This is a genomic window from Burkholderia seminalis DSM 23518, from assembly GCF_902832885.1.
In the GTDB taxonomy this organism is placed as follows: Bacteria; Pseudomonadota; Gammaproteobacteria; order Burkholderiales; family Burkholderiaceae; genus Burkholderia; species Burkholderia seminalis.
Window position 1 is genome coordinate 1 of record NZ_CADFDK010000002.1, and the last position, 228,585, is coordinate 228,585.

Sequence of the window (228,585 nt, forward strand, 5' to 3'; positions counted from 1 at the left end):
TCAGACGTCGGCCTGCAGATCAAGGAAGGCGAGATCTACGGCCTGATCGGCCCGAACGGCGCCGGCAAGACGACGTTCTTCAACGTGATCACAGGCCTCTACACGCCGGATTCCGGCGACTTCAAGCTGGACGGCCAGAACTACACGCCGACGGCCGTGCACCAGGTGGCCAAGGCCGGCATCGCGCGCACGTTCCAGAACATCCGCCTGTTCGGCGGGATGACGGCGCTCGAGAACGTGATGGTGGGCCGCCACGTGCGCACCAAGCACGGGCTGCTCGGCGCGGTGTTCCAGACGCCGGCCGAGCGCCAGGAAGAGCGCGAGATCAAGGAACGCGCGATCGAGCTGCTCGAGTACGTCGGCGTGCTGCAGTACGCGGACTACACGTCGCGCAACCTGTCGTACGGCCACCAGCGCCGTCTCGAGATCGCGCGCGCGCTGGCCACCGATCCGAAGCTGCTCGCGCTCGACGAGCCGGCGGCCGGGATGAACGCGACCGAGAAGGTCGAACTCACGCGCCTGCTCGACAAGATCCGCTCGGACGGCCGCACGATCCTGCTGATCGAGCACGATGTGAAGCTCGTGATGGGATTGTGCAACCGGATGACGGTGCTCGATTACGGCAAGGTGATCGCCGAGGGTCTGCCGCAGGACGTGCAGAAGAACCCGAAGGTGATCGAGGCATATCTCGGCGCGGGGGTGCACTGATGGCAGCGGCAATGTTGAAAATCAAGGGCTTGCAGGTCAACTACGGCGGCATCCAGGCCGTCAAGGGCGTTGACATGGAAGTCCGTCAGGGCGAGCTCGTGACGCTGATCGGCGCGAACGGCGCGGGCAAGACCACGACGATGAAGGCGATCACGGGCCTGAAGCCGTACTCGGCGGGCGACATCGAGTACGACGGCAAGTCGATCAAGGGCATTCCGCCGCACGAGCTGCTCAAGCGCGGCCTCGCGATGGTGCCGGAAGGCCGCGGGATCTTCGCGCGGATGTCGATCATCGAGAACATGCAGATGGGCGCGTACCTGCGCAACGACACCGAGCAGATCAAGAAGGACGTCGACCGGATGTTCGGCTTCTTCCCGCGTCTGAAGGAGCGTGCGACGCAGCTCGCGGGCACGCTGTCGGGCGGCGAGCAGCAGATGCTGGCGATGTCGCGCGCGATCCTGTCGAAGCCGAAGCTGCTGCTGCTCGACGAGCCGTCGATGGGCCTGTCGCCGATCATGGTCGAGAAGATCTTCGAAGTGGTGCGCGAGATCTCGAAGGAGGGCATCACGGTGCTGCTGGTCGAGCAGAACGCGCGCCTCGCGCTGCAGGCGGCGGACCGTGGCTACGTGATGGATTCCGGCACGGTCACGATGGAAGGCGACGCGAAGCAGATGCTCGACGATCCGAAGGTGCGGGCTGCGTATCTGGGTGAGTAACCTCGTGAACAAGTGCGGCATGCCGACGATGCTGGTCGAAACGAGCAATGCAGGGAGTGATATCACATGACTTGACTCTCACGCCTTCGTGTCCTGAAAGTCCGGACATTCGCATCGACCGAACCGACTGATTGCGATCGGATGTGTCGAGGCCAGTACCGGGACCAATCATGCAGATGATCCAGCCGCATGAGTCGGCAGAATGCGTTTGTGCTGGAGCGCACTGAGCTTGAGGCCATCGTTGGAAGTTGGAGCGCGTTGCAAGCAAAGCATCCACGACCTTTGGCATCGGGAGCAAGAGGATCCGACCTGAGCGCCCTTCAACGGCTCAAAGAGAGAAGTCTCAGTCGCCTTACCAAGTAGACCGGCACCATGCCGATCAAGTTTTTCAGCGGCCGGTCCGACAAGTGATCTTGGGAAACCAACGGGTTCTTGCCGGTGTCGGAAGCGGAGCAAGATGGGTGGTGGAGCGGGGCAGTCCTGGAGCGAGAGTCATCCTGATTTGCGTCGGGATTCAGCGTCGACGTTTCGGGTCACCGGATGCAAATCGTTACGTGTCGTTCTGGGATCAGGGTTTATGTGCCGGACCGCGATCAGTATGTCGATGATGAGAAGCGTGTGTGATGTACCCCGATCGGAACGCGTCGCTTCTTCCGGCAATATTGCATGCACTTGGGCAAGCCGTGATCGGGGTAACGGGACAATGGATTACCAGTCGAGCGTAGCAAAGAGTTCCGGTACTTCGTGCAGCGTCTGTAACGTCGCGTCTGGAGTGTAGTCCGGCAGCAATTTTCGACCCGTGCCTCGATCAATCCACACGCAACGAAATCCGATGTCTCGCGCCGCTGCATGGTCCAGATGCGGGCTGGCGCAAATGTGAACAACGTCGTCCTTCGATACATCAAGCTGTTCGTGCGCGTAATCGAACAGCCGACGTGCTGGTTTGTAGGCCCCGGCCTGTTGTGCAGTAATGACCCTGTCGATATAGCCGCCAAGTTGTGCTACGTTGCCTGCAATAATGTCGTCGTCCGTATTCGAGACAATACACAGACGGTATCCCATTGCTTTCAACTTCCCTAGCGTGCCGACGACCTCGGGAAACGGTGGCATCGCCGCAATCCTCGAAGTCAGCACTGCGGCGTCGCTTTCGCTCCCGGCAAGCCCGAATTCCTCCAGCGCAAGTCGAAGGCCCTGGCCGGAAACCTGACGGAAGGTGCGGTGGGGCGATTGCTGCTCGAGCTCATGTTCATACCGGTCGTAAACCTCGATGAATCTGGATGCGTCGACCTCCGTTGCCTGCCGTTTTCCAAGAATCTCGCGTACCGCTGCCAGCAAACCTTCGTCCCATTGAATGAGCGTGCCGTAGCAGTCGAATGTCAGCCATTGTGGCCGACTCGTATCTTTCAGTGACATCATTGTTCCTGTTTGGCTAGAAGACATTCGCATCATAGGCAGAAGGTCTCATATTTAGAAATTAGATAATAAAATCATGGATATTTAAATTTCAAATGACCGACCATGTTTGATCTCGAGCTACTGAAGACGCTGATTTGCGTCGTTGATGAAGGCAGCTTCACTCGTGCAGGCGAACGTGTTCATCGCACGCAGTCGACTGTTAGCCAGCAGGTGCGAAAGCTGGAAGAGTCGGTAGGTCGCCCGCTGCTGCTCAGGGACCGTTCGGGGAATCATGTCGTTGCCACCGAACACGGTGTCTTGCTCGCGCAGTACGCGCGGAGGCTGCTGGCGTTGTCGCAGGAAGCCCGCGAGGTGCTCCAGCGCGACGTCAAGCTTTCGCCGGTTCGAATCGGGGTCCCGGAGGACTTCGATGCGCGGCGCATGTCGGCAATACTCTCGGGTTTTCTGAAGGTCCGACCGGATGTGAGGCTTGAAACGTCGGCGGGTATGAGCGCGGATTTGCAAGGCAAGCTTGCCGCGAGGGAAATAGACCTCGCACTCGTCAAGCGGGAACCCGGCAGAGGCGACTGTTTCGCGGCTTGGCCAGAGTCGCTTGCTTGGGTGCGGGGGCGGGATGCTGATTCCCCGAAGCCGGATTCGGATGAGCCGATCGCGCTTGCGCTTTTTCCCCACGGATGTATTTACCGTCAGCGGGCGATCCGCAGTCTCGACAAGGCGCAGCGTGCCTGGCGCATAGCGTTTGGCAGCCAAAGCCTTACTGCGATTCAGGCAGCGGTCGCCGCAGGTCTGGCTATCTCGGTGCTACCGAAGTCTGCGATCTTGCCGGAGCATCGAGTCTGCACCGATTTGCCTCCATTGCCACCGTCAGAGCTTGCGCTAGTCGGCACCGGCGATATTCTTGACAACGCACAGCGAGATATGGTCGATTTTTTGATCAAGCAAATCAAACGCGCGTAACCGCCCGAATACGAAATGCCTTAAGACATGCCGGCTTCAGGCCGATTTCAACGTGCTTCGAATCGTTGCATGAAGCCGCTACGCCACTTGCATTCATTAGTGTCGTTCAATCGTGGCAATCAGTGAGCCGTTCGAATTTCCCGAACCCGTGCTGAGCGCTGAGAGTCCATCAACCATCATTCTGCTTTCATTTGGATGAATCGGGGGTAGACGCGACAAGCATGTCGATCAGGGCCCGTGATGCCGCAGACAAGCGACGATGAGGCGCATAAATCACAGAAAACGGCCGTGTGCGGCCACGGAGGTGGGGCAGCAGTTCGACGAGAGTTCCGGCCTGAATCCGGTCCCGAACAATAAAATCATAGGTCTGGCAGATGCCGGCGCCGCTCTGCGCCATTGAAACGACACCCAGCACATCGTCGGAGACCGCGATGTTCGAAGGCGGCAGCCAGTCGATGTCCTGACCGCCGTCCTGGAACACCCACGGTGCGATACGGCCGCTGCTGGGCAGCATGAAAGGCAAGCAAAGGTGGTGCTCCAGATCGGCCACGTTTTCCGGAATGCCAGCATTGGCGATGTAATCGGGCGACGCTACCAGGCATAACACTGCATCTTCAAGCTTGCGCGCGACCAGTCCACTGTCGGGCAATGCGCCTAGCCGGATCGCCAGATCGAAACCTTCGGCCACCAGATCGACGTTCCGGTTCGCGATATTCAACTCCACGCGAACCTGCGGGTGTTGCTGCGTGAACTGCCGAAGCAGCGGTGGCAGACGATAGTGTCCGTACGTCGTCGGTACGCTGAGCCGGACATGACCTGTCAGCGCGCCGTCCTGCCCCTGAATGGCGCGCTCGGCATCGTCGATCAACAAGAACGCTGCGCGCGATTGTTCCAGATAGAGCCTGCCTTGCTCCGTCAGGCTCAACCGTCGGGTCGAACGACGCAGCAACTGCACACCCAGCCGAGTCTCCAGGCGCGTGATAGCTCGGCTCAGAACCGAAGGTGTGCTGCCCAAGGCCACCGCGCCGGCGGTCATCGAGCCTTTTTCAATTACCGTGACAAACGCTTCCACATCACCGAGATGGTCGAATCTTCGCCCCATCTTGTCCTCCAGAGAACAGAAGATTTACTTCTGACTCAGTTTATCTCCTCCATTGAGCCAAATAAAGTGGGCGCATTGTGATCCGTCGTCGGGTCACCCACTGAAATCGAGGAGCGAACCATGAATAGTGAACATCGCGACCGGCAGGACTTGTCCGTGCTGTTCGTACTCACGAGCCACGCGACGAAAGGCTCGACCGGCGAGCCGACCGGGTTTTATCTCGGCGAAGTGACGCATCCGCTTGCCGAACTCGACGCGGCCGGCATCCCGGTCGAATTCGCGTCGATTCTGGGCGGCGAGCCGCCCGTCGACGGGCTTGACCTGACGGACGAAGTCAACGCGCGCTATTGGAACGACAGTGCTTTCCGCGACGCGCTGCGCCACACGCAGCGACTGGGCGATGTCGACGCGTCGAAATATGCGGCTGTCTTCTTTGCAGGCGGCCACGGTGCGATGTGGGATTTTCCGGGCAATCCCGACGTGCAAAAGGTGACTCGCGCGGTCTATGAGGCAGGTGGTGTGGTCGGTGCGGTATGTCATGGCCCCGCCGCGCTGGTGGATGTGACCCTCGGCGACGGAACGTACCTGGTCGCCGGCAAGAACCTCAGCGCATTCACGGATGAAGAGGAGCGCGCGGTTCAACTCGATCGCGTCGTGCCTTTCCTGCTCGCGAGCACGTTGACACAGCGCGGCGCGCATCACCATCCCGTACCGAATTGGACGGCGAAGGTCGTCGTCGACGGACGTCTCGTGACCGGCCAGAACCCGCAGTCGGCTTCCGGCGTTGGCGCGGCGATCCGTTATCTGTTGCTGAATCATTCAGGGCAGGCCTGAAATTCCCCATGGAGAACGCTATGCATTCGATGCGCAAGCTCGCCGTTGCCGCCATACTCGGCATTGCAGCGTACAGCGCTCACGCGGCCAACGTGCTCGTGGTGTTGTCGGATTCCGATCACCTCGATCTGAAGGACGGCAAGGTCTTCGCGACGGGCTTCTACCTGAACGAACTGATGCAGCCCGTGAAGGCCTTGCTTGATGCCGGCCACCAGGTGACCTTCGCCACGCCCGAGGGCAACGCGCCCACGATGGATGCGACGTCTGCCGACAAGATGTACTTCAACGGCGACGAAAAGGCGATGCGCGGTTACCAGGCTTTGCTCGACAAGCTGCAAATCACGTCGCGCTCGCACTCTCCCGTGATCAGTCTGTCGCGGGTGGAGCAGATCGGTTACGGGCACTTCGATGCCGTCTATGTTCCCGGCGGCCACGCGCCGATGCAGGATCTTCTGACCAGCCCCGCGGTGGGCCGACTGCTGGCCGATTTTCACGCGCGCGGCAAGACCACGGCGCTCGTTTGTCATGGTCCGATTGCGTTGCTGTCGACCCTGCCCGATGCACAGGGCTTTGCACGAAAGCTCGCCTCGGGGAACGCGAGCGGCAGCTACCCGAAATGGATCTATTCCGGTTACCGCATGACGGTGATCAGCAACGCGGAAGAGGAGCAGGCAAAAGGACTGCTTGGCGGCGGAGTGATGAAGTTCTATCCGCAGACCGCGCTGCAGCAGGCCGGCGGCATCTATAGCAGCAACGAGGTGCCATTTACCGCGCACATGGTGACCGACCGCGAATTGATCACCGGTCAGAATCCGGCCTCCGCACTCGACGTCGCGGGCGAGATGCTGAAGCGGCTGAAGTAATGCCACGCAATGGACCGGCGTAGCCGGTCCTTCGACGAGCAAGGGAGAAGCAAACGGTGGATCTGCAACTTGAAGGTAAAACTGCCATCGTCACCGGCGCCACCGCTGGCATCGGTATGGCCATTGCACGAACGTTGGCCGGCGAAGGTGTGTCGGTCACGATCACCGGGCGTCAGCGTGACAAACTCGACACCGCCGTCGCCGAGATATCCGCTACCGCGCATCGCGGCAGCGTGCGCGGAATCGTCGCCGATGTGAGCGGCAAGCGAGGTGTCGCGGAACTGATCGAAGCGCAGCCGGATACGGATATTCTCGTGAATAACCTTGGCTACTACGAAGCCAGGGCCTTCGCCGAGATCACTGATGACGAATGGCTGCGAATGATCGATGTCAACGTCATGTCGGGCGTACGGCTGTCACGTCATTACTTTCCTCGCATGCTTGCGAAGAACTGGGGGCGTGTCATCTTCATGTCCAGCGAAGTCGGGGCGTTCACGCCGCCGGACATGGTGCACTACGGTGTCAGCAAATCGGCCCAGCTCGCGGTCTCGCGCGGAATGGCCGAACTGACAAAGGGTACGGGTGTGACCGTCAACAGCGTACTGCCGTCCGCTACGCGCTCCAAAGGCATCGTCGCGTATTTGCGGCAGACCGCGCCACGACCCGATATGACCGATGCGGAAATCGAATCCCACTTCTTCGACACGTATCGTCCGAGCTCACTGATCGCCCGCATGATCGAGGCCGACGAGATTGCCGCCATAGTGGCGTTGCTGGTCAGTCCTTTGGGTGCCGCATCCAACGGTGCTGCGGTGCGCGTCGAAGGCGGCACTTTTCGGTCGATTCTGTGAACAGGTGCCTCGATATGTCTGCCCACGTCATTGTCACACTCGTAGAGGCGAAGCACGGTTGCGAAGCGGTGCTGGTTCAAGCCCAACAGGAACTCGTCGAGATGGCGCGCCACCAGCCCGGCTGTCTCAGTTACGAACTGCATGAATCGCTGGATCAGCCGGGGATGGTCGTCTTTTTTGAGCAATGGGCGGACCGCGCGTCGTGGGAGTACCACATGCGCAGCCCGCTGATGGACGCATTCCGCGCGACCGCCGGTCAATGGATCGAAACCTTCAAATTGCTGCATCTGCATCAAGTCGCATAACCGCATCTAACGAATTCACCATCCTTCATCATGTTCGAGCGCTTGAGTCGAGTTACGCCATTTGCTTTCGCAATTGCCTTCATCAGTTGCGCGACCGCAGCGACTGCGGTGGCCGATACCCGGCTTGAACGCTGGCGAAGCTACGCCGGAGTAAGTTGGGAGATTCCGAAAGACGGTGGAGATCCCGCGCCGTTCGCTGGCTCGGTCAATGCGCCGATTGCCGGGCTTCATTTCGACGCACGCGGTACCGCATATGTGAGTACCCCGCGGTTTGTCGCCGCGTCGACACCGGCGACGCTGAGCAGGCTGGATACTCGGGCAACTACCGGCCCGGCGCGACTGACGCCATTTCCGTCAATGGAAGGCAATTCCACAGCAACTGCTCCGAGCGAGCATTTGCGCAACGTGCTGGGCTTCTACGTCGATCGGAAAAACGACTGGCTCTGGGCACTTGACATGGGGTTCGTTGCCGGCGAATCGGAGGCACCTGCTGGAGCCCAGAAAATCGTGGTGTTCGATCTGAAATCCGGACGAATCGTGAAGCGCATCGCCCTCGACGGTGTGGCCGATCGTGTCGGCAGCTTCCTCAACGACATCGTCGTCGACGAACACAGGCGCATCGCGTATGTTTCCGACAGTGGCTCGCGCAGTTCACCGCATAACAAGGTCGGACTGATCGTCGCCGATTTTGCGTCAGGCACGGCGCGACGTGTGCTGGACGGGCATCCGTATTTGCAGGTCGAAGCGGGGGTAAAGGTCGTCTCCCATGGCGTTGAAGTATGGCCGGAAAAGCCGCTGCTGATAGGTATCAATGGTATCGCGCTGTCGCCGGACGGTGCGACGCTGTATTGGACCGTGACGACAGGAACACGCGCACGTTCGGTTCCGACCGCCGTTCTTAGGCTGCACGGTGCAACAGATGAGCAGATCGCCACGGAGATTCGTGATCTTGGTGCTGTCGGTGGCAACACGGACGGAATCGTGACGGATTCGCACGGTGTGCTCTACATTACCGATGTCACGCACAATGGCATCGTGAAGTACGAACCGGGCACGAAATCGATGTCGTTGATCGCATCCGACGATGGCGTGCATTGGCCGGACACTCCGGCTCTGCTTCCGACCGGCGATCTCGTCTTCACGTCGAGCGCGCTGAGTGACCATGTCGCAGGTCTGGTCCCAAACGGTCACGAGCGCTACGAGTTATGGCGGATATCGATCGGCGGCAAGTAATTGGGAGTCGGGGCTGCATCTGTATTGGGCGACAGCCGTTTTATGGCCAACCGAGAATAGAACGGCGTGTGCGCTTGCGGCATTGGCTCCTGGTGTGACGGCGAAGGGTGCTGAAAGCCATGTGCCTGAGCAACCTGAAATTGCGCGGTTAAATTCGGCGATCCGATACGAGTCCGTTTATGCCTTGTGTCGAAACCGTGGCTGTTTCAGATCATTCTCCGGCGCTCTGATTCATCGCCGCGAGAGGATGTTGATCATCGGCGAATAGACTGATATCTTACGCCATCATTCCTTTAATTTTCCTGATCGTCTAGGATTTTTTCGATTTCACTGCAAAGAAAAATTACGAGAGGACGTTGTTCAAAGCTGACTGGATTCACTTTTGCAATTAAGGCAAGTTCGGTCCCCGGTAAATCGGGCAGCTTATCGGAGGACGACAGGATTCGATGGGAGGGCAAGACGGCAGATCTTGGCAATACGCCAACGGCCAAGCCGGCAGATACCGCGGCTTGAATTCCGGTCAAGCTGGGACTTTCGAAACCAACTCTCCATCGTATTCCTGCTTTTTTGAGAGCATATACCGCTCGTGCCCTGTAGATGCATCCTCGAGGAAAGACTGCCAATGGCAACACGTCGTACGGCGTGACAGTCTGCCGGTTTGTCACCCAGACGACGGACTCTGGCCAAGACGCCACACACGCCCCCGTTCCGGGTTCCCGTTTTACCAAGGCGAGTTGAAGCTGATCAGCAGCAAGCTTCGCATGCAGATCAATACTCATGCCGCTTGCTATTTCAAGTCGAATGGACGGGTTTATACAGGCGAATCCGGAAAGAACTTGCGTAATCCGGTCGACCCGAAAATCTTCGGGTATTCCAATTCGAATTTGAATCAAATCCCGGTTGGCTGCAAGAGCATTTTTTGCTTCCTGGGCAAGTTCAATAAGACGACGCGCGTAGGTCGCCAATATTTCACCCTGTTCCGTGACGACAACATTGTTACCACTTCTATCACGGACGAGCAACGTGTGTCCAAGTGATCTCTCGAGCCTCGATATTTGTTGACTTACTGTGGATTGCGTCTTGTGGATTCTCTCCGCGGTTCTCGTAAAGTTCCGCTCTTCGACGACGCACAGCAGGGTGTTCAATAGATCGAGGTCAATCATTATCGGGATGTGCTGAATCTCGGAATTAGAAACAGTAATTCATTTCCTTGACGATTGTCATTCGGTGGCGCGGAACAATATTTTTGCTCGACGGATCAAGATTTCCGTCTTGCTTGGAGCGCCATCCATGGAATTGTCGCGAATCGCATGTGGTGGCTGGGAGTAAGGCGGTTTTGCATTTGATGAATAAAATGGGGGTTTTGATCTTCACATATTCAAATAGTCGATCGTGATTGTATGTGGAATGGCTGAGCTGGTGTGCATGAGGGGCATATTATTATAATTAATAACACTTATCGAGATATTTAATTTCCTCGTAAAAATGAGGCGGGTTAGGCTGCGGGTTGTAAATTGGAGTCAAGAATGAGGTGTGGTCGTGTGGGGTGGCGTCACGGCCCGGTGGTGCTTCCGAGGTAATTATCCGAATCGGACCCGCTGCGCGGTATTCGATGCGGCTTTTTGCAAATATCGATTCACTGTAATGATGCGGTGTGCTGATGTATTGGTTGTTTTGTTGTGGGTGGTTATTTGAAACTTAGAAACTTTCAATGAATTTGGGGGTGTCGGATGAGGTGGCGCATTGCGTTGTTCATGGGAATTTCGTCGCTTGCGGTCAGTGCGTGTGGAGGGGATGACGGAGCTGTAGGTTCTCCTGCCAGTGTGCTGACGCAGCAGTCTGCATCCGGGCAGCAGTTCGAATCGAACTCCCTTTCGACCGCCGGGAAAAATTCCGTCGCGATCGATAAGGACTATTCCGTAAGAAAATCTGCATGGGTCAACTTGTCGAGTGGATCCATGGGGATTGCAATGCAAGAACTTGGCCGTTCTGCAACAATCCAGTCCAGCGATTCGGTGAATCCCGCAATTCAGAATCAATTTGACGGGGTGATTGTGAACGCAGATGAAGATTTCGGTCGCTATAAAGAGAAAGTATCCAGTGCGCTGAACGAAGGCTATCTGATAATCATCGATTCATCGGGGAGTGCCGATAGTCAACAGCGCGTTCTCGATCTCAGTATCGAACTGGCCCATGTCGGGCGCAAAGCAGCGGTTGCGTTGCTGTATAAGGGGGCGCCGGATGAGGGGGTAGGCGTACTCGCATTTGATGCCGCAGAGCGAGATGAGTTGGCCACGCTCTTGCCCAAACTCGGGCGACGTGGAAGCGATTCGTTGATTAAACAAAAAACGCAATGATTGCGGGGTGAATCGAATGAAAATTGAATCCTCTCGATATGCCGTTCTGGCAACATTGCTCGCGGCTTGCCTGGGCTTGCTTTCCCAAAATAGTCACGCTCTCGCTACCGGAACAACGAAGTGGGTGACGGACCCAACGATTTCCGCTGATCGAAATAATTCGTATATTTCGTACTATTCCAATCAAGGTGCCCAAGGAACGTATTGGGTGTGGAGGGTCCAAAAATATTATCCCGAATTTACGCTCAGTTGCAGTACGCCGTCGAATAGTGGATGCACAGCGAACAAGACAGAAGGCCGTAGCACGTCGATCACAAGGCAGTGGACGATCGGTATCGATTTATCCCCGACCTTCAAAAGCCAAGGCGGCGGCCTAAGTGCCTCCTATAGTCAGGCCGTGACGCAAGAGCAGAGTTTCACCATTGGGCAAACAATCTATGTGCCATCCGGATCTACGGCGTATGCGATGATAATCGCGCTCGATAAGTACATTCCGGCGGCGGATTATAGAGGTGTTTGGAGGGCGACGGGAAAAAGGCAGAATCCGACGTGTACCCAGTGGGGTTGTGGACCTTATCGTTACGAAATGCGATGGGATAACGACTATACATTCTCAACATGGAAGGGCCATATGGTGACGTATCACCGTGCTTTCATGTGTGCGACAAGAGATACCGTCGCGCCCCGAGTCGGGGACGGCCCGCCGAAGGGTTGCTCGTTGCCACCGATACCGTATTGACTTGGACGAAGGCCCTGGCAGGCTCCGCCCCTTTTTCGTCGAGGGGCGATCGGCCATGCGGGGCCAGATTGTTCGCGCAGAACGGCGAACCAGAAGTTGAAGTGACTAGCGGTGATCGACGAGTACGCGCGTGAATGCCCGCCGATGACAAGGGCGTCAAACACGGATCACTCTCACCGTTCCAAAACGTCCGCACGGGGCTCGTGTGCCTCGCCTTGCCGAAGGATGCCAATCGGACGGACGAGTTCCTGACACGCGACGATCCTGCGCTGCGCGCAGTGGTATATGCGTCGCGTTCGATGAGTACGGACCAGATCGCCGCAGCCACCGAGCGCGATGGCGCCATGGGGCTCGACGAGATGGTACGCATACCTAGTTGTGGCGGGGGCAAGAGCATCGAGCCGAGTTGCGTGCAGCCTCCTAGGCGGTGATCAACACCGATCAGCACACCGATCTGCTGCCCACAACCTCTTCACAAGGGGGCGGACGGATGGATCTCGAACATCTATCGTGGTTCAGCAACGTGGTACCCACTGACCTCGATGATCTGGACTTGCTGGCCACTCGGGCAGACGTGCATCGCGTGCTCGAAACATAGGCGGATTCGAACACCGGTCTTGGACTCCAAGAGGTCGGCGCAGCCATCCAGGCGTTGAACAAGCGCCTGGGCTGGGTAGGGTGATTCTCGTTGGGCGCGCTGCTTGCCACCGTCGGCTACCGGTTGTAATGGGGCACATCCTCAAAGCAAGCGACGGGGACTTGCGGCCTCGTTGTCGTTTGCAGTCTCCGGATGCCGCGCTCGATCTCCCGGACCTGCTCGCGTTGTGCCGTCGCTCCTGTTTGCGTTCCCACGCCACGGTGATCACGGGCCCCGTAAGGCATCGGTGATCACCCGGGACGGGAAGTGAAATAAATAGGGCCACGACAATGAGCCGTGAGACTTGCCCGGACTAACGAGCCGTGCGAACTGCATGGGACGAGGAAATATCGCGTCCATCGTATAGCCACGAACGATCGAGATGCACGCCGAGTTCCGTCGAATTCTCATCGGATTCAGCCAAGATCCTATTCAAGGACCGAGTGTGGCCACCGCCGATAGGAGTCACACCGGCGCGCTCGCCGCTTTCTGCACGAGATGTACCGAGGCAGCCGGACAACCGTCCAAAGACAGCTTTTCTGAGAATTTTCGTGCCCAAGGACACTTTTTCTGAGACGAGCAGCGTGCACTCGTCTCAGAAAAGATGTCCAAGTCCTTGATTTTTCAAGAGGGGCAAAGACATCTTTTCTGAGAGCCCACAGCGTGTTTGTAAAACCAGGAGATTCCGGTGCATCCCCCGATGTCGTTTTTATGGCCAGCATCTACTCCGACTACGCGGCTTCGTCAGGCCCCGGCCAGCGTGGACAGAGCCTTCTCCGATATTTCACCCAGAAAAATGATAGTTTCATATCCATAGATCATCTTTCATTGGGTGGAAGATTAAGTGGACAAACTGGAAGCAATGTCGATCGTGCTGCTCACGATCGAAAAAGGTAGCCTCACTGCGGCCGCGAAAGCCTTGAATATGCCGCTGCCGACCGTGAGCCGGAAGGTCACGGAACTCGAAGCGTATCTCGGCACGAAATTGCTGCATCGTTCAACGCGCAAGCTGACCTTGACCGATGCCGGCCAAGCATACGTCGCGTCTGCCAGACGCATCATGGAAGACATCGAGGAAACCGAACGCGCCGCGGCTGGCGAGTACGCCACTCCACGGGGAGAGCTGGTGCTCACCGCGCCGGTGCTGTTCGGCCATGTGTACATCTTGCCCATCGTCACGGACTTCCTGGCTGCCTATCCCGAGATCAACGTCCGGTTGGTTCTCTCGGATCGGAACCTTCATCTCTACGATGACCACGTTGACATGGCAGTGCGCATCGGCACCCTGCCGGACAGCAACATGATTGCAACGCGTGTCGGCGCCATGGATACACTCGTGTGCGCTTCGCCGGCCCTGCTGGCTGCGCACGGCAAACCAAAACACCCGAGCGACCTGGAAAAGCTTCCGTGCGTTGTCTTCGCCGGCCCTTCCACCGCAACATGGTGGTTTCGGGATCCGTCGACCCAACGTGATTTCAACGTCAACATCACTCCGCGCCTGTCCGTGACCACGGCTGAGGCAGCGGTACAGGCGGCGCTCCGTCACACCGGTTTGACGAGGGTGTACCGCTACCACTGCGATGCCGCGCTCCGCACCGGGGAGCTTGTCCACGTCCTTCCGAAGTTCGATGTCGAGTCGATTCCTGTCAGTCTCGTCCATGGAGAGCGCGGGCTGTTGCCGCTCAAGATGAGAGTCTTCCTCGACTTCGCAACCGACCGGTTGCGCTCGGCGATGTCGGAGCTGGGTAAGGCCTGACGAGCGTTCGCTCCAAGGAGTGCGCTCTTTCCAATTCCTCAATACTTTCACTGGATGGAATGTCGGTTCTCGAAAATAGCCAATTATTGTTTTGGATGGAAGTCACTACTATCTCTCCTACCGAAGCCACGGTGGCTCGGATTAACGGAGAAATCTCATGGCCCGCCTTGTAATCCCCTCGAAAGAAGCCGCTCCCGCCAAAGCGCAACCGATCCTCGCGAACTACGAGAAAGTTCTCGGTGTGATCCCGAACTTCTTCGCCCTGATCTCGCAATCTCCCGACGCACTGAAGGCGATCGCCGACATGCACGGCGCGCTCGGCAAGAGCCTCGGTCACAAGACCCGGGAGCGCATCCACGTGATGACCGCCGAAGTGAACGGCTGCAGCTACTGCCTGTCGGCCCACACCTACCTCGGCGCCAAGCTGCAGGGGCTGACGCCGGAAGACATGGAGCTCAATCGCGACGGCCATTCGACCGATCCGAAGGCCGACGCCGCGCTGCAGTTCGCCTACAAGATCGCCATGTCGCGCGGTCACATCGAAGACGCGGATGTCGAAGCCGTACGTGCCGCGGGTTACACCGACGAGCAGATCGTCGACATCGTCGCCGAGACCGCGTTCAGCTTCATCACCAACCTCTTCAACAACACGTTCAAGACCGACATTGACGCGACGTTCCCGCCGCTTCGGACGCGGGCCCGTCAGGCCGCCTGAAATCCGGGGGCCGGGCGCCCTATGAAGCGTCCGGCTGCCTGGCCTCGATGGCTGGCTGCTCCGTTCTGGCCACGCGCAATTCCCTATGCGCGCGTGGTTGGTCGGAACGCTTCTATTGATGCAATCCGCTGGATGGTCGCGCCTGGTAGCGAAGCAGCTTGGTCATCTCGGCGATGCCGACATCGCTGCAGTGAGGCATGCGGGCTACGACGACGCACCGAGCGTCGAAATCGTTGCACTCGCCGCCGTGAATGTCTTCACCCACGACCTCGACGAAGTGGCTAAAACCCACATCGACTTCCCCGTTGTGGCCGATCTGGCAGATCGACTGCATGCAGCAGAGACCCGATGAATCATGGACCATCCGCGCTTCGTTGATCCGCGTATAGCGAACGGACGAGCAAGAGTCATTTCAGATGCGACGTCTCAGTTCGCGTTTTCCAGGGTATTTGATGGCGCGATAAAGCGGGTATCAAAGCAGTGGCGACCCGGGATGAGCGGCAGGAAGGCATTCCGCTACATGGAACGTGTGCTGAAGCCGGAACTCGACAAGCACCTGATCACGTTTCCGCTGATACGCCTCGGCGAAATGACCATGTACTGCGGATTGTTCGAGCAACGTGGCGCCACTGGCGGGCTGGATTTCTTCTTCTTCGTCTGTTCGTCGGCTGTGCGGCCGGAAGACGGTCTCATGTACCGGATCGAGGTTAGCCAGCATGCAATGCAACGGATCATTCAGCGGACGGGCCGAACCGGCGAGGACGAGATCCGCACACGCCTCTATACCGCCATGGCAAATATCTATTGGTTGCAGCCGTGGATCTACCGGGACAAATGGTTGCAGTTGGGGCTCGCGTGCGAAGAAGGCGTATTTGTTGGCGAAGTGCGAGACGACTGCTACAGCATCAAGACGTTCATCCCGGCGATCGACAACGGCAGACCGTCGCGATGGCGCGATTTGCATGCCGACCTGTGGCCCCGGATCCAGCGACGCGTTCCCCGCGACAAGACGTACGAAGCGGATCAACGCTCGATTGGCGACTGGTACTTCTTCGCGGACGGGCTGACACGGCGTCATCCCTTTCTGCTGAGGCCTTATGTACCGGGACACGATTATCTCGACGCGGCATGGGCGAGTCGTCCGGTTTGATTCTGGAAATATCTGAAAGGTAAGCCGGAGCGTCACATGCCGCGCATGGAAAAAGGCCGTTCAATGCGTGCGATTCGCCCGCCGATGCCCTATGTCGCCCCGGAATCACCAGACGCCATCGGAAGCCGGCGACGAGACCTACTCCGGAGCGTGTTCCCTGCCTTCCTTCGAAAGTTCGAGCAACGCGGCCATGGCCCGCTTGTACGGCCCGAGATCGCCGTTTGCCGCCTGCAGGATGAGTGCCCCTTGCAGGCGAGCGACCCAGTCCTCCGCGAAATGCCGCGCCCGCGCCGGCGACATGCCACTTTCACGCGCCAGGGCTTCGATGGCGTCGATCCAGTGCGAAAACGCCAGCAACAAACCCTGTTTCGCAACCGAGCCGATGTTGGCCGTGGCGAGTTGACCGAGCACGCAGGGGGCGCGCCCACCGACGTACATCTGGTCCAGCGTGGCCACGATTTTGCGAATGCGGGCTTTCAGCGTGCCGGACGAGTGCGCCGCGTTCAGGATTTCGCTGTCGATTACCGCTGTCGCGCGCTCCAACACGGCCTCGGCCATCTGCTCCTTTCCCTCGGGGAAGTGGTGATAGAGGCTCGACTTGCCGAGACCGGTTGCGCGCGACAGATCGGCGATCGACGCCCCGTCGAAGCCGCGATCCCGGAACACCGTGAACAGCCGGTCAATGATTTCGTCTTTCGATGCCTGAGCGGTGGCCATAGATCTTTTCGCTTCCCAAAAAGTACTGATCGTTCGGTACAAGCGGAAGGGTAAGTTGCCTTGCTCGTTAAATCAACCTTGACGCCCATCATTTCCAGATGTACTGTACCGATCGTTCGGTACAGAAAACTCAGGCCGACGCCTCATTCCGTGATCCAGGAGATTTTCGATGTCCACACGCGTGACCTATCAAACCGCCTCCGTCGCCGATCGTCGTACCGGCTCGGCCCTCAATCTGTTCTACCGGGAAGCCGGCCAGAAGGACGCGCCCGCGGTGCTGCTGCTGCACGGTTTCCCGACTTCGAGCCATCAGTATCGCGGGCTGATCGAGCGTCTCGCCGACAAGTACCGGGTGATCGCGCCGGACCTGCCCGGTTTCGGTTTCTCCGACGCCCCGGAAGCGAAGGCGTTCGGCTACACCTTCGACCATCTCGCGGAAGTGATCGAGCGCTTTACCGACACGCTCGGCCTGACGCGCTACGCGCTGTACGTTTTCGATTACGGCGCGCCGGTGGGCTTCCGTCTGGCTGCGTCGCGCCCGGATCGCGTGTCCGCACTCGTCTCGCAGAATGGCAACGCGTACGAGGAAGGCCTGAGCGACGGCTGGAATCCGATGCGTGCATACTGGCAGAACCCGTCCGATGCGAACCGTGAGCAACTGCGCGGTTTCCTGACGGCCGGTACCACGCAGTTCCAGTACCGGCATGGCGAGGCGGATACGTCGCACATTGCGCCGGAGAGCTACACGCTCGACCAGCACTTCCTCGACCGCGCGGGTAACGACGAGATCCAGCTCGACCTGTTCGCCGACTACAAGGCGAACGTCGCGGCCTATCCGCGCTTCCACGAATACTTCCGCACGCATCGTCCGCCGACGCTGGCGGTGTGGGGCAAGAACGATCCGTTTTTCCTGCCGGCGGGAGCCGAGGCGTTCAAGCGCGATATCCCCGATGCCGAGGTGCATCTCGTCGATGGCGGTCATTTCCCGCTCGAGTCGCATCTGGACGAAGTGGCCGGCATCATTCGCGCATTCTTCGCGCGCACGCTGGACGTCGCACAAGGTCAGGCGCTGTTTGGCGCACTGGACGACGTGTCTGCGTCGGCGGAGGCCCAGCCGCTGTTCGACGCGATGCGCGGCGTATTCGGTTTCGTGCCGAATCTCGGCCACGCGCTTGCGGTCGAGCCACCGGTGCTGTCGGCTTACCTGCAGTGGCTCCATGCTCTCGGTGCGACGTCCCTCGATGCGGTGGCGCAGCAGGTCGCAATGGCGGCCGCGAGCCGCGTGAATGCCGCGGACTACGGCGTGGCCGTCCACGCGACGCTGGCCGGCAAGCTCGGTGCCGCCGCGGACGTGGTCGACGCGTTGCGTACCGGCAGCGCGCTTGCCGATCCGAAGCTCGAAGCGGTGCGCCAGTTCGCGACAGCCATCGCATCGAAGCGCACGCAGGTATCGGATAGCGACGTGAACGCGCTGAAGGCGGCGGGCTTCGACCGCCGCGCGGCGGTGGCGATTGCGATGGCCGTGGCCGGCAAGACGCTCGTCAATACGGTCGCGCACCTGTCGAAGATCGAGATCGATGCGGGTTTCCTGCCGGACGCCGCTGCCTGACCTGCTGCGGCGGGGCGGCCGTAAATGGCCGCCCGGCAAGCAGCCTCGAGGATCGAGAGCGTGTCGGGTAGTCAGCTCGACCGCGCGCGACGCGGCCGCGATGATCCCGGACACACGCCGGATCGTTTCGACGGGATCGCCTTGCTGGCGCATCTCGCTATCGACGGCGGGCCAGATGCGGCCCGCCGTCGGTTGACCGATCGCCGCCGCCGGCCCGACTTTTTCACGTCGGCCCGCCGGTCGCGCGTGCCTATTCGGTCTCCAGCGTCGACGCACCGGGGACGACGTGCGAGGGACCCGGTCGAAGCACGATCAACAGCGCACCTGCCGCCATCAGGCTCGATAGCATATAGAGTGCCGGCGTCGTCGAATGGATCGTATCGTGGACCCAACCGATGAAATACGGACTGACGAAGCCGGCGATCTGCCCGAGCGAATTGATCAGTGCGACTCCGGCCGCGGGTGGGCGATTGGGCAGCGACGACGTGAATGGCCAGAACATCGCGATGCCGGTCAGCGTGCCTGCGGTCGCCAGCGTCAGGCCGACGATCGACAGGATCATGTCGCCGCCCGCGCCGCCCGTGAGCAAGAGTCCCAGAAAGCCGATCAACAACGGCACCCCGAGATGCAGACGGCGCTCCTGGCGGAAGTCGGCGGAACGGCCGACGACGACCATCGAGATACTCGCCGCAAGATAGGGCACCGCGCTTGCGAGGCCGATCTGGCCCGGCTTCGTGACGCCGAGCGCGTGAATGATCGTCGGCAGCCAGAAGTTCATCGCGTAGGCGCCCATCTGGATGCAGAAGTACACGAAGCCGAGCGACAGGACTGTTCGGTCGAACAGCACATGGCTCGTCGAGCCTGTCGGGTGTGCGGGCAGGGCACGCGTACGCGCGTCTCTGTCGAGATCCTCGCGGACCATCTGCTTTTCGGCATCAGTCAGCCAGGACACCTGTTCGACGCGATCGCGCAGCACGAACAGCAGCAGGATGCCGAACAGGACGGTCGGCGCGCCCTGCAGCAGATAAAGCCACTGCCACGCGGACAGGCCGCCGCGACCGCCGGCGAAATAATCGAGCATCCAGCCGGACAACGGTCCGCCGACCGCGCCTGACACCGGAATCGAAACCAGAAACAGCGACAATACCCGGCCGCGATGCTTGGTCGAGAACCATTGCTCGAGATACAGCACGATGCTCGGAAAGAAGCCGGCTTCCGCCACGCCAGTCAGAAATCGCAGCGCATAGAACGATGCGGGTGTCTTCACCGACAGCAGGGCGGCTGACAGCGTGCCCCATGAAAGCATCAGGATGCACATCCAGCGGCGCGGCGACACGCGGCGCAATACCAGGCTGCTCGGCACGCCTGCACACACATATCCGACGAAGAATACGCCGGCACCGATCCCGAACGCCGTGTTGCTCATTCGGAGTTGATCGAGCATCTGCAGCTTGGCAAAGCCGACGTTGATGCGATCGAGATAGTTGCACATGTAGCAGATGAACAGGATCGGGATGATGCGTAGCGTCGCGGTTCGATACGCGCGCTCGAGCGCGGCCGGCCGATGCGTCGGCGATGATGAAAAGGCGGGGGACATGTCGAATTCTCCGTGCAGGAAGCGGGCCGGAAGTGACCGGTTGCCGCGTGCATTCAGTGGCGTAGCGACGGAATCGCGTCGAGGATCTGCGGCGGGTACGCCGGACGGTCCGGCATCGCGTCTTGCGGCGGGTGGCGAAGCAGCAGCGACACCGCGTTTGCAGCCGCGCGCGCCTCGAGGTCGACCTCGAGGCCGGCCGGCAGGTCCATGTGCACCGGCAGGCCGATCTCGTACAGCACGGCCGGGCCGTCCCCCACGCGGGCACGGGTGAGCAGACCGGGAAAGCCGGTCAGTGCGCTCGCGTGCGCGGCCAGCAGCGGCGCGAGGTCGCCGCCTGCGAGGACCGTATCGAACCCGTCCGGCTCGACGATGAACCGCTCGATCGCCTGCTCGACCAGCAGATGCTCGAGCTGAACGTCCGGGTACTGCAACGCGGTCTCGGACACGATGTCGCGCCACATCCCCATCACGTCCAGGCGATCCGACCGGTCGACCGAGGTCAGGCGTCGTGAGCGAGCGCCGGCCAGCCTGAAGGCCCGGTGCGCGAGGCGACGGATGTCGCTCTCCGTATAGCGCTGCGTATACCAGCCCACGAGCTCGCGTTCGCCCGCGACGACGCCGCTCGTATGCGTGTTCTTCGTGCCGCGCGACGCATCGCCCAGAATCAGGCAATCCGTTGCGCGTGCATGCCGCGTGGACACGGGAGAAAACCGCTTCAGCTCCGCCGGGATGGAGATCGCATGAAGTTCGGTATGCAGCCCGGCTACCTTGGCGAATGCGGCGACGGCCGTCGCATGTCTCGCGCCGGGTGTGGCAAGCACGATGTCCGATTCGAAACAGGCCGAATACGCGCCGTCATCGGGCGTGCCCGCGTCGACGCACGTGTAGTCGAGCGCGCCGTTGCGCGACTTGAGATCGTCGAGCAGCGCGATCACGTGACGGACGAGCGGGGCGGCGCGATTCGCGCCGGGAATGATCAGGATATGCATGATGAGAGACCTGTGCCGTTGGCGGCATGCGTGACGATTGCTGCGTCACGCATGACGAAAGACCGAGGGGACTGGCGTGGGACGAAGGAGCGGCAGGGACGCCGATCGCCGGATAGGCGAGGGCGTGCTGCGTCACGCGCGCGGTACGCGCGTGACGAACCACTCCGGCCTTGGCGATGCAAGGCAGGGTGCGACCGCGACGGCAGTCGATTGGAAAATCAGGCGAGGGCGGCCGATTCCCGGACGAGGCCGGGCTGTTCCGCGAAGTAGTGGTCGAAGCGGTGCATGCTCGCGTCGTCGCGGAAGCTGTAGGTCTTCAGAAGCCAGCGCTTGAGCGCGTCTTCGTGATCGTTGACCTCGATCAGTTCGCGGTTGTGGAGCGCATCCTGATTCGCGAACGAGAACAAGTCGCCGGTGCGGATCTGCACGCGTTCCTTGTTGGCTTTCACGATCGCGTTTTTCAGCGACAGCAGTGCGTCGATTGCGCCGAGCGGCGCGCCCGGGGCGTAGGTGGTACGCGTGTCGTAATAACGGAAGCTGTGCGCGTTCTCGAGGATCACGTGCCGGTCCGACACCGTCTGATTCAGGTTCGAATCACGGGAGTATTCGTCGTACGGCGTGATGAAGTGCGGTTCGCGCAACAAGGCCTGATGCGCCTCGCTGATGTGATCGAGCAGCGCGCGGCCGTCGAGGAAGCCCGTGTAGATGCGATTGGCGTCGTTGCAACGCATGCCGAGCAGGCTGAGGTAGTCGGCCCGCACCGGGTGAGCCGTGCGGTCGTTGTGGAAGAACAGTTCGCCGTCCGTTTTCTGCGTCTGGGTCTGGCTATATTTCTTGTGAGCGTAGACGTCGTGGAAGAAGTCGCCGTTGTTGCGGGTCTGGTACGCGAGCAGCGGGGTCCGCGTCAGTTGGGCGAACAACTCGAGCAGCGCCTCGCCCACGTAGGATTTCTTCTTCGCGTACTTGTCCTGGACCGGATCATTCTGATCGAAGACCGGAATCGTGTCGTCGAGCGGGACATTGCGCAGCAGATGCGCGTAGCGCTTCTGGCCGGTTCGTTCGTTGCGGATGGTTTCGCAGACGTTCAGAAAGAAGACCGGAATGCTGCCGTTCTCGACCAAGGCGCCGATACCGCGATGAAACCCCGAGTAATCCTGGTACGGGCTTTTATCGATTTTTCGTAGCGCGGTCGATAGGTCGCTTTTTTCTTGGTCGGAAAATTCAAACGTCGACTTCATAATATCCTCGATAAGGTAAGAAACTTCAACGCGAATTTCCAGCCCGGCCGGGCGGGAACACTACATCGCGCCCGGCATGAGGGTTCATGACGGGCACCGAATTCTTTGTTTCCGTATTCGAGAATTTCTGGTCGCAGGCGAGCCGGTTCCTTGCCAACGGAACGTTCTCCTGGCGGCAGGCGTGCAAAAGCAGTCTGTTTTTAAACAAACATTGAATATTTAAATTTGATAATTTAAGGACTGCTTTTTAATGGAATCGTAAAGTTTCGATCCGTTTGATGGTCTTCATCTGGTTTATCTCTCAGGTTCCATTGTGGGTGGTTGGTGCGCAACGACGTGGCGCGCTTTATTGGAGTTCAGACTATCACCGGATTGCTGGAGACGTTACTCGAACATTTGTGGGCGTTGAATTGTTTCCAATGGGAAACTCTTGAATCGAATCGGCGCGACGAAAAGTCGTACGCATGCCTGATCGACGAGCGACCCGGACGGGCGAATGCGAGGAAGGGGGGGATTGAGGCGGGGCTGCGAGACAGGGAAGCGCGAGGCAGCGCGGCGCCAATCGACGCGCGACGGGCGTCGATTGGCCGGCGCGTGACTAGTTGCCGAGCGCGCGCATTTCCGTCGCGAAGAAGCGGGTGAGATCCTGAACGAACATCCGGACACGAGGCGACAGGAAATTGTCTTCGCGATACAGCACGTAGGCCGTGCGCACTTCGGACGCCCAGTTCGGCAGCAGCTGAACCAGCTCGTTGCTGGCGATGGCGTCCCGCACGACGTAGCGCGGCAGGTAGGCGACGCCGACGCCGGCGACGGCCGCGTTCAGCAGCGCGACGCTGTTGTTCGAGCGCAGGATGCAGCGCACGCGCGTCTCGAGCTGGCGCTTGCCCTGCCGCAACTGCAGCGCGGTCGTGTGCGCGGGGCCGCGAAACAGCAGGAACGGGTGTCGAGCGAGATCTTCCGGGCGCGTGACCGGCGGGTGTGCGGCGATGTAATCCGGTGACGCATAGATGCCCCAATGGATGTCGGTCAACGCGTGCGTGTTGGTGCCCGGCTGCTCCGGGTTGTCGCGGCTGATCACGATCGCGACGTCGATGTTCTGCTCGCCGAGATCGACCATCCGGTCGGTCAGCTCGAGGTCGACCTGGACGTGGATGTTGTTCGAGATGAAACGGCACAGCGTCGGCACGATCGCGTGATTGCCGAAGGTCATCGGCGCGACGACACGGAGATTGCCGATCGGCTCTTCGTGATACTGGCGCACGAACGCGTCGGCGCCGCGCACTTCCGCGAGCAATCGCGAACAGTACGCGTAATAGGTGCGCCCGACCTCCGTGACTTCGATACGCCGGGTCGTACGTTTCAGCAGCGTGACCCCGAGCCCGGTTTCCAGCCGGCTGATCTCCTTGCTGACGGCCGACTTGGACAGGCCGAGCACTTTCGCCGCCTCCGTGTAGCTCAACGTGTCGACGATCTTCGCGAAGATCGCCATCGAATTCAGTTGATCGAGCTGATTCACTTCGTTTCTCCATGGAAACAAACGCTCGAAATATAAACGATTTGTTTTCGACTGTATGCGTGCCGTGTTACTTTTTTTGCATACGACGGCGATGCATTCATCGAGGCCGCGCCGATATCCCAATGCCAGAAAAAGGGTGAGCATGAACCACGGACAAACATTGAGCCAGAAGGTATTGGCGAAGGCGAGCGGTCGGACGCATATCACGCCCGGAGAGGTGATCTGGGCCAAGGTGGACATCCTGATGTCGCACGACCCGTGTTCGCCGGGCGTGATCAGCATCTTCAAGAAGGAGTTCGGCGCCGACGCGCGCGTATGGGATCCGGCGCGCTTCGTGATGATCCCGGATCACTTCATCTATACGGCCGACGTGCTTGCCAACCAGAACGTCCGCGTGATGCGGGAGTTCGCGCGCGAGCAGCAGATCAAGTATTTCTATGACGTCGGGACGCCGAAGTATCGCGGCGTCTGCCATATCGGCCTCGCGGAAGGGGGCCACAACCGGCCGGGCGAAGTGTTGCTCGGCACCGATTCGCACACGGTCACGTCGGGTGCGTTCGGCACCTTCGCGGTCGGCCTCGGGATCACGGACGCCGCATTCGCGCTCGGCACGGGCGAGATCCCGTTGAAGGTACCCGACACGATCCGCGTCAACTTTCACGGCGAACTGCCGCGCCATGTCCTCGCGAAAGACCTGATTCTCGCCGTGCTCGGCGAACTGACGATCGACGGGGCGACGTATCAGGCGATCGAGTTCGGCGGTGAAGTCACCGATGCGCTGTCGGTCGAAGAGCGGATGACACTCTGCAACATGGTCGTGGAATGCGGTGCGAAGAACGGGATCATGGTGCCGAATCAGGCAACGCTCGACTATCTCGCCGCGCGTAACGACATCCCGTTCGAGGTCATCACGCCCGACGCGAATGCACGGTATGCGCGCGTACTCGACATCGACGTATCGAAGCTGCAGCCCCTCGTCGCGAAACCGCATTCGCCGGACAACGTCGACAGCGTCGACAACGTCGGCGATATCCGGATCGAGCAGGCGTACATCGGTTCGTGCACGGGCGGCAAGCTCGAGGATTTCGTCGCCGCTGCGAAGGTGCTGAAAGGACGCAAGGTCGCCGTGCCGACTTTTGCCGTGCCGGCGACGAAGGAAGTCTTCCATGGCATCGTGACGACCCAGATCGGCGACACGTCGATCTACTCGATCCTGACCGATTCGGGCGTCACGCTTTCATCCGAGCCGAGTTGCGCGGCGTGCTGCGGCGGCCCGGCCGACACGTTCGGCCGCGTCAACGAACCGCTGTCGGTGGCGTCCACCACCAACCGGAACTTCGTCGGCCGCATGGGCAACAAGCGCGCCAACATCTACCTCGGTTCCCCCTATACGGTGGCCGCGGCCGCGGTGGCCGGCCGGCTCGTCAATCCCAACGCATTTTTGTGAGACCCGACAGATGACCGAAAAAACGATTCGGGGCATGGCCTACGTGCTCGGCGACAACATCGATACCGACCAGATCCTGACGGCCGAGTATCTGAAGATCAATCCGTCGAGCGCGGAAGGGTACGCTCAACTCGCGTCGCTCGCGATGTGCGGGCTGCCGGAAGGTTCGATCCCGTTCATCGATCCGGCGCTTGGCAAGTCGCCGTACAGCATCGTCGTCGCCGGGCAGAACTTCGGCTGCGGCTCGTCGCGCGAGCATGCGGTGGTCACGCTCGGCGCGGCCGGTGTCAGGGCCGTGATCGCGCAGTCGTACGCACGGATCTTCTTCCGCAATTGCGTATCGACGGGGCAATTGCTGCCGGTCGCGTCGAAAGAACGGTTGTGCGAGCGGATCAGGACCGGCGACATCATCGAGATTTCGGTCGACGATCAGGTCGTCCGGATCGACGACGGCCAGCCGGGTGCGCCGATCGAGCCGGTCGGCGAGCTCGCCAACATCGTCGATGCGGGCGGATTGTTCGCCTACGCGCGCCTGGTGGGCAAGATTCCGGCGCGCGTGCCGGAAACCGCCTGATCCATCCGTCCGGGCCGTCGGCCCGGCGGATCGCCGGCCGTCTGTCGATGCATCCGCACGACAGACGGCCGTTTTCGTTTGACGGGTCGGGTTTCGGTTGGTACGCGTTCGCTCGAACCGGCGTGACGCGTCGGGCGGGGGCGTCACCCGGCCGCGCCGCCGACGGGTTCAACGGACGGACGTCGCGGACGGCAACGACGTCGTGAGCAGCGCGTTGACGTTCGCGAGTTCGGCGTCGGTCAACTGTCCGGCGGCACGGGAGAGTTCGAGCCAGTGCAGCATGTAGTCGTAGCGGGCGCGGCTGAATGCGGTGCGCGACCGATACTGCTTGTCCTCGGCGATGAGCACGTCGGTGCTGGTGCGATCGCCGATCTCGTAGGCAGTCTTCGCGGATCGGGTCGAGGTCCGGGTCGAGACGACCGCCGAGCGCAGCGCCGCGATCATGTCTCTCCCGTTGAGCAACGACAGATACGTCTGCCGTGCATCGAGGACCGCGTTTTCGCGTGCATCGAGCAACGCGTTGCCGGCGCGGCTTTCGAGCGCGAGCGTTTCGCGTTTGCGACTCTGCACGTAGCCGCCGGTGAAGATCGGGATCGTGATCTGCACGCCGATCACCGATGAGTTGCCGGCGCCGCCCGCGACACCGATGCCGTTCTGGCTGGGCAGCGTCGCCGAGTACATGTATCGCGAGTTGCCCTGGCTGCTGTGGTTGAAGGTGGCGATCAGATCGACTGTCGGCAGGTCGGCGGACTGCGCGCGGCGGGTTTCGCGGCTGGCCATCTCGCTGTCGATCTCGCAAGTCGCGACGTCGAGGTTGCGTTGCCGCGCAAGCGTGGTCCACTGGTCGAGATCGGCCGCGGCGAGCGGCGATACCGACGCATCGTCGGGCAATGCGGCCAGCGAACCGACCGGATGGCCGACCAGCTTGTTCAGGCGTTCGGTGCGGATCTGATAGTCGTTCAGCGCGCCGGCTCGCTCGGCCCGCGCGAGGTCAAGCGCGGCACGCGCCTGATCGAGATCCACGACGGTCTGCGTGCCTGCGTCGAAGGCGGCCTGGGCGATCTTGAGCTGCTCATCGAGTGCCGCCTCGTGCGCGCGCGAAAACGCGAGCTGATCCTGCGCTTGCAGCACGTCGAAGTACGCGCGCGCGACGTCGATCATCAGGGCTTGCCTGGCCTTCTCGAACACGATCTCGCTGCGCGCGACCTTCAGCTTGCCGATCTCGTAACCCTGCCAGTCGCCCCAGTGGAACACCGGTACGACGAGTGACGCGCCATAGCCATTGGTCGTGTATTCCTGGCGAGGCAGGTCGGACACGCTCGCCCAGGTCGATCCGACGCCGAGCGCCGCCTGCAGGCGCGGCAACAGCGCCGCGCGTGCCTGCGGCAACGCCTCGACGCCCGCCGCTCGCTGAGCGCGCGCGGCGGCGTAACCAGGATCGCTCGCCTGCGCGTCCTGCCACGCGCTCATCAGGTCGGTCGCATACGCGGCTTGCGCGCACGCGCCCAGCACGAGCAGCGCGCAGGCTTTCAGGGATGTCGAGAGTCGTCCGGTCATGCGATGAGGCCTCCTGAGCGTCGACCGTTCGAGGGCCGTTTGCTCCGGACTCTAACGCAGAACGGACAGCCTGCAGCGCCTGCCGAGCGTTGACTCCCTGGCGAAATGATTGTCCTCTGGGAGAAACAATCGACGTACTGTCGATCCAATTGTTCGAAGGAAAACGGGTGCGTGCTATCTTGGCCCTGCATCGAAAGCCGGGCCCGTCGCGTCGCGTTGGCCTGATGCCGCCGGCGGAATCCGAATCCGTACGCAACCGTTAGAACAGGACAGAAAAATGACAACGTTCAGCCTTACTTCGCCGGAATTCGCCGAGCAGGGCAAGCTCGCCAAGGCACACGAGTACAACGATTTCGGCGGTGACGGCGACAACCGATCGCCGGCCTTGCGCTGGATTGGCGTGCCCGCCGGCACGCGGAGTCTCGCGATCACGCTGTACGATCCGGACGCGCCGACGGGCAGCGGGTTCTGGCATTGGGTTGCGTTCGACATTCCTCCGGACACCGAAGGATTGTCCGCCAACAGCGGCGCGAAGGATGGCCGCCTGCTGCCGGCCGGCGCGATCCAGAGCACGAACGACTACGGCGTTCAAGGCTTCGGCGGCGCATGCCCGCCGCCGGGCGCGGAACCGCATCGATACGTGTTCACCCTGCACGCGTTGTCCGTCGAAAAGCTGGGTATCGACGGGACCACGCCGAACGCGGTCGCCCGGTTCCTGATTCACGCGAACACGATCGACAGCGCGTCGACGACCGCCTACTACGGACGTTGAGCGCCCGGGCCTCGATCGCACGGAATCCAACCAGAGAAAAAGGGGAAGCACGATGCGTCGCGAATCGTGGGTAGCGCTCCACGTCGATTCGGCCCGGGCGGCGTGGAAGCGTGCGTTGCCCGTGGTCGCCATCATCGTCGCGATCCTGGCGGTAGGCTGGTGGTGGCTGAAGCGGCCAGCCAGCAAGCAGGCGTTCATCAATGCCACCGTCATCGTCGTGCGCGCACCGATTGCGGGGACGTTGTCGTTCGTCCCCGGTGTCGAGGTCGGCAATTTGGCGAAAGCGTCGCAGCCGGTCGCGACGATTGCCGGCGACCTGTCGAACCCGCGTGCATCGGAGTTGCGGGTACTCGAGCAACAACTGAAGGTGCAGAGCAGCGATCTCGCGCAACGCGAGCGCAGCCTCGCCTTGCGGATCGCGGATCGGCAACAGCAGCAGGATCAGTACCGCAGCGAAAGCCGCAGTCAGCAGACGCTGCAGGCACGCTACGCGGGCGCGCAGATCGCGCAGGCGCATGCGGAGCTTTCTCGCCTCGATGCAATGTCGGCGTTGTCGGAAGCCGACATGCGCCGCGCCACCGCGTTGTTCGAGAAAGGCTACCTGAGTCGCGCCGGATACGACCGCAGCATCGCGAATGCGCGGGTGAGCGTCGCGCAGGTGCAGGCGCAGCGCGCACAGGTCAGCCAGAGCGAGGCCACGTACGCCGCGGCACGCGTCGGCCTGCAACTCGACGGACCGCGCGCGCTGAGCGAGCCCGAACAGCGCAACCGGCAACTGGAACTGGAACTCGTCGATCTGCGTCAGCAGTTGCAGGAAACGAAGGCACTCGGCGCGTCGACGAACGAGGAGCTGGCCCGCGTCAGCGCCGAATACGCGCGTCAGCGCATGGCAACGCTCGTCGCGGACCGGCCGAGCGTCGTCTGGTCGCTCGATGCGCAGAGCGGCGAAGCGCTGACCGCGGGGGCGCCGATCATGCAACTGATCGACTGCAACGACGTGTGGGTCGATGCGTTTTTCGACGAATCGGACGTGCGCGACCTGAAGGTCGGCGCGCCGGTCAAGGTGTCGCTGTCGCACGATGCGCGACATTGGACGGGGGTGATCGAGACGGTCCGGTCAGGCTCCGGCCGCGTGACGGTTGGCCAGTACGTCGCGGCACCGCCGCCCGAAATCGCTCGCCGGCAACTGCCGGTCAAGGTGGTCACGGTGCGTGTGCGGGTCGACTGGAAGCGGGCGTTGCAGCCGAGCCAGTACTGCCTGGCCGGCCGCAGCGTCGAGGTGAGCATCTGACGCGCATGGCGCGGCGACGGCGAGTCGCCGCGCTGCCCACGACTTCAACCAGAGGAGACTGGATTCATGTTACCCAACGCGCATGCCGCGCAGGTCTTGAAAAACGGTGGCGTATTGATGGTGCCCACCGACACGAACTATGCGTTCGCGGCGGATCCGTGGAACGAGCGCGCCTGCGCGCGTCTGTACGAGATCAAGAAGCGCGACGTCAAGAAGCCGCTGACGCTTTTCGTGTCCGACCCGCAGGAGCTGTGGGCATATGCGAGTCTCGAAGCGGAGCAGGCCGATACGGTGCGCACGCTGATGGAACGGTTCTGGCCGGGGCCGCTGAATTTCGTGTTGCCGAAGTCGGCACGCGCGCCGGATCACCGCTACCTGAAGGAGGATTCCATCTCGGTCGTCTGCAACCGGAATCCGGTGCTGAATGAACTGATCGGAACGTTCGGACGGCCGCTCGCGATGACCTCCGCGAATCTCTCGGGCGTCGAGCACGATTGCCTGATCGACTACGATCTCGCCACGCGGACCTTTCCCGATGCGGTCGACTTCATTGTCCCGCCGGCGCCCGGCAAGCCGACGACGACGAAATCGAGCACGATCGTATCGCTGCTCGACGGTACGCTGAAAGTCCTGCGCCAGGGCGACATCGTGATCGCCTAGCGATTGCGCGCGACGATGAGCGATCCGGTCCCGACTCCGCCGCCCGGCCTCCGCGACATCCGGTTGTTCGTGCTGTACCGGGTCGTCTCGCGGTTGTACTTCCATTTGCCGGTGCTGTTCCTCCACCTTTACCTGGTGGAGCTCGGGTTGTATCGCGTGATTGCACTGCTGGCCATTTACGGGCTGGTGACGACCGTCACGTCGGGGCTCGGCGGAAAGCTGCTCGGCGTGATGTCGGAAAAAAAAGTCGTGGCGGCCGGCGAAACCATGAAGGCAGGCGGAATCGTGCTGTTGCTCGCCGGCACGCGGCTCGCGGATGTCGACATGAACCTGCTGGTGCTGGCGCAGATCGTCGGCGGCACCGGATTCAGCGTCGCGTTGTCGACGGATTCAAGCCTGCTGCGCACGCTGGCGGGCGCGGCCGGCGACGCGACGCTGTTCATGCGCACGCAGACGCGCTCGCAAAGCCAGATGTTCATCGCGACGCTGGTGGCCGGATCGACCGGCAGCATCCTGTTCGACTATCAGCCGTTCTGGCCGTTCTATGCGTCACTCGCGGCAAGCATCGCGTCGACGCTGCTGGTGCTGATGATTCGCGAGCCGCGGGCCGAGCCGCGGCCGGCAACGGAAGCGGCGACCGAGGCGGCCGTGCTCGACCCGAGACAGCGTTTCTGGATGGGCTTTTACTCGTTGTCGCGCGCGTTCACCCTCGCTCCGTTCGTCGGTTTCCTGCCGTTCTATTTCATCATGGTCGATGTCGATCCGCTTCTGTTCGGCGCCGTGCTCGGCCTGTTTACGCTGTCTGCGTTCGCGACTTCGCTGGCCGTGAACGGATTCATTGCACGCTTCGGCGTGAAAGCGCTGATGATCGCGACGCTCGCCTGCATGTTCAGCTCCATGCTCGTGCTCGGGTGCAGCGACGTGCTGGCCTACCACGGCATCGACTATTTCGTGTCGGGGCTGGTCGGCATCAGCCTGCTCGGTCTCGGCTCGGGCGGCGTGCGGCCGGCGACGATGGCGAATCTCGACCTGTCGGCGCTCGACCCGCTTGCGCGGGTCGCGATGTTTGCGCGCATGGAACGCAACTTCGGGGTGGCCAACGGGATATTGCTCGCGATCGGTGCCTATCTGCTCGCCGATGCCGGCTTTCAGGCACTGATGCTGTGGTTGAGCGGCCTGTACCTGCTTGCGCTGGGTGCGCTGTTTCATGCGAACCGGGCGGTCGACACCGGCGAGGCCACACCGTGAGTCATGCGCGCGTGCCCGTCAGGGGCGATATCGACCGGCGGGCGCACCGCATGCGAACGGCGCTCGCCGCGTGCATGCGGTGGCTTGGTGCGATGTCGATCGCGGCGACCGGCTGTCTGACGCTGACGGGCTGTGCCGACACGCCGGCCGATTCCACGGCGACGTATCGCAGCGATGCGCGCACGCTGGAGGTCGCGTCGATCGGCAGTTTCCATATCGGCGGACATGCGGCAGTGCTGTCCGGCCTGCCGTCGCGCAGCATCGTATTCTCGCCCGGGGCGCCGCCGACCGTCGTCGACCCGAACGGCACGTTCGAAGTCGGCCAGATGTATGTGCAGTACGTGAAGCTCGCCCATCCGCGCAAGGCGTTGCCCGTGTTGTTGTGGCACGGCGGCGGCCTGACCGGCGTGAACTGGGAGACGACGCCGGACGGGCGCGACGGCTGGCAGATGGCCTTCCTGCGCGCGGGCTACGACGTGTATGTCAGCGATGCCGTGGAGCGCGGGCGGGCGTCGTGGGCGCGTTACCCGGATCTCTATCCGGACGAGCCGTTCTTCCGGTCGAAGCGGGAAGCATGGCTGCTCTTCAGGATCGGGCCGTCCTATTCGGATACGCCGGCGTCGCGCGCGGCCTACCCGGAGTCGCAGTTTCCGGTCGACGCTTTCGATGCGTTCAGCAAGCAGTTCGTGCCGCGCTGGGCCACCAACGACGCATTGACCCAGGCCGCCTACGACGCGCTCGTGCAGCGCGTATGCCCGTGCGTCGTCATCGCGCACAGCCAGGCCGCGAATTTTGCGTTCGTGGCCGCATTGCACGCACCCGACAAGATCCGCGCCATCGTCGCGCTCGAGCCGACCGGTATGCCCGACACGAAACAGGCCGACCTGCACGCCATCGCCGCGATCCCACAATTGTTCGTATGGGGTGACAACCTGGACGGATCGGCGTTCTGGCGTGGTTTGACCCGCGTGTCGTTGCGCTACGAGCGGGCGCTGGCGGAGCAGGGCGGGCGATTGGAAACGCTGTCGCTGCCCGCGCACGGTATCCATGGCAACTCCCACATGCTGATGCTGGACCGCAATTCCGACCGGATCGCCGCGATGGTGCAGGCATGGCTTGCCGTACGCCTGCCCCACGCCGACCCGTGAGCGACCGCCGCCGACAGCGTGGACTGCCCGGCGCCACCGATGACCGAATGCAACCGAGGAGCACTTATGGAAGATACGTTTCGACTGACGGGGAAGGTGTTGTACCTGACTCGCGATCCGGACACGATCGATGCGCAGTTCGCGGGGCGCGCGCTGACGCGGCAGGAGGCCGGTGCGTTGCGCGATGACGTGTCGACCGACGAGATCACGCCGGTCACCGTCATGCTGACCTACGACGAGCGGCTCGGCGAGTTTCCGTACGTCGGCTTCAAGGCGGGCGGCCGCTTACCGATCGGGAATCACGCGGTGCGTGACGGCGGCTTCCAGGTGACCGTGGCCGGCAAGCGATACGGCAAGGGCTCGTCGCGCGAATCGGCACCGCTGGCCGAACTGTCGGCCGGCATCCGCCTGATCGTCGCGGAAAGCTTCGAGCGGATCTACCAGCAGAACTGCGACAACATCGGCATCCTCACCACGACCGATTTCTCCGTGCTGGACCGCCTGCTCGCGGGTGAAGCGATCCCGATCGACGTGTTCCTGCAGGGCCGGGATGCGCTCACGCAACGGATTATCCGCAGCGGCGGGCTGCTCGCCTACAGCAAGACCGTCCGATGGCCGAACGCGGACGAGCGCACCGTGCCGGCCGACGGGGGCGCGGGCGCGGCGCACGGGCCGCGTACGCTCGTCGAGAAGATTCTCGCACGCCACCTTCATCCGGAAATGCAGGGGGCATCGCGAGGAGACGGCGTTTTCGTCGCCGCGGACTGGCGCTTCAGCCACGACTACTTCACCGGCATGTGTGCGTATCTGATGCACCGAGCGTTCGGCAAACCGGCGGAGCTGCACGATCCGGACCGCATCATCGCGTTCCACGATCATCTCGCACTTGCGCGGCAGAGCATTCCGCACGTGAGAGACGGGCTGCTGCCCGGGATCGCGAATCTCGTCGCCGGGCACAGCGAATTCGCACGCGATTACCCGGTGCGCGCACACGGTGCGTTGCCGGACGCGCCCGGCTCGGAAGGCATTTGCCATTCGATGATGGCGGAGCAGTACGCGTTGCCGGGGCAGATCGTCGCGGGCACCGATTCGCATACGCCGCACGCCGGTGCGTTGGGTAGCCTGGCATTCGGCGCCGGCGCCACCGAGATCGCCAACAGTTGGGTCACGGGTTATGTTCGCTGCCGGATTCCGGAAACGTTGCGGATCGAGGTTGACGGCGCGCTGCGTCCCGGCGTGACGGCGAAAGACATCGTGCTCTATCTGCTGCAGATGGACGAGATCCGCTCCGGCGGCGCGATTGGCCTGGTATTTGAATACGGCGGTTCAGCCGTGCGCGCGTTGCCGGTCGACGAGCGCGCGACGCTGACGAACATGGTCGCCGAACTGGGCGGGTTCACGGGGATCGTCGAACCCGATGCACGGACCGTTGCGTTCCTGAAAGAACGTCGCGGCGTGGACTTCGTGCTCGAGCCGTGGATGAGAAGCGACCCCGATGCCGTCTACCGCGACGTGATCCACATCGATGCGCGCGAGATCGAGCCGATGCTGGCGCGACCGGGCGACCCGAGCAACGGTGTCGCGGTGAGCGGGCTGGCCGATAACGTCGCGATCGACGTGGCTTACGGCGGATCGTGCACGGCCGGCAAGCAGGCGGACTTCGACTTTTATCACGAAGTGCTGCGGTGGGGCGTCGATCGCGGCATGCGCGTGGCACCGACGACACGCTTGTTCCTGCAGTTCGGCACGATGCACGTGCGCGAATACTGCGCGGAACGCGGCTATCTTCCCACGTTCGAGCAGGCCGGCGTGACGCTCGTGATGCCGGGCTGCGGTGCGTGCGCGAACTGCGGGCCGGGTCAATCGGCCACCAAGGACGATGTGACGATCAGTGCGATCAACCGCAATTTTCCGGGGCGCTCCGGCCCCGGGGACGTATGGCTGGCCAGTCCGTACACGGTTGCCGCGAGCGCGCTGGCCGGCCGTATCGTGACGTTCGAAGCGCTGCGCGCGCTGCACGCCGCGTGAGCAAAGCGGCTTCTTCGCGGTTGAAGCGTGCGGTTTCGACGGGGGCGTTGAACGCCGGCATCGAGTCGACCGTGGATCGCGCGATGGTGTGGGTACGGCTGGGCGCGTGTATGTCGACATGCCAGGCGCCGCGCAGCGCCGCCATGAAATGGTGGAGATCCATGGGAGGCGTTGCGTTGCGAGTGAGGTCGGGATTAGACGCAACCGGCACTCGATCGGGGTTACCGCCCGCCATGTCGTCGTGAGGCGGCGAACATACGCGCGTGAGGATTTGCTGTCGCGATACCGAACCGGCGGGCGGCGCGCGTAACGCATCGCGATTCGAACGCATGATTGACAGGCCGCACGAGGTTGACTAGATTCACCCCATGAACGCACGTTTCGTCACGACCACCACGACCACCACCACGACCGCCAACGGCGGGCCGGGGGGGAGGTTGCACGTCGTAGATTCATGCGTCACATCATCCCCAGGAGCCCCGCCGGCAACGGACGGGGCTTTTTTCATGCTCCGTTCGACCGGCACCCCAGTCAACGGAGAACGTGATGGACGATTTCGATCATCGAGTGCTTGGCAGCAGACTCGATCTGTTTCACCAGCAGGATGAAAGTCCGGGCGCCATCTTCTGGCATCCGCGCGGCATGGTCCTTTACCGGACCGTCGAGGAATACATCCGCGCCAGGATGCGGCAAGCCGGCTTCGCCGAAGTCAGGACACCGCAGATCGTGTCGCGCGGCCTGTGGGAGCAGAGCGGCCACTGGGAGAAGTTCGGGAAGAACATGTTCTCGCTCGAGAGCGACAGCCACCCATACTGCCTCAAGCCGATGAGCTGCCCGTGCCATGTGCAGCTCTTCAGGAAGGGCGTTCGTTCGTATCGCGACCTGCCGGTCCGCTACGCGGAATTCGGCGCGGTGCACCGCGCGGAGCCGTCGGGCGCGCTGCACGGGCTGATGCGCGCCCGCGCCTTCACGCAGGACGATGCGCATGTGCTGTGCCTGCCCGATCAGGTCGAGGTCGAAGTCGCGCGATTCTGCGTGCTGCTGAAGACGATCTACGCGGACTTCGGGTTCGACGGGTTCGACGTCGCGCTGTCGACGAGGCCGGCGGTTCGCGCGGGCGACGATGCGGTCTGGGATCGGGCGGAAGCGATGCTGGCGTCCGCCGCCCGAGCGGCCGGCCTGGATTTCGCGATGCTGCCCGGGGAAGGCGCGTTCTACGGCCCCAAACTCGAGTTTCACCTGCTCGACCGTCAGGGGCGGAAGTGGCAGTGCGGGACGATCCAGCTCGACTTCGTGTTGCCGGAGCGGCTTGGCGCAACCTATGTCGCGGAAGACGGCGTGCGCGCGACGCCCGTCATGCTGCATCACGCGGTGCTGGGCAGCCTCGAGCGGTTCATCGGCATCCTGCTCGAGCATTACGAGGGATGGTTGCCGACGTGGCTGGCCCCCGACCAGATCGTCGTCGCGAACATCGGGCAGGACGAACGCGCATTTGCGGACAACACGGCGTTCGCGTTCGAGGACATCGGCTGCCGGGTGCTGCGGGATTTCCGTGCCGAGCGCTTGCCGCGCAAGATCTTCGACGCGCGGGAACTCGCTGCGCCGATCGTCGCGGTGGCCGGGCGGAAGGAAGCGCTGGCCGGCGAGGTGTCGCTGCGGATGAGGAACGGGGAGCAGCACGTGCTGTCGATCGACGCTGCGCTTGCGTACCTGAAGCGGCATGTGCGTGCACCCTCCGCGACGCGTGTGTTTCGCTCGCCGGTTTGACCCGTCGGCAGGCCCGTCCATGTGAAGAACGCGTTGGATGGGCGGGCCGATCGCCGTCGTGGTGAGCGGCTCGCGTATCGATGCGGGTGCCGGCGACGGCGCCGTGCTACCCGCGTGCGATGACCCGCGCCTTCACGCACTTGAGCCACAGCCGGGCGGCCCCGACACCGCCCGCGACCGGAATCCGCGGCAGCAGGAACGGATCGTCGGCCGCGCCGGCACATCCGCGCCGGGTCGTCGTCGCATTGTCGTATCCGGCGTCCGCGACCTGGTCGCGTACCCGCGCATCTAGGTCGCCGTACGGGTAGCAGAACGATTCGACGGGCTGGCCGCTCAATGCCTCGAGGCGCCGCTTCGACTCGCTTACCTGATGATCCGACTCGAACCCGGGCACCTGCGACAGCGCGACGTGATCGAGCGTATGCGAGCCGACTTCATGGCCATGGTCGCGCCACATGAGCATGTCCTCGCATGTCATCAGCGGTGAGCGCGCGGTGTCGTCAGCCGCATCCCAGTCGTTCTGGCCGCCGAAGCGGCCGGCGACGAAATAGCAGGTCGCGGTGAACCCGAGCGCGTCGAGCACCGGCATCGCATGGGTCAGTACGTTGCGAAAACCGTCGTCGAACGAAATGCCGAAGACCTTGCCGCTGCGCTCGCCGCGCAGATACGGCCGCAGTTCACGCACGCTCAGCCCGCGGTAGCCGAGCCGCTTGAACAGCGTCATCTGGCGGCGGAACGCGTCCGGTGCGACGCTCAGGCCGCGTAGCCGGTCGGCCGGCGGCGGCAACGGGCGTATCTGGTGATACATCAGGATCGGATGGCGCGTGGCGGAAAGAAACATCGGCAGCCCGGGAAAAACGCGGCGTTACGCGGCCTTGCGGAAGATCCGCAGGGTCTTGAAGTCGCCGATCTCGACGAAATCGGCGTTTGCCGCCCACTGCGCGATGATCGGCTCGGCCTTGCGGTATGCCGACGAGCCCTTGTAGAACAACAGGTGACCATTGGGCGCGGTATGGCGTGCGAACAGGTCGAGCACCTCTTCGTCCGTTTTCGCGCCATAACGGCTGTTCGACTCGTCGCGAAATTCGCACAGATGGAACAGCGTGACGACGTCGAATGCCGGCAGCAGGCCCGAATTGCTCGTATAGATGTCGCCGAAATACGCGAGGTAGGTCTTGCTGATCTCCGGTTGCCGCGTGACGAGCTCGACGTACGACTTGTATTCCTTCGGCGATGCCGTCACGCCGAAAACGGTGTTGTTCAGGTGCGGCCGCGCGCATTCCATGCCGACATGGTGATGGCCGCCGGTGCCGAAGTGATAGATGCGTACGCCCCTGAGACGCACGGATTCCAGCCATTCGACGAAGTGCACGTCGCACGGACATTCCTGCGTCCGCAAATCCCAGTACTTCTTCCAGATATTCATTGCCATCAAGCGGACCTCATGGATGTCGCCCAGCGGTAGGGGTTGTGTCGAATCGATTTCTGATAGACGGACAGCGTCGCGTCGACGAAGGTGTCGAACGAGAACTCGCGCTTGCCTTTCAGCCGCGCGCTGCGCCCCATCGAACGGACGCAGCCGGGTTCGCGCACGATCGCGCGCAAGATGGCCTCGATCGCCTCGGGCTCGCGCGGCGGGACGACCCAGCCGTCGATGCCCGGCTCGACGTTCTCGGGCAGCCCGCCCACGCGTGTGACGATCGCGGGGCAGCCGAGCGACATCGCTTCGCGGCACGCGTACGACAGGCTCTCGTGGTACGACAGCACGAACGACACGTCGACGATCGCGAACGGCGCCCGTACGTCGTCGAGGCGACCTGTGAACGCGGTGCGCGACGCCATGCCGTGCCGCGCGATCTGTTCGCGCTGCTCGCCGGACGGCTCCGCGCCGACCAGCAGCACGCGAAACCGCTCGCGCTCGCTTTCGGGCAGCCGGCCCAGCGCCGCGATCAGGTCCATCCAGCCTTTCTCCGGCGCGGTGCCGGCGCTGCTGCCCAGCACGATTGCGTCCGCGCCGGACGGCCCGAACAGCGCGATCTTGCGGCGGCGGATTTCGTCGCCGGCCAGCCGTTCGGCGGCCGGGCGGCGCACGCCGTGCTTCACGACCGTGACGTTTCCATACGGCGAACGCAGCGCGAGCATGCTCGCGACATAGTCGCTGACCGCGATGGTGTGGTCGGTGGCGAGCCGTGCGCGCAGCAGGTTGCCGAAACTGTCGGCCCGATAGGTGTTGTGCTTGGTGAGCACGACCGCGGGCCGGTAGCGGCACCCGAGCAGCGCGAGCATGACCTGCCGGTGGTCGGCGGACCCGTTCACGTGAATGACGTCGAAGCGCTCGGCGACGATGCGCCGGCGCAGCCGGACGATTTCCTGGCACAGCCGGTTCCAGCGCGGCTTGAATTCCATGTCGAAGATGGCCACGTCGGGGCTGTCCTTCAACAGACGCGACAGGCGGCTTCCCGCCGGCGACGCGACGGTCACGCGGTGATGCCGGCTCATCGCGGCGGCGAGATCGCGTACGTAGGTATCCTGGCCGCCGCCGTAGTCGCCGTGGAAGTTGGTGTACAGAATGTTCATCACGATGCCGCTTTTCCTCGATCGTCCATTAAAAGGACTACTGATGAAATGAATGGCTCAACCCGTCGGGAGCAATGACTCGAACACGGTGCCGCGTTTGCGGCTCGCGATCGCGGATCGACGCCCGGACATGGCGCCAACGCGAATCATTTCCAAATATTACATATCGTTTACGTATCGTAGTGTCGAGGTCTGCGCATCTTTGTGAGAATGTGTCGCGATCGCTTGACCGTCTCGGCCGCCCGCGCGGAGCGTGGCGCTGACGCGTGCGTGCGCGCAACCCGTTTGCCACGGCGGCGCCGACCGATTTCTCGCCGCTCGGCCGGGCTGTTCCACGCCGGCCGGCCCTCGCCAGGGGTGTGCTGGATCGCGACAAAACCTGTTTTGCCGGCGACATCCGGACACAGATCAACCGGCGCCGCTTTCAGATTTGAAAGCCGGTGCGCCATTTGCGTTAGAATGCCCCCCTTGTCCGCCCTGGCGACCGCCAGGGCGGACTGGTCGCCCGCGTGGCCACACAGGTTCCGATTCGCAGCCGGACGCGAATGATTTGCCAGCCGTTAGCAACATACGTTTTGTGATTTGGATTACTAATGAAGAAGAAGCACAACATTACCAAGTACATCGTCATTGCGATGATGCTTGGTATCGCCGTGGGTTATGCATGCCACAGCGCGTTTCCCGACCCGAAGATGGCGAAGGAAGTCGCCGGTTACGTGTCGTTGCTGTCTGATGTATTCCTGCGCTTGATCAAGATGATCATCGCACCGCTGGTCTTCGCGACGCTGACCGTCGGCATTGCGCAGATGGGCGACGGCAGCGCGGTGGGCCGTGTGGGCGTCAAGGCGTTCGGCTGGTTCTTCATCGCGTCGTTCACGTCGCTGCTGCTCGGCCTGCTGACCGCGACGATCCTGCAGCCGGGCAGCCACCTGAGCCTGCCGCTGCCGCCTTCCGATGCGGCCCTCAACCTGAAGACGGGCGCCTTCACGCTGAAGGACTTCGTGGTCCACCTGGTGCCGAAGTCGATCGCCGAGGCGATGGCGAACAACGAAATCCTGCAGATCGTCGTGTTCTCGATCTTCTTTGGCACCGCGCTGTCCGCGCTCGGCGACGCGGGCAAGCGCCTGACTGGCGTGATCGAGGATCTCGCGCAGGTGATGCTGAAGGTGACGGGCGCGGTGATGTGGTTTGCGCCGGTCGCGGTGTTCGCGGCGCTCGCGTCGACGATCACGACCGAAGGGCTCGGCATCCTGCTGACGTTCGCGAAGTTCATGGCGAGCTTCTATCTGGCGCTCGCGCTGCTGTGGGGCGTGCTGACGCTCGCCGGCGTGACGTTCCTCGGCAAGCGTGCGTTCACGCTGATCCGGCTGATTCGCGAGCCGTTCCTGCTGTCGTTCGCGACGGCGAGTTCCGAGGCCGCGTATCCGAAGCTGCTGGACGCGCTCGACCGCTTCGGCGTGAACCGCAAGATCTCGAGCTTCGTGCTGCCGATCGGGTATTCGTTCAACCTCGACGGCTCGATGATGTACTGCACGTTCGCGGTGCTGTTCATCGCCCAGGTGTACGGCATTCATCTGCCGCTGGGCACGCAGATCACGATGCTGCTGATGCTGATGGTGACGTCGAAGGGGATGGCCGGCGTGCCGCGCGCGTCGCTGGTCGTGATCGCGGCGACGCTCAACCAGTTCAACCTGCCCGAAGCCGGGTTGCTGCTGATCATGGGCGTCGACATGTTCCTCGACATGGGGCGCTCGGCCACCAACGCGGTCGGCAACTCGATCGCGGCCGCGGTGGTCGCGAAGTGGGAAGGGCAACTCGGCGAACCGCGCGACGACAATGATTCGGACGCCGGCACGGTAACCGAGGTAAAGGTGCGGGAGACATCGGCATGATGCATGGCAGCGCGGCGACGCGTTGCCTGATCCGCAGTCGATGACAATCGCCGGCCAGGATTCGCGACGGATTCTGGCCGGCGATTTGTTTTGTGCAGTGATTTTGCGCCGCGTTCGGCGGCCTTTTTCGATTCTCCGCTAAAAGCGTTTGCCGTTTCAATCGGTCGCCGCTGGACGAGCGGCGATATTCCCGCAGGCGAACGCCCGATTCTCCCCATTCCCGTGCTGGTGCGTAAGTGAACATTCACTGTCGCACACTCGTGCTTGCCGCAAGCACGAGCGGACCGCAATTTTTTTCGATTTATATAACGCTATTCTCGCCCTGCTCATTATCGAACGCATGCCGTACGTAATACCGATTGCGCCGGATGATTCACGGGAAGAATTTACGCATTGCGGATTTCAAGCCATCTGGCCGGCCGGTCCCTCAGGTGAATGTCTGCATCATTCAGGAGAGCAACCGTCATGGTCGCCAGCAAACGAATCCAGGCTGCGCTTGTTGCCGCGGCGATCGCCGCGATTGTGCCGGCCGCGCACGCGGGTAATACCACCGACTGGCTGGCGAACACCTACGGTACGCTCGCGGCGCACGTCGGCAACGTCGCGCGCGCGATGTGGGTCGCGCCCGAAGGCGTGATCTATACCGCGTCGATGTGGGACGAGGATGAAGGCGGTGTGGCGATCTACCAGAACGGCAAGAGCATCGGCTCGATCGGCACGCATTCGGAATTCCAGGGCAGCGCGATCACCGGCAACGCGACGTCGCTCTTCGTCGCGCTGCAGCCCGGCAAGACGTACGGCAGCGGCGCGGTGGGGCGCTACAACCGCGCGACGAAATATCGCGACCGCGTGATCCAGATCAGCGCGGCGACCAACCAGCCGCGCATCGACGTCGTCACCGGGCTCGCGACGGCCGGTTCGCTGCTCTATGCCAGCGACTTCTACGGCAATCGCGTGCGCGTATTCACCACCGACGGCGTGTGGCAGCGGGACATCGACGTGTCGGCGCCGGGCGCGCTCGCGGTGGACGGTGCGGGCAACGTGTGGGTCGCCCAGAAGAGCGCGGGCTCGATCGTCGGCTTCAGCCCGGCGGGCGCGTTGCTGAACACGATCCGGATGCCGACCGGGTCGCGGCCGTCGGCGCTGTATTTCGATGCGGCGGCCGGCCAGCTGCTGGCGGGCGACGAAGGCCCCGACCAGAACATCAAGCGCTATACGGTGGCGGGCCGACCGGCGCTGGTCGGCACGTTCGGCGTGCGCGGCGGCTATCTCGACACGACGACGGGCATCAAGGGGCAGGTCGGCGCGCAGCGCTTCACGCGCATCGTCGGGATCGGCAAGGACACCGGCGGCAACCTGTACGTGCTCAACAATCCGTGGGGCGGCAGCTGGGATCTCGGCCGCAACGGCGCGACCGACATTCATGCGTACAGCAGCACCGGGAGCCTGCGTTATACGCTGCAGTCGTTGAATTTCGAAGGCATCGCCGCGCCGGATCCCGTCACGGACGGCGCGCTGTTCTATGGCGGCACGCACGTGTACAGCGGCACCGCGGGCGGCAAGTTCGTCGCGAACACCGTCGATCCGTTCGCGTACCCGGCGGACCCGCGCATCAACATGAGCGACACGCAGCGCGACGAACACTTCGGTCTGCTCACGTCGGTGGGCACGAACCGGATTCTCGTCGCAGCCGGCCAGAATCCGCCGGTCTTCTACTTCTACCATTTCAACGCGGCGAACGGCTATGTCGCGATTCCGGACGGCTCGATTCCGGGCCCCGCATTCAACACGACGCAGCGCGTGACGAGCGGCTTCAGCATCGACAGCAAGGGCGGCGTGTGGGCGGGCCTCGACAAGACCGGCGCGATCACGCATTACCCGCTGACCGGCTTCGACGCGAACGGCAAGCCGTCGTGGGGGCCGGGTGTCGCGACGCGCATTCCGGCCAGCATCCTGCCGCTGACGCGCATCGTCTATCTCGCGGACAGCGACACGATGGTGCTCGCGCAGGGTGCGCCCGGCAGCAACGACTGGACGTCGATCGGCACGCGCGTCGAGGTGTACCACGGCTGGAGCGCGGGCAACACGACGAAGCCCGATCCGGTGATCATGCTTCCGCACAGCGGCGCCAAATCGATCGACGCGGTCGGCAATCATCTGTTCGTCGGCTACTGGTTCAGCAGCAGCGGACCGCTGTGGCCGAACGTCGACGCGTTCAACCTCGCCACCGGCAATCTCGACACCACGCTGGTCAATGCGAGCCCCGCGACGGTCGATACGAGCAGCGCGATCGACGCGATGTACAGCCTCCGCGCGTACCGTCGATCGAACGGCGAGTACGTGGTGATGAAGAACAACGTGAAGGGGAACAGCATCACCGTGTACCGCTGGACGCCTTGATGTGCCGGGCGTGCGGCCGCGTTGCGCGGCGCGGCATTCCCCAACCTCCCGACGCGGAAACGCGGTTCCGTGCACAATGACAGCGGCACACGCAGGCGCTGCGTGTGCGTGCACGATGAACCGGCGCGGCGCTCCATGCCGCGCTTCTTACGCTCGAAGCGACGATAACGATGAAGATGAAGACGACACCGAACCGCCTGGTGCTGATTGCCGCGCTGGCCGGCGCACTGTGCGGCCCTGTTCACGCGCAGACGGCCGCGACCGTCGCGACCGTCAACGGCACGCCGATCACGCAGGCCGACGTCGATACGCTGCTGCGTGCGTCCGGGCAACCCGACTCGCCGCAGGTCCGGCAGGCGATCAAGAACCAGCTGATCACGCGCGTGCTGGTGCAACAGGCCGCCGAAAAGGCGAACTACGGCGACAAGCCCGAGGTCAAGGCGGCGGTGCAGCAGGCGAAGGTGACGGCCGAGGTGCAGCTGTACCTGCGCGACAACGTGAAGCCCGAGCCGGTGACCGACGAGCAGGTGAAGGCGCGCTACGACGCACTCGTCGCGACGCTCGGCAAGAGCGAATACAAGCCGCGCGTGATCGTCGTCAAGGATCCGGTGACGGCCGCGACCGTGCTGAGCGAACTGAAAGCGGGCAAGTCGTTCGACGGGCTCGCGCGGCAGTACAGCATGGCGCCGAGCCGCGACAGCGGCGGCGAGCTGCCTTGGGTGAGCTTCAACACGCCGGCGGCGGAAGGCAAGACGGGCGGGTTGCCGCTGCCGGTCGCGCAGGCGCTCGAGAAACTGGCCGTCGGCGCGACGACCAAGGATTCGATTCCGGTCGACGGTGTGCGGGCGATCGTGAAGCTGGATGCGAAGCGGCCGACGCAGGTGCCGGGTTTCGAGGCCGCGAAGCCGGGACTTCAGCAGCAGCTGCAGGCGATCGCGGTCGAGAAGGCGAGCGCGCAGATGATCGGCGATCTGCTGAAGGACGCGAAGATCACGCAGTAATGCGGCGGCGATATCGCGCGCGTCATGCGCGCCAGATCAGATTCGCGCTCGTGGCGGTTTCCGACGCGAGCCGGAAGCCGAGCCGTTCGTAGAGCCTTCGCGCCGGGTTACCGTGCAGCACGCTCAGCGAGACCGGCACGTGCTCGCGTGCGGCGTCGGCCAGCAAGGCGCGCAGCACGGCCTCGCCGATGCCGCGGCCCTGGTGCGCGGGGAGGATCTGGATCTGGTGGACGTGCCACTCGACGGCGGTGCGCGTCACCTTCAGCAGGCCGATCGCGGCGGCACCTTCGCAGACGATCATCGCGTCTTCGAAGTGGGCGCGGATGCGCTGGTCGTGCGCTGCGTCGTCGGTCGGCGCGCCGACCCGCTGCAGGTGCTCGGTCATCGTCAGTCGACGGAGCGTCAGCAGGAAGGGGAGGTCGGCGGCGGAGGCAGGACGCAGATCGATCGCCGTTTTCATGATGGATGACGGATTGCGTTGGGCATTGGAGCGGCGACGCGGATCACAGGCCGGGCAACTGAATCTGCCGGCCGGCCGGACGATGTTCGAGGACATCCGTGACTTCGTATTCGGTTTTTGCCCCGTCCGAAGTTTGCCATTGCTGCATGCGGACATTGCAGACGAGCACGTCCCCCTTGCTGAAACTGATCTGGCTGTTGTTCACGCGCGACAGGAAGCCGGCATCCGTGATCGCCGCATGAATCGTCGACGTGCCGTCGTGCAGCCGCCATTTGTTGTCGTCCTTGAACGCGAGCGACACGATCGAGAACGCCATCTTGCGATGCTCGTCGAGCAGGAGCGCATCGGCTGGCTCGGGCGCGTGAAACCACGCAATTTCGTGGCGGGCGACCGTCTCGAACACTTGCGTATCGGTGCCGGCCGCGAACATCTCGATGCCTTCGTGCGCGAGCGGCGCAAGGACCTGCGCGGTTGCGTGGCGAACGCGGACGTCGCGCAACAGCGTGAGGACGGGCAGGTCGATCTCGAGTTCGTCGCCGTCGACCTGCAGCACCGCGCCGTGGTCCTGCACCCGCACGTGCCGGATCTCGCGTCCGCGCTGCCACTTGAGGACGGCGAAAAGCCCCTTGCTCGTCTTGGGCGCGGCGATGCCGAGCGCCGTCAGGATCGTGACCGCATTGGCGAGCGCCGTGCCTTCGTTGCCGCTCAGCATGTCGCGCATGCGGCCGAGCAACGAGGTCGCGAGCGTGAAGTCGATGCCGAAGCTGCCGGTCTTGAAGCTGCCGCGCACATTCACTTGCGGCCGAACCTGATCGCCGCACAGTGCACGCGTCGACGCGTCGAGCAAATCGCCGAATGCAAGCAGCGCGGGCGCGAGTTCGCGCACGTCCATCTCGGACGATTCGAGCGCGGGGCCGTCGTACGTGACGCGAAATCGGCTCATGGCATCAAAGGGGCCGAGATCGGCCGGGCCGGGACGGTTTCCATTGCATGTGGTCATGTCGAATGCGGGCTGGAAAGGGGGACGATACCCGAAACGAGTGCTTCCGGATGTCTTTCATGATGGGGGTGAACGACCTGCCATGCGCGAATTTGGCCATTCGGCCAGGGGGACACGCGGACGTGTCCCGACAGCATCCGGCCACCCGCGAACTTTTCCGATATCTTCCCGGTCACAACCGCCGGCTTGCGGGCACGCCGGCGCCGCCGGCCCCCGGTATTCCCCGGCCCGCGCCGTCCGCATATCATTCGCACATCGCGCACCTGCAGGCCGCAGGCGCGGCATACAGGGATTCTCGATGGACACCAAACGATCGCGGCCGGGGCTCGTCGCCGCGCTGCTCTGGGCGGCGCTGTATCTCGCGACCGGCTACATCTCGCACGAGTTCAACGGCCCCGTCCGGCTGACGGGCTATATCTGGCTGCCGGCCGGCGTGACGGTCGGCGCGTTCATGCTGCGCCCGGTGCGCGACTGGCTGACGCTGGCCGGCGCGTTCCTCGTCGGCCAGCTCGCGCTGACCGCGATCGAACACGGCAGCCTCGTCAACGCCGTGCTGTTCACGGTCGACGAGGTCGGCGCGGCCGCGCTGGCCGTCTGGCTCGTGCAGCGCGTGCGCTTCTCGCTCGAAGGGCTGTACTTCCTGCGCTCGGTGATCCTCGCCGGGCTGATCGCGGGCGTCGTCGGCGCGATCGGCGGCGCGGCGTGGTACACGACGGTCAAGGGCGCGTCGTTCTTCGACGTGTGGTCGGTGTGGGCCGCGTCCGATTTCGTCGGCGTGCTGCTGGTCACGCCGGTGCTCGCGTCGTGGTCGCGCTTTCGCGCGCACCGCTCCGGCGACCACGAGCGCTTCGACCTGATGCTCGGCATCGTCGCGTTCGCGCTGCTCGGGCTCGTCGCGCTCGCCATCTTCGACGGCGATACGTCGCGGAAATTCGGCACGGGCGCCGGCTTCGCGCTCACCTATGTCCCGCTGTTCCTGGCCGTGGCGGTCACGCTGCTGCTCGGCGGCCGCGCGGGCTCGTCGTCGGTGCTGGTGCTCGCGCTGATCGTGATCGAGCAGACCGCGCAGGGCGACGGCCCGTTCTCGTCGTTCCACGAACACTACGGCAGCGCGCTGCTCGAAGCGCAGCTTTATCTCGCGGTTGCATCGCTGCTGGTGCTGGCGGTCAGCACGCTGAAGACGACCCGCGAACGCGTGCACGAGCATGCGGCGGTGCTGCAGAACAACATGGAGCTCGCGCTCGCGAGCGCCGGCCAGATCGCGTACGTGCTCGATCCGGAGTCGGGCCGGATCGACTGGAGCGGCGACGTCGAGCGCGTGTTCGGCGTCGGCGTCGACGCGTCGCAGATCGCGAGCGTGCCGCTCGTGCTCGAACGCGTGCAGCCGGGCGACCGCGAAGCACTGAGCGACTACTGGAACGCGGAGATCGCGGGCGAGGACCGCGCGTCGCTGTCGCTGCGCATCGTGCTGCGCGACGGCGGCACGCGGACGGTCACCGACCACGGCGCGCCGCTGCTCGATTCGAACGTCGACGTGACGGTGGTCGCGGGCGTCTGGCAGATCGAGCGCGTGTGGCCGGCGGACGAATGAGCGGGCACGCGTCATGACAGGGCGTACGGGCGTCCTGCTGATCCATGGGCTCGGCGGCACGCAATACGATCTCGGTTCGCTGCACAAGGCGATGCGGCGCGCGGGCGCCGACCCGCACATGATCACGCTGCCGGGGCACGGCACGCGCCCCGAGGATCTGGTCGGCGTGCGCGCGGAGGCGTGGCTCGACGCGGTGACCGAACAGTATCGTGCGCTGGAACGCGAGTACGACACGCTGCATGTCGCGGGGATGTGCATGGGCGCGCTGGTCGCGCTGCTGCTGTGCCACCGCGTGCAGCATGCGCGCGGCCGGCTCGCATTGCTGGCCGCACCGGTATTCATCGACGGCTGGTCGACGCCGTGGTATCGGTCGCTGCGGCACGTGCTGTATCGCGTGCCGGGGGTGGCGGAACGGATGCGCGTCGAGGAAGGCGATCCGTTCGGCATCAAGAACGCGACGATCCGCGCGATCGTGAAGAAGAAGTTCGAGCGGCAGGACGGTTTCCACTATGCGTGGGTGCCGCTCGCGTGCGTGCGGCAGGTCGACCGGATGCGCGACTGGGTGCGCGAGGCCGCGCCAGGCACGCCGTGCCCGACACTCGTGCTGCATGCGCGCGAGGACGAACTGACGAGCCTGCGCTCGGCCGATTTCCTGCTGGAGAAGATGCCCGACGCGCGCGGGATCGTGCTGGAAAACAGCTATCACATGATCTGCGCGGACAACGATCGCGACGACGTCGCGCGGCACGTGCTCGAATTCTTAGGCTTCGATCCCGTGCATGCGGTGAGCCCGGCGATGGCGCGCAGGCTGGGGCGGCTGGAATCCTGATACCTGCTCACGCCGCTTCCGGCCGGCGGGCGAGCCGCTCGCGGACCGCCGGCGACGCCAGGCATGTCGCCACCGCCTCGTAACCGGGCGCGCCCGGGTAAGGCGCCACCCGTGAAGGCGGGCTGTGATTGGCCGGGCACAACAGGATGGTTTCGTCGGGGCCGACGGCCGCCAGGTCGAGGATCGCCGACGAGCGCGTGAGCAGGAACAGCGGCCGCCTGCCGGCGGCGGCGGCGCGTTCACGCAGATGGGCCATCAAGGCCAGTTGCGTGGAACGGTCGAGATCCTGTTCGATCATGTCGACGACCAGCGTGCGCGGGCCTTCCGCTTCGAGGTTGACGAGCAGCGCGGTCAGCGCTGCCGACGGCGTGGCGCCCCTGTCGGCAAGCGAGGTCAGCGCGCGGTCGACGCACGACTTCAGCGCTGGATCGGCGCGCACTGCCGCGCATGCCGCCGCACAGTCGTTTTCCAGCCGATCGAGCCCCACGAACACCGCACCGGGCAGCGCATCGGCCAGCCGAAGCGCGAGCCGCGTCTTGCCGCTTCCCAGCGAGCCGATGATGTAGTTCAGCGGCCGGATATCGCGACACTCGAACCACTCGCCGCCCCACGGCCACGGCAGGCTGAACGCGACGCCGGTACCCGAATCGTCGAGCAGCCGCGTCAGCTCGCCGCCGGCAGGCATCCGGCCGCGCGCGAGGCCGGCGCGGATCGCGCGCACGCGGTCCATCTTGCGCACCAGATCCTGAACGCCGCGATCGAGCGCGGCTTCGTGTGCCGCGAGTGCGGCATCGAGGCTGCGCGCATCGCCGTCGAGCACGTTCGCCACCTGCGCGAGGCTGAGGCCGAGCTTGCGCAGTGCCGCGATGTCGGCGGCGCGGGCGAGGTCGTCCGGGCCGTACGCGCGGTATCCGGCCGGCGTGCGCTCCGGCATGACGAGGCCATGCTGCTCATACAGCCGCAGCGCCTTGGTCGAAACACCAAGCTGCGCGGCGGCCGCGGATGCGTTCAAACGGGGCGTGGACCTACCCATCCGTCACCTCTTTGCGGTCGATTGGTTGCGTCCAGCATAAAGGCGACCCCAAGGGCCGGGTCAAGTGCGATGGCGCGGCCGCTCAGTCGGCGGCCGCGAATTCCTCCCGCAACGCCCGATACAACCGCCGATACCGCGCGAGCCGCCCCGCCAGCCGATCGACCGACGCCGAATCGGGCGCGACCGTCTCCGTCACCGGCGGCGCGACGCAGACTGCCTCGAGCGGGTCGCCCGTCGCCGCCAGTCGCGCCAGACGCGCGGCGCCGAGTGCCGCGCCGACGGCACCGTCCGCATGACGCTGCATCGCGAGCCCGGTCGCATTCGCGCACAGCCGCGCCCAGAACGCGCTCTTCGAGCCGCCGCCGATGAACGACACCGTGTCGAGCGTCGTGCCGGCCGCACGCAGTGCGTCGTAGCCGTCGGCCATCGCGAACGCGACACCTTCCATCACCGCATAGGCGAGGTCGTCCGCGTCGTGCTCGTTGGACAACCCGAAGAACACGCCGCGCGCATGCGCGTCGTTGTGCGGCGTGCGCTCGCCGCCGAGATACGGCAGGAACAGCGGCGCACGCGCCGGATCGGCGTGCTCGGCGCGCGCGGCCAGCGCGCCGGCGGTCGTGCCGTGCGCGCGCGCGAGCCAGTCGAGGCTCGCGGCGGCCGACAGGATCACGCTCATCTGGTGCCACCGTCCTTCGATGCAGTGGCAGAACGCGTGCACCGCCGCATCCGGGTTCGGCGCGAAGCGGTCGTTGCCGGCGAACAGCACGCCGGACGTGCCGAGCGACAGGAAGCCGCTGCCGGCGCCCGTGACGCCCATGCCGATCGCCGACGCCGCGTTGTCGCCGGCCCCGCCGGCGATCGTCACGGGCCCCGCGATGCCCCATTCGCGCCGCAGCGCATCGCGCAGTTGCGCGGCCGGCGCATTGCCTTCGACGAGGCGCGGCATCTGCGCGCGCGACAGCTCGGTCGCGGCGAGCATCCGGTCGGACCAGTCGCGGCGCGCGCAGTCGAGCCACAGCGTGCCCGACGCATCGGACAGGTCGGACACGAATTCGCCGGACAGGCGCCAGATCAGGTAATCCTTCGGCAGCAGCACCTTGTGCACCGCGCGGAACACGGCCGGCTCGTACTTCGCGAGCCACAGCAGCTTCGGCGCGGTGAAGCCCGGCATCGCCATGTTGCCGGTGATCGCGCGCGACTCCGGCACCAGCGCCTCGAGTTCGACGCATTCGGTGTCGGCGCGCGTGTCGTTCCACAGGATCGCGGGCCGCAGCACTTGGTCCGCGCGATCGATCAGCGTCGCGCCGTGCATCTGCCCGGACAGCGCGATGCCGCGCAGCGCGGCGAAGCCGGCCGGATGCGCGGCGCGCACCGACGCGATCGCATCGAGCATCGCGTGCCACCACGCCTGCGGGCTCTGTTCGGACCAGTGCGGATGCGGGCGGCTGATCGACAGCGTGGCCGAGCCGGTCGCGAGGGGCACCGAGCCGGAATCGGTGAGGAGAACCTTGACCTCGGACGTGCCGAGATCGATGCCGAGAAATGTCACGTATGAAGCGTCCTGTCTGGGGCGCGCGGCGGCGCGCGTCGCGGGAGCGGCGCGTCGTCGTCGCGGCCGTGCGGTTCGTTGAGGCGATGCAGCGCGCGGAACTTCGACGGCGGCACCTGTTTCATCGCGAGAAACTGACGGTTGAAGTTCGACAGGTTGTTGAAGCCGACCCGGTAGCAGATGTCGGTCACCGTCAGGTCGGAAAACATCAGCAGCTCGCACGCCTCGTTGATGCGCAGCCGGTTCAGGTAGCGCACGAACGACGAGCCGGTATGGCGGTGGAAGAACCGCGTGAAGGTGCTGACGCTCATGCCGGCGAACGCGGCGACGTCGGTCTCGCGCAGCACGCCGGGCAGGTTCTGCTGCAGGTACGACAGCACCTGGTTGATGGTCGACGACATGTAGTGCTGCGCGTCGCTGCGGTAGCCGGGGCCCGCGAGCACGCGCCGCTCGCGGCACGACGACAGCCGGTCGAACAGCGACATCAGGATCTCGACGCGCCGGCAGCCGTGCGCGTTCGCGAGCTCGAGCATCAGCGGCGCGACCTCGATGCCGATGCGGTCGGGAAACTGCACGCCGCGCGCCGCGTCGTCGATCAGGTCGATCACCGGCTGCAGCTCGCTGAACGCGCCGACCATCTTCTCGATCGCATCGCGCGAGAACTGCAGCACGACGTCGCGCGACGGCACACGCTCGCCGTCGGGGAGTTCGCTGACCCAGTTGTGCGGCAGGTTCGGCCCGGTGACGATCAGGTTGCCGGGGCCGAAATCGCCGATATGGTCGCCGACGAACACCTTGCCGTGCGACGCCTGGATCAGATGAATCTCGTATTCGGGATGAAAGTGCCACTTCGCGACCGAATGCGGATAGTCGTGGACCCACGCGCGGAACGATTCGTCGCGGTGGGTGGGAACGATCTCGAGATCCGGGTTCATCGTGTGCTCCGTCGGGCGTGCCGGCGTGCTACGAGCGGGACATCGACCAGCCCGTCGCGGCAGGCGGCGTGGCGCGCGTCGCGGCCGCCGGCGGGGCCGCGTGCGCGATCGGGTTCGCGTCGGGCAGCGTGACGTTGCGCTCGGTGCCGGCGTCGAACAGGTGCAGGGCTGCTTCGTCGAAGCGCAACGCTACCACGGCGCCCGGGGCCGGTGCCATCGGGGCCGGCACGAGGGCCGCGCACGGCTGGCCGTGCCAGTCGAGCGTGACGAGCGCCTCGGCGCCGAGCAGTTCGACGAGTTCCACGGTGCCGGTCAGCGCGAGCGTGCCGGGGGTCGAATCGCTTTCGGCGACGAGCCGCAGGTGATTCGGGCGGACCGCCGCCTTGACCTGCTGGCCGTCCTGCAGCCGCGCGAAGCGCGACGACGCGAGCGGCCAGCGCGTGCCGTTGCAGTCGAGCACCACGGTCGCGCCGTGGCGCCCGATCGTGCCGTCCGCGAAGTTCATCGCGGGCGTGCCGACGAACCCGGCGGCGAACACGGTATGCGGCTGACCGTACAGCTCGGCCGGCGTACCGATCTGCTCGATGCGACCGCCGCGCATCAGCACGACGCGGTCCGCGAGCGTCATTGCCTCGAGCTGGTCGTGCGTGACGTACAGCGTCGTCGTCTTCAGCCGCCGGTGCAGCCGCTTGATGTCGCCGCGCAACTGCGTGCGCAGCTTCGCGTCGAGGTTCGACAGCGGCTCGTCGAACAGGAACACGGCCGGCGTCTTGATCATCGCGCGCGCGATCGCCGCGCGCTGCTGCTGGCCGCCCGACATCGCGCGCGGGCGGCGCTCGAGCAGCGCGTCGAGGCTCAGGATGCGCGCGACGTCGCGCACGCGGCGGTCGATCTCGTCGGCCGGCACCTTCAGGCGCCGCAGGCCGAACGCGATGTTGTCGTACACCGTCATGTGCGGGTACAGCGCGCAGTTCTGGAACACCATCGCGACATTGCGCTCGCGCGACGGCAGGTCGTTCACGACCGCATCGCCGATCACGAGTTCGCCGCCGGTGACCGCCTCGAGGCCCGCGATCATCCGCAGCATCGTCGACTTGCCGCAGCCGGACGGGCCCAGCAATACGATGAATTCGCCGTCGGCGATCTCGAGGTCGAGCGGATGCAGCACGGCGGGGCCGCCGTCGTAGTGCTTCGACAAAGCCTTGCAGGTGATCTGGGCCATGGCTCAATCCATTTCGATCTGAATCTTGACGTCGCGCGGCTGGCCGCTCGCCGCTTCCTCGAACGCGCGCACGCCTTCGGAAAACGGGAACGTGCGCGAGATGAACGGCTTTACGTCGATCGCGCCGGACGCGATCAGCGCCAGTGCGCGCGGGAAGATGTTCGCGTAGCGGAAGACCGATTCGATGCGGCCTTCCTTCGCCTGCAGCGCGACCACGTCGAGCGGCACGGGGGCGACCGGCATGCCGATCAGCACCGCGCAGCCGCCCGGGCACATCAGGTCGACGAGGCCCGCATAGGCGTTCGCGCTGCCGCTTGCCTCGAACACGACGTCCGCGCCCCAGCCGCCGGAGGCTTCCGCTACGGCGTCGGCAAGCGGTCGCGTGCGCACGTCGACGGTCGTGACGGCCGGGTTGCCGGCGAACAGCGCGAGCTTCTCGGGTACGACGTCGGCGAGGATCACGCGCGCGGCGCCGCCCGCGAGCGCGGCGAGCGCCGTCATCGCGCCGATCGTGCCGGCGCCGATCACGACCGCGAGGTCGCCCGGCTTCATCGCCGCCTTCTTCGCGGCCTGCAGGCCGATCGACAGCGGCTCGACGATCGCGCCTTCGGCAAACGACACGTTGTCGGGCAGCCGGTACGTGAACGCGGCCGGGTGCACGACGAACGGCGTCAGGCAGCCGTGGACGGGCGGCGTCGCCCAGAAGCGCACGTCGGGATCGAGGTTGTAGAACCCGCGCAGCGTCGCGGGCGAATCGAGGCGCGGCACGCCGGGCTCCATGCACACGCGGTCGCCGACGCGCAGGTGCGTGACGGCGGCGCCGGTCTCGACGACGGTGCCGGACGCCTCGTGGCCGAGCACCATCGGCGCGTCGACGCGAAACGGGCCGATGCCGCCGTGAACGTAGTAATGCACGTCGCTGCCGCAGACGCCGACCGTATGCACCTTGATCCGGACATCGCCGGGGCCGACCTGTTGCGGCAGGTCGATGTCGCGCAGCGCGAGCTCGCGCGTGCGTTCGAGTACGAGCGCTTTCAACGTTTCCTCCTTATTTTCCCTTGACCATCGAATTGAGCAGGCGGCTCAGCATGCCGACGAACACGAGCGGCGGCAGCGCGAGCAGCACCGTCGACGCATTGATCACGCCCCACGGCACTTCCTGGCCGAGCGACGTGAACGCGGACGCGACCACCGGCAGCGTCGCGCTGCGCGACGACGTCAGCGCGAGCGCGATCATCAGTTCGTTCCAGACCAGCACGAAGCTGAACACGATGCCGCCGAGCAGCGTGCTCGCGCACACCGGCAGCGCGATATGCCAGAACACCGCGTACGGGCCGTAGCCGTCGAGCGCGGCGGCTTCCTCGATCTCGCGCGGCAGCCGGCGGAACACCGGAATCGACAGCCACGTGATGGTCGACAGCGTGACCAGCAGGTACGTGACGATCATCGACAGCTTCGTGTCGTACAGCCCGAGATCGACCCAGATCGCGATCAGCGGCAGCGCGACCGCGACCGGCGGCAAAAAGCGCAGCGACAGCAGGAAGAACTGGATGTCGCGCTTGCCGCGCACCGGGTAGCGCGCGATCGCATACGCGGCCGGCACGCCGAGCACCGCGCCGATCAGCACGGCCGCGCCGACGATCGCGATGCTGTTGCCGAGCCCGATCAACACTTCGGGGCTCGACAGCACCTGCTCGTAGTTCGCGAGCGTCGGCGTGAAGATGAAGCGCGGCGTCGGCGTGACGATGTCGAGCAGGTGCTTGAGCGAATTGAGCACGGCCCAGAACAGCGGAAACGCGGCGACGAGCAGGATCGCGCCGGCGATCGCGACGGTGGAAACGGCGGCGGGGCCGCGGCGAGCCATTCGGCGAGCCATCAGTCGTCCCATTTGTTGACCCTCTTCCAGATGAGCGTGAAGACGAGCGTGGTCGCGACCATCATCAGCACGGCCATGCCCGACGCATACGACACCTTGCCGGCGAGGCCGATGCCCTGCTGGTACGCGTAGAGATCGAGCGTCTCGGTCGCGATGCCGGGGCCGCCCTTGGTCATCACGTAGATCAGGTCGAACGAACGCAGCGACTCGACCATCTTGATGAACACGAGGCTCACGAGCGGCGCCTTCAGCATCGGCAGCGCGATGTACGCATGCACCTGCCACGTCGTCGCGTAGTCGAGCCGCGCGGCTTCGAGCGGCTCGGGCGGCAGCGTCTCCAGCAGCTTCAGGATCACGACCGCGAAGAACAGCCCCCATTGCCATACGTCGACGAGCGCGACCGCGTACAGCGCGAGATGCGGATCGGCGAGGAACGCGGTGTTCTCGATGCCGAGCGTACCGAGCAGCCAGCTCAGGATGCCGGTGAGCGGCGCGTACATGAACTTCCAGATGAACGCGGCCGACACGCGCGGCAGCAGCACCGGCATGATCAGCACCAGCGACGCAAGACGGCGCCAGCGGCCGTGCACGCGCTCGAACAGGAACACGGCGAGCGCGATTCCGACCAGCACCGCGCCGGCGACCGTGACGACTTCCCACAGCACCGACACCTCGATCGCGTTCAGGAAGCGGCGGTCCGACGCGAGCCGGACGAAATTGCGCAGGCCGACGTATTCGCTGTCCGGGTAGCGCAGCACGCGGTTGCGCAGCGCGAGGTTGATCGCGGCGACGGTCGGGACGAGGCTCAGGACCGCGAGCAGCGCGAGCGTCGGCGCGAGGAATACCCACGGCAGGCTCGTGCGGTCGCGGCGCGCGCGGCCGTGCCGGGCCGCAGGAGGGGAAGGGGCAGGGCGGACGTCGAGCGCGCGCCCGCCCGCGCCGTCATTTGCGAGCGCCATGTTCGAGCGCATCCTTCGCGTACTGGGCCGCGTCGTCGAGCGTGCCGCGGATATCCGTCTGCGTGCCGGTGAACACCTGTTCGAGCGCGATGCCGAGGTTGTCGCCGATGTCCGGCCACTGCGGCGTGCGCCAGATCGTCACCTGCGTGACGGGGTTGGTGTCGTTCAGTCCGGCCTGGATCTGCGGCGCGACGTGCTGCTTGAAGTACGGGCTGCCGATCGTGCTCGAGCGGTTGTAGTCGCTGAACACGCCGTTGCGCAGCCGCGCCTGTTCCTGGTCCTTGCTGGTCGCCCACGCGATGAAGCGGCCGGCGGCCATCCGCGTGCAGTCGTCCTTCGCGCCGACCGCCGAGATCGCGAAGCCGTGGCCGTACGCGGCCGACGGCAGCGGCGCGGGCGGGCGCGTGTAGCCGACCTTGCCGGCCACGCTCGACTTGCTCGCATCCTCCATCCAGTCGGCGAACGGCGTCGATTCGATCATGAACGCGACCTTGCCCGAGCGGAACGCTTCGAGCGCGTTGCTCCAGTCGTAGGTCGCGGCGCCCGGCGGCGCGTACTTGAACAGGTCGCTGTAGAGCTGCGTGGCCTTCACGGCGGCCGGCGAGTTGAACGCGGGCTGGCCGCCCTTGTCGGTCCATGCGCCGCCCATCCCGAGCATGAACGGCGACCAGCGCCACACGTTCATCCCCGAGCCGCGCTGGCCGCGCGCGACCCAGCCGTACAGCTTCGGCGGCGCGTTGAGCTTCTTGATCGCGGCGACGAGCTGGTCGAGCGTCTTCGGCACCGGGATGTGCGCGGCGTCGAGCAGGTCGCGGCGGTAGAACAGGAAGTCGCCGCCGCCGATCAGCGGCGCGAAGTACGCGACGCCGTTGTAGCTCGCGACCGCGCGGCGGCCGGGCAGGAAATCGTCGTAGTCGTATTCCTTCGGGTAGTACTTGAGGAGCGGCACGATCCAGTTGGCCGACGCGAATTCGGCGACGTTTGCCTCGTCGACGTAGTAGATCTGGTAGGAACCCGCGCCGGTCGACGCGTCGAGCCGCGATTTCGCGCGACGGTCGTTCTCGCCGAAATAGCTGATCTCGACCCTGGTGCCGCTCTTCTTCTCGTAGTCGGCCAGCGACTTCTCCATCACCGACAGGCCGAGGCTCTTCTGCGCGAGCACCCGAAGGGTCGGCACCTTGCAGGCTTGCGCGGCCGCGACGCCCGGCAGACAGGCGCCGAGCAGCAGGCCGGCTGCGACGATTCGCATCTTGTTCACCCGTGTCTCCTTGATTCTGCTTGTTCGAATGCCGTCGATGACGGCAGGAACAATGGTGTGACGCGGGCGATGCGATCACCACATCAAAAGAGTTTGGAAACCGATACTTTTTGCTCAGGGTCGGTCGTGCGATGCACAAAATGTGGTGGTCGGGCGGGAAGCGGGCCGGAGCCGGGCCGGTGCCGGTGTACGTGTCCGGCGCGGTGCGCAAGCTCGCGATCGCCCGGATCGAGGAACTGGAGGCGCTGCGTCACGCCACGGTCGGCACGCAGCTGAAATTCGATCGCGCCGGCGCCGTGCGCGCGGTGGTCGTGCAGGGCGCCGGCGGGAGAGGAACGGTGTCCGTGACGGAATACACGGTGCTCGGCTTCGGCCCGCCGCTCGAACAGGTTGGACGCGAGCGGTGCGCATGAGCGCGTAACGGCGCCGCGTTACGCCGGGAAGCGCTCGAGGTCGGATGCCGGCACGAGGTTGTCGGGCCACTGCAGCTCGAAGCGCGTGCCGCCCGCGCCGGTCGGCACGCAGATGGCCTCGCCGCGGTGCGCATGCGCGATCGCCGCGACGACGGCGAGCCCGAGGCCGGTGCCGCCGGGTTGCGTATCGTCGATCCGGCGGAATGCCTGGAACACATGGGGCGCGAAATCGGCCGGGATGCCGGGGCCGTCGTCCTCGACGCTCAGCCGGCACATGCCGTGCTCGACGCGCGTCCGGATCCGGATCGCGCCGGGCACTGCATGGCGGCGCGCGTTCTCCAGCAGCGCCAGCAACGCCTGGCGGATGCGGACCGGGTCGCAGCACATGCGCCGCGTATCGAGATCGAGCTCCGGATGCTGGCCGGCGGCCTGCAGCGTGGGCGCGAACACGTCGACCACGGCGCGCACGTCGGCGGCGAGGTCGGTGTCGCGGATCTCGATGCTCAGGTGGCCGCTGTCGGCGAGGCTGACCACGCGCAGATCCTCGATCAGCCGCGTCAACCCCTCGACCTGCGCGAGCAGGCTGCGGTACAGCGCTTCGTTCGGCGTGAACACGCCTTCGGCGAGCCCCTGCAGCCGGCCGCGCAGCACGGTTACGGGCGTGCGCAGCTCGTGCGCGATCGCCGCATTCCAGAAGGTCTGCTCCTCGGTCACGCGCTGCAGCTCGCTCGCGAGCGCGTTGAAGTTGTCGGCGAGCAGCGCGGCTTCGCGCAGCGAACGGTCGCCGGCGACGGCGCGCGCGCGGAGGTCGCCGCGCGCGACGCGGCGGATGCCGTCCGTCACCGAGTTCAGCGGCACGAGGATGCGGCGCGACAGGTTGATCGCGACGACGACCGAGATCAGCAGGCCGACCAGCGTGGTCGAGACGATCCACACCCACTCCGGTCCGCTCGGGAGCCAGCTCTGCGGCTTGAAGTACTCGGGCGAGTACTGGTACAGCAGGTAGTAGAACGCGTAGGCCGTCACGACGATCAGCACCGTGATGCCGAACGCGATCGCGCCCATCGTCAGCGCGATCTGGCGGCTCAGGCCATCGAGTTTCACTCGCCGCTCCACAGTTTGTAGCCGACGCCGCGCACGCTGGCGGGCACGCCTTGTACGCCGAGGTCGTCCAGTTTCTTGCGCAGCTTGCTGACGTGGCTGTCGACCGTACGTTCCAGCGCATCGCCTTCCGGCAGGCAGGTGGCCATCAGCTCGGCGCGGCTGAACACGCGGCGCGGCGCGCGCGCGAGTTGCGCGAGCAGCTTGAATTCGGTGAGCGTCAGCACGAGCGTGTGGCGTGTGCCGCCGACCTCGACCGTCGCTTCGTGATGTTCGAGATCGATCTCGAACGGCGCGGCGCGCAGCACGCGCTGTTCTTCCTGGCGCGAGCCGGCCATCGACCGGCGCAGCACGGCCTGCGCGCGCGCGACGACTTCGGCCGGGTTGAACGGCTTGACCACGTAGTCGTCGGCGCCGATGCGCAGCCCGGTCAGCTTGTCGATGTCCTGGTCGAGCGCGGTCAGCATGATGACCGGCGTGTCGCCGCGATGGCGGATCTCGGCGAGCACCTTCCAGCCGTCGACGTGCGGCATCTGCACGTCGAGCAGCACGAGGTCCGGCTTCAGCGACAGGTGAAGTTCGAGCGCGCGGCGGCCGTCGGCGGCGTGCACGGTGCGCAGACCGTTGCGCGCGAAGTAGGCGGTCAGGATCTCGGCGATCTCGGGCTCGTCCTCGGCGATGAGGACGAGCGCTTGCGCGCCCTGGCCGGCGCCGGGAGACGAGGAAAATTCGGGCATGGCCACTCGTTCAGATCTATCGGGGTTCCATCGAGTCGCCATCCTACCGCACGGTCCGGTCGATCGAACGAAGGCGGGCAACGCGCCCGGAACAGGTGGGCGAGCGTGCAAGCGTGACGGACGGCACCGCGTGTGCTGCTACGGTTTGCTCGCGTGTGTAAAGAAGTCACGACGGAAGTCCTGGCGCCGGGACTGGAACGCGCGTGCTCATGCAACGGGCACGCGCGTTCGTGCGTCAAATCCGACCCAGCAGCACCAGCACGACGACGATGACGACGATGAGCCCGACCGAGCCCGATGGCCAGTAACCCCAGCTTCGGCTGTGCGGCCATGCAGGAAATGCGCCGATGAGCAGCAGAATCAGAACGATGATGAGGATCGTACCGAGCATCGCATCCCTCCAGAATTTATTCGACACGGTGCTGTCGCAATTTGCGTACCGCGCCGCCGGGGCCGATGCGTCCGTGGGCGCCGCTGCCGCATCGGACGATGCGCGGCGGGCGGCCGGGATTACGCGCCGGCGTCCGTGTCGGTGGCGTCCGCCCAGAGCAGCGCCTGGGCGACGACGACGTGATCGCCGTTGAAGGTGGCGGCGGGCGATCCGTACAGGCGATAGCCGAGCGCCAGTGCATCCGATACACGGTGGCAAAACGTGGCGTCGTCCTTGCCCGTCAGCAAGCGATAGCGAGGCAGGTCGTTGGGCGGGGAATGCGACATGGTCTGGACTCCTGTGAAGGGGGCGGATCGGGCAGTATAAGTCGGACAAACCCGGGCCACCCGCGAGGGCAAGTGTATTTCCGTCATGAATGTCGGTTCATTCAACAAATAAATTTCAAAAATGCTGCCCCGCTGGCTATGCTGAATCCTTCACTCAGGCGGGCATGCGATGGCTGAACTCTTTCTGGTACGGCACGGGCAGGCATCATTCGGCACCGACGACTACGACCGACTTTCCGCTGCCGGCGAGCAGCAGGGCGCGTGGCTCGGCGAATACTTCGCGCGGCAGGGCCTGACGTTCGATCGCGTGATCCGCGGCACGATGACCCGCCACGCGCAGACGGTCGACGCGATCCTGCGCGGGATGGGCCGCGAGGGCGTGCCGGTCGACCGCCATCCCGGCCTGAACGAATACGACTTCCACGGGCTGTTCGCGGCGGCCGCGAGCGACTATCCGGACGTCGCGCGGCTGGCCGCCGGCTCGATGAAGGAGCACTTCCGCGCGCTCCGGCAGGTGCTGCAGCTGTGGACCGAGGACAAGCTCGGCGACGCGGCCCCCGAAACCTGGTCGCATTTCCAGCAGCGCGTCGCCGACGCACGCGCCGCGATCCGCGAGGGCGGCGGTCAGCGCGTGCTCGCGGTGAGTTCCGGCGGCCCGATCGCGGTGACCGTCCAGCAGGTGCTCGCGGCACCGCCGTCGAGCGCGATCGCGCTGAACCTGCAGATCCGCAACAGCAGTCTTTCGCAGTTTTTCTTCAATGCCGATGCGTTCCACCTCGCGTCGTTCAACGGCATCCCGCATCTGGAGGATCCCGAACGGCACGCGTGGCGAACCTACGGCTGACCCACGAACGATCGCGACGATGACGAACCCTTCCCAGCAACTCGACGTAGCCCGCCTGACGCGCTATCTGGAAACGCATGTGCCGGGCTTCGAAGGCCCGGTCGACACGGAGAAGTTTGCCGGCGGCCAGTCGAATCCGACTTTCCTGCTGAACGCGAAGAGCGGCCGCTATGTATTGCGCCGCCAGCCGCCGGGCGAACTGCTGAAGTCCGCGCACGCGGTCGACCGCGAATTCCGCGTGCTGACCGCGCTGTCGGGCACCGCGGTGCCGGTCGCGCGCCCGTATCACCTCTGCGAGGACCGCGACGTGATCGGCAGCCTGTTCTACGTGATGAGTTTCGAGGACGGCCGGATCTTCTGGGATCCCGCGCTGCCGGAACTGCCGCGGGCCGATCGCGCGACGTGCTACGACGCGCTGCTGCGGACGATGGCCGCACTGCACGACGTCGATGTCGACGCGGTGGGCCTGGCCGACTACGGCCGCCCCGGCAACTACTTCGAGCGCCAGATCGGCGTGTGGACGAAGCAGTATCGCGCGGCCGAAACGGGGCGCCTCGACGCGATGGAGACGCTGATCGACTGGCTGCCGAACGCGTGCCCCGAGGATACGGGCCGGCCGGCGCTGGTGCACGGCGATTTCCGGATCGACAACCTGATGTTCGCGCATGACGGTTATCGCGTGCAGGCCGTGCTCGACTGGGAACTGTCGACGCTCGGCAACCCGCTCGCCGATCTCGCGTATTTCTGCATGTGCCTGCGGCTGCCGTCCGGCGGGCAGGTGCGCGGGCTCGCGGGCCAGGATCGCGCGGCGCTCGGGATTCCCGACGAAGCGGCGATCGTCGCGCGCTATTGCGAGCTGCGCGGCATCGCGCCGATTCGCGACTGGCACTTCTACCTCGCGTTCAGTTTCTTCCGGCTCGCGGCGATCGCGCAGGGCGTGAAGGCGCGCGCGCTGCAGGGCAACGCATCGAGCGAGCAGGCGCTGCGTGTCGGCGAAATGGCCGGCCGGCTCGCCGAACTGGCGGTCGGCGTGATCGACGCGCATCGCTGAGCGCGCCAGGGTCGCCGGGCGGCGACACGACAATCCAATCAATGGAGGAGCACAGCAACATGGCAACGAACCTGTTCGACCTGACGGGCAAGATCGCACTGGTGACGGGCGCAAGCCGCGGCATCGGCGAGGAAATCGCGAAGCTGCTCGCGGAGCAGGGCGCGCACATGATCGTGTCGAGCCGCAAGCTCGACGACTGCCAGGCCGTGGCCGACGCGATCGTCGCGGCGGGCGGCCGCGCGGAGGCGCTGGCGTGTCACGTCGGGCGCCTGGAGGATATCGCCGCGACGTTCGAGACCATTCGCGGCAAGCACGGGCGGCTCGACATCCTCGTGAACAACGCGGCCGCGAACCCGTATTTCGGGCATATCCTCGATACCGATCTCGCCGCGTACGAGAAGACCGTCGACGTGAACATCCGCGGCTACTTCTTCATGTCGGTCGAGGCCGGCAAGCTGATGAAGGAACACGGCGGCGGCGCGATCGTCAACACGGCGTCGGTCAACGCGCTGCAGCCGGGCGACCGGCAGGGCATCTACTCGATCACGAAGGCGGCCGTCGTCAACATGACGAAGGCGTTCGCGAAGGAATGCGGGCCGCTCGGCATCCGCGTGAACGCGCTGCTGCCGGGGCTCACGAAGACGAAGTTCGCGGGCGCGCTGTTCGCCGACAAGGACATCTACGAGACGTGGAAGGCGAAGATCCCGCTGAAGCGCCACGCGGAGCCGCGCGAGATGGCCGGCACCGTGCTGTACCTCGTGTCGGATGCGGCAAGCTACACGAACGGCGAATGCATCGTCGTCGACGGCGGCCTGACGATCTGAGCGCGCGATGAAAATCGACAGCTACGCCGGGCAGGCCGTGATGATCACCGGCGCCGCGAGCGGCTTCGGCGCGTTGCTCGCGAGCGAACTCGCCGCGATGGGCGCGCGGCTCGCGCTCGGCGACCTGAACGGCGACGCGCTCGAACGCGTGGCCGCGCCGCTGCGCGCGGCCGGTGCCGACGTGATCGCGCAGCGTTGCGACGTGCGCGTCGAAGCAGAGGTGGCTTCGCTGGTGCATGAGGCCGCCGCGCGCTTCGGGCGGCTCGACGTCGGCATCAACAACGCGGGCATCGCGCCGCCGCTGAAGGCGCTGATCGATACCGACGAAGCCGATCTCGACCTGAGCTTCGCGGTGAACGCGAAGGGCGTGTTCTTCGGGATGAAGCATCAGATCCGCCAGATGCTCGCGCAGCGCGAAGGCGTGATCCTGAACGTCGCGTCGATGGCCGGGCTCGGCGGCGCGCCGAAGCTCGCCGCGTACGCGGCGTCGAAGCATGCGGTGGTCGGGCTGACGAAAACGGCCGCGCTCGAATACGCGCGCCACGGCATCCGCGTGAACGCGGTGTGCCCGTTCTACAGCACGACGCCGATGGTCACCGACAGCGATATCGGCGAGCGCCAGGACTTCCTCGCGCAGGGCTCGCCGATGAAGCGGCTCGGCCGGCCCGACGAAATCGTCGCGACGATGCTGACGCTGTGCGCAAAGGAAAACACTTATCTGACCGGGCAGGCCGTCGCCGTCGACGGCGGCGTCTCGGCCTTCTGACCGAACGGAACACGACAATCTCGAGGAGTCGATCATGGACTTTGGCTATACCCCGAAAGTGGAGGCGCTGCGCGAACGTGTGAGCGCGTTCATGGACGCGCACATCGTGCCGCGCATCCGCCAGTGGAACGAGGAAGTGCACGCGGGCCGGTATCCGGTGTCGTTCATGGAGGAACTGAAGGAGCGTGCGAAGGCGGAAGGGCTGTGGAACCTGTTCCTGCCGCACCTGAAGGACGACGAGCCCGGGACGGGCCTGACGAACCTCGAATACGCGCCGCTCGCCGAGATCATGGGGCGCGTGGGCTGGGCGTCGGAAGTGTTCAACTGCAACGCGCCGGACACCGGCAACATGGAGCTGCTGCACATGTTCGCGACGCCCGAGCAGCGCGAACAGTGGCTGCTGCCGCTGCTGCGCGGCGAGATCCGCTCGGCGTTCGCGATGACGGAGCCGGACGTGGCGTCGTCGGATGCGACCAACATCACGACGCGCATCGAGCGCGTGGGCGACGAATACGTGATCAACGGCCGCAAGTGGTTCATCACGAACGCCGCGCATCCGAACTGCAAGATCTTCATCGTGATGGGCAAGACCGATCCCGACGCCGAGTCGCACCGGCAGCAGAGCATGATTCTCGTGCCGCGCGACACGCCGGGCGTGACGGTCGTGCGCAACATCACGGTGGTCAACCACTACGCGCCGGAAGGGCACTGCGAGATCACGTTCGACAACGTGCGCGTGCCGGCGCGCAACCTGCTCGGCGAGGAAGGCAGCGGCTTCGCGCTCGCGCAGGCGCGCCTCGGGCCGGGGCGCATCCACCACTGCATGCGCTCGATCGGCGCGGCCGAACTGGCGCTGGAGCTGATGGTCGACCGCGCGCAGTCGCGTGTCGCGTTCGGCAAGCCGTTGAACCGGCATGGCACGGTTGGCGAATGGATCGCACGCTCGCGCATCGAGATCGATCAGGCGCGCCTGCTGGTACTGAAGGCCGCATGGATGATCGACAAGGTCGGCGCGAAGGCCGCGCGCAAGGAAATCTCGATGATCAAGGCGCTCGTGCCGACGGTTTATACGGACGTATGCGACCGCGCGATGCAGGTGTTCGGCGCGGCGGGGTTGAGCCCCGATACGCCGCTCGCCGACCTGTGGACGTGGGGCCGCGCGCTGCGCTTCGCCGACGGCCCGGACGAGGTGCACCTGCAGGCGATCGCGCGGATGGAGATCAAGGACGGCGAGCCCGGTTCGACGGCGCCTTACCTGACGCCGCCGCCGCGCGGCTGAGCGGCGGCACGATCGGCCGGGCGACATGGACGAACGAGCGGCGCGCGCCGTAAGATGCCGGCAAGGAGATCCGGCGATGCGCTTGACGAAGATTGATCTGAACCTGTTCGTCGTATTCGAGGCGATCTACAACAAGCGCAACCTGACGCGCGCGGCCGAGGTGCTGAACCTCACGCAGCCGGCCGTCAGCAATGCGCTGGCGCGGCTGCGCAAGACGCTGAACGATCCGCTGTTCGTCAGCACGCCGGCCGGGATGATGCCGACGCCGATGGCCGAGAACATCGTCGGCCGCGTGCGCGAGGCGCTGCAACTGCTCGATTCGAGCGCGCACGAAGGCGACGTGTTCGATCCGGCGTCTTCGGAGCGCGTGTTCCGGCTCAGCATGAGCGACCTGACCGAAGCGCTGCTGCTGCCCGCGCTCGGCGAGCTGCTGCAGACGCATGCGCCCGGCATGCACGTGCGCAGCTACACGATGGATCGCCGCGAAGTCGCGACCGCGCTCGCGAACGGCTCGGTCGACATCGCGATCGACGCGCCGCTGATCGGCGATCCGCATCTGCACCAGGCGTTGCTCGTGCGTGACCGCTACGCGTGCATGATCCGCGACGATCATCCGTTCAGGGGCGACACGCTCACCATGGACGACTACCTGTCGATGGGGCACATCCACGTGTCGAGCCGCCGCAAGGGCAGCGGGCACGTCGATGCGGAACTGACGCGCCTCGGGCTGCGCCGCAACATCCAGATGCGCGTGCAGCACTACATGGTCGCGCCGCTGATCGCGATGCGCGGCGACCTCGCGCTCACCGCGCCGCTGCGGCTGCTGCAGCGCTATCCGGCGCGCATCCTCGAACTGCCGTTCGAGATGCCGGGGCTCGACTACTTCTGCTACTGGCACCGCAGCGCGGATCAGGACCAGGGCAGCCAGTGGCTGCGCGAGCAACTGATGACGCTGATGGGCGGGATCGGCGACGTGCGGTGACGCAGCCGGGCAGCAACGGCCACTCGGCATCGCCCTCGACGTGTCGTCATGCTCGGCTTCGTGGCCGAAGCTGCGGCTCATCCCGTAGCACGACGATTCGACCGGCGGCGCCTCTCCGATGCGTCGCGGCGCCTACGCCGAACCGCTTACCCGCGTGTGCCGTCGCCACCGGTTTCCTCCGTGAACAACGCGAGGCCGGCAAGACTGGCTGCGCAGCAGGCCATCACATACCAGGCAGGCGCATAGAAGCTGCCGGTCGCACGCCACATCATGCCGACGATCAGTTGCGCAAAGCCGCCGAAGATCGTGACGCCGAGCGCATAGATCATCCCGAGCGACGTCGCGCGCACTTCGGGGCGCAGTGCCTCGAGGATCATCACGAAACAGGCCGGACTCGACAGCGTCATCAGGCCGATCAGAAGGGCGACGACGACGATGGCGGTCGTCACCGACGGCCACGCGTGCATCGCGTAAAAGGCGGGTAGGACGAGCAGGGCCGACGCGACGCAGACGCTGCGCACCAGCGGCTTGCGGCGGCGGAGCCGGTCCGCGAGCCGTCCCGCGAACGGCGAGCCGGCCAGCAGCACGACGCCGGCCGTGCAGCCCGACAGCAGCGATACCGATGCCGGCATACCCGTCGTCAACGTCAGGAACGACGGCAGGAAGAACACGATCGTGTACATCGTCGACGTGCCGCCGATCACGAGCAACGTGCCAGCCGCGATCAACCGCCATGGAATGCGCACGCGCTCGCGCATAACACCGGATGTCGCGTGCGGCAGCGTGTCGTCGAGGTGACGCCGCAGGTAGAATCCAACCGGCCCGATCAGCAGGCCGAGCATGAACGGCACACGCCAGCCCCACGCATGCAGCGCGTCGGGCGACAGCGTGCGTGACAGCGTCAGCGCGACGAGTGCGCCGACGAGTGCCGCTCCGCCCTGGCTCGCCATCTGCCAGCTCACGAGTTCGCCGCGCCGGCGGGTGCCGCCCGATTCCATCAGCAACGTCGTCGCCGCGCCCACTTCGCCGCCGGCCGAGAACCCCTGCAGCAGACGCCCGACGACGATCAGCAACGGCGCCGCGATGCCGATCTGCGCGTAGGTCGGCGCGAAACCGATCAGCCCGGTGCCGAGCGCCATCAACGCGACGGTCAGCACGAGCGCCGGCTTGCGCCCGACGCGATCCGCATACGCGCCGATCGCGACACTGCCGAGCGGCCGCGCGACGAAGCCGACGCCGAACGTCGCGAGCGACAGCATCAACGCGCCCGTGTCGCTCGAGGCGGGAAAGAACAGCTTGCCGATCAGTGCCGCGAAAAAACTGTAGACGGTGAAATCGAAAAATTCGAGCCCGTTGCCGAGTGCGGCCGCGACGATCGTGCGGCGCATCGGGCGCTGTCCGGCATCCGCCGGGAGGGCGGCCGTGCGATTCAGTGTGTTCATCGAGGAGCGGCCCCGGTCAGAAGTTGTGATACATGCCGAGCGACATCGTGACCGGCGTCGTCCCGGTGCGCGGCGCGGTGCTGCCGGGCTCGGTCGGCAACGGATTGCCGTTCAGCAGGACGGTCGAGATCCCGTAGTTGCGGATGAAACCGGCGCGGGCATAGAGGCCGGTGCGCTTCGACAGCAGGTAGTCGTAGCCGAGCATCACGCCGAGCGCCGAGTCCTTCGCCGGCCGGCCGGTCCCGTCGCGCACGCCCGACGTGTCGCGGTAGACGACCGACGCGCGGATCGCATTGACCCCGAACGGCACGATCGTGCCGACCGTGTAGACGCGCGCGATACCGTCGCCGGCCAGCTTCGGCGCGTACTGGTTGAAGGACGCGGACAGCACGAGCCGCCCGGTGTCGTGGACGACGCCGAATCCGTACAGGTCGTTGCGCACGGTGCTCGCGCCATTGACGCCCCAGGCCTGGTTGTAGCTCGCCGCCAGATAGGTGGTGCCGTTGTACCACTGCAGCAGCACCCCTTGTGCGGAGGCGGCCGGTGCGCGTCCGGCCACGTTGCTCGGGGCGAGCATCAGCATCAGCGACGTGGTGCCGGCGACGATCGGCGTGCGGTATGTGATCGCGTTGTCGATGCGCGCCGGCAACTGTGTCGCGCCCGGGCCGAGGTCCGAGTTGTAGCCGACGCCACGGCTCGTTTGCACCGTCGCCGCACCGAGCCACGTATAGACCGAGTTCGTGCCCACCGTGCCGAACACGTCGATGAACAGCGGCAGTGCCGTTCCGATCTGCTTGCCGAAACGCAGCCGCCCGTAGCTGTCCGACGACAGGCCGACCCAGGATTGCCGGTTGTAGGTCGATTGCGGGTCCTGCTGCGCACCGCTGTTGGCGAGAAATCCGCTCTCGAGATTGAACTCGGCGCGCCAGCCGCCGCCGAGGTTCTCGCGGCCGAACAGGCCGAACTTCGACGTCCACTCACCGCCGCTCTGCGTCTGCCACAACGAGCGGCCGCCGACCGTCTGGTAATTGATCCCCATGTCCACCGAGCCGTACAGTGCGACGCCTTCCGCCATGCGGCCGTTGTACTCGGGGACGGCGGCGAGCAGCGTGTCCTGGTACGGCACGGCACGCGCGTGGCCTGCGCCGAGTGCAAGGCAGGCGGCGCTCAGTGCAATTCGTTTTTTCATTTGGATTCCTTATCGTGATGGCAGCGGATACGTCGCCTTTCCCCGCACGCGCTCGTCAGATGACCTTCAGGTAGCGCTCGGCGACCCCGGCGAGATAGGCCGCGCCCCAACTCAGCGCGGTGTCGTTGAAGTCGTAACCGGGGTTGTGCACCGAACAGCCGCCTTGCGAATCGACGCCGTTGCCGAGCAGCACGTAGCAACCCGGCACGCATTCGGTCATCCACGAGAAGTCCTCGCTGCCCATCACGCCGTCGGGCAGGAGCGTGAGCGCGCCGTCGCCGGCCAGCGCCGCGATGGTCTCCACCGCGAGATCCGACGCGGCAGGGTTGTTGTCGACGACGCGCGAGATCGATTGGTAGTCGACCTGCGCGGTCATGCCGTACGCTTGCGCATGCGTGTCGACGATCCGGTGGATTCGCGCCTCGATTTCATTGCGCGTGGCCGCGTCGAGTGCGCGCACCGACAACTGCAGCGTTGCGCTGTGCGGAATCACGTTCGGCGCGGTGCCTGCGTGAAACGTGCCGACGGTCACGACCGCCGGCTTCGCCGGGTCGATGTTGCGGGAGACGATCGACTGCAGCGCGGTGACGATGTATGCGCCCGCGACGATCGGATCGCTGGCGAGCTGCGGCATCGCCCCGTGGCCGCCATTGCCGGTCAGCGTGATCGTCACCGAATCGGACGATGCCATCATCGGGCCGTAGCGCAGCGCGAAATGACCGACCGGCACGCCCGGCGCGTTGTGCAGCGCATACACTCGCTCGCACGGGAATCGCTCGAACAGGCCGTCGTCGATCATCCGCTTCGCGCCGCCGAGCCCTTCCTCGGCCGGCTGGAAGATCAGGTTCAGCGTGCCGTCGAAACGCCCCTGGCGGGCGAGATAGTGCGCCGCGGCGAGCAGGATCGCCGTATGGCCGTCGTGCCCGCACGCGTGCATCGTGCGCTCGACGGTGCTCGCATACGGCAACCCGGTCGCCTCCTGGATCGGCAGCGCGTCCATGTCGGCGCGCAGGCCGAGCGTGCGCGCCGATGCGCCGCGCCGCAACCGGCCGACGACGCCGGTCCCGCCGACACCGGTCGTCACGTCATAGCCCCATTCGGCCAGCCGTTCGGCGACGAGCCGCGCGGTGCGGGTTTCGGCGAAGCCGAGTTCGGGATGGGCGTGGATGTCGCGCCGGATCGCGATGAATCGGGACTCGGACTCGCGGATGGCCGCGAGCACGTGAGCAAGGTCCTGCGTCATTGATGAGCTCCATGAGATCGGCCGCCTCGCGACCGTCACGGCCAAGCATAGGGAGACCCACCCGCTCAAAAAACTCACCAATTTTGATATAAATAACTTCCGGTGATACATTCCACATCATGAAAACCCATCAATTGCGCGCACTCGTCGCCGTGGCGACGGCCGGCAGCATCAAGGGCGCCGCAGCCGCGCTGCACGTGACCCAGCCGGCGGTCAGCAAGGCGATCCAGGAGATGGAGAACGAGTTCGGCGTGCCGCTGCTCGAGCGCATGCCGTGGGGCGTCGTGCCGACGCCGGAAGGCGACGCGCTGCTCGGGCGTGCGCAGGCGGTGGTCCGCGAGCTCGAACGGGCGCGCGAGGACATGGCGCACATGAAGGGCTTGCGCGACGGCCGGCTCGTGATCGGCTTCACGCCGATCGTCGCGGTGACGGGCTTCGCGGATGCGTATGCGACGTTTCGCCGTCACTGGCCGCACGTCGAGTGCGAACTGCGCGAGCTGACGTTTACCCAGCTCGCCGAGCAGTTGCGCAACCGGACACTCGACCTCGCGTTTGCGGCCGTCACGGGCCCGCTCGCCGAATCGGCCGACGTGAAGGCGATTCGCGCCTTCGACACCGTGTTCGTCACGCGCGAGAACGGACGTTTTGCCGGCGCGACGTCGCTCGATGCGCTGCGCGAAGCGGAGTGGATCCACGCCGACGCGAGCGAGAGCTTTCCCGCGTACATCCGCGATCTGCACGAGCGGGCGGGGCTGCCGCCGCCGCACTGCGTCACCCGCTGTACGTCGTATGCGCTGTTCTACAGCCTGCTCTTGACCACCGACGCCGTCTTTTCGTGGACCCGGCACTCGCTTGCCGAGACCGTTTTCGGCCAGAAGCTGACGCCGTTGCCGCTGCCGATGTCACCGCCGCCGCTTCAACTGTACCGGCTCACGCCACCGGGGCTGCAGCTGACGCGGCCCGCCTCCGACTTCCTCGCGTATGTCGAAACCGCATTCGCATCGCAGCCGGTCGTCGGGAAGGTTCCGTCGCGTTGATGCTCGGCAACTGCGGGTTGCTCGGCGACGCGCCTAGAAAGAATCGTCGTCGAAGTGCGACGAAGCCGGCCGGCGCTTCATGTCCTTCAGCCAGTCGCGGACGTTTTCCGGATCGTCGAACTCGCGCAGCGTCACGGTCAGGTCGTGGTTGCTGCGCTGCATCGCGGCGATGTCGCGCGTGAGCGTGCGCATCACGGTATCGGGCGCCAGCTTGACCGATGGCGCGATCCCGTAAGTTCGCCGGAAGTCGTTCTCGACGTGCCGGATCTCCTGATCCAGCTCGCGAATCTGCTCCTCCAGGATGCCGTTGTAGCGGGTCAGCCGGTCTTCGCTCAGGCCGTCGATCGCGCGCCGGTCGATCTGTTCGATCTCCAGCTGCAGTTCCAGCAATTGCAGCAGGTTGCCTTTTGCATACGCGTGGTTGACCCGCTGCATCAGCACGGTCTTGCGTGCCTGCTCCTGCGGATCGGTTTCGCGATCGGGGTGCAGCGCGCTCGCGAGCTTGCGATAGACCTCGCGGATCGACTTGCTCGATTCGGCCTGCTCGGCTTCGCGCCTCGCCGCCGCGGCCGATTGCCGGGGTGCTTTCCTGCGTTTGGCGCGCTGTGCCTCGCGGGTCTCGTGGGCGGCCATGTCGCGCTCGAACTGTTCGTCCAGCTCGGCTTGCATGCGCTCGGCGAGTTCGTCGGGCGACAGCATGTCGAGATCGTCCGCCGGCGCCACGTCGGGAGTCGGCTCCGCATGCTGCTTCGCCGGTGCGCGATCGGCCGCCGGGCGGTCGTCGTCCGATTTGGCGTGCCGGTTGTAGATGATTTTCAACTGCGCGTCGTCGCTGAAGTCGAGCAGGTTGCGCGCCATGTCGGCGATCAGCGCGGACAGCGTGCGCTGCTCGGCCTTGCTCAAGCCTTTCTGCAGGAACGCGTCGTCGAGCAGATTGAGCAAGCGGATCCGCAACGCGGTCGACGCCTGTTCGAGCGGCAGCAGCCCGTCGACGAATTTCTTCTGGAATGCGGGCATCACGGCGTCCCACGCGCCGAGCCGCTCGCGCCGCTGCTCGATCTGCTTGACGAGCGTATTGAACGTTTTCTGGGCTTTCGACAGGCTGGCTGCTTCGTGGCCGGGTGCGATGACGACCGCGGCACCGCGACGTGCGGTCATGATGAAGGTTCTCCGGCCGCGGCGGGAGGCGCGGCAGGCCGGTATTTTAGCCGGACGCGCGGCGAGCGGCCCGGCGGCGTTCTGTCCCGACGCAACCGGCCGCGCGCGTTACGGCTTCACGGTCGCCACCGCCGGCGTGCCCGCTTCCGTAGCCGGTGCGCCGTTCGATCCGTAGGCCGCCTCGGCGTGCTCGCGTTCGGCGAGGCGCTTGGCGGCCAGGCGTTCCTGCGCGGCGACGATGTCGCCCGGATAGTTGTCACCGTCGGCGGCAACCGGCACGTAGCCGACCGATTCGAGGTCGAACAGCTCCTGACGGACCTGGGCGCGCGTGAGCGTCGAGTGAGACGACTGCGCGTACGACACGGCCGGCGCGGCGAGTAGAGCGGTGGCGGTAGCGGCGACGGCGGCGATGGTGACGATGACGGATTTCACGGTTTCCTCAGACGGTTTCGTTACGGTCCTGCACGCATTCGCTTGGCTGAACCGACGATGCAAGTTTAGGAACCCGCACCGCCCGGATAAATGGAGAATCCGTTCCAGCAGTGTTTCAGAACGAGTAAGAATGAGCCGCGCGGCGCCGGCGCGTCAGTCGCCGAACAATTGCCCCTGCCCCGAGATCACGCGCTCGAAATCGTCCCGCAGGAACGGCAGGATCGCGTCGGCGACGGGCTGGAGCTGGCGGCTCAGGTAGAACGCATAGTCGATCGGCGAGCGCATCGTTTCGAGCGGCTCGGGGCCGGCCGTCGTCATCACGTAGCTGATCCAGCCGCCGCGCTGATACTGCAGCGGCCGGCCCTGCGCGTGGTTGAACTCGTCGGCGATCCGCGCGGCGCGCACGTGCGGCGGCACATTGCGTTCGTATTCGCGCAGCGGCCGGCGCACGCGCTTGCGGTAGACGAGCTGGTCGTCGAATTCGCCGGCCAGTGTGCGCCGCACGTAGTCGCGGATGAAATCCTGGTACGGCTCGCGCCGGAACACGCGCCGGTACAGCTCGCGCTGGAACTGCTGCGCGAGCGGCGTCCAGTCGGTGCGTACCGTCTCAAGCCCTTTGAAGACGAGGTCCTCGCCGCCGCCGGCCGCGGCCGCGAGGCCCGCGTAGCGCTTCTTGCTGCCTTCTTCCGCGCCGCGCACGGTCGGCATCAGGAAGCGGCGGTAGTGCCGCTCGTACTGCAGTTCCAGCGCGCTGTCGAGCCCGAAGCGGTCGCGCAGGTGCGCCTGCCACCAGCGGTTCACGTGCCCGACGAGCGCGCGGCCCTTCGCGCCGGCCTCGTCGTCGTCGTGCGCGCGGCCGAGCCACACGAACGTCGAATCGGTATCGCCGTAGATCACTTCGTAACCCTGCGCCTCGATCAGCTCGCGCGTGCGGTGCATGATCTCGTGGCCGCGCATCGTGATCGACGACGCGAGGCGCGGGTCGAAGAAGCGGCAACCCGTCGAGCCGAGCACGCCGTAGAACGAATTCATGATGATCTTCAGTGCCTGCGACAGCGGCGCGTTGCGCTGCCGCTTCGCATCGTCGCGGCCTTCCCATACGCGGCGCACGACATCGGGCAGGCAATGCGCGGTGCGCGAGAAACGCGCGCCGAGAAAGCCGGGCACCGAGGCGTCGTCGCCGGGGTTCGCGAGTCCTTCGATCAGGCCGACCGGATCGATCAGGAACGTGCGGATGATCGACGGATAAAGGCTCTTGTAGTCGAACACGAGCACCGAGTCGTACAGCCCGGGGCGCGAATCCATCACGAAGCCGCCGGGGCTGTTCTGTCCCGTCACGTCGCCGAGGTTCGGCGCGACGTAGCCGAGCCGGTGCATGCGCGGCAGGTACAGGTGCGTGAACGCCGCGACCGAGCCGCCGGTGCGATCGGCCGCGAGGCCCGTGACGCTCGCGCGTTCGAGCGCGAAGGACAGCAGGTCGGCCTTGTCGAAAATACGCGTGACGAGCTCGCAGTCCTTCAGGTTGTAGCGTGCGAGCGCCGGCTTGTCGTGATCGAAGCGGCGCTGGATTTCGTCCATCCGCTGGTACGGGTTGTCGATCGACTTGCCTTCGCCGAGCAGCGCTTGCGACACGTACTCGAGGCTGAACGACGGAAAGGTCCACGTCGCGGATTTCAGCATGTCGATGCCGTCGAGGATCAGCCGGCCGGCCGCGCCCGCGAAGAAGTGGTCGGGCTGCTGGCCGTGCGCCCGCCAGTCGAGCACGCTGCCGCCGCGCCCGAGCTTCAGCGGGATGCCGTATTGCTCCGCATGCGCATGCAGGATGCGCAAGTCGAACTGCACGAGGTTCCAGCCGATCACCGCATCGGGATCGTGCGCGTCGAACCATTCGTTGAGCCGCGCGAGCAGCGCGGGCCGGGTATCGCAGTAGTCGAGGTCGAAATCGAGGGGGCCGGCATCGCCGCTTGCATCGCCGTTGGGCGGGCCGAGCATGTAGACCTGGCGTTGCCCGCAGCCTTCGAGCGCGATCGAATACAGTTCGCCGTGGACGCTGGTTTCGATGTCGAGCGACACGCAGCGCAGCGTCGGGCGGTAGCCGTCGGCGGGCTTCAGCTCGGCGACGGTCAGCGTGCCGTCGCGGCCGGGCTGGCCGCGAAACTGCACGGACGCCGTGATGAAGCGCTCCATCGCGTAGCGGTCGGGCGGCTGCACGTCGGCCTCGTAGACGTCGACGCCGGCGGCGGCCAGGCGCTTCTGGAGCGCGGACAGATGACGGTAGCGCTTGCAATAGAGGCCGACGACCGGGCGCTGCCGGAAGTCGCGCAGCGCGAGCGGACGCAATTCGGCTTCGCGCTCGCCGGCCAGCGCGCGTTCGGCGAGTGCCTGCTGTTCGGCCGGAATGAACGCGACGGCTTCCTGCGGGCGCAAGCGCACGCGGCGCGGACCGTGTTCGGTTGCCAGCCAGAACTCGATCTCGATGCCGGATGCGGTGTCCCGCCAGTGGCGGGTGAGGATGAAACCCTGCTCGAACGCCGTCAAAACGCTTGCTCGTCGTGAATGCCCAGGCGGCGGATTTTAGCGCCTGGCCCGGGTTCACGCTCGCGCCGGCCGCGCGCGAAGCCGGCAGCGCTCGAACGGTTCGCGTTCCGCGGCGGCGGGTTGCCTGCCCGGTTGCGGATCGTCCGTGCTCAACCGAACTGCGCGCTCAGCCATCCTTTGGCCCATTGGGTCGCGTAGGCGACTGCATCATCGCGCGCATCGAAGCCGGCGAGATCGCCGCTGGCGTGCACTTCCCGTTCATCTCCGTCCAGGAGAATCGTGGTGATCCGCGCATGCGCGATGTATTCGCCGTCCGCCCTGCGCGGTGTCGGGTCGATCCGGAAACGTGTCGTGTCGAAGCGCATGGGCGCCTCCCTGTCGGGTTACCGCGAGTGGGCTGGCGCGGGAGGGGGAAGAATGGACCGGCAAACCGGATGCCGCCCGCAGGGAGAGGAGAAAGCCCGCTGCTCCGGAACTGCTTCGGAGCCACGCTCAAGCGACGGGACAGGAAGGGGGCATCACGGCCGCTCGACGGCGCCGGGGCGATCGGTCGCGGTGAGGGGCCCGATCGAATTCAAGGAGGGACGCGGCGCAACGCGCCGGAATCGGCCGCCGGTCATCCGTCGCCTCGATCGTACGCCGTTCAATCCGTTTGTATAGCGAAATTTCGAGCGGATTTCCGCAGCCGCGACGGGCCTTCGCGCCGCGGCGACGGCATGCACGGCAGCGGTAGCGCGTATAGTGGAGCAAGCGCTGTTCAGTGGTTCGCGTCGACACGAGCGAGATCGGCAACGTACCTCCGGAAGAAACGGCGTGCCCATGAAAATCGATCGCAGTGCCATTCCCTGTTATCTCGTCCTGCGTGCCGGCTGGGCGCCGTACGTATTGAATGAAGATCGCCGGGTGCTTCGCCGCGAGGCGAGCCCGCTGTTGCGGGCGTTTGCACGGTCGCGCGGCCGGTTCGCGCATGTCGACGGCGTCGCATGGAACATCTTCTCCGACACCGAGGGTCTGTCGGCGATCGAGCGTCGCGAGACCGCGTTCTTCGCGTTGATCAACGGTACCGAAACCGAACATCAGTTGCGCTTGCTGGCGTCCCTCTGAGCGTGTCGTCGGGACGGTGCGAACGACGGCCGCGCGTTCTGCCCCTCGACCGAAAGCGCTTGACACACCTGTTGACGAGGCGTACTGTCGGCCGCGTAAGTATTCAAGAAGCGCGATTGCTGCTCATCATCGACCGCAGCCTGCGGTATTCGTTGTCCTCTCCCTCCTTGATTATTTTTTTGTGTCCGCGTCTTTTCGGATGCGTGCGCTCGTCCATACTTTCAGGAGATCTAACATGGATAACGGTACCGTCAAGTGGTTCAACGACAGCAAGGGTTTCGGCTTCATCACGCCCGACAGCGGCGGCGACGATCTGTTCGCCCACTTCTCCGAGATTCGCGGTGAGGGCTTCAAGACGCTCGCCGAGGGCCAGAAGGTCAGCTACGAGACGAAGACGGGCCCCAAGGGCCTGCAGGCAGCGAACATCACCCCGCTGTAATTCATTGCCCGGGTGCGTCAGCATCGTTCATGAGGCGGCGCGTCGTCGCCGCTTCACGGGTGACGCACCGCCGTCGAACTCGCGCGCATGCCGATCCCGGGCATGCATCGCCGTGCGCGTGTTCGGCCGCGCGCGCGATTTGACGCGTCACGCTCATCGGATCGCGCAAGCGGTGCGGCAGGAGAACCCGCATGACCCGAAGTCAGTCCCGCAGCAACAAGCCGCCGCCGCGCGCCAAGCCGGCCATCATGCTGCCCAGGCTCGGCACCGCATTGAACTGGGTGCCGCCCAAACCCGCCGCACTCACGAAATCGCGCCCGAAGAAGCGCTTGCCGGCGCCGTAATCGCGATCCGGATCGGATGGCGCGGCGAGTGTCGGCTTCGTGGCCGGACACCGTGTGCCGTCCGGCTGCACCCGCGCGCCTGGTCGCGCGCAACCCGGAATTAGTTGGGCGTCCGACAAACGATGCGCGTATGATGGGTTCATTCGAGCCGGCATCCGCCCACCGGCCGCTCGCCCCTCCCAATACCCGCTTGCTGCATCGCCCCGCCTCCGCGCTGCAACGTTGTCCCATTCACCCTACCTGCCCGCCCCGCAACGGGGATGCAGGCCGGATGTGTTCGCCCATGCGATGCGCCGTGGCCGAACGCCAGGAGTTCGTCATGAGCATGCATATCTACCGTGGATTCGAGATTTATCCACTGATTTACCCTCACGTGCCGGCGCCCAATGGCAGCCCGCACAACTACGATGCCGGTTTCGACGCGGCGGTCAAGATTTGCCTTCGCGGCACCGACGATACGCTGACCCGCAGCCAGACTTTCATGGTGCGTGAGCGTCGCCCGTTCGACAACGCCGGCGACGCGCGTCGCGCTTCGCTGCGCTTCGCCGAGAGCATCATCGACAGCAATCGCGACAAACAGGATTTCTTCGCCGCCTCGCTTTGATGCGACGCGGTCGGGCAATGCAATGCGTGATGAATTCGGAGAGCGAAATGATTGTCGATGAACTGCTTGGATTGATCGGACGACGCGAGGTGACGTGGACGGGCACGGCCGTGCCTGCCGGAGTCGCCGATTCGGCGCTGTGCCATCAGCAGGAACTGCAGATGTTCGCGGCGGTACGCGCACTGTCGATCGGAGCCGGATATTCGGAATTCGAGTCGGACGGGATCGCGAGTGCCGTCATGACACGGCTTGGCTAGTTTTGCGTTCCCCCTTTCCCTTTTCCTTTCCCTGAAACAGGACCCTGATGACAACCATTACGCTGAAGGTCAACGAACCGATCGATGTCGCGCTGCGGCGATTCCGCCGCGGCATCGAGAAAACCGGGCTGATCCGGGAGCTGCGCAGTCGCACCGGCTATGAAAAGCCGACGACCGAACGCAAGCGGAAAAAGGCCAGCGCCGTGGCCAGGCAGCGCCTGCGTGCGAAGCGCATGCTGCCGCCGCGCAAAATGTACTAGGAGAACATCGTGTACAACATGCCGGCCGAGGCACCCCCGTTCTTCCCGTTGACGAAATGTGAAGTCGATCTCGATCGGCAGAAGGACATGGTGACACTGCTGCCGAGCTTCTATGCGTTCGGATGCGAGTACACCAGCCGCGGTTTTCTGATCGGGCGGGACGATGCGTTCAAGCTGATCGCCGCGCTCGAGAAGGCGCTCAGCGTTCAGGGGTGAGGTGGGTTTGATTCGCTGTGGGCACCAGTAACGAATAGATGGACGATGCATATCCCGACCCCGATACGTCGATCTGCGCCATTAGGGCGTACGGGGCAGGGATCGCCGCTCGGGCGTTATGTGGCCTGATGAGCGACGGCAGGCAGGTGTTGTCGTGCAAGGGCCGGAGCCCTTCGGGCTGGAATATCTGGCGACTTGCAGTTTTTCGGCGACGTGCGATGCAGTACGCGTGGCATCGGCGGGCCGCAACAGTCAGCGACACATGATGACTGTGCGTTGCTTCTGCGTGATGTATTCGTCTGTGGCGAATTCGATCGCGGCGTAATCTGGTCTTGCGGTCAATGCGTTTCGCCGTTGGATTTATATTACCAAATGCATTCACATGCATGACTTAATGATTACGGTTTTCAATTGTTTGAATTCCACCCGATTGACGTCACAGAATCGTCATTCGTAGAATCACAGATCAAGAACAACATAATTCTGAGAGAGGCGCTATGGATGCGCACAGCATGATCGGGGCAATCACGGGAGGGCTGGCCCAGCAGGAACGGCTTCTCAAGCTCGATACACCGCTTGGCAGCAACGTTTTGATCCCGCACCGGGTGTTCGGACAGTCCCGCATCGGTCGAGATTACCTGTTCATGATCGACTGCGTGTCGACATCGAACGATGTTCAGCTCAAGACACTGATTTCGCAGCCGATCACGCTGTGGGTCCAGCAGACCGACAAAACCTATCTTCCTCACCACGGCTATGTGCATACCGCGAGAAAACTCGGTGTGGACGGCGGCCTCGCTTGCTACCAGCTCAGTTTTTCATCGTGGCTGCATTTCCTGAAATTTCGCCGCGACCAGCGTCACTGGCAAGACAAAAGCGTCGACGCGATCATTACCGAGGTATTCAATGATCATCCGCAGGCGCGCGGAATGTATCGCTTTGAATTATCGCAACCGCTACCCTCACGCTCCTACTGCCGCCAGGATGAAACCGACTGGAATTTCGTGCACCGGCTCCTCGAATCCGAGGGCTTGTACGGTATCTGGAAGCAGGCTCAGGATGGAAAGTCGCATACACTGGTGATTACCGATCGTCTTCAGGCGCTCGAGCCGCTTGCGCCTCCGACAGTCGATTTTTCCCGCGCGAGCGTTCATGGTGAAGTGAACGCCCTTACGCAGTGGGCCGGAACCCGGACACTGCAGTCCGTCCTGTTGTCGACGCGAACGTTCGACTACAAGAGTCCGGCCACGCCGGCCAATCCGAAGGCGACTTCGATTCCCACGATGGCCAATCAGGGCGATCTCCCGTCGCAGGCCGAGGTGTATGAATACACGGGCGGCTATACGTACCCCGAACAGGAGCGTGGCGACCATCTCAGCAAGATCCGCATGGAGGAATGGGAGTCGCAGGCCAAACGCTATGACGGCGTCGGCGGGGTGCGCCGCATCGATGCGGGACGGCGGTTCACGCTGACCGGACATCCCGAGCATGATCAGGACGCGGCCGACCATCGAGAGTTCGCGGTGATCGACGTCGAGTGGATCATCGTCAACAACATCCCGCTTTCCGGGCACGAAGCGAATTACCCGCATAGTCTCTATCAGGCAGTGAAGCAGGCCGATGCGGACGACACCGAGAAGCTGTTCACCGTGTCGCATGTCGACGGCTCGGCGGGCTTCTATCGCGTTGCGATCGAAGCGCAACGCACGTCGGTCCCGTATCACAGCCCCCTCGAACACAAAAAGCCCGAAGCAAAGCTCGAATCGGCCATCGTTGCCGGTCCGAAGGGGGCGCAGGCGTATACCGACGACCTGAACCGGATCAAGGTGCTGTTCATCTGGGATCGGCACAACGAAGGCGACGAGCGGGCGTCGTGCTGGGTGCGCGTCGCGCAATCCGATACCGGCGACGGTTATGGCGGCGTTCATATGCCGCGCGCGGGCGAAGAACTGCTGATTGGCCATATCGGGAACGACATCGATCGTCCGATTGCACTACATCGGGTATACAACGGGGGCGTAAAGCCACGATGGCATTCGAATGCCCTGTTGTCGGGTTACCGGTCCCAGGAGTTCTCGGGGAGCGGTTACAACCAGATGGTGATGGACGATTCGACGGGCCAGAACCGCGTGCACCTGTACAGCAGCAGTTCGAACGCGGCGTTGCACCTGGGCTACCTGATCGACCAGACCGACAACACGCGCGGCAGCTATCTGGGCAAGGGCTTCGATCTGAGTTCGGAGGCCTATGGCGCGCTACGGGCAGGGCGAGGGCTGTTCGTGACGACACACCCGGTCGCCGGCCAGCCGCTTGATACCACCTTGGCGACGCGTCAATTGAACGGTTCGGTGAATATGCTCGACGGCCTGTCGCAAGCGAGCGAGACGTCGACGGCGGAAAGCCTGAAGGACGGCCACGACACCTTCAAGGCATTCGCCGATGCGACGCAGCACCACGAATCAGGGGCGACGGGCGGAGGGGGGGGTGACAGCGGGTGGAGGGACGGGCGATGCCGGCGCGTTCAAGCTGCCCGTGATCCTGGTTGCGGCACCTGCCGGCATCGGCCTGTCGACGCAGAAGTCGACACACGTAGCAGCCGATGAGCATGTCAATATCGTTAGCGGGCAAAGCACGCACGTTGCCACCGGCAAGTCACTCGTTGCCAGCATTACGGAGAAACTGAGCCTGTTCGTGCAGAATGCCGGGATGAAGCTGTTTGCGGCAAAAGGGAAAATCGAGGTCCAGACTCACGCGGACAACGTCGAGGTGACAGCGCAGAAGTCACTATTGCTGGCATCTGTTACCGAGAAGGTCCACGCATCGGCACAGCAGGAAATCCTGCTGACGTCCGGCGGTGCGTACATCCGTCTCAAAGGCGGCGATATCGAGATTCATGCGCCGGGCAAGATCGACGTGAAGGGTGCGCAGCATGCGTTCAGTGGTCCGACGAGCATGGACGTGACCAATCCGGCGTTCAAGGACTTGCCGACGCGTCGGTTGATGCTGAATACGATGGCTTCGCCGTCTGCCACCGGTGTCGTTCCGGTCGGCATGCCTTACAAGCTCTATGCGGACGGGGCGCTGGTCAAACAGGGCGTATTCGACAAGACGGGGCAGTTGCCGATCGATCACCAGGTCACCACGCAGAAGTACACGCTGGAGATGGCGAACGGGGTGAGGCATGAGATTCCGGTGCCGGGCGAGTATCGCGATGCGGCGAACGGGAAACTCGCCAATCAGGGGTTTCAGTTCCTCGAGAGTTCGCCCGAGGACGAAGTTGCTCCCGATCGGGCTGTCCACCGACAACAGTACAACGATCTGCTGAATCCTTCTTCGGACGCATAGCTCATGGCAACGCCGAACAATACCTTCACCACGCCGCTGGCGCTGAATCATACGTCGAACGCGACGGCGACGCTGCCATGGTTTCTGCAATTTACTGAATACGCCGCGAAGCAGGCAACATTCAGGCCCTTGGTAAACGGCGAAGAAGCGTTCGGGACGCTCTACGATGTACTCATGGGAGCTCAGCATACCATCGACATCATTTGCTGGGGGTTTCAGCCGTCCATGTATTTCAGGCGCAAAGGTAACTCGCTTCGGATCGGAGAATTGCTTGAGCAGAAGGGGCAGAAGGGCGTCAAAATCCGATTGCTGTGTTGGCGGGACCCGTTGTATCTCACCGAATTGGGCGAGAACAACATGCCCGGCTACGACGCAGTGACCGGGTTAAAGCAACATATATCCGACGATATCTATCGTCGGAGCTCGATGTTGTCCCGTGACTATCAAACTGACGAAGAAAGAAAATTCGACGCGGAATGGTATTGGCGCGCTGACTTGAATAACGTAACAAGCACTTCGCTGTTATCACCCCTGTCGCCTCTGTCGCCGCTGGCGAAGCTGGCCTACGAAAAAGCGCGTGCACGGTACTACAAAGAGCATGCGCTGAAGAATATCGACTTCGCCACTCGTGGCTTCAGTCCCTCCAATCGGGCGGAGATTGCATGGCGTACTTTCTGGCATGGTAAAGACAAGGATCGCGACCTCCAAACCAAGGCGATGAACAGTGTTGGCATGGGTGCCGGAATTCCGACACACCACCAAAAGATGGTGCTTGTCGATTATGAGAACCCGGAGAATGCCGTCGGTTTTGTGATGGGGCACAACATGCTCGATCAGTACTGGGATACGGACGCTCACAGTTACAAGCCAGAGACACCTTCGACCGGGCGTAATGGTCCGAGCCCGTGGCAGGACATCTCCAGCTATGTGACCGGTCCGGTGTTGCAGCATCTGAATGCGAACTTCTGTCAGGCATGGGATGACGCTACCGGCCAAGGCCTGGGCAAGGCACGGGAGGGTCTTAAGGACCGCCTCAAGGTCCGATACGTTCCGGGCGGTGATACGCCGATGATGGCTCAGATCGTGCGTACACAGTCCCAGAAGGGGCGGCGCGATATCGAGAAGCTTTATTTGCAAGCGGTGAACAACGCAACGCAACACATCTTTATCCAGAATCAATATTTTCGATGGCCGCCGCTTGCGAATGCAATCAAAGCGGTCGCTGCCAAGCACGTCAGTTGGGGGCGCAACGTCACCGAGCATGGCCCGCTGTATCTGTTTGCCATCACGAATTCCGGTGACGAGGCAGTCGGAACCGGGACCGTCAATACTTACCGGATGCTGAACGCGTTGGGAAAGGCGCAGAGCATTCCGGGTGTCGCGACGTTGGAGCAAGAGGATGCTCGCCAGACTGCTCTGAAGGATCAGATGGCAGCGGTTGCGGATCAGCAGTCGCAGGCAAACCAAGCGTTACTTGGGGCTCTTGAAGTGCAAGGCATTGTCGACTCGCCTGACTCGGCAAAGCGGGTTGCCGATGCGAAGGCGAGAATCGAGCAGTTGAAACAGCAGCGAGAATCGATAGCATCGAACATGAAGAGCGTGCCCCAGCCGGTCTTGAACAAGGAATACGATGGCCTCAAGGTTCATGTCTGTACGCTCGTGGCTCCGGATTCTCCGCCAGGCAACTGGGTGCCCGTCTACGTTCATGCAAAATTGATGACGATCGATGACGTGTTCATGACGCTCGGGTCGGCGAACATCAACACACGTAGCATGGAGGCAGATAGCGAACTCAACATCTGTCATGAGAATGGTGACGTGACCAAGAGGTTACGGCAGCAGCTGTGGAGTCTGCATACAAATAAGGTGGGGGCGCAGGACGATTCTGGGCAAGCTTTCAATAAGTGGGAGATTATCCTCAACAACAATGCCGACCTTCAAGGTGGAGGCAAGCAATCACCCATCGCTTCGATCGTTCGTTTCATGCGCACGTCAAACGAACGCACCTACAAAGACTGAAAAATGAGAAAGTCGCTTGTAATTTATGCAATCGTGTTGCTGGGCTGTGCATGCACCCATAAGGAAGACTCTGTGGAATCAAATTTACCCGATATGTCGGCTGTGCGGGCCAATCTCGCATTCACTTGCGTGCACGAGAGTGAGCACCTTCCGCCGCTGGATCCGCGGGCAGATCAATTGTTTCAGTATGGTCGGTATTTGCAGAAGCTTGATGGTCCTAAGGATTTCAATGAAATCGTCCGATACTATCGAGTCGCTTCGGCGTATGGTCACTACAAAGCCAACACCAATGCACAGAAGCTGATTTCTCAAGGGCTAGCCAACTCCCCCGATGGAGCAAAGGAAACCATTGAGCTAGCAAAAAAGCTAATCGAAGATGGAGTTCCTGGTGGTTATTATGATATCGGGCACTATCTCGAAATTGGATACGGCTTGAAACAAGACACCGAGATGGCTTTACAGTATTTCAGGAAGGCTGCCGACATGGGAAGTCCTGAGGCGCAAACATATGTTGCAGAGCAACTGGCGCCACATGATCGAGCTCCCGAGGTTGCGCTTCAAATGAGACAATGTGCTGCCGATCAAGGATACGGAGACGCCGCCAATTATTTGGGGATCAATTTAAAAAACGATTCAAAATATTCGGATGCTGTTTCATTTTTTCAACAAGGTGTAAAGGCAGGGAATGCCCAGGCTGCGTTGGCTCTCGAAGATGGATTCAATGGTCCAGAGACATCAAATCGTCTTTCGTACCTGGCGCTCGCGCATGATCCAGAGCGCTCGCGTCGTTATCGTTTGATCGGAAAATTTCTTGATAGTAACGAGAGCCGCAATCCCAAGGTTCCCGACCTCGACAAGATTGTTCCGTTGCCTCCAGCGAAGCTCCCGGCGTGGGATGGGACATTCCAGTGGCAAAAGGAGCAAGATGCAGCCGCGCCGCCGCCGAAGCCTTCGGATGATTTCATCAACGAGATGGCGAAAGCCAAGCATCTCGATCCTGCGACGGGGTTGCCAGTTCAGGGAGCGGTAGACAAGACGTCACAGACCGAGCAACCGGAAAGCGTCGCGTCCCGCCTGCCGTTGGGCACGATCGCTCACACCGGTCAATCCTGCCCGGAGGACGGCGTTTGGTGCGCGAAACTCGCGACCGGCCAGATTGGTGATACGCAGCGCCGGTTTCTCAAGGGCGATGCGTTGCCGTCTGTCGTTGTGCATGAGCCGAGAAAGCTGGCAGTGCTCGACAGTATGATGGGTACACGCCAGCACGTCGAACAAGTGGCATGGGAACTCATTGCGTATCTTGATCAGACTTGATCGACTTATTCAGCAACTCCGCGTGGCCAATCTCTCGCTCGAATTCGGCCACGAAGTGGGCTCCATTAGTCATGCGTAGAGCTTCTATAGTTCTGCTTCGTGCCTGCTGGCGACTTGATCGAAGAGCGAAAACGCTCTCAGTCCGTTGCCTGATGTAAGTGACGTACGGCCGAATCTCGCCTTCAGCATGATGAAGATGCGGCGCGTCGGTATATTCAAAACGCTGCGGATCTGGGGAATGCCGACACGCAGTATTACATGGCAAACTTGCTCGACCCGCTGACGCCGCGCGGGATATTGCTCGTCAAATGTTTCAATGCGCGGCGGACGCCGCCGCAGAAGCCCTCGGACGAACGCATCGGCAAGATAGCGAAAACCAAGCATCTCGATCCCGCGACGGGATTGCCACCCATTGGGTGTGGTTCCACGTGTTCTACACTACCGTGAGCCGCGACACTGTCGAAGCGCCTCGGGGAATGCCTTCGCTGTAGAAGCCGAACGCGGGTGCGGACGGTACCCCTGACACTGGCTGCCCACATCGCCACCCCAAGGCATACCATACTGTCGCGGCCGGCACCCTCGGCATGAACGCCGGAAAACTATGCGCGATGCAGCGTTTCGAGCACGGCCGATGACGGCCGCTCGCCAGCGCCATGGCCCTTCGACTGCAGCCCGGGCATCATGCCGACGACAAAGTCGATGAACGCTCGTACCTTGGCCGGAACGTGACTCCGGCTGGGGTAATAGACATAAAGCGGGAACGTCTCGTCGCTCCAGTCCGTCAGGATCGGCTCCAGCGTGCCGGCACGCAGGTGCGCGTCGATTCCGAGGTCGATCAGCTGGGCGATCCCGAAGCCTGCAACGCACGCGCCGATTTTGGTTCCCGCATCCGTGACGGTCAGATTCCCGTTGACAGCCACTTTCACTTTCTCGTTGTCGCGCCAGAATTCCCAGTCGAAGGGCCGACCGGTAGCCGGATCGATGGCCAGGATGCATTCATGGCCGTCATCGACCAGATCCTGCGGCGACCTCGGCCGGCCGCGTTGCGCCAGGTAGGACGGCGCGGCCACCGTCAGGACCCGCGGGCTGTACAGCCTGCGACAGACCAACGTGGAAACGGACGGCGGCCCGAATCGTATCGCGAGATCGAAACCGTCGCTTACCAGATCCGACAGGTCGTTCCGGGTTTCCAGCTTCACATGAAGCGCCGGGTAATCCTTCATGAACTCGGCCAGCTCCGGCGCCAGCACAAGTCGAGCGAACGCCACGTCGCACGCCACACGGAGCGTTCCGTTGACGACCGAGGTCTGGCCGGCGGCTTCGGCGGTCGCCTCTTCGATTCCCTGGAGCAACGGCCGCACTTTCGACAACAGCGCGTGGCCAGCGTCCGTCACTTCGACGTGCCGGCTGGTGCGATGCACGAGCTTCGCGTGCAGGCGGTCTTCCAGTCGCTGAATGGCGCGACTGACCGCCGGCTGAGTCCTGCCCAGACGGGATGCCGCACGGCCAAAGCTCCCGGATTCGGCGATGGCCGCAAGCACGAGCAAGCCGCCGACAAGTCCTCCGTCGAGGTCTTCCATGATCCATGAGTTCCTGTAATGGCAGCGATAACCGGGCCGCCGTAGCCGAGGCGAGGACGATCGCTCACTATACGAGCCGTTCACTCTCGAGGAAAGCCAGTCATGACCCAGACCCAAGCCGTCGTCGCGTTGATCGAGGATTACTTCAATCTGGCTTACGAGCCGAAGAGCCGTGACTTCAACAAGGTCTTTCACCCGAGTTGCCTGATTCAGTGGCTGGACGAAGGCCGGCTGCGCACGCTGTCGTCGTCGGAGTACGAGGCGCTCGTCAACGGGAGGCCGAGCCCCCGGTCAAGCGGCGCACCCCGAGACGACGCGATCCTCTCCATGGCGCACGTCTCGGACGGCCTTTCGACGGCCACGGTGCGGGTGCGGATCGGAAGCCGGCTGTTCAACGATCACTTCGTCATGCACAAGGTGGATGGCAGTTGGCTGATCGCCACCAAGGCGTCCGCCATCGTGCATACGTTCGACTGAAACGTGGCGTAGCGCCGCGCGGCTGACGCGCGTCCGGGTCCGGAGCGCGCGCCGACACCAACGAACAAAACCCCGGGAAACGCGTCGATTTCCCGGGGTTTTCATGTCATCGAACATGGATCGACCCGCAGCCGGAACCTGAAAGGCGGGCTCGAACCTTCCCTCTCAAACATGCCCTTCATGTTCGATCGGCGCGCCATGCCCGGCCCGCGCCGCAACGATGATCGGCATGCCTGACATCCTGGCCGCCCGCTTCGCCCACATCGCCGTCAGGATCGGCACGAGAATCGCCGTCACGAGGCAAGCCGTCGCGACGATCGCCGTCGCGGCCGGCACCATCGGCTTGAACTTCGGAATCATCTCGCCGATGATCGCCGGGTTCGCCACGGCGGCGCCCGCCGTCGACGACGCGGCGAGCCCGGCTGTCCCGTTGCCGCCGCCCACGAACTTGTCCGCGAGAATCAGCGGCACGCCCGTCACGACGATCACCGCGAGCCCGAGCGCGATGCCCGGCAGCCCGCTCTTCGCGATCACGTTGAGATCGATGCCGTTGCCGAGCGCAAAGCCGAAGAACGGGATCAGCGGATGCACGCAGCGCCCGAACAGCTCGCGCAGGTCTTCATCGAGGTTGCCGAGCGTGAAGCCGATCAGGAACGGCAGCACCGCGCCGACGAAGAGCCGCGTCTCGAACACCGCGACGCCCGCCGCGCCGAGGATCAGCATGCTGACGAGCGGCCCCGATTCGATCGACATCAGCACGAACGCACCGGCTTCTTCCTTGCTGCCGTACTGCTGCATCACGGCCGCATAGAGGCCGCCGTTGGTCATGTCCATCGACGTCGTGATCGCGAGCAGCGACAGGCCCGCGAAGAGGCCCGTGCGGATGCCGTCGTCGGGGATGAACCGTGCGGCGATCAGGGTCGCCAGCCACGCGACCACGATCTTGGTCGCGAGCAGCGTGCCCGATTTGCGCAGCACGACGCCCGTCGCGCGCAGGTTGATCGTCGCGCCCATGCAGAAGAACCAGACGGCGAGGATCGGCACCGTGCCCGCGATCAGGCCGTTGGTGAACGAGCCGAAGTACTTCCCGGCGTTCGGCGCGAACGTGTGCACGCACGCGCCGAGCAGCATCGGGACCAGCATGAGCCCGCCCGGTATGCGGTCGATGGCCTGTTTCAGCTTCACGTCTCCTCCGTGGACGTCGATGCGTCCCGTTGTCGAATGATGTCTGCTGACTGACTATAGGACATGATTCGGAACGTCGGTCCGTTTTTATTGTTTGGAATGGTAATCGTATACCCGTATCACTATAAATAGCTGATAAAAAAGGGAATTGCGCTATCGCTGTACGGCGGGCTATTTTCGGATCGACGTTCCGAATTTGCGGAATCTGTGCTTCAATTCATCGTATGACCACCGCCGGCACGCGCGTCGGCGGCGTCTTCTTCCCCAACGGAGAGCCGGCATGGAAGTGCGACAGGGCATACACGGCGAACACGCGAAGACGCTCGATACGGCCGGTCTGCGCCGGCATTTCCTGGTGGAGAACGTGTTCGCTCCGGACGCGTTGTCGCTCACCTACAGCCACATCGACCGGATCATCGTCGGCGGCGCGTGGCCGGCCACGCGGCCGGTCGAGGTGCCCGCATCGCTCGGCGCAGCGATGGGCGTGAGCCATCTGCTGGCGCGTCGCGAACTGGGGGCGATCAACATCGGCGGCCCCGGCTGGGTCGAGGTCGACGGGCAGCGCCATGCGGTCGGCACCGAGGAGGCGATCTACATCGGGCAAGGCGGGCAGGGCGTCGTGTTCGGCAGCGACGATCGCACGCGTCCCGCGAAGTTCTACCTGAACTGCGCGCCCGCGCACACGGCCTGGCCGACACGCACGATCACGCTCGCGCAGGCGTCGCCCGAAACGCTCGGCGATGCGGCCACGAGCAACCGCCGCACGATCTACAAGTTCATCGTGCCCGACGTGCTGCCCACCTGCCAGCTGTCGATGGGGATGACGAAACTCGAGCCCGGCAGCCTGTGGAACACGATGCCGTGCCATACGCACGAGCGCCGGATGGAGGTGTATTTCTACTTCAACCTCGCCGACGATGCGGCCGTGTTCCACCTGCTCGGCGAGCCGCGGGAAACGCGTCACGTCGTCGTGCACAACGAGCAGGCGGTGATCTCGCCGAGCTGGTCGATCCATTCGGGCGTCGGCACGAAGGCGTACACGTTCATCTGGGGCATGGTCGGCGAGAACCAGGTGTTCAAGGACATGGATCACATCGCCGTTGCGGACCTGCGCTGACACCATGAAACGCGATACGCCCGATCTTCCCGCCGTCGACGCGCGCCCCGCGCTCGCCGGCCTGTTCGACCTGACCGGCAAGGTTGCGATCGTCACCGGCTGCAATACGGGGCTCGGCGCCGCGATGGCCGTCGCGCTCGCGTCGGCCGGGTGCGACATCGTCGGCGCGAACCGTTCGGCCCCGGCCGAGACCTCGGCGCGCGTCGAGGCGGCCGGCCGGCGTTTCGCCGACGTGCGCGCCGACCTGTCGACGCTCGAACCGGTCGAGCGGATCGTCGGCGGCGCGGTCGATGCGTTCGGTCGCGTCGACATCCTCGTCAACAACGCGGGCATGATCCGCCGCTGCGATGCGCTCGAATTCACCGAAGCCGACTGGGACGCCGTGATCGACGTGAACCTGAAGAGCGTGTTCTTCCTGTCGCAGGCCGTCGCGCGGCAGATGGTGAGGCAGCGGCGCGGCGGCAAGATCGTGAACGTCGCGTCGATGCTGTCGTTCCAGGGCGGCATCCGCGTACCGTCGTACACCGCGTCGAAAAGCGGCGTGCTGGGGCTCACGCGCCTGCTCGCGAACGAATGGGCCGCGCGCGGGATCAACGTGAACGCGATCGCGCCCGGCTACATGGAGACCGACAACACCGCGCAACTGCGCGAGGACAGCCGGCGTAGCGACGAAATCCTCGGACGCATCCCGGCCGGCCGCTGGGGCGTGCCCGACGACCTCGCGGGCGCGGCCGTGTTTCTTGCGTCGCCTGCGTCGGACTACGTGCACGGCCACACGCTCGCCGTCGACGGCGGGTGGCTCGCGCGCTGATCGCGCTTCGCGGCGGACGCGTTATGCTCTCCCGATTCGCACTCACGGATTCACGGACATGACAGCAACGCCCAGGCAGCGCAAAGGCGATCAGGCGAACCTCGGCGCCGAAGCCGACCCGTCGGCGGCCGGTGCCGCCGAAAAGGCCGATTCGGTCGCGGCCGTCGGCAAGGTCTTCACGATCCTCGCCGCGCTCGGCGATCGCCGCGAGATCGGCATCAGCGAGTTGTCGCAGCATCTCGGCATGTCGAAGACCACGGTGCATCGCTTCCTGCAGACGCTGAAGACGCTCGGCTACGTCGCGCAGGCAGGCGAGACCGACCGCTACCGCCTGACGATCCGGCTGTTCGAGTTGGGCAGCAAGGCACTGGACAGCGTGGACCTCGTGCGCGAGGCCGATCTCGAGATGCGCCGCATCGGGCAGCTGACGCGCGAAGCCGTGCACCTCGGTGCATTCGACGAGGACGCGATCATCTACATCCACAAGATCGACGCCGATTACGGGCTGCGCATGCAGTCGCGGATCGGCCGGCGCAATCCGTTGTACAGCACGGCGATCGGCAAGGTGCTGCTCGCCTGGATGACGCCCGACGAAGCGCGCGCGGTGCTGGCCGGCATCGAGTTCAGGAAGTCGACCGCGAAGACGCTCGCGTCGGCGGATGCGGTGATGAGCATCCTGCCGCACGTGCGGCAGCAGGGCTACGGCGAGGACAACGAAGAGCAGGAAGACGGCCTGCTGTGTCTCGCGGTACCCGTGTTCGACCGTTTCGATCGCGTGATCGCGGGGTTGTCGCTGTCGTTCCCGACGATGCGTTGCGGCGCGGACACGAAAGCGCATTATGTCGCACTGCTGAAGGAAGCCGGGCAGGCGATTTCCGCGCGGCTCGGGCATCGCCCGCAAGCGGCGGCCGTCGAGGCGGCCGCGGTCGTGCACGACTGAACACGCCGCGGGCGGCGCTACAATCGGTGCCGCGCCGGTCGCGCGCCGGCGAACCCCGAACACGACGACCTGAAGGACGAACCATGCGAATGAACATGTGGATGCGCACGTGCATCGCGCTGCTGGCGATCGGCGCGAGCCTCGTCGCGAACGGCGCGCAGGCAAAAAGCGCGGTGGATTGCGGGAAGCTCGATGCGGCCACGAGCGGCCCGGACGACAACTTCCGGCCGCCGGCGTCCGGCACGGTCATCGGCGCCGGGCGCGCATATTTCTACTCGGCACCCGACGCGCAGTGCATGACGAAGCGAACCTTCATCGTCCCGGGCGATTCGGTGACCGTCTACAAGTCGCACGGGCGCTGGTACAACATCATGTACGTGAACGGCAAGACCGGCGACGACTTCGAAGGCTGGGTCGAACTGGGCCGCGTACGTCTCGGCGGTCAATACGGCGCACAGTAACCGCCGGCGGTGCGTGTCGGGCCCGGTGCCGCTACGATGACACCCAAGCGAAATCGCGTTTCAGGTTCTCCGCGCGCTGCGGCCGCCGATACAGATAGCCCTGCGCATACTGAATCCCGATCGCATGCAGCGCGCGATGCTGCGTTTCCGTCTCCACGCCTTCCGCGATGATCTTCAGGTCGTAGTGGTGCGCGACGGCCGCGATCCCCTCGATCAGCCCTGCGCCGCCGTCGTTCAGCTGGGCGACGAACTGGCGATCGATCTTCACGTAGTCGAACGGAAAACGCGACAGCACATCGAGATTGCTGTGATGCGTGCCGAAATCGTCGATCGCGAACTTCGCGCCTTTCGACCGGAGCGCGTTGAAGACCTCGGTGGTCCGCGCGTTCTTCTCGAGCAGGATGCGTTCGGTGACCTCGAGCACCAGCGTGAAGCCCGGCGGCAGCGCGCGGATCGCTTCCTCGACGACGGATACGAAGCGTGCGCGCTCGAGATCCTTCGGCGCGATGTTCACCGCGACGCGCAGCGGCGCGGACGGCGTCAGCGCGGTCAGTTCCGACACGGCCGTCCGCAGCACGAATTCGGTCACCTTCGGCAGTACCGTGCTCGCTTCCACCTGCGGGATGAACACGGCCGGGCTGATGACTCCCCACTTCGGATGCTGCCAGCGCAGCAGCGCCTCGACACCGACCGTCCGGCGCGTCTGCACGTCGACGATCGGCTGGTACACGACGTGAAACTCGTTGCGCCTGAGCGCATGGCGAACGGCCTTCAGCAACAGCCGCCGCGGCGCCATCGCCAGCAGGTAGGCGGCCATCACGAGACCGTCGGCCAACAGCACGATCGTCATGCCGATCAACCGGTAGTGGCCCTGGACGTGCGAGGCGTACTGAGCCGATGCGGCGACCGACACCGTGAAGGGCCAGCGTTGCGACGCGATCGTGGTGCCGCCGGCGGGAGCGTGGTCCGATTCCGGCGCGAACTTGCCTTGCTGGTCGAGACGGCCCGATCCGGCGATCGACAGCGTGGCGGATTCCGTCCCGCTGCGGGCGCTCGGCGCGAGTGCATCGACCACGTAGTCGCCTTCGATCAGGTACAGGACACCCGCGCCACGCGCGGTGGCGCGATACACGGCCAGCACCGGAATGCCGCGCTGAAACGGCGTCTGGCGCAGCAGCGTGACGATCGTCGCGCCCGGTTCGGGCTCGCGCGAGTATGCGTCGAGCGGCAGGTCGATCGCACCGAGCGCCGACGAGCACATGACGCGGCCGTCGTTCACCAGCGCGACGGCGCGCAGGTAGCGCAGGCGAGTGCCCACTTCGGCCAGCGTCCGGAATACCGACGCGCAAGGGCGTCCGACGAGCGCGGTCAGCTCGTCCGCATGTCGCAGGCGGACGCCGTCGAGGATGCGGTTCACCGTCGCCACGATGTCGTTCGCGACGACGCGTTCCTGCGTGGTGACGGCATCGCGTGCGTAGCGATCGGCCAGTACGATTGCGCAGGCGGGCACGAGCACGCAAACGATTACCGCGACGAAAAAGACCGCCCGCGGCCATGTACCGCTACGCTGGAAAACGGACTTCGAGCCTGGTATGAGCGCCGACATTCCCGCGGTTGCCCTTGATGTTGTACGCATGGAGAGGCATGTCGAACCGGTCGGTGCGCATGCGTCATGCCTGGTCCGGGCGATCCGGTTCGCGTATCGGCATCGCGATGCGAACCGGCGCGACGATCGCGCTGGGCAGCGGCGGCAGGCCCGTCGCGATCGGCCATTCGGTCCGACGGCTCACGTCTCTGACGAGTGCATTTTGCGCATCCATATTGACGTAGCACACCGAAAAAACCCCCGGCCGCATGGTCATGCGGCCGGGTCGAAAGACACCGTCTCTTGGCACGAGGATGGTGCGCGGCAAGTATATGATGTGGCGCGCTATTACGAAATATTATTGATTAAAAATTGGTGCAGTTTTGTGATTGCGTCTAAAAAAGAAACATTGCCGCGACATACCGTTTTAGGCGGGTCGCCGCGAGCGCGCGGGGGGCTGTTCGCGCGTCATGCCGGAGTTTCGCAATGATGGAAGAAGATACCGCTCCTACGACGGTCATGGTGACCGATGGCGCTGCCGCCGCGGATGGCGGCTCGCTGTGGATCCAGATTTCGATCGACGGACAGGTCCGCAACTATCTGCTCGATCGCGCACTCGCGTCGCGCGGTACGCCGCGCTACGACACCATCTGCGGCGCGCACGGGGTACTGTCGAAAGGAGAACGAAAGGAATTGCGGGGATGGCTGGCGCGTATCGCCGACCCCGCGATGTGGGCGGGCATCGTCAGCACGTTCGTGGAGGTGCTGTCGCGGCCTGACGCGGAATGAGCGGCGCCGGCGCGGCGCCGGCCGCGACTCAGAAATCGTTGCGCATCTTGTGAAGCAGCGCGCCGGGCGACTGGTGCGTGTCGACCGCGGTCAGGACGTCGGTCAGGAACCATGGCAGGTTCAGTTGCGTATCGGAATCGCCGACGCATACGCGGATCGGCGGCGAGCGGACGTCCTGCGTGGCCTCCCGCGACGGCACGCAGTTTTTCGCGTGCGCCTGAACGGGAACCGGCGCGGCGGCGCCGGGGAGCGCGCCGGCGTCGGCGGGCACGCTGACGGCGGCAAGCAGGGTCAGGACAGCAGCAGCGGTAACGCGTTTCATGAGGATTCTCCGGCGATGTCCGTTCGACCGTGCCGGCGGGCGCGAGTTCGTCAGCCGCGCGCGACGCGGGCCGCCCGCAGCGGCTGTCGGGCGCGCCACTGCTGAGGCGATTCGCCGGTCCAGCGCCGGAACGCGCGCGTGAATGCGCTGTGTTCGGAATAGCCGAGCAGCCAGGCGACTTCCGCGAGCGTCAGCCGCGGATCGTTCAGGTGGTCGATCGCGAGCCGCCGCCGCGTGTCCTCGCGCAGGGTCCTGAAATTCAGCCCGAGTTCGGCCAGCCGGCGATGCAGCGTGCGCGACGACACGTGCAGCGCCGCCGCGATCGGCTCGATGCCGGCTTCGCCGTGCGTCAACAAGCGCGCGACGGCTTCGCGCACCGACTGTTCGAGGTCGTCGGCCTGCCGCAGCTCGGCGAGCAGCGCGCTCGCCTGGCGCTCCATCATGTGCCGCAGCGCGTCGTCCGGCCGTTGCAGCGGCTGCGTCAGCAGGTGCAACGGAAACGCGAGACGGTTCACCGGCTGGCCGAACCGCACCGGGCAGCCGAAGTAGTCGAGGTACGGTTGTGCGTCGCGGGGCGGCGGATGCACGAAGCAGACTTCGTCGGGCCCGTGGCGCGTGCCGGTGATATTGCGCGCGAACTGGACGATGGCGGTCAGTGCCACTTCGTCGACGAGCGGGCCGAGCGGCTCGGGCGCATCGTGCCATTCGATCGCGACCGACGTCGCCTCGACGCGCACTTCCATGCGCGCGACGTTCGCGATCAGGTGTTCGTATTGCTGCCAGCGCGCGAGCGCGGCGCCGGCATCGCGGCACGCATGCAGCGCATAGCCGAGCGCGCCGAGATGCGCGGGCGTGATCCGCTGGCCGACGTGCAGGCCGAGCAGCGGATCGTCGAGCCCATCTTCTTCGCGTTTTCGGGCGGCCAGGAAAGCGACGCGGGATCGCTGGGCGACTATCCGGTGATCCGCGCCGACAAGCAGGGCCTCGACATCGTCTATACGCTCCCGCATGATCACGCGCTGCGCGTCGGCGATCGTGCGACCTGGCGCATCGACTGGGCGCGCCGGTACCGGCTGATGCGCCTGCACTTCGCGGCCGAAATGGTGCTGCAACTGGTCTACCGGCTCAGGCCCGGCATCGAGCGCATCGGCGCGCATATCGCGCAGGACAAGGCGCGCATCGACTTCGCGAGCGACACGAGCCTGTCGCCGCTGTTCCCGGAGATCGAATCGGCGGCCGCCGACCTGTCGAGGCGTGACCTGCGCATCGTGACCGACTTCAGCGATGTCGATGCACAGCGCCGGTTCTGGGCGGTCGACGGCTTTGCGACGATGGCCTGCGGCGGCACACACCCGGCGACGACCGGCGAGATCGGCATGCTGACGCTCAAGCGCAAGAACATCGGGAAGGGCAAGGAGCGGATCGAGGTCATGCTGCTCGATCCTCAGGTAGCGAGCGGGCACGCGATGATGCGACTTGCGTGACCCGCACCGCGCCTCATCCTCGCGTCACTGATACCCGTAGCACTGCTTCAACCCCGCGTAGTCGTAGAAGTGGCTGGCCGGCGCGATCTTCGCGCCGTCGCACGCGGCCTGAAAATCCGTCTCGCGCTCGTTGTACAGCATCTTCACGATCAGCCGCGACCCGTTGCGGTAGACGTCCCACTGCAGGTTCGCCGCCATCGGCGACACCTGGTCGCCGCGCCACGGGTTGTTCGCATAGGTGTACGTCTGCGCCTGCGGCGTCGGCACGAACACGTTCTTCAGGTTCATGACCGATGCGAACGGAATCACGATCTCCGCGTGCGTGAAGCGCAGCTTCGCGGCGCGCGTCAGGTCGCCGCGGGCGATCGCGTCGACTTCGCCGAAGAAATCGTCCTGCAGCACCTTTGCCATCCGGTACGTGACCGGGTTCGCTTCCTGGATGCCGGGCCCCTTCTGGTAGTAGTCCTCGGCATCCTGCAGGTACGCGAGATACTGCGCCTGCTCCGCGCCGATGTACTTCTCCATCGTGACGCCGCCGGTTTCCGCGGTCATCGCGGGCGCGACCTGCAGCAGGTTGTACAGCACGTTCACCGCATCGACGGCCGTCGCGATCCTCGTCTTTCCGTCACCCTTCAGCGTATTGGTGAACTTGCCGTCCGTCGACGTGAACGCGTAGGTTCCCGTGTTCGCGAACGTGTAGCCGTCGCTGCCGAGCTTGGCGATGAAGGCCGGCGACACGAGTGCGGACAGCACCGTCTGCGCGACGTCGGCCGCCTGCGGTGCGGCCTTGATTGCCTTCAGCTTCGCGGCGACCGTCGCGTCGTTCGCATAGGCCTGGTACGCCTGGCTCGCCTGATAGGTCGCGTAGTACGGATCGCTCGTATCGGTGACGAGATCGGTGGCCGGTTTCAGCGAATGGAAATACAGCAGGAAGCGGTTGGTGCCGGCCGGCTGCGCAACCGGCGCGCTCGCCGGATAGCCGGACGGCGCGGCCGGCAGCGTGATGGCGGATGCCAGCGCCGGCCGGGCGGCGACGAGCGCCGCCGAGAAATACGTCGAGCTGTCCACCGCGCGATCCTGGCCCGAGTTGACGACGACGACCTGCCGGGTGCCCGCCGCGAACAGCGCGGGCAGCCGCTGGGCGAGACGGGCGGCGAGCTGCTGGTGTTCGCGGATGCCGGTTTGCGTGAGGTTGCCGTATCCGGGCGCCGAGATACCCTGCACGCCGTAGCCGAGCAGCGCGTTGGCCTTCATCATCGCGTACGTGTCGGCCTTGAGCTGCATGCCGAGCGCGGTCAGCGCGCCGTCGGCCTCGGCCTTGAGCAGCATCGCGTAGATCGCGCCGTCGTACTTGAAGCCCGACAACCCGCGCGAGCCGTGGCGCGCGACGAGTTCGGTATAGACGGGCGCGTAGCCGGCGGGCGGCGCTTCGTACGTCGCGGCGTCCTGCTGCGGGCGGTACGGTGTCTTCGTCTGGTAGTAGGTCGCGGGCGCCGGTGTCGGCGTGGGCTGCGGCTGCGGCGCGGGCGTCGTGCCGCCGTTGTCGGCCGAGGTGGCGGGCGGCGTCGATTCTTCCCCGCCGCAGGCGGCGAGCAGCAGACAGGCGATCGTGAGGGCGGCGGCGGTGCGGGTCGGGCGTGTCATCGTGGCGAGCGGCGGACGGACGCATGCGGATGCGCGCCGTTCCGTTTCCGGGAGAGTGGGATCGAGCCCGGAAGTGTGGCAAGCGACTTTGACAGCGGAATGTCAGGGTTCGGTCGGGCAATCGTCGGATTGCCGCCGGATCGGCGCCGGCCGGTCGCCGCCGGCCGCCGTGCCGACGTTCAGTGGAGCCCGGCCGATGCGATCGAGCGCACGGTGTCGGTGATGTTCACGCAGCGCGACAGGCCGAAATGCTCGGCTTCGCGGCGCTCCGGTTCGCTGCTTGCGATCGCGACCGCGCGTTCGGGCGGCACGCCGAGCGCCTGCAGCGCGACGTCGAACGGATGCTGATTCGATCTGGAGTCCTGCTGATCTGAATCGGTGACGACGACCGAGAAGCGGTCGAGGTGCGCGCGGCCGAACTGGCCTTCGAACATATCGCTGAGCCGGGCGGCCGGCAGCGTCGTGACGAGACCGAGTCGATATCCTTCTTCCGATGCGCGATCGAGCCACTGGATGATCGCGTCGCGCTGATGGCGCGATTCGCGCGAATCCGGTGTTGCTTCGATTTGTGCGAATGCTGCGTCGAGACGGGTGACGATGGCTTCGATGACCACGGTGATTCCTCTTCAGAGACGTGATGATCCGTTCGCCGACGGGAATGCCACACACCTTAGCGTTCATCTTGAAAATACGACCAATTAATATTTATAGGTGACTCATATGATATGGCTTATGAATGAGGTGGCGCGCCAGAGCGGGCGCGGGGCGCGGGCCGCATGGTGTTTCCCGCGCGCATGACGTCGCATCGACGGCGTTCGACGTGATGCACCAGCGTGGCGCGCGGTTTGAATGCATTCGGCATATGCATATAAGAAAAACGGCATATCGAGCGATGGCCGCCCGGCATGCCGTCTTGCGATGCCGCGTGCGTGCCGTCGATCAGTGCAGCTTGATCGACGGCTGGTTGCGGCTTTGCAGCCAGTGGCTCAGCGACTGGAACAGCGCGCGCTTCGCGCCGACCACGCTGAACAGGTGCTTGCGATACAGGAACTTGTACAGCCCGATCGCGGCGAGCCCGTCGACGATCAGCGAGCGCGAGCGCACGCTGATGTCGGCCTGGTACACGGCGCCCGCATGGCCGAGCGACACGACGGTGCCCGCATCGTGGAACGTGAAGCCGGCCACCGGCTTGCCGGCGATGCGCCGCGCGAATGCGTTGACCAGATACACGGCCTGCTGGTGCGCGACCTGCGCACGCGGCGGCAGGAAGCCGCTCGCACCCGTCGACGGGCACGCGGCGCAGTCGCCGAACGCGTACACGTGCGGATCGTCGGGCGTCTGCAGCGTGTCGGTCACGATCACCTGGTTCGAGCGGTTGAGCGCGAGGTCGCCGATGTCCCGCAGGATCGCGGGGCCCGCGACGCCGGCCGCCCAGATCGTGATGTCGCTCGCGAGCCGTTCGCCCGTCGCGGTCGTCACGGCGTCCGCGCCCACTTCCGCCACGCGCGTGTCGGTCAGCACGTCGACGTTCAGCGCGCGCAGTTGCGCGTGCATCTTGCCGGAGAGCCGTGCGTCGAGCGCCGGCAGGATGCGCGGGCCGCCTTCGATCAGCCGGATGTGCACGTCGCGTGCGGACACCAGCGCCTTGAAGCGGTACGTCGTCAGCTGCTGGACCGCGTGGCGCAGCGCGGCCGCCAGTTCGACGCCCGTCGCGCCCGCGCCGATCACGTTGATGCAGATCGGTGCCGCGCGCCGCGCGGGCTGCTGCTCGGCCAGGTGATTCGCCTTCGTGCAGGCCGCGAGGAACTTGCGGCGGAAATCCTCGGCCTGGTCGAGGTTTTCGAGCGGCAGCGCATGGCGGGCGGCGCCCGGCACGCCGAAGAAGTTCGTCACGCTGCCGACGGCGAGCACGAGGTCGTCGTAGCCGAGTTCGCGCCGCGGCAGGACTTCGGTGCCGTCCGCGTCGTGCACGGCCGCGATCGTCACGGTGCGTGCCGCGCGGTCGACCTGCTGCAGCGCGCCCTGCACGAAGCGGAAGCCGTGGCGCTTGGCCTGCGCCGCGTATTCGATCGTGTGCGAGGCCGGATCGCGATGGCCCGATGCGGCTTCGTGCAGCAGCGGCTTCCAGAAGTGCGTCGGATAGCGGTCGACGAGCACGATGTCGGCCTGGCCGCGGCGTCCGATCGTATCGCCGAGACGCGTGGCGAGCTGCAGGCCGCCGGCGCCGCCGCCGACGATCACGATGCGCGGCAGGCGCGGTGCGCGGTCCGTTGCAAGGTTGGGCGTGGTGTTGTCCATGTGGGGCTCCCGCTGAATGACGATTCGGATGACATTGCTCAAGAACCGACGATATAGTTTGGCACCCACTCGAACAATTTAATGTTTATAAGCGACTCATATGTATTCACTTATAGGAAAGACCGCGACGTTCCGGCAGCTGAAGGCGCTGGACATGATTGCGCGGCTCGGCAGCGTGTCGCGCGCGGCCGAGGAGCTGAACCTGACGCAGCCGGCCGTGTCGCTGCAGGTTCGCCTGCTGGAGGAGGCCGCGGGCGCCGCGTTGCTGCAGCGGGTGGGGCGCGGCGTGCAGCTGACCGCGGCCGGCGAGATCGTGGCGCGTTATGCGCGCGAGATCCTGCATCTGTGGAGCGAGGCCGGCGACGAAGTGGCCGCGTTGACGGGCGATCTCGGCGGCACGTTGCGGATCGGCGCGATCACGACGGCCGAGTACCTGATCCCGCCGCTGCTCGTCAAGTTCACCGCGACGCGCCCGCACGTGAAGACGTATTTCAAGGTCGGCAATCGCGACGACATCATTCGCATGCTCGCGACGCATGAAATCGATCTCGCGGTGATGGGCAGCGCGCCCAAGGAACTGCGCACGCACGCGGTCGAGTTCGCGAAGCATCCGATGGTGTTCGTCGCGGCGCCCGGCCATCCGCTGATGCAGCGCAAGCGCGTCGCGCTGAAGGATCTCGAATCCGCGCACCTGCTCGTGCGCGAACGCGGCGCGGGCACGCGCTCGACCGTCGAGAGCCTGTTCAAGAACGCGGGCCACCGGTTTCATGTGGGCTCCGAACTGTCGAGCAACGAGGCGATCAAGCAAATGGCCGAAGCGGGGCTCGGCATCGCGTTCCTGTCGTTGCACGCGTGCGCGCTCGAGCTGCGCACGGGGCTGCTCGGGCAACTGCCGTTCCCCGGCAACCCGATCGAGCGCGAATGGTATGTGGTCACGCTCGCCGACCGGCGCATCTCGCAGGTCACGGGGCTGTTCCGCGACTTCCTGATCAAGCAGGGCGCGCCGGTGATCGACGGCGCGACGGTGGCGCCGCACGATCGGCGGCGCAAGTAGGCGAACGCATCGACTGCCGGTCAGACGAGCCCGAAGTCGTCGTTGCTGTCGGGAATCGACGCGAGCAGCCGTTCGAGCCGGTACCCGCCGACGACGCGCAGGCACCAGGCGGCGATGGCGGTGCGGCGAGTGCGCGGGCGGGGATCGGACGCTGGGCGGGCGGCGCTGGCAGGCGAAGGCGCGATGAACGTCGCGCGCAGCGGGCAGGAATGGGGCATGGCGGGCTCCGTAGGTGTCGGATGGGGCGATCGTAAGCGCCGCGGCGCCCGCTGGCGCGCACGCAAGGATCGTCCCGAGCAGAAACGGATGATCTTTTTCCGCTCGGTGCCGGGACGGCCGCCCAGGCCCGGCGCGCGGCCCGAAAACGCGTCACAATGCGCGTTCGAACCACGAATGGGTGGAGCCCAGCCATGAGCGATCCGATTCCCGCCGCGCCGCCGGACAACGGCGTGCCGGTCAGTTTGCGTTCCAGCCGCGGGCTCGGCTGGCGGGGCTTCGGCGCGGCGCTGCTCGACATTCGCGCCGGCACGTACCGGATTCCGGCCGCCGAGCATCACCGCATCGGCGTGCATATCGGCGGGCCCGTCCGCGCGGATTGCGTGTGCGACGGCGAGCGCGTGTCGCGGATCCAGGCGCACGGCGACGTCGACGTGATTCCGGCCGGCCTGCCCGGCCAGTGGACCGACAGCGCCGACTGTCGGATCCTGCACATCATGCTCAGCGACACGTTCGTGCGACGCACCGTCGAGCACCTCGAACTGAAGCCGTCGCACGCGCAGATCCGCCGGCGGCTGCAGGTGCGCGACCCGCGGCTGCAGCACATCGCGTGGGCGATGGCCGCCGAGCTCGAAGCGGATGACGCGTCGGACCCGCTCTATGCGGAAAGCCTGTGCACGGCGCTCGTCGCGCGGCTGGTCGACGGCCAGCCGGCGTTCCGCGAACGCCGGCGCACGCTGGCGCCGAAGGCGGCCGCGCGCGTGATCGACTATGTCGAGGCGAACCTCGAGCGGCGCATGACGCTGGCCGAACTCGCGGCGCTCGTGTCGATCAGCGTGCCGCATTTCAAGGTGCTGTTCCGCGAAACGCTCGGGATGCCCGTGCACCAGTACGTCGTGCGGCGCCGGGTGGAGCGCGCGAAGGCGCTGCTGCTCGAAGGCCGGCTCAGCATCAGCCAGATCGCGCTCGAAGCCGGGTTCGCGCACCAGAGCCACATGGCGAACTGGATGAACCGCGTGCTCGGCGCGACGCCGACGGAGATTGCGCGCTCGGGCACACGGGGCCGGTTGCGGCTGGCTTATGACGGGGAGGACGACGTGAAGCCTGCGCGCCGATAGCGGCCCGGCGGGCGGATCGCACGAACGGCGCCCGGATCCCGTCATCCTTTCCTGCGCGATTCATCCCACCCTGCGCGCCTTTCCGGCCGCGCATGCCGACAATCACGACACCTTCATCCCCCAGGAGCGGATCGTGTTCGTGATCTTCGGAGCATCAGGCAACGTCGGCCTGTCGACCGTGACGACCTTGCGCCAGGCCGGCCATGCCGTGCGCGCGGTGCTGCACGACGCGCGTCATCGTGACCGTTTCGTGCAACTCGGCTGCGATGTCGCGATCGCGGACCTGACGGACGAGAATGCCGTCGCCGCGGCGATCGACGGTGCGCAGGCCGTGCAGATCCTGTGTCCGGTGCCGGTCGCCGATCCCGATCCGGCCACGACGATGACGCGGACGATCGACGTGGCGGCCGCCGCGCTCGCCGCGAGCCCGCCGCCTGCGCTGCTCGCGTTGTCGGACTACGGAGCGGAGCTCGAAGGCAATACGGGTATCACGCGTCTGTTTCATGATTTCGAGGAACGTCTGAAGACGATCCCGACGCGACTGACGCTGCTGCGCGCCGCCGAACATCTGCAGAACTGGGCACGCGTGCTGCCGGTCGCGCTCGGCGCCGGCGTGCTGCCGAGCTTCCATCATCCGGTCGGCAAGGTGTTTCCCACGGTGTGGGCGCCCGATGTGGGCGTCGTCGCGGCGCGGCTGCTGCTCGATGCGCCGGAAGGCGGCAACGGGCCGCGCATCGTCAGCGTCGAGGGGCCGCGACGCGTGAGCGTGACGGCGATCGCGGAGACCCTCGGCGCGGCGGCCGGCCGTGCGGTCGTCGCGCACGAACTGCCGCGCGAGACATGGCAGGCGACACTGCTGCGCGCCGGGCTCGGCGAGCGCCATGCGCAGCTGATCGTCGATCTGTACGACGTGCACAACGCGGGGCGGATCGACGTCGAGGCCGACGTGTCGGAGCGGGCTTACGGGACGACGGCACCGGAGGACGCGCTCGCGCAACTGGTGCGCCGGCATGCGCGTTGAGTGAAGCAGCCGCACGCGGCGCGCATCACGCGGGCCGGCGCACCTTGTTCAGCACCGCATACGCCACCGACCCGATCACGATCCCCCAGAACGCGGACCCGAGCCCGAGCCACGTCATCCCCGACGCGGTCGCGAGGAACGTGATCATCGACGCTTCGCGGTGGTGCTCGTCCTCGAAGATTCCGTGCACGTTCGCACTGATCGCGCCGATCAGCGCGAGCCCCGCGAGGATCGCGACGAACGCCTTCGGCAGCGCGAAGAACACCGTGACGATCGTGCCCGCGAACAGCCCGCCGAGCAGGTAGAACGCGCCGTTCGCGAGGCCGGCGACGTAGCGCCGGTCCGGATCCTCGTGCGCGTCCTTGCCGGTGCAGAGCGCGGCGGTGATCGCGGCAACGACGATCGTGATCCCGCCGAAGCACGCGACGACGAGCGACATCACGCCGGTCGCGGCGATGATCGGGCGCGCCGGTGTGGGATAGCCGGACACGCGCAGGATCGTCATCCCCGGCAGGAACTGGCCGGTGAGGCTGACGACGACGAGCGGCAGCGCGAGGCTGAGCGTCGTGCCGAGCGTCCATTCGGGGGAGATGAAGACCGGCCGCGCGAGGCTCGGCGACACGTTGCCGAGATGCGTCATCCCGAGCAGCGTCGCGAGCGCGGCGCCCGTCAGCAGCACGAGCACGATGCTGTAGCGGGGCAGCAGGCGCCGGAAGATCACGTAGGCCGCGATCATGCCGAACGCGAGCACGGGTTGCGCCGACGCGGCGGAGAACGCATGCATGCCGAACGGCAGCAGGATGCCGGCCATCATCCCGCACGCGATGCCGCGCGGGATGTGGCGCACGAGCCGGTCGAAGTAGCCGGTGACGCCGATCAGCAGGATGATGACAGCGGCCGTGATGTACGCGCCGACGGCCTGGTTGAGCGTCAGTTGCGGAAACAGGCCGACGAGCAGCGCGGTGCCGGGCGCCGACCACGCGGTGACGACCGGTACCTTCAGCCTCCAGCTCGCGAACAGGCCCGATACGCCCGCGCCGATCGAGATCGCCCAGACCCACGACGACACCATCGCATTGGACGCGTGCGCGGCTTGCGACGCCTGGAAGAAGATCGCGAGCGGGCCCGCATAGGAAATCACGACCGCGAGAAAGCCCGCGGTGATCGCGGACACGGACCAGTCGTTGCCGATCGTGCGGATCGCGCCGGGCGGGGAGTTCGGTTGCATCGTCGTCGGGAAATGCGGCGCGCGGCCGTCGGGCGGAGCCGGGGCGAATGATTGTTGGAAGCCCCGGATGAGCCGCCATTCTGGCCATTGCCGGCCCGGTTGGCAATTCGCCGGCGAAGATTGACGTTGTCGGCTTTTTGTAAGGATTGGCGCGAAAGCGGAGGGATCGCCGGCCGTCACGTACTGATCTGCAGCACCGTGTCGACCACGGCCACCTTCACGCCGCTTCCGGTCGACAGCGACGCCGTGCCTTCGTCGAACGGATGCACGGGCGGGTCGGTCGGCGTCCACGCATGGCGCGCGAGCAACGCGCGATACCCGCCGCGGATCACGAAGCCGCCGCATTTGCGCGCATACGCGTCGCGCCGCATCCGGTATGCACGCGGCAGGTCGTACCACGGCAGCTTCGGCAGGTCGTGATGGACGAGGTGATAGTTGTTGTTCAGGTACAGCAGCCGCATCGCGAAACCGGCTTCGTTGATCGTGATGCGCGCCTTCGGATGCCGCGCGGCGCGGTGCTCGTACAGCGAGCGGATCATCGCGAGCGACAGCGCGGGCCACGTGACGGCCAGCAGGTAGTACCACCACGGCACGCCGATCGCCCATTGCAGCCATGCGAGCAGCGCGATCACGCAGGCGGCGTGCGTCGCCCACATCGGCAGATAACGGAAGTCGCCGCGCCGCAACGCGGCGAAGGCATCGCCGGCGGTCGCCGCGACGGAGAGCGGCGGCCCGACGACGATTCGTCCGATGAAAGTCTTGCGCGCGACCGTCAGCGCACGGCGCCAGCGCGGTAGCCGCGCCCAGCGTTCGCGCGTCACGTAGTTCGTTTCCGGATCGACGCCCGGCACGGTCAAATCTTCGTCGCGATGATGGTCGAGGTGGGTGTCGCGATACAGCGTGTACGGATACCAGACCGTCAGCGGCGGATAGCCGAGCAGCTTGTTGATGAACGCGGAGCGCGTCGGATGGCCGTGCAGCAGTTCGTGCTGCAGCGACATGTGCCATGCGCCGAGCAGGATCAGCGGCGGCGTCGCGGCCGCGAGCGGCAGGCGCCCGTCGCGCACGAGCAGCAGCACGGCGAGCCAGCCGCCGTAGATGACGGCGACCAGCAGCCAGGTCGGCCACTCGGTGCGGGCGGTGAAGCGGGCGTCGAGCGCGGCAATCGCGCGCGCATGATCGACGTCGAAGTATTCGGCCATGGCGTTGAGGCGGGATGGATCGGGCAGTGCGGGGAACGAGCGGTGGAACCGGGGCGCTCGGCCCGGGTGCGCAGGTGTCTCGCGGATCACGGTCGGCCCGCCAGGCATCGCGCAGGGTGCGGCGCCGGCAGGCCCGCCAACGGTAACCGGCGGGCGCGTCATGGCCAACCAATCGATTCGTATTTGCTTATCGGCGGGCGGCCGATAAGCATCGGGGCCGCCGCCGATGCGTAGAATGCCCGCATGAGCCCATCGATCGCCGTACTCCCGATGTACAACGTGACGCCGCGCCACGCCGCCCTGTGGCGTGCGCTGTTGCGCGACACGCTCGATGCGTTCGCGCAGGCGGGCGGCCCCGCCGACGTCGCGCTGCCCGACGATCCGTTCGACGACCTGCACGCGCTGTGGCGGCGCGACGATCTGCTGCTGTCGCAGACCTGCGGCTATCCGTACCGGATGCTCGGCCTGCGCGACGTCGTGCGCTTGATCGCGACGCCCGCCTTCGACGCGGACGGCTGCGACGGCGCGCGCTACAGCAGCGTGCTGGTCGTGTCGGCGCGTGTGCACGCGGGCGGCGCGACGACGCTCGCCGCATGCCGGGGGCTGCGCGCCGCATTCAACGGCGAGGATTCACACAGCGGGATGAACGCATTCCGGCACGCGGTCGCGCCGCATGCGCATGACGGACGCTTCTTCGGCGCGGTCACGCCGTTCGGCTCGCACGTGAACGTGCTGCGTGCGCTGGCGGCGGGCGAGGCCGATTGCGCGTCGATCGACTGCGTGACGTTTGCCTATGTGCGCGATGCGCTGCCCGATCTGCTGAAGGACATCCGGGTGATCGGCACGACGGCCTCCGCGCCGGGATTGCCGTTCATCGTGTCGCGGGCACTGCCGGAAACGCAGGTCGGCGCATTGCGGGAGGCGCTCGATCGGGCGGTGGCCGCCGATGCGGAACGGGCGCGCGTGCTGCGGCTGAAGGGATTCGAGCGGCTGTCGCCGGCCGACTACGACACGATTGCGCGGTTCGCGGAGGACGCGGCCGCGCACGGCTATCCGGAACTGGCGTGAAGCGCGCCGCGTCGCGCGTCATGCGTCGTCTTCGTCCATCAACCGGACCTTGACCCGCTTGCCCTTGATCTTCCCCGCATTGAGCTTGCGCAACGCGTCGCGCGCGACGCCGCGCTCGATCGCGACATAGGTCGAGAACTCGGTCACGTTGATCTTGCCGATCTGCTTGCCGTCGAACCCGGCGTCGCCGGTCAGCGCGCCGAGCACGTCGCCCGGGCGGATCTTGTCCTTGCGCCCGCCGAGGATCTGCAGCGTTTCCATCGGCGGCAGCAGCACGCTGTCGTCCGCCGGCTTCAGTTCCGCGAGCGGATGCCATTCGACGTCGCGCTTCTGCGCCTGTTCGATCGCGCCGACGCGGCCCATCTCGTCCATGCTCGCGAGGCTCAGCGCCCAGCCTTGCTGATCCGCGCGGCCGGTGCGGCCGATGCGGTGCACATGCACTTCGGGGTCGGGCGTCACGTCGACGTTGATCACTGCTTCGAGCTGCGCGATGTCGAGCCCGCGCGCCGCGACGTCGGTCGCCACCAGCACCGAGCAGCTGCGGTTCGCGAACTGGATCAGCACCTGGTCGCGCTCACGCTGGTCGAGCTCGCCGTGCAGCGCCAGCGCGTGGAAACCCTGCGCATGCAGCACGTCGAGCAGGTCGCGGCACTGCTGCTTCGTATTGCAGAACGCGATCGTGCTCACCGGCCGGTAGTGGTTCAGCAGCTGGCCGACCGCGTGCAGCCGCTCGTTCTCGGTCACCTCGTAGAAGCGCTGGCGGATCTTGCTGTCGTCGTGGCGCTCCTCGAGCTTGATTTCCTTCGGGTTGCGCAGGAACTGCTGGCTCAGCTTCGCGATGCCGTCCGGATAGGTCGCGGAGAACAGCAGCGTCTGGCGCGTGGTCGGGCACATCCGCGCGACCTTCGCGATGTCGTCGAAGAAACCCATGTCGAGCATCCGGTCGGCTTCGTCGAGCACCAGCGTGTTCAGCGCGTCGAGCTTCAGGTTGCCGCGGTCGAGGTGATCCATGATGCGGCCGGGCGTGCCGACGACGATGTGCGCGCCGTGTTCGAGGCTTTGCGCCTGCGGGCGCATCGGCGTGCCGCCGCACAGCGTCAGCACCTTCACGTTTTCTTCGGCACGTGCGAGGCGGCGCACTTCCTGCGCGACCTGGTCGGCCAGCTCGCGCGTCGGGCACAGGATCATCGCCTGCACGTCGAAGCGGCGCGCGTCGAGGCGCGCGAGCAGCGCGAGCGAGAACGCGGCGGTCTTGCCGCTCCCCGTCTTCGCCTGGGCGATCAGGTCCTGGCCGGCCAGCGCGACCGGCAGGCTCGCGGCCTGGATCGGCGTCATGTCGACATAGCCGAGCTGCGCGAGGTTCGCGAGCGTGGCGGGCGTCAGTGGCAGCGCGCTGAAGGGCGTGGGCGTCGATTGGGTCATGTCAGGACAGGTCTCCGAGGTAGGGGCGGCCTTCCATCTGCTCGTAGACGACGTTGCCTTCGTCGTCCTCGAAGCGTTCGAGGTAGTTGCGCGCGCCGCACAGCGGGCAGCGGAACAGCAGCCCCTGGCCTTCGTCCTTGATGACGACGTCGGACTGCTCCCACTGCGTGCCGCAGCTCTGGTTTCTGCAGGTAAACACGGTCTTTCTCCAGCTGAATTCGGTTGATGGCGCGCCCGGGCGGGCGCGGCAACGGCGGGCGGCGCTCGCGCGGCTCGGGCGCGGGCCGCACCGGCGGTGGCTCGGGTTGTGTCGATGCGGATGATGGATCGGGCGGCGACGGGGTCGCGCGTGCCGCAATTCTAGCGGATGCGGGGGCGTCCGCCCGGCGCGCGCCAAGAAAAACGGCCGCCCCGGAGGGCGGCCGTGCGGCGTGGCGAAACGGGGCCGGGCGCGTTACAGCGCCATGTCGGCCGACGCCTTCGCCGGGCGGGCCGGCGCGTTGCCGGCCGGCTGCGACGGCACGCCGAGGTCGATCTTCGGCGGCGGCGACAGCTGCAGCACGTCGCTCGTGTAGGTCCATTCCTCGACGACCTTCGCCGGGCTGTCGTTCAGCTTCGTGCCGTAGCTCGGCACGATCTGGCGGATCTTCTGCTGCCACTCGGGCGTCGCGACCTTGTCCTTGAACACCTTCTTCATCAGGTTCAGCATGATCGGCGCGGCCGTCGACGCGCCCGGCGATGCGCCGAGCAGGCCCGCGATGCTGCCGTCCTGCGACGCGACGATCTCGGTGCCGAGCTTCAGCACGCCGCCCTTGACCGGGTCGCGCTTGATGATCTGCACGCGCTGACCGGCCTGCCACAGGCGCCAGTCTTCCTTCTTCGCGTTCGGGAAGTATTCCTTCAGCGCGTTGAAGCGATCGTCGTCCGACAGCATCAGCTGGCCGGCGAGGTACTGGACCAGCGGGAATTCGTCGACGCCCACCCGCATCATCGGCGCGACGTTGTGCAGGTTGGTGCTCTTCGCGAGGTCGAAGTACGAGCCGTTCTTCAGGAACTTGGTCGAGAACGTCGCGAACGGCCCGAACAGGATGATCTTCTTGCCGTCGATGATCCGCGTGTCGAGGTGCGGCACCGACATCGGCGGCGAGCCGACCGACGCCTTGCCGTAGGCCTTCGCGAGGTGCTGCTTCACGACCTCGGGGTTGTCGGTCACGAGGAACGAGCCGCCGACCGGGAACGCGCCGTAGTCCTTCGCCTCGGGGATGCCCGACGCCTGCAGCAGGTGCAGCGCACCGCCGCCCGCGCCGATGAACACGAACTTCGCGTCGACGGCTTGCGGCGGTTCATCCGAGTGCAGCTTGACCCACGACACGTGCCACGTGCCGTCGGCATTGCGCGTGATCTCGCGCACTTCGCTCGACAGCGACAGCGTGAAGTTCGGCTGCGTCTTCAGGTAGCCGACGAACTGGCGCGTGATCTCGCCGAAGTTCACGTCGGTGCCGATCGGCGTCCACGTCGCCGCGACCTTCTGGTTGCGGTCGCGGCCTTCCATCATCAGCGGTACCCACTGCTTGATCTGGTCGTAGTCTTCCGAATACTGCATCCCGCGGAACAGCGGGCTCGCCTGCAGCGCCTCGTAGCGCTTCTTCAGGAAGCGCACGTTGTCGTCGCCCCACACGAAGCTCATGTGCGGCGTCGAGTTGATGAACGAGTGCGGGTTCTTCAGCACGCCCTGCTTGACCTGCCACGCCCAGAACTGGCGCGAGATCTGGAACGACTCGTTGATCTCGATCGCCTTCGAGATGTCGATCTTGCCGTCCGCCTTCTCCGGCGTGTAGTTCAGTTCGGCGAGCGCCGAGTGGCCGGTGCCGGCGTTGTTCCAGCCGTTCGAGCTTTCCAGCGCGACGCCGTCGAGGCGTTCGACCATCGTCATCGACCAGTCGGGCTGGAGTTCGTGCAGCCAGACGCCGAGCGTCGAGCTCATGATGCCGCCGCCCACCAGCAGGACGTCGACCTTCTTCGTATCGGCGGCGTGCGCAGACGACGTCGCGACGCACAGCGCGAGCGCCGACAGTATTACCCGTAACGTTTTGATCACAGCAGATCCCTTTTTCAACTTGGATACATCGGTTTGCCATGCCGCCCGGCGCGCGGTTCCGTTGCGCCGGCATGCGGATCCGGAGATCCGGATCGCGAATCCGGAATTCCGGATCGACGCGATGCGCCGTTGCATTTGCGCACGCGCAGCCGTTCGGAAGGACACCTTCGGATCGGCTTCCCGCGGGCAGGCAATCGCAGCATCGCGAGGGTGCGCAACGTGCCCGGGCCCTTGTGGCAAGCCTCGGCGGAACGCGCTTCAGGCTGCGTGGAAAGGTGCCGCGCGCGATGCGTTTTTGCGGGGGCGGGGTGGCAAGGGGCGCGTAATATAACCGAACTCGGACAACGTGTCGCAGACGACGAATGCCCCTGTTTTCGTGGGGTTTTTTGCGTGTCCGGGTTTCCGGAATGACGGTGCGCGAGGCGGGAAAACCGGCGGGGTCGGAAGCGCGAAATGCGGGCGACGGACACGCCGTGCGCCACGCGGGTACGTCATCGGGCCGCGGCGTTGCACCGCGCCCCGTTCACGTCGAATCACTTCACTTCGCTTCGCCGTTCCGGCAGAACTGCGCGTAGGCCGGTGCCGAATTCGCGAAGCCATGTGCCTTCGCGAGTTCCCACGGACGCTCGCACTGCTGCGTATGCTCGCACCATGCGTAGCCGGCCGAGCCGATGCAGCCGTGTGCGTCGCGATCGCCGCCGACGGTCGGCGGGGCCGCTTGCGCGGAGGGACCGGCTGGCGCGGACGATTGCGCGGCACAGGCGCTCAATGCGAATGCGCAGGCGATCGCGGCGGCCAACGACGCGGCGGGAAGGTAGCGTTTCATCGGGTAGCGCTCCATGGGATGACGATCGGTGGCGGATGCCCGCATACGGGCGCATGGACGCGTGATCGATCACGCGTCCGGCACCGGCACGCGCGACGAGAACTTCACCTCGCGCAACGCGAGGCTCGACTGGATCGACGATACGCCGGCCTGCTTTCGCAGCACGCGCTCGACGAATTCCGCATACGCGTCGAGATCGGCCGCGACGACCTGCAGCAGGTAGTCGGCGGCGCCGGTGATCTTGTGGCACGACGTGACTTCGTCGTGACGCCGCATCACCTCCTCGAAGTGATCCGAATCCTGATCCGAGTGCATGTTGAACGTGACCTGCACGAACGCGAACACGTTCATGCCGAGCGCGCGGCGGTCGAGGTTCGCCTGGTAGCCGGTGATCACGTGCTCGTCCTCGAGCCGCTTGCGGCGGCGCCAGCACGGCGTGACGCTCAGCGACAGCTTCTCGCCGAGCGTCGCGTTCGACAGCGCGCCGTCTTCCTGCAGCAGGCGGAGCATTGCGCGGTCGACACCGTCCAGTTCAACCGAAGCGCGATTTTTGCTCATATCCGGTGTCTCGTAGACAGATTTCTCAAAATTGTACGAAACGAAGAAGCGAAAAGCAAAGTTATTGCCGGCCGGCGTCAATAGACTGTTACCACCCCATTCCCCTGGTCATCACGGCAACGGTCAATCATGCTCACGGTCTACAGCAGCGATCACCACCTGCATCGCGGCGTCGAACTGAAGGACGGCGCGATCACCGAGTCGTTCGAAAACCCGCTTCGCGCCGAAACGGTGCTCGCGCAGGTCCGCACGGCGGGCCTCGGCGACGTGATCGCGCCGCGTGCGTTCGACCGCGCAAGCTACGCCGGCGCGCACAGCGCGCGCTACGTCGATTTCCTCGCCGGCGCGTGGAACGAATGGACGGCGACCGGCCGCACCTGCCAGGCGCTGCCGCTCGTGTGGCCGGTGCGCGCGATGCCGGCGTCGGCCGCGCTGCCCGATTTCATCGACGGCAAGCTCGGCTTCTTCGCGATGGATGCCGGCGCGCCGATCAACGCGGGCACGTGGGACGCGGTGAGCGCGAGCGCGAACTCGGCGCTCACCGGTGCCGACCTGCTGTCGGGCGGCGGCGCGCGCGCGGCGTTCGCGCTGTGCCGCCCGCCCGGCCATCACGCGGGCCGCGAGTACATGGGCGGCTACTGCTACCTGAACAACGCGGCGATCGCGGCACAGCACGGCATCGCGAGCGGTGCCGCGCGCGTCGCGGTGCTCGACGTCGATTTCCACCACGGCAACGGCACGCAGGACATCTTCTACACGCGGCCGGACGTGCTGTTCGCGTCGCTGCACGGCGAGCCGTCGGTGTCGTACCCGTACTTCTCCGGCTATCCGGACGAGCGCGGCGAGGGGGCGGGAGCAGGCTTCAACCTGAACCTGCCGCTGCCGAAGGGCACGCAGTGGGACACCTACTCGGCGGCGCTTGGCCGCGCCGCGGCGGCGATCGCGCGGCACGCGCCCGACCTGCTCGTCGTGTCGCTCGGCGTCGACACGTTCGAGCACGACCCGATCAGCCATTTCAAGCTGCGCTCGCCCGACTTCCTGCGGATCGGCGAGGCGCTCGCGCGCCTGAACCTGCCGACGCTGTTCGTGATGGAAGGCGGCTACATGGTCGACGAGATCGGCATCAACGCGGTGAACGTCCTGCTGGGATTCGAAGGGCGCGCGTGAGCGCATGCGCGGCCTTCGACGAACGACGGATCCGGACACGAACGAAGCGTGATTAAGGAGGAGACAGGCATGAACCGGCATCACAAGACGGCACTCGCCACCGCGGCCGCACTGACGTGCGCACTGGCCGCATGGCCCGCGCATGCGGACGACATCGTGCGCATCGGGCACGTCGCGCCGCTGACCGGCGCGATCGCGCATCTCGGCAAGGACAGCGAGAACGGCGCGCGGCTCGCGGTCGAGGAAATCAACGCGAAGGGCCTGACGATCGGCGGCCGGAAAGTCACGCTGCAACTCGACGCGCAGGACGACGCGGGCGATCCGCGCACCGCGACGCAGGTCGCGCAGCGGCTCGTCGACGACAGGGTCGTCGGCGTCGTCGGCCATCACAACTCGGGCACGTCGATCCCGGCGTCGCGCGTGTATCGCGACGGCGGCATCGTGCAGATCTCGCAGGCCGCGACCAATCCGACGTACACGCAGCAGGGGTTCAAGACGACCTATCGCGTCGTCGCGACCGACGCGCAGCAGGGGCCGGCGCTCGCGATGTATGCGGCGAAGCACCTGGGCATCAAGACGGTCGCCGTGGTCGACGATGCGACCGCGTACGGGCAGGGCCTCGCGACCGAGTTCGAGGAGGCCGCGCAATCGGCCGGGATGAAGGTCGTGTCGCGCGACGCGACCAACGACAAGGCGATCGATTTCCGCGCGATCCTCACGAAGATCAAGGGCGAGAACCCGGACGCGATCATGTACGGCGGAATGGATGCGACGGGCGGCCCGCTCGCGAAGCAGGCACGCCAGCTCGGCCTGCGCGCGAAGCTCCTCGCCGGCGACGGCGTGTGCTCGACCGACCTGCCGAAGCTCGCGGGCCCGGCGTCGGACAACGTCGTGTGCTCCGAAGCCGGCATCGCGCTCGAGAAGATGCCGGGCGGCGCGGCATTCGCGAAACGCTACGAAGCGCGCTATCACCAGCCGATGCAGGTGTATGCGCCGTTCTCGTACGACGCGGTGTACATCATCGTCGACGCGATGAAGCGCGCGAATTCGACGAACCCGTCGAAGGTGCTGGCCGCGATGCCGGCCACCGACTATCGCGGCGTGATCGGCGAGACGAGCTTCACGCCGCAGGGCGACCTGAAGCACGGCGCGATCTCGGTATTCACGTACAGGGGCGGCAAGAAGGCCCTGCTCGACATCGTGAAGATGTGACGCGGTGCGCGCCGGTATCGCGCGCCCGTCGCACGCGCGGACCTCAGGCCGCGATATCGGCGAACACGTCGTGGTCGATCACGCCGGGCACGAGGCGCGGCTGCCGCAGCCAGTCGAACGCGAGTTCGACGACGAGCGGTGTCGGCCGGCTGCAATGCAGCGACCCGACGGACCCGCGGTCGATCCACGCGCAATGCGCGATCTCGCTCATCGGGCGCGCGATCGCATCCGGATCGATCTCGGCGAGAAACACGTGGTGCACCTTGTGCGCGCCTGCGATCCGGAACAGATAGCGGGCATTGCCGCACGCGAGCCCGGTTTCCTCGAGCAGTTCGCGGCGCGCGGCGTCGCGCAACGATTCGCCGGGCCGCGGCGTGCCGCCGGGCAGTACCCAGCGGGCATTCAACCGGGCGACCAGCAGGATCCGGTCGCCGCGTCGGCACAGCACGGTGGCGCGTTCTTTCATGCGGGTTTCCCGATTGAATGCCCGTGTGTCGAATCGACGGGCAAAAAAACGCCGCTCGGCAAGAGCGGCGAAGAACGGAGATGGATACTGGCGTGTGCCGGACGGGATGACCGCTTCATCCGGCACGCTCATTGTGGCGAGCGTCGCACGCGCAGTGAATCAGACAAGTCTGATTTGAGCGCGGCCAGCGGGCGCATCGCTCCGGAGCGATGTCCCCGCCGCTTACACCCGCTGCGCGCGTGCGCCGTCCGTGCGGCGTTCGGCGTCGTGCACGATGTGCAGTTCACGCGTGCGGATCGGCAGCGCGCAGTCCGCGTCGGCGAGCGTCTTGCGCACCTGGCGCGCGAGGCGCCAGCGCATCGCCCAGAACGTGTCGGTATGGGTCCACACGCGCAGGTTCGCGACGGCCGTGCTGTCGTCGAAGCGCATCACCATCACGTCGGGCGCGGGATCCTGCAGCGCGTCGGGATCGGCCGCGGCCAGCGCGCGCAACGCGTCGAGCGCGCGATCGATATCGTCGTGTACCGACACGTCCACTTCGAGATCGAGGCGGCGCGTCGGGTTGCGCGTGTAGTTGCGGATCGCGCTGCCCCACAGCGCGCTGTTCGGCACGTATTCGCAGATGCCGTCCGGCTTCGTCAACCGCGTCATGAAGAGCCCGACCTCGTCGACGGTGCCCGCGACGCCGGTGCCGCCATCGATGTAGTCGCCCACCTTGAACGGCCGCAGCAGCAACAGCATGATGCCCGCCGCGATGTTCTGCATCGTGCCCTGCAGCGCGAGCCCGATCGCGAGGCCGGCGGCCCCGAGCACCGCGATGAGGCTCGCGGTCTCGATGCCGAGCTGCGACAGCGCGCCGACGATCGCGACGATGCGGATGCCCCAGACGGCGACGTCGCAGAGGATCGGCCGCAGCGTGTCGTCGACGCGTTTCTTGTTCGCGAGCAGCCGGTTCAGCCAGCGGCCGATGCGTTTGGACAGCCACCAGCCGGCGACGAGCAGCGCCAGGCCGGCGCAGAGCCGGAGGGAGAGCGTGGACAACGCGTTCCACAGGAACGTCCAGCGTTCCGGATGAAATTGTTCGAGAAACATGACGGGATTCCGGGTTGAAGACAGGGGGCGCGGTATGTCGTGCGCAGGCAGCCTTCGACTCTACCCGGCGCACGGCGGTTCGCGCGATTGCACGGGGTCGGACGGTGGAAACGCAATTTCGTTCGTGTACTAAACGGCATTTTCCAAAAATAAGATTGGTCCTATTTAGCCGAAGTGGGTACGCCGATACACTCGATTTCAAGTTGCCGGGCCGCGCCGATCATGGTTCGTGATGCCCGGTTTTTCCGTGTTTTTTCCCGATTTTCATTGATAGCGAGTGACGACGTCATGCGGTTAGACCTGCGTTCCCGTCTCGCACGCGAACAAGGTCGATCCGCCGAGCGCGGCGTCCGATGTTTTCCGACGCTCCGCGCGCTGATGCGCGGTGTCGCCGCGGCGGCCTGCGTGGCCGGCGCGCACGGGTCGGCGGCGCAAGCGGTGCACGATGCCGCCTTCGCACCGGCGACCGCGGAATCCAGCGACCTTGCCGGCGTGCCTTTTTTCAGTTCCGCCCGAACGACGTGGGGCGGTTTGCGCGCGTCGGTCGTGCCGCTCGACGTCGCGTACGCATCGTACGCGTTGCACGGGCCGCCGGCCGCCGAGCGCGACGGCCCCGTTGCCCGCTTCGGTGCATGCGTGGCTTACCGCGTGCTGTGCGAGGCGGCACGCGGCGCGGTCGAACGCAGTTATGCAGCGCGGTTCGATTACGGCCTTGCGTCGCCGTTGCCCGCGCTGGATCCGCCATCGGCGCCCGGGCGTCCCGCCGTCGATCTCGCCTCGGCCGATGCGTTCACGCTCGCGCCGCCCAGCCGCGGCACCCGTGCCGGCGCGATCACCGGCACCTTGCGGGCGTCGCTGGCGCGCGCCGAACTGCCGGCCGGCGTCGCCGCGCAGATCACCCGCTTGCTGACCGGACGCGTCGATCCGACGCAGCGTGGTGCGGCCGGCGACACCTTCCGCGTCGCCTTCGAATCCGACGGCAGGGCGAAGCAGCCGGGCCGTGCACGCGTGACGGCGCTCGATATCCGCTTTCGCGGGCAGCGGGTCGCGGCCGTATGGTTCGTGCCCGATGCGCGCGCGCCCGGCGCGTACTACGACCTCGACGGCATGCCACTCGCTGGTTCGCGGTTTGCCATGCCGGTCGCCGCGACGCGGATCAGCTCGCATTTCGGTGCGCGCGTGCATCCGGTGAGCGGCGCGCGTCACGTGCATTCCGGCGTCGATCTCGCGGCGCCGGCCGGGCGCGCGGTGCATGCGTCGGAGCGCGGCGTCGTGACGTTCATCGGCACCGAGCCGCGCGGTTACGGCAAGTACGTGGTGATCCGTCATGACGGCGGTTATGCGTCGTACTACGCGCACCTGTCGGCGTTCGATCCGGCGTTGCGAACCGGCATGCGGGTCGTGCGCGGCCAGCGCGTCGGTGCGGTCGGCAGCACGGGGACGGCCACCGGCCCCCATCTGCACTTCGAGGTGCGCAGGCATGCCCGCCTTGTCGATCCGATCGCGCTGGTGCAGGCGGCCAAAGCGGCGAAGCTCAAGGGGGAGCAACGCGTGGCGTTCCGCCGCGTGGCGCGCGATGCGCGCACGCAACTGGCGTTGGCGGCGCTGGCGCAGCCGGTGGCAATGTCGAAGGTCGATGCGCCGCGGGCGGGTTGACCGCCAGCCTCCGAAGTCCGTCGATGCCGGTCGCAATGACCGGCATCGTTGCGTGGGCCAACCGGTGCTCCGTCGCCACCGAATGTGCGCGTCGCCGGCGCTCGTACGGCAGGACGGGGCCTACGTCCGTCCGGTGCTTTCAGCCCAGTCCGATGTACCCGTCTTCGTCCCGTCGCTAAGATTTTCGTATGCAACGCGCATGGCGATTTCCGCAGGTGATCGTCGCTGTCGCGTTCGCGCGTCAATCGGCTCGATCGCGCGCGCCGGATGGTGTCCGCAGGCGTGTCGACGCTTCATGTGTCGACGGCCGCGGCGCGGAATGCGCGACGACACAACGGGATGAAAAACCATCTATGTCAAAACTTGACCTCACATCGAAACGCACCTGGAGCGCACTGGCGGCGATCGCGGTCGTGGCCGGCGCACTGACGTCCGCGCTCGCGTGGGCGGCGGGCTGGATCGGATCGCGCACGACGAGCGCATCGCTGGTGTCCGAGACGCCGCAGCCGTTTCCGCCGGGCTTTCGCCGCGCGCACGGCAAGGGCATCTGTTTCGCCGGCACCTTTCGTCCCGACGGCGCGGCGGTGCCGTTGTCGACCGCGCGCGTCTTCACGCAGGCGGATATTCCCGTCGTCGGGCGGCTCTCGATCGGGACCGGCAGTCCGCATGCGGCGGACAGTTCCACGACGACGCTGAGCATGGCCCTGCTGCTGACGACCGACGACAAGCAGCAATGGCGGATGGCCATGAACAACCAGCCGTACTTCGCGACACACGAACCGGAAGGTTTTCTGGCGATGCAGCGGGCAACGGCTCCCGATCCGGCCACCGGCCAACCCGACCCGGAGCGGGTAGCCGCTTTTCTGAAGGCGTACCCGGAGGCAGGGAAGTTCATGAAATGGGCGGCACGGGAACCGGCACCGGGCAGCTTCGCCGGCGCGACGTTCCATAGCGTCAACGCCTTTTATCTCGTGGCCGCCGACGGGCACCGGCAAGCGGTGCGCTGGATGATGCGCCCGCATGATCCGTTCGTGCCCTTGAGCGATGTTCAACGGCGGAAGGCCGACCACGACTTCCTGTTCGAAGGCGTGCGCGCGCGGCTCGCGCAGAAGCCGCTCTATTGGGACTACGTACTGCAGCTCGCGCAGCCCGGCGATGCCGTGGACGACGCATCGCAGCCGTGGCCGGCCGATCGCAAGCAGATGGTCGCCGGCACGCTGGAAATGACGGGCGTCGTCGAGCAGGCGGAGGGCGCCTGCCGGGACATCAACTTCGATCCTTCGATCGTGCCCGCGGGCGTCGAGGTGTCGAACGATCCGATCCTGAATGCGCGTTCGGGCGCATACGCGCATTCGTTCAATCGCCGCGAGCGGGAAATCGGCTACGGCAAGGCGACCGAGGCGGTCGGCAAGCAGGAGGTCAAATGAGTACGCAAAAGCGCGCGAGCGGCGGCGCGCCGCGCCATTTCAATGCGCTGGCGAGAGGTCTGCACTGGTTGATGGCCGCGATGATCCTGGCCATGCTGTTCATCGGTGCCGGCATGATGACGTCGTTGCATCATCGAATCTGGCTGATCGACCTGCATCGGCCGCTGGGTATCGCAATCCTCGTGCTCGCGCTGCTGCGCGTCGCGAACCGGTTGCACAGCCGGCCGCCCGCACTGCCCGAGAATCTCCCGCATTGGCAGAGGCTGGCCGCGAAGGCATCGCACTGGATGTTGTATGCGCTGATGCTGGCGCTTCCACTGATCGGGTGGGCGCTGCTGTCGGCGGGCGGTTTCCCGATCGTCCTGTTCAAGGGCGTCAATCTGCCGGCGATCGTGCCGGCCAGTCCGATCCTCTTCGCATGGCTGCGCGATGCGCATGGCCTGTTGGCGCGACTGCTGTTCGTCGTCGTCGTGGGCCATCTGTCGGCTGCCCTGGTTCATGCGTGGATCTACCGGGACGGCGTTTTCTCGAGCATGGCACGAGGCGAGCGCCGACGCGGATAAGCGGCCCAGTGTCTGACTGTCGCCGGAGCCTGTCGAATGACGGCTCCGGCGACAGTCGTCCGGCAAGCTGGAATACGTATCGGCCGGTTCGACAATCGAATCGGCGAGCGGGTGTACCGGATGCGGGTCGTCCGCATCGTGCAGAGCAGCATCGTCGAGCGGCATATCGCCAATGCATGGCCAACGAATGGCGGCATTGCGTCAGTATTTCCGAATCGCCCGAAATCCGTCATCCGCACTTTCAGCGTTTTCGTCCAAACCGGCAAATTCAACCGGTTTCCCCGCCGCGCGGCCGCCGCGCCGTCGCGCAAAGGGTTGCTGCAAAGCAGCAGCCCAGCCCGTTTCGCTTGTTTCCCAATCCGAAATGAATCGCCGCGTGATTGCCGATATCACGCAATCGCATCTTGCGATTATTTCGAGACAGGTGATATAACCCGGTTCACGCACCGATTTGCAGCAATAACGTCACCAATAAATGCGAGCGGAAAAATGAAAAGAAAGGCGCGGAATCTGGGTTTGGGTGGAGTGGCGATCCTGACCGGCGCAATGCCGGTCGGTACGTATGCGACATGCTCGGCCACCGCGCCTGGCAGCGGCACGACCGTCACGTGTACCGGCGCGAACGCGCCGTCGGTCGTGGCCACGGCCGGCAGCACCAACGTGACGATCAACCTCGATTCGACGGTGACGGGCAGCTACGTGCTGTCGTCCGCGCCGACACCGTTCTCCGTCGACACGTCGAGCACGGTCACCAACAACGGCAACCTGTCGATGTCCGGCAACGGCACGGGCGTCGCGAACCGCGGCGCGGTGCTGCTCGGCGTGAACAACGGCAATACGCTCACCAACGGCGCGGCCGGCGTGATCGCGACGACCGGTCAGTACAACGACGGGATGGCCGCGAACGGCAACAACAACACGCTCGTCAACAACGGCACGATCACGACCACCGGCAACAACGCGTACGGGATGACGGCCGCGTGGGGGCAGAGCAATCCGGGCGCGGCGGGCAACCAGATCGTCAATACGGGCACCGTGACGACGTCCGGCAACAACGCGCGTGCGGCGTCGCTGCTCGGCGGCAACGGCACGATCACCAACAGCGGCACGCTGACGTCGAACGGCCGCGATGCGCCGGCCGTCTACATGCAGGGCAACAACGACACGCTGGTCAACAGCGGCACGATCCAGACGACCGGTACCGCGACGAGCGGCGGCAGCGTCGACGCCGTCGTATCGAACACGCTCGGCAGTTCGTTCACGGCGACGATCACGAACCAGGCCGGCGGCAGGATCATCAGCAACAACGGGATCGGCGTGCGGTCGACCAACGGCGCGACCACCATTACCAACGCGGGGCTGATCCAGGGCGGCGGCGGTACCGCGATCCAGGGCGGCAACGGCAACGTGACGCTGATCCTGCAGACGGGCTCGCAGATCGTCGGCACGGCGAACGGCGGCGCCGGCACCAACACGGTGACGCTGCAGGGCACGGGCACCGCGTCGAACGCGTTCACGAACTTCCAGAGCCTGACGATGGCCGGCACCGACTGGACGTGGGCCGGCACCGGCACGTTCTCGACCGCGCTGGTGCAGAGCGGCACGCTGAACCTCATCGGCACGCTCGGCACGACGACGGCGTCGGTCGTCGCGGCCGTCAACGCGGGCGCGACGCTGCAGGCGAATGCGTCGAACCTGCCGCTGTCCGTCACCGACAACGGGCTCGTGCGCTTCCAGCAGGACAGCGCCGGCACGTACACGGGTACGATCGGCGGCTCGGGCGCGGTGGAGAAAACCGGTGCGGGGACGCTGACGGTCACGCCTTCTTCTGCCGGCGGCAACACGTACTCGGGCGGCACGACGATTATGCAGGGCACGCTATCGGTCGCGGCGGACAACGCGCTCGGTGCGGCGTCGGGAGGCTTGACGTTCAACGGCGGCACATTGCAGCTTGGTAGCTCGTTCAACCTGTCGTCGAGCCGTATGGTGTCGATCACGCCCGGGGGCACCGGCACGATCGATACGCAGGGCTTCAACACGACACTGACGCAGAACTTCACAGGTAATGGCTCCCTGACGAAGCTGGGCAGCGGCACGTTGACGCTGAACGGCCCCAGCAATGTCACAGGTTTCACCCAAATCAAGGCGGGAACGCTGGTGCTTGGCGATGGACTGGGTGGACCTGCCACGATGACTGGTGGCGGCGGGGCGAGGATCGAGCCCGGTGCAACATTCGGCGGTTACGGCAGTGTGGCGGGCGACGTAGTGAACTATGGCACGGTTGCCGTCGCGAACGCATTGACCGGCCTCGCGAGCGGCCGCAACGGCAACCTGGAGATCAAGGGGCTGCTGACGAACGCGGGGCTCTTGCAACTGGGTGGCGCCGGCGTTGGCAACACGCTGACGATCGTCGGTGGCGGCTACATCGGGCAGAACGGGACGGTTGCGCTGAATACTTATCTGGCCGGGGATGGCGCGGCATCGGATCGGCTGATTGTCGGCACAGGCGGTGTCAGCGGCTCGTCGATGCTGAAGGTGACGAACGTGGGCGGCCCCGGCGCGCAGACAACGGGCGACGGCATCCAGGTCGTGCAGCTGAACAATGGCGGGACGTCTGGCGCGGGCGCGTTCTCGCTGTCGGGCGGCACGGTGAGCGCGGGCGCGTATTCGTATTTCCTCGCGAAGGGCGGCACGGCGAACGGCACCGGCGACAACTGGTACCTGCGCAACACGGTACCGCCCAAACCGCAGCCGCCGGTGGTCGAGCCCGGCCAGCCGACGCCGCCGACCGAACCGCCGGTCACGCCGGCCGAAGGCACGCCGGGATCGATCGTTGAAGCTGTCGACAATGCAGGCACCGGCGGTAACCCGGAACCGATCTACCGTCCCGAAGTGCCGCTGTACGCGGAAGCGCCGGCCGTCGCGCGCCAGCTCGGCCTGCTGCAGATCGACACGTTCCATGACCGGCAGGGCGAACAGGGCTTGCTGGCCGAGAACGGTTCGGTGCCCGCGTCATGGGCACGCGTGTGGGGCGGCAAGAGCGACATCAAGCAGAAGGGCGACGTGACGCCGTCGTTCGACGGCACGGTGTGGGGGATGCAGGTCGGGCAGGATCTCTACGCCGATACGACTGCCGGTGGCCATCGCAATCACTACGGCTTCTTCCTCGGCTTCTCGCGCGCGGTCGGTGACGTGAACGGTTTTGCTCTTGCACAGCAGGACATGGGCGTCGGCTCGCTGCAGGTCAATGCGTACAACCTCGGCGGTTACTGGACGCATATCGGCCCGGGCGGCTGGTATACGGATGCGGTCGTGATGGGCAGTGCACTCACGGTGCGCACGCATTCGAACGACAACGTGAGCGGCTCGACGAACGGCAACGCATTCACGGGTTCGGTCGAAGCGGGCTTCCCGATCGCGCTCGGTTACGGGCTGACGCTGGAGCCGCAGGCGCAACTGGTGTGGCAGTACCTGTCGCTGGACAAGTTCAACGACGGCGTGTCGGATGTCACGTGGAACAACGGCAACACATTCCTCGGCCGGATCGGCGCTCGCCTGCAATACGCGTTCGATTCGAACGGCGTGAGCTGGAAGCCATACCTGCGCGTGAACGTGCTGCGTTCGTTCGGCAGCGACGACAAGACGACATTCGGCGGTTCGACGACGATCGGAACGCAGGTCGCGCAGACGGCCGGTCAGGTCGGCGCGGGGCTGGTCGCGCAACTGACGAAGCGCGGCAGCGTGTATGCGACGGTCAGCTATCTGACGAACCTGGGCGGCGAGCACCAGCGCACGATCACGGGGAATGCGGGTGTGCGGTGGGCGTGGTGAGGGCGCGCCGTGGCAGCGATTCGGCTGCGGCGCGGGCAATCGATGCTCGCATGGGGCATGCGTATCGCAACTAGCAGCAATGCAGCATTTGAAGCTCGTTGCAGCGAGCCCGATCCGGAGAGGCGATGCGTTTGCGATCGTGAAGTTCGACGAGAAGTGCCCGATGGTCGTGCCGACCTTCGATGCCGCGAAGAAAGTGGTGTGTCAGCGACTTGGAGCGCGGGCGCCGCAGCACGCGATAACGGCGCTGATCGACGAGCTGGCCGCGCAGACGATGATTCAGCAGTAAGCGTGTGCGAGCCGGTCACGCCGCTGCCATTGTCGATGACGGCGGATTTCTTCAGAGTACGTGCAACGCAAGAATTAGATCGTTTAGCTAACTGACGAATCGCGAGGAGGTCGCCTTAGAGTCCGAAGGAAGCGTGTAGCGACGCATTGACATACCGAAGCCAGATACCCGGCTCGCCTGGCCTGACGAGCGTGACCTGATCGGGGCTCGTGACCGGCAACGGGCACGTCGCGTTGTCGCGGGAGTCTCAATACATGCGGGTGGTCACGTGTACGTGGTGCGTTGACCGGAAGGACTCGACAGCTTGATGAGAATTAGCAAATTTGCTAACATTGCGATGAAGAAGTGGACGATCCTGTACTACGACGAACGAGTAAAACGTGATGTGTTCGCTTTGCCCAAGGGCATTCTGGCTGGCTACCTCCGACTGATCGAGACGATGGAAGAATACGGTGCGGATCTACGGATGCCGCATTCGCGCGCGATGGGGGAAGGATTGTTTGAGTTGCGCCCGCGAGGTCGCGAGGGCATCGGGCGCGTGTTCTATTGCATGCAGGTGGGGTATGACCTCGTCGTCCTGCATTCCTTCGTCAAGAAGACCCAGGAAACATCCGGCGACGAGTTGCGAATCGCCCGCCCGCGAATGAAGGAGGTACGTAACAATGGCTAAGGCCCGCCACGCGCATGCAAGCGAGGAGCGGTATGCACCGGTCCGACACACTGCCGAAGACACCGCGCGTCTACTTACCGATCCGGCGATCAAGGCGGAGTACGATGCGCTGGAAGAGGAGTTCACCGCGCTTCGTGCGTTGCTCGACGCGCGTAAAGACGCGGGCCTGACTCAGGCTCAGGTCGCCGAACGAATGGGCACTACGACATCGGCCGTATCCAGGCTCGAAGCTTCGTTTTCGAGCGAGAAGCACTCGCCGTCGTTTGCGACGCTGCGCAAGTACGCCGCAGCGTGCGGCAAGAAGCTCGTCATTTCGTTCGCTTGAACACGCCGGCGTCAGGCGCTGATCAGCCGAAGGTGCGGATACCAAAGTCGACCGCTTACGCCGCCTGTTCGACCGGCAACCAGACTTCCAGCACGCCGGCACCCGTCACCGGATCGTAGTCACCGCTGTAGCGCTCGAACTCGGGCGCGTCCACCGCCTTGAATCCTGACGTCGGCAGCCAGCCGTTCCAGATGCTGTGGAAGGTCTGGTGCAACGTCGAGATATGCCCGGCGTGTTCGAACACCGCGTAGCGCTGCGGCGCCAGTTCGACCCAGCGAAACGGCGCGGGCAGCCGGTCGACGCGCGTGACTTCCACACCCGCGATGTATTCGAAGCTGCCGTCCGCATCGGGGTTGCAGCACACGCCGTACGTGACGTCGCCGAGCTGGCCGGGGAAGGACCCGAGGTAGGGGATGAACGCCTGCCAGAGCGCTGGAATCCCTTCGTTGGTTTCGAACGTATAGCGGTCGCTCATGCCCGCGATCAGCCGCGTGCCGGCGGTCTCGAAACGTGACGGCATCACGTCGACGATCTTCAGTTCTTTCATGCGAAGCGGCTCCACAACAGACAATCCGTCGAGCGTGCGCCGTGCCCGCACCTCCTCGGGCGTCATGCCGAAGAGATCGCGGAAGGCGCGCGTAAACGCCTCATGGGAGCCATAACCGGCATCGAGCGCCACGTGCAGGATGTCCGGCGCGCCTTGCGCCAATGCATGCGCTGCGCGCGTCAGCCGCCGCGACCGGACATAGCGCATCACCGGCCAGCCGGTATTCATCGAGAACAGGCGCGAGAAGCCGAAGCGCGTCATGTCGCAATCGGCGGAAATCCTGTCGAGCGTCAGTTCCCTGTCCAGTTCGGTTTCGATAAACCAGAGTGCTTGTCCAACCGGGTGCATGGCGTACCAATGAGGGTGTCGGGTGGACTATATGGTATCGGCGGCCGGGGCATTTGATCGTTCTTGCGCGGCAGCCGCGATCGGGTGGCTGCACAAATGCACATCGCCACGCCGGTCGGCGTGGCGATGATCGACGGGCTGCTGCGGTTTAACCCAGCGGCCAGTTCAGGATCGCGATGCCGTCGTTGTAGTCGCCATCGGTTCCATCCTCCGACCCGACGAGCCCGAAGTAGGTCTTCTTGAAGATGTCGACCTGGCGTGAGCCGATCTTCGACGGCTTGCCGTTCGCCGACACGACCACGCGCACCTTGCCCTTGCCCGAGTTCACGATCTGCGTGTTCAGGTTCGCGTCTTGCGTGCCGGCGCCCTGGAACGTCGCGGCCGGTGTCGGGTTGTCGTCGACGAAGACCTCGATCGTCTGCGGTGCCGACGAGTTGACCAGCGCGGTCACACCGAACGCGATGTTCGGCGGCAGGTTGAAGATGCCGTCGCGTTCGCCGCCGCCGGTCGGCGCGGGCGCCGGCTGCACGGGCTGCGGCGTCGCCTTCGAGAAATAGTTGACGACTGCGCCCACGCCGAATTTGGCGGCGGCGCCGGGCAGCACGCCGGGCGCGCCGGCCCACGTGACCGTGCAGGCGACGACTTCGCCCGCCGCATCGGTCTTCACCTTGTTCTGCCAGCTGCCGACGTCGAAGCTGTACGGGATCGTCGCGATATCGACGAACACGTCGTATTGCGGCAGTTTCTCGACCAGCTGCGCGGTCATGAACTGACGCATCCGGTCGAGCACGGCCTGGTCGCCGTTGGCTTGTACGGCGGTGGCGTCGTTGCCGGCGAGTTGCAGCAGCGCATACAGATCGTCATGGGTAAACGGTTGTGACATGTCGTCCTCGTCTCGATGGAATATCTCGCGTTGCGCAGCCGGTGACCGGGGTCACCGTGCCGCGCGCGGCGCAAAGCGTGGGACTGCTTGAAAGTTTCGCAATGTGTGGTTGGCCCCGTCGCCATCGCGACGCTGCGTGACTGCCGCCGATCAGCCGAGCGGCCAGTTCAGGAACACGATGCCGTCGTTGTAGTCGTCGTCGGCGCCGTCTTCCGAGCCGACGATCCCGAAGAACGACTTCTTGAAGAGGTCGACCTGCCGCGAGCCGAGCCGCGACGGCTTGCCGTTCGCCATCACGATCACGCGCACACGGCCCTTGCCGGAGTCGAGCACCTTCGTGCCGAGGTTCTGGTCCTGCACGCCGGCGCCCCTGAACGTCGCGGCGGGTGTCGGGTTGTCGTCGATGTAGATGTCGATCGTCTGGTCGTTCGCCGCGTTGGTGAGCGCGGTGACGCGGAACTTGATGTTCGGCGGCAGGTTGAACGTGCCGTCGCGTTCGCCGCCGGCCCCTCCACCGATGTTGCCGGTGCCTGGATTCCCGCTGCCGTGCGACGACGATTGCGCGGCGGTTTCACCGATCGCGGACAGGCTCGCGTACGAATCGATATGCATCGCGCTGCCGCGCACGCTTTTCCACTGGCCTTTCACGAACGTGATGCCGCTGCCGGCATCGATTGTCGCGACCAGCGTGAACGGCATGCGGCCGGTGCTTTCCGGCACCTTCGACGAATACGTGAAGCAGCCGTCCGCGACGACGCCTCGATCGGTCGCGATCGCGAAGTAGATGCCGGGGAAGTTGTTGCCGGTTGCGTACGGCGTCGGCACGTTGAGGATGACCTGCAGCTTGCCGTCGCGAATCTCCGCCTTGGCGATGTCGATATACAGGCCGGGGATGTCGACGTAGGTTTCCGACGTCACGACGGGCGCGCTGACGATCGAAGCCGAAAGGAGCGGCATGGAAGTCTCCGGTGATGACACGGTTCTGGGAGGGCGGCGTGAGGGGCCGCCGAACGCGGCGCGAACCCGCCGGCCGGCGCGGACGCGGCCAGCCGGCGGTGGTCGGTCGTCGATCGCGTCAGGTCAGCCGATCGGCCACTGGAGCACGACGATGCCGTCGTTGTAGTCGCTGTCGTGGCCGTCTTCCGACACGACGATCCCGAAGTTGACCGTGTACGGCGAGCCGTCCGACTTCTTGCCGTTGACCGGCGCGAGGCGCGCGTCGGTGGCCGACGGCTTGCCGTTGACCGACACTTCGAAGCGGAGCTTGCCGTTGCCGGAATTCAGCTTGACTTCACGCGGGCCGTCGCGCGTCGTCAGCTTGTGATACGCGGCGGGTTCGGTGCTGTCACCGATAAACAGCTTGATGTGCTGCTGCTCGGCGGCATTCGCGAAGAAAATCGCACGGAAATCGGTATTCGGCGGAATCGAAAACTCGCCGGCACGATTGGAAGACGTTTGAGAGTCGGCCATGCTTGCCTCCTGAGGTTTGTTGGATAAGGCGTGAGCGCTGTCGCGCAAACGTTTGCCGTTTGAAGCGCGACGGTTAAAGCATGGAGAAAAATAAATAAAAAAATATTCGAACGGGAAGGGTTATTGTTCAGTAAATCGAAAATCAAGGTTAATCGATTTAATGAATTGCAGTTAATGAATCGATTTTCGATGTATTCGGGAAATTATGTCGATGCGCGTATCGTTTTCCTGAACGATGCGGGCCGTAGTGCGGCGAGAGCGTGGCGGGAAGGTGCAGCGGACAATCGGGCTTCGGAGCAGACGCTCGGCGTTCGCATATGGCAGCGTTTCGTTTCAACATCAGCATCTCGGTCGTGGCCGCGCCCACCGGCCACCGTCGAACGCCCGCACCGAAGCCCGATCGCAAGGGGAAGGGGTGCGACACCGGCGAAGAGGATGGACCGACTCACTCCGAACATGAATAGGACCTCACCGGCGCCGCACCCGTGAAGCATATCGACGGGGCAGGCCGTCGCCTATCGGACTGGACTGATTTTGCGCCCGCACTGAGTGCCGGCAAAAACCGCGAATCCCGAGCGCCCGGTTGACAGCCCCGGTCGCCCTGTGATCTGATTCCGGCCATGCAAGCCGCCCAGTCCCTCTTCTCGCTACGACTACTCGCCCGTTTCTCCGGGCTGGGTCTACGGCTGCGCGCTTTCCGTCTGCTTCTGTCCTGAAGCGCCAGATTTTCCCCGTATCACCGACCTGGCCCCGGTTGTCGACCGGCGCCTGAGTTCGTCTTTTTTCCGTATCGCTCCGCTCCGTCCCGGTCGCTCAACCGCCAAGGCCGTCGTTCGCCGTACCGCTTTGCCGTTGTGCCGTTTCATCGCTGTCACCGCTGCGCGCGCAGCCGGCCACACCCGCCGAGGGCCGCCGCGACGCGGTTTCCCGACATACCGACCGAGGACCGAACATCATGATGCTGAAGAACCCCGCGACGAAGTACCGACCGTTTACGCCCGTCAACCTGCCGGACCGCATGTGGCCGTCGCGCACGATCACGCACGCGCCGATCTGGATGAGCACCGACCTGCGCGACGGCAACCAGGCGCTGTTCGAGCCGATGGACGCCGCGCGCAAGATGCGGATGTTCAAGACGCTGGTCGCGATCGGCTTCAAGGAGATCGAGGTCGCGTTCCCGTCGGCGTCGGAAACCGATTTCAACTTCGTGCGCGAGCTGATCGAGGGCGGCCACATTCCCGACGACGTGACGATCGAGGTGCTCACGCAGGCGCGCGACGACCTGATCGAGCGCACGTTCGAGTCGCTGCGCGGCGCGAAGCGCGCGATCGTGCACCTGTACAACGCAACCGCGCCGGAATTCCGCAAGATCGTGTTCGGCCTCGAGCGCGACGGCGTGAAGCGACTCGCGGTGAACGCGGCGCGCACGATCAAGCGCTGCGCCGACGCGGCGACCGACACGCGGTTCACGCTGCAATACAGCCCCGAAACCTTCACGGCCACCGAACTCGACTTCGCGAAGGAAGTCTGCGATGCCGTCTTCGACGTGTGGCAGCCGACGCCCGAGCACAAGGCGATCGTGAACCTGCCGGCGACCGTCGAAGTCGGCACGCCGAACTTCTACGCGGACCAGATCGAGTGGATGCACCGCAACCTCGCGCGTCGTGATGCGCTGATCCTGTCGGTGCATCCGCACAACGATCGCGGGACCGCGGTCGCGGCGGCCGAACTCGCGGTGATGGCCGGCGCCGACCGCATCGAGGGCTGCCTGTTCGGCAACGGCGAGCGCACCGGCAACGTCGATCTCGTGACGCTCGCGCTGAACCTGTACACGCAGGGCGTCGACCCGGGCCTCGACTTCTCGCAGATCAACGAAGTCGCGCGCACGTCGGAAGAATGCACGCAATTGCCGATCCATCCGCGTCATCCGTATGTCGGCGATCTCGTGTTCACCGCGTTCTCCGGCTCGCATCAGGACGCGATCAAGAAGGGCTTTGCCGTGCAGAAACCCGACGCCGTGTGGGAAATGCCGTACCTGCCGATCGATCCGAGCGATCTCGGCCGCACCTACGATTCGATCATTCGCGTGAACAGCCAGTCGGGCAAGGGCGGTATCGCGTACCTGCTCGAACAAGGCTACGGCGTCGCGTTGCCGCGCCGTCTGCAGGTCGACTTCAGCGCGGCCGTGCAGCGCCTGACCGACGACAGCGGCCACGAGGTGACGAGCGCGCAGATCTGGTCGCTGTTCCAGCAGGAGTATGTGGCGGGCGATGCGCCGCTGCGTTATGTCGGCCATGAGCTGACCGAGCGCGACGGCCGCGAGACGATCGTGCTGACCGCGGACGTGCACGGCGAGCGCCGCGTGCTGCGCGGCGAAGGCAACGGCCCGCTCGACGCGCTGATGCACGCGCTGCGCACGCCGCTGCGGATCCAGCACTACGAGGAGCGCGCGCTGTCGCAGGGCGCCGATGCGAAGGCGATCGCGATCGCCGAGCTGGCCGGCACGGGCGTGCGCGGCAGCGCGTTCGGCGTCGGCATCGATGCGAACCTGACGACCGCGTCGATCCGTGCGGTGATCAGCGGCATCAACCGCGCGTATGCGCGCGCGGACGAGGCGGTGCAGGCGACGTTCTTTGACGTGGCGCGCGCGGTGAAGGCCGTGGCGTAAGTCGAGCGGTGATGGGTGCGCCGGTGTGACGCAGGCCTGACAACCCTGACAGGCGATGACTTCACATAACGAGCGTATCGTGCAAGCGGCGCGCGGGTCCGTTTTATCGCGCCCATCACCACGAGGAATGTGTCATGTCGAAAGAAGATGCCCTGCGGGGCGATATCAAGGGGCAGGCCCAGGCGGCGGACCGCCACAACCTGGCGCGGCCGGCCGCGAACGGCGCGCTGTGGGCGCGCGGGCTCACGACGCAGCGGGTCGCCGACCTGTTCAGGACCTTGCCGGGATTGCCGGGGCACTGGATGCAGTTGCAGAACGAGGTCAACGCCGGGAATCGCTATTTCTACGGCGTCCAGAACGGCAGCGTGACGACCGAGGAAGGCAAGGCGCTGATCCGCTGGATCGCCAACGCGGTCGTGAGCGCCGCCGAGCATGCGTCGTTCGACTTCACGCTGCAGCAGCTGCGTTTCACGGCCGACATGGGCTGGCTCAAGCTCCAGCGTGTCAACGGGCGCGTGATGGTGTTCTCGCGGCCGTGAGCCGGGCGCCGGGCCGACGCTGACGGCGGTCGTGCATCGAGAAGTGTGCAGGTGAATGTGATGCGGCCGTCGACGGGATGCCGTCCGGCTGCGTCGCTCTATTGCTCGGCAGCTTTCCCTCGTCAAGCCGGCTTTTCGGTTTTCCCTATTTCGCCGTTGCCGAAATAGGGAAGCGAACGAAATCGTCGCCGCGCTCGCGGCGCTTGCGCACGAACCGGCAGGAAGGGCGCTTTCTGATCCATTGCGCGACCTTCGACACGATGAACGGGCTGCCGGGTGATGTCACGGAGCATTGTTGCGGCGGCGATCCGCGCTCGCCGGTGTCCGCGTATTCTGCTTCCCGCATGCAATCCTCCGGACGCGCATTCGCGTCGACGAGTTTCGGTGAGCGGACAGGTAACGGCACGTACGCGCTCAGGGACGTGCTTACCGATGAAAGCGTGATCGTGCCGGCAAGACGACGTTTTCCGGGACCCGGTCATCAATCAGGGCATCCCGCGCGTTGACCGTCGATGAAATGACAGTTGCGCCGCAATCCGATCAAGCCCAAACCTACCAACGCTGAGCGCGCCCATCGCGCCCGGCCGCCCACGTTTTCCTGGTGGTGCGGCTAAGACCGGTCCGATTGCCCACATGCGCGACACAGGCGATGCTGTCGGGATTTGAGGGAATCCTTGCATGGGTCTGCTGATCATCGCGATATGCGTCACCGTCGCCATATTCTTCGTATTGTGACCGGCGCCGATCGACGCGGCTCGTGCGCGTTCCATGACAGAAGGGGGGCCTTGTCCGCGATGTCCAATCGAATTCGCAAGCTGGCGATCGCCGCCGCCGGCTGCATGCTGGCGGCTGCGGCCGGTGCTGCTGATACGGCGCGCTGGCCTGGCGCGTCGGGCGGTGAGCCGCGCGTCGGCGTGCAGGTCAAGATCCAGTCGTTGACGCGCGACGATGCGCGCAACATTCGCGACACCGGCTTCGCGTTCGTCCGCTTCGGCGCGTGGGCCGAACGTCTGGATCAGGCGGCTTATCGGGCGCAACTCGACGAGGCGTTCGCGGCCGCACGTTCCGCGGGCCTGCCGGTGCTGTTGACCGTGCGCGCGCTGGGTCCGCTCGTGCCGGCGCACGACGCGAAAACGAAGACGGACGCGCTCGCGCTCGCGGGCCGCCGGATGGCCGATGCGATCGCGGCGCTGGCCGCGCGGCATCGGCACGACCTGATCGCCGTCGAACTCTGGAACGAACCCGACCTCGCGCGCTACTGGCCGACCGGCGATGTCGCGCGGACCTTTCCACCATTCGCCGTAGCCTTGTGCCGCGCGCTGGCCGACGCGGCGCCGGGCGTGCCGGTCGTCGGCTTCGGGTTCGCGCGCGCGCCGCTGCCGGGCAGCGTGCCGGACCGCTTGCTGGCGGGCGTGCATGCGGCCGCACCGGGCTGTCTGGACGCTGTGTCGTACCACGCGTACGGGATGACGCCCGCGCAGATTCGCACGGCCGCGCGCGACATCGACACGCGCTATGGGCTGCCGGCCATCGTGACCGAAGTCGGCGCGGCGTCGACGGGCGGCGATGGCGAGCAGCGGCAGGCGCATCGCCTGCGCGCGCTGCTCGATGCGCGCGGCGAACTGCATACGCCGCTGATTTCGGTTTACGAGTGGGCCGATACCGCAAGCGCCGGCGACGCGGCGCAACGCGCCTACGGCGTCGTGCATGCGGACCGGTCGCCGAAGCCGGCGCTCGACGCATTGCGTGCCGCGCTGCGCACGGCGCCGCTTCCCCGGTAATCAGGGCGACCTCGGTCCCGTGCGGACCGACCACAGCGCGACGGCCAGCAGCGCGACGCTCGACAGGTGCCGCAGGTAGCTGCCGAGATCGGGCTCGAACAGCATCGACACTGCGACATGGCCGAGCACCACGCAAGCCAGCAACTCGCCATCGCGTGCGGGTGCGATCGCGTGGCCGTCGATGCGCCGCACCGGCAGGCGGCGCCACGCGGCGCAGAGAAACAGCGCGATCAGCGCCTGCATCGCCCAGCCCTTCGGATCGAACGAGAAAAACACCGGCAGGTTGAGCCGGACGACCGAATACGCGTAATTGCCGACGAAATGCACGAAGGAATCGGGCGGCAGCGGATTGTAGAAACTCGTGCGCGCGCCGAACGGCGACGAATGGACGAGATAGTCGACCGCGAGGTCGCGCGGTTGCTGGAGCAGCGTATAAACGCCGTGCGGCAGCGCGACCAGCACCGCGACGAGCAGCAGCGCGCCGGCCACCCTCGGCAGCATGGACACGCGCCGGAATACCCACGCCGCGAACGCGATCGCGAGAATCAGCGCGAAGTAGCTGCGGATCGTCGCCGCGTAGGCGAGATACAGCACGGCAACGATCAGCATCCGCCGCGCCGTGCCGCGCAGGCGCGCGACGGCGAGCACGGCGATCGACATCGCGGCGACGATCGTATCCTTGCTCGCGACGAACAGGTTGAAGAACAGGCATGGCGCGATCAGCGCGAGATAGATGACGAGCCCGCCGAGCCGGCGCGTCTCGCGCAGCGCGATCCAGATCGTCGCGACGCCGAGCGCGACGACGAACACGGCGGTGCCCGCGCTGCCGAGCGCCTGGTACAGCTTGCCGACCGCGTCGAACGACGAGCCGTCGTAGGTCGAGCCGCCGCCGATCTGGGTCTGGATCTTGTCCGCATCGCGGAAGATGAATTCCGGCAGCAGCGCGCGTGCATTCGCGTAGACGCCCACGTACAGCAACGCGACGAGCGCCGCGATCGCGTCGCGCAGGCCGGGACTCAGCAGCGGCCCGCTGCGGATCGCGCTTCGGATGACGTTACGCAGCATGGCCGGCTCGAGTGCGCTTGCCGCGCACGGCGGGCAGGCGCGACGTGACGATCCACGCGAGCCACGCCGTTACCGCGATGCTCGCAACCAGATGGGCGCACGCCGCGCCGAGCTCATGTTCGCTTTGGACCAGTGCGATCGACATCGGCACGCATGCAACCGTCAGCGCGGCGATCACGCATGCGACCGTGCGCCCCGCACGCAGCGCGACTGCCGCCGCCCACAGCACGTCGGCGGCAGCACGCAGGACGAACGACGGCAGCAGGATCAGCAGGAGCACGGTCGACCGCGCATCGTCGCCGCCGTGCGCAAGCCGGAAGAGCCACGGGTGGGCGAGCGCGATCGCGAGCGCGGTGGCGCCGGTCAGCAGGAGCGACGCACGCAGGGCCCGTGCGAGCTCGGCGCGGAACGCGGGCGCGGCCGCGTGCACGCTGTCGAGCACGCGCACGACGCGTGGCGCGGCGACGGCGACGACGGTCGCCGACGCGACCGTCTGGATCGCATTGGCGATCGACCAGACGAACACATAGTGGCCGAGCGCGTTCGCATCGAGCTGCGCGGACGCGACGAAGCGCTCGAGATACTGCAGCACCGACAGCAGCAGCAGCGCGACGAAAAACGGCACACCGTCGCGCCACACCGGGGCGAGCCGCACGCGCGTCGCCGACAGCGCGGGCATGGCCGGCAAGCGGCGCGCGGCGCCGGCGATCAGGATCCAGCCGATCGCCACGACCAGCACGTCGGCGGCGATCCAGATCGCGAACAGATCCTCGACCGACGCGATCGCGCGCAGCGTCAGCGCGCCGATCGCGACGCCGGCCCATGCACCCGTGCGGACGAACAGCAGCCAGGATGCGGCGCGCGCGCGATGCAGCGAGAACAGCCACGTATTGACTTCGAGCGCGGCATGCTCGGCGCACGTCACGAGCGCGACGAGCAGGAGCGGGACGTCGCGCAGCGCGCCGGGCGCGGCGATCGGCAGCGTGGCCACGCCGCAGAGCAACGCGTAGACCCCGGCGTACAGCACGGACAGGCGCACGCAGGTCCGCACCGCGTCGTGCGGATCGGGGCCGGCCAGCCGGCGGTTGATCTCGGTGCTGAAGCCGAGCCCCAGCACCTTCGACGCGACGACCGACATCGCGAGCGCGAAACCGTAAGCGGCCACCGCATCGAAGCCGAGCGTGCGCGCGACGACGATCGTCAGCATGAACTTCAGCCCGAGCGCGCCGACGCGCAGCGTGAGGCGCAACCATGCGGCGCTCATCGCGTTGCCTCGCGGTCGAGCGCATCGCGCAGTGCGGCGACGATCTTTCCGCGTTCGCGTGCGAGACGGGCGAGCCCGGCGTCGGCCTGCATCCAGAAGCGGCTCAGTGCATGGGGCGCGAGCAGCGTGTCGCACACCGAACCCGCGTCGAAATCGGCCGCGTTCGCGACCCAGTGGCCGACGCCGAGATCCGCGTACGCGCCGAAACCCTTGCGCTCGTAGCTCAGGTGGTACGCGGGCACGCCGTGCAGGATCGCTTCGAGCGCACCGTGCAGACGCACCGACACGACCGCGTCGGGGGTGTCGTCGGCGAGCACGTCCTTCAGCGTGCGCGTGGCGTCGAATCCGCGTTCACGGTAGTACGCGGCGTCGTCGTTGCCGCGACCGGTGCTCTGCACCGCGAACGTGATGCGGCAGAGCGTACCGAGCCGCTCGATCAGCGCGTCGGTCGCCGCGAGATAGCGCGCGCGTTGCGCGTCGCTCCACGCCGGCGGGCGTCGCAACACGAATGCGACGTGGGCGGGCGTCGACGCGGCTGCATGCGTGCGCATCCGCAGGTCGTTCGCCCGGTGCGCGAATTCAAGCACCGCGAGATCGGGGGCGCGGCGCGTGTTCGCATTGGCGGCGAGCAGCTCGGCCGAGCGGTCGTCGCGCACGAACACGGCGTCGAAGCCCGCGAGCAGCGACGTCAGGTGCGCGGCGAGCACCGGACTGCCGGCAGCCGGCCCGATGCTCTGCGGCAGATAGACGGCCGGCTTGCCCGCCGCGCGGGCCGCGCGCATCTGCACGAGATGCCCGGCCTCGAGCTTGAGCGCTTCGACCGCGTTGCGCGCGCGCAGATAGCCGCCGCCGACGCCGACGATCAGGTCCGCGCGACGCAGCAGCGCACGCAGCCCGGCGAGCGCCGGGTTCGCGCCGACGGGCAGCGCGGCCATCGCCGCGCCGATCAGGCGGCCGGCACCGCCGGCCGCGAGCACCGGCGCCGGATGCACGTCCGGGTAGCCGGGGAACGACGCGGGATCGGCCGCGACGATCGAGACCTGCGTGTCGGGGCCGAACGCCTCGCGCAGCAGTGCGACCGACAGATCGACGAGCAGTCCGTCGCCGGAGTTGCGTGCGCTGTAGGCGTGCAGCAGCACGACGTGAACGGAGCGTTTCATCATGCGTGTTCCTGGAGAAGCGCGCGATAGACGGCGAGCGTGCGGTCGACCATCGCGTCGGCCGAGAAATGCGGGGACGCTTGCGTGCAGCGATCGCGCATCATGCGGAATGCGGCCGGGTGCTCGACCAGCCGGCTGACCGCCGCGGCGAACACGGTCGGATCGTCGTCGTTCGGCACGGTAAGGCCGACGTGGTGCGCGGCGATCAGTTCGGCCGCGCCCGCGACCTGGGTCGCGACCATCGGCACATGCGCGGCGACGGCTTCGAGGCAGACGTACGGAAAGCCTTCGTAGCGGCTCGGCAGCGCGAGCAGGTCGAATGCGGCGAAGTAGCGGCGCGCGTCGTCGACGCGGCCCGCGACGTACAGGTTCAGCGGCAGGTCGCGCGCCTCGTCGCCCGCCGCGCGGGCGAAATCGCCGGACCCGATCGCGACGACCTGCACGCGGCGGCCGTGGCGCCGGTCCAGCGCGCGTGCAATGCGCACGAGGCGGTCGACGCCCTTCTGATGATCGAAACGGCCGACGAAGCCGACGACGAACGTGTCGTCGGCGAGCCCGAGCGCGATGCGCGCGGCCTGGCTCGCGAGCAGCCGCGGCGGCGTGACGCCGTTCTCGACGACGCGAATCCGTTGGTGCGCAATGCCGAGTGCTTGCAGGTGATCGGCCTCGTCCTGCGACACCGCGATCACCGCGTCCGAGCAGGCATTGCCGAGCACGCGCTCGATGCCGCCGTAGAACGCGCGCTTCGCAGGCGACAGCGCCGGGTTCAGCGTATAGACCGCGTGCGGCGTGTAGACCTGCTTCCACGGCCCGCGACACAGCCGCGCGAGCGCGCCGGCTTTCGAGCTGTGGCTGTGCACGATGTCGGGCCGCAGCTTGCGCAGCAACCGCCGCAACGCCAGTGCGCCGCGCAGGTCGTGCAGGCCGACCGCGCGTTGCAGCGGCAGCCGGTGGAGCGCGTGACATTGCGCGGCGGCGGCGGACAGCATGGTTTCGTCGAAGCGTTCGCCGAGCGGGGCGATCAGATGAATCTCGACGCCCGGGCGTGTCCGCAGGCCTGCGATCAGGTCGTTCAGGTGCACGGCGACGCCGCCGCCGGCTGCTTCGACGACCAGCGCGATGCGCGTCGGCCGTGCGGCGCGGGCTGCGGGCGCGGCCAGGTTCGATGTGGGGCGGGCGGCCGTGCGCGTGGCGGGCGGCGGGGCAAGTTCGATGTCGGTCATGCGGACCTCCGGAGCAGGCGTTGAAGGGCCGCGCGCAGACGGGCCGGATACGTGCAGCGCGTCCCGCACGTGTAGCGATAGGCCTCGTAGCGATAGCTGCCGTATTTCGAGCCGAATGCGGACGCGCCCGAGCGCGGATCGAGGCCGTTCAGCACCACGCCCAGCGAGCCGGCGGGCCGTTGCGGCAGCCGTCGCGCGGACTCGACCAGTTCGCCGGCGCGGGTCGACCCCGCGCGGGCGACGAGCAGGGTCGCGTCCGCGTGCGTGTCGAGCCAGGTCGCGTCGGTGACCGCGAGCAGCGGCGCGGCATCGACGATCACGAGGTCGTAGCGCTCGCGCAGCGACGCGAGCCGCGCGCCGGTGCCGGCGTGCTGCAGCAGCGCGATCGGCGCGGCCGGCAGTTCGCCGGTCGGCAGGAAGTCGAGGTTCGGCGCGACGCCGCGGCGGACGACGTCGTCCGCGCGGGCGCGACCGTCGAGCAGTTCCGCGAAACCGGCGCCGCGTTCGAGGCCGAAGTACTGATGCAGATAGCCCTTGCGCAGGTCGCCGTCGATCAGCAGCACGCGCTGGCCGTTCGCCGCATGCACGGCTGCGAGGTTGACCGATACGAACGACTTGCCGGTGCCGGGCGCGGGGCCGGTGACCAGCACGAGCGGATGCGGGACGTCGGCCAGCGAGAAGTGCAGCGCGGTCTGCAGGCTGCGCAGCCCTTCGATCGCGGGTTCGTCCGGATCGTCGTAGGCCAGCACGTGCAACCCCGCGTCGCGCCGTTCGACCGCGCGGATCAGGCGGCGCTGGCGCGCGGCGGCGGGCAGTACCGCGCGCACCGGCAGCGACGTGTGGCGTTCGATCTCGTCGACGGCCGTGAGGCCGCCGTACAGGAACTCGCGCGCGAACGCGGCGAGCATGCCGAGCGCGAGGCCGGCCAGCGCGGCCGCCGCGATCACGACCGGCCGGTTCGGCCGGACGGGATCGGCCGGTGCGACGGCCGCGTCGACCACGCGGACGCTGGCCGTGCGGCCGGCCTGCACGAGTTCGAGCTGCTGGATGTTGTTCAGCAGCGCGGTGTACAGGTCGGTGTTGACCTTCACGTCGAGCTGCGCGCGCACTTCCTCGGCCTGCTGCGCGGGCAGGTGTGCGATGCGGCTGTCGAGCGCGCCTTGCTGGCGCCTGAGCGTCGCGAGCTGCGCGTCGAGCGCGGCCATGTCGGGGTGGGTGGGCAGGAACCGGCGCGAAAGTTCGTCGCGCTTCTGCCGCAGTTCGAGCGCGCGCGTCTGCAGGTCCGCGCCTTGCTGGAGCGCAAGCTTGCCTTCCTCGGCGAGATCGACCGAGCCGGTGCGGCTGCGCAGCGACGCGTAATGCGTTTCCGCCCGTTCGAGCTGCTGCTTCACGATCGGCAACTGTCCGTTCAGGAACGTCAGCGACTGCGCCGCTTCGGCGGAACGGCGCGCGATGTTCTGCTCGACGTAGCGGTTCGCCACCGCGTTCAGCGTCGCGCTGAGGTCGGCCGGGTCGTCGCCGCGCAGCGACGCGACCAGCACGCCCGACTGCTTGACCTTCTCCTGCACGTCGAGCGCGGTGCGCAGCGTGTCGATCGTTTCCGCGCGCGAATGCCGGACCAGCCTGAAGCGGGTGCCGGGCAGCGCGTCGAAACCGGTGATCTCGATCTGCAGCGGGCCGTAGCGCGTCGCGAAGGTTTCCGCGCGGCCGACGCGGCCGACGGCGTCGGCCGTCAGGTCGGCGCCCGTCAGCCGGTAGCGCGTGGCGTCGAGCCGCACGACGTGGAACGTGTCGCCTTCGGCGCGCGTCGGCACGTCGAAGCGCGCGACGTCCACGCGCTCCTGGCCCCATGCATAGCCGCCGAAGCCGAGCAGGCCGGGCGACACCGCGCCGTCGTTGAAACGCGCGACGAACGCGCCGATCACGGGCACGCGCGACGGTTTCGCGACGATGTAGGCGCGCAGGTCTTCCACCGCGCGCGTGACGACGAGCCGCGACGACAGGATCTGCGCTTCGGCCGACGCGGGCGAGCCGACGTTGAAGAACGACGCGGCGTCGCCGAGCAGGTTCTTCGATGCGGCGTCGCTCGCATCGTCGGCCTGGATCATCAGGTCGGCCTGATAGGTGGGCGGCGCGACGAACGCATAGAGCGTACCGGCGGCGACGCAGGCCGCGACGATCGACGCGACGGTCCAGCGCGCATGGCGCAGGACGTCGAGCACGCGGACCAGGTCGATCTCGCGTTCGGAGGAAGAGGGCGTGTTCATGACCGGGAGACGGAAACGGGGTGGGCCGGCCAGCGCGCGGCGAGGCGCGGCAGCCAGCCGGCAACGGCGAGATCGATCAGCGCCGCGCAACGGATGAAATCCGCGCGCGTGCCGCGATACGGATCGGGGATGTCGAGCCCGGGACGCGCGTCGTCCGACGCACGCGCGTATTCGCCGAGCCGGAACACGCGCCCGCGCAGGAACGGGTGGCGCGCCTCGAGCACGCGGCGTTGGCCGTCGTCCATCGCGAGAATCAGGTCGGCGCGCGTGCACAGCGCGGTCGTCACGGGGCGGGCGGCGTGGGTGTCGAGCGTCAGGCCGCGCGCTTCGGCCATGTCACACGCGAGCGGGTCGGCCGGGCGGCGCGGCGGCGGTGCGAGGCCGGCGGATTCGACGTCGGCCTGCGGCAACCGCGCCGCGAGCAGCGCGGCCGCGAGCGGGCTGCGGCAGAGGTTGCCTTCGCATACGACGAGCAGGAACGGGCGCGCGCTCATTTCGCGGCGATCCCGGCGGCGACGCCCGTGTTGACGCTCGGCAGCAGCAGGCTCAGCACGCGGCTGAAGCGGACGAGCCCGTTGCCGTCGACGTAGACGATGTCCTTCGGCTCCAGTTCGAACTGGTTCGCAAGCACCATCGCGACCGGCGAGCGCGCGTCGAGATGGAAGATCGTCGGCGCGCGGCTGTGCGCGCCGCGGATCACGAACATCTGCGCGGCGTCGGCCGTGTTCGAGTTGATGCTGCCGGCCTGCAGCAGCGCGTCGCTGAGCGTCAGGCGGCCGTTGCGCTTCGGCAGCGCGAGCATGGGCCGGTTCACTTCGCCCATCACGTAGACGCCGTTGTCGTCGCGCGCATTGACGCGCAGCAGGTCGCCGTCGCGCAGCACGATGCCGGACGGATCGGTGCGCCGTTCGAGCAGGCCGGTCAGGCTGATGCGAACCGGTATGCCGCCGCGTACGATCGTCACGTCGCTCTGGTCGGCGGCGGGCGTGAAGCCGCCCGCGCGGGCGATCGCGCTGGCGAGCGTCATCGGCACGTCGTTGACGGGCTGCGCACCGGGCGTGTGGACTTCGCCGTCGATGTAGACCTGCTGCGAGCGGAACGACGCGACGCGCAGCGTCACCTGCGGATCGCGGTAGACCGACGCCAGGGCGCGCCGCACGCTCGCCTGTGCCTCGGCGGCCGTCGAACCGGCCACCTTCAGCGTGCCCGCATACGGAAACGTCAGGTTACCGCGATCGTCGACGACGAAACCCGCGACGGGATCGGCGGCGCGAGACGGCGTCTGCGGCATGCCGCCCTGCGCGGCCGCGAGTTCCGGATGATCCCAGACGGTGATCTGCAGCACGTCGCCCGGGCCGATCCGGTAGGCCGGTGCGCGCGCGCCGGCGAGCGCCGCCAGCGACGCGGCCGCCGCTTCGTGCGCCGCATGCTGGCGCGCGATCAGCGCCGGGTCGATCGTGACGACGGGCGGCATCGCGCCGGAGGCAGCGCCCGGCGGTTGCGGCGCGGCGGGCACATCGCCGGAGCCGTCGCGGGTTTCGCGTGGGCCGTCGGCGGAGGCGGGCGCGGGGTGCGGGTCGTCCGCCAGCCAGCCGAGATACGACGGGCTCATCTTCATGCCGGGCGCCAGCGCGCATCCGGACAGCCACACGCAGGCCGTCAGGACGAGCATGGGCGCGGCAAGGCGGCGTACGGCCGCCGGTACGATCGGATTGGTCATGGGTTCCTTCCAGGAGCGCCGCGCAGCGCGGCCGTGGCGTCGGCACTGCGCCGCAGTCACATCAATCGGCGGCCGCGATGCCGCCCCGGGCGGCGTGGCCGCTCAGTACGCATTGGGATGCACGATCCCCTTGAGCACCGTCGCCGCGATGATTCGCAGGTCGAGTGCGAACGACCAGTTGCGCAGGTAGTACAGGTCGTAATCGACGCGCGACTGCATGCTTTCGACCCGCTCGGTCGCGCCGCGCAATCCGTTCACCTGCGCCCAGCCGGTAATGCCGGGCTTGATCCGGTAGCGATGGATGTAGCCGTCGACCAGCGTGCGGTACTGCGCGTCGTGTTCCACCGCATGCGGGCGCGGGCCGACCACCGACATGTCGCCGAACAGCACGTTGATGAACTGCGGCAGCTCGTCGAGGCTCGTGCGGCGCAGGAACGCGCCGACCTTCGTCACGCGCGGGTCGTTGCGCGTCGCCTGCACGACGGTGCCGGGCGATTCGGCATGCGCGCGCATCGTGCGAAACTTGTAGATGTCGAACGTGCCGCCGTCGCCGCCGCGCCGTTTCTGCGTGAACAGCACCGGGCCCGGCGAATTCAGCTTGATCGCGGCGGCGATCGCGAGCAGCAACGGCATCAGCAGAATCAACACCACCGCCGCGAACGCACGATCGAAGATCGCCTTGGTCCACCGGGCGCCGCGGGACAGCGGCGGTGCGGCCAGCGAGATCGCCGGCTCGCCGAGAATCTCGTCGATGCGGCTGCCGAACAGCGCGTGCTTGCTGACATCGGGCATCAGGCGCAATTCGACGAAATCGTTGCGGAACTCGTCGATCACGGGCTCGACCGCGTCGTCCTCGATCGCGAGCGCGATCCAGACTTCTTCCGCCTGTGCACGCCGCACGCAGGCGGAGAACGACTGCAGCGTGTCCAGAATGCGTGCGTCGCCGTCGAGCTCCGGCATGTCGCCCGAGGTCAGGTATGCGCCGACGAGTCGATACTGCGGCGCGGCGTTCGCCCGCAGCGTGGCGGCCAGGCGCTCGATGCGCGCACCGTCGCCGACGATCGCGACGCGGCACGGCGCGACCGTCGCGCGCAGGCTGCGCCGCCGCGCGACGCTCAGGGCGATGCGGAACACCACGAGCGCGATCGCGACGCCGATCGTCCAGTCGAAGAACCAGTGCAGCAACACGGCCGTGAGCGTCGTCAGCGCGATCATCTTCACGAACACGAAGCCCTGCACGACCAACCACAGCGCGAGCGAGCGCAATGCGGCGCGTGTGGCAGGCAGGCGCCGGCCGTCCATGCCGGCGCCGGTGAGGCGAAGCAGGAACGCCGCGAGCAGCGCGCTGACGCCGACCAGGATCGATTCGACGCGGATCGATGCGAGATCGCGGAACGAACCGGTATGCGCCCAGGCCGCGATCGCGACGATCGCGGCGACGTCTACCGCGCACACGGTGATTTCGCTGCCTGTGGGCTGCCTGCCATTCATGTTTCTCTTCCCTTCCAACCTGATCCGCTAGGCGCGATGGGGCGCCGTCTCGTCTGCCCGGTCACGGGACGCTGCTCGGCGGGCCAACTGCCGACGTATCCGGAGAGGAAGACGAGTCTAGGTGCCGTCTTGTCCCGAAACCATGGGACATGTACGAAAAATCGAGCTGTTCGTGACCGGGAATCACCGGCGCGCGCCCGATGTAAAGCGGTTTTCGCCCATGGCGTCTGATCGATGCGGAAGGTGATCGACGATAAATCGATACGCACTCCGTACAAAAAACATCGATTCGAGAACGAAAAAACGACGACGCCAATCGCAACGAAATTCGCATTACTTGCCGGGTGACGGCGTGTTAGCCATCCAGCGCAGCCATTGTGTCGAATGGGCGGGGTGCAGGGAATCAGACGCGTCTTAGCTGTCTGTCAACGATTGTGAAAGAAGAATTGGATGGGCCGATGGGCGAGTCGCTTGACGCCGCTTCGGAATGGCAGCCGACGGTGTGGACAAGGCGGCCACGCGCGACCGATCGGACGCGTCCCGTCACGATGCGGCAACCGCTTCCCGCAGCAGCGGTGCGAGCGCGCGTGCCTGCGGATGCCGGCCGATCGTTTCCAGCGCGGCCGCCTCCAGCGCCCGACGACGCTCCGGATGGCGAACCAGCTCGACGCATGCGTCGACCAGTCCGTCGTACGGCGCCGCCTGAAACCCGCCTGCATAGTCCGGATCGAGGGCCGTGGCAGGCGACACTTCCCCGACGACGGCCTTGCCGTTCGTCATCAGATAAAACACGCGCACGACCTCGAATATCTGCGACGCATAGTGATGCAGGTTCAGCACGACTTTCGCGCGCGCGATGGCCGCGTCGCGTGGCGCGCCGTAGATGCCGCCGCTGACGATGCCGACGTTCAGCCCGCGCGCCTGCAGCGCGTCGAGTATCGCCGCGCGTCGCGGCCCGATCGTGCCGTAGAACAACACGTCGATGTCCTGTTCGACGTCGTGCGGAATGCGGCGCAGCGCCGGATGGAAGCCGAGCTTCAGATAGTGCGCATGCGCGATGCCGAGGCGGCGCAATTTGGCGAGATTGCGTTCGCTGTAATCCCAGGTTTCGTAACGCGACGCCCAGCGGTAAATCTTCTCGTTCCACGGTTGTTCGTCGACGTGAATCTGCTCGGTGTTGATGACGATCGTGTCGTCGGGCACGTGCGCGGTCGCGTCGGGATCGGCGAGATGGCAGCCGATCAGCAGATTGCGCGCGTCGGGCATCATCGCGTTCTCGCTGATATGGACGGTGTGGCCGAGATCGTCGAGTCCGTAGGCGACGACTTCGGCGAGTTCCGTGAATGCGCCGGAATGCGCGTAGCCCGGCGGCCGGACGACGCAGATGTTGTAGTGCATGGCGAGGCTCCGGTGTCGCACCGGGCCCGACGGCGATCGCGCGTCGTCGGCCCGGCGGCGGTGTGGAATCGGGCGGCGCCGTCAGGCGGCGAGCGCACGGAGATCGTCGGCCGCTTCGTTCAGCACCGGCCCCCAGTCGGCGAACGTCGGCTGCCGGTACAGCGACGCGTCGGGATAGAACGGGCTGTCGCGGCGCTCGTGCTGCCAGACCCAGTGCGGATTCGCATCGAGCAGCACCCACGTGGGGCGGCCGAGCGCGCCGCTCAGGTGCGCGACGGACGTGCAGACCGTGATCACGAGGTCGAGCGCGCCGACGAAGGATGCGGTGTCGTCGAGCGTTTTCCATTCGTGTGTGCAGTCCTTCACCACGAACCCGCGCGCGCGCGCCGCTTCGACGTCGTGCTGCGCGCCGGGCTGCAGCGAATAGAACGCGACCTTGTCCTGCAGGCCGGCGAACGCATCGGCGTAGCGGTCGAGGCCGACGCGGCGGTAGCGGTTGCGCGCATGCGTGACGCTGCCGGTCCATGCGAGGCCGACTTTCAGGCGTGTCTCGTCGGCGAGCGCCGTGCGCCAGGCATCGGTCGCGGCCCGGTCGGCGTGCAGATAGGGCGTGTGCGTGGCGAGCGTGTCGCCGTCGAGACCGAGCATCCACGGAATGCTCATCAGCGGCAGTTCGAAATCGAAGGCCGGCAGCGCGTCGGGTTGCGTCGCGATGTCGTACACGTCGACGTGTTGCGCGAGACTGCGCTCGAGCAGCGCGCCCATCACGGGGAACGCGTTCCAGACGAGGCGTCCGCCTTCGCGTCGCACGCGCTCCGCGAGCAACGGCACGTAGCGGCAGAACTGCAGCACGTCGCCGAGCCCCTGTTCGCCCCAGACGAGCAAGGTCTTGCCCGCAAGCGATTCGCCGCGCCAGCGCGGCCCGGCAAACACCGGCAGGCGGCCGCGCAGTTCGCCGGAGCCGTCCCAGCGTGCTTCGTAGTTGCGCCAGCCGGACGCGAAGTCGCCGCGCGCGAGCTGCAGCAGCGACAGGTTGTGGCGGTAGGCCGCGTTGTCCGGCGCGAGATCGATGGCGCGCCGCGCATAGGCCTCGGCGGCATCCCACTGTCCGGCTTCCTTCAGCACGGTCGCCGTGTTGTTGGCGACCAGCGGGCTTTCCGGGGCGAGCGCGTACGCCTGCGTGGCGGCATCCAGCGCGCCGTCGAGATCGAGCCGTTCGAGCCGCGTGACGACCGCATTGGTCCATGCCTGCGCGTCGTTCGGGTCGTCGTCGAGCGCGTGTTCGAGCAGCGCGTATTCGGTATCCGGGTCGCCGTTCGTCAGCCGGATCGCCAGTGCCAGGTTGTTCTTCAGCGACGGCCACGCGGGCGCCAGTTCGTACGTACGCAGATACGGCGCGAGCGCGTCGGCGTGGCGCCCGGCGATCTGCAGTGCGTAGCCGCAGTTGAACGCGGCATGCGCCGAGTCGGGGTGCGCGTGCCAGTGCCGCGCGGCGAGATCCACGGCATCCGCGATGGCGCCGCGATCGATGAGTGCCTGCGTCAGCGTCGCGACGGCGTTGTCGTCGGCATGCATCGCCGGCGACACGATGTCCTCGCGGGCGATCGGCATCGGCTGCATGCGGGCGGCGGGCGGCGTGTCGGGGAAGGTGGTCTGCATGGAAGTCGCTCCGGTGAGTCGTCCGCGTGACGGCATGCGGACGGTCGGGTTGTCGGTCGTGGAGCCGGGCGACGAGAGAGAGCTCGACGACACCGGCTCCGTGTCGACTGCCACTTTAGGCATGCCGTTTCGGCAACTGAATCGGACCAGTCCTAATCTGCATCGCGTTGATGGATTTCCGCGCCGCGCGTGTAGGCCCAGTCCTATTTTTGCGTGTCGGGCCATCCAATCGGACTCGTCTGACAGAGATTCGCGTCGCGCATCCCTTTAATACGGGGTATTCCGGCCGACGGCGTTCGGCCGCCAACCTACTGGGAGAACGAACCATGAGCGACGCGGATCATCTGGTGAAAGGCACGGTGATGGGCATGATCGCCAGTGCGGCGACGGTGGCGCTCGTCCATGTCGTCGTCGAGTTCGGCACGCGCTGGACGTCGACCGGCGCAGTCGTGATGGGCGCAACCGCGCTGCTGATGGCGCTGGCGTTGCTGGCGCCGCCGTTGCTCGCGGCGTGGCGCAACCGGCACGAAGCGGTCGATCCGTTTTTCGAGCCCGCGGCGTTGAAGCCTATTCTGCAAGGGCGCTCGGTCGGCATCGTGCTCGGTATCGTGTTCGGCGTGTCGGTCGTGACGGGGTGGTGACGATGTCGACACCCGTTACCGATCGGCCCGGCCCGACCGCCCGGCATTCCGCCTCGGTGTCCGACGCGTGCATGCCGACCGTATCCCGCACGCTGCGCGTGATTTCGCTGGAGGACGAGCGCGGCCGTCGCGACGCATTTCGCGCGAACAACCCGAATCTGGATTTTGCGTTCGTCGACGCGGTCGACGGGCGCGCGCTGTCGGACGCGACGATCGAGGAAAGCGGGCTGTTCGCACCGGGCTTGCCCTATACGCGCGGCGCGATCGGCATTGCGATGACCACGCACCGGCTGTGGACCGCGATCGCCGCAGGCGACGCGCTCGTGACCGTCGCCGAAGACGACGCGATCTTCCGGCCCGACTTCGACGACACCGCGATGCGGTTCCTGCGTGCGCATGCCGGCCGTTACGACTTCGTCGCGTGGGGCTACAACTTCGATTCGATCCTGCGCGGCTCGATCTTCAACAGCCGCACGCCGGTGACGATGCGTTTCGACGAGGCGTCGCTCGCGCAGGCCGTCGAGGATTTCCGTATCGATCGCGGCCCCGTGCTCGTGATGAACCTGCTCGAGTTCTACGGGATCTGCGCGTATACGATCTCGCCGGCCGGTGCGCGCTTCCTGCTCGATCATTGTTTTCCGCTGCAGCCGGAGACGCTGTTCTCGCACGGGCTCGGCCGCACGCTGCCGAACTACGGGATCGACGTCGCGATGAACAAGTACTACGGCGCGATGCGCAGCGTCGCCGCATTCCCGCCGCTCGCCGTGACGATGAATGCGCGCGAGACCTCGACGATTCAACGGTGATGTCGTGCGGAATAGGACCCGGCTGATTGCGCGGACATCGTCCGAACTTCGACAATGCAAACGTCGGGCGGTCGCATGGTGTGCGCCCGACACCTCGTATCCGAAGCCCCGCTTCGTTGGACGCGCTGCCCGTTCGCCGGGCGGCGCATTTTTCTCCGCGTGCGCCCGAATCGAACGATACAGCCTAAGCGGGCCGAGCCGGATGGCGAGACGTGAATGCCCTGCGGCGACCGGTGGGCTCGGTCGCGTCTGCCCCATTTGGGTCGCAGGTTGGGAGAACGCTGCCACATGCGAGCGCAGGGCATTCATCTCTGTCTTCCGCGCCGACGGCCGCCGTTGCGTCGCCGGCGGCCGCTGTGCCATCCCATGCGAGACCGGGCCGACCGGTTCTCGTTCCAGGTCCGGCCGCGACGCGATCGTTCGCGCGCGGCCTGTCCGGCACCGATCCGTTCGGTTGCCCGCGGCGAAACCGCCGCGCTTTCTCCCGACCGCCATCGCGTGCGGCAACTCCCTCCCTCGATGAAGGAACCCTCATGAAGAAGCACCACATATCCATTGTTTCCACGCTGATCGCACTCGCATGCGCCTGCGGCGCGCCCGTCGCGCGCGCCGCAGGCACGAAAACCGAAACGCCGCTGCCGTCGGGCGTCGAAGCGGTCGTCAACGACACGCCCATCGCGCGCAGCGACGTGGACAGCATGATCGAAACCACCGGGCTGGCCGCCACGCCGGAACTGCGTGCACAGGCCAAGCGTGAACTGATCGCCCAGCATCTGGTCGAGCAGGCGGCTGAAAAAGCCAACTACGGCAGCCGGCCGGAAGTGAACCGCGTCGTGATGCGCGCCCGCACGGTGGCGGCGACGGATCTCTATCTGCGCGACAACCTGCACCCGCAAGCGGTGACCGATGCGCAGGTGAAGGCGCGTTACGACGACGTCGTCGCGAATGCCGCGCAGTTCGAATATCGCGCGGACGTGATCGCCGTGGCCGATCCGGCCGACGTGAACGCGCTGGTCGCGGAGCTGAAGCAGGGCGCCGCGTTCGACGCCGTGGCGAAGAAATACAACACGACACCGAATGGCGGTGTCGCGCAGTGGGTCGAGTTGCGCACGCCGGTGGCCGAAGGGAAGACGGGCGGCCTGCCCGTGCCGCTCGCGCAGGCGATCACGTCGCTGCAACCGGGCGCCGTCGCGGGCCCGATCCGGATCGGCAACGCGTTCGCGATCGTGAAACTCGACGAGAAGCGTGCGACGACCGTGCCGACCTTCGACGCGGCGAAAAACGTCTTGCGTCAGCAGCTCGAAGCACAGGCGCAGCAGCGTGCGATGACGGCGCTGGTGGACAAGCTGGCGCAGCAGGCGGTGATTCAGCAGTAAACGGCCCGCTTTCCGGGTATGTGTCACATACGTCGGCCCGTTGCTCGATTCGAGCGCGGGCCGATGTCATTTCGATGCGTGACCGGACGGTCGCCGCGTCTGCTTTGGGGGATCGATGGCGCGTGGCGCGCGTGGACTGGAGGCGGCGGATTCAAGCGACGGATTGGAGTCGATCGGATGCGCCACCGATGGCATGGCCGAGGATGCCGCCACGACAGGAGAAGAATCAGCCTGGTCCGATTGGTTGTGACGATCGTTCACGTTAAATTGAACGAGTGTGGTGCCGGAGCCGCTTCGGCGTCGGCCGCTGGGCCCGGCCGTCGTCATGCTATGTATTCGATAGCACTACTCCTAACGCTGCCTCATGCGAGCGCCGAGGCGCTTCCGGCCGCCACACACTCCTTCAAGCCCGCCCGATGGCCGTCACACCGAAACCGTGATCCCCGCCGGCCCGCCTTCCCGCGCAGGCCGTACGACGATCTCCACATGCTGGCCGAACGAGGCGAGCGTCAGCATCAGTTGATCCAGCGTCACGTTGCGGAGCCGCTCGCGCTGCTCGGGGGTCACGACCGGTCGGGCCATTTCCGCGAGCGCCGCGGCCTCTTCTTCGGTCAGGCCGCGCGATGCCATCAATGCGTTGAGCTTAAGTACGAGTACGGACTTGGCTGCCAGTTCGCCGACATCGTAGTAGTCGAAATCGTCCGGTACGTCGTCGGTGTGCTGCTTCGATGCGTCGTAGTTCATTACGCTTCCTCCGTCATCACCGAACGTTGCTGCCGCCGGGTTCCACGATCGATATCGGGGCATCCCGCTGGTTCATCCGACGTGCAGCCAGCGTCTTCGATCGGCGTGATCACCAGCCGCTTGTGCGACACCTCGATCCGCAGGCGCTGCCCGGGATCGAAGCCGGCAGCCTCGATCCACCGGCCGGACAGCTGCGTCCACAGATACACGACAGGCGGCGCCATGTAGGTCAGCCTGATGTGCGGGACGACGCGGCCAGATTGGAAAGACGATTGAGGGGAGACAAAACAATCGCGGAAATACATCGGTGCGTTATGATGCGCGCCAGCCATGGTCAACTCCTGCGTTGAGTTGGTTGTGGTCAGCGGCCCGTGGGTGCTGTATCACCTGCGGGCCGCGCTCGTTTACGCAGTGGATGCCAACGATCAGTCCGTCACATGCTTGGCATGTCGAAATGATGTCGGAGTCCAGGCGAAAACGTGCAACCACTGTAGCCGAGATCGCGCGGTGTCAGAGGGCAGTCATGTACGAAATCATCCGCGATGGCCATCAGGTCAATGCCTCGAATGCCTGCTGCACAACGTGTGCGGCGCAATCGAGCCGGCCGGCCGCATGATCGATTCCTTCCGGATGTGTCAGCAATCGTTTCAGTCGGCGATTTCGATCAGCCTGCCGCCCGCCGCATGAGAATCTCGTTCGCGCTCCGTCGATAGCGCTCGAACTCCCGCGCGAACGCGGCGGCATCGCCCGCCAGCGCCAGCGCTTCCATCGACGCACAGAGCCCCGAAATCTCCCGCTCGCCGATCATCGCGAACGCGCCCCGCATGCTGTGAATCTCCGAGCGCGCGACCTTCAGGTCGCCGTCCTGCAGGGCCCGGGCGATGGTCGCGCTCGAGCGTCGCGTTGCATCGGCGAGCACCGTATGCAGGTCTTTCGGCAGCGGGCCGGACGCACGCGCCGGTGCAGGCGGATAGACCGGCCGACGCCACGTGCCCGTGTACCTCGCGATCGCCTGTTCGAGCGATTTCAGCGACGTCGGCTTCGTGACGATCTCGTCGATGCCCGCTTCCCACGCCAGGCGCAACTCGTCCGGTTCGGCATGCGCGGTCACCGCCAGGATCGGCTGCACCCGCCCGCGCTCGCGCAGCACGCGTGCGAACGCGTATCCGTCGAGGCCCGGCATGTTGAGATCGGTGAGCACGACCGGATAGTCGTGACGGTCCACCAGATCGAGCGCCTCGGCGACGTTCGATGCGATATCGGCCTGATAGCCGAGGACGTCCAGCTGATCGTGGACGAGCGAACGGTTGACCGGGTTGTCGTCGACGAACAGCACGCGCACGTTCGGCGCATCCTCGCCGGACGGCGCATGTGCGGCGCCGGGCTGACTGTCGAGCGGCAGCGGCAACGTGACGACGAACGTCGATCCCACGCCCGGCACGCTGTTCGCGTCGATGCGCCCGCCCATCGACTCCGCGAGCTTGTAGCTCAGCGCGAGGCCGATGCCCGTTCCGCCGAAACGACGCGCGATCGATTCGTCGGCCTGCGCGAACGGCTCGAACACGTGCGCAAGCTGGTCGGCCGTCATGCCGATGCCCGAATCGCTGACGCGGATCGTCACGGGCGTCGCATCGCCCGGCGGCGCCGATACCGACAGCGCGACCGTGCCGCGATCGGTGAACTTGATCGCGTTGCTGACCAGGTTCACGACGATCTGCCGCACCCGCATCGGATCGCCGAGATACGTGCGGGTCGCCGCGGGATCGACGTCGATACGCAGCGCGACGCCCTTCGCGCCGGCCACCGGCTCGAACAGGTCCGCCACGTCGCGCATCAGCTCGTCGATCCCGAACCCCGTCGCTTCGAGCGTCATCCGGTCGGCTTCGATCTTCGTCATGTCGAGCACGTTGTTCAGCATGTCGAGCAACATGCGCGCGGCGGACGTGACCGCATGCAGGCGCGGCTTCTGGCGGCTCGGGTCGGGCGCCTTGTCGAGCAGTTCGAGATTGCCGAGCATCGCGTTCAGCGGCGTGCGGATCTCGTGGCTGATCGTGGCGAGGAACGTCGACTTCGCGCGGTTCGCGCTGTCGAGTGCGCGTTCGGCGTCGGCGCGCGTCGTGATGTCGGAGAAGCTGAACAGCAGCGCTTCCTTGCCCTTGTAGCGGACGCGCACGAAGTTGACGAGCAGGTCGCGCGCGCGGCCGTCGTCGAGCGTCACGGGCAGTTCGACGTCGAGCTGCACCGGCGACGCGTCCGCGCGCTCGCGGTAGCGAGCCAGCAGCCGCTCGTGCAGCGGCGGATCGCCGGCCTCGCGGTCGTACAGCTCGAGCATCCGGTTGCGCAGCAGCACCTGCTGCGTATCGGGCGACACGAGGCCGATGCCGAACGGCGCGGTGGCGACGATCGTGCGGCTCATCCGCTCGCTTTCGAACACGCGGCGCGAACGACGGAACAGCGGCGCGAACACCCGCAGGTCGAACGCGATCACGAGCGTCCACAGCACGATGAGGATGGTCGCGGTCGTGCCGAACTCGCGCAGCATCGTCGACCAGATCGCAAAGGCGATCGTGCGCCACGAGTACGCATAGACGATCGCGTAGCCGGTGTCCGAAATCCGGTCGGTGATCGTGAACATGCCGTGACGGTAACTTTCGTCGAAATGCGCGAGGCCGCGCCGCCAGGTGCCTTCGGCCAGCGCTTGTTTCATCAGGGCCGCGCCGTCCTCCGCGTCGCCGGTGCGATCGGCATCCAGCAGCACGCGGCCGTTTTCGTCGATCAACATCGCGACGGCATCGCCGGGTGCATGCTTCATCCGCTCGGCGATCACGTCGACGTCGAAGTCGCTCACGAAGGTCATGAAATGCTGCTGGCCGTCGAATGCGGGTTCGACGAGACGGAAGACCGTCTTGCCGGTCAGCGGATCGATCGCCGGCGCCTGCCAGGCGATCCGGCGCGACAGGCGCCAGTAGCGCGCGATGGCCGGATCGGACCAGTCGGCCGCGTCGAACGCGAGGTGTTCGATCAGCGTAGGCGTGTCGGGCACGCCGATGCGTGCGAGCAGGTCGGGATACGGCATCGACGGCGGCGGCGTGATCGCGATCACGTTGCGGTCGGGGCTGTATGCGTAACCGCGTACCGCGCGCCCGGTCTGGCGTTCGGCGGCCGCGACCGAGATCGTCTGGCGCTCCATCAGCTGCACGTAGCGATCCGTTTCGCGCTCGGCGAGCGCCTTGGGCGACGCGGCCACGAAGATCTCGCTCACGCCGGGCATCGGGGCGAGCAGGACGTGCCCGTCCCTGCGCAGCGCGTCGGAGGCTTCGCGCGCATGCGGCGGATGGCCGTTCCACAGCAGCTCGGCATTGATCACCGCGCGGCGCATCGACGCCTGTTTCGCGTCCATTTCGAGTTGCACGAGCGCCTTGTGCGTCGCGAACAGGTCGCGCCGCTCGGCGATGTAGTCGCGCACCGAGCCGACGAGCAGGATGCCTGCCGCGATCAGGATCACGAGCGACAGCACGACCGCGCCGCCGTACAGCGTGAAGCGCTGATACCGGTTCAGCAGGCTCAGGTCGCGCGTGTCGTCGTCGATCGATGCGAACGGCGCGCTGGCGTCCGTGTGGGACGCGAAGAGGTGGCGAATGGGCATGAGGCGAAGACTGGTGAATCAATGCGCGAATCGGGGACGCGCCGCGGCGAGGCCGGAACGCGGACGATCTCCACGAGCCGATTGAAGGCAGCGCGATGCGCCGCCGGCTCGGGGAACGGGAAAATTATCGGGATAGTGGACGAGGCTGTATGTAGGGCAGTCCGAAACACTCGCGCGCGAAGGATAGGACCAGTCCTATTCGGGCAATCGGCCGCGCGTTGCGTATATACGTCCTGCGACGCAACCGTGTCAAACGGAATCGTTCAAGAGAACGGCGTGTCGCGTTGCGTCTGGCACGGCCGATTGTCAAGCAACGTCATGTTAGGACTAGGCCTACGAAATAAGTCATGTCACGTCCGGCCGTCTGATTATCGAAACGACGGGCGATCAATACATTGCCAATGGTGGACGAGGAGCGTCCTTCTCCCTTTTTTCTACTGAGGCAAACAACGTGAACAAGACCTATCGCACCGTCTGGAACGCGACGACGGGTACATGGACGGCGGCAGCCGAAACGGCGCGGATGCGCACGAAATCGAAGTCGAATACGACGATGCGTTCGTCGGTCACCGCGGCGGTCGCCGTGATGGCCGGTGTGGGTGGTGGCGCCATGGCGAACGACGCGATGGCGCAGGCCGCTAATGGCGGTGGATCGTTGTCGCTGTGTGCGCCGGCGGGCAGCGGCTATTATGGGACGACCTTTGGCGGCGGCAACACGGTCGGAACCAGGACGACTGCGGCGTGCGGTACGGCGATCTCCAATTTCAGACTGAGCGAAGGTCACGTCAGGTCGTTTCAGTTGTACAACAACAGCAACGTCAACGGTGGTGGTGTCGGTCAGGCAAGCGCGGCGACCGAGGCCGGCATCAGCGGTACCGTCGACGGCCATCTCTTCCTGCTGGGCGGCTCGGGCGTGCACCTTCGCGGCCCGGTGGACGTCGACAGCAACTTCAACATGACGAATCACCGCATCAACAACCTGGCTGCCGGTACGGCCGGGACGGATGCCGTTAACGTCAACCAGTTGAACGCGGCGATTGCGGCCGCGGGGACGGCGAACCCGTATGTTGTGACCAATACCGGTACGTATGCGACTGCGACGGCGGCGCGCGCGGGCGGCAGCGCGACTGCAATCGGGGCGAATGCGAACGCCGGCGGCACGTCGGCCGTGGCGCTCGGCGGGAATACCGTTGCAACGGGGCAGAATGCCGTTGCGCTCGGCACCCTTGCGAACGCGACGGGCAGCGAGGCCGTGGCGGTCGGCGTGGGCGCTCGCGCGACGGGGGGCAATTCGACGGCAATGGGCCGAGGTGCGGCGGCTCTGTCCACCAATGCGACTACCGTCGGCTATGGCGCCTATTCGGGCGCCGACGGTGCCACGGCACTCGGCATGACGGCAAGTGCCGTCGGCGCGAATGCCATTGCGGTGGGCCGCGGTGCCAGCACCAGCGGGACCTATGGGTCCGCAATCGGTTATGCAGCGAATGCAACCACGAACGCCGTTGCGATCGGTGTGCTCGCGAACGCGACATCGGCGTCGAGCGTTGCCTTGGGTGAGCGGGCAAGTGCAACGGGCGCGACCTCGACGGCACTCGGTCGTGGTGCACTGGCCAGCGGTACGAATGCGGTTGCGCTCGGCGCGAACTCGGTGGGCGATCGCAACAATGCGGTGTCGGTCGGGTCGACGTCGCTGCAACGACAGATCGTCAACGTGGCTGCCGGCACGCAGAATACGGATGCCGTGAACGTCGGGCAGATGAACACGGCGCTGTCGAAGAAGGTCGACAACACGTACGTCAACGTTCGCGGGACGGGCGCGGCGGCCAGCGTGGGCAGCACGAATGGCGTCGCGATCGGCAATGCGGCCGTGGCCGGCACCATGGGCGCGGAGACAGCTATCGGGAATACGGCTTCCGCACAGGGCCTGTCCGCGACGGCACTCGGTTCCGGTACGGTGGCCAATGGTGAAGGCGCAACGGCGCTGGGTCGTATGGCATCGGCAAGCGGCAGTCACGCAACTGCATTGGGCAATCAGGCGAATGCCGGCGCGAATGGTGCCGTTGCCATTGGCGATCGCGCGGTCGTTGGCGCATCGGCCACCAATTCCGTTGCGCTCGGCACGCAAGCAGCGGTCGCCGCGAACGTGACCGGTGCGATGGCGCTCGGCTCCGGTTCGAGCGCGACCCGCAACAACACGATTTCGGTCGGCTCGGCGACGCAGCAGCGCCAGATCGTGAACGTCGCGGCCGGCACGCAAGCCACCGACGCGGTCAATGTTGGCCAGCTGTCGGGCGTGACCAAGGCACTCGGCGGCGGCGCGGTGGTCGACGGCAGCGGCAACGTCACGCAGCCGACCTACAAGGTCGCCGGAACCGACTACCACAACGTCGGCGATGCGCTCGATGCACTGGCCGCGAATGGCGGCAGCGATCCGAACGCGGTGACCTACGACGGCGCGACGAAGGACAAGGTCACGCTGAAGGGCGCGGGCGGCACGACGCTGTCGAACGTCAAGGCCGGCGCGGCCGACATGGATGCGGTCAACGTTTCCCAGTTGAAGAGTTCGGGCCTGATCGGCGACGACGGCAAGGCGATCGCCGCGGTGACATACGACCGCAACGCGGATGGCACGCCGAACATGGGTTCGGTGACGCTGGGCGGCGCGAGCGCCACGACGCCGGTTGCGCTGAAGAACGTTGCAGACGCGAAGGCGGATCATGACGCACTGAACCTCGGCCAGTTGAAGGACGCGGGCTTGGTGGGCGACGACGGCAGCGGTAACCTCACGTCGCTGGCCGTGACGTACGACGGCACGGCGAAGGACAGCGTGACGCTGGGCGGCACGGGCGCGACCACGCCGGTGGCGATCCACAACGTCAAGGATGGCGAACTGTCGGCGACGAGCAAGGACGCGGTGAACGGTTCGCAGCTGTTCGCAACGAACCAGAACCTGAGCGACCTGAAGGACTCGCTGAAAGACGGGGGCGTGATCGATCCGGTCACGGGTGAATCGCTGGCTGTCGTATACGACGGCAACGCGAAGGACACCGTCACGCTGAAGGGCACGAACGGCACGACGCTGTCGAATGTGAAGGCCGGCGTAGCGGACCTGGACGCGGTCAACGTTTCGCAGCTGAAGGGCTCGGGCCTGATCGGGGACGACGGCAAGTCGATCGCTGCGGTGACGTACGACCGTAATGCGGACGGCACGCCGAACTACGGTGCGGTGACGCTGGGCAACGGCGCAGGCCCGACGCAGATCAAGAACGTCGCGGACGCAACGGACGATCACGACGCACTGAACCTCGGCCAACTGAAGGACGCAGGCCTGGTGGGCGACGACGGCAAGGGCAACCTGACGTCGATGGCGGTGACGTACGACGGTACTGCACGTGACAAGGTGACGCTGGCCGGCGCGAGCGGCACGACGCTGTCGAACGTGAAGGCCGGTGCGGCCGACATGGACGCGGTCAACGTTTCGCAGCTGAAGGGCTCGGGCCTGATCGGCGACGACGGCAAGTCGATCGCCGCGGTGACGTACGACCGTAACGCGGACGGTACGCCGAATTACGGCACGGTGACGCTGGGCAACGGCGCGGGCCCGACGCAGATCAAGAACGTCGCGGACGCAACGGACGATCACGACGCACTGAACCTCGGCCAGCTGAAGGATGCAGGCCTGGTGGGCGACGATGGTAAGGGAAACCTGACGTCGATGGCGGTGACGTACGACGGCGCGGCGAAGGACAAGGTGACGCTGGCCGGCACGACCGGTACGACGCTGTCGAACGTGAAGGCCGGTGTAGCGGACATGGATGCGGTCAACGTGAGCCAGCTGAAGGGTTCGGGCCTGATCGGTGACGACGGCAAGTCGATCGCCGCGGTGACGTACGACCTTAACGCGGACGGCACGCCGAACTACGGCACGGTGACGCTGGGCAACGGCGCAGGCCCGACGCAGATCAAGAACGTCGCGACGGGCGTCGACGACCTGGACGCGGTCAACGTCAAGCAACTGAACACGGGCCTGTCGGACCTCCGCGACGAGATGTCCGGCGGCAACCTGCGCTTCGTCAAGGTCAATGCCGACCCGGTCACGGGCACGCCGGCGGTCGCAAGCGGCGCGCTCGCCGTCGCCATCGGCTCCGACGCTCGGGCGACCAGCGCCAACTCGCTGGCGCTCGGCAGCGGTGCACGCGTGACCGGCAACGGCTCGGTCGCGATCGGCTACAACTCGGTTGCGAACCAGAACAACGTCGTGTCGGTCGGCGATGTGGGCCGGGAACGCAAGATCGTCAACGTGGCGGACGGCGACGTCGCATTCCAGAGCACCGACGCGGTCAACGGCGGCCAGCTCTATGCGGCGCTGAACAACCTGTCGACGTCGGTGACCTCGAAGACGCAGCAAGCGATCGATACCTTCTCGTCGGAGATCGACAAGAAGACGAAGGCTGCGATCGACGAAGTGAGTTCGCGTTCGATGCAGCCGCAGGATGTCAGCGACCCGCTCGTCGCGATCGAAGGTCTGCAGGGCAACAACGTCGCTTCGCTGAACGGCGCAGATCCGGCTACGGCGACGGCGGCCGCGATCGGCTCGTCGACGGCGGCAAGCGGCGCCAACGCGGTGGCGGTCGGCCTCCAGAGCGGCGCGGGTTCGAACAACTCGGTCGCAATCGGCAGCTTCGCACAAACCGGCGCCGGCCAGGACTACTCGGTCGCGATGGGTTCGAACGTCCAGACGAACGGCACGCAAGCCGTCGCGCTGGGTGCGAACGCGCAGGCGAACGGCGACTATGCGCTGGCGGTCGGCAACAACGGTGCGCAGGCAATCGGCGACGGCTCGGTCGCGCTCGGCAGCGCGGCGAACGTGCGGGCCGGCTCGACCAACGCGGTCGCGATCGGCACGGGTGCGAACGTCGCGCGCAGCGTCGAAGGCGCGATGGCGCTCGGTGCGAACGCGACCGCGGGCGCGGCCAACAGCGTCGCGCTCGGCGCGAACGCGTTCTCGAATCGTGCGAACGCAGTGTCCGTCGGCCGTGCAGGGGCGGAACGCCAGATCGTCAACGTCGCGGCAGGCACGCAGGCAACCGACGCGGTCAACGTCAGCCAGTTGAAGGGGGTGACCGATGCCCTTGGCGGCGGTGCGGCGGTGGGTGCCGACGGCACGGTGACGAGCCCGGCCTACTCGCTGGCCGATCCGGCGGACGCGACGAAGTCGAAGTCGTACGACAACGTGGGCGACGCGCTGTCGAACCTCGACGGCCGTACGACGACGAACACGGAAAACATCACCGTGATCAACAAGCAGCTGGCCGATTCGGGTCTGGTGGATCCGGCAACGGGCCAGTCGATCGCGGCGGTGACGTACGATCGCAACGCGGACGGCACGCCGAACCTCGGTTCGGTCACGCTGGGCGGCGCGGGTGCGACGGCTCCGGTGGCGCTTAAGAACGTCGCGGACGCGAAGGACGACCACGACGCGCTGAACCTCGGCCAGTTGAAGGACGCGGGCCTGGTGGGCGACGACGGCAAGGGCAACCTGACATCGCTGGCGGTGACTTACGACGGCACGACGAAGGACAGCGTGACGCTGGGCGGCACGGGCGCGACCACGCCGGTGGCGATCCACAACGTCAAGGATGGCGAACTGTCGGCGACGAGCAAGGACGCCGTGAACGGTTCGCAGCTGTTCGCGACGAACACGCGTGTCGGCAACCTGGAAGATTCGCTGTCGAAGGGCGGCGTGATCGATCCGGTCACGGGCGAATCGCTGGCCGTGGTGTACGACGGCAATGCAAAGGACACCGTGACGCTGAAGGGCACGAACGGCACGACGCTGTCGAACGTGAAGGCCGGCGTGGCGGACCTGGACGCGGTCAACGTGAGCCAGCTGAAGGGCTCGGGCCTGATCGGCGACGATGGCAAGTCGATCGCCGCGGTGACGTACGACCGTCTCGCGGACGGCACGCCGAACTACGGCTCGGTGACGCTGGGCAATGGCGCGGGCCCGACGCAGATCAAGAACGTCGCGGATGCGACGGACGACCATGACGCGATCAACTACAACCAGTTGAAGCAGTACGTCGCGGACAACTCGGGCGGTTCGGGCAATCCGCTGGCCGTCGGCTATGACGACGACACCAAGGATCGCGTCACGCTGCAAGGCGGCGCGACCGGCACGACGATCACGAACGTGAAGGCGGGTGCGGTGACGGCCACGAGCACGGACGCGATCAACGGCTCGCAGCTGCATGGCACGGCACAGAGCGTGGCCGATTCGCTGGGCGGTGGCTCGACCGTGGGCGCGGACGGCAAGGTGACGAACCCGTCGTACTCGCTGGCCGACCCGGCGGATGCGTCGAAGTCGAAGTCGTACAACAACGTGGGCGACGCACTGTCGAACCTTGACGGCCGTACGACGACGAACACGGAAAACATCACCGTGATCAACAAGCAGCTGGCCGATTCGGGGCTGGTGGATCCGGCAACGGGCCAGTCGATCGCGGCGGTGACGTACGACCGCAATGCGGACGGCACACCGAACCTCGGTTCGGTGACGCTGGGCGGCGCGGGCGCGGCGGCTCCGGTGGCGCTGAAGAACGTCGCGGACGGCGTGGATCGTCACGATGCGATCAACGTGGGCCAGTTGCAGGACGCGGGCCTGGTGGCGCCGGTCGATCCGGCGAACCCGGGGGCGGGCCTGACGTCGCTCGCCGTCGCGTACGACGGTGTCGCGAAGGACACGGTCACGCTGAAGGGCGCGGCCGGCACGACGCTGTCGAACGTGAAGGCCGGTGTGGCCGACATGGACGCGGTGAACGTTTCGCAGCTGAAGGGTTCGGGCCTGATCGGCGACGACGGCAAGGCGAACGCGGCGGTCACGTATGACCGCAACGCGGACGGCACGCCGAACTACGGTTCGGTGACGCTGGGCCACGGCGCCGGCCCGACGCAGCTGAAGAACGTGGCGGACGCGACGGACGACGGCGATGCGCTGAACCTCGGCCAGCTGAAGAACGCGGGCGTGGTGGGCGACGACGGCAAGGGCAACCTGACGTCGATGGCGGTGACGTACGACGGCGCGGCGAAGGATACCGTGACGCTCGGCGGCGCGGGCGCCACGACGCCGGTCGCACTGAAGAACGTTGCCGACGGCACGGAGCGTCACGACGCGATCAACCTCGGCCAGCTGCAGGATGCCGGCCTGGTTGCGCCGGTCGACCCGTCGAACCCGGGGGCAGGCCTGACGTCGCTCGCCGTCGCATACGACGGTGCCGCGAAGGACACGATCACGCTGAAGGGCGCGACCGGCACGACGATCACGAACGTGAAGGCGGGCGCGGTGACGGCCACGAGCACGGACGCGATCAACGGTGCGCAGCTGCACGGCACGGCGCAAAGCGTGGCCGATTCGCTGGGCGGCGGCTCGACCGTGGGCGCGGACGGCAAGGTGACGAACCCGTCGTACTCGCTGGCCGATCCGGCGGATGCGTCGAAGTCGAAGTCGTACAACAACGTGGGCGACGCATTGTCGAACCTCGACGGCCGTACGACGACGAACACGGAAAACATCACCGTGATCAACAAGCAGCTGGCCGATTCGGGTCTGGTGGATCCGGCAACGGGCCAGTCGATCGCGGCGGTGACGTACGACCGCAATGCGGACGGCACACCGAACCTCGGTTCGGTGACGCTGGGCGGCGCGGGCGCGACGGCTCCGGTGGCGCTGAAGAACGTCGCGGACGGCGTGGACCGTCACGATGCGATCAACGTGGGCCAGTTGCAGGACGCGGGCCTGGTGGCGCCGGTCGATTCGGCGAACCCGGGGGCGGGCCTGACGTCGCTCGCCGTGACGTACGACAAGCAGGCGAACGGTTCGGCGAACTTCGACCAGATCACGCTGAAGGGCGCGAACGGCACGACGCTGTCGAACGTGAAGGCGGGCGCGGTGAACGCGACCAGCATGGACGCCGTGAACGGCTCGCAGCTGTATGGCGCGTCGAAGAGCGTGGCGGATGCGCTGGGCGGCGGTTCGACCGTCGACGCGAACGGCAAGGTGACGAGCCCGACGTACACCGTCAACGACAAGACGTACAACAACGTCGGCGACGCGATCGAGAACATCTCGAGCAGCCTCGCTCACGGCTCGATCGGCCTCGTCCAGCAGGACGCGGACACGCGCGAGATCACGGTCGCGAAGGAGACGGACGGCACGTCCGTGAACTTCGCGGGCACGGCGGGCGACCGGGTGCTGACCGGCGTGGGCGCGGGAGCGGTGAGCGCGACGAGCCGCGATGCGATCAACGGTGCGCAGCTGCACGGCACCGCGCAGAGCGTGGCGGACGTGATCGGCGGCGGGACGACGGTCGATGCGGACGGCAAGCTCGCGGATACGTCGATCGAGGTCAACGGCAGCAAGTACAAGACCGTGGCCGAAGCAGTCCAGGCCGCCGCGCAGTACGGCGCGACCGATTCGCTCGCGGTGCGTTACGACCTGAACAAGGACGGCACGCCGAACTACGGTTCGGTGACCCTCGGCGGCTCGGGCGCGGCACCGGTGCGCCTGGGCAACGTCGCGGACGGTTCGAGCCGGTATGACGCGGTGAACTTCGGGCAGTTGAGCGAACTGAACGACAAGATCGGCGGCCTCGACGACCGTGTCGGCGAACTGGAGCGGAACCCGGGCACGGGCAATCCGGGCGATGGCGGTACCGGCAACGACTACTTCGCCGGTACCGACGTGGGTGCGGACGGTACGACGAAGGCGAACGCAGGCAGCGGCACGGGCAACACGGCCGCGGGTTCGGGCTCGACGATCGGGACGGGCGCGAACAACGCCACGGTCGTCGGTTCGAACGCGAACGTATCGAGCAGCAACGGTACGGCGATCGGTTCGGGCGCGAAGAGCAGCGCCGAAGGGGCGACCGCGATCGGCAGCAGCGCGAACGCGTCCGGCGAGAAGTCGACGGCGATCGGCGAAGGTGCGAACGCATCGGGCAAGAACTCCGTCGCGCTGGGCGCCGGTTCGGTGGCGTCGAGCGACAACACCGTGTCCGTCGGTACGGCCGATCAGAAGCGCACGATCTCGAACCTGGCCGATGGCGTGAACGCGTCCGACGCGGCGACGAAGGGCCAGATGGATCGCGCGATCGGCGGCGTGCAAGGTCAGGTCAACGACCTGTCGCGCAACGCGTACTCCGGCATCGCCGCTGCCACCGCGCTGACGATGATTCCGGGCGTCGATCCGGGCAAGACGGTGTCGTTCGGTATCGGCGGCGCGACCTACAAGGGCTATCAGGCGGTGGCGTTCGGCGGCGAGGCCCGCATCACGCAGAACCTGAAGATGAAGGCCGGCGTGGGCATGTCGAGCGGCGGCAACACCGTCGGCGTGGGCGCTTCGTATCAGTGGTAAGTCGCCGGGCGGGGCATCGCGCCCCGCCCGCGACGTCGATCCGACTGACTCCATTCAACTTTTTCCAGGCGTCCGCCGTCACGGCGGATGTTTCACCATGACCATGAAAACCTTGTTGTTGCGCGCGGCATCGATCGGCGCGATCGCGATGGCGCTCGGTGCGTGCACGACGCAATCGGGCGTCACCTACGACATCCGGGCGGTGTCGATTCCGGGCAAGCCGGACAACGTATTCCGCGTGAGCTGCGATGGGCTGCTCGGCAGCGCGAACGCCTGCGCCCGTGCGGCGGAAGAATTCTGCCAGGGCAAGGGTTTCACGCCGCTCGAGATGATCGACCGCGTGTACAGCCGCGCACCGATGAAGGACCCGCGCGAGATCACGTTCATATGCGGCAAGCCGCAGCCGGTCGTGCAGGCCGCGCCGCCGGCACCGCAACCGCAACCGGCGCCGCAGCCGGTTCAGCAGCGCCAGGTGCTGCTGCAGGGCGACGCGAACTTCGCGTTCGACAGCGCGGTACTGACGCCAGAGGCGCGCAGCCAGCTCGACCGCTTCGTGCAGATCAACGGCGGCATCGAATTCCGCCGCGTGGCCATCACGGGCTTCACCGATTCGACCGGCAGCAAGACGCACAATCTGGCGCTGTCGGCGTCGCGGGCCCGCAACGTGATGAACTACCTGAGCAGCAACGGCCTGAAGGCGCAGTCGTTCGTGTCGGAAGGCCTCGGCGCCGCCGACCCGGTTGCGTCCAACGCGACCGCGGAAGGCCGCGCGCAGAACCGCCGCGTCGAGATCCGGATCGATGCGAAGTAATGCGTCGCGCATGACGCTCCACCGGTACGTGCGGGGACTCGATCGGCACTGAGCCGATGGAAGGACGCTCCCGCCCGCCCTGTACCTGGAACCGCCCGCTCGTCATGAGCCGGCGGTTTTTTTCATGGCGGTGCGCGGTGCGGCGGCGGCGGCCGCCGGCCGGGGCGATGGCTGACGGCCCCGTTTTCGTGCGAAGATAGCGCCCAATTACGATCCACGACGCCGCGCTGCGCGCGGTCGGCGCCGCCTGCGGGCGGCGAGCCGGCCGCGACGGTTGCCGCGCAAATCTGGACGACTATGGGAAGCTATCTGATACGCGTGGTACTGGCCGACGACCACCCGGCGATGCTGGTCGGCGTCGAGCACGGGCTGTCGTCGGTGCCGACGATCCGGTTGACCGGCAAGGCAGTCAATTCGACCGAGCTGATCCGGCTCGTCGAGGCCGGCGTATGCGACGTCGTGGTGTCCGACTATGCGATGCCGGGCAGCGCGCACGGCGACGGCATCACGCTGTTCTCCTATCTCCAGCGCAATCACCCGGCCGTCAAGCTGGTCGTGCTGACCATGCTCGACAATCCGGCCGTGGTCGGCGCGCTGACGCGGCTCGGCATCGAGTGCATCGTCAGCAAGTCCGACACGATCGATCATCTGATTCCCGCGATTCACGCGGCCGCGACGGGCGGCACCTATTACTCGCCGTCGGTGGAGAAGGTGGTGCGCACGCTCACGTCGCATTCGAGCGCGCGGGCCGCCGACCAGAAGCGCGATCTCAGCGACCGCGAACTCGAAGTGGTGCGGCTCTATGCGTCGGGCCTCACGGTCAACGAGATCGCCGACAAGCTGAGCCGCAGCAAGAAAACGATCAGTACGCAGAAGGCGCGCGCGATGGAAAAGCTCGGGATCGACAAGGACATCGACCTGCTGCGCTACGCGATCGAGCACGGGATCGTCGCCGCGTCGGCCAGCGAAGGGCGCGGCGGCGAAACCAGGGAGGAGGGCGGCGTCGATCCGGCCTGACGGCAGGTGCGACGACACCGGCGGCACGGGAACGTGCCGGCGAAGATCAGCGCGCCGGATCGCACCGACGCGCGAAAGCCCCGGCGGCCGCAAGGCGCCGGGGCTTTTTGTTTCGGTCTTCCGCGGCGGCGTTACCCGTTTGCGCCGTCGCCGCGTGCGGATGTCGAATAACCGTGGTCGGTCACGAGCCCGCACGAAATCGCGTAACGCACCAGGTCGACGTCGCGCTCGATGCCGAGCTTCTGCATGGCCGAACTCTTCTGCGTACTGATGGTTTTCTTGCTGCGGCTCAGCTTGTCGGCGATTTCGTTGACCGACAGCCCCGACGCGAACAGGCGGATGACTTCCACCTCGCGAGCCGACAGTGCCGGCGGCCTGCCGCTGACGCTGCCCGTGTTGCGCATGATCCGGTCCATCGACGGCGACAGGTAGCGGCCGTTCGTATAGGCCGCGTGAATCGCCATCGTCAGATGATTCGGCATGTCCGACTTGCTGACGATGCACGCGATGCCGATGTCGATCAGCGCGCGCAGCGCGACCGCGTTCTCCATCATCGTCATCACGACGATCTTCAGGCCGGGAAAGCGCTTCAGGATGCTCGTGAACATCGTGAGGCCGTCGCCGTGCTCGACGCCCGGCATCGCGTAGTCCGACACGAGTACGTCGCACGGATGCTGCGCGAGCGCGTCCATCAGTTCCGTCGAATTGTGCGCGGTCGCGACGACCGACACCGTATTCGTCGCGGACAATTCGTAGCGCGCGCCGATGACGACCGCCGGATGGTCGTCGGCGATCACGATGCGGATGGGGAAGGTTCTGTTCATGTTGAGATTGCGCGTTGCGCCGCGCCATGCGGCGGGTTGCGGTAGGCGTTGTCGAGGCTGGGTGGAAGTCGGCACACGGGCACGGCCGCCGGCGATACCGCTGGCGGTCGCGATCCCGTCGCACCGACGGCCGGTGGCAACTCGCGGGAATCGCCACTGGCCGTCGGCCGACAAGCGGAAGGGGCGATGCCCTTCCGCGTCGGGTCGGCACTCCGCTTGCGCGGAGCCCTTCGGTCAGAACTCGTAGCCGACTTGCGCACGGACACCCACGTCGCCGACCGACGTGATCGACGTCGCGCCGTTCACGAGCCAGTTGCCGCTGCGCGACCGGTAGGTGGCGCCGGCGGCGATCGCCGAGCCGCTCTTGAAGTTCGCGGCGCCGACCGCGACGACGGTCTTGCCCGGTTGCGACGGCGTCATGTTCGGCATCGCCATCGCGGCCGCGATACCGGCATACGCGTTCTTCGCGACGTCGTTGATCGCGCGGTTCGTGTCGTTGAAGCGCTGGTCGACCGATTCCATCGCGCGGTCGAGCTGGCCCTTCGTGGCCGCATCGCTGGCGTTGATGCCGTCCGCGATGTTGACGAGCCGGCGGTTGCCTTCTTCCGTGCCGTTGCCGAACGAGACGGTGTTGGCTTCCGCCGCCACCGAGCCCTGGCCGATCGCGACCGAGCCGCTGCCGGTGGCCGATGCGCCCTGGCCGAGTGCGGTGCTGTCCTTGCCGGATGCAACCGCGCCCTGGCCGAGCGCCGTGCCGTTTTCGCCCGACGCGACCGAGCCCTGGCCGATGGCCGAACCGTTGTTGCCCGACGCGACCGCGCCCTGACCGACGGCCGAGCTGTTGCTGCCCGATGCCGTCGAACCCTGGCCGATGGCCGAACCGTTGCTGCCCGATGCGACCGCCCCCTGGCCGACAGCCGAGCTGTTCTCGCCGGACGCGAGCGCGCTGTCGCCGATCGCCGAGCTGTTTTCGCCCGTTGCCACCGCGCCTTCGCCGACGACGGTCGAGCCGTCGCCCGTGCCCGGGCCGCCCGTGCCGGGGTTCGTTTCGAGTTCGCCGAGACGGTCCGACAGATCGTCGAAGCGGTTCGACAGGTCGCCGAACTGGCCGCTCAGTTCGCCGTACTGCTTCGCGAACTGCTCCTGCAGGTCGAACAACTGGCTGCCGTTGATCGCGTCCATGCTCGTCGCGCTGATTTCGCCAGCGGCGACGCGCTGCAGCTTCGTGCCGAACGTGCCGGCGAACGTCACCGTGTCGAAATTCAGGCCCGAGTCGTACGTGACCGCGCCGACTTCCTTGCCCGTGTAGTCGATCAGGCCGGTTGCACGGAGCTGCGACACCGTCACGACGTCGTCGTCGTCCACGCCGTTCGCGACGCCGGACAGCACGCGCGCGCCGCCGGTGCCCGTGAAGTTCACCACCGAGCCGCCGGTATTCGCGCCGACCGTGATGCCGCCCGTCGTCGGATTCTGCTGGACGAGGCCGAGCGTGCCGCTTTCGAACTGCTCGGAAAGCTTCTTGAGGCCGCCTTCGTTGGTCGTCATGCGACCGTCGAGATTGGTGACGGCGTCGCCGACCGAGTTGACGATCTTCGTGCCGCCGCTGCCGTCGCCGACGGTGAAGGACGGTGCGGAGATCGAGCCGTCCGAGTTCACCTTCGAATTGCCGCCGATTGCTGCCGCGACGCTGTCGGACACGCCATGCAGTTGCGAACCGTTGACGGCTTCGGTACTCGTCGCCGAAACGTCACCTGCCGCGACGCCTGCGAGCTTGCGGGCGCCGGTCTTGCTGCTGAAGTTCACGGCATTGCCGTCGGTGTTCGCGCCGACGGTGATGTCGTCGCCCGGGTTGGCCTGCCGGACGAGGCCGAGCGTGCCGCTGCCGATGTCGTCAGCGAGCTTCTTGATGTCACCTTCGTTGGTCGTCGTACGGCCGTCGAGATTGGTGACGACATCGCCGACCGAGTTGACGATCTTCGTGCCGCCGCTGCCGTCGCCGACGGTGAAGGACGGCGCGGAGATCGAACCGTCGGAGTTCACCTTCGAGTTGCCGCCGATTGCTGCCGCGACGCTGTCGGACACGCCATGCAGTTGCGAACCGTTGACGGCTTCGGTACTCGTTGCCGACACGTCGCCTGCCGCGACGCCTGCGAGCTTGCGTGCACCGGTCTTGCTGCTGAAGTTCACGGCATTGCCGTCGGTGTTCGCGCCGACGGTGATGTCGTCACCCGGGTTGGCTTGCTGGACGAGACCGAGCGTGCCGCTGCCGATGTCGTCAGCGAGCTTCTTGATGTCACCTTCGTTGGTCGTCGTACGGCCGTCGAGATTGGTGACGACGTCGCCGACCGAGTTGACGATCTTCGTGCCGCCACTGCCGTCGCCGACGGTGAAGGACGGCGCGGAGATCGAACCGTCGGAGTTCACCTTCGAGTTGCCGCCGATTGCTGCCGCGACGCTGTCGGACACGCCATGCAGCTGCGCGCCGTTGACGGCTTCGGTGCTCGTCGCCGACACGTCGCCTGCCGCGACGCCCTTGAGCGTGCGCGCGCCGGTCTTGCTGCTGAAGTTCACGGCGTTGCCGTCGGTGTTCGCGCCGACGGTGATGTCGTCGCCGGGCTTCGGCTGCTGGACGAGACCGAGCGTGCCGCTGCCAATGTCGTCAGCGAGCTTCTTGATGTCACCTTCGTTGGTTGTCGTACGGCCGTCGAGATTGGTGACGACATCGCCGACCGAGTTGACGATCTTCGTGCCGCCGCTGCCGTCGCCGACGGTGAAGGACGGTGCGGAAATCGAGCCGTCCGGATTCACGACGGACGAGCCGCCGATGGCCTGCGCGACGCTGTCCGACACGCCGTGCAGTTGCGAGCCGTTGACGGCTTCGGTGCTGGCGGCCGACACGTCGCCTGCCGCGACGCCCTTGAGCGTGCGTGCGGTGCCGCCGGTCGCGCTGAAGTCCACGGCGTTGCCGCCGGTGTTCGCGCCGACCGTGATGTCGTCACCCGGATTCGCCTGTTGCACGAGACCGCTGGTCCCGCTCTCGAGCTTGCTCAGCTTGTCGTCGATGTCGCTGATCTGCGACGTATGTCCGGCGACGGTGCTGTTGGTCGACGAGAGCCCGGTGCTCAAACCCGCGACGGCGCTGTTGGTCGACGAGAGCCCGGTGCTCAAGCCCGCGACGGTGCTGTTGGTCGACGAGAGCCCGGTGCTCAGGCCCGCGACGGTGCTGTTGGTCGATGAGAGGCCCGTGCTCAGGCCCGCAACCGTGCTGTTGGTGGCCGAGAGGCCCGTGCTCAAGCCGGCGACCGTGCCGTTGGTCGACGAGAGGCCGGTGCTCAAACCCGCGACGGTGCTGTTGGTGGCGGAGAGTCCGGTGCTCAGGCCGGCAACCGTGTTGCTCGTCGTCGACAAGCCGGTGCTCAGGCTGGAGACCGTGAGGTTGGTCGCGGCGATCGCGTTGTTCGTCTTCGTGAACTCGGCCGTCATCTGGCCGAGGTTTACCGCGTCCGTGTCCTGCGTGCCGGCGGCCACGTTGGTGATCTGCCGACGCAGCGCCGACGAGCCGACCGAAACGCTGTTGTTGCGATCGGTGGCCGCGCCGGCGCCGAGCGCCACCGAGTCGGTATGGGACGCGCTTGCGTTGACGCCCAGTGCAACGCCGTGCGAGCCGCTTGCGTTCGCGCCATTGCCGACCGCGACGGCGGCGCCGCCCGCACTGCTGGCCTGGAAGCCGAGTGCCGTGCTGTTGTTGCCGCTGGCGAGTGCGCTGTTACCGACGGCCGTCGCGTAAGATCCCGAGGCGCTCGTGTTCGTGCCGATCGCAAGCGCGGCCGTACCCGCTTGCGCGGCGACCGTGCTGTTGCTCGTATCGATCTTGACGTACGTATCGTCGACCTTCGTCGACAACTCCGTCTTCATCTGACCGACGTTCACGGCATCGTTGTCTTCCGTGCCGGCGGCGACGTTGACGATCTGGCGCGTGAACTTGTTCCCGTCGATATTGGGAACACCGGCACCCACGGATACGGTGTTGTCCCGATCCGCAACCGTGCCGAAGCCCAATGCGACGGCGTTGTTGGCGCCGGCGCTGGACGTGGTGCCGATCGCGACCGAGCCGGTTCCTGTCGCCACCGCCGCCCGGCCGGTGCCGATGGCGCTGCCGATGGCAACGCTATAGTTCCCGGTTGCCGTCGAATTGCCGCCGAGTGCCATGCTGGCAGTGCCGGTCGAGGTGGCCGACGTGCCGAACGCAGTCGAATAATTGCTGGAGGCGGACGCATTGGATCCGATGGCGGCCGAGTTCGAATTCGCCACGCGTGCGTTCATCCCGAGCGCGACGGCATTGTTTGCGCCGTTGGCGATGGCTGCTGACTGGCCGATGGCCGTCGAGCCCGTGCCGCCCGACGTTGCAGTGGCGCCGATCGCCACCGCGCCGGTGTTCGTTGCCGAAGACGCGCGTCCGAATGCCAGAGCATCTTCGACCGTTGCCGATGCCAGGTAGCCCATCGCGATCGTGTACCTTCCGGTGGTTTGCGCTTGGCCGCCGATTGCGATTTGCCGGTCGCTGGCGTCTGCGTTCTTTGCCCCTGCACCAAGCGCAACCGAGTGCAGGCCGCTGGCCGTCGTGTTGGAGCCGATGGCAACTGAACTCGAACCCGCGGAAGTCACGGTTTGACCGATGGCGATCGCATTGGCGCCGGTTGCGCTTGCAGGATTTGCAGTAGCGTTGACCTTTACGAAGGTCGTATCGTCAGTCGCCATCGTGCCGACGGTGCCCATCATGCCGATCGCACCACCGCCTGCCGCCGTGCATACCCCCGCCGCATCGACTGTCCCGCTCGACCCGTCCGCCGTCGTGCACGCCTCCGCCGCGGCCGCGCTGCCGATCGCCGCGCCACCTAGCGCGATCGCGATCACCGCTTGCCGCGCCGCGCGCGCCGATCCCTTCGAATGCGACTTCGCCGTTTCCGCGGCGGCCGTCCATGTGTTGGTCACGGCGTTCCAGACGCTGCGATAAGTCTTGTTCATGCCCCTACTCCTTTCAGTTTGTCAGTTCACAAACCGATGGTAGGGATCGGCCTCGTCCTAATCAGTCGTCCAGGGCTGATTCGAGATAGCGACCGTGTAGGCCCAGTCCTACGCGCGCGCCGACGCGCCGCGGGCATGCGCCGCAGAACGAAAGGCGAGGGATCGGGGAGGCCGGCGCGCGAGGGCCGGCCGTGCGGGAATCAGGCAGTCGGCGCCTGCGTTGCGCGCCGTCGCAGTGCTTCCCGCGCGAGGGCGTCCGCGTCGGCGAGCCGCGCATCGAACGACGTCAGGTCGCCGCCGTGCACGATGGCTTGCAGTTCGCCGATCGCGTCGGCCACGGCATGTTCGTGAATCGTCGCGAACGCGCCGCGCAGCGAGTGCAGTTCGTGACGCAGCGCGGCGATATCGTTGCGTGATGCCGCGTCGTGCATCGCCGCGACCGATTGCGCTCGACTCGTTTCGAGCAACGCGTGCACGTCCGGCGGCAGCGGACCTTGCGCGAGATCGACGAGCGTGCGCGCGGCGGGCGCCTGCGCCGCTGCCGTCTGCGCGTAACGCCGCACGGTGCGATCGATCGTATCGAGCAGCACCGGTTTCACGAGCACGGCGGCGATGCCCGCTTCCGCGCAGCGCGCATGCTCGGCCGCGCTCGCGTGCGCGGTGACGGCGACGACCGGTAGCCCCGGATATTGGGCACGCAGCACGCGCGCGAGCGTATAGCCGTCCATCCCCGGCATGTTGAGATCGGTCATCACGAGGTCGTAGCGCGTCTCCGCGCAGCGCCGCAACGCCGCCGCGCCCTCGTCGGCGGCGTCCGCCGCATAGCCGAGCGTGACGAGTTGCCCTTGCAGCAGCGTGCGGTTCACCGGGTGATCGTCGACGACGAGCACGCGCGCGGCGACGGCCGGCAGCGCGGTATCGTCGGCCCGCGCGGCGTCATGTTCGGCAACCTGCGCATCGGTGGCCGCGCGCAGCGGCAGCGTGACGACGAACGTGCTGCCCTTGCCGGGTTCGCTCTTCACGTCGACCGTGCCCTGCATCATCTGCGTGAGCTGCTTCGTCAGCGCGAGGCCGAGCCCGGTGCCGCCGTAACGGCGCGTGATCGACGTGTCGGCCTGCGTAAACGGGCGGAACAGCGCCGCGCGCTGCGCGTCGGTCATGCCGATGCCCGTATCGCTCACGCCGATCGCGACGGGCGATTCCGGGTTCGTGTCGTCGCGCAGGTAGACCTCGAGCGTGATTTCCCCGTGGTTCGTGAACTTGATCGCGTTGCCGACGAGGTTCGCGGCGATCTGCCGGATGCGCGTCGGGTCGCCGACGTAGCGCGACGCGAGCGCATCGTCGACGAACACGTCGAACTGCAGCCCCTTCGCGGCCGCGAGCGGCTCGAACATCGCGCCGGTCTGCCGGACCGTCTCCGCGAGATCGAACGGGATCGCCTCGATCGTCATCTGGCCGGCTTCGATTTTCGACAGGTCGAGGATGTCGTTGATCAGGTCGAGCAGCACCGACGACGCGCCCTCGACCGTATGCAGCCGCTCGCGCTGCGAATCGGCGAGCGGCTCGCGGCCGATCAGCTCGAGGTTGCCGAGGATCGCATTGAGCGGCGTGCGGATCTCGTGGCTCATCGTCGCGAGGAACGCCGATTTGGCGTCGTTCGCGGCGTCGGCGGCGCGGCGCGCTTCGTCGAGCGTGCGCTCGACGGTCTTTTGCGACGTGATGTCGGAGAAGTTGCACAGCAGCACGTCCATGTCGCGAAAGCGCGTGCGCACCAGATTGACGAGCAGGTCGACGGTCTCGCCGGCGGCGGTGGGCAGCGTCACGTGCAGATCGGGTTGCCACGCGGCGGCGGCGGGCGAGCGGTCGAAGCGTGCGAGCAGCCGCGCCGGCAACGAAGGTTCGCCCGCACGCCGCGCATCGTAGTCGCGCATCGTGTCGTTTTGCAGCAGCACCGCGCCGTCGGCGAGCGACAGCAGCGCGATACCGGACGGCGCTGCCTCGACGATCGTCCGGTTCAGGTTCTCGCTGTCGATCACGCGGCGCGTGCGCGCGTCGTCGGGTTTCAGCACACGGCGGTCGAAACGCACGAGCAGCCACCAGACGAGCGCGATCGCAGCCAGCATGACCGCGACGTACCAGCCCGCGCGCAGCCCGATCGTCGCGAGCAGCGAGCGCAGCGTGAACGCCTGCACGAGCGTCCAGTCGGTTTCGGGAATGGGCTGTCTCAGCGAGAACAGCCCGTCGCCGAACGCGGTGCGCGGCCCGCTGCGATTGGCTGCCTCGTGCGTAGGCGCGCCGAGGCGTTCGAGTGCGACGCGGGTGGCGTCGTCGTCGGCCGCGATGCCCGTGCGCAGCAGCGTGCGGCCGTGCGCGTCGGCGACGATCGCGGCGTCGGTCGTGCCGCCCGTCGACAGACGGGTGCGCAACACGTCGACCGGCAGCGTCGACAGGAAGACGGCGCGGGGCGCACGCGCATCGTAGACGGCACCGGCGATCCGGAACACGTCGCGGCGCTGTACGGGATCGTAGACGGGCGCATACCATTGGTATTGGCCGGGCGGCGGCGTGTCGATGCCGGCGGCGACTTTCGCGACGAGCGTCGCTGCATCGGTGGCGGGCGACGCGGTGAGCGGATCGGGCGGGATCGGTTCGGGGATGACGACGGCAAAGCTGTGGTCGGGGCGATAGGCGTAGCCCGCGATCGCGCGGTCGGCGTCGTGCTTGGCGACGTACGCGCCGACGCGATAGCTCATGTCGCTCGCCATCGCGAGATCGTGCGCGTAGCGCGCGGCCGGTTGCGCGGGCGACAGGTCGGCCAGCACGAGCGTCGGCGGGAAGGCCGGGCTGCCCTGGATCACGAGCCGGCCGCGGCCGGCCTGGAGTGCGGCGACGCGCGCCGGATCGGTCGCGCGCATGTTCCATACGGCTTCGTCGTGCGTGACGAGTGTGTCCATGCCCGTCGTGCGCATCTTGAATTCGATCTGGACGAGGAACTGGCGCACCGCGAACGTCGTATAGCGCGCCTGGATCGCATCGCGCGCTATCGTGTACAGCATCAGGCCGCTGGCGAGCAGGATCGCGACCGTCACGGCCGCGCCGCCGGCATAGAGCAGTGCGCGCTGGCGGCGGCCGACGCGGGTCGGCGCGGCAGACGCGTGCCCGGCGGCGGCGCGGGCGTGATCGGGTGTGGCGCGGTGGTCCATCGGGAGCGGGGCGGTCGGCCTGGGTGCCCCCATGATAATGGAGTCCGATCAGCGCGCAATGGGGCCTGTCAGGGTTGCGGGGGCGCGCGGCGTCATTGCGGCGGTGCGCCATCGGAATCGGGCCCGCCCGGTTCGCACGCGACGAGCCGATACCCGACCCCGTACATCGTCATCATCCGCACGCCGTGCCGCCCGTCGAGTTCGAGCCGGTCGCGCAGATACGCGACGTGCGTGTCGAGCCGCCGGCTGGATGCCGCGACGAGCGAACCCCACACGAGCTGGCTCACGTGCGCGCGGTCGAGCGCGCGGCCCATGTTGAGGAAGAACGCGGTGATGATCTGGAAGTGTTTCTCCGTCAGCACATGCTCGCGGCCAGCGACGATGACGCTGCGCGTGGCCGTATCGAATTCGAAGCTGCCGATGCGCCAGTGGCGATGATGGATCGCGCGATGATGGGACCAGCGCAGCCACGTTGCCATGCTGGCGACGAGCAGGTCCGGCGGCACGGCGTACGGCAGATGCTCGTTCGCGCCGGCCGTGAAGCAGGCGGATCGCGCGAGTTCCGTGTCGCGCTGACTGATCGACAGGATCGCGACGGTGCCGGCGAAACGCGCGCGCAGCGCACGGATCGCGTCCGTCGTGCGGCGGCAGGCCGTCTCGCATTGCACGATGAACAGATCGAACGCGCGCGTGTTGCAGGCTGCGAGCAGATCGGGCAGATACTCGAAGCGCGACGGCCGGTAGCCGGCGCGGCGCAGGATGTCCTCGATGCGCAGCCGGTCGTAGCCATGTCCGGCGCGGCGCAGGCGATCGTCGAACGAGCCGCGGCTCGGGTGGTCGATCGTCAGGATCGCGATGGCGGTGGAGGAAGCGTCGGTCACGATGTGGACGGCCCAGGCCGGTGTGGCGCGGTGGCGGGATGCATGCGCGATCGGATGAACGGAAGCGGGATCATGGCCGGACGGGTTCCGGGCAGGGTTCGGCGTGACGCCGTCCAAAAAAATTCCCGCCAGGGGAGGCGGGAGAAAGTATCGACTATGGAGCCTGTGCTCCCGGAGGCTCCGGAGGACAGGCAGGCCGATTGTGTTCGGTTCGGAGTGGGAAGAAAATCAGCCTGGTCTGAAATTGCGCGGGGTCGGCCGCGATCGTGTTCGCGGTGCGACCCGGTGCGGGCGCCGCCGTGCGAGTGGAGGTGCGAGACGATGTCGTCGACGCGGCACGGCCATTCGCGAATGGTGGCCGGATTTGGGACGGGTCTGACGGCAAACATAACGGCATTCGGACCACGGGAAGTGCCAACTTGCCGACAATGAGCGCAATCGATCCGGCGCGCAGGGACGGCACTTTGTCCCATGCGCGCGCTCGTCGTCACCCTCAACCGCTTCGCTTGCCGCGCGGCGCGACCCGTACCCGTCGCGCATGGCCGCATTACCATCGATCATGAAACCGTCCGTCCGACTCGCCGCCTTGGCTGCGTGGCTCGCGTTGAGCCTCGCCGGCACCGCGTTGGTCGTCTCGCGCGCCGTCTCCGACGCGTACGACCGCTTCTTCCAGGATTCGAGCATCACGATTCGCCTGCTCGCGCAGAAAGCCGCGCAGCACGAGGCGATTCTCGCGACGCTCGGCGCGTCGTCGCTCGCTGCGCCGCCCGCGCATATGCTCGACAACCTGCGCGAACGCATGCCGCAACTCGGCGGGCTCGCGTACTGGCGGCCCGGCGCGGGCTGGCAGACCGATGGCGGGCCGGCGCCCGCCGCGCTGCCGCAGCGGCGGCCCGGCAAGCCGTTCACGCTGGCATTCGACGGCCCCGCTGCGTACTGGCTCGTCGCCGGGACCGGCTGGGCCGTGCGCGTCGATCCGCGCCGGATGCTGCAGCCGGGGGACTGGTCCACGACAATCTCGTCGGCGGCGCTGGAATTGCGCGACCGCCGCATCGACCTGCTGTCGCCCGCGCCCGGCGATGCGCAACCGCTGTGGACGATGCATCTCGAGAAACACCTGCCCGCGCAGCCGCAGGCCTTCGTGCTGCGCACGACGCGCACGCTGACGGCCGCCGACCTGCCGTGGCTGTCGATCGCGCTGTGGAACGCGGTGGCCGCGTTGCTCGCGGCCGGTGCGCTCGGCGCATGGCGGCTGCGCGAGGCACGGCGCCGTGCCGATGCACGTGCGCGCCTCGACCGCTTCGGCCGCCTCGACACCTTCGGCGAAATGGCCGCCGGCCTCGCGCACGAGCTGAACCAGCCGCTGACGGCGATCGTCAGCCACACGCGTGCGGCCGAACGCATGCTCGACCAGCCGGCCGAGCGCGACAGCGTGCGCCGTGCGTTGCAGACGAGCGTCGCGCAGGCGAAGCGCGCGGCGGCGATCCTGGAGCGCATGCGCGACGCGGTGACCACCGCGCACGGCGGCGAGCGCCGCACGCTCGATCCCGACGCGATCGTGAATGCGCTGCTGTTCCTGTACCGCGACGACTGCGCGCGCGAGCACATCGCGCTCGGCTGGCACAACGCGGCGGCGCGCGCGGCCGTTCGCCGAGCCGATCGCGGTCGAGCAGATCCTGCACAACCTGATCCAGAACGCGCGCGACGCGCTCGCCGGCGCGCGCGCATCGCGCGGCGAGATTCGCATCAGCGGCGCACGCGTCGGCGGGCATTACCGCTTCAGCGTCGTCGACAACGGCCCCGGCGTGCCGGAAGACGCGCTGCCGCGCCTGTTCGAACCGTTCTTCACGACGCGTGCACGCGGGCTCGGACTCGGGCTGCCGCTGTGCGACACGCTCGCGCAGCGGCAGGGCGGCACGCTGACGCTGCGCAATCGGCCGTCGGGCGGCGTCGAGGCCGCGCTGCTGTTGCCGCTGGCACGGGAGGCCGGATGAACGATTCGCGGCATTCGACGCACGACGCATCGGTCGTCGCGATCGTCGACGACGACGAAGCCGTGCGCGACGGGCTCGCGCTGCTGCTGCGCACGGTGGGTGTCGCGACGCGCCGTTATGCGGACGCATCGGCCTTTCTTGCCGATGCGGATGACGTGGCGCTCGGCTGCGTGCTGCTCGACATCCGGATGCCGGGGATGAGCGGCCTCGACGCGCTCGACGCGCTGCGTGCGCGGCGCGACCTGCCGGTGATCGTGATGACGGGCCACGGCAACGTCGACGCGTGCCGGCGCGCGTTCAAGCGCGGCGCGCTCGATTTCCTGCGCAAGCCGGCGGACGACGACGAGCTGATCGACGCGGTCCAGCAGGCGCTGCGCCGGCAGGCCGCGCGGCGCGGGCAGGGCGATGCGGACCACGTGCGCGCGGCCCGTGTCGCCACGCTGAGCGCGCGTGAACGCGAGGTGCTGGACGGCATCGTGCGCGGCTGGAGCAACAAGGCGATCGCGCGCGCGCTCGGGCTGTCGCCGCGCACGGTCGAAACCTATCGCGCGAACGTGTTCGACAAGCTGCAGGTCGCGTCGCTGGTCGAGCTCGTGCGCGATTACGCGGCGCTCGCGGGCGGGTCGCCTCCGTAGCGCTACGGAGGCGCGACCCGTACGCGACCGGGTGCAACGATCGTCGCGCGGTTCCTACGATGACGGTTTCTCCGACAAGCCATTCATCGTCAAGGAACCGGATTCATCATGATCAAGCGCTTTGCCCTGCCCTCCACGCTCGCCCTGCTGTTCTCGGGTGCCGCTTTCGCCGACAACGTCGCCGTGCCGGAACCGAAGAAGGCCGCCGACACGAGCGACGCCGGCTACTACGCGACGGGCCGCATCATCGGCGCGTTCGACAACGCGGTGAACATGGAGCTGACGAGCCCGCGCGTCGCGAGCCGCGTCGGCGGCCCGGAGACGGGCTCGAACGTCACCGGCTCGCTCGGCCTCGGCTACCAGTTCGGCAACGGCTGGCGCGCGGAAGGCGAATACGTGTTCAAGCGCAACAACAACTTCGTCAGCTACTGGGCGCCGTTCGATGCGAACGCGAACGAATTCCACGTGTCGGCGCAACGCCTGATGCTGAACGGCTACAAGGATGTCGATCTCGGCCGCGGCTTCTCCGTGTACGGCACGCTCGGCATCGGTGTCGCGATCGTGTCGGCCGACGGCTGGCAGACCAACGACGCGCGCCGCTTCGCATCGAAGACGCAGACCAACCTCGCCTACTCGGCCGGCGCCGGCGTGAGCTATGCGATCAACAAGCGTTTCTCGATCGACCTCGGGTATCGCTATGTCGACATGGGCAACGTCGAGACAGGCTTCAACACGTTCGCGAACCGCATCAACGCGCGCGACGAGCAGCTGAAGGCGAAGCTGTCGTCGAACGAAGTGTTCATCGGCCTGCGCGGCCGGTTCTGACGGCGACGTCGGCGGCGACGGCGACGGCGACACATCGTCCGCTCCGGTCCCCGGGGACGGTAGGACCAGGCTGACTGCCGGATCGGACTGAAGGTGACGCAGTCCGATTTACCGCAACCGGTGCGACGGCGATACTCGGAGCCATTCGTTCAACTACGGGAGCACGGATTGCGGCGGCGGAGGTCGCGCAATGCGTCGTCGACATCATGAGCATGCAGGACATCACCGGGCAATACGCGATTCCGCTTGCACTTCCGTTCTCGGACGTGCCGCCGCCGTACGGCCGGCGACGCCGGCCGTTCGTGGCGAGCCGCCGGCCGACGCCGGTCGTGTTCGATCTGAAGCGCGTGTGTCACGCGGCGCCGCCGGCCTCGGCGCAGGCCGCGGTCGCGTCGCGCGCAACGAAGGCGCACAAGGCCGCGAAGGCCGTGCGCGCGGAGGATTTCGGTTCGGATAACCGCGCGTGGGTCAGGCCGCATCCGTTGCGCCGGCGCTGGCGGCTGACGCTGATGGCGTGCGCGCTGTTCGGCGCGGCGTGCATCTTCGCGACGCATTTCGTCGATGAACGTCAGCATGCGGCCGGGCACGGCGCGGTGTACGAGGCGTCGATCTCGGTGGCGCCCACGGCTGCGGTCGCCGCCACGGAGGTTGCGCAGGCGACCGGCCGATCCGCGGAAGTCGCGATCGTATCGGCCGCTCGTGCTGCGTCGGCGGGTGAACAGGTGGCCCGTGCGGCGACCGTCGTGGCGAAAACCGTGTCCGCGGAATCGCGTGCGGCGCAGGCGGGCCGCGCGTCGGCGAGCGCGCCGGTTGCCGTTGCGATGGTCATCGCATCGGATGCCGTCGTTGCAGAAGCCGCGGCGCCGCTTGCGGAACGCGCCTCGCCGGCAAGCAGGAAGCCGGTCGCGGTCGCGATCGCGGCGCGTGCGGCGGCGAAGCCTGCCGCCACGTTGCGCGGCAAGAAGGCGCGGGACGCGGCGCCGAACGCAGCCACCGCGTCCCGCGAGGCGACGCTGCAGGCGCAGCCGGCCGCACGCGTGGCGGACGCGCCGGCAGTCGCGCCGGTGTCGAATTCGGCCCAGGCCGTCGGCATGACTGCCGCCGAGTTCACGCAATGGCTCGCGGTGACGCGCAACACGTCACGGCCGGCCGCGGGCGGCACCGATCTGTCGGTCGATCTGCCGAGCCACACGCGATTGATCGGGCGCTGACCGGGACGCGTGGCGTGCGGGCCCGGCGCATCTCTTCTCGGGGACAGCGCGCTCTCGGGCGACGTGCGCCTCGACGCGACTTCCCTGGTTTCCATATTTCGACTATTATCGAATAATGGAAACGAACCAGACCATTGCCGCTCTCGCGGCGCTCGCGCACGAGTCGCGCCTCGCGGTGTTTCGCGCGCTGGTGCAGGCCGGGCCGCAAGGCATGCCGGCCGGCCAGATCGCCACGCTGCTCGAGGTCCCGCCGTCGTCGCTGTCCTTCCACTTGAAAGAACTCGCGCATGCGCGGCTCGTGACCAGCCGGCAGGAAGGCCGCTTCGTGTTCTATTGCGCGAACTTCGCGACGATGAACGGCCTGCTGGCCTACCTCACGGAGAACTGCTGCGGCGGCCATCCTTGCTCGCCGGTGCCGGCATGCGCGCCGTCCGGCGCCTGCGAATCCTGAAGCGCGCTCGCGCCCGCCTTTCATGACCACGAACGTCCTGATCCTCTGCACCCACAACTCGGCCCGCAGCGTGCTGGCCGAGGGCATGCTCAACCACTGGGCCGCGAAACTCGGCAAGGACGTGCGGGCCTACAGCGCCGGCAGTGCGCCGAGCGGCCGCCTCAATCCGTTCGCGCTGGCGGCGCTGGCGAACGCGGGCGTCGACGTCGACGGCTACCGCAGCAAGAACTGGGATGAATTCGTCGGCGACGGCGCGCCCCGCATGCGCGTCGTCATCACCGTGTGCGACAGCGCGGCGTCGGAGCCGTGCCCGTACTGGCCCGGCAGCCCCGTGAAGATCCATTGGGGCTATGCCGATCCGTCGAACGCGACGGGCGGCGACGAAGGCAAGCGTCTCGCGTTCGAACTGACGCGGCAGGCGATCGGTTACCGGATGCTGCAGTTGCTGGCGCTGCCGCTCGATCGCATCAGCGATGCCGAACTCCAGGCAGCGCTGGTCGGGATCTCGCAAAACTGATCATGCGCCGCGCGGCGTGCGCGACACGCGACCGCCGGCGGCTTCGAAAACGAACCTTGTCAGATGAACACGTCCCCCGTCACGCCGCCCGGAGCGGCCGCCGCGCAACCCGCGATCAGCTTCTTCGAACGCTACCTGACGGTCTGGGTCGCGTCATGCATCGTGGCAGGCATCACGCTTGGCCAGTGGCTGCCGGGCCTGTTCCAGCAGATCGGCCGGATGGCGTACGCACAGGTCAATCTGCCGGTCGGGCTGCTGATCTGGGTGATGATCATCCCGATGCTCGTCAAGGTCGACTTCGGCGCATTGCGTGACGTGCGCCGGCACGTGAAAGGCATCGGCGTCACGCTCGTCGTGAACTGGCTGGTCAAACCGTTCTCGATGGCGTTCCTCGGCTGGCTGTTCATCCGCCATCTGTTTGCACCGCTGCTGCCGGCGGAACAACTCGACAGCTACGTCGCCGGGCTGATCCTGCTGGCCGCCGCACCGTGCACGGCGATGGTGTTCGTCTGGAGCCGGCTGACGGGCGGCGATCCGCTGTTCACGTTGTCGCAGGTCGTGCTGAACGACAGCATCATGGTGATCGCGTTCGCGCCGCTGGTCGGGCTGCTGCTCGGCATGTCGGCGATCACGGTGCCGTGGGCGACGCTGTTCACGTCGGTCGTGCTGTACATCGTCATGCCGGTGATCCTCGCGCAGATCCTGCGCAAGCGGCTGCTCGCGCACGGCAACGCGGCGTTCGACGCCGCGATGACCAAGATCGGCCCGTGGTCGATCGCCGCGCTGCTGGCGACGCTCGTGCTGCTGTTCGCGTTCCAGGGCGAAGCGGTCCTGGAGCAGCCGCTGGTGATCGCGCTGCTCGCGGTGCCGATTCTGATCCAGGTGTTTTTCAACTCGGCGCTCGCGTACTGGCTCAATCGTGCGGTCGGCGAGCAACATGACGTCGCATGCCCGTCGGCGCTGATCGGCGCGTCCAACTTCTTCGAACTGGCGGTCGCGGCCGCGATCAGCCTGTTCGGCTTCCATTCCGGCGCGGCACTGGCCACCGTCGTCGGCGTGTTGATCGAGGTGCCGGCGATGCTGCTGGTCGTGCGCATCGTCAACCGGTCGAAGGACTGGTACGCGCGCCGGACCTGAGCACACACCAGGGAACCCAGACATGACCGACCACGTGAACGATCTGCCGCAACTCGATGCCGCGCTGTTTCGCGTGCCGGACGCCGCCCGGCTGCGGCCGGCGTCGCCGTCGACCCATCCGCCGCGACTGCTGCTGCTCTACGGTTCGTTGCGTGAACGTTCGTTCAGCCGCCTGCTGGTCGAGGAAGCCGGGCGCCTGCTGACGGCGATGGGCGCCGAGGTGCGCGTGTTCAATCCGAGCGGCCTGCCGCTGCCCGACGACGCGCCCGAGCATCATCCGAAGGTGGTCGAGCTTCGCGAACTCGTGATGTGGTCGGAAGGGATGGTGTGGTGCTCGCCGGAACGGCACGGCGCGATGACCGGGATCATGAAGTCGCAGATCGACTGGATCCCGCTGTCGGTCGGCGCCGTGCGGCCGACGCAGGGCAAGACGCTCGCGGTCGTGCAGGTGAGCGGCGGTTCGCAGTCGTTCAACGCGGTGAACCAGATGCGGGTGCTGGGGCGCTGGATGCGCATGCTGACCATCCCGAACCAGTCGTCGGTGGCGAAGGCGTTCATGGAGTTCGACGAAGCCGGGCGGATGAAGCCGTCGGCGTATTTCGACCGGGTGGTGGACGTGATGGAGGAACTGGTGAAGTTCACGCTGCTGACGCGCGACGTCGGCCCCTATCTGGTCGACCGGTACAGCGAGCGGAAAGAAAGCGCGGAGGCACTGTCGAAACGCGTCAATCAAGCGCGTATTTAGCGTTCGTTGTCGAATCAACGCCGAGACGCTCAGGCACGTTTCGTTGCGCGGCGTTGGATTGGCTGGAGCGTGCTGGATACAGCGACGTCACTGCAAACCGGGAGTGGAACCATGGTACCTGTTCGTCAAGCGACCGAGTCCGATCTGGCCTCGATCGAAGCACTGCTTCGAGCCAGCGGCTTGCCGACCGAGGGCGTCGCCTTGTCTCTGCCGCATTTCGTTGTGGCCGACGCGGCATCCGGCATCGTGGGGTGTGGCGGAATCGAGTTCCACGGACGCCATGCGCTCGTGCGTTCGATCGCCGTCGTCGAGCACGCGCGTCGCGCCGGCGTCGGGCGGATGCTGGTGGCCCGCCTGCTCGCGGAATGCCGCGCGCGGGCCGTCCGGTCGATCGGGTTGCTGACCACGACGGCGGAAGACTACTTCGCCGGGCACGGTTTCGTCCGTATTGCCCGCGAGGATGTGCCCGAGCCGTTGTTGGCGTCCAGCCAGTTTCAGGGTGTCTGTCCGGGATCGGCCGTCGCGATGCTGATGGTCTGCGACGACAGAATCGGACTCGGCTGATTCCCTTCCCGGTTCACATTCCCGACAATTCGGTTTCTGCGGCCCGGCATACCCCGTGTGCCGGATCATGGAGATATCTCCTCTTCGCGGCCGGTCTTCTCGACTGGCCGCTTTTTTATTCCCGTTCGTCACCGGAGAGCACGATCGCGATGCAGCTCGACCGCCTGATCCCTGAAATCCTGTTCGGCTTCACGGGCCTGATCGGCATCATCAACCCGTTCGGCATGGCGTTCGTGTTTCTCGAGCGCACGCAATCGCTGACCGAAGCCGAGCGCGCGACGCTGTCGAAGCAGCTCGCGACGAACGTGTTTTTCACGCTGCTCGTGATCTTCTTCGTCGGCGCGCCGGTGCTGAACTTCTTCGGGATTTCGATGGAGGCGCTGCGCATCGGCGGCGGCTTCGCGGTGGCGGTGGCCGGCTGGTCGATGCTGAACGCGCCGGACGTGCCGGCGGGCGGCGACGTTGCCGTGCATGGTGACGACTTGCAGAAGCTGATGACGCGTGCGTTTTTTCCGCTCACGGTGCCGCTGACGATCGGGCCCGGCTCGATCGCGGCCGGTATCGCGCTGCATGCGAACCGCGCGCATACGGCCGCCGACTATCTGTTGTCGGGTGTGGTGTCGGTGGCGGTCGCGGCACTGGTCGCGTTCGCGATCTGGCAGACCTACAGCCGCGCGACGACGCTCGCGCGTTATCTCGGTGGAGAGGGCACGAAGGTCGCGATGCGCGTGTCCGCGTTCCTGTTGCTGTGCGTCGGCGTGCAGATCATGCTGACGGGCCTGTCGGAGTTCGTGAAGACGTTCGGCGGGCAGGGCGGATGACGAAGAAGGGACTGGCGCCCGTGCCGGTGGTCGCGGAGTCGAGCTGAAGCGGCCCGGTCTTATTCCGCCGGTGGCGTGGCCGGGCGTGAATCGTGCGCCGCGGCACCGGCCGCATCGTCCTTCGGCAACACGCTGCCGCAATGCGGACAACAGCCGGCACGTGCATCGCCCGCGCGCTTGCGCTCGAGCGCCGACGCGACGAGTTCCGCGCCCATGATCCCCGTCGGAAACGCGATGATCCCGTAGCCGAGCAGGATCGCGCACGACGTGATCAGCCGGCCGAGCGGCGTGACGGGCGTGAGATCGCCGTAGCCGGTCGTGCTCATCGTCACCGCCGCCCAGTAGACGCCCACCGGAATGCTCGTGATCCCGTGCTCGGGCCCTTCGACGAGAAAGATCACCGTGCCGAGAATCACGACGAGCACGAACATCCCGCCGATGAACACGAAGATCTTGCGACGCGCGCGCGCGAGTGCGCGGATCAGCATCTGCCCTTCCTCGAGATAGATCGACAGCCCGAGAATGCGGAACACGCGCAGCAAGCGCAGCAGCCGCACGTCGATCAGCGCATGCAGGCCGGGGAAGAAGAACGCGAGATAGGTTGGCAGCACCGACACGAGATCGACGATGCCGAAGAAACTGCGCGCATACGCGGCGGGCCGCTTCGCGGTGAACAGACGCAGCAGGTATTCGGCCGAAAACAGCAGCGTGAACGCCCATTCGGCCGCGTAGAGCGTGCGGCCGTATTGCGCGTGCAGTTCCTGCACGCTGTCGGCCATCACGACGAGCACGCTCGCGACGATCAGCGCGAGTACCGCGACGTCGAGCTTGCGGATGAACGACGGACGATGCACGCATTGCCGGACGGCATCGCGTACCGTGTCGAAGGCGGTCGGATTCAGCGAATTCATGCGCCCGAGTGTACGGACGACGCGCCGCAGGGCCTATCGGACGTGTCTGATTCCGGTGCCGCCCAACCGGCCGCCCCGCGGGCGTTACTGCCCGAAGCGTTGCGCGATGGCATCCTTCAGCCGCGCGGCGGTCAGCTCGCCCATGTGCGACTCGACGAGTTCGCCTCGCGCGTTGAAGAACAAGGTGGTCGGCAGCCCGCGCGAGCCGTACGCATGCATCGCATGCAGCGACGGATCGAGCAGCACGTGATCGAAGCGCAGGCCCTTTTGTTCGAGGAATGCGCGCACGACCTGCGCATTTTCGCCCTGGTTGAGCATCAGCACCGTGATGCCGGGATGGTCGCGCTGCGCCTGTTCGAGAATCGGCATTTCGCGCTGGCACGGCGGGCACCACGTCGCCCACAGGTTCACGACCACCGGCTTGCCGACGAAGCTTGCCGGCAACACGGGCGCGGCATCGAGCGCGCGGAGTTGCAGCGCGGCCAGCGGCGCGGCGCTCTGCTGCAACGTCGCCAGCGTGCCTTGCGCGATCCCCCACGCACCGAGGCCCGCGACGATGCCGGCCAGCACCGGTCGACGCAGCGCGGGCAGGCGGCGCAAGCGCCAGCCCGCGAACACCAGGGCGGCCGCAACACCGATACGCCAGTCGAAACCGCCGTCGCCGAGCGCGACGATCGAGCGCGGCGATGCCGCATAGTCCGGCCACCACTGCGCGACGTAGCCGGCGCGCGCGGCGATCAGCCCGAGCAGCAGCACGTCCAGGATCAGGCTCGAGGCGGTCTTGTGATGTCCGTCAGGCGGGCGGCGCTGGATGAAACGCGCGACGAGCCACGCCAGCAGCGCGGCGGCGGCGACCGCGACGACGCGAATCGAGAAGGGACCGATGCTCAGCATGAAAGGGATGGGTGGAGGTGAACGAGCGGGGAAGGAGAAGGGATTGTCCGCCGCGGCGAAGAAACCGTCGACGGTCATGCGGCGTTTCGACCGGTTGCCGCGCAACGCGGTTCCCTTCGAGAACGTAACGGCGTGTTGCGGATTCTGTGAACGCGCGTGGAGCAGGACCGTGACCGACATTCGGAAGGGCTGCGAATCAGACTGGTCTGATGGTCAGCGGAATACCGCTCGTCAACAATACGCATACCGGCGAGATGTGGTGTCCTCCGGTATCCCGAACAGGGATCTCTCCTTGACGGCCGCTCCTTTTGCGAGCGGCCGCTTTTTCAGCGCGGTGCATGCGGGCGTGAATGCCTTGTGGCGGTCGGTGGGCGCGGCCGCAATCCGGTTCATATCGGCTGGTTCAACGGAATAGGAACGCTGCCACATGCGAGCACAGGGCATTCACTCGCGCATTGCTTGACGCCCGGCTTGCGCTCGGCGCGGCCGTTCGTCGCCGGCGGCACGGGGATGCCGCCGTGGCTCGACGCGCCGCGCATCCGCGGCCCGTCGAGCGTCGAGTCTTACAGCTTCTTCGAAGCAGCCGGTGCCGCGTCAGCCTGCTGCGCGCCGGCCGCCGGTTCGAGCGTGGTCAGCGTCTTCTCGGTGAACTTCTCGTACAGCCAGTTCATGCGCGTATCGTCCATCCCGCCGGCGATGCCGCCGAGTGCATACGATGCCGACACCTTGAAACGGTCGATCGGGTGGTTGTCGGCGTCGAGCAGCGTCACGGTGCCGTCGACGTGATCGTTGCCGGCCATGAAACCGAACATGACGGCGGAGAAACTCGAGCGCACGCGAATACTGTTGACTTCGACGTTCAGATGCATGGCATCGGTCGAATCCGCCTTTGCCAGCAGCTTGCGTGCATCCAGTGCGCTTTCGATTTTTTCCTGCAGTTTCTTCGCGTCGAACTTCAGGTTGTCTTTCAACGCTTCCTGCGCGGCATTGTCGAGCGTGACCTTCACGATCACGGGTTTCGTGCCGAATTTCGTCGTCGATGCGGTCACGGCGGCCCCGGCCGGATCGCTGGCGTCGCGTGTCACGCTGCTGGCGCAGCCCGACAGGAAGCCGATCGTCACGAATGCCAGCGCGGCGTGGCGGAAAAGAGATTTCATGATTTGGTCTTTTGATTTGGGTTATTTGAATTGGCTCTGTGGCCGGGCGGGAATTTAACACGGGGCGACCGGATTCAATTCGACGAATAGATCGAAAATCGAATCGGTGTTTATTCGTCGCGGTGTGAGTACGCCAATGAATGGCCGGGACAATGCACGGTGAGTGGTGGACGGCGATGGGGATTCGCCATTGCGTTTGCGAGGTCGTCTATTGACGAGCGATTACTGGCCGTTGCGGGATGCCGATTCGCCTAGCCGATACGCGGTGAAGAACTCGTACCACGGCGACCCTTCCGTAACCGGTACGCCGAGTGCCGACGTCCGCCGTTTCAGCGCGCCGAATACGTCGTTGATGAGTGCGATCCGCGCCGGGTCGCCAAACGGTACCGGTTGCGCCCGCCCCGCGGCGAACGTCCCGTACGCGATTGCCAGCAGGCGTGCCGGGTCATCGGTGCCCGCGATGGCTGCGTCGATCCTTTCGACGAGACGCGGCCGGTCTTCGGCGCGCGACCCGGACAGGCACAGGAACACGAGCGCCGACAGTTCATGCAGGTCCTTGACCTGCAGCAACGCCGGCAGCCGCGCGACGATCCGCTCGACCGGTTCGTCGCGCAGCGCGTCGCCGAAGTCGAGCACGGCGGTCATCGGATTGCGGTCGGCATCCAGCCGATCGAGCGCAGGCACGCTGGCGGGCGCGGCTGCCGGTGCAGATCGCAGCGCGTCGGCCACCTGCTGCGTCCATGCCGGAAAGATCATCCTGACGTTGCCGAATTGCTCACCGCCTTCCGCCGCCGGATTCCACCGGTACACGATCGTGCCGCCGTGAATGAACGGCGAATACAGGTGCTCGGGCGTTTGCGGCAGCGGCCGCCGGTTGATCGGCAGCCACGCGAGCGTCAGCCAGTCGTAATGGCCCGTCGCCGGCACGGCGGGGCTCGAACTCGCGACGACCTGCCACGTGCCGCGATTCGCGTAGCGGCGGCGCGCGTCGGGCACCGGGACGGTGCGGCCTTTCGCGGTGTCGAAAACCGTCGTGCCGGTGACGTTCTGCCCGCTGTCCTTTGCCGGCGTGATGGTCGAGATGACCCACGACGCGCCGTCCGCCGCACGGTAGTCGGACGGCTTCAGCGTCGCGACGTCGTGCACCATGCGCGTTTCCGCCGCGACGGCGCTCGGCGGGAGATCGGCGGGGGCGGCCAGGATGCTCGGCATGGATTTTCCTCGGAATCGGGTGCGCATCGTCGAACGGGGCGATGCGCGGCGGCACGGGTTGTTTCCCGTAACTGTAGGACGTCGCGGCCGGAAACGGAAACCGGCCGGATGGCCAATCCGCCCGCGCCGTTCGCCGCTTCGGCTTACCATGCGCATCCTGGGCAACGACGAATACCGGGCGGAAGCGGACATGACGAACACGAAAGCCATCACCGAACACTGGACGCAGGTGGCCGACCAATGGATCGGCTGGGCCGGCAAGCCGGGCCACGACGCATTCTGGAAATACCGCGCCGGGCTCGCGGCCTACATCGGCCGCGGCACCGGCACCGCCCTGGAGATCGGCTGCGGCGAGGGCCGCGTGAGCCGCGAGCTGAAGGCGCTCGGCTACGACGTGACCGCGAGCGACGCGGTGCCCGCGATGCTCGACGCCGCGCGTCATGCCGATTCTGCGCATCGCTATCAACTGGCCGACGCGGCGGCGCTGCCGTTCGACGATGCCAGCTTCGATCTCGTGATGGCGTACAACGTGCTGATGGACCTCGACGACATGCAGCGCGCGTTGCACGAGGCGCGCCGCGTGCTGAAGCCGGACGGGCTGCTGTTCATCTCGCTCGTGCATCCGTTTCGCGATCGCGGCGGCTTCGCGGGGCCGCAGCCCGACGCGCCGTTCGTGCTGAAGGGCAGCTATTTCGGGCGCGCGCATTTCGACGGTGTGGAAACGCGCGACGGGCTGTCGATGCACTTCGCGGGCTGGTCGCTGCCGCTGCAGGCGTACATGGAAGCGCTGGAAGCGGCGGGGCTCGCGATCGTGTCGCTACGCGAGCCGCCGCCCGATCACGCCGATACGGATCAACTGAAGCAATGGGCGCGCGTGCCGCTGTTTTTGTGGATCAAGGCGCGGCCGGTGGGGTGAGCGCGGGCGGTCAAGGTCGGGCGACGACGATGGGTTCGCCTGTCCGGATGAGAACATGAATTGACGCGTTGAACGGGTAGCCGTGGGGATGCAGAAACCGATGGAACGACGGATCTCGTATCCCCTGGGCTACTGTGGCTTGTCGACGTGAGACGGCCAGCATTCCGACACCCGTTTTCATCCCTTTCAGCGCGACAACTCCTTCCGGTAGAGCACGGCCCCCGGCTTTTCCGCGACGGTGTCGTACAGCCGCATCGCCGTGTGATTCGTCTCGTGCGTTTGCCAGTACACGCGTTCGGCGCGATGCGCACGCGCGGTGTCGTACACGGCCTCGATCAGCGCGCGGCCGACGCCCTGGCCGCGCTCGCTGTCGAGCGTGAACAGGTCCTGCAGGTAGCAGGTCGGTCCGGCCAGCGTCGTGCTGCGGTGATACAGGAAATGCACGAGCCCGACGAGCCGGCCTGCGCGCTCGGCGACGAGCGCATGCACCGGTTCGTAGGCGTCGAAGAAGCGCGACCACGTGAGCTGCGTGATGCGCATCGGCAGGGCCGTGTCGTCGAAACGGCCGTAGAAGCGGTTATAGCCGTCCCACAGCGGCAGCCACTGGTCGTAGTCGTCTTCCGTGACCGCGCGTACGGTCAGTCCGGTGTCGTTGGCATTCATGTTGGCGGGCCTTTCGATGAGAAGGGCGCGCGTGGCCGATCCGGCCGACGCGTCGCAGGTCTCTACGATAGGAAGTTCACGGCACCATGGGTAGGCCCATGCCGGCGGCATTTCATGGTGCCACGGCCAACCCGCAAGCAGCGGCGCAACAGGATCATGACGACCCGGCAACACGTTCGGGATGCGCGGACGGGTTCGGCGCGGAGGCTTACCCGCGCAGCGGCGGGTTCAACCGCGCGAACGCCGCCTGCCGGCGATACGGGAAGTACGGATAAGGCGCTTCGACCGCACTTGCCGCATCGAGCTTCGCGACCTGCGCATCGGTCAGCGCCCAGCCGACCGCGCCGAGGTTCTGCCGCAACTGTTCCTCGTTGCGCGCGCCGACGATCACCGACGACACGGTCGGCCGCTGCAGCAGCCAGTTCAGCGCGATCTGCGGCACCGTCTTGCCGGTTTCCTCCGCGATCGCGTCGAGTGCATCGACCACGTCGTACAGGCGTGCGTCGTCGACCGGCGGCCCGTAGCTGGCCGTTTCATGCAGGCGGCTGCCTTCGGGCAGGGGCGCGTTGCGGCGGATCCTGCCGGTGAGCCGGCCCCAGCCGAGCGGGCTCCACACGAGTGCGCCGAGGCCCTGGTCGGCGCCGAGCGGCATCAGGTCCCATTCGTAGTCGCGGCCGACGAGCGAGTAGTAGACCTGGTTGGCGACATAGCGCGACCAGCCGTGCCGATCGGCCGCTGCGAGCGATTTCATGATCTGCCAGCCGGCGAAGTTCGAGGCGCCGATGTAGCGCAGCTTGCCCGCGCGCACGAGATCGTCGAGCGTCGACATCACTTCCTCGACCGGCGTGCCCGCATCGAATGCGTGCAGCTGCAGCAGGTCGATGTAGTCGGTGTCGAGGCGGCGCAGTGCGTCGTCGACGGCGCGCACGAGCCGCGCGCGCGACGTGCCTGCATCGTTCGGACCGTCGCCGGTCGGCAAGCCCGTTTTCGTCGAGATCAGCACCTGGTCGCGACGCCCCTTGATCGCCGCGCCGAGCACGCGCTCGGACGCGCCGTCCGAATACACGTCGGCCGTGTCGAACAGGTTGACGCCGGCTTCGAGGCAAATGTCGACGAGGCGGCGCGCTTCATCGACGCCCGTGTTGCCCCATGCGCCGAACAGCGGGCCGGTGCCGCCGAAGGTGCCTGCGCCGAAGCTCAGGGCGGGAACCTTGAGGCCGGAACGGCCGAGCGTACGGTATTCCATCTGCGTTTCCTTTGGTCGGGTGAGCGAGCGGGGCCGCATGTCGATCGTCGGCCACTCAATGTATCGTTTGCGACTTTTCCTGATAATCCTGAAGATAGCGAAAATATCCTTCGGAAGAGGCGAACAATGCTGCTCGACAACCTCGCGCTGTTCCTGCGCATCGTGGAGAAGGGCGGGCTGGCCGCGGCAGGCCGCGAGGTCGGCCTGTCGCCGGCCACGGTGTCCGAGCGGCTGACGGCGCTCGAGCGCCACTACGGCGCGGCGTTGCTCACGCGCACGACGCGCGCGATCAGCCTGACCGACGAGGGCCGCACGCTCGTCGACGGCGCGCGGCGCCTGCTGGCCGAGGCCGACGAACTCGAAAGCCGCGTGCGGCTCGGCGTGCAGACATTGTCGGGGCCCGTGCGGCTGAGTGCGCCGGCCGATCTCGGGCGCGAGCGCGTGGTGCCCGTCGTCGATGCGTTTCTGGCCGAGCATCCAGGCGTGACGGTCGACCTGCATCTCGGCGACGGCTACGTCGATCTCGTCGGCCAGGGGCTCGATTTCGCGATCCGCCGCGGCACGCTTGCGGACAGTTCGCTGCGCAGCCGTTTGCTCGGCCGCGCGCGGCGCGTGGTGTGCGCGTCGCCTGCGTATCTCGCCGCGCACGGCACGCCGGTGCATCCGGACGAGCTCGCCGCTCACGACTGCATCGTGATGCGCTTCGGGCCGGACCTGTATGCCGAATGGCCGTTCAGCATCGATGGCGAACCGAAGCGCGTGATGGTGCGTGGCCGCCGCGTGGCCAACGACGGCGCGCTCGTGCGCGCGTGGTGCATCGCGGGGCATGGCGTTGCGCTGAAGTCGCTGGTCGACGTCGAACAGGATCTGGCGTCCGGCGCACTGGTCGAGGTGCTCGGTGCGTTCTCGCCGGGCGACGTCGATCTGCAGATCGTCTATCCGGGCAGCGCCGCGCAGCCGAGGCGCGTGCGTGCGTTGATCGACAGGCTGGCGCAGGCGCTGGCGACGACGTGACACGCGAGCGACGCGGTGCCCGCGATGCTCGACGCCGCGCGTCATGCCGATTCCGCGCATCGCTATCAACTGGCCGACGCGGCGGCGCTGCCGTTCGACGATGCCGGCTTCGATCTCGTGATGGCGTACAACGTGCTGATGGACCTCGACGACATGCAGCGCGCGTTGCACGAGGCGCGCCGCGTGCTGAAGCCGGACGGGCTGCTGTTCATCTCGCTCGTGCATCCGTTCCGCGATCGCGGCGGCTTCGCCGGGCCGCAGCCCGATCACGCCGATACGGATCAACTGAGGCAATGGGCGCGTATGCCGCTGTTTCGGTGGATCAAGGCGCGGCCGGTCGGGGTGAACGTCCGACCTGGCACACCCGGCGCAACGGCCTTCCCGTCATCCGGCCAGGCTGTTTTCGGGCGGCGGACCGGCCGGTCCGCGGATCGGTGGCGTCGTACTCAGCTTCTCCGACAGCATCCGCTCGTACACGCCGAAGTGCAGGTCGACCTCCTTTTGCGTGACGGGGGTGACCGTGATGTTGATCTGCTCGGGCAGCAGGCCCAGCACGACCGCCACCGCCGCTTCAAGTTGCGGTGCACAAACCTGGTCCTCCGCCATCGTCGTGCCGACCAGCACGTCGTAGGTCCGCTCCTGCCGGCAGACGACTTCGACGAGCCGCGCCCGCGCGCTCATGTTGTGGTCGATCGCGAGCCGGACGACCTCGGTCACGGTGCGCATCGTTTCGGTCGGAAAGCCTTTCGTCGAGCGCAGCCGGACGCGATGCCTGCCCAGCGTGAGCCAGTCCGTGTCGAATTCCATGACGTTCTCCGCATGCAGTTCCGGGTCGCTGCGATGATAGGTTCCAGCACCGGAATTTCAAGTGCGAAAATCCGCCGGCCCGGCTTGAAATTTTCCGCGGAGTGCCTATCTTGATTTTCGCTTAGGCAGACGCGCGAGTGACCTCATCCCGCGCGCTGCGTGTTTCGATTTGTTTGCCGGCAGTCCGGCAGGCGAACTGGAGCGCGTAGGCCCGTTCGCCTCCCGGCTGCACTCGAGGAGGATACGATCATGAGCGATCTTTACTTCGGAACCGACTTCTTCAGCGAGTTGGACCGCCTGCAGCAGCAGATGGCGCAACGCTTCGGCGGCTTCCCGTCCAGCATCCGCGCCGGCCGGTCCGGCACGTTTCCGCAGATCAACATCGGCGCGACCGACGAGTCGATCGAGATCGTCGCATTCGCGCCGGGAATCGATGCCAACGAACTCGATGTGTCGATCGACAAGGGACTGCTGATCATCAGCGGCGGGCGGCGGTCGACCCAACCCGACACGGGAAGCGAGACGCGCACCTATGCGCAGGAGCGCTTTGCCGGCACCTTTCGGCGCGTCATCGAGTTGCCCGACACGGCCGATCCCGACAAGGTCCAGGCGCGCTACGACAACGGCTGCCTGTCGATCAGCGTCGGCAAGCGCGAGTCGTCGAGGCCGCGCGCCATCTCTGTCCAGTAACGCAAGGAGGCGATCATGAACGACACGACCCAACTGGCTGAACGCGACCCGTCCGCCCTCACGCGTCGCGGCACGGAGCAGCCCGCGCGCCGGATCACCCTCACGCCGGCCGTCGACATATACGAGGACAGTCAGGGCATCACCCTGTGGGCGGATCTGCCCGGCGTGACGAAGGACAAGCTGGACATCAAGGTTCACGACGGCAGCCTCTCGATCGAGGCCGAGGCGGCGGTGCCGACGCCCGCCCAACTGCGCCTGCAGCATGCGGAGGTCCGGGAGCCGCACTTCGCGCGGACGTTCACGCTGTCGCCGGACTTCGACACGTCGAAGATCGAGGCGAGCCTCCGGGACGGCGTGTTGAAACTGACCCTCCCACGTCGCGACGAGGCGCGCCCGCGGCGCATCGAAGTCAAGACCGGTTGACCTTCGTCAACGGCAAATCGGGAGCCTAGGCGGCCGCGACCGTGCGGCCGCCCGTCGCGAACCGGACGCAGGGGGCACCGGCGTCCGCTGTCACGCGGCAATCCCGGGAAAGGACATCATCGGAGGACGCCATGAATACCGATCCGAAAAAATGGAACCCGTTCAAGTTCCTGCGCGGCGCGGCCCGCAAGTCCGACGGGGACGGTCCGGAAAATCCGCCAGCGAGCGAACCGTGGCAGGCCTCGTTGCCCGACATTCCGCGACTGCTCTCGCGGGAGCCGTGGCGTGTCGTGGAGACGTTCCTTCATGACCCGTTCGCCGGCCGTGGCGCGCTCGAACGATGGTTCGGCGACTTCAGTTCGTCGCGCTTCCAGCCGCGCATCGACGTCGTCGATGAAGGGCCGGTGCTTCGCGTGACCGCCGAACTGCCCGGAATGGCGCGCGAGGATCTGAAGGTGAGCGTCGAGGACGGCGCGATCGTGCTGCGCGGAGAGAAAAAGCAGGACGTGCGCAGCGAGGAAAACGGCTGTTACCGGCTGGAGCGTGCCCATGGAAGCTTCGTGCGCACGATCCCGATGCCGGAAAACGCCGACCCCGACCGTACCTTGGCGAAGTTCGACAACGGTGTGCTGACGCTGACCGTGCCGAAATCCGAGCCGGCGCGGACCCTGAGTCGCACGATCGAGATCCACTAGGCCAGACCGGCAACGTGCCGGGGCGGCGGCCGGATACCGGGCGCACCGGGCGGTTGGCGCAGGCCGCGGCGCGGCCGGTTTTTTGTCCGCCGGTCAGGAATGACGGACGGGCGTGAAGCCGGCGACGCTCGACGCATGTCTCACGGCATCGTCCTTCGGCCCCGGTGCGATCTCGCACCAGAATTCCTGATGACGGGCACCGAGCCGACGGGCCGCCTCGTAGCGGTGAAAGTGACTGGCGAGCCAGAACCGGCAGCCGTCGAAGAACACTTTCATCGCCGGCCGTGCCGCGCGCATGGCGCCCAGCCGGATCGCGGTTTTCGCTTCTTCCAGCGCTTCGACGTCGCTTGACGTGTTGCCGAGAAGCGCGTCATCGACTGCCAGTTGCAAGAACGTCAGGTAGTCCCGCCCGAGCACGCCGGCAGGCAGCCCCATCGACGAGCGGACGGACGAACGAGGTTCGCTGGGCATGGTGATGTCCGATTCAGCGGGATGGCAGGACGATCGAGGCGCGCGCCTGTGACGCCGCAGCCTCGGCTCCGGCCCGATGGGCCGGTCGAGTTCATTCGCCGGCCATGAGATGCCGGATGACCAGCGCCGGGTCGGCGATATCCAGAATCAGGCGGCGAAGGATGCGCCTGCGCATGTGCTCTTCGTCGAGGCTCCAGGGCTCGCCCTGTTTGCCGAGATAGCGCGCGAGCGCGTCCCGGTTGTCCGTGCCCGCGGGCAGGTTCAACCGGGCGGCCAGCAGTCCGGCCACGACGTCGTCGAGTTCGATGTCGAGCCGTTTCGAGTCGATGCAGAGTTCGAGTTTCATGTCGGTCGCCGGAAAAAAAGCGGCGCCGCGTGAATGGCAGCGTGCGGCGCCGAACGAATGGCGCCGGCCGCGACTGTTGGCCGGCGCGTGCACGACCCGCTGCCGGGTCAGTACTCGAGTTCCGGTGCGGCGGCCTGCACCGGCTTTTCGTCCTTCGGGGCGTCGGCGACCGTTGCGTCCGTCGTCAGGATCAGCCCTGCGATCGACGCGGCGTTCTGCAGCGCCGTACGCGTGACCTTGGTCGGGTCGACCACGCCTGCCTCGACGAGATCGCCGTACTCGCCGGTCGCCGCGTTGTAGCCGAAGTTGCCCTTGCCCTCGAGCACCTTCGCGATCACGACCGACGGTTCGTCGCCCGCGTTCGACACGATCACGCGCAGCGGTGCCTCGAGCGCGCGCAGCACGATCCGGATGCCGGCATCCTGATCGGCGTTCGCGCCCTTGAGGTCCGACAGCGCCGCGCGTGCGCGCAGCAGCGCGACCCCGCCGCCAGGCACGATCCCTTCTTCGACCGCCGCGCGCGTCGCATGCAGCGCATCGTCGACACGGTCCTTCTTTTCCTTCATTTCGACTTCGGTGACCGCGCCGACCTTGATCACGGCGACGCCACCCGCGAGCTTTGCCACGCGCTCCTGCAGCTTCTCGCGATCGTAGTCGCTCGTCGCTTCGTCGATCTGCACGCGGATCGACTTCACGCGCGCATCGATGCGCGCCGCGTCGCCCGCGCCGTCGATGATGATCGTGTCGTCCTTGCGCACCTCGACGCGCTTCGCGCGGCCGAGATCGTCGAGCGTGGCCTTGTCGAGCTGCTTGCCGGTTTCGTCGGAGATGACCGTCGCGCCGGTCAGGATCGCGATGTCCTCGAGCATGGCCTTGCGCCGGTCGCCGAAGCCCGGCGCCTTGACGGCGGCGACCTTCAGGATGCCGCGCATCGCATTCACGACGAGCGTCGCGAGCGCTTCGGCCTCGACATCTTCCGCGACGATCAGCAGCGGCTTGCCGGCCTTCGAGGTGGCCTCGAGAATCGGCAGCAGATCGCGAATGCTCGAGATTTTCTTGTCGTGCAGCAGGATCAGCGCGTCGTCGAGATAGGCGGCCTGCTTGTCCGGATCGTTGATGAAGTACGGGCTGACATAGCCGCGATCGAACTGCATGCCTTCGACCACGTCGAGCTCGTTGTCGAGCGACTTGCCGTCCTCGACCGTGATCACGCCTTCCTTGCCGACCTTCTCCATCGCGTCGGCGATGATCTTGCCGATCGCCTCGTCCGCGTTCGCGGAAATGGCGCCGACCTGCGCGATTTCCTTGTGGGTCGAGATCGGCCTCGACAGCGTGCGCAGCTCGTCGAGCACCGCGCCGACGGCCTTGTCGATGCCGCGCTTCAGGTCCATCGGATTCATGCCGGCCGCGACATGCTTCATGCCTTCCTGCACGATGGCCTGCGCGAGCACGGTGGCGGTCGTCGTGCCGTCGCCGGCCACGTCGGCGGTTTTCGACGCGACCTGCTTGACGATCTGCGCGCCCATGTTCTCGAAGCGCTCCTTCAGCTCGATTTCCTTCGCGACCGACACGCCGTCCTTGGTGATCACGGGCGCGCCGAAGCTGCGCTCGATCACCACGTTGCGGCCCTTCGGACCGAGCGTCACCTTCACCGCATCGGCCAGCACGTTCACGCCCTTGACGATGCGGTTACGCGCGCCGTCGCTGAATTTCACGTCTTTTGCAGCCATTTTGATTGCTCCGGAAAAAGTCGTTGATCGGAATGCCGCGCACACCGGGCCAACACCGGTGCGGCGCGGTCGAAGCGGGTGTCAGGCCGCTTGTCGGGCGGCTTGCGAGCCGGGTTCGAGTACGCCCATGACGTCCTCTTCGCGCATGACCAGCAGTTCCTCGCCGTCCACCTTGACGGTCTGGCCCGCGTATTTGCCGAAGAGCACCTGGTCGCCGACTTTCAACTGGAGCGCGCGCAGCGTGCCGTCCTGCAGCAGCCGGCCGTTGCCGACTGCGACGATTTCGCCTTGTTCCGGTTTTTCCGCCGCCGAATCGGGTATCACGATGCCCGAAGCCGTCGTCCGCTGCGTTTCGATTCGCTTGACGATAACCCGGTCGTAGAGGGGACGAATCTGCATTTCCATCTCCTGAGCGATTAAAGGATCACCAATAAGGGAATCCGGCTGCGGGTAGCGGGGCGCGTGGAACGCCGCCATGCAGCCGAGCCAATGTCTGGCGGATTGCGAAATAGAGGCGCCCGTCGCGCGCTTCAAGAGGGGGTGAAAATGGCTGTTTGTAACAAATTGTTTCGTGGCGATGGCAGGAGGTGAGGGACCGTGCCGAGGGCATATGAGGCGCGATCGCGTCGCATGGCGGTGCCCCTGAACGGCGAACGACATCGCCCGCCGACATCGCCGTTCGCCCCCTTGCCCACGTTTCGTCATTTAGCTAATATTCAAAACGTCAAACGAAACCGCATCTCATGGACGACGTCACCCGCATCAGCGCCCTGGCCAACGAAAGCCGTCTGGCCGTGCTGCGCTGGCTCAAGCAGCCGCGCGAGCATTTCCCGCCGCAGCCGCACGGCGATATCGACGCGCTCGGCGTGTGCTGCACGTACATCACCGAGAAGCTCGGCATCGCGCCGGCCACGACCACGCGCCACATGCGCATCCTCGCGGATGCCGGGCTCGTGCGGGCCACGCGTGTCGGCAAGTTCACGTACTACAAGCGGATCGACGGCGCGCTCCAGCAGCTCGGCCACGATCTCTCGCAACTCTGACGCAACGCTGATTCCCACCGAGGCAACCGACATGGACGAACTCGCACTGCTGGCCGACGCCGACCGGCGCGCGCACGCGTATCTGGCTGCAACCGCCGACCGGCGCGCGTTTCCCGACGCGGCCGCGCTGGCCGGCCTCGCCGCTTTCGACGAACCGCTGCCCGATACGGGCCGGCCGGCCGACGACGTGCTGCGCCTGCTCGACGAGCGCGGCACGCCCGCGACGGTCGCATCGAACGGCCCGAACTACTTCGGCTTCGTGATCGGCGCGACGCTGCCGGCTGCCGCCGCGGCCGAACGATTGATGCTTGCGTGGGACCAGTGCGCGTCGTCGTATGCGAATTCGCCGGTGGCCGCGACGCTCGAACGGCAGGCCGCGCGCTGGGTCGTCGACGTGCTCGCGTTGCCCGAAGGCAGCGCGGTCGGCTTCGGCACGAGCGCAACGGCCTGCACGCTCGTCGCGCTGGTGGCCGCGCGGCGCGCATTGCTCGCGCGCAAGGGCTGGGACATCGACGAGGACGGCCTGATCGGCGCGCCGGAAGTGAAGGTCGTGATCTCCGCGCTCGCGCACATCACGGTGAAAAAGGCGCTGCGCGTGCTCGGTTTCGGGATGAAGCGCATCGTCGTCGCGCCCGTCGATGCGCACGGCCGCATCGACCCCGCGCAGTTGCCGCCGCTCGACGACATGACGATCCTCTGCGTGCAGGCCGGCGAAGTGAACACCGGCGAATTCGATCCGTTCGCGGCGCTGATTCCGCCCGCGAAGGCGGCCGGCGCCTGGGTACACGTGGACGGCGCGTTCGGCCTGTGGGCGCGCGCGTCGGCGAAGCGCGCGCTGACCGACGGCATCGACGGCGCGGACAGCTGGACGACCGACGGCCACAAGTGGCTCAACACGCCGTACGACGGCGCGATGGTGATCTGCCGCGACCCGGCCGCGCTTGCCACCGCGATGAACAGCGACGCCGTCTACCTGAGCGGCGCGCACGATGCGCAGAAGAACCTGAACCTCGAATTCTCGCGGCGTGCGCGCGGCATCCCCGTCTGGGCCGCGCTGCGTGCGCTCGGCCGCGCCGGTGTGGCCACGATGGTCGAACGGCATTGCGCGCAGGCAGCGCGGGTCGCGGACGGGCTGCGGGCGGCCGGCTACGACGTGTTGAACCGCGTCGTGCTGAACCAGGTGCTCGTGCGCGCCGGCACCGACGCGGAAACCGCGGCGGTCCTCGACGCCGCGCAGGCCTCGGGCGACGTATGGTTCGGCGCGACCGTGTGGCAGGGGCGGCCGGCGTTCCGGATCAGCGTGTCGTCGTGGCGCACGGAAGATGCGCACATCGACCGGCTCGTCGCATTGCTGACGGAGCTGCGCGGCGTGCACGTGCGCTGAGCGTCACGCGTCGGCCGTGGCCGTGATGGTTGCGGATGCAACTTTCAGGCATTCGATGAGGTGTAGCGCGGCCGGTGTCAGCCATGCATGCCGCCGCATCACGATCGCAACCGTCAACGCGGGCATCGGCTCGGCGAGATCCAGCGTGACGATTCCGCGCGACTTGCGTTCGACGTCCGCGAGCGGCCGCGCGAACACGCCGAGCGCATCCGTCTGCGACACGAGCCCGAGCGTCGCGGCAAACGACGGGCAGTGAACCACCCGCTTCGGCACGTCGAGGCCGAACGGCGTGAAGATCGAGCGCACCAGATCGTCCCCGCCTTCGCCGTAGCGCGGCACGCACCAGTGCGCATCGACGAGCTCGCGCAGCGAGCGGGCGCGCGCGAGCCGATGCCGGTTTTTCGCGACGACCGCGAACGCGGTCCGGAACAACGGAATGCTCGCGAACGCGTCGGGGTCCGGCATCGCGTTCGACAATTGATGCGTGACGATGAAATCGAGCGAACCGTCGCGCAGCCGCGCGAGATCCGTCGCGGTGAGCGCGTCGTCGACGTTCAGTGTCGCGTCGGGCAGGTCGCGCGTGAACGCGGCGAACGCGCGCGGCAGGATCGTCAACGCGACGGTCGGACTGACCGCGATCGACACCGAGCCGGTCGTGCCCAGCCGCAACTGCTCGATCTCGTCGCGCGTGCGCTGGATCTCCTCGACGATCAGCCGCGCGCGAATCGCGAACGCGCTGCCGTAATCGGTCAGTTCGATCCCTTTCACGCTGCGCACGACGAGCGGCACGCCCAACTCCTGTTCGAGCTCGCGCACGATGCTGCTGATGGCCGGTTGCGTGACGCCGAGCGCGCGCGCCGCGCCGCGAATGGTGCGATGCTCGGCGACCGCGAGAAACGCATCGAGTTGCTTGAGCTTCATGACCGATCGATCCGGTTGCGGGGAAGGCGCGGGGTGTCGGGTGGAACCCCGAGTGACAAGGAAAAGTTATCGTCCACAACGAAATCTTGGATTTTTCTTATTGGGTCGAGTGTATATGCTCGGGGCTTTTCAGGAGCGGTCGCGATGATTCTCGTTAACCAGCAACGGCTGTGGGATTCGCTGATGGAGATGGCGACGATCGGCGCGACCGCGCACGGCGGGAGCTGCCGGCTCGCGCTGACCGACGACGACGCGCGGGGCCGGCGCCGCTTCATCGCATGGTGCGAGGCAGCCGGCTGCGAGGTCCGCATCGATCCGATCGGCAACGTGTTCGCGCGCCGGCCCGGCACGCAGCCCGACCTGCCGGCCGTGATGTGCGGCAGCCATCTCGACACGCAGCCGCTCGGCGGACGTTTCGACGGTGTCTACGGCGTGCTGGCGGGCCTCGAAGCGATCCGCGCGCTGAACGAGCACGGTATCGAAACGCGGCATCCGATCGACGTCGTCGCGTGGACCAACGAAGAGGGTTCGCGCTTCACGCCGGGCATGATGGGCTCGGCCGTTTATGCCGGCTCGCTGGATCTCGACTACGCGCTGGCCCGCCCGTGCATGCAGACGGGCGTGCTGCTGCGCGACGAACTCGAACGCACCGGCTTCGCCGGCCCCGCGCGCGAGCGGCAGATGCCCAACGCGTATTTCGAAGCGCATATCGAACAAGGGCCGGTGCTGGAGCAGGCCGGCTTGCCGATCGGCGTCGTGACGGGCGTGCAGGGCATCTACGAACTCGACGTCGCGGTGAGCGGCTTCGAATCGCATGCAGGCACGACGCCGATGAGCGTGCGCCGCGACGCGATGGGCGCGGCGGCCGCGATGATCGCCGCGATCGTCGAGCACGGCCACGCATTCGACGCCGATGCGCGCGTGACGGTCGGCCATGTCGCGTGCCAGCCCAATTCGCCGAGCACGATACCGGGCAAGGTCCGCTTCAGCGTCGACGTGCGTCACCCGTCGCGGCCGGCGTTGCAGCAGCTCGTCGCCGACATCGAAGCGATCTGCTTGCGGCGCACCGCGCTGCGCGGTACGACGGTGGAAGTGCAGACCATCGCCGAATACGAGCCGGTGGTGTTCGATGCGGAATGCGTCGCACGCGTGCGGCGGGCGGCCGCCGCCGCCGGCTATCCGTACCTGGAGATGTGCAGCGGCGCGGGGCACGACGCGGTGAACCTGTCGTACGTCGCGCCGTCCGCGATGGTGTTCGTGCCGTGCAAGGCCGGCCTGAGCCACAACGAAGCGGAAGACGCCGATCCGGTGCACCTCGCGCAAGGGGCGTCCGTGCTGGCGAACCTGCTGGCCGATTGCGCGCGTTAGCCCAGTTTGGCCGCGTCGCAGGGGCGGCCTGACGCGCCTTGCAAGCGTGAAAATGTCGGACAATGACCGCTGCGCGCGCCGCGCCGGCGCCGCATTCAACTGACGCATTCACGCTTGCGAGATCCCCATGTCGACTCCCTTTCCCCGGGAACTGCTGAAGGCCGCCGATATCGAGAAGATGGAACCGACGCGCGCGGTGCATTCGCTGAATCCCAATGCCGTTCGTCTCAAGCGACAACTCAGCGACCTGACCGGCCTGACGCAATTCGGTGTTCACCTGCTCACGCTGATGCCCGGTCACGAATTGGCCGAATATCACCGCCACCTGTACGAAGAGGAGTTCGTCTACGTGCTGGTCGGCACGGGTTCGGTCACGATCGGCGAACGCGCCAGTGAAATCGGGCCGGGCGATTTCATCGGCTTCCCGCGCGGCGGCGAAGCGCATACGGTGCAGAACACCGGCGATGCGCCGCTGGAACTGCTCGTCGGCGGGCAGCGGCTCGAACACGACGTCTGCGAATACCCGCGAATTGGCAAGCGGCTTTATATCGCCGGGGAACTCGAGGATTACGTCGATCTGCCGAAGCAGTCGTCGTGACTGGTCACGTCATCAATACCGGATCCCGTATAAAAATCGAATCAATTGACTTTTGTTTAGATAAACAAAATAAAAATTCGTAAAAACACGGGGTAGAGAAATCACGTTTATTTGGGCACGCTTGTGCGCGTTGTCCGTTCCTGGGCGCCGGCATGTCGACATGCCGGTGCGTCCTTTTCGGGCACTCAGAATGCGGCAATAAATACATGCGTCCGGCAGTTTCGACCGATTGACCGCGTACGCGACAAGTCACGAAAAGATTCCTGATCTAAAGCTCAGTAGTTCGAACCAACAGCTTGATTCAAGAACGAAACGGAGACAGGCGATGTCGAGGAACTGGGGGTGGCGAGCGGCGCTGCTGGCGCTGTGCGTTGTGCTGGCTTCGTGCGGCGGCGACGGCGATTCGCCGTCGGTCGCGGTGTCGAATCTGTCGGCCGCGGCGCATGGGCAACGCAATGAAAACGATGACAGCACCGGCAACGAAGCATCGAAGAAAAACGCCGACATGCGCGTCGTCCAGTACGTCGATCCGCTGATCGGCACCGACTACGCGACCGATCAGCCGGCCGACCCGGTCGGCTCGGGGCTCGGCGGCGGCACGTTCCCGGGGCCGACGGTCCCGTTCGGGATGATGCAGTGGAGCCCGATGACGCCCACCGCGCAATACGACAGCCGCAAGGGCGACGGCTCCGGCTTCTCCGGCGGCTACTGGTACGGCGACACGTCGATCAACGCATTCAGCATCCTGCACCTGAGCGGCACCGGCTGCTGGGCGAATGGCGGCTACCTGAACGTGATGCCGCAGCTCGCACCGGGCGATGCCGGCACGCCGGCCAGCTTCAGCCACGCGGACGAAACCGCGCAGGCCGGCTACTACGGCGTAACGCTCGGCAACGGCATCAAGGCCGAACTGACGACGACGGTGCGCACCGGCTTCGCGCGCTTCACGTATCCGGTACTCGCGCGGGGCCAGCAGGCGACGATCGCGATCGATCCGACCGTGCTGAACAACCGTGCACAGGGCACGACGCGCGACACGATCCGCCAGGTCGGCGACCGCGCGCTGTCGGGCACGATCGCGGGCGGCGGATTCTGCTGGGCCGGGCATGCGGTGCCCGTCTACTACTACGCGGAGTTCAGCCAGCCGTTCGCGGCGAAGCCCGCGTTGTCGAACGACAGCCCCGTGACGTTGACGTTCCATGTCGACCGCAAGCAACCGGACGTGATGATGAAGCTCGGCATTTCGTTCGTCAGCGAAGCGAACGCGAAGGCGAACCTCGACGCGGAAAACCCCGGCAACGCGATGCACGGCCGGGCAGGCTGGAACTTCGACAAGGTGCGCCGCGCGGCGAGCGCCGCCTGGAACGCCCGCCTGAACGCGATCCAGGTCACCGGCGGCAGCGATGCCGACAAGACCAGGTTCTACACCGCGCTGTATCACGCGTCGCTGCATCCGAATGTATTCAACGACGTGAACGGCCAGTATCCGGACTTCCATGCGTCGAACGGCGCGCCTGATGCGTCGACACGTCAGGTCGACCGGGGCCGCACGATGTACGCGAACTTCTCCGGCTGGGATATCGACCGCTCGTTCATCCAGTTGCAGGCGCTGCTCGATCCGGTGCGCACCAGCGACATCGTGCAGTCGCTCGTGCTCGACGCGAAGGCCTGCGGCGCCTTCCCGCGCTGGGCATACTTCAATACGGAAACGGCCGTGATGCCGGGCGACGCGGGATCGATCATCGCGGCGAACGCGTATGCATTCGGCGCGACGAATTTCGATACGCAGGCCGCGCTGTCGATCATGAAGCGCAGCACGGCGCCCGGCGCCGCGTGTGCCGGCACACCGGTGATGGGCAGCCGCGCGGACTACGACCGGCTCGGCTACGTGCCCGCGTCGGACAGCGGCGACAACCAGACCGCGTCGAACACGCTCGAATACGCCGTGCGCGATTTCGCGGTGTCGCGCTTCGCGACGGCACTCGGCGATACGGCGACGGCCGGCGCGCTGCTGAAGTCGAGCGGCAACTGGCGGAACCTGTTCGACAGGACGGCGATCCAGCCGAAGACGTCGGCCGGCGCGTGGGTCACCGACGGCTCCGGCTTCATGGAAGGCAACGCCGAGCAATACACGTGGTACGTGCCGCACGATCTCGCGGGCGTGGTCGCGCGGGCGGGCGGCGCCGCACCGGTCGTCGAGCGGCTCGACACGTTCTTCACGCACCTGAACGTCGGCACCGTGCAGCCGTATTTCTACGTCGGCAACGAAGTGACGATGGCCGTGCCGTGGGTCTATGCGTGGGCCGGCGCACCGTCGCATACGCAGCGCGTGCTGCACGCGTCGCTCGCGAACGCGTTCGGCACCGGCGCGGCGGGGTTGCCCGGCAACGACGATCTCGGCGCGCTCTCCGGCTGGTACGTGTGGGCCGCGCTCGGTCTCTATCCGGTCGTGCCTGGCGTGAGCGGCGTCGCGCTGTCGAGCCCGCAGTTCGAGAAGATCACGGTGCGCGTCGGGCAGCAGGACGGCAGCTACCGTCTGCTGCGCATCGCCGCGCCGGGGGCGGGCTCCAGCGACGGCGCGTCGTTCTACGTGAAGTCGCTGAAGCTGAACGGCGCACCTTACCCGACCGCATGGCTGCCGTTCGAACATATCGCGCAGGGCGGGACGCTGTCGTATTCGATGACGGCCGACGCGAACGCCGCGACGTGGGGCACCGATGCGTCCGCGATGCCGTCGTTCCCGCAGGCGGCCGGCGCGCAGTAAGGCTGGACGATCAACGAGCGGTCCTTGCCAACGGGATCGACGCAAAGAGAGAGAGGGAGGGACGAACGGATGAAGCTACGTCATGTGGTGGGTATCGGGTGCCTTGCCGTGTTGTCGGGGTGCGGGGGCGACCAGGGTTCGACGGATGCGAGCGTGTTGGCGCAGATGTCGAACCCGCAGGGCAACCAGAACGATCGAACCGACCAAGGCGATCAAAACGACCAGGGCGAGCACGGCGGCGCGGGCAAGCGGTCGGTGCTGCGCAGCGTCGATCCGATGATCGGCACCGCGAACCTCGACATCAACGCGGACTGGGCGAGCGGCGTGCGCGGCCACGGCCACGTGTATCCGGGCGCGACCGTGCCGTTCGGGATGGTGCAGCTTGGGCCGGACACGACGGGCGGCGCGCATACGCTGCCGTGGAACTGGGATCGCACGTCGGGTTACCAGTACGACGATCCGTTCATCACCGGCTTCACGCATACGCACCTGTCGGGCACCGGCATCGGCTCGGGCGGCGAAGTACGGTTCCTGCCGACGCTCGCGCCGGTCGACAAGGCAACCCTGGCGAAGGTCGCGGCCGATGCGTCGATCACCTACAACGCATCGTTCAGCCACGACGACGAAACCGCGAGCCCCGGCTACTACCGCGTGAAGATGGCGCCGGTCGGCAGCGGCAACACGCCGTGGAACGTGCAGGGCGCGACGATCCTCGCGGAGATGACGGCGACCGCGCATGCGGGCGTGCATCGCTACACGTATTTCCCGGCCGCGGCGACGCAGAAGCGCAGCATGATCGTGAGCATCGACAACCCCATCGGCGGGTCGACCGCGAGCGGCAGGATCCAGATCGTCGACGCGCGGACGATCGCCGGCTGGCAGTTCACGAACAACTGGGCCAACCACAAGCCGACGTATTTCGTCGCGCGCTTCTCGAGGCCGTTCGATACGAAGAACGTCGCGTTCAGCACGGACGGCTTCAAGGCCTACCTGACGTTCGCCGACGGCAGCGACGGCGGCGCGGTCACGGTGAAGGTCGGCATCTCGCCGTCGAGCGTCGCGGATGCGCAGGCCAACCTCGCGGCGGAAGTCGGCACGCAGTCGTTCGACCAGGTGCGCGGTGCGGCCGAGCGCGTGTGGCACGCCGCGCTCGACCGCATCCGGATCAAGGGCGGCACGGCCGACCAGCGGACGATGTTCTACACGTCGCTGTACCGCACGATGCTCGCACCGACGGTCTACAACAACGCGGACGGCAGCTACGTCGGCATGGATTCGGCCAACGACGGCACGACGTCGCCGCCGACCACGAGCAAGCATGCGAACCCGGGCTTCGACTATTCGTCGACGTTCTCGCTGTGGGATACCTTCCGCGCCGAATCGCCGTTGATGACGCTCGTGCAGCCCGAGCGCGTCGACGGCTGGGTGAAGTCGCTGCTCACGCAGTTCCGGCAGAACGGCAAGGGCGAGCTGCCGGTGTGGCCGCTGGCGCAAACGGAAACCTTCACGATGGCCGGCCACCCGTCGATTCCGATGATCGCGGATGCGTACCTGAAGCACCTGACGAGCGCGGGCATCGACGACATCTGGACCGCGCTGACGACCACGCAGGGCGCGAGCGCGCACGGTTTCGATCAGTATCGTCAAAGCGGCTATGTGTTCGCGGGCGACAACGCGTCGGTGTCGACGACGCAGGACTATGCGTTCGACGACTGGGCGACGGCCGCGGTCGGCAAGGCGGCCGGCAAGCGTGCGGCCGACTACCGGCCGTACCTGCAACGCAGCCGGAACTACCGGAACGTGTTCAACGCGGTGCCGAACAACGGCTGGACGTTCTCGCAGCCGAAGGATGCGCAAGGCAACTGGGTCGCCGGCTTCGATCCGACCGCCGCCGAGAAGACGGACTTCTCCGAATCGAATGCGTGGGTCGATACATGGAACATCTTCCACGACTTCCCCGGCCTCGTCGCGCTGCTCGGCGGCAGGCGCCAGTTCATCGCGCAGCTCGACCGCACGTTCGATCCGGCCAACCCGCTGACCTTCCAGTACAACCAGGGCTTTCCGGACCTGACCGGCCGCAGCGGCCAGTTCTTCGCGGGCAACGAACCGGCGAACCACCTGCCGTACCTGTACGCCGTCGCGGGCATGCCGTCGAAGACTCAGGACCGCGTGCGCACGGTGATGGACGACATGTACTCGCTGACGCTGACGGCCGGCGATCGCGCGTTGCTGAGCGGCGACAGCCTGAAGGCCGCGCTGAGCGATCCGCGGCGCGTGCGCGATGCGGCGATTCCCGGCAACGACGATTGCGGCCAGTTGTCCGCGTGGTACGTGCTGTCCGCGCTCGGCATCTATTCGCTGAATCCGGTCGGCGGCGTGTTCTACTTCGGCACGCCGCTGTTCGAGGAAGCGACGATCGATATCCCGGTCGCGTCGGCAAGCGCGGCGGGCGGGGCGTTGAGGTTCGGTGCGACGCGGCGCTTCAAGGTGACCGCGCATACGGCGAGCGGCGGCGCGCCGTCGTCGGTGAATCGCTACGTGCAGTCGGTCAGCCTGAACGGCACGCCGCTGCACCGGCCGTACATCACCTATGACGAGATGAAGGCCGGCGGCACGCTCGACTTCGTGATGGGCTCGACGCCGAACGATACGTGGGTCGGCCAGTGGAACGGCCAGGACCCGAACAGCGCGCTCGCGCCGTCGCTGGTGGCGGCCGGCCATACGACCGGCGTGCAGTAGCCGCGCGCGGCGGCGCCATGGGGCGCTGCCGGTCGTGCCGCCCGCTCACCGGCTGGCGCGGCCGGCACGCGCGTGGGGGCGGATCGATTGCGCTTCGATTCTGTGCCCCGTCGCGCTTATGATGCGGGAACGCCACTGACAGGGTTCCCCGCCATGGATGCGCCGCTTCCGCCGATGTCTGCCCCGATTGCCGAGACGGCCCCCGAAACCGAAACCGCCGCCGCGCCGCGCGCGTCGCGCCTGCACCGGCCGGTCGCGCTCGTCACCGGCTCGACGTCGGGGATCGGCGCGGCCGTCGCGCGCCGCCTGGCGGCGGACGGCTACGCGGTGATCCTGCATTCGCGCAGTTCGGCCGATACCGGGCGTGCGATGGCGCGCGAACTCGGCGGGGCCTACGTGCAGGCCGATCTCGCGGACGATGCCGAGCGCGTGCGATTGATCCGCGACGCGCTGGCCGTGCACGGCCGGCTCGACGTGCTCGTCAACAACGCGGGCGTCAGCCGCGTGATTCCGCATGACGACCTCGCGGCGGCCACGCCCGACGTGTGGCGCGAGATGCATGAGATCAACGTGATCGCGCCGTTCCGGCTCGTCGCCGAAGCGGAGGCCGCGCTGCGCGAAGCGGCGTCGCACGGGCGAGCCGGGTGCGTCGTGAACGTCAGCTCGCATGCGGGCGTGCGGCCGAAGGGCGCGTCGATTCCGTATGCGGCCGCGAAGGCCGCGCTCAATCACACCACACGGCTGCTCGCGCGGACGCTCGCGCCGGCGATCCGCGTCAATGCGGTCGCGCCGGGGCTCGTCGATACGCCGCTGACCGCCGACTGGACGGAAGCGCAGCAGCTGTGGCGCGAGCGCGCGCCGATGCGCCGCGCGGCGGCGCCGGACGACATCGCGCAGACGGTCGCGATGCTCGTTGCGTCCGATTACGTGACGGGCGAGATCGTGATGCTCGACGGCGGGTTGAACCTGACGTGACGCGGTGACGCGGCGACGCGCGCGTGTCGCGCGCGACCGCCGGGGCCTTCCGCGGACGATCAGCCGAGACTGGACCGCAGCCGCGCGAGCGCCTGATCGTGCGTGCGCTCGAACTTCAGCGGCGTGACGGCGACATACCCTTCGCCGAGCGCGACGGTTTCCGAATCCGCGTCGTCGTCGCGCGGCGCGCGCGCGAGCTTCAGCCAGTGATAGTCGATCTCGCGCGGATCGCGCCCCGACACGATCTCGACACCCTGCAGCGTGCCGGCGCCCTGGTTCGTCACCTTCAGGCCGCGCACGTCGTCGGCCGGCCGCGCCGGGAAATTCACGTTGAGGCACGCATCGCTGTCCCAGCCGGCGGCGACGAGCCGGCGAATGACGTCCGGCGCGTGCGTGAGCGCCGTGTTCCATGGCACCGCGTTGCGATCGACGAAGGCCTGGCTCAGCGCGATGGCCGGCACGCCGACGAGCATGCTCGTCATCGCCGCGCCGACCGTGCCGGAAAATACCGTTTCGGTGCCGAGGTTCGCGCCGCGATTCACGCCGGACAGCACGACGTCGGGCCGCGCATCCTTCATCAGGTGGCTGACCGCGATCGCGACGCAGTCGCCGGGCGTGCCGCGCCCCGCGAAGCGGCGCTCGCCCTTGCGATGCACGCGCAGCGGTTCGTGCAGGCTCAGCGAATGCGACGTGCCGCTCTGGTCTTCCGCCGGCGCGACGACCCACACTTCGCGTGCCAGTTGCGTGGCGACCTGTTCGAGTACTGCCAGGCCGGGGGCGTCGAATCCGTCGTCGTTGGTGAGCAGGACACGGTCGAACAGCGGGCGGGCTTCTTGCATCGGGACGATCCTCGCGGAGATGGGCAATGACAGGGGCGTACGGCGCCGCGCCAGCGTGGCGCAAGCCACAAGGCTAGCACTCCGGCGTGAGGAGCGTCGTGTCACGCGCTCGCCGCACGCCGGCGCGGACGTGAAAACGGGCGCATCGCGCGCCCGTTCGTCGTTGGAGGGGGGGGGGCGGCGCGGCGGCCCGGCACCGTTCAGCCGAGCAGGTGCCGCAGCAGGCCGGCCGACACGACGCCGACGATCACGGTCGGCAGGATCGACAGGCGCGTCGCCGCGGCGAGCGTGATCGCGAGCGCAAGCAGGTCGGCGGGGCGCGTCGACACGAAGGCCGGCGCGATCACCGAGATCAGCACGCAGCCGGGCACGTTCTCCATCACCGACGCCATCCGCGGGCTCAGCGTGCGGTTGCGCAGCAGCACGTAGCCGAGGATGCGCGACAGATAGGTCGTCGACGCCATCAGCACGATCGTCGCGACGGTACTGAAATCCGGCAGCTCAGGCATCGCGCGGCTCCCACAGCAGCGCGGCGACCAGCCCCGCGCATGCCCCTGCCGCGACGTACCAGGCGCCGGGCACGGCGAGGTGCGTGGCCGCCGCGACGACGAGGCTCACGAACCACGGCCGGCTCGCACGCATCCCTTTCCACATGCCGCGCAGCAGCACCAGAAACACGGCGGTGAACGCCATGTCGAAGCCGTACTGCTCGACGTTGCCGATCGTCGGGCCGACGGCCGCGCCGAGCGTCGTCATCGAGATCCACGTCAGGTAGAGCCCCATGCAGATGCCCGCGTAATAGGGCACGCTGATGTGCGTGGCCGAGCGCGCCCTCGCGTCGGCGAGCGACATCGCCCAGCTCTCGTCGCACATGAAGAACAGCGCGACGAACGCACGGCGGCGCGGCAGGCGCCGGATGTACGGCGCGAAGGCGGCGCCCATCAGGATGTGGCGCGAATTCACGAGGAACGACATCGCGACGATCAGCGCGATGTGCGGCGGCGACGTCCACAGATGGATCGCCGCGAATTCGGAGCCGCCGCCGAAATTGAGGCCCGTCATCATCGGCACCTCGAACAGGCTCAGCCCTTTCTGCGCGGCCTGCGCGCCCAGCACGAGCGCGAACGGCACGAAACCCAGCATGACGGGCAGCGCCGCGCGCAATCCGCGGCCCATCTCGGCGACATAGGCGGGCTTGTCGCGAAGCCCGGACGACGTTGAAACGCTACTGCTCATGACTCCTCCTTCGGGGGAGGGATTGTCTGCTTTTTTGACTCGAATCGGGTTGCGTTGTGGCCAGATTTTCCTCAGAATTTGGCATTGAACGCGCGATGCGAGAATTTTTTGGAATCGGATGCCAAATGAAACTTGACGCTATCGATCGCCGCATCCTGAGCGCGCTGCAGCGCGACGGCCGCATGCAGAACGTGGAGCTCGCGCACGAGGTCGGGCTGTCGCCGTCGCCGTGCCTGCGGCGCGTGCGGCTTCTCGAGGAAGCCGGTGTGATCGAGAAATACGTGGCCGTGCTGAATCCCGCGAAGGTCGGCAAGGGGCTGACGATCTTCACGCGGGTGTGGCTGAAGGGGCAGGACGCGGAATCGGTGAACCGTTTCTCGGAGGCCGTTCAGCAGATGCCGGAAGTCGTCGAATGCCACCTGATGGCCGGCGATTGCGATTTCCTGCTGCGCGTCGTCGCGGCCGACATCGACGACTACCGGCGCTTCCAGATGGAAACCCTCACGCGCATTCCCGGCGTGCTCAGCGTGAAGACCGACATTCCGATGCAGAAGATCAAGCTCACGTCGGCGCTGCCGACGTAGCGCGACGCGGGCGCACGGTGCCCGTCGACGAATGGTCATTGCGCAGTGACAATCGCCGGATAAACTGGCGACGCAGGCCGCATCGCCCGTCTCGCCGGCGCGGTGATGCGACGTTCGATGTGCAAGCAACTAACGGTCAATGTTGACGCGATCGGGCACGCGGCGCTGCGCGCCGGACATGCGTTGCCGTGAATGCGTTTCTTCTTGTCGGGCCATTCATGCAGCCAATCAACAATCCGTGGAATTCGCTGGAAATCGTCAAGCTCGTGCTCGGCGTGCTGACGCCGTTGTCGGTCGCGTGTCTCGGCTGGCTCGTCGCGCGCCGGCTGAAGCGGCTCGAACTCGTGCAGTGGACCAACCAGCGGCTGATCGAGAAGCGGCTCGCGCTGTACGACGCCGTTGCGCCTCAGCTCAACATGCTGCTGTGCTTCTACACGTGGATCGGCTACTGGAAGGACATCTCGCCGGACGACGTGATCCGTGCGAAGCGCGAGCTCGACCGCACGTTCCACATCTACCGCTACCTGTTCGACGACGACGTATACGACGCCTATCACACGTACATCCACGCGCTGTTCGACGTGCATACGGGCCCGGGCCGCGACGCGCGGATCCGCTCGCTGATTCAGGCGCCCGACGGCGATCGCAGCGTGCACGGCTCGTACGAGTGGAAGCCCGCGTGGTCCGACCGTTTCGCGACGGCGAATGTCGTGCCGAGGGACGACGTGCTGCGCCACTACACGCAGTTGATGGAGCGGCTGCGCGTGGCGCTGGGCGCGACGCGCTGAAGGCCGCGGCGCCCGCGCGCCGCTTCACGCCGGTATCGGAATCCGCCACCGGGCGGCGCGAATATCCGCCCTCGCACAGGAAGCGGATGCGAAGCCCGGCCGCTGCTGACATGCTCGCGCCATCACCACTCGCGCGAGGTCCGTATGGTCGTCGACACCGGCCGCCAGCCGCTCATGATCCGCTCGCCCGGCGCGGGCCGGCGGCGTCTCTTCTTCGTCGGTTCTCCCGAAACGCGTGATGTGTCGTTGCCGGTCGAACCGGAGATCGGCGACATCGTGTTCATTCGTGTGACCGTGCGGCCGTTCCTCGAGGTAGCGAGCGCCACGCGCTCATGGACGAATCATGTCGGCATCGTGGTCGGCGCGCGCGGCGGTGAAACGCTGATCGCGGAGAGCACGTTCCCGCTGTCGCGCGTCACGACGATGTCGCGGTTTCTCGCGCGTTCCGATCGCGGCGCATGCGTGATCGCGCGGCTCAAGCAGCCGCTCGACGCCGCGCAGCGACGCCGGCTCGTCGACGCGGCGATGCGCCGGATCGGCGTGGTCTACGACACGGGTTTCAATCTCGCGTCGCGCTGGCAGTTCTGCTCGCGGTTCGTGCGCGAAGTCGTGCGCGATGCGACGCGGATCGTGCTCGGCGACGTCGAGACCTTCGACATGCTGCTGCGCCGGAATCCCGATCATCCGCTCGGCTTCTGGAAAATCTGGTATTTCGGGCGAATCCCGTGGCGCCGCCGCACGGTGACGCCGGCGAGCTTGCTCGAGAGCGGCGCGTTGCGGGTGGTGGCGGATACGCGCGGGTGCGGGGCCGATTGACGGGCAAGTGCGATACGGAATCGGCGGCGCGTCCGCTGACGCGATGCAGGGCTTGAAGGAGGGCAGGAGAAAGCGATCGTGTCGCGGGCGCGTGACTCAGGCAAACGAGATGACGAGCTGCTTGCCGCAAGCCGCCGCATACTTGCGCAGCGTATCGATGGACGGGGAGTGCCGGCCCGTCGCGAGCGCTCGTTCGAGCCGGGTAATGGCGGGCGCTTTCGTGCCCATCCGTTCCGCCACGTCGGCTTGCGACAAGCCGGCCGCTCGCCGAGCCGCCAGCATCGCGTCGAGCAGCGCGAATTCTTCGCGATTCAGCCGTTCGTATTCGGCGCGCACCTCGGGAGCGGTCAACGCACGCTCGCGCAGTTCCTTATACGTTGCCATCTCGAACCTCCTTCAATCGACGACGGGCGGTTTCCAGTTCCTTCCGCGGCGTTTTGGGCGTCTTCTTCACGAAACAGGGGAACTTGACGATACGCCGGCCGACAATCGCGCGGTAAAACACCCGGGCGATACCTTCCGCGCCCTTCAATCGCATTTCGTACAGCCCGTTTCCCATCGGTCGGGTGTGGGGCTCGCCCAGATTCGGGCCGTACTGCGCCATGCGGTCGGCGAGTGCAAGGAACCGGGCAAGCAAGGTCGGGGGTAACGACGCTACCCCAACCTCGACACGCTCATTGAAGAAGCGAATCTCACAAGCATGATTCAACACGGTAACAAATATGTTATGTATTCGCGAGAACAGTGACCGACCGCGGATGCGGGCACAGGCGGTTGGTCAGCGGTGAGGGAACGTTCGAGACCTTGTTGCTGCGGTCGGAGATAGCGGAGACGGCGTTAGGACCCGACGGCTTTCAGGAAATTCGGGTCCGGCAAGTACGCGATCCGGTGTCAGGGTGGGGCAGGCACCACGGCCGGATGACGGAGTTAGTTTCGCCCTGCCACCGCAAGCCGTGCCGCCAGCCCGACGAACACCGACCCAAGCAGATACTGAGGCAGTTTCGACGGCCGGCGGCGCGCGCCGATCCGCCGGCTCAGCCGGCTCGCGGAGAGAATGACCGCGCCGTTCACGACGAGCCCGATCAGGTTCAACACCGTCGCGAGCACGAGAATCTGCGCGGCGATCGAACCGTGCTCGGGGCGCACGAACTGCGGAAACAGCGCGAGCACGAACAACGCCATCTTCGGATTCAGCAGGTTCGTCGTCAGGCCCTGACGGAAGATCGTCGCGGTCGAGTGGCGGCGTGGCGACGCGACGGGCGACAGCGCGGTCGCATCCGAACGGAAGGTCTTCCACGCGAGATACAGCAGATACGCGGCGCCTGCGAAGCGCACGGCGTCATACGCGAGCGGCACCGCGACAAAGAGCTGCGACAAGCCCAGCGCGGCCGCGAGCGCGTGGCAGTAGGTGCCGGCCTGAATGCCCGCGAGCGTCGCGAAGCCTGCACGCCGGCCCTGGCTCACGCTGCGGGACGCGATCAGCAGCATGTCGGGGCCGGGCGTGGCCGTCAGCGCGAGACATGCGCCGGAGAACAGCGCGAGCGTGGAGAAGTCGATCATGGCAGTCCCTTTTGTCGGTGCGGCGTAAAAGGGAGGTCAGTTTAGAAGGGCACGTGAGCGCGGTCAATCGAGCGAACGGACGATGGCCGGACGGTGTGGATCGCATGACACAGGCATCATGCTCGCGCGATCAGCGCGCCCCCTGCTTGCGACACGCGACCTGGTAGTCGATCACGGTATTCGCCGAAGGCTTGTCCGGCTCGCCGCCGACCGTCGTCACGCCGAGCACGCCGGCCGCATTCCGGTAGCGCGGCGCGCAATACCCCATCCCGGTGCCCGAACACGCTTCGGCTTCGATGATGCCGTGCTTCGCGAGCGTTGCCGCGCCATCCGTGGCTTCCGGCTTCTCGCGCGGGGGCAGCGGTTGCCAGCCATGCGCGATCAGGATCCTGCGTGCCGCGTCGAGCGGCTTGCCGTATACGTTCGGCACGACCGCGCGGCCGCCGCAGTGCGTGCTTTCGGCGGCGACGCCGGTCAAGCGCAGGCCGCCGTTCTCTTCATGCAGCTCGCCGACGGGCGGTGCCGGGCCGTCGCCGCCCCAGATCAGCAGCGCGCCGTTTTCCAGCCGATCGACCGAGCCGAGCTGCCAGCCGGCCTTGCGCGCGGTATAGCCGAGCGCGACGAGCGTCGTGCCGTCGAATACGCCGATGTTGCCGTTGCGCGCGAAGCAGATCGCGCTCGTGCCGGCGCCGAAGCCGCTCGAGAACGTGACGACCGTGTAGCGCCCGAGCGGCGCCTCGGACGTCACGATCCAGTCGCGCTTCGCGACTTCGCGGCCGGCCGCGGTGGTCGCCTTCGCGCGATATCGCGTGCAAAACGGATCGAGCGAACCGTTCTCGGGTGAATGCGGCAGCACGCCGAGCGGCACGAGCGATGCGCCGGCAATATCGGATGCTGTCCGCGGCGGGGCGGCCGATGCCGTGCCGCCGAGCGCGGCCCAGGCAACAGTGGCGATCGTGGTTGCCGTCGCGAAACGGCGGCCCGAGGCCAGCGCACCGAAGCGCGACACTCGAGCGGTTTCCGGAGAAGCGGATACGGATGCGACGATCGCGGTGTTCCGCACGCGTGCCGCCAACGACTCAGTCCTTCGCGACGACGTCGATGCGCAGCGCTTCGCCGCCGTCGACGATCGCCAGCAGACGATCGACGTTCGGGTGCGCGCCCGGGCGGTTGCGTGCGTCGGCCGTGTGTTCGGCGAACACGGCGAGGCCATGCTCGGCCGCTTTCGCGTCGAGCGTGCCGAATGCCTGCTGCAGATAGTGGTACACCGCGAGCGAGCCCTGCTTGCCCGGCTGGTTCTCGATGGTCGCGACGACGTCGCCGTTCGCGCCGGCGAGATCGATGCGTGCGATACCGTCGATGGCCGGCAGTTGCGCGAGGTTGTCCTTGAATACAGGGGTCGGTTGAATCACTGAAAACGCTCCGTCGGTTTGATCGTGGAAAGGTGGCGGCCCGTATGTTATCTGATTCGCCGGGATGCATTCTTCGACGCAACCGGGCGATTCGCACGGAGTCGGATCATCCGGTCATAGACGCGCACGGCGGCCGATTGCGGGCACGCGCGAATGCTCCGCGAGACGCAGTCGGCCGGTTTGCGATGCCTGCTTCTCGCGCCGCCGCCACTTCAGCGTGACGGTCGCGATCGCAATCTCTAGACATGCCCGTCGTCAATTGTTGCTATCAAGACAACATGGTGAACGCGTGGGCGACGCTACCGACGTTGGGAATCCAAATCTACAATTTGCGTCAACGCCGGTTGTACAACGCTTGTTTCATGTTTCAACCCGGCGTATCTGCCGCAAGGAAGCCGGCAACCCGCGCGCTTCGTTCGGCTGGATCGTTTGCCTGCCGCGGAAACGCCCTCCTTTTCAACGGAGCACACCATGACATTCAATTCCCTTTCGCGATCGACCCTCTGCTCCGCGATGCTCTTGTCGATCGTGCCGACAATCGCCGTCGCGGGAACGTTCTCCGTCAAAGTCGATGACCTGAACCATGGCCGGTTCGGGAACGAACAGGTCTACGGCGGATTTGGCTGCCATGGCGAAAACGTCTCGCCGCGCATTTCGTGGTCGTATCTTCCTCGCGGAACGAAGAGCATCGTCGTGACCATTCACGACCCCGATGCCCCGACGGGCGGGCTGGGCTGGACGCATTGGGGCGTCGTCAATATTCCGGCGTCGGAAGCGTCGATCGAAAAGGGCGCGTCCGGCAATCCGAAGCGGATGCCTGCAGGCGCCATCGAAACGCTGACCGATTTCGGGACGGCGAAATACGGCGGGCCTTGCCCGCCTCAGGGAGAGTCGCACCGATACGTCGTCACGGCGTCGGCGCTCTCGGTTCCAGGTATCGACGTGAACGCCACGTCGAGCCCGGCTCTCGTTGCATACCAGATGCACGGAAAAGTGATTGCACGGGCTCGCTACGTTGCGATGTATCACCGAGCGGCGGAGTGAGCGTCGTGGCGGGAGGTCATCGCAGCGCATCCCGCCGTCGGCATTCCGGTTCATGCCGTTGACGAAGCGCCCTTCGCTGCTGACGAGAAACAGTGCGGCGCGAGCCAGTGACCTGCGGCCGAATGTCATGACCGGTCAGGCGGGGAGTCGCGCGTCGATCGGATGCGCTTGGGTTTCCTTGCGACTAGCCCGGACCATCGCTGGCGGCAGCGAGAAGCGGCACGACCAGATCGCTGATCGGCGTCGGAATGCCGTGCGTTCGTCCGTATCGCTGCACGACGCCGTTCCGGCAGTCCCATTCGAGCGGATGGTTGCCCTGCCGGTCGGCCAGGATGGACGTACCCAAGTCCGGCGGATAGCCATGCAGTCCATCGACGATTTCCTGCGGCACTTCATCACCCAGCTTCGCACCTTCGGCCCGCGCGACCTCGAGACATTCCCGCAGGTAGGCGAGCGACAGTGCGGTGATGTCGCCGCGCGCGTACATGCCGGCGCGGCGACCGGTCAGCACCATCAGTCCCGCTACTGCGTTCTGCAAAAGCTTGCGCCACGCGAGCGAGATGAAATCCTCCGCGACCTCCGGCGAGCAGCGCGTGCCGTGCAACGCGGCGACCACCACGTTGCTCGCCGGCGTATCGGGCAGCGTGAGCCGAGGCTTGCCCCGCAGCCACACCGATGCGCCCGATTCGCGCTGCGCCGGAAACCAGACGACCGACGGCACGACCGTGGCGCCGGCCGCGTACGGCGCGAACGCGGCTTTTTGCTCGACGCCGTTTTGCAGCACGCAGACGACGGTATTCGCATCGCATAGCGCGGAGACCCAGGGTGCCGCGCTCGCTATCTGCGTCGACTTCACCGCAACGAACACGAGATCGAACCGCTCCTTGACCGCGTGCGGATCGGTCAGGACGGGCCCGGGCACGACGATCTCGCCGCCGTCGAAGCGCAGCTTCAGCTGCGCGTGGGCCGAGCGGCCGCAGATCACCGGTGTGCGGCCGGCTTCGTGAAGGGCCGCGGCGACGGTCGTTCCGATTGCGCCCGGACCGACGAGTGCGACGGTCGGGGAGTCAGCGTTCGTCATGGTGTTCATCCTGTTCAGTCATCCGCCAGATGCGGGCGCAGTGCGAGGGCGAGCGGAAAGATCGCGAGGGCGGTCAACGCGGTCGCATACGTGGCGCCATGCACACCGATCCTGTCGCCCAGGAAACCGTAGAGAACGGGCGAGATCGCGCCCGATGCGATCGTCCCCGTGTAGAAAATCGCGAATGCGCGCTCGGTACGCTCGGGTGCGGACATCTCCGGAACGGTTCCGTACAGCACCGACGAAGTGCCGTTGAGCATCATACCCAGAATCGGCAGCAGCATCATGGTAAGTGCCAACGGGAGATACATCACCGCGACGATGCACGCGGCCGTACCGCCCTCCGTGAGCAGCACCGTCCTGACCATGCCCAGGCGCGCGCCCAGCCAGCCGCACATGAATTTGCCGGCCGCACCGCCTATGAAAACGAGTGCAAGCGCCGTTCCCAGCAGTTGCGGCGAGACACCCTTTGCCTTGAGCAGGAAAGGCAGAAAGGTAAGCAGTCCCATGCGTACCGCCGTATCGAGCACGCCGATGGAAAACAGCGTGGTGAATCCGCTTCCGCCGGTGCCGCTGCGTTGAGCGGACGCCTGCCCTTTGGCCGCCGTCTTGTCGGCGCCACGCGGCACGGCGGGAAACCAGAGTGCGATGACGGCGGCCACGACGCAGCCCAATCCGGCGACGATCCATAGCGCGTGACGCCACGGCATCAGGGTCACGAGCAGCGAAATGGCGGCCGGCAGTGCGGATTTCCCCAGATCGCCGGCGAAGTTGTAGATGCTGAGCGGGCCTCTCGCGTCGCGTCCATAGAGGCGGGACACGGCGCCCGATGCGATCGGATGCTGCGTGCTGGATCCGCCGCCCGAAATCGCCAGCGCCACGCCCAGACCGAGCAGGCCGCCCGACAGGCCCGCGAGCGCATAGCCGAGCGCGGCGAGCAGCGTGCCGAATGCGAGGGTCGTGCGGCTGCCCAGGTGTTGCGCGAGGCGCCCCGCCGACAACTGCAGCGTCGCCATCGTGCCGGCATAGACGCCGCGCAGGATCGCCAGGGCCGCAAAGTCGAGCCCGAATTCCGACTGCCACACGGGCAGCAACGCGTAGATCATGTCCGTATAGCCATCGTGCGTGGCGTGCGCAAGGCACGACAGCCACAGCACGCGCCGTCGGGGTGACGCGGTCTCCCGCATCATGGGCGGGGAAAAATCTGGCAGGCGCATCGTCGTTCGCTCCGTGCGAGCGGTCGGTGGAAGCCCTTCGTGGCTTCGCTTTCGCGCTCGAAGTGTCAATTTTATGGTTGAGGTCGCGGCCATTTCAATTGAACTAAAATTGCGTCAACAGAGAGAAAAAGTCACGTCATGAACGACAACCAGGACACGGCGAAGCACCGGGGCGAGTTGCCCCCGCTCAATGCGCTGCGCGCGTTCGACGCGGTCGCGCGGCACGGCAGCTTCGCGGGGGCGGCGCTGGAGCTGCATGTCACCCACTGGGCCGTAGGCAAGCAGATCAGGCTGCTGGAGGACTGGTTCGGCCTGCCGTTGTTCGACCGTCGTCCGCGCGGTGTCGTGCTGACCGACGAAGGAGCCGCGCTGCTGAATGACGTCAGCCACGTGTTCGAGCGCCTCGGTACCGCGGTGGGGCGGCTGCGCCACGACACGTTCAAGCACCGGATATCGGGCGTCGTGCGGGTGAATGTGCCGATGAGCTTTGCGCTGTGCTGGCTGCTGCCGCGGCTCGCCGATTTCCATTCGCGGTACCCCGACATCGACGTCAGGGTATCGACGACATCGCGCAAGTTGCGCTATGTCGCCGACGCTTTCGATATCGGGGTCCGTTCCGGTCCCGAGCAGGGCGCGGGCGTCGTATCGCGTCCGCTGATGCCCGACCTGCGCGTGCCGGCCTGCAATCCCGCGTTGCTGCGCCGGCATCCGATACAAAGCGTGGCCGACCTGCGCCATCACACCCTGCTGCATTCGGCCACGACGCGCTCCGCCTGGTCGCACTGGTTGCAGGAGGCGGGTGCTTCCGATCTGCGCGCCGTGCGTCATGTCGAATTCGATCATGTGAATCTTCAGCTCGGCGCGGCCGTCGAGGGGCTCGGCGTGGCCCTGGCGTCGTTGCCGCTGATCGGGCGCGATCTCGCCGAGGGGCGCCTCGTGTGTCCGATCGCGTCGCCCGTATGGCGTGCTGACGACTACATGCTGGTGACGAGCGCCGATCGTGCCGACGATGCCGCGGTGTCCGCGTTCGAGCGATGGATGGAAGGCGTGGCGAGCCGAGAGGCGGGATAGGCTCGCGGTGTCGGTCCGCGCGATCGGCACGGCGATGCACAGGGCCGGCGGTGCGGGGGCGGCGCAGCCGCGTCGATACCGCCGGTGGAGGCACGACGAAGCGCCGGCTTCGCTGCCATTGCGCCGGGCGTTTCGTTACCGTCCGGCGCCGGTCAAGATGCCCGCTTCACGCGAACGCTCGATGTCGGGGCTGCGATACGCGCGCTCCGGAATCTCCGCGAGCCGCGACGCATGCACCTGCCGCGGCGCCAGCCCGTAGAACTTCTGGAAGCTCATGATCAGCGGCGACCACTTGTCCGGATCGATGCGGTCCGCGTGGCCGTCCATCAGCAGGTCGGGATGCACGTGCACGCGCTGGATGCGCAACTCGAACACGCGGATATGGCCGCGCAGGTCCGGCGCCTCGTCGCCGATTCCGTGCGCGGCCGCGACGACCGCTTCCATGTGCACCGGGCATTCGAGCGCGCGCGGCGGCGCGACGGTTTGCGACGCGGCTGCGGTGAGCCCGGCCGTGCCGAACTTGTCGGGTTCGAATACGTAGCCTTTCGCGCGCTTGCCGTCGGGCACCGGATACGTGCCCGTCGTGCGCGCGATCCGGTCGACCGCGTCCGCCTGCGCCGACGACGGCAGGTTCAGCACGCATTCGCCGGTGCGCAACAGGTTGCGGGTGGTCTGCGAGCTGGCGGCGATGCCGATCACGCCGCGCCAGCCGAGCCAGAACGCGGACGAGATCGGCGCGAGATTGGGCGTGCCGTTTTCGTTCAGCGTGCTGACCAGCACGACGGGCGTGCCGAAATAGAGGATGTTCGGTTCGGTGACGCAATGCGGCGCATTCATGGCGGGTGCCCTCGTTGACGGATCAGTCCGCATGCTGATCCGGTCGCGGCGGCGCGGCGCTCCGAATCTTGTCGTGTCATTCCCGAAGGACGCGGGCGCCGCGACCGGCCGGCATCGCGCGCGCTTTTCCGCTAGAGTAGGAAATCGTCGGCCGCGACCGCCGCACCACGCACGCGGGCGCGGCCCCGTTCCGCCAACGCACACGAGGGCCCGATGGACACCGAACAACGCTACACCGCCAATGCGCCGACGCGCGCGGAAGTCGACGCACTGGGCGGCGCAACCGTCATCGAATTCGGCGCGAACTGGTGCGGGATCTGCGCAGGCGCGCAGCCCGCGATCGCCGCGTCGTTCTCCGCGCATCCTGCGGTGCGGCACCTGAAGATCGAGGATGGCCCGGGCCGCCCGCTCGGCCGCTCGTTCGGCGTGAAGCTGTGGCCGACCCTCGTCTTCCTGCGCGACGGCGTCGAGGTCGCGCGCGTCGTGCGCCCCGCCGACGCGAAACAGATCGAAGCCGACGGCTTCGCCGCGCTGGCCTGAGGTGGCCGAGATGCAACAGGCCCTCACGCACATCGGCGTCGACACGCGCGGCGGCGGCCTCGTCGAATTCACGCCGCAGGTGCGCGCGTTCGTCGACCAGCAGGCGATCCGCACCGGCCTCGTCACCGTGTTCTGCCGCCATACATCGGCGTCGCTGCTGATCCAGGAGAATGCCGATCCGTCGGTGCGGCGCGACATCGAACGCTATTTCGCGACGCTCGCGCCCGAGGACGACACGCGCTACGAGCACGACACCGAAGGCGCGGACGACATGCCCGCGCATCTGCGCACGGCGCTCACGCAGGTGCAGCTGTCGATTCCGGTCGAGCACGGGCGCATGGTGCTCGGCACGTGGCAGGGGATCTACCTGTTCGAGCATCGCCGCGCGGCGCACCGGCGCGACATCGTGCTGCATCTGATCGGCGAGTAGGCGGGAACGGGGAACGGGCGATGCGCCTGCTCAGGCGAGCAGCTTCTCGACGAGCGTGCCGAGCTCGCGCAAATGGACGGGTTTCGGCAGGAATGCATCGAACACCTGCTTGTTCTCGCGCAGCGCGGCCGACTCATATGCGCTGACGCCGAGGATCGCCGGATGGCGGCCGTCGTGGTCGGGTTCCGCCGCCGCGCGAATGCGCCGCGCGACCTCGAAGCCGCTCAGGTCCGGCAGTTCGAGATCGAGCACGACGATGTCGTAGCGGCCCGTGCCGAAGCGCGCGACGCCTTCCTGCCCGGTGCCGCACAGTTCGGCCTCGATGCCGAGGGCCGACAGCATCGCACCAAGCGTTTCGCGCGCGTTGTCGTTGTCGTCGACCACCAGCGCGCGCCGGTCGCGGAGCGCGATCGCGGGCGGCAGTGCGGGCACGTCGCCGGCCGCGTGGCCGGCCGTGTCGATGCCCGGCACTTCGGCCGGCAGCGTCACGACGAACTCGCTGCCTTCGCCGACCACGCTGCGCACGTCCACATGCCCGCGCAGCGTCGTCACGATTTCGCGCACGACCGCGAGCCCCATGCCGATCCCGTCCACATGCAGCCCGACCGCGTCGTTCGCGCGATAGAACGGCTCGAAGATCTTCGACAGGTGTTGCTTCGCGATGCCGGCGCCCGTGTCGTGCACGGCGATCTTCACCTGCTGGCCGGCCGGCGTGTCGGCGAGCGTGATCGACACCTTGATCGATCCGCCGTGCGTGTACTTGACCGAGTTCTCGATCAGGTTCGACAGCACCTGCCGCAGCAGCTTGCGATCGGAGCGGATCGCGAGACCCGGCGGCTCGATCCGCTGTTCGACCGTGATCCGCTTGGCCAGGATCTTCTCGCGCAACGGTTCGATCGCTTCGGCGAGCAGCGGCGCGATTCCGACGGTATCCAGTTCGGCCAGGCGTTTCGTCGAGCGCAGCTTGATGTAGTCGGTGAGGTCCTTGACGAGTGCTTCGAGCGACAGCGCGGAATTCTGCAGCCGCCGGATCGTCTTCAGGTTCGCGTCGGACTGCGGGCGCGCGAGCAGGATCTCGATCGACCCGCAGATGGCCTGCAGCGGCGTGCGCAGCTCGTGGCTGACCATCCCGAGGAACGCGTTCTTCGCCTCGATCATCTCGAACGCGCGGTCGGAGGCCTTGCGCTCGGCGTCGAGCGCCGCGTTTTGCCGTTCGAGCAGGTCGTCGCGCGTGCGCATCGTGTAGAACAGCAGCAGGAACAGTGCGCACAGGATCACGCCGAGCACGATGCCGAGGATCAGGATCGCACGCTGCTTTTCCTTCAGCTGATGGAACGTGAAATCGCGTTGCGCCATCTCGATCGCGCGGAAGTAGTTCGCGAGGCCGTTGACCTTCGGCCAGTATGCATTGACTTCGTCGATCACCTGCCGCGCGTTCTTCGGCGTGTCGCGCAGCGGCGGCACTTCCTGCTTCAGGCGCGTCATGAATTCACCGAGCGCGTCGATCTCGTTGCGCGCGCGCGGAATGCGCAGCCAGTATTCGGATACTTCGGACGGCCGCTGCAGGAACCCGAACGACACCGACAGGCTGTCGAGCTGCATCCGCACGTGATCGAAGTCGTCGTCCTCGCGTGTCGCGTAGAGGATCAGTTGCCGGTCGAATCGCGTATAGACGTTGCGGTATTGCGCGGCGGTCCAGAACACGCCTTCGCGCGGCCCTTCGAGCACGCCCTCGTTGACCGAGGTCGCGAGCAGGTCCCACAGCAGGAACGCCCACGCGGCGAACCCCATGATCCACAGCGAGCCGAGGACCAGGATGATCTTTCTGTTTTTCCACCGCCGGCGTTTCATGTCGCGGTCGAACTCACTTCACGGTCAGGCCGATGATCTGCCACGCGAACTTGGCCTCGCCGAGCGGCGTCTTCAGCTCGTCGGGATACTGGTCGCGCGGATACATGATCCACAGCGGGCCGTAGTTGTCGTTGCCGAGCACCTTGCCGTTCATCGTCCGCGCGAGGATCACGCCGTACTTGTCGGCATCCGACACGGGAATCGTGAACGTGTACTCGTCGATGCAGCGGAATTCGATCTGCGTGCCATGCGCGCCGACGGTCTTCAGCACGTCCGACAGGCGCGGGCCGGTGAAGGTCGACTTCGGCGTCCAGCTCGTCGACGTGACGATCGTATGCTGCGGCAGCGCCATCAGCGCCTGCTCGGAAAAGACGTAGGTCATCTTCCCCTGCTGGTTGCTCTTGCTGATCCTGCCGTCGACGGTGAACGTAAACGACGAAGCCGCCCATGCCGAGGCGGCCATGCCGAGCAGGCAGGCCGTCAGCAGGCTCTTGATCCAGATGGTTGAAATGCGCATGTCGTGCCCTCGGTCTCGTGGTTCGTGTCGTGGTTCGTGGTTCGGGACTCAGTTCGCGGCGGCCACGGCCGGCAGCGTGATCTTCAGTTCGCGCGCCACTTCGGCGAACAGGATCGGCAGGCGCACGGGCTTTTCCTCGCAGCGCGCGTTGTAGTGCGACACGATGTGCGCGATTTCGTCCTCGCTGGCTTCGCCGGTCGAGATCTTGCCGGTCAGCAGGAAGATCGGCGCGCCGCTGTTCTCGCTCGAACGGATGCCGCGCACGAGTTCGGCGGCCGTCTGGTCGCCGAGCATCCAGTCGAGGATGTAGCCGTCGAAATCCTCGACTTCCAGCGCCTTGCGGAACGTCGCGCCGTCGAAGTACGGAATCGCGTTCACGCCTTTCTCGATGAAATATTCACACACCGTCTCGGCGACATCCTGCGAATCGTCGACCACGGCGATCCGCGCCGCGTAGACGTTCGGCTGGGTCGAGCGCAGCTCGATCACGTCGACCGGATAGGTGCGGCCCTCGCGCGCGTGCTGGCGCTCGGTCACGATCCATTCGCCCTGCCACTGCAGCGCGACGAAATCCGTTTCGATCTGGCTGCTGGCCTTCGTCGAGATCGCGGCGCGGCAGCGGAAGCGCCTCGATTCGATCACGAACGTCGCGTCGATCATCTCGGCGGCGGCCGGCTGCGTGCCCTTGTCGTCGAGCAGGATCGCGGGCGGCACGCCGAAGTGCGTCGCGATGTCCTGCAGCTGCGACAGGTTCCACGGGATCAGGCCTTTCATCTTGCGCGTGACGACCGAGAAGCTCAGGCCGAGCACGTTGGCGATCGTCGTGTTGTGGCTACGCGGCGGAATGCCGTTCCGGTTCAGTAGATCGCGCACCTTGTTCGCGGTGATGAGATCGACATTGGCCTGCTCGGTGGTGGACATCTCGATGGGGTCTCGAAGGGTTTTGGGCGAGGGAGAGCATAGCAAAACTGACGTGTCACGCAAACTTTGAAAAAGCGAATGACCTTGACATGCCATTTTTCTCCATTATTATTGCTCACCACGTCACTATTGTTTGCTGCGTCATGTTTGGAGATCGATGCCGGGATAGCCGGTACAGCGAAAAGCGGCAGCCATGAAATGGTGACGGAACAATTCCAAGAGAGAACCTGAGAGAGCCTTGGACTGCGTGTCGGCGTTGGCGGATTGTATCCGTTGCGCCGCACGCAACCAGGTACGAGCTCACGGGGTGGGATGGCTCGAAGAATTGCGGCGCCAATAAAACTGAGGACTGTACCAATGTATCGCCGTTTACTCGCTCCGGGGCTGCTGTTGCTGCTGGCCGCGTGCGCGCAGGACCCGTCCGTCACCGGCAACACGGTACGGATCTGCGACGACACCGGGTGTTCCGATCGCCCGAAAGATCAGGTGTCCTATCAGAAGAAGGACGATGCGGAAGACCGGGAAGATCCGCGTATCGCCGCGCTGAAGCAGACCGCGAAGACCCAGCCGAAGGCTGCCTACGACCTCGGCCTGCGTTATTTCCGCGGCGACGGCGTGCGCCAGGACAGCTATCAGGCGCTCAAGTGGATGCGCGAGGCCGCCGAGCGCGGCGACCTGCAGGCGCAGAAGGCGCTCGGCAGTTTCTACCTGTTCGGCCTCGAGGAAATGGGCTCCGACGCGCGTGAAGCGGAGAAGTGGCTGTCGATCGCGGCCGGCCGCGGCGACAAGGAATCGAAAAAGCTGCTCGATCTCGCGCGCAAGGCCAAGAAGGAAGACGAAGAAGACTGGAAATGGCGCACGCAATGGCGTGACGTCTATTACGGCTACTGGTACTCGGGCTATCCGTACTACGGCGTCTGGCAGCAGACGTACTGGTACTACTGACCGCGCATCAGGCAACGGGGGCAGCAGCGGGGGGACCACCAGCGCGCGCCACGCCGGGGGGGCTTATCGAAGTTCGCACGAACACATAAGCCGAACAACGACTCTAATCGATCGACAACGACATGAAGACCAACCTTTCCCAACGTCTCACTCAAGGTGCGCTGGTTGCAGCGCTTGGCGCGTCCGTCGCGGGTTGCGGCGGCGTGGTGACGCCCGGCGGACAGAACGCCGGCGTGACGGGTGCCGCGGCAGGCGGCGCGAGCGCGGGCGCGGATTCGCAGCTGCAGCGCTGTGCGTCGCCGCTCGGCACGATCGCCGTCGACGACGGCCGCAACGCCGACTGGTGGGGCCCGTTCGGCAGCGCGACCAAGATGACCACGATCGATCCGCTGCTGCGCCTGGCCGTGCAGCAGTCGAACTGCTTCGTGATCACGTCGATCGGCAACCAGAAGAGCGACGCGCGCCTGTCGCGCATCACGCAGCTGCAGCGCAACTCGGGCGAATACCGCGCGGGCTCGAAGCAGCAGAAGGGCCAGCGTGTCGCGGCCGACTACTACATGGAGCCGCAGATCGTGATCAACGATTCGCCGATCGGCGGCATCGGCAGCATGATCGGCGGGCTGATCGGCAACAGCGCGGTGGCGGCGGTGGCCGGCCACCTGCAGACGAAGGCGTCGGTCGTGACGCTGACGCTGTTCGACGTGCGCTCGGCCGTGCAGATCGCGGCGTCGGAAGGCAGCTCGACGGCGACCAACTACGGTGCGGCGCTGGGCGGTTTCGGCGGCGGCGTGGGCGGTGCGCTCGCCGGGTTCTCGTCGACGCCGGAAGGCAAGGCGACGGTCGTCGCGTTCATCGACGCGTACAACAAGATGGTCGTGGCGCTGCGCAGCTACAAGGCGCAGGACGTGAAGGGCGGCCTCGGCCGCGGCGGCCAGCTGCAGGTCAACTGACGTTCCCGGGCCGGTGGTTGGCCGCCGGCCCAATCCCGATGCGGATGGTCCGTGCGCGCGGCGTGATCCGTGCGTAACGGCTTCGTTCGTCCTGTTCGTTCAGAAGGTGATTCCGATGAAAACCGTTGCATTGATCGCATTGACTTGCCTGGCGCTGACCGCTTGCGGCGGCGACGACACTTCCGCGCCTGCATCGTCCGGCGGATCGGGCACGAGCAACAACGGCGGCAGCGGTGGCACGGGCACCGGCTCCGGCGGGACGGGCGGCGGCGGGGCGGGAAGCGGTGGTTCGGGCGGCTCCGGCGGCGGTACGCTGACGTGGCGCTACGAGGCACAGCCGGTCGCGGCGGATCGGGCGAGCTTCCTGACGCTGGTCAACAACGAGGGCGCAAAAGGCTATCGATATCTGGGCGACTATTTCTACAATGCGAGCAACGGCGGGTCGCAGTCGATCTTCGTGAACGACGGCACCGCGCAGACCTACACGTACCAGTTGCAGACGGCGCCGGCCGACATGACGTCCTTCGTGAACGCGGCCAACGCGCAAGGGGCGAGCGGCTACCGCTACGAAGGGCCGCTCACGTACGGCGACCTCTATCGCAAGGACGGCGGCTCGTCGGCCACCTACACGTACACGGCGACGGGCCTGCCCGCCGACGCCAACGCATTCCTCGCGCAGGCGAACGGACAGGGCCAGTCGGGCTACTGGTTCCTTGGCCCGATGGCGGTGGGCACCGCGCAGGCGAACGTGTACATGAAGAACAACGCGTCGAACGCGACCTATACGTACGACGCGCTGGCGCCGACGTCGACGGTCGGCGACTTCATCGCACAGGCCAACAGCGAGGGGGCGAAGGGTTATCGCGCGAAGGGCGCGATGGCATTCGGTACGGCGATCTCGTGGGTCTACGTGAAGGACCAGACGCAGTCGCCGACCTTCACGTACCAGTCGGCCGCGATCCAGTCGACCGGCGCCAGCTTCGTTCAGCAGGCGAACACATTCGGCGCGCAGGGCAGCGCGTATCTGAGCGATCTCGCGCTCGGCTCGCCCGCGCCGGTGATGGCGTCGTTCTATTTCACGCCGAAGAACTGCACGGGCTTCCTGTGCACGACGCTGAATCCGCTCACCCAGAACTGAGCGGGCGATCCTGCCGGGAAGTCCCGCGCGGGTCGAATCGGGTGCCTCGGTGCGTCACGAGATTCGTTGACGCATCTTTTTGCCGCCGGCTCGCCGGCGGTATTTCATTGTGGACGGACCTGAGGCGATTCGCCGAAGCGACGGGTCCGAACGGCGCGGTGCGCGACACGCGATTCCACCGCCGATTCTCGTTCAAGTTCAAAACAATCATTAAAACAAATAGGACGTGTACTAAAAGGATAATGCACACCTGATTTTCGTGGTGTCGTTAGGCATGATCGGGACCTTACCGTCCCGAATGTTTCCATCGTGACGTCCGGCCGGCCGGGATTTGCCGCAGGTCCGCGTTCCGGGCTCCGTCACATCGAGCCATGCCATACAGCACGCTTCAGTCCATTCGCCGCTACCAGAGCATTTCGATGTTCGGGGGCGGCATCGTCGTCACGATCCTGATCCTGATCGCCTGCGGGCTCGGGATCACGTCGATCGTCTACGGCCATCTGGACGGCGAGCGGCGCAATTTCCTGAACGGTGTCGAGGAAGCCGCGGACGAGGTGCAGGTGGCCGAGACGTCGTTCCGCAACGGCGTCACGAATACGCAACTCATCTGGCGGGAGATCGGCGCGGCGCCGGCCGACGTCGTGAACGCGTTCTTCGCCGACGGCCAGCAGCTGGCGATCAAGCCGTATCCGTCGCTCGTGGTCGGCGTGCCGGGGCAAACCGCGCGGCGCGACGAGGTCGCTCGTTATCTCGCGCTGTCGTTCATGCTGTCGCGCATCTGCGCGGCGAGTTCGCTCAATCGCGGGCGTACGCTCGAGGGGTACCACTACAGTACGCGCACGGGCGTCTTCGGCCTGGTGCCACACCTGGCGCGCGACAATCCGGCACTGGCGTCGGCCGACGCGCGTGCGCAAGTATTCGATGCGCTGCGCATCGATTTCGACGGCTCGCCGCCGGCGCCGAACGACGGTCGGCCGAACGTCCGCTGGCTGCCGCCCTACGTCAACCCCGTCACCGGGCAGATGCGCATCCGCGTCGCCGCCGAGGCGCGCGCCGCCGGCCAGCCGTTCGCGGTGCTGGTCACCGAATACGCACCCGACTACCTGCTGTCGTGGCTGCCCGGACGGGGCTTG

The 228,585-nt window shown here is 66.2% G+C and carries 210 protein-coding genes and 4 pseudogenes (1 of these 214 only partly in view); 113 read left to right on the plus strand and 101 right to left on the minus strand.

Annotated elements, in window-relative coordinates:
• Together HWX00_RS06415 and HWX00_RS06420 are read left to right on the plus strand one after the other, a co-directional pair.
• Window positions 1-708: ABC transporter ATP-binding protein (locus HWX00_RS06415; RefSeq protein ID WP_175868100.1), on the plus strand; the 708-nt coding region annotated here is incomplete at its 5' end.
• Window positions 708-1,424 (plus strand): ABC transporter ATP-binding protein, encoded by a 717-nt coding sequence (locus HWX00_RS06420; RefSeq protein ID WP_175011082.1) that lies wholly within the window; start codon window positions 708-710, stop codon window positions 1,422-1,424. The genes HWX00_RS06415 and HWX00_RS06420, both read left to right, overlap by 1 nt.
• A 708-nt stretch (window positions 1,425-2,132) precedes the next feature.
• Here HWX00_RS06420 and HWX00_RS06425 read toward each other — a convergent pair.
• Window positions 2,133-2,837 carry a haloacid dehalogenase type II gene (locus HWX00_RS06425; protein ID WP_069707191.1) on the minus strand — a complete coding sequence of 235 codons (705 nt, stop codon included), beginning with the start codon at window positions 2,835-2,837 and terminating at the stop codon, window positions 2,133-2,135.
• Window positions 2,838-2,942: 105 nt separating this feature from the next.
• On the opposite strand from HWX00_RS06425, the gene HWX00_RS06430 reads away from it, so the two are divergent.
• Complete coding sequence (locus HWX00_RS06430; protein ID WP_124670733.1) at window positions 2,943-3,797, plus strand: LysR substrate-binding domain-containing protein; 855 nt, start codon at window positions 2,943-2,945, stop codon at window positions 3,795-3,797.
• A 187-nt stretch (window positions 3,798-3,984) separates the two neighbouring features.
• On the opposite strand, the gene HWX00_RS06435 is transcribed toward HWX00_RS06430, so the two are convergent.
• Window positions 3,985-4,899 (minus strand): LysR family transcriptional regulator, encoded by a 915-nt coding sequence (locus HWX00_RS06435; RefSeq protein WP_175027214.1) that lies wholly within the window; start codon window positions 4,897-4,899, stop codon window positions 3,985-3,987.
• 120 nt (window positions 4,900-5,019) lie between these two features.
• Here HWX00_RS06435 and HWX00_RS06440 point away from each other — a divergent pair, with 120 nt between their 5' ends.
• The 5 genes from HWX00_RS06440 to HWX00_RS06460 are packed head-to-tail and all read left to right on the plus strand — an operon-like array spanning window position 5,020 to window position 8,985.
• Window positions 5,020-5,733, plus strand: coding sequence for a type 1 glutamine amidotransferase domain-containing protein (locus HWX00_RS06440; protein ID WP_124530256.1), 714 nt, complete (start codon window positions 5,020-5,022; stop codon window positions 5,731-5,733).
• Between the two features lie 8 nt (window positions 5,734-5,741).
• Window positions 5,742-6,596, plus strand: coding sequence for a type 1 glutamine amidotransferase domain-containing protein (locus HWX00_RS06445; RefSeq protein WP_226193703.1), 855 nt, complete (start codon window positions 5,742-5,744; stop codon window positions 6,594-6,596).
• Window positions 6,597-6,652: 56 nt separating this feature from the next.
• On the plus strand, window positions 6,653-7,447 hold the full coding sequence (locus HWX00_RS06450; RefSeq protein WP_059619754.1) for an SDR family NAD(P)-dependent oxidoreductase: 795 nt from the start codon (window positions 6,653-6,655) through the stop codon (window positions 7,445-7,447).
• Window positions 7,448-7,461: 14 nt separating this feature from the next.
• Window positions 7,462-7,752: a putative quinol monooxygenase gene (locus HWX00_RS06455; protein ID WP_175027215.1), complete on the plus strand. Its 291-nt coding sequence runs from the start codon at window positions 7,462-7,464 to the stop codon at window positions 7,750-7,752.
• 30 nt (window positions 7,753-7,782) lie between these two features.
• On the plus strand, window positions 7,783-8,985 hold the full coding sequence (locus HWX00_RS06460; RefSeq protein ID WP_124530257.1) for an L-dopachrome tautomerase-related protein: 1,203 nt from the start codon (window positions 7,783-7,785) through the stop codon (window positions 8,983-8,985).
• 293 nt (window positions 8,986-9,278) lie between these two features.
• Here HWX00_RS06460 and HWX00_RS06465 read toward each other — a convergent pair whose 3' ends face one another.
• Window positions 9,279-10,148, minus strand: a complete 870-nt coding sequence (locus HWX00_RS06465) for a LysR family transcriptional regulator (protein WP_119338660.1) — start codon at window positions 10,146-10,148, stop codon at window positions 9,279-9,281.
• A 591-nt stretch (window positions 10,149-10,739) separates the two neighbouring features.
• On the opposite strand from HWX00_RS06465, the gene HWX00_RS06470 reads away from it, so the two are divergent.
• From HWX00_RS06470 to HWX00_RS06490, 5 genes are all read left to right on the plus strand, one after another.
• Window positions 10,740-11,342, plus strand: coding sequence for a hypothetical protein (locus HWX00_RS06470; protein ID WP_124469844.1), 603 nt, complete (start codon window positions 10,740-10,742; stop codon window positions 11,340-11,342).
• 2,220 nt (window positions 11,343-13,562) lie between these two features.
• Window positions 13,563-14,474 (plus strand): LysR family transcriptional regulator, encoded by a 912-nt coding sequence (locus tag HWX00_RS06475; RefSeq protein ID WP_175027216.1) that lies wholly within the window; start codon window positions 13,563-13,565, stop codon window positions 14,472-14,474.
• A gap of 157 nt (window positions 14,475-14,631) precedes the next feature.
• A complete protein-coding gene (locus HWX00_RS06480; protein WP_175027217.1) occupies window positions 14,632-15,189 on the plus strand; it encodes a carboxymuconolactone decarboxylase family protein in 558 nt (185 codons plus the stop codon).
• 85 nt (window positions 15,190-15,274) lie between these two features.
• Window positions 15,275-15,541: a hypothetical protein gene (locus HWX00_RS06485; RefSeq protein WP_175027218.1), complete on the plus strand. Its 267-nt coding sequence runs from the start codon at window positions 15,275-15,277 to the stop codon at window positions 15,539-15,541.
• A 141-nt stretch (window positions 15,542-15,682) separates the two neighbouring features.
• On the plus strand, window positions 15,683-16,339 hold the full coding sequence (locus HWX00_RS06490; protein WP_034189736.1) for a hypothetical protein: 657 nt from the start codon (window positions 15,683-15,685) through the stop codon (window positions 16,337-16,339).
• 138 nt (window positions 16,340-16,477) lie between these two features.
• Here HWX00_RS06490 and HWX00_RS06495 read toward each other — a convergent pair whose 3' ends face one another.
• Window positions 16,478-17,056: a TetR/AcrR family transcriptional regulator gene (locus HWX00_RS06495; RefSeq protein ID WP_034189735.1), complete on the minus strand. Its 579-nt coding sequence runs from the start codon at window positions 17,054-17,056 to the stop codon at window positions 16,478-16,480.
• Window positions 17,057-17,225: 169 nt separating this feature from the next.
• Between HWX00_RS06495 and HWX00_RS06500 the strand changes: the two genes are divergently transcribed.
• Complete coding sequence (locus tag HWX00_RS06500) at window positions 17,226-18,665, plus strand: alpha/beta fold hydrolase (RefSeq protein WP_175027219.1); 1,440 nt, start codon at window positions 17,226-17,228, stop codon at window positions 18,663-18,665.
• 250 nt (window positions 18,666-18,915) lie between these two features.
• On the opposite strand, the gene HWX00_RS06505 is transcribed toward HWX00_RS06500, so the two are convergent.
• The 4 genes from HWX00_RS06505 to HWX00_RS06520 form a co-directional block, all read right to left on the minus strand.
• A complete protein-coding gene (locus tag HWX00_RS06505) occupies window positions 18,916-20,262 on the minus strand; it encodes an MFS transporter (RefSeq protein WP_175027220.1) in 1,347 nt (448 codons plus the stop codon).
• 53 nt (window positions 20,263-20,315) lie between these two features.
• Window positions 20,316-21,251 (minus strand): isocitrate/isopropylmalate family dehydrogenase, encoded by a 936-nt coding sequence (locus HWX00_RS06510; RefSeq protein WP_049033750.1) that lies wholly within the window; start codon window positions 21,249-21,251, stop codon window positions 20,316-20,318.
• 218 nt (window positions 21,252-21,469) lie between these two features.
• Window positions 21,470-22,489 carry a TauD/TfdA family dioxygenase gene (locus HWX00_RS06515; RefSeq protein ID WP_034189732.1) on the minus strand — a complete coding sequence of 340 codons (1,020 nt, stop codon included), beginning with the start codon at window positions 22,487-22,489 and terminating at the stop codon, window positions 21,470-21,472.
• Between the two features lie 598 nt (window positions 22,490-23,087).
• On the minus strand, window positions 23,088-24,008 hold the full coding sequence (locus HWX00_RS06520; RefSeq protein ID WP_034189731.1) for a LysR family transcriptional regulator: 921 nt from the start codon (window positions 24,006-24,008) through the stop codon (window positions 23,088-23,090).
• A 142-nt stretch (window positions 24,009-24,150) separates the two neighbouring features.
• Between HWX00_RS06520 and HWX00_RS06525 the strand changes: the two genes are divergently transcribed.
• The gene (locus tag HWX00_RS06525) at window positions 24,151-25,455 is read left to right on the plus strand and encodes a 3-isopropylmalate dehydratase large subunit (protein ID WP_034189730.1); all 1,305 of its coding nucleotides are present in this window, start codon (window positions 24,151-24,153) and stop codon (window positions 25,453-25,455) included.
• Between the two features lie 34 nt (window positions 25,456-25,489).
• Entirely contained in the window at window positions 25,490-26,029 is a 540-nt protein-coding gene (locus HWX00_RS06530; protein WP_233622771.1) for a LeuD/DmdB family oxidoreductase small subunit, read from the plus strand.
• 168 nt (window positions 26,030-26,197) lie between these two features.
• Here HWX00_RS06530 and HWX00_RS06535 read toward each other — a convergent pair whose 3' ends face one another.
• A complete protein-coding gene (locus tag HWX00_RS06535; protein ID WP_034189728.1) occupies window positions 26,198-27,586 on the minus strand; it encodes a TolC family outer membrane protein in 1,389 nt (462 codons plus the stop codon).
• A gap of 277 nt (window positions 27,587-27,863) precedes the next feature.
• Between HWX00_RS06535 and HWX00_RS06540 the strand changes: the two genes are divergently transcribed.
• The 7 genes from HWX00_RS06540 to thrS all read left to right on the plus strand — a co-directional run bounded on the left by HWX00_RS06540 (window position 27,864) and on the right by thrS (window position 36,500).
• Window positions 27,864-28,358 carry a YbhB/YbcL family Raf kinase inhibitor-like protein gene (locus tag HWX00_RS06540; RefSeq protein WP_034189727.1) on the plus strand — a complete coding sequence of 165 codons (495 nt, stop codon included), beginning with the start codon at window positions 27,864-27,866 and terminating at the stop codon, window positions 28,356-28,358.
• 52 nt (window positions 28,359-28,410) lie between these two features.
• Window positions 28,411-29,649 (plus strand): HlyD family secretion protein, encoded by a 1,239-nt coding sequence (locus HWX00_RS06545; RefSeq protein WP_049033755.1) that lies wholly within the window; start codon window positions 28,411-28,413, stop codon window positions 29,647-29,649.
• A gap of 66 nt (window positions 29,650-29,715) precedes the next feature.
• Window positions 29,716-30,309, plus strand: a complete 594-nt coding sequence (locus tag HWX00_RS06550; RefSeq protein ID WP_034189725.1) for an L-threonylcarbamoyladenylate synthase — start codon at window positions 29,716-29,718, stop codon at window positions 30,307-30,309.
• Between the two features lie 15 nt (window positions 30,310-30,324).
• Window positions 30,325-31,557, plus strand: a complete 1,233-nt coding sequence (locus tag HWX00_RS06555) for an MFS transporter (RefSeq protein ID WP_034189790.1) — start codon at window positions 30,325-30,327, stop codon at window positions 31,555-31,557.
• Between the two features lie 92 nt (window positions 31,558-31,649).
• A complete protein-coding gene (locus HWX00_RS06560) occupies window positions 31,650-32,705 on the plus strand; it encodes an alpha/beta hydrolase (protein ID WP_226193700.1) in 1,056 nt (351 codons plus the stop codon).
• A gap of 66 nt (window positions 32,706-32,771) precedes the next feature.
• Window positions 32,772-34,733, plus strand: a complete 1,962-nt coding sequence (locus HWX00_RS06565) for an aconitase family protein (RefSeq protein ID WP_175027221.1) — start codon at window positions 32,772-32,774, stop codon at window positions 34,731-34,733.
• A gap of 546 nt (window positions 34,734-35,279) precedes the next feature.
• A complete protein-coding gene (gene thrS / locus HWX00_RS06570) occupies window positions 35,280-36,500 on the plus strand; it encodes a threonine--tRNA ligase (RefSeq protein WP_175027222.1) in 1,221 nt (406 codons plus the stop codon).
• A gap of 106 nt (window positions 36,501-36,606) precedes the next feature.
• Here the strand turns inward: thrS and HWX00_RS06575 are convergent, their stop codons facing one another.
• The 3 genes from HWX00_RS06575 to HWX00_RS06585 are packed head-to-tail and all read right to left on the minus strand — an operon-like array spanning window position 36,607 to window position 39,077.
• A complete protein-coding gene (locus HWX00_RS06575) occupies window positions 36,607-37,341 on the minus strand; it encodes a polysaccharide deacetylase family protein (RefSeq protein WP_175027223.1) in 735 nt (244 codons plus the stop codon).
• Between the two features lie 24 nt (window positions 37,342-37,365).
• Window positions 37,366-37,926, minus strand: a complete 561-nt coding sequence (locus HWX00_RS06580; RefSeq protein ID WP_049031011.1) for a hypothetical protein — start codon at window positions 37,924-37,926, stop codon at window positions 37,366-37,368.
• Between the two features lie 5 nt (window positions 37,927-37,931).
• Window positions 37,932-39,077: a glycosyltransferase gene (locus HWX00_RS06585; protein WP_034189722.1), complete on the minus strand. Its 1,146-nt coding sequence runs from the start codon at window positions 39,075-39,077 to the stop codon at window positions 37,932-37,934.
• A 266-nt stretch (window positions 39,078-39,343) separates the two neighbouring features.
• Between HWX00_RS06585 and HWX00_RS06590 the strand changes: the two genes are divergently transcribed.
• The 4 genes from HWX00_RS06590 (at window position 39,344) to HWX00_RS06605 (ending at window position 44,370) form a co-directional block, all read left to right on the plus strand.
• Window positions 39,344-39,511: a hypothetical protein gene (locus tag HWX00_RS06590; protein WP_175027224.1), complete on the plus strand. Its 168-nt coding sequence runs from the start codon at window positions 39,344-39,346 to the stop codon at window positions 39,509-39,511.
• Window positions 39,512-39,670: 159 nt separating this feature from the next.
• Entirely contained in the window at window positions 39,671-40,969 is a 1,299-nt protein-coding gene (locus tag HWX00_RS06595) for a dicarboxylate/amino acid:cation symporter (RefSeq protein ID WP_059556376.1), read from the plus strand.
• 465 nt (window positions 40,970-41,434) lie between these two features.
• Complete coding sequence (locus tag HWX00_RS06600; protein WP_175027225.1) at window positions 41,435-43,369, plus strand: SMP-30/gluconolactonase/LRE family protein; 1,935 nt, start codon at window positions 41,435-41,437, stop codon at window positions 43,367-43,369.
• A 170-nt stretch (window positions 43,370-43,539) separates the two neighbouring features.
• Complete coding sequence (locus tag HWX00_RS06605) at window positions 43,540-44,370, plus strand: peptidylprolyl isomerase (RefSeq protein ID WP_049028225.1); 831 nt, start codon at window positions 43,540-43,542, stop codon at window positions 44,368-44,370.
• Window positions 44,371-44,392: 22 nt separating this feature from the next.
• Here HWX00_RS06605 and HWX00_RS06610 read toward each other — a convergent pair whose 3' ends face one another.
• A complete protein-coding gene (locus tag HWX00_RS06610) occupies window positions 44,393-44,830 on the minus strand; it encodes a GNAT family N-acetyltransferase (RefSeq protein WP_059556374.1) in 438 nt (145 codons plus the stop codon).
• 43 nt (window positions 44,831-44,873) lie between these two features.
• The gene (locus tag HWX00_RS06615) at window positions 44,874-45,830 is read right to left on the minus strand and encodes an LAPAL motif-containing putative phage structural protein (protein ID WP_124670718.1); all 957 of its coding nucleotides are present in this window, start codon (window positions 45,828-45,830) and stop codon (window positions 44,874-44,876) included.
• A 298-nt stretch (window positions 45,831-46,128) separates the two neighbouring features.
• Here HWX00_RS06615 and HWX00_RS06620 point away from each other — a divergent pair, with 298 nt between their 5' ends.
• Both HWX00_RS06620 and HWX00_RS06625 read left to right on the plus strand, forming a co-directional pair.
• On the plus strand, window positions 46,129-47,421 hold the full coding sequence (locus tag HWX00_RS06620) for an MASE1 domain-containing protein (protein ID WP_124670717.1): 1,293 nt from the start codon (window positions 46,129-46,131) through the stop codon (window positions 47,419-47,421).
• A 13-nt stretch (window positions 47,422-47,434) separates the two neighbouring features.
• Window positions 47,435-48,250 (plus strand): alpha/beta hydrolase, encoded by an 816-nt coding sequence (locus tag HWX00_RS06625; protein ID WP_175027226.1) that lies wholly within the window; start codon window positions 47,435-47,437, stop codon window positions 48,248-48,250.
• Window positions 48,251-48,257: 7 nt separating this feature from the next.
• Here the strand turns inward: HWX00_RS06625 and HWX00_RS06630 are convergent, their stop codons facing one another.
• From HWX00_RS06630 to HWX00_RS06665, 8 genes are all read right to left on the minus strand, one after another.
• Window positions 48,258-49,283 (minus strand): MerR family transcriptional regulator, encoded by a 1,026-nt coding sequence (locus tag HWX00_RS06630; protein ID WP_175027227.1) that lies wholly within the window; start codon window positions 49,281-49,283, stop codon window positions 48,258-48,260.
• Between the two features lie 82 nt (window positions 49,284-49,365).
• Window positions 49,366-50,832, minus strand: coding sequence for a xylulokinase (gene xylB, locus HWX00_RS06635; RefSeq protein ID WP_175027228.1), 1,467 nt, complete (start codon window positions 50,830-50,832; stop codon window positions 49,366-49,368).
• Window positions 50,829-51,767, minus strand: a complete 939-nt coding sequence (locus HWX00_RS06640; RefSeq protein ID WP_175027229.1) for an AraC family transcriptional regulator — start codon at window positions 51,765-51,767, stop codon at window positions 50,829-50,831. The genes xylB and HWX00_RS06640 overlap by 4 nt, the downstream gene beginning before the upstream one ends.
• A gap of 28 nt (window positions 51,768-51,795) precedes the next feature.
• On the minus strand, window positions 51,796-52,989 hold the full coding sequence (locus HWX00_RS06645; protein WP_175027230.1) for an ABC transporter ATP-binding protein: 1,194 nt from the start codon (window positions 52,987-52,989) through the stop codon (window positions 51,796-51,798).
• Window positions 52,990-52,992: 3 nt separating this feature from the next.
• Complete coding sequence (locus tag HWX00_RS06650) at window positions 52,993-54,027, minus strand: NAD(P)-dependent alcohol dehydrogenase (RefSeq protein ID WP_175027231.1); 1,035 nt, start codon at window positions 54,025-54,027, stop codon at window positions 52,993-52,995.
• A 10-nt stretch (window positions 54,028-54,037) separates the two neighbouring features.
• On the minus strand, window positions 54,038-54,877 hold the full coding sequence (locus tag HWX00_RS06655; protein ID WP_034189710.1) for a carbohydrate ABC transporter permease: 840 nt from the start codon (window positions 54,875-54,877) through the stop codon (window positions 54,038-54,040).
• Complete coding sequence (locus HWX00_RS06660; RefSeq protein WP_226103857.1) at window positions 54,865-55,824, minus strand: carbohydrate ABC transporter permease; 960 nt, start codon at window positions 55,822-55,824, stop codon at window positions 54,865-54,867. The genes HWX00_RS06655 and HWX00_RS06660 overlap by 13 nt, the downstream gene beginning before the upstream one ends.
• Window positions 55,808-57,073 carry an ABC transporter substrate-binding protein gene (locus HWX00_RS06665; protein WP_233633322.1) on the minus strand — a complete coding sequence of 422 codons (1,266 nt, stop codon included), beginning with the start codon at window positions 57,071-57,073 and terminating at the stop codon, window positions 55,808-55,810. The genes HWX00_RS06660 and HWX00_RS06665 overlap by 17 nt, the downstream gene beginning before the upstream one ends.
• A 188-nt stretch (window positions 57,074-57,261) precedes the next feature.
• Between HWX00_RS06665 and HWX00_RS06670 the strand changes: the two are divergent.
• Window positions 57,262-57,495: pseudogene (locus HWX00_RS06670) on the plus strand (hypothetical protein); the annotation flags it as partial.
• Between the two features lie 18 nt (window positions 57,496-57,513).
• On the opposite strand, the gene HWX00_RS06675 reads toward HWX00_RS06670, so the two are convergent.
• The 4 genes from HWX00_RS06675 to HWX00_RS06690 form a co-directional block, all read right to left on the minus strand.
• Entirely contained in the window at window positions 57,514-58,599 is a 1,086-nt protein-coding gene (locus HWX00_RS06675) for an ATP-binding protein (RefSeq protein WP_069705932.1), read from the minus strand.
• Window positions 58,596-59,333, minus strand: a complete 738-nt coding sequence (locus HWX00_RS06680) for a response regulator (protein WP_034189707.1) — start codon at window positions 59,331-59,333, stop codon at window positions 58,596-58,598. Before HWX00_RS06680 ends, HWX00_RS06675 begins: the two co-directional genes overlap by 4 nt.
• Window positions 59,334-59,568: 235 nt before the next feature.
• Window positions 59,569-59,724 carry a DUF3309 family protein gene (locus HWX00_RS06685; RefSeq protein ID WP_034189706.1) on the minus strand — a complete coding sequence of 52 codons (156 nt, stop codon included), beginning with the start codon at window positions 59,722-59,724 and terminating at the stop codon, window positions 59,569-59,571.
• Window positions 59,725-59,843: 119 nt separating this feature from the next.
• Window positions 59,844-60,050 (minus strand): DUF1737 domain-containing protein, encoded by a 207-nt coding sequence (locus HWX00_RS06690; protein WP_175027232.1) that lies wholly within the window; start codon window positions 60,048-60,050, stop codon window positions 59,844-59,846.
• Between the two features lie 169 nt (window positions 60,051-60,219).
• On the opposite strand from HWX00_RS06690, the gene HWX00_RS06695 reads away from it, so the two are divergent.
• The 6 genes from HWX00_RS06695 to HWX00_RS06720 all read left to right on the plus strand — a co-directional run bounded on the left by HWX00_RS06695 (window position 60,220) and on the right by HWX00_RS06720 (window position 65,796).
• A complete protein-coding gene (locus HWX00_RS06695; protein WP_034189704.1) occupies window positions 60,220-60,894 on the plus strand; it encodes a histidine phosphatase family protein in 675 nt (224 codons plus the stop codon).
• A gap of 19 nt (window positions 60,895-60,913) precedes the next feature.
• Window positions 60,914-61,945 (plus strand): phosphotransferase, encoded by a 1,032-nt coding sequence (locus HWX00_RS06700; protein WP_049032068.1) that lies wholly within the window; start codon window positions 60,914-60,916, stop codon window positions 61,943-61,945.
• 59 nt (window positions 61,946-62,004) lie between these two features.
• Window positions 62,005-62,769 carry an SDR family oxidoreductase gene (locus tag HWX00_RS06705; RefSeq protein WP_175027233.1) on the plus strand — a complete coding sequence of 255 codons (765 nt, stop codon included), beginning with the start codon at window positions 62,005-62,007 and terminating at the stop codon, window positions 62,767-62,769.
• Between the two features lie 7 nt (window positions 62,770-62,776).
• Window positions 62,777-63,535 carry an SDR family NAD(P)-dependent oxidoreductase gene (locus HWX00_RS06710; RefSeq protein ID WP_124670711.1) on the plus strand — a complete coding sequence of 253 codons (759 nt, stop codon included), beginning with the start codon at window positions 62,777-62,779 and terminating at the stop codon, window positions 63,533-63,535.
• A gap of 34 nt (window positions 63,536-63,569) precedes the next feature.
• Window positions 63,570-64,814, plus strand: a complete 1,245-nt coding sequence (locus HWX00_RS06715) for an acyl-CoA dehydrogenase family protein (RefSeq protein WP_059556363.1) — start codon at window positions 63,570-63,572, stop codon at window positions 64,812-64,814.
• Window positions 64,815-64,890: 76 nt separating this feature from the next.
• Window positions 64,891-65,796 carry a LysR family transcriptional regulator gene (locus HWX00_RS06720; RefSeq protein WP_034189699.1) on the plus strand — a complete coding sequence of 302 codons (906 nt, stop codon included), beginning with the start codon at window positions 64,891-64,893 and terminating at the stop codon, window positions 65,794-65,796.
• A 146-nt stretch (window positions 65,797-65,942) separates the two neighbouring features.
• Here HWX00_RS06720 and HWX00_RS06725 read toward each other — a convergent pair whose 3' ends face one another.
• Genes HWX00_RS06725 through HWX00_RS06735 form a run of 3 tightly spaced genes read right to left on the minus strand, consistent with a single transcriptional unit; the run spans window position 65,943 to window position 69,670 of the window.
• Window positions 65,943-67,238: an MFS transporter gene (locus HWX00_RS06725; RefSeq protein WP_175027234.1), complete on the minus strand. Its 1,296-nt coding sequence runs from the start codon at window positions 67,236-67,238 to the stop codon at window positions 65,943-65,945.
• A gap of 16 nt (window positions 67,239-67,254) precedes the next feature.
• On the minus strand, window positions 67,255-68,427 hold the full coding sequence (locus HWX00_RS06730) for a porin (RefSeq protein WP_175027235.1): 1,173 nt from the start codon (window positions 68,425-68,427) through the stop codon (window positions 67,255-67,257).
• Between the two features lie 55 nt (window positions 68,428-68,482).
• Window positions 68,483-69,670, minus strand: coding sequence for a M20 aminoacylase family protein (locus HWX00_RS06735; RefSeq protein ID WP_059556361.1), 1,188 nt, complete (start codon window positions 69,668-69,670; stop codon window positions 68,483-68,485).
• Between the two features lie 119 nt (window positions 69,671-69,789).
• On the opposite strand from HWX00_RS06735, the gene HWX00_RS06740 reads away from it, so the two are divergent.
• On the plus strand, window positions 69,790-70,707 hold the full coding sequence (locus tag HWX00_RS06740; RefSeq protein WP_034189695.1) for a LysR family transcriptional regulator: 918 nt from the start codon (window positions 69,790-69,792) through the stop codon (window positions 70,705-70,707).
• 33 nt (window positions 70,708-70,740) lie between these two features.
• On the opposite strand, the gene HWX00_RS06745 is transcribed toward HWX00_RS06740, so the two are convergent.
• From HWX00_RS06745 to HWX00_RS06760, 4 genes are all read right to left on the minus strand, one after another.
• The gene (locus HWX00_RS06745) at window positions 70,741-71,865 is read right to left on the minus strand and encodes a J domain-containing protein (RefSeq protein ID WP_175027236.1); all 1,125 of its coding nucleotides are present in this window, start codon (window positions 71,863-71,865) and stop codon (window positions 70,741-70,743) included.
• Between the two features lie 108 nt (window positions 71,866-71,973).
• Window positions 71,974-72,297, minus strand: a complete 324-nt coding sequence (locus HWX00_RS06750) for a DUF4148 domain-containing protein (RefSeq protein WP_175027237.1) — start codon at window positions 72,295-72,297, stop codon at window positions 71,974-71,976.
• Between the two features lie 153 nt (window positions 72,298-72,450).
• Complete coding sequence (locus HWX00_RS06755; protein ID WP_175027238.1) at window positions 72,451-74,835, minus strand: DNA polymerase II; 2,385 nt, start codon at window positions 74,833-74,835, stop codon at window positions 72,451-72,453.
• 149 nt (window positions 74,836-74,984) lie between these two features.
• On the minus strand, window positions 74,985-75,200 hold the full coding sequence (locus HWX00_RS06760) for a hypothetical protein (protein ID WP_049035401.1): 216 nt from the start codon (window positions 75,198-75,200) through the stop codon (window positions 74,985-74,987).
• Between the two features lie 454 nt (window positions 75,201-75,654).
• Between HWX00_RS06760 and HWX00_RS06765 the strand changes: the two genes are divergently transcribed.
• Window positions 75,655-75,939, plus strand: a complete 285-nt coding sequence (locus tag HWX00_RS06765) for a hypothetical protein (protein ID WP_034189690.1) — start codon at window positions 75,655-75,657, stop codon at window positions 75,937-75,939.
• Window positions 75,940-76,174: 235 nt separating this feature from the next.
• Window positions 76,175-76,378 carry a cold-shock protein gene (locus HWX00_RS06770; RefSeq protein WP_034189689.1) on the plus strand — a complete coding sequence of 68 codons (204 nt, stop codon included), beginning with the start codon at window positions 76,175-76,177 and terminating at the stop codon, window positions 76,376-76,378.
• A gap of 202 nt (window positions 76,379-76,580) precedes the next feature.
• On the opposite strand, the gene HWX00_RS06775 is transcribed toward HWX00_RS06770, so the two are convergent.
• A complete protein-coding gene (locus tag HWX00_RS06775; protein ID WP_034189688.1) occupies window positions 76,581-76,793 on the minus strand; it encodes a hypothetical protein in 213 nt (70 codons plus the stop codon).
• 248 nt (window positions 76,794-77,041) lie between these two features.
• Here HWX00_RS06775 and HWX00_RS06780 point away from each other — a divergent pair, with 248 nt between their 5' ends.
• From HWX00_RS06780 to HWX00_RS36715, 8 genes and pseudogenes are all read left to right on the plus strand, one after another.
• A complete protein-coding gene (locus tag HWX00_RS06780) occupies window positions 77,042-77,326 on the plus strand; it encodes a hypothetical protein (RefSeq protein WP_034189783.1) in 285 nt (94 codons plus the stop codon).
• Window positions 77,327-77,373: 47 nt separating this feature from the next.
• Window positions 77,374-77,583 (plus strand): hypothetical protein, encoded by a 210-nt coding sequence (locus HWX00_RS06785; RefSeq protein ID WP_034189782.1) that lies wholly within the window; start codon window positions 77,374-77,376, stop codon window positions 77,581-77,583.
• 47 nt (window positions 77,584-77,630) lie between these two features.
• On the plus strand, window positions 77,631-77,843 hold the full coding sequence (gene rpsU / locus HWX00_RS06790) for a 30S ribosomal protein S21 (RefSeq protein ID WP_034189687.1): 213 nt from the start codon (window positions 77,631-77,633) through the stop codon (window positions 77,841-77,843).
• 9 nt (window positions 77,844-77,852) lie between these two features.
• Window positions 77,853-78,059, plus strand: coding sequence for a hypothetical protein (locus HWX00_RS06795; RefSeq protein WP_034189686.1), 207 nt, complete (start codon window positions 77,853-77,855; stop codon window positions 78,057-78,059).
• 497 nt (window positions 78,060-78,556) lie between these two features.
• A pseudogene (locus HWX00_RS06800) lies at window positions 78,557-81,404 on the plus strand (type VI secretion system Vgr family protein).
• A gap of 3 nt (window positions 81,405-81,407) precedes the next feature.
• Complete coding sequence (locus tag HWX00_RS06805) at window positions 81,408-83,423, plus strand: phospholipase D-like domain-containing protein (RefSeq protein ID WP_034189684.1); 2,016 nt, start codon at window positions 81,408-81,410, stop codon at window positions 83,421-83,423.
• Between the two features lie 3 nt (window positions 83,424-83,426).
• Entirely contained in the window at window positions 83,427-84,737 is a 1,311-nt protein-coding gene (locus HWX00_RS06810; protein ID WP_175027239.1) for an SEL1-like repeat protein, read from the plus strand.
• A 258-nt stretch (window positions 84,738-84,995) separates the two neighbouring features.
• Window positions 84,996-85,184, plus strand: coding sequence for a DUF6396 domain-containing protein (locus HWX00_RS36715; RefSeq protein ID WP_083286564.1), 189 nt, complete (start codon window positions 84,996-84,998; stop codon window positions 85,182-85,184).
• Window positions 85,185-85,336: 152 nt separating this feature from the next.
• On the opposite strand, the gene HWX00_RS06815 is transcribed toward HWX00_RS36715, so the two are convergent.
• Window positions 85,337-86,317, minus strand: coding sequence for a LysR family transcriptional regulator (locus HWX00_RS06815; protein WP_175027240.1), 981 nt, complete (start codon window positions 86,315-86,317; stop codon window positions 85,337-85,339).
• A 102-nt stretch (window positions 86,318-86,419) separates the two neighbouring features.
• On the opposite strand from HWX00_RS06815, the gene HWX00_RS06820 reads away from it, so the two are divergent.
• Complete coding sequence (locus tag HWX00_RS06820; protein WP_034189681.1) at window positions 86,420-86,794, plus strand: nuclear transport factor 2 family protein; 375 nt, start codon at window positions 86,420-86,422, stop codon at window positions 86,792-86,794.
• Between the two features lie 165 nt (window positions 86,795-86,959).
• Here the strand turns inward: HWX00_RS06820 and kdgT are convergent, their stop codons facing one another.
• A complete protein-coding gene (gene kdgT, locus HWX00_RS06825) occupies window positions 86,960-87,979 on the minus strand; it encodes a 2-keto-3-deoxygluconate transporter (RefSeq protein ID WP_034189680.1) in 1,020 nt (339 codons plus the stop codon).
• Between the two features lie 280 nt (window positions 87,980-88,259).
• Between kdgT and kduI the strand changes: the two genes are divergently transcribed.
• The 4 genes from kduI (at window position 88,260) to HWX00_RS06845 (ending at window position 91,308) form a co-directional block, all read left to right on the plus strand.
• Window positions 88,260-89,096, plus strand: coding sequence for a 5-dehydro-4-deoxy-D-glucuronate isomerase (gene kduI, locus HWX00_RS06830; RefSeq protein ID WP_034189679.1), 837 nt, complete (start codon window positions 88,260-88,262; stop codon window positions 89,094-89,096).
• Window positions 89,097-89,100: 4 nt separating this feature from the next.
• On the plus strand, window positions 89,101-89,907 hold the full coding sequence (gene kduD / locus HWX00_RS06835; RefSeq protein WP_069705921.1) for a 2-dehydro-3-deoxy-D-gluconate 5-dehydrogenase KduD: 807 nt from the start codon (window positions 89,101-89,103) through the stop codon (window positions 89,905-89,907).
• 58 nt (window positions 89,908-89,965) lie between these two features.
• A complete protein-coding gene (gene kdgR, locus HWX00_RS06840) occupies window positions 89,966-90,847 on the plus strand; it encodes a DNA-binding transcriptional regulator KdgR (protein ID WP_175027241.1) in 882 nt (293 codons plus the stop codon).
• An 83-nt stretch (window positions 90,848-90,930) separates the two neighbouring features.
• Window positions 90,931-91,308 (plus strand): SH3 domain-containing protein, encoded by a 378-nt coding sequence (locus HWX00_RS06845; RefSeq protein ID WP_167361892.1) that lies wholly within the window; start codon window positions 90,931-90,933, stop codon window positions 91,306-91,308.
• 31 nt (window positions 91,309-91,339) lie between these two features.
• On the opposite strand, the gene HWX00_RS06850 is transcribed toward HWX00_RS06845, so the two are convergent.
• On the minus strand, window positions 91,340-92,944 hold the full coding sequence (locus tag HWX00_RS06850; protein WP_175027242.1) for an EAL domain-containing protein: 1,605 nt from the start codon (window positions 92,942-92,944) through the stop codon (window positions 91,340-91,342).
• On the opposite strand from HWX00_RS06850, the gene HWX00_RS06855 reads away from it, so the two are divergent.
• Both HWX00_RS06855 and HWX00_RS06860 read left to right on the plus strand, forming a co-directional pair.
• A complete protein-coding gene (locus HWX00_RS06855; protein WP_175027212.1) occupies window positions 92,901-93,383 on the plus strand; it encodes a hypothetical protein in 483 nt (160 codons plus the stop codon). The two genes, HWX00_RS06850 and HWX00_RS06855, sit on opposite strands and share 44 nt — an antisense overlap.
• Window positions 93,383-93,682, plus strand: a complete 300-nt coding sequence (locus HWX00_RS06860; RefSeq protein ID WP_059556351.1) for a hypothetical protein — start codon at window positions 93,383-93,385, stop codon at window positions 93,680-93,682. Before HWX00_RS06855 ends, HWX00_RS06860 begins: the two co-directional genes overlap by 1 nt.
• Window positions 93,683-93,710: 28 nt before the next feature.
• Here HWX00_RS06860 and HWX00_RS06865 read toward each other — a convergent pair whose 3' ends face one another.
• Window positions 93,711-94,004, minus strand: a complete 294-nt coding sequence (locus tag HWX00_RS06865) for a hypothetical protein (protein WP_175027243.1) — start codon at window positions 94,002-94,004, stop codon at window positions 93,711-93,713.
• A 50-nt stretch (window positions 94,005-94,054) separates the two neighbouring features.
• Window positions 94,055-94,960 carry an AraC family transcriptional regulator gene (locus HWX00_RS06870; RefSeq protein ID WP_244131162.1) on the minus strand — a complete coding sequence of 302 codons (906 nt, stop codon included), beginning with the start codon at window positions 94,958-94,960 and terminating at the stop codon, window positions 94,055-94,057.
• Between HWX00_RS06870 and HWX00_RS06875 the strand changes: the two genes are divergently transcribed.
• Complete coding sequence (locus HWX00_RS06875; RefSeq protein WP_226193692.1) at window positions 94,847-95,488, plus strand: alanyl-tRNA editing protein; 642 nt, start codon at window positions 94,847-94,849, stop codon at window positions 95,486-95,488. The two genes, HWX00_RS06870 and HWX00_RS06875, sit on opposite strands and share 114 nt — an antisense overlap.
• A 24-nt stretch (window positions 95,489-95,512) precedes the next feature.
• Here HWX00_RS06875 and HWX00_RS06880 read toward each other — a convergent pair whose 3' ends face one another.
• The 3 genes from HWX00_RS06880 to HWX00_RS06890 all read right to left on the minus strand — a co-directional run bounded on the left by HWX00_RS06880 (window position 95,513) and on the right by HWX00_RS06890 (window position 99,430).
• Window positions 95,513-97,132, minus strand: a complete 1,620-nt coding sequence (locus HWX00_RS06880) for a histidine-type phosphatase (RefSeq protein ID WP_175027245.1) — start codon at window positions 97,130-97,132, stop codon at window positions 95,513-95,515.
• Between the two features lie 179 nt (window positions 97,133-97,311).
• Entirely contained in the window at window positions 97,312-97,746 is a 435-nt protein-coding gene (locus HWX00_RS06885) for an HAD family hydrolase (RefSeq protein ID WP_034189670.1), read from the minus strand.
• 325 nt (window positions 97,747-98,071) lie between these two features.
• Complete coding sequence (locus tag HWX00_RS06890) at window positions 98,072-99,430, minus strand: NAD(P)/FAD-dependent oxidoreductase (RefSeq protein ID WP_034189669.1); 1,359 nt, start codon at window positions 99,428-99,430, stop codon at window positions 98,072-98,074.
• A gap of 100 nt (window positions 99,431-99,530) precedes the next feature.
• Here HWX00_RS06890 and HWX00_RS06895 point away from each other — a divergent pair, with 100 nt between their 5' ends.
• Window positions 99,531-100,484: a LysR family transcriptional regulator gene (locus tag HWX00_RS06895; protein WP_034189668.1), complete on the plus strand. Its 954-nt coding sequence runs from the start codon at window positions 99,531-99,533 to the stop codon at window positions 100,482-100,484.
• A 20-nt stretch (window positions 100,485-100,504) separates the two neighbouring features.
• On the opposite strand, the gene HWX00_RS06900 is transcribed toward HWX00_RS06895, so the two are convergent.
• On the minus strand, window positions 100,505-100,702 hold the full coding sequence (locus HWX00_RS06900) for a hypothetical protein (protein ID WP_069705916.1): 198 nt from the start codon (window positions 100,700-100,702) through the stop codon (window positions 100,505-100,507).
• A gap of 192 nt (window positions 100,703-100,894) precedes the next feature.
• Between HWX00_RS06900 and HWX00_RS06905 the strand changes: the two genes are divergently transcribed.
• On the plus strand, window positions 100,895-101,818 hold the full coding sequence (locus HWX00_RS06905) for an AraC family transcriptional regulator (RefSeq protein WP_175027246.1): 924 nt from the start codon (window positions 100,895-100,897) through the stop codon (window positions 101,816-101,818).
• Between the two features lie 133 nt (window positions 101,819-101,951).
• On the plus strand, window positions 101,952-102,839 hold the full coding sequence (locus HWX00_RS06910) for an NmrA family NAD(P)-binding protein (RefSeq protein WP_175027247.1): 888 nt from the start codon (window positions 101,952-101,954) through the stop codon (window positions 102,837-102,839).
• A 25-nt stretch (window positions 102,840-102,864) separates the two neighbouring features.
• On the opposite strand, the gene HWX00_RS06915 is transcribed toward HWX00_RS06910, so the two are convergent.
• Complete coding sequence (locus tag HWX00_RS06915) at window positions 102,865-104,067, minus strand: benzoate/H(+) symporter BenE family transporter (protein WP_175027248.1); 1,203 nt, start codon at window positions 104,065-104,067, stop codon at window positions 102,865-102,867.
• Between the two features lie 176 nt (window positions 104,068-104,243).
• On the minus strand, window positions 104,244-105,269 hold the full coding sequence (locus HWX00_RS06920) for a fatty acid desaturase (protein WP_175027249.1): 1,026 nt from the start codon (window positions 105,267-105,269) through the stop codon (window positions 104,244-104,246).
• Window positions 105,270-105,512: 243 nt separating this feature from the next.
• Here HWX00_RS06920 and HWX00_RS06925 point away from each other — a divergent pair, with 243 nt between their 5' ends.
• Entirely contained in the window at window positions 105,513-106,337 is an 825-nt protein-coding gene (locus HWX00_RS06925; protein ID WP_069705913.1) for a phosphate/phosphite/phosphonate ABC transporter substrate-binding protein, read from the plus strand.
• A gap of 18 nt (window positions 106,338-106,355) precedes the next feature.
• On the opposite strand, the gene dbpA is transcribed toward HWX00_RS06925, so the two are convergent.
• The 5 genes from dbpA to HWX00_RS06950 form a co-directional block, all read right to left on the minus strand.
• On the minus strand, window positions 106,356-107,759 hold the full coding sequence (dbpA, locus tag HWX00_RS06930; RefSeq protein WP_175027250.1) for an ATP-dependent RNA helicase DbpA: 1,404 nt from the start codon (window positions 107,757-107,759) through the stop codon (window positions 106,356-106,358).
• A 1-nt stretch (window position 107,760) separates the two neighbouring features.
• Complete coding sequence (locus tag HWX00_RS06935; RefSeq protein WP_006483193.1) at window positions 107,761-107,958, minus strand: hypothetical protein; 198 nt, start codon at window positions 107,956-107,958, stop codon at window positions 107,761-107,763.
• A 255-nt stretch (window positions 107,959-108,213) separates the two neighbouring features.
• Window positions 108,214-109,857, minus strand: coding sequence for a malate dehydrogenase (quinone) (gene mqo, locus HWX00_RS06940; RefSeq protein WP_034189660.1), 1,644 nt, complete (start codon window positions 109,855-109,857; stop codon window positions 108,214-108,216).
• Window positions 109,858-110,395: 538 nt separating this feature from the next.
• Window positions 110,396-110,683 carry a hypothetical protein gene (locus HWX00_RS06945; protein ID WP_175027252.1) on the minus strand — a complete coding sequence of 96 codons (288 nt, stop codon included), beginning with the start codon at window positions 110,681-110,683 and terminating at the stop codon, window positions 110,396-110,398.
• A gap of 69 nt (window positions 110,684-110,752) precedes the next feature.
• Entirely contained in the window at window positions 110,753-111,241 is a 489-nt protein-coding gene (locus HWX00_RS06950; protein WP_034189659.1) for an Lrp/AsnC family transcriptional regulator, read from the minus strand.
• Between the two features lie 129 nt (window positions 111,242-111,370).
• Between HWX00_RS06950 and HWX00_RS06955 the strand changes: the two genes are divergently transcribed.
• Window positions 111,371-112,408: a histone deacetylase family protein gene (locus tag HWX00_RS06955; protein WP_175027253.1), complete on the plus strand. Its 1,038-nt coding sequence runs from the start codon at window positions 111,371-111,373 to the stop codon at window positions 112,406-112,408.
• A 69-nt stretch (window positions 112,409-112,477) separates the two neighbouring features.
• Complete coding sequence (locus HWX00_RS06960; RefSeq protein ID WP_175027254.1) at window positions 112,478-113,620, plus strand: branched-chain amino acid ABC transporter substrate-binding protein; 1,143 nt, start codon at window positions 112,478-112,480, stop codon at window positions 113,618-113,620.
• Window positions 113,621-113,663: 43 nt separating this feature from the next.
• On the opposite strand, the gene HWX00_RS06965 is transcribed toward HWX00_RS06960, so the two are convergent.
• Together HWX00_RS06965 and HWX00_RS06970 are read right to left on the minus strand one after the other, a co-directional pair.
• Window positions 113,664-114,086 (minus strand): NUDIX hydrolase, encoded by a 423-nt coding sequence (locus tag HWX00_RS06965; protein WP_175027255.1) that lies wholly within the window; start codon window positions 114,084-114,086, stop codon window positions 113,664-113,666.
• Window positions 114,087-114,308: 222 nt separating this feature from the next.
• Window positions 114,309-115,178 carry a mechanosensitive ion channel family protein gene (locus HWX00_RS06970; RefSeq protein WP_175027256.1) on the minus strand — a complete coding sequence of 290 codons (870 nt, stop codon included), beginning with the start codon at window positions 115,176-115,178 and terminating at the stop codon, window positions 114,309-114,311.
• A 288-nt stretch (window positions 115,179-115,466) separates the two neighbouring features.
• Between HWX00_RS06970 and HWX00_RS06975 the strand changes: the two genes are divergently transcribed.
• Window positions 115,467-116,834, plus strand: a complete 1,368-nt coding sequence (locus HWX00_RS06975; RefSeq protein WP_175027273.1) for a M23 family metallopeptidase — start codon at window positions 115,467-115,469, stop codon at window positions 116,832-116,834.
• Window positions 116,835-117,075: 241 nt separating this feature from the next.
• Here the strand turns inward: HWX00_RS06975 and HWX00_RS36720 are convergent, their stop codons facing one another.
• Entirely contained in the window at window positions 117,076-117,447 is a 372-nt protein-coding gene (locus HWX00_RS36720; protein ID WP_226193718.1) for a hypothetical protein, read from the minus strand.
• Between HWX00_RS36720 and HWX00_RS06980 the strand changes: the two genes are divergently transcribed.
• From HWX00_RS06980 to HWX00_RS07010, 7 genes are all read left to right on the plus strand, one after another.
• Window positions 117,419-118,261: a catalase family peroxidase gene (locus tag HWX00_RS06980; protein ID WP_244131163.1), complete on the plus strand. Its 843-nt coding sequence runs from the start codon at window positions 117,419-117,421 to the stop codon at window positions 118,259-118,261. The genes HWX00_RS36720 and HWX00_RS06980 overlap by 29 nt on opposite strands.
• Entirely contained in the window at window positions 118,258-118,824 is a 567-nt protein-coding gene (locus tag HWX00_RS06985; RefSeq protein ID WP_124670688.1) for a cytochrome b, read from the plus strand. The genes HWX00_RS06980 and HWX00_RS06985 overlap by 4 nt, the downstream gene beginning before the upstream one ends.
• 176 nt (window positions 118,825-119,000) lie before the next feature.
• Window positions 119,001-119,192, plus strand: a complete 192-nt coding sequence (locus tag HWX00_RS06990) for a hypothetical protein (protein WP_154233779.1) — start codon at window positions 119,001-119,003, stop codon at window positions 119,190-119,192.
• Window positions 119,193-119,313: 121 nt separating this feature from the next.
• Complete coding sequence (locus tag HWX00_RS06995; RefSeq protein WP_226193690.1) at window positions 119,314-122,655, plus strand: autotransporter outer membrane beta-barrel domain-containing protein; 3,342 nt, start codon at window positions 119,314-119,316, stop codon at window positions 122,653-122,655.
• Window positions 122,656-122,794: 139 nt separating this feature from the next.
• Entirely contained in the window at window positions 122,795-122,944 is a 150-nt protein-coding gene (locus tag HWX00_RS07000; protein ID WP_154233778.1) for a hypothetical protein, read from the plus strand.
• Between the two features lie 307 nt (window positions 122,945-123,251).
• Window positions 123,252-123,614, plus strand: a complete 363-nt coding sequence (locus HWX00_RS07005) for a type II toxin-antitoxin system RelE/ParE family toxin (RefSeq protein WP_404823770.1) — start codon at window positions 123,252-123,254, stop codon at window positions 123,612-123,614.
• A complete protein-coding gene (locus tag HWX00_RS07010; protein ID WP_049029949.1) occupies window positions 123,607-123,939 on the plus strand; it encodes a helix-turn-helix domain-containing protein in 333 nt (110 codons plus the stop codon). The genes HWX00_RS07005 and HWX00_RS07010 overlap by 8 nt, the downstream gene beginning before the upstream one ends.
• A 55-nt stretch (window positions 123,940-123,994) precedes the next feature.
• Here HWX00_RS07010 and HWX00_RS07015 read toward each other — a convergent pair whose 3' ends face one another.
• The 4 genes from HWX00_RS07015 to HWX00_RS07030 all read right to left on the minus strand — a co-directional run bounded on the left by HWX00_RS07015 (window position 123,995) and on the right by HWX00_RS07030 (window position 127,187).
• The gene (locus HWX00_RS07015) at window positions 123,995-124,834 is read right to left on the minus strand and encodes an AraC family transcriptional regulator (RefSeq protein WP_124609161.1); all 840 of its coding nucleotides are present in this window, start codon (window positions 124,832-124,834) and stop codon (window positions 123,995-123,997) included.
• A gap of 148 nt (window positions 124,835-124,982) precedes the next feature.
• Window positions 124,983-125,717, minus strand: coding sequence for a fucose-binding lectin II (locus HWX00_RS07020; RefSeq protein ID WP_049029951.1), 735 nt, complete (start codon window positions 125,715-125,717; stop codon window positions 124,983-124,985).
• 150 nt (window positions 125,718-125,867) lie between these two features.
• Window positions 125,868-126,674: a fucose-binding lectin II gene (locus tag HWX00_RS07025; RefSeq protein ID WP_175027258.1), complete on the minus strand. Its 807-nt coding sequence runs from the start codon at window positions 126,672-126,674 to the stop codon at window positions 125,868-125,870.
• Window positions 126,675-126,797: 123 nt separating this feature from the next.
• A complete protein-coding gene (locus HWX00_RS07030; RefSeq protein ID WP_034189645.1) occupies window positions 126,798-127,187 on the minus strand; it encodes a fucose-binding lectin II in 390 nt (129 codons plus the stop codon).
• Between the two features lie 958 nt (window positions 127,188-128,145).
• On the opposite strand from HWX00_RS07030, the gene leuA reads away from it, so the two are divergent.
• Both leuA and HWX00_RS07040 read left to right on the plus strand, forming a co-directional pair.
• A complete protein-coding gene (leuA, locus tag HWX00_RS07035) occupies window positions 128,146-129,855 on the plus strand; it encodes a 2-isopropylmalate synthase (protein ID WP_175027276.1) in 1,710 nt (569 codons plus the stop codon).
• Window positions 129,856-129,989: 134 nt separating this feature from the next.
• The gene (locus tag HWX00_RS07040) at window positions 129,990-130,394 is read left to right on the plus strand and encodes a hypothetical protein (protein WP_034189643.1); all 405 of its coding nucleotides are present in this window, start codon (window positions 129,990-129,992) and stop codon (window positions 130,392-130,394) included.
• A 145-nt stretch (window positions 130,395-130,539) separates the two neighbouring features.
• Here the strand turns inward: HWX00_RS07040 and HWX00_RS07045 are convergent, their stop codons facing one another.
• Window positions 130,540-130,740: a hypothetical protein gene (locus HWX00_RS07045; protein ID WP_141727464.1), complete on the minus strand. Its 201-nt coding sequence runs from the start codon at window positions 130,738-130,740 to the stop codon at window positions 130,540-130,542.
• Between the two features lie 448 nt (window positions 130,741-131,188).
• Between HWX00_RS07045 and HWX00_RS07050 the strand changes: the two genes are divergently transcribed.
• A complete protein-coding gene (locus HWX00_RS07050; protein ID WP_175027259.1) occupies window positions 131,189-132,175 on the plus strand; it encodes a glycoside hydrolase family protein in 987 nt (328 codons plus the stop codon).
• Here the strand turns inward: HWX00_RS07050 and HWX00_RS07055 are convergent, their stop codons facing one another.
• From HWX00_RS07055 to HWX00_RS07100, 10 genes are all read right to left on the minus strand, one after another.
• On the minus strand, window positions 132,176-133,240 hold the full coding sequence (locus HWX00_RS07055; RefSeq protein ID WP_175027260.1) for a hypothetical protein: 1,065 nt from the start codon (window positions 133,238-133,240) through the stop codon (window positions 132,176-132,178). It lies immediately after the preceding gene.
• Window positions 133,230-134,504 carry a lipopolysaccharide biosynthesis protein gene (locus HWX00_RS07060; RefSeq protein ID WP_175027261.1) on the minus strand — a complete coding sequence of 425 codons (1,275 nt, stop codon included), beginning with the start codon at window positions 134,502-134,504 and terminating at the stop codon, window positions 133,230-133,232. The genes HWX00_RS07055 and HWX00_RS07060 overlap by 11 nt, the downstream gene beginning before the upstream one ends.
• Window positions 134,501-135,667, minus strand: coding sequence for a polysaccharide pyruvyl transferase family protein (locus HWX00_RS07065; protein WP_319001516.1), 1,167 nt, complete (start codon window positions 135,665-135,667; stop codon window positions 134,501-134,503). Before HWX00_RS07065 ends, HWX00_RS07060 begins: the two co-directional genes overlap by 4 nt.
• Window positions 135,664-136,887: a glycosyltransferase family 4 protein gene (locus HWX00_RS07070; protein WP_175027262.1), complete on the minus strand. Its 1,224-nt coding sequence runs from the start codon at window positions 136,885-136,887 to the stop codon at window positions 135,664-135,666. Before HWX00_RS07070 ends, HWX00_RS07065 begins: the two co-directional genes overlap by 4 nt.
• Window positions 136,884-139,154 (minus strand): polysaccharide biosynthesis tyrosine autokinase, encoded by a 2,271-nt coding sequence (locus HWX00_RS07075; protein ID WP_175027263.1) that lies wholly within the window; start codon window positions 139,152-139,154, stop codon window positions 136,884-136,886. The genes HWX00_RS07070 and HWX00_RS07075 overlap by 4 nt, the downstream gene beginning before the upstream one ends.
• Window positions 139,151-139,648: an arsenate reductase/protein-tyrosine-phosphatase family protein gene (locus HWX00_RS07080; RefSeq protein ID WP_034189637.1), complete on the minus strand. Its 498-nt coding sequence runs from the start codon at window positions 139,646-139,648 to the stop codon at window positions 139,151-139,153. The genes HWX00_RS07075 and HWX00_RS07080 overlap by 4 nt, the downstream gene beginning before the upstream one ends.
• Window positions 139,645-140,874 (minus strand): polysaccharide biosynthesis/export family protein, encoded by a 1,230-nt coding sequence (locus HWX00_RS07085; protein ID WP_175027264.1) that lies wholly within the window; start codon window positions 140,872-140,874, stop codon window positions 139,645-139,647. Before HWX00_RS07085 ends, HWX00_RS07080 begins: the two co-directional genes overlap by 4 nt.
• 102 nt (window positions 140,875-140,976) lie before the next feature.
• Entirely contained in the window at window positions 140,977-142,365 is a 1,389-nt protein-coding gene (locus HWX00_RS07090; protein WP_049036619.1) for an undecaprenyl-phosphate glucose phosphotransferase, read from the minus strand.
• A 543-nt stretch (window positions 142,366-142,908) separates the two neighbouring features.
• Window positions 142,909-143,763 (minus strand): CgeB family protein, encoded by an 855-nt coding sequence (locus HWX00_RS07095; RefSeq protein WP_175027265.1) that lies wholly within the window; start codon window positions 143,761-143,763, stop codon window positions 142,909-142,911.
• A gap of 81 nt (window positions 143,764-143,844) precedes the next feature.
• A complete protein-coding gene (locus HWX00_RS07100) occupies window positions 143,845-145,383 on the minus strand; it encodes a tetratricopeptide repeat protein (protein ID WP_404823771.1) in 1,539 nt (512 codons plus the stop codon).
• A gap of 365 nt (window positions 145,384-145,748) precedes the next feature.
• On the opposite strand from HWX00_RS07100, the gene HWX00_RS07105 reads away from it, so the two are divergent.
• The 3 genes from HWX00_RS07105 (at window position 145,749) to HWX00_RS07115 (ending at window position 148,245) form a co-directional block, all read left to right on the plus strand.
• Entirely contained in the window at window positions 145,749-146,063 is a 315-nt protein-coding gene (locus HWX00_RS07105) for a hypothetical protein (protein WP_034189633.1), read from the plus strand.
• Window positions 146,064-146,134: 71 nt separating this feature from the next.
• The gene (locus tag HWX00_RS07110; RefSeq protein WP_226193688.1) at window positions 146,135-146,869 is read left to right on the plus strand and encodes a glycosyltransferase family 25 protein; all 735 of its coding nucleotides are present in this window, start codon (window positions 146,135-146,137) and stop codon (window positions 146,867-146,869) included.
• A gap of 533 nt (window positions 146,870-147,402) precedes the next feature.
• Window positions 147,403-148,245 carry a peptidylprolyl isomerase gene (locus HWX00_RS07115; RefSeq protein WP_124670673.1) on the plus strand — a complete coding sequence of 281 codons (843 nt, stop codon included), beginning with the start codon at window positions 147,403-147,405 and terminating at the stop codon, window positions 148,243-148,245.
• Window positions 148,246-148,668: 423 nt separating this feature from the next.
• Here the strand turns inward: HWX00_RS07115 and HWX00_RS07120 are convergent, their stop codons facing one another.
• From HWX00_RS07120 to HWX00_RS07130, 3 genes are all read right to left on the minus strand, one after another.
• Entirely contained in the window at window positions 148,669-148,989 is a 321-nt protein-coding gene (locus HWX00_RS07120; protein ID WP_034189630.1) for an XRE family transcriptional regulator, read from the minus strand.
• Entirely contained in the window at window positions 148,989-149,321 is a 333-nt protein-coding gene (locus HWX00_RS07125; protein ID WP_175027267.1) for a SymE family type I addiction module toxin, read from the minus strand. Before HWX00_RS07125 ends, HWX00_RS07120 begins: the two co-directional genes overlap by 1 nt.
• Window positions 149,322-149,653: 332 nt before the next feature.
• Window positions 149,654-152,635: an ATP-binding protein gene (locus HWX00_RS07130; RefSeq protein WP_175027268.1), complete on the minus strand. Its 2,982-nt coding sequence runs from the start codon at window positions 152,633-152,635 to the stop codon at window positions 149,654-149,656.
• A gap of 451 nt (window positions 152,636-153,086) precedes the next feature.
• Here HWX00_RS07130 and HWX00_RS36620 point away from each other — a divergent pair, with 451 nt between their 5' ends.
• From HWX00_RS36620 to HWX00_RS07145, 3 genes are all read left to right on the plus strand, one after another.
• Complete coding sequence (locus HWX00_RS36620) at window positions 153,087-162,047, plus strand: YadA-like family protein (RefSeq protein WP_208456736.1); 8,961 nt, start codon at window positions 153,087-153,089, stop codon at window positions 162,045-162,047.
• 97 nt (window positions 162,048-162,144) lie between these two features.
• On the plus strand, window positions 162,145-162,858 hold the full coding sequence (locus HWX00_RS07140; RefSeq protein WP_175027269.1) for an OmpA family protein: 714 nt from the start codon (window positions 162,145-162,147) through the stop codon (window positions 162,856-162,858).
• A gap of 297 nt (window positions 162,859-163,155) precedes the next feature.
• Complete coding sequence (locus HWX00_RS07145; protein WP_034189626.1) at window positions 163,156-163,875, plus strand: response regulator; 720 nt, start codon at window positions 163,156-163,158, stop codon at window positions 163,873-163,875.
• 131 nt (window positions 163,876-164,006) lie between these two features.
• Here the strand turns inward: HWX00_RS07145 and HWX00_RS07150 are convergent, their stop codons facing one another.
• The 4 genes from HWX00_RS07150 to HWX00_RS07165 form a co-directional block, all read right to left on the minus strand.
• On the minus strand, window positions 164,007-164,699 hold the full coding sequence (locus tag HWX00_RS07150) for a response regulator (RefSeq protein ID WP_034189625.1): 693 nt from the start codon (window positions 164,697-164,699) through the stop codon (window positions 164,007-164,009).
• A 234-nt stretch (window positions 164,700-164,933) separates the two neighbouring features.
• Window positions 164,934-169,724 carry a beta strand repeat-containing protein gene (locus HWX00_RS07155; protein ID WP_175868101.1) on the minus strand — a complete coding sequence of 1,597 codons (4,791 nt, stop codon included), beginning with the start codon at window positions 169,722-169,724 and terminating at the stop codon, window positions 164,934-164,936.
• A gap of 200 nt (window positions 169,725-169,924) precedes the next feature.
• Entirely contained in the window at window positions 169,925-172,960 is a 3,036-nt protein-coding gene (locus tag HWX00_RS07160; RefSeq protein WP_226193686.1) for a hybrid sensor histidine kinase/response regulator, read from the minus strand.
• Window positions 172,961-173,019: 59 nt separating this feature from the next.
• Window positions 173,020-173,808, minus strand: a complete 789-nt coding sequence (locus tag HWX00_RS07165; RefSeq protein ID WP_226103864.1) for a response regulator transcription factor — start codon at window positions 173,806-173,808, stop codon at window positions 173,020-173,022.
• A gap of 1,327 nt (window positions 173,809-175,135) precedes the next feature.
• Here HWX00_RS07165 and HWX00_RS36740 point away from each other — a divergent pair.
• The 10 genes and pseudogenes from HWX00_RS36740 to HWX00_RS07215 all read left to right on the plus strand — a co-directional run.
• Window positions 175,136-175,255, plus strand: a pseudogene (locus tag HWX00_RS36740) (histidine kinase dimerization/phospho-acceptor domain-containing protein); the annotation flags it as partial.
• A gap of 543 nt (window positions 175,256-175,798) precedes the next feature.
• Window positions 175,799-176,437 (plus strand): response regulator transcription factor, encoded by a 639-nt coding sequence (locus HWX00_RS07175; RefSeq protein WP_059560044.1) that lies wholly within the window; start codon window positions 175,799-175,801, stop codon window positions 176,435-176,437.
• Window positions 176,438-176,545: 108 nt separating this feature from the next.
• On the plus strand, window positions 176,546-177,262 hold the full coding sequence (locus HWX00_RS07180; protein ID WP_034189619.1) for an outer membrane protein: 717 nt from the start codon (window positions 176,546-176,548) through the stop codon (window positions 177,260-177,262).
• A gap of 212 nt (window positions 177,263-177,474) precedes the next feature.
• Window positions 177,475-178,473, plus strand: coding sequence for a serine protease (locus tag HWX00_RS07185; RefSeq protein WP_244131155.1), 999 nt, complete (start codon window positions 177,475-177,477; stop codon window positions 178,471-178,473).
• Between the two features lie 115 nt (window positions 178,474-178,588).
• Window positions 178,589-178,924, plus strand: a complete 336-nt coding sequence (locus tag HWX00_RS07190) for an ArsR/SmtB family transcription factor (RefSeq protein WP_034189617.1) — start codon at window positions 178,589-178,591, stop codon at window positions 178,922-178,924.
• Window positions 178,925-178,946: 22 nt separating this feature from the next.
• Window positions 178,947-179,441 (plus strand): arsenate reductase ArsC, encoded by a 495-nt coding sequence (locus tag HWX00_RS07195; protein ID WP_175027017.1) that lies wholly within the window; start codon window positions 178,947-178,949, stop codon window positions 179,439-179,441.
• A gap of 63 nt (window positions 179,442-179,504) precedes the next feature.
• Window positions 179,505-180,578: an ACR3 family arsenite efflux transporter gene (gene arsB, locus HWX00_RS07200; protein ID WP_175027018.1), complete on the plus strand. Its 1,074-nt coding sequence runs from the start codon at window positions 179,505-179,507 to the stop codon at window positions 180,576-180,578.
• A gap of 22 nt (window positions 180,579-180,600) precedes the next feature.
• Entirely contained in the window at window positions 180,601-181,323 is a 723-nt protein-coding gene (arsH, locus tag HWX00_RS07205; protein WP_175027019.1) for an arsenical resistance protein ArsH, read from the plus strand.
• Between the two features lie 111 nt (window positions 181,324-181,434).
• Window positions 181,435-181,887, plus strand: a complete 453-nt coding sequence (arsN2, locus tag HWX00_RS07210; RefSeq protein WP_034189613.1) for an arsenic resistance N-acetyltransferase ArsN2 — start codon at window positions 181,435-181,437, stop codon at window positions 181,885-181,887.
• A gap of 149 nt (window positions 181,888-182,036) precedes the next feature.
• Window positions 182,037-182,708, plus strand: coding sequence for a MarC family protein (locus HWX00_RS07215; protein WP_034189612.1), 672 nt, complete (start codon window positions 182,037-182,039; stop codon window positions 182,706-182,708).
• A gap of 59 nt (window positions 182,709-182,767) precedes the next feature.
• On the opposite strand, the gene HWX00_RS07220 is transcribed toward HWX00_RS07215, so the two are convergent.
• Together HWX00_RS07220 and HWX00_RS07225 are read right to left on the minus strand one after the other, a co-directional pair.
• A complete protein-coding gene (locus tag HWX00_RS07220) occupies window positions 182,768-183,619 on the minus strand; it encodes an ion transporter (protein WP_034189611.1) in 852 nt (283 codons plus the stop codon).
• 84 nt (window positions 183,620-183,703) lie between these two features.
• Window positions 183,704-184,513 carry a TlpA family protein disulfide reductase gene (locus HWX00_RS07225; RefSeq protein ID WP_175027020.1) on the minus strand — a complete coding sequence of 270 codons (810 nt, stop codon included), beginning with the start codon at window positions 184,511-184,513 and terminating at the stop codon, window positions 183,704-183,706.
• Between HWX00_RS07225 and HWX00_RS07230 the strand changes: the two genes are divergently transcribed.
• Complete coding sequence (locus HWX00_RS07230) at window positions 184,503-184,928, plus strand: hypothetical protein (protein WP_175027021.1); 426 nt, start codon at window positions 184,503-184,505, stop codon at window positions 184,926-184,928. The two genes, HWX00_RS07225 and HWX00_RS07230, sit on opposite strands and share 11 nt — an antisense overlap.
• A 148-nt stretch (window positions 184,929-185,076) precedes the next feature.
• Here the strand turns inward: HWX00_RS07230 and HWX00_RS07235 are convergent, their stop codons facing one another.
• Window positions 185,077-185,670: a DUF4410 domain-containing protein gene (locus HWX00_RS07235; RefSeq protein WP_034189610.1), complete on the minus strand. Its 594-nt coding sequence runs from the start codon at window positions 185,668-185,670 to the stop codon at window positions 185,077-185,079.
• Between the two features lie 222 nt (window positions 185,671-185,892).
• Window positions 185,893-186,882 (minus strand): hypothetical protein, encoded by a 990-nt coding sequence (locus HWX00_RS07240; protein ID WP_069704379.1) that lies wholly within the window; start codon window positions 186,880-186,882, stop codon window positions 185,893-185,895.
• A gap of 190 nt (window positions 186,883-187,072) precedes the next feature.
• On the opposite strand from HWX00_RS07240, the gene HWX00_RS07245 reads away from it, so the two are divergent.
• A complete protein-coding gene (locus HWX00_RS07245) occupies window positions 187,073-187,798 on the plus strand; it encodes a class I SAM-dependent methyltransferase (protein ID WP_059560115.1) in 726 nt (241 codons plus the stop codon).
• Between the two features lie 186 nt (window positions 187,799-187,984).
• Here the strand turns inward: HWX00_RS07245 and HWX00_RS07250 are convergent, their stop codons facing one another.
• Together HWX00_RS07250 and HWX00_RS07255 are read right to left on the minus strand one after the other, a co-directional pair.
• On the minus strand, window positions 187,985-188,461 hold the full coding sequence (locus HWX00_RS07250; protein ID WP_059560024.1) for a GNAT family N-acetyltransferase: 477 nt from the start codon (window positions 188,459-188,461) through the stop codon (window positions 187,985-187,987).
• A 208-nt stretch (window positions 188,462-188,669) separates the two neighbouring features.
• Window positions 188,670-189,707 (minus strand): aldo/keto reductase, encoded by a 1,038-nt coding sequence (locus HWX00_RS07255; protein ID WP_175027022.1) that lies wholly within the window; start codon window positions 189,705-189,707, stop codon window positions 188,670-188,672.
• Window positions 189,708-189,833: 126 nt separating this feature from the next.
• On the opposite strand from HWX00_RS07255, the gene HWX00_RS07260 reads away from it, so the two are divergent.
• Window positions 189,834-190,721 (plus strand): LysR family transcriptional regulator, encoded by an 888-nt coding sequence (locus HWX00_RS07260; protein WP_034191147.1) that lies wholly within the window; start codon window positions 189,834-189,836, stop codon window positions 190,719-190,721.
• Window positions 190,722-190,724: 3 nt separating this feature from the next.
• Window positions 190,725-191,060 (plus strand): annotated as a pseudogene (locus HWX00_RS07265) (class I SAM-dependent methyltransferase); the annotation flags it as partial.
• Window positions 191,061-191,105: 45 nt separating this feature from the next.
• On the opposite strand, the gene HWX00_RS07270 reads toward HWX00_RS07265, so the two are convergent.
• Window positions 191,106-191,528, minus strand: coding sequence for a hypothetical protein (locus tag HWX00_RS07270; protein ID WP_034188580.1), 423 nt, complete (start codon window positions 191,526-191,528; stop codon window positions 191,106-191,108).
• A 249-nt stretch (window positions 191,529-191,777) separates the two neighbouring features.
• Here HWX00_RS07270 and HWX00_RS07275 point away from each other — a divergent pair, with 249 nt between their 5' ends.
• The 3 genes from HWX00_RS07275 to HWX00_RS07285 all read left to right on the plus strand — a co-directional run bounded on the left by HWX00_RS07275 (window position 191,778) and on the right by HWX00_RS07285 (window position 193,336).
• Window positions 191,778-192,218, plus strand: a complete 441-nt coding sequence (locus HWX00_RS07275) for an Hsp20/alpha crystallin family protein (protein WP_175027023.1) — start codon at window positions 191,778-191,780, stop codon at window positions 192,216-192,218.
• A 15-nt stretch (window positions 192,219-192,233) separates the two neighbouring features.
• Window positions 192,234-192,641: an Hsp20/alpha crystallin family protein gene (locus HWX00_RS07280; RefSeq protein WP_175027024.1), complete on the plus strand. Its 408-nt coding sequence runs from the start codon at window positions 192,234-192,236 to the stop codon at window positions 192,639-192,641.
• A gap of 131 nt (window positions 192,642-192,772) precedes the next feature.
• Window positions 192,773-193,336, plus strand: coding sequence for an Hsp20/alpha crystallin family protein (locus HWX00_RS07285; protein ID WP_175027025.1), 564 nt, complete (start codon window positions 192,773-192,775; stop codon window positions 193,334-193,336).
• Window positions 193,337-193,429: 93 nt separating this feature from the next.
• Here HWX00_RS07285 and HWX00_RS07290 read toward each other — a convergent pair whose 3' ends face one another.
• The 4 genes from HWX00_RS07290 to HWX00_RS07305 form a co-directional block, all read right to left on the minus strand.
• Window positions 193,430-193,771, minus strand: a complete 342-nt coding sequence (locus HWX00_RS07290) for a hypothetical protein (RefSeq protein WP_175027026.1) — start codon at window positions 193,769-193,771, stop codon at window positions 193,430-193,432.
• Between the two features lie 127 nt (window positions 193,772-193,898).
• Window positions 193,899-194,153, minus strand: a complete 255-nt coding sequence (locus HWX00_RS07295) for a hypothetical protein (protein ID WP_034188622.1) — start codon at window positions 194,151-194,153, stop codon at window positions 193,899-193,901.
• Window positions 194,154-194,260: 107 nt separating this feature from the next.
• Window positions 194,261-195,883, minus strand: a complete 1,623-nt coding sequence (groL, locus tag HWX00_RS07300) for a chaperonin GroEL (protein WP_175027027.1) — start codon at window positions 195,881-195,883, stop codon at window positions 194,261-194,263.
• An 81-nt stretch (window positions 195,884-195,964) separates the two neighbouring features.
• The gene (locus HWX00_RS07305) at window positions 195,965-196,282 is read right to left on the minus strand and encodes a co-chaperone GroES (RefSeq protein WP_034188621.1); all 318 of its coding nucleotides are present in this window, start codon (window positions 196,280-196,282) and stop codon (window positions 195,965-195,967) included.
• A gap of 344 nt (window positions 196,283-196,626) precedes the next feature.
• Between HWX00_RS07305 and HWX00_RS07310 the strand changes: the two genes are divergently transcribed.
• Together HWX00_RS07310 and HWX00_RS07315 are read left to right on the plus strand one after the other, a co-directional pair.
• The gene (locus tag HWX00_RS07310; protein ID WP_049030128.1) at window positions 196,627-196,926 is read left to right on the plus strand and encodes an ArsR/SmtB family transcription factor; all 300 of its coding nucleotides are present in this window, start codon (window positions 196,627-196,629) and stop codon (window positions 196,924-196,926) included.
• A gap of 31 nt (window positions 196,927-196,957) precedes the next feature.
• The gene (locus HWX00_RS07315; RefSeq protein ID WP_049030126.1) at window positions 196,958-198,310 is read left to right on the plus strand and encodes a pyridoxal phosphate-dependent decarboxylase family protein; all 1,353 of its coding nucleotides are present in this window, start codon (window positions 196,958-196,960) and stop codon (window positions 198,308-198,310) included.
• Window positions 198,311-198,313: 3 nt separating this feature from the next.
• Here the strand turns inward: HWX00_RS07315 and HWX00_RS07320 are convergent, their stop codons facing one another.
• Window positions 198,314-199,231, minus strand: coding sequence for a LysR family transcriptional regulator (locus tag HWX00_RS07320; protein WP_124608176.1), 918 nt, complete (start codon window positions 199,229-199,231; stop codon window positions 198,314-198,316).
• Between the two features lie 144 nt (window positions 199,232-199,375).
• On the opposite strand from HWX00_RS07320, the gene HWX00_RS07325 reads away from it, so the two are divergent.
• From HWX00_RS07325 to HWX00_RS07345, 5 genes are all read left to right on the plus strand, one after another.
• The gene (locus tag HWX00_RS07325) at window positions 199,376-200,599 is read left to right on the plus strand and encodes a Zn-dependent hydrolase (RefSeq protein WP_175027028.1); all 1,224 of its coding nucleotides are present in this window, start codon (window positions 199,376-199,378) and stop codon (window positions 200,597-200,599) included.
• A gap of 127 nt (window positions 200,600-200,726) precedes the next feature.
• Window positions 200,727-201,197 carry a cupin domain-containing protein gene (locus HWX00_RS07330; protein WP_175027029.1) on the plus strand — a complete coding sequence of 157 codons (471 nt, stop codon included), beginning with the start codon at window positions 200,727-200,729 and terminating at the stop codon, window positions 201,195-201,197.
• 325 nt (window positions 201,198-201,522) lie between these two features.
• Window positions 201,523-203,961, plus strand: a complete 2,439-nt coding sequence (locus HWX00_RS07335; RefSeq protein WP_175027030.1) for a GH92 family glycosyl hydrolase — start codon at window positions 201,523-201,525, stop codon at window positions 203,959-203,961.
• Between the two features lie 69 nt (window positions 203,962-204,030).
• Window positions 204,031-206,700: a GH92 family glycosyl hydrolase gene (locus tag HWX00_RS07340; RefSeq protein WP_175027031.1), complete on the plus strand. Its 2,670-nt coding sequence runs from the start codon at window positions 204,031-204,033 to the stop codon at window positions 206,698-206,700.
• 153 nt (window positions 206,701-206,853) lie between these two features.
• Window positions 206,854-207,675: an SDR family NAD(P)-dependent oxidoreductase gene (locus HWX00_RS07345; protein ID WP_175027032.1), complete on the plus strand. Its 822-nt coding sequence runs from the start codon at window positions 206,854-206,856 to the stop codon at window positions 207,673-207,675.
• Between the two features lie 59 nt (window positions 207,676-207,734).
• Here HWX00_RS07345 and surE read toward each other — a convergent pair whose 3' ends face one another.
• The 3 genes from surE to HWX00_RS07360 all read right to left on the minus strand — a co-directional run bounded on the left by surE (window position 207,735) and on the right by HWX00_RS07360 (window position 209,750).
• Window positions 207,735-208,514, minus strand: coding sequence for a 5'/3'-nucleotidase SurE (gene surE / locus HWX00_RS07350; protein ID WP_175027033.1), 780 nt, complete (start codon window positions 208,512-208,514; stop codon window positions 207,735-207,737).
• 200 nt (window positions 208,515-208,714) lie between these two features.
• The gene (locus HWX00_RS07355) at window positions 208,715-209,023 is read right to left on the minus strand and encodes an AzlD family protein (RefSeq protein ID WP_080287849.1); all 309 of its coding nucleotides are present in this window, start codon (window positions 209,021-209,023) and stop codon (window positions 208,715-208,717) included.
• Window positions 209,016-209,750, minus strand: coding sequence for an AzlC family ABC transporter permease (locus tag HWX00_RS07360; RefSeq protein ID WP_175027034.1), 735 nt, complete (start codon window positions 209,748-209,750; stop codon window positions 209,016-209,018). The genes HWX00_RS07355 and HWX00_RS07360 overlap by 8 nt, the downstream gene beginning before the upstream one ends.
• Window positions 209,751-209,875: 125 nt before the next feature.
• Between HWX00_RS07360 and HWX00_RS07365 the strand changes: the two genes are divergently transcribed.
• The 3 genes from HWX00_RS07365 (at window position 209,876) to HWX00_RS07375 (ending at window position 211,938) form a co-directional block, all read left to right on the plus strand.
• The gene (locus tag HWX00_RS07365; protein WP_034188562.1) at window positions 209,876-210,334 is read left to right on the plus strand and encodes an Lrp/AsnC family transcriptional regulator; all 459 of its coding nucleotides are present in this window, start codon (window positions 209,876-209,878) and stop codon (window positions 210,332-210,334) included.
• A gap of 218 nt (window positions 210,335-210,552) precedes the next feature.
• On the plus strand, window positions 210,553-211,122 hold the full coding sequence (locus HWX00_RS07370; protein WP_034188561.1) for a hypothetical protein: 570 nt from the start codon (window positions 210,553-210,555) through the stop codon (window positions 211,120-211,122).
• Window positions 211,123-211,266: 144 nt separating this feature from the next.
• A complete protein-coding gene (locus HWX00_RS07375; protein ID WP_175027035.1) occupies window positions 211,267-211,938 on the plus strand; it encodes a YebB family permuted papain-like enzyme in 672 nt (223 codons plus the stop codon).
• Between the two features lie 96 nt (window positions 211,939-212,034).
• On the opposite strand, the gene HWX00_RS07380 is transcribed toward HWX00_RS07375, so the two are convergent.
• The 5 genes from HWX00_RS07380 to HWX00_RS07400 form a co-directional block, all read right to left on the minus strand.
• Window positions 212,035-212,322, minus strand: a complete 288-nt coding sequence (locus tag HWX00_RS07380) for a helix-turn-helix domain-containing protein (protein ID WP_069704391.1) — start codon at window positions 212,320-212,322, stop codon at window positions 212,035-212,037.
• Window positions 212,309-212,650 carry a type II toxin-antitoxin system RelE/ParE family toxin gene (locus HWX00_RS07385; protein WP_175027036.1) on the minus strand — a complete coding sequence of 114 codons (342 nt, stop codon included), beginning with the start codon at window positions 212,648-212,650 and terminating at the stop codon, window positions 212,309-212,311. The genes HWX00_RS07380 and HWX00_RS07385 overlap by 14 nt, the downstream gene beginning before the upstream one ends.
• A gap of 215 nt (window positions 212,651-212,865) precedes the next feature.
• A complete protein-coding gene (locus HWX00_RS07390; RefSeq protein ID WP_034188558.1) occupies window positions 212,866-213,498 on the minus strand; it encodes a LysE family translocator in 633 nt (210 codons plus the stop codon).
• A 130-nt stretch (window positions 213,499-213,628) separates the two neighbouring features.
• Complete coding sequence (locus HWX00_RS07395; protein WP_425129233.1) at window positions 213,629-214,489, minus strand: hypothetical protein; 861 nt, start codon at window positions 214,487-214,489, stop codon at window positions 213,629-213,631.
• A gap of 88 nt (window positions 214,490-214,577) precedes the next feature.
• A complete protein-coding gene (locus HWX00_RS07400) occupies window positions 214,578-214,910 on the minus strand; it encodes a DUF2322 family protein (RefSeq protein WP_034188557.1) in 333 nt (110 codons plus the stop codon).
• A 471-nt stretch (window positions 214,911-215,381) separates the two neighbouring features.
• Between HWX00_RS07400 and HWX00_RS07405 the strand changes: the two genes are divergently transcribed.
• Window positions 215,382-215,954: a YbhB/YbcL family Raf kinase inhibitor-like protein gene (locus HWX00_RS07405; RefSeq protein WP_034188556.1), complete on the plus strand. Its 573-nt coding sequence runs from the start codon at window positions 215,382-215,384 to the stop codon at window positions 215,952-215,954.
• 184 nt (window positions 215,955-216,138) lie between these two features.
• Here HWX00_RS07405 and HWX00_RS07410 read toward each other — a convergent pair whose 3' ends face one another.
• Both HWX00_RS07410 and HWX00_RS07415 read right to left on the minus strand, forming a co-directional pair.
• Complete coding sequence (locus HWX00_RS07410) at window positions 216,139-217,035, minus strand: oxidoreductase (protein ID WP_034188618.1); 897 nt, start codon at window positions 217,033-217,035, stop codon at window positions 216,139-216,141.
• 14 nt (window positions 217,036-217,049) lie between these two features.
• The gene (locus HWX00_RS07415; protein WP_175027038.1) at window positions 217,050-218,252 is read right to left on the minus strand and encodes an MFS transporter; all 1,203 of its coding nucleotides are present in this window, start codon (window positions 218,250-218,252) and stop codon (window positions 217,050-217,052) included.
• A 138-nt stretch (window positions 218,253-218,390) separates the two neighbouring features.
• On the opposite strand from HWX00_RS07415, the gene HWX00_RS07420 reads away from it, so the two are divergent.
• Entirely contained in the window at window positions 218,391-219,323 is a 933-nt protein-coding gene (locus tag HWX00_RS07420) for a LysR substrate-binding domain-containing protein (protein WP_175027039.1), read from the plus strand.
• Window positions 219,324-219,458: 135 nt separating this feature from the next.
• On the opposite strand, the gene HWX00_RS07425 is transcribed toward HWX00_RS07420, so the two are convergent.
• Entirely contained in the window at window positions 219,459-220,160 is a 702-nt protein-coding gene (locus HWX00_RS07425; RefSeq protein WP_124670174.1) for a flavin reductase family protein, read from the minus strand.
• 213 nt (window positions 220,161-220,373) lie between these two features.
• On the opposite strand from HWX00_RS07425, the gene HWX00_RS07430 reads away from it, so the two are divergent.
• Both HWX00_RS07430 and HWX00_RS07435 read left to right on the plus strand, forming a co-directional pair.
• The gene (locus tag HWX00_RS07430) at window positions 220,374-220,700 is read left to right on the plus strand and encodes a thioredoxin family protein (protein WP_049031120.1); all 327 of its coding nucleotides are present in this window, start codon (window positions 220,374-220,376) and stop codon (window positions 220,698-220,700) included.
• A 10-nt stretch (window positions 220,701-220,710) separates the two neighbouring features.
• Complete coding sequence (locus HWX00_RS07435; protein ID WP_034188617.1) at window positions 220,711-221,130, plus strand: secondary thiamine-phosphate synthase enzyme YjbQ; 420 nt, start codon at window positions 220,711-220,713, stop codon at window positions 221,128-221,130.
• A gap of 30 nt (window positions 221,131-221,160) precedes the next feature.
• Here HWX00_RS07435 and atsR read toward each other — a convergent pair whose 3' ends face one another.
• From atsR to HWX00_RS07450, 3 genes are read right to left on the minus strand one after another with little or no spacing between them, the layout of a single operon-like run.
• Window positions 221,161-222,981, minus strand: a complete 1,821-nt coding sequence (gene atsR / locus HWX00_RS07440) for a hybrid sensor histidine kinase/response regulator AtsR (RefSeq protein WP_049031121.1) — start codon at window positions 222,979-222,981, stop codon at window positions 221,161-221,163.
• A 13-nt stretch (window positions 222,982-222,994) separates the two neighbouring features.
• Window positions 222,995-223,498, minus strand: a complete 504-nt coding sequence (locus HWX00_RS07445) for a putative pterin-binding protein (protein ID WP_049031122.1) — start codon at window positions 223,496-223,498, stop codon at window positions 222,995-222,997.
• 48 nt (window positions 223,499-223,546) lie between these two features.
• Window positions 223,547-224,419 (minus strand): response regulator, encoded by an 873-nt coding sequence (locus HWX00_RS07450; protein ID WP_034188549.1) that lies wholly within the window; start codon window positions 224,417-224,419, stop codon window positions 223,547-223,549.
• A gap of 357 nt (window positions 224,420-224,776) precedes the next feature.
• Here HWX00_RS07450 and HWX00_RS07455 point away from each other — a divergent pair, with 357 nt between their 5' ends.
• The 4 genes from HWX00_RS07455 to HWX00_RS07470 all read left to right on the plus strand — a co-directional run.
• The gene (locus HWX00_RS07455) at window positions 224,777-225,364 is read left to right on the plus strand and encodes a tetratricopeptide repeat protein (RefSeq protein WP_034188548.1); all 588 of its coding nucleotides are present in this window, start codon (window positions 224,777-224,779) and stop codon (window positions 225,362-225,364) included.
• A gap of 122 nt (window positions 225,365-225,486) precedes the next feature.
• Complete coding sequence (locus HWX00_RS07460; protein WP_034188547.1) at window positions 225,487-226,314, plus strand: hypothetical protein; 828 nt, start codon at window positions 225,487-225,489, stop codon at window positions 226,312-226,314.
• 115 nt (window positions 226,315-226,429) lie between these two features.
• Complete coding sequence (locus HWX00_RS07465) at window positions 226,430-227,452, plus strand: hypothetical protein (RefSeq protein WP_034188546.1); 1,023 nt, start codon at window positions 226,430-226,432, stop codon at window positions 227,450-227,452.
• Between the two features lie 371 nt (window positions 227,453-227,823).
• Window positions 227,824-228,585: the 5' end (the start) of an ATP-binding protein gene (locus tag HWX00_RS07470; RefSeq protein ID WP_175027040.1), read on the plus strand. The gene runs 2,316 nt beyond the window's last position; the window shows 762 of its 3,078 coding nt (coding positions 1-762); the start codon lies at window positions 227,824-227,826; its stop codon lies off the right edge, out of view.

Bases quoted from the DNA above. Each gene is read 5' to 3' on its own strand.
- HWX00_RS06420 (WP_175011082.1), top strand. From the start codon at position 708: ATGGCAGCGGCAATGTTGAAAATCAAGGGCTTGCAGGTCAACTACGGC.
- HWX00_RS06425 (WP_069707191.1), bottom strand. From the start codon at position 2,837: ATGTCACTGAAAGATACGAGTCGGCCACAATGGCTGACATTCGACTGC.
- HWX00_RS06430 (WP_124670733.1), top strand. From the start codon at position 2,943: ATGTTTGATCTCGAGCTACTGAAGACGCTGATTTGCGTCGTTGATGAA.
- HWX00_RS06435 (WP_175027214.1), bottom strand. From the start codon at position 4,899: ATGGGGCGAAGATTCGACCATCTCGGTGATGTGGAAGCGTTTGTCACG.
- HWX00_RS06440 (WP_124530256.1), top strand. From the start codon at position 5,020: ATGAATAGTGAACATCGCGACCGGCAGGACTTGTCCGTGCTGTTCGTA.
- HWX00_RS06445 (WP_226193703.1), top strand. From the start codon at position 5,742: ATGGAGAACGCTATGCATTCGATGCGCAAGCTCGCCGTTGCCGCCATA.
- HWX00_RS06455 (WP_175027215.1), top strand. From the start codon at position 7,462: ATGTCTGCCCACGTCATTGTCACACTCGTAGAGGCGAAGCACGGTTGC.
- HWX00_RS06460 (WP_124530257.1), top strand. From the start codon at position 7,783: ATGTTCGAGCGCTTGAGTCGAGTTACGCCATTTGCTTTCGCAATTGCC.
- HWX00_RS06465 (WP_119338660.1), bottom strand. From the start codon at position 10,148: ATGATTGACCTCGATCTATTGAACACCCTGCTGTGCGTCGTCGAAGAG.
- HWX00_RS06470 (WP_124469844.1), top strand. From the start codon at position 10,740: ATGGGAATTTCGTCGCTTGCGGTCAGTGCGTGTGGAGGGGATGACGGA.
- HWX00_RS06480 (WP_175027217.1), top strand. From the start codon at position 14,632: ATGGCCCGCCTTGTAATCCCCTCGAAAGAAGCCGCTCCCGCCAAAGCG.
- HWX00_RS06485 (WP_175027218.1), top strand. From the start codon at position 15,275: ATGCGCGCGTGGTTGGTCGGAACGCTTCTATTGATGCAATCCGCTGGA.
- HWX00_RS06490 (WP_034189736.1), top strand. From the start codon at position 15,683: ATGAGCGGCAGGAAGGCATTCCGCTACATGGAACGTGTGCTGAAGCCG.
- HWX00_RS06495 (WP_034189735.1), bottom strand. From the start codon at position 17,056: ATGGCCACCGCTCAGGCATCGAAAGACGAAATCATTGACCGGCTGTTC.
- HWX00_RS06500 (WP_175027219.1), top strand. From the start codon at position 17,226: ATGTCCACACGCGTGACCTATCAAACCGCCTCCGTCGCCGATCGTCGT.
- HWX00_RS06505 (WP_175027220.1), bottom strand. From the start codon at position 20,262: ATGTCCCCCGCCTTTTCATCATCGCCGACGCATCGGCCGGCCGCGCTC.
- HWX00_RS06510 (WP_049033750.1), bottom strand. From the start codon at position 21,251: ATGCATATCCTGATCATTCCCGGCGCGAATCGCGCCGCCCCGCTCGTC.
- HWX00_RS06515 (WP_034189732.1), bottom strand. From the start codon at position 22,489: ATGAAGTCGACGTTTGAATTTTCCGACCAAGAAAAAAGCGACCTATCG.
- HWX00_RS06525 (WP_034189730.1), top strand. From the start codon at position 24,151: ATGAACCACGGACAAACATTGAGCCAGAAGGTATTGGCGAAGGCGAGC.
- HWX00_RS06530 (WP_233622771.1), top strand. From the start codon at position 25,490: ATGGCCTACGTGCTCGGCGACAACATCGATACCGACCAGATCCTGACG.
- HWX00_RS06535 (WP_034189728.1), bottom strand. From the start codon at position 27,586: ATGACCGGACGACTCTCGACATCCCTGAAAGCCTGCGCGCTGCTCGTG.
- HWX00_RS06540 (WP_034189727.1), top strand. From the start codon at position 27,864: ATGACAACGTTCAGCCTTACTTCGCCGGAATTCGCCGAGCAGGGCAAG.
- HWX00_RS06545 (WP_049033755.1), top strand. From the start codon at position 28,411: ATGCGTCGCGAATCGTGGGTAGCGCTCCACGTCGATTCGGCCCGGGCG.
- HWX00_RS06550 (WP_034189725.1), top strand. From the start codon at position 29,716: ATGTTACCCAACGCGCATGCCGCGCAGGTCTTGAAAAACGGTGGCGTA.
- HWX00_RS06555 (WP_034189790.1), top strand. From the start codon at position 30,325: ATGAGCGATCCGGTCCCGACTCCGCCGCCCGGCCTCCGCGACATCCGG.
- HWX00_RS06560 (WP_226193700.1), top strand. From the start codon at position 31,650: ATGTCGATCGCGGCGACCGGCTGTCTGACGCTGACGGGCTGTGCCGAC.
- HWX00_RS06565 (WP_175027221.1), top strand. From the start codon at position 32,772: ATGGAAGATACGTTTCGACTGACGGGGAAGGTGTTGTACCTGACTCGC.
- thrS (WP_175027222.1), top strand. From the start codon at position 35,280: ATGGACGATTTCGATCATCGAGTGCTTGGCAGCAGACTCGATCTGTTT.
- HWX00_RS06575 (WP_175027223.1), bottom strand. From the start codon at position 37,341: ATGTTTCTTTCCGCCACGCGCCATCCGATCCTGATGTATCACCAGATA.
- HWX00_RS06580 (WP_049031011.1), bottom strand. From the start codon at position 37,926: ATGAATATCTGGAAGAAGTACTGGGATTTGCGGACGCAGGAATGTCCG.
- HWX00_RS06585 (WP_034189722.1), bottom strand. From the start codon at position 39,077: ATGAACATTCTGTACACCAACTTCCACGGCGACTACGGCGGCGGCCAG.
- HWX00_RS06595 (WP_059556376.1), top strand. From the start codon at position 39,671: ATGAAGAAGAAGCACAACATTACCAAGTACATCGTCATTGCGATGATG.
- HWX00_RS06600 (WP_175027225.1), top strand. From the start codon at position 41,435: ATGGTCGCCAGCAAACGAATCCAGGCTGCGCTTGTTGCCGCGGCGATC.
- HWX00_RS06605 (WP_049028225.1), top strand. From the start codon at position 43,540: ATGAAGATGAAGACGACACCGAACCGCCTGGTGCTGATTGCCGCGCTG.
- HWX00_RS06610 (WP_059556374.1), bottom strand. From the start codon at position 44,830: ATGAAAACGGCGATCGATCTGCGTCCTGCCTCCGCCGCCGACCTCCCC.
- HWX00_RS06615 (WP_124670718.1), bottom strand. From the start codon at position 45,830: ATGACCACATGCAATGGAAACCGTCCCGGCCCGGCCGATCTCGGCCCC.
- HWX00_RS06620 (WP_124670717.1), top strand. From the start codon at position 46,129: ATGGACACCAAACGATCGCGGCCGGGGCTCGTCGCCGCGCTGCTCTGG.
- HWX00_RS06625 (WP_175027226.1), top strand. From the start codon at position 47,435: ATGACAGGGCGTACGGGCGTCCTGCTGATCCATGGGCTCGGCGGCACG.
- HWX00_RS06630 (WP_175027227.1), bottom strand. From the start codon at position 49,283: ATGGGTAGGTCCACGCCCCGTTTGAACGCATCCGCGGCCGCCGCGCAG.
- HWX00_RS06640 (WP_175027229.1), bottom strand. From the start codon at position 51,767: ATGAACCCGGATCTCGAGATCGTTCCCACCCACCGCGACGAATCGTTC.
- HWX00_RS06645 (WP_175027230.1), bottom strand. From the start codon at position 52,989: ATGGCCCAGATCACCTGCAAGGCTTTGTCGAAGCACTACGACGGCGGC.
- HWX00_RS06655 (WP_034189710.1), bottom strand. From the start codon at position 54,877: ATGGGACGACTGATGGCTCGCCGAATGGCTCGCCGCGGCCCCGCCGCC.
- HWX00_RS06660 (WP_226103857.1), bottom strand. From the start codon at position 55,824: ATGGCGCTCGCAAATGACGGCGCGGGCGGGCGCGCGCTCGACGTCCGC.
- HWX00_RS06665 (WP_233633322.1), bottom strand. From the start codon at position 57,073: ATGCGAATCGTCGCAGCCGGCCTGCTGCTCGGCGCCTGTCTGCCGGGC.
- HWX00_RS06680 (WP_034189707.1), bottom strand. From the start codon at position 59,333: ATGCCCGAATTTTCCTCGTCTCCCGGCGCCGGCCAGGGCGCGCAAGCG.
- HWX00_RS06685 (WP_034189706.1), bottom strand. From the start codon at position 59,724: ATGCTCGGTACGATCCTCATCATCGTTCTGATTCTGCTGCTCATCGGC.
- HWX00_RS06690 (WP_175027232.1), bottom strand. From the start codon at position 60,050: ATGTCGCATTCCCCGCCCAACGACCTGCCTCGCTATCGCTTGCTGACG.
- HWX00_RS06695 (WP_034189704.1), top strand. From the start codon at position 60,220: ATGGCTGAACTCTTTCTGGTACGGCACGGGCAGGCATCATTCGGCACC.
- HWX00_RS06700 (WP_049032068.1), top strand. From the start codon at position 60,914: ATGACGAACCCTTCCCAGCAACTCGACGTAGCCCGCCTGACGCGCTAT.
- HWX00_RS06705 (WP_175027233.1), top strand. From the start codon at position 62,005: ATGGCAACGAACCTGTTCGACCTGACGGGCAAGATCGCACTGGTGACG.
- HWX00_RS06710 (WP_124670711.1), top strand. From the start codon at position 62,777: ATGAAAATCGACAGCTACGCCGGGCAGGCCGTGATGATCACCGGCGCC.
- HWX00_RS06715 (WP_059556363.1), top strand. From the start codon at position 63,570: ATGGACTTTGGCTATACCCCGAAAGTGGAGGCGCTGCGCGAACGTGTG.
- HWX00_RS06720 (WP_034189699.1), top strand. From the start codon at position 64,891: ATGCGCTTGACGAAGATTGATCTGAACCTGTTCGTCGTATTCGAGGCG.
- HWX00_RS06725 (WP_175027234.1), bottom strand. From the start codon at position 67,238: ATGAACACACTGAATCGCACGGCCGCCCTCCCGGCGGATGCCGGACAG.
- HWX00_RS06730 (WP_175027235.1), bottom strand. From the start codon at position 68,427: ATGAAAAAACGAATTGCACTGAGCGCCGCCTGCCTTGCACTCGGCGCA.
- HWX00_RS06735 (WP_059556361.1), bottom strand. From the start codon at position 69,670: ATGACGCAGGACCTTGCTCACGTGCTCGCGGCCATCCGCGAGTCCGAG.
- HWX00_RS06740 (WP_034189695.1), top strand. From the start codon at position 69,790: ATGAAAACCCATCAATTGCGCGCACTCGTCGCCGTGGCGACGGCCGGC.
- HWX00_RS06745 (WP_175027236.1), bottom strand. From the start codon at position 71,865: ATGACCGCACGTCGCGGTGCCGCGGTCGTCATCGCACCCGGCCACGAA.
- HWX00_RS06760 (WP_049035401.1), bottom strand. From the start codon at position 75,200: ATGCGCTTCGACACGACACGTTTCCGGATCGACCCGACACCGCGCAGG.
- HWX00_RS06765 (WP_034189690.1), top strand. From the start codon at position 75,655: ATGAAAATCGATCGCAGTGCCATTCCCTGTTATCTCGTCCTGCGTGCC.
- HWX00_RS06770 (WP_034189689.1), top strand. From the start codon at position 76,175: ATGGATAACGGTACCGTCAAGTGGTTCAACGACAGCAAGGGTTTCGGC.
- HWX00_RS06780 (WP_034189783.1), top strand. From the start codon at position 77,042: ATGAGCATGCATATCTACCGTGGATTCGAGATTTATCCACTGATTTAC.
- HWX00_RS06785 (WP_034189782.1), top strand. From the start codon at position 77,374: ATGATTGTCGATGAACTGCTTGGATTGATCGGACGACGCGAGGTGACG.
- rpsU (WP_034189687.1), top strand. From the start codon at position 77,631: ATGACAACCATTACGCTGAAGGTCAACGAACCGATCGATGTCGCGCTG.
- HWX00_RS06805 (WP_034189684.1), top strand. From the start codon at position 81,408: ATGGCAACGCCGAACAATACCTTCACCACGCCGCTGGCGCTGAATCAT.
- HWX00_RS06810 (WP_175027239.1), top strand. From the start codon at position 83,427: ATGAGAAAGTCGCTTGTAATTTATGCAATCGTGTTGCTGGGCTGTGCA.
- HWX00_RS36715 (WP_083286564.1), top strand. From the start codon at position 84,996: ATGGCAAACTTGCTCGACCCGCTGACGCCGCGCGGGATATTGCTCGTC.
- HWX00_RS06815 (WP_175027240.1), bottom strand. From the start codon at position 86,317: ATGGAAGACCTCGACGGAGGACTTGTCGGCGGCTTGCTCGTGCTTGCG.
- HWX00_RS06820 (WP_034189681.1), top strand. From the start codon at position 86,420: ATGACCCAGACCCAAGCCGTCGTCGCGTTGATCGAGGATTACTTCAAT.
- kduI (WP_034189679.1), top strand. From the start codon at position 88,260: ATGGAAGTGCGACAGGGCATACACGGCGAACACGCGAAGACGCTCGAT.
- kduD (WP_069705921.1), top strand. From the start codon at position 89,101: ATGAAACGCGATACGCCCGATCTTCCCGCCGTCGACGCGCGCCCCGCG.
- kdgR (WP_175027241.1), top strand. From the start codon at position 89,966: ATGACAGCAACGCCCAGGCAGCGCAAAGGCGATCAGGCGAACCTCGGC.
- HWX00_RS06845 (WP_167361892.1), top strand. From the start codon at position 90,931: ATGCGAATGAACATGTGGATGCGCACGTGCATCGCGCTGCTGGCGATC.
- HWX00_RS06855 (WP_175027212.1), top strand. From the start codon at position 92,901: ATGAGCGCCGACATTCCCGCGGTTGCCCTTGATGTTGTACGCATGGAG.
- HWX00_RS06850 (WP_175027242.1), bottom strand. From the start codon at position 92,944: ATGCGTACAACATCAAGGGCAACCGCGGGAATGTCGGCGCTCATACCA.
- HWX00_RS06860 (WP_059556351.1), top strand. From the start codon at position 93,383: ATGGAAGAAGATACCGCTCCTACGACGGTCATGGTGACCGATGGCGCT.
- HWX00_RS06865 (WP_175027243.1), bottom strand. From the start codon at position 94,004: ATGAAACGCGTTACCGCTGCTGCTGTCCTGACCCTGCTTGCCGCCGTC.
- HWX00_RS06875 (WP_226193692.1), top strand. From the start codon at position 94,847: ATGCGCGGGCGTGATCCGCTGGCCGACGTGCAGGCCGAGCAGCGGATC.
- HWX00_RS06880 (WP_175027245.1), bottom strand. From the start codon at position 97,132: ATGACACGCCCGACCCGCACCGCCGCCGCCCTCACGATCGCCTGTCTG.
- HWX00_RS06890 (WP_034189669.1), bottom strand. From the start codon at position 99,430: ATGGACAACACCACGCCCAACCTTGCAACGGACCGCGCACCGCGCCTG.
- HWX00_RS06895 (WP_034189668.1), top strand. From the start codon at position 99,531: ATGTATTCACTTATAGGAAAGACCGCGACGTTCCGGCAGCTGAAGGCG.
- HWX00_RS06900 (WP_069705916.1), bottom strand. From the start codon at position 100,702: ATGCCCCATTCCTGCCCGCTGCGCGCGACGTTCATCGCGCCTTCGCCT.
- HWX00_RS06905 (WP_175027246.1), top strand. From the start codon at position 100,895: ATGAGCGATCCGATTCCCGCCGCGCCGCCGGACAACGGCGTGCCGGTC.
- HWX00_RS06915 (WP_175027248.1), bottom strand. From the start codon at position 104,067: ATGCAACCGAACTCCCCGCCCGGCGCGATCCGCACGATCGGCAACGAC.
- HWX00_RS06920 (WP_175027249.1), bottom strand. From the start codon at position 105,269: ATGGCCGAATACTTCGACGTCGATCATGCGCGCGCGATTGCCGCGCTC.
- HWX00_RS06925 (WP_069705913.1), top strand. From the start codon at position 105,513: ATGAGCCCATCGATCGCCGTACTCCCGATGTACAACGTGACGCCGCGC.
- dbpA (WP_175027250.1), bottom strand. From the start codon at position 107,759: ATGACCCAATCGACGCCCACGCCCTTCAGCGCGCTGCCACTGACGCCC.
- HWX00_RS06945 (WP_175027252.1), bottom strand. From the start codon at position 110,683: ATGAAACGCTACCTTCCCGCCGCGTCGTTGGCCGCCGCGATCGCCTGC.
- HWX00_RS06950 (WP_034189659.1), bottom strand. From the start codon at position 111,241: ATGAGCAAAAATCGCGCTTCGGTTGAACTGGACGGTGTCGACCGCGCA.
- HWX00_RS06955 (WP_175027253.1), top strand. From the start codon at position 111,371: ATGCTCACGGTCTACAGCAGCGATCACCACCTGCATCGCGGCGTCGAA.
- HWX00_RS06960 (WP_175027254.1), top strand. From the start codon at position 112,478: ATGAACCGGCATCACAAGACGGCACTCGCCACCGCGGCCGCACTGACG.
- HWX00_RS06965 (WP_175027255.1), bottom strand. From the start codon at position 114,086: ATGAAAGAACGCGCCACCGTGCTGTGCCGACGCGGCGACCGGATCCTG.
- HWX00_RS06970 (WP_175027256.1), bottom strand. From the start codon at position 115,178: ATGTTTCTCGAACAATTTCATCCGGAACGCTGGACGTTCCTGTGGAAC.
- HWX00_RS06975 (WP_175027273.1), top strand. From the start codon at position 115,467: ATGCGGTTAGACCTGCGTTCCCGTCTCGCACGCGAACAAGGTCGATCC.
- HWX00_RS06985 (WP_124670688.1), top strand. From the start codon at position 118,258: ATGAGTACGCAAAAGCGCGCGAGCGGCGGCGCGCCGCGCCATTTCAAT.
- HWX00_RS06990 (WP_154233779.1), top strand. From the start codon at position 119,001: ATGGCCAACGAATGGCGGCATTGCGTCAGTATTTCCGAATCGCCCGAA.
- HWX00_RS06995 (WP_226193690.1), top strand. From the start codon at position 119,314: ATGAAAAGAAAGGCGCGGAATCTGGGTTTGGGTGGAGTGGCGATCCTG.
- HWX00_RS07005 (WP_404823770.1), top strand. From the start codon at position 123,252: ATGAGAATTAGCAAATTTGCTAACATTGCGATGAAGAAGTGGACGATC.
- HWX00_RS07010 (WP_049029949.1), top strand. From the start codon at position 123,607: ATGGCTAAGGCCCGCCACGCGCATGCAAGCGAGGAGCGGTATGCACCG.
- HWX00_RS07015 (WP_124609161.1), bottom strand. From the start codon at position 124,834: ATGCACCCGGTTGGACAAGCACTCTGGTTTATCGAAACCGAACTGGAC.
- HWX00_RS07020 (WP_049029951.1), bottom strand. From the start codon at position 125,717: ATGTCACAACCGTTTACCCATGACGATCTGTATGCGCTGCTGCAACTC.
- HWX00_RS07025 (WP_175027258.1), bottom strand. From the start codon at position 126,674: ATGCCGCTCCTTTCGGCTTCGATCGTCAGCGCGCCCGTCGTGACGTCG.
- HWX00_RS07030 (WP_034189645.1), bottom strand. From the start codon at position 127,187: ATGGCCGACTCTCAAACGTCTTCCAATCGTGCCGGCGAGTTTTCGATT.
- leuA (WP_175027276.1), top strand. From the start codon at position 128,146: ATGCTGAAGAACCCCGCGACGAAGTACCGACCGTTTACGCCCGTCAAC.
- HWX00_RS07040 (WP_034189643.1), top strand. From the start codon at position 129,990: ATGTCGAAAGAAGATGCCCTGCGGGGCGATATCAAGGGGCAGGCCCAG.
- HWX00_RS07045 (WP_141727464.1), bottom strand. From the start codon at position 130,740: ATGCGGGAAGCAGAATACGCGGACACCGGCGAGCGCGGATCGCCGCCG.
- HWX00_RS07050 (WP_175027259.1), top strand. From the start codon at position 131,189: ATGTCCAATCGAATTCGCAAGCTGGCGATCGCCGCCGCCGGCTGCATG.
- HWX00_RS07055 (WP_175027260.1), bottom strand. From the start codon at position 133,240: ATGCTGCGTAACGTCATCCGAAGCGCGATCCGCAGCGGGCCGCTGCTG.
- HWX00_RS07060 (WP_175027261.1), bottom strand. From the start codon at position 134,504: ATGAGCGCCGCATGGTTGCGCCTCACGCTGCGCGTCGGCGCGCTCGGG.
- HWX00_RS07065 (WP_319001516.1), bottom strand. From the start codon at position 135,667: ATGATGAAACGCTCCGTTCACGTCGTGCTGCTGCACGCCTACAGCGCA.
- HWX00_RS07070 (WP_175027262.1), bottom strand. From the start codon at position 136,887: ATGACCGACATCGAACTTGCCCCGCCGCCCGCCACGCGCACGGCCGCC.
- HWX00_RS07075 (WP_175027263.1), bottom strand. From the start codon at position 139,154: ATGAACACGCCCTCTTCCTCCGAACGCGAGATCGACCTGGTCCGCGTG.
- HWX00_RS07080 (WP_034189637.1), bottom strand. From the start codon at position 139,648: ATGAGCGCGCGCCCGTTCCTGCTCGTCGTATGCGAAGGCAACCTCTGC.
- HWX00_RS07085 (WP_175027264.1), bottom strand. From the start codon at position 140,874: ATGACCAATCCGATCGTACCGGCGGCCGTACGCCGCCTTGCCGCGCCC.
- HWX00_RS07090 (WP_049036619.1), bottom strand. From the start codon at position 142,365: ATGAATGGCAGGCAGCCCACAGGCAGCGAAATCACCGTGTGCGCGGTA.
- HWX00_RS07095 (WP_175027265.1), bottom strand. From the start codon at position 143,763: ATGCACTACAACATCTGCGTCGTCCGGCCGCCGGGCTACGCGCATTCC.
- HWX00_RS07100 (WP_404823771.1), bottom strand. From the start codon at position 145,383: ATGCAGCCGATGCCGATCGCCCGCGAGGACATCGTGTCGCCGGCGATG.
- HWX00_RS07105 (WP_034189633.1), top strand. From the start codon at position 145,749: ATGAGCGACGCGGATCATCTGGTGAAAGGCACGGTGATGGGCATGATC.
- HWX00_RS07110 (WP_226193688.1), top strand. From the start codon at position 146,135: ATGCCGACCGTATCCCGCACGCTGCGCGTGATTTCGCTGGAGGACGAG.
- HWX00_RS07115 (WP_124670673.1), top strand. From the start codon at position 147,403: ATGAAGAAGCACCACATATCCATTGTTTCCACGCTGATCGCACTCGCA.
- HWX00_RS07120 (WP_034189630.1), bottom strand. From the start codon at position 148,989: ATGAACTACGACGCATCGAAGCAGCACACCGACGACGTACCGGACGAT.
- HWX00_RS07125 (WP_175027267.1), bottom strand. From the start codon at position 149,321: ATGGCTGGCGCGCATCATAACGCACCGATGTATTTCCGCGATTGTTTT.
- HWX00_RS07130 (WP_175027268.1), bottom strand. From the start codon at position 152,635: ATGCCCATTCGCCACCTCTTCGCGTCCCACACGGACGCCAGCGCGCCG.
- HWX00_RS07140 (WP_175027269.1), top strand. From the start codon at position 162,145: ATGACCATGAAAACCTTGTTGTTGCGCGCGGCATCGATCGGCGCGATC.
- HWX00_RS07145 (WP_034189626.1), top strand. From the start codon at position 163,156: ATGGGAAGCTATCTGATACGCGTGGTACTGGCCGACGACCACCCGGCG.
- HWX00_RS07150 (WP_034189625.1), bottom strand. From the start codon at position 164,699: ATGAACAGAACCTTCCCCATCCGCATCGTGATCGCCGACGACCATCCG.
- HWX00_RS07155 (WP_175868101.1), bottom strand. From the start codon at position 169,724: ATGAACAAGACTTATCGCAGCGTCTGGAACGCCGTGACCAACACATGG.
- HWX00_RS07160 (WP_226193686.1), bottom strand. From the start codon at position 172,960: ATGGGGGCACCCAGGCCGACCGCCCCGCTCCCGATGGACCACCGCGCC.
- HWX00_RS07175 (WP_059560044.1), top strand. From the start codon at position 175,799: ATGAACGATTCGCGGCATTCGACGCACGACGCATCGGTCGTCGCGATC.
- HWX00_RS07180 (WP_034189619.1), top strand. From the start codon at position 176,546: ATGATCAAGCGCTTTGCCCTGCCCTCCACGCTCGCCCTGCTGTTCTCG.
- HWX00_RS07185 (WP_244131155.1), top strand. From the start codon at position 177,475: ATGCAGGACATCACCGGGCAATACGCGATTCCGCTTGCACTTCCGTTC.
- HWX00_RS07190 (WP_034189617.1), top strand. From the start codon at position 178,589: ATGGAAACGAACCAGACCATTGCCGCTCTCGCGGCGCTCGCGCACGAG.
- HWX00_RS07195 (WP_175027017.1), top strand. From the start codon at position 178,947: ATGACCACGAACGTCCTGATCCTCTGCACCCACAACTCGGCCCGCAGC.
- arsB (WP_175027018.1), top strand. From the start codon at position 179,505: ATGAACACGTCCCCCGTCACGCCGCCCGGAGCGGCCGCCGCGCAACCC.
- arsH (WP_175027019.1), top strand. From the start codon at position 180,601: ATGACCGACCACGTGAACGATCTGCCGCAACTCGATGCCGCGCTGTTT.
- arsN2 (WP_034189613.1), top strand. From the start codon at position 181,435: ATGGTACCTGTTCGTCAAGCGACCGAGTCCGATCTGGCCTCGATCGAA.
- HWX00_RS07215 (WP_034189612.1), top strand. From the start codon at position 182,037: ATGCAGCTCGACCGCCTGATCCCTGAAATCCTGTTCGGCTTCACGGGC.
- HWX00_RS07220 (WP_034189611.1), bottom strand. From the start codon at position 183,619: ATGAATTCGCTGAATCCGACCGCCTTCGACACGGTACGCGATGCCGTC.
- HWX00_RS07230 (WP_175027021.1), top strand. From the start codon at position 184,503: ATGCTCAGCATGAAAGGGATGGGTGGAGGTGAACGAGCGGGGAAGGAG.
- HWX00_RS07225 (WP_175027020.1), bottom strand. From the start codon at position 184,513: ATGCTGAGCATCGGTCCCTTCTCGATTCGCGTCGTCGCGGTCGCCGCC.
- HWX00_RS07235 (WP_034189610.1), bottom strand. From the start codon at position 185,670: ATGAAATCTCTTTTCCGCCACGCCGCGCTGGCATTCGTGACGATCGGC.
- HWX00_RS07240 (WP_069704379.1), bottom strand. From the start codon at position 186,882: ATGCCGAGCATCCTGGCCGCCCCCGCCGATCTCCCGCCGAGCGCCGTC.
- HWX00_RS07245 (WP_059560115.1), top strand. From the start codon at position 187,073: ATGACGAACACGAAAGCCATCACCGAACACTGGACGCAGGTGGCCGAC.
- HWX00_RS07250 (WP_059560024.1), bottom strand. From the start codon at position 188,461: ATGAATGCCAACGACACCGGACTGACCGTACGCGCGGTCACGGAAGAC.
- HWX00_RS07255 (WP_175027022.1), bottom strand. From the start codon at position 189,707: ATGGAATACCGTACGCTCGGCCGTTCCGGCCTCAAGGTTCCCGCCCTG.
- HWX00_RS07260 (WP_034191147.1), top strand. From the start codon at position 189,834: ATGCTGCTCGACAACCTCGCGCTGTTCCTGCGCATCGTGGAGAAGGGC.
- HWX00_RS07270 (WP_034188580.1), bottom strand. From the start codon at position 191,528: ATGGAATTCGACACGGACTGGCTCACGCTGGGCAGGCATCGCGTCCGG.
- HWX00_RS07275 (WP_175027023.1), top strand. From the start codon at position 191,778: ATGAGCGATCTTTACTTCGGAACCGACTTCTTCAGCGAGTTGGACCGC.
- HWX00_RS07280 (WP_175027024.1), top strand. From the start codon at position 192,234: ATGAACGACACGACCCAACTGGCTGAACGCGACCCGTCCGCCCTCACG.
- HWX00_RS07285 (WP_175027025.1), top strand. From the start codon at position 192,773: ATGAATACCGATCCGAAAAAATGGAACCCGTTCAAGTTCCTGCGCGGC.
- HWX00_RS07290 (WP_175027026.1), bottom strand. From the start codon at position 193,771: ATGGGGCTGCCTGCCGGCGTGCTCGGGCGGGACTACCTGACGTTCTTG.
- HWX00_RS07295 (WP_034188622.1), bottom strand. From the start codon at position 194,153: ATGAAACTCGAACTCTGCATCGACTCGAAACGGCTCGACATCGAACTC.
- groL (WP_175027027.1), bottom strand. From the start codon at position 195,883: ATGGCTGCAAAAGACGTGAAATTCAGCGACGGCGCGCGTAACCGCATC.
- HWX00_RS07305 (WP_034188621.1), bottom strand. From the start codon at position 196,282: ATGCAGATTCGTCCCCTCTACGACCGGGTTATCGTCAAGCGAATCGAA.
- HWX00_RS07310 (WP_049030128.1), top strand. From the start codon at position 196,627: ATGGACGACGTCACCCGCATCAGCGCCCTGGCCAACGAAAGCCGTCTG.
- HWX00_RS07315 (WP_049030126.1), top strand. From the start codon at position 196,958: ATGGACGAACTCGCACTGCTGGCCGACGCCGACCGGCGCGCGCACGCG.
- HWX00_RS07320 (WP_124608176.1), bottom strand. From the start codon at position 199,231: ATGAAGCTCAAGCAACTCGATGCGTTTCTCGCGGTCGCCGAGCATCGC.
- HWX00_RS07325 (WP_175027028.1), top strand. From the start codon at position 199,376: ATGATTCTCGTTAACCAGCAACGGCTGTGGGATTCGCTGATGGAGATG.
- HWX00_RS07330 (WP_175027029.1), top strand. From the start codon at position 200,727: ATGTCGACTCCCTTTCCCCGGGAACTGCTGAAGGCCGCCGATATCGAG.
- HWX00_RS07335 (WP_175027030.1), top strand. From the start codon at position 201,523: ATGTCGAGGAACTGGGGGTGGCGAGCGGCGCTGCTGGCGCTGTGCGTT.
- HWX00_RS07340 (WP_175027031.1), top strand. From the start codon at position 204,031: ATGAAGCTACGTCATGTGGTGGGTATCGGGTGCCTTGCCGTGTTGTCG.
- HWX00_RS07345 (WP_175027032.1), top strand. From the start codon at position 206,854: ATGGATGCGCCGCTTCCGCCGATGTCTGCCCCGATTGCCGAGACGGCC.
- surE (WP_175027033.1), bottom strand. From the start codon at position 208,514: ATGCAAGAAGCCCGCCCGCTGTTCGACCGTGTCCTGCTCACCAACGAC.
- HWX00_RS07355 (WP_080287849.1), bottom strand. From the start codon at position 209,023: ATGCCTGAGCTGCCGGATTTCAGTACCGTCGCGACGATCGTGCTGATG.
- HWX00_RS07360 (WP_175027034.1), bottom strand. From the start codon at position 209,750: ATGAGCAGTAGCGTTTCAACGTCGTCCGGGCTTCGCGACAAGCCCGCC.
- HWX00_RS07365 (WP_034188562.1), top strand. From the start codon at position 209,876: ATGAAACTTGACGCTATCGATCGCCGCATCCTGAGCGCGCTGCAGCGC.
- HWX00_RS07370 (WP_034188561.1), top strand. From the start codon at position 210,553: ATGCAGCCAATCAACAATCCGTGGAATTCGCTGGAAATCGTCAAGCTC.
- HWX00_RS07375 (WP_175027035.1), top strand. From the start codon at position 211,267: ATGGTCGTCGACACCGGCCGCCAGCCGCTCATGATCCGCTCGCCCGGC.
- HWX00_RS07380 (WP_069704391.1), bottom strand. From the start codon at position 212,322: ATGGCAACGTATAAGGAACTGCGCGAGCGTGCGTTGACCGCTCCCGAG.
- HWX00_RS07390 (WP_034188558.1), bottom strand. From the start codon at position 213,498: ATGATCGACTTCTCCACGCTCGCGCTGTTCTCCGGCGCATGTCTCGCG.
- HWX00_RS07405 (WP_034188556.1), top strand. From the start codon at position 215,382: ATGACATTCAATTCCCTTTCGCGATCGACCCTCTGCTCCGCGATGCTC.
- HWX00_RS07410 (WP_034188618.1), bottom strand. From the start codon at position 217,035: ATGACGAACGCTGACTCCCCGACCGTCGCACTCGTCGGTCCGGGCGCA.
- HWX00_RS07415 (WP_175027038.1), bottom strand. From the start codon at position 218,252: ATGCGCCTGCCAGATTTTTCCCCGCCCATGATGCGGGAGACCGCGTCA.
- HWX00_RS07420 (WP_175027039.1), top strand. From the start codon at position 218,391: ATGAACGACAACCAGGACACGGCGAAGCACCGGGGCGAGTTGCCCCCG.
- HWX00_RS07425 (WP_124670174.1), bottom strand. From the start codon at position 220,160: ATGAATGCGCCGCATTGCGTCACCGAACCGAACATCCTCTATTTCGGC.
- HWX00_RS07430 (WP_049031120.1), top strand. From the start codon at position 220,374: ATGGACACCGAACAACGCTACACCGCCAATGCGCCGACGCGCGCGGAA.
- HWX00_RS07435 (WP_034188617.1), top strand. From the start codon at position 220,711: ATGCAACAGGCCCTCACGCACATCGGCGTCGACACGCGCGGCGGCGGC.
- atsR (WP_049031121.1), bottom strand. From the start codon at position 222,981: ATGAAACGCCGGCGGTGGAAAAACAGAAAGATCATCCTGGTCCTCGGC.
- HWX00_RS07445 (WP_049031122.1), bottom strand. From the start codon at position 223,498: ATGCGCATTTCAACCATCTGGATCAAGAGCCTGCTGACGGCCTGCCTG.
- HWX00_RS07450 (WP_034188549.1), bottom strand. From the start codon at position 224,419: ATGTCCACCACCGAGCAGGCCAATGTCGATCTCATCACCGCGAACAAG.
- HWX00_RS07455 (WP_034188548.1), top strand. From the start codon at position 224,777: ATGTATCGCCGTTTACTCGCTCCGGGGCTGCTGTTGCTGCTGGCCGCG.
- HWX00_RS07460 (WP_034188547.1), top strand. From the start codon at position 225,487: ATGAAGACCAACCTTTCCCAACGTCTCACTCAAGGTGCGCTGGTTGCA.
- HWX00_RS07465 (WP_034188546.1), top strand. From the start codon at position 226,430: ATGAAAACCGTTGCATTGATCGCATTGACTTGCCTGGCGCTGACCGCT.